Source organism: Pantoea sp. ABR1s, assembly GCF_057812235.1.
This window is the reverse complement of the sequence record NZ_CM173823.1, coordinates 3,253,245-3,483,930: the sequence shown is the minus strand read 5'-3', so window position 1 is coordinate 3,483,930 and position 230,686 is coordinate 3,253,245. Positions and strand designations below refer to the sequence as shown.

The 230,686-nt window shown below is 56.1% G+C and carries 193 protein-coding genes, 2 tRNA genes, 3 rRNA genes, 1 pseudogene, 1 riboswitch and 1 other annotated feature (1 of these 201 running past the window's edge); of the genes and pseudogenes, 116 read left to right on the top strand and 83 right to left on the bottom strand.

Translation table 11 applies throughout. The features are described from left to right. Positions 1-184: 184 nt before the first annotated feature. Complete coding sequence (gene deoR / locus ACXKZD_RS16440) at positions 185-949, bottom strand: DNA-binding transcriptional repressor DeoR (RefSeq protein ID WP_010253621.1); 765 nt, start codon at positions 947-949, stop codon at positions 185-187. 392 nt (positions 950-1,341) lie between these two features. On the opposite strand from deoR, the gene rbsK reads away from it, so the two are divergent. The 3 genes from rbsK to ACXKZD_RS16425 are packed head-to-tail and all read left to right on the top strand — an operon-like array spanning position 1,342 to position 4,604. Continuing rightward, positions 1,342-2,259, top strand: a complete 918-nt coding sequence (gene rbsK / locus ACXKZD_RS16435) for a ribokinase (RefSeq protein ID WP_033787409.1) — start codon at positions 1,342-1,344, stop codon at positions 2,257-2,259. Between the two features lie 9 nt (positions 2,260-2,268). Continuing rightward, entirely contained in the window at positions 2,269-3,585 is a 1,317-nt protein-coding gene (gene fucP, locus ACXKZD_RS16430; protein ID WP_488981738.1) for an L-fucose:H+ symporter permease, read from the top strand. A 5-nt stretch (positions 3,586-3,590) separates the two neighbouring features. Beyond that, positions 3,591-4,604: an aldose 1-epimerase family protein gene (locus ACXKZD_RS16425; protein ID WP_488981737.1), complete on the top strand. Its 1,014-nt coding sequence runs from the start codon at positions 3,591-3,593 to the stop codon at positions 4,602-4,604. 7 nt (positions 4,605-4,611) lie between these two features. On the opposite strand, the gene urtE is transcribed toward ACXKZD_RS16425, so the two are convergent. The 8 genes from urtE to atzF form a co-directional block, all read right to left on the bottom strand. After that, positions 4,612-5,310, bottom strand: coding sequence for an urea ABC transporter ATP-binding subunit UrtE (urtE, locus tag ACXKZD_RS16420; protein WP_061703615.1), 699 nt, complete (start codon positions 5,308-5,310; stop codon positions 4,612-4,614). Position 5,311: 1 nt separating this feature from the next. Further along, positions 5,312-6,103: an urea ABC transporter ATP-binding protein UrtD gene (gene urtD / locus ACXKZD_RS16415; protein WP_010671705.1), complete on the bottom strand. Its 792-nt coding sequence runs from the start codon at positions 6,101-6,103 to the stop codon at positions 5,312-5,314. Further along, positions 6,100-7,173 carry an urea ABC transporter permease subunit UrtC gene (gene urtC, locus ACXKZD_RS16410; RefSeq protein WP_033769609.1) on the bottom strand — a complete coding sequence of 358 codons (1,074 nt, stop codon included), beginning with the start codon at positions 7,171-7,173 and terminating at the stop codon, positions 6,100-6,102. The genes urtD and urtC overlap by 4 nt, the downstream gene beginning before the upstream one ends. After that, positions 7,173-8,738 (bottom strand): urea ABC transporter permease subunit UrtB, encoded by a 1,566-nt coding sequence (gene urtB, locus ACXKZD_RS16405; protein WP_342606124.1) that lies wholly within the window; start codon positions 8,736-8,738, stop codon positions 7,173-7,175. Before urtB ends, urtC begins: the two co-directional genes overlap by 1 nt. A 92-nt stretch (positions 8,739-8,830) precedes the next feature. Then, positions 8,831-10,099, bottom strand: coding sequence for an urea ABC transporter substrate-binding protein (gene urtA, locus ACXKZD_RS16400; protein WP_031292851.1), 1,269 nt, complete (start codon positions 10,097-10,099; stop codon positions 8,831-8,833). A gap of 28 nt (positions 10,100-10,127) precedes the next feature. Further along, the gene (locus ACXKZD_RS16395) at positions 10,128-10,829 is read right to left on the bottom strand and encodes a GntR family transcriptional regulator (protein ID WP_122889260.1); all 702 of its coding nucleotides are present in this window, start codon (positions 10,827-10,829) and stop codon (positions 10,128-10,130) included. A gap of 9 nt (positions 10,830-10,838) precedes the next feature. Continuing rightward, positions 10,839-14,456 (bottom strand): urea carboxylase, encoded by a 3,618-nt coding sequence (uca, locus tag ACXKZD_RS16390; RefSeq protein WP_488981736.1) that lies wholly within the window; start codon positions 14,454-14,456, stop codon positions 10,839-10,841. Between the two features lie 2 nt (positions 14,457-14,458). Then, positions 14,459-16,255: an allophanate hydrolase gene (atzF, locus tag ACXKZD_RS16385; protein WP_488981735.1), complete on the bottom strand. Its 1,797-nt coding sequence runs from the start codon at positions 16,253-16,255 to the stop codon at positions 14,459-14,461. 269 nt (positions 16,256-16,524) lie between these two features. Here atzF and sltY point away from each other — a divergent pair, with 269 nt between their 5' ends. Both sltY and trpR read left to right on the top strand, forming a co-directional pair. Continuing rightward, positions 16,525-18,444, top strand: coding sequence for a murein transglycosylase (sltY, locus tag ACXKZD_RS16380; RefSeq protein WP_033756501.1), 1,920 nt, complete (start codon positions 16,525-16,527; stop codon positions 18,442-18,444). 45 nt (positions 18,445-18,489) lie between these two features. Beyond that, positions 18,490-18,807 (top strand): trp operon repressor, encoded by a 318-nt coding sequence (trpR, locus tag ACXKZD_RS16375; RefSeq protein WP_010253656.1) that lies wholly within the window; start codon positions 18,490-18,492, stop codon positions 18,805-18,807. Here trpR and yjjX read toward each other — a convergent pair whose 3' ends face one another. After that, a complete protein-coding gene (gene yjjX, locus ACXKZD_RS16370) occupies positions 18,808-19,326 on the bottom strand; it encodes an inosine/xanthosine triphosphatase (protein ID WP_010253660.1) in 519 nt (172 codons plus the stop codon). 206 nt (positions 19,327-19,532) lie between these two features. Here yjjX and gpmB point away from each other — a divergent pair, with 206 nt between their 5' ends. Then, positions 19,533-20,180 (top strand): 2,3-diphosphoglycerate-dependent phosphoglycerate mutase GpmB, encoded by a 648-nt coding sequence (gene gpmB, locus ACXKZD_RS16365; RefSeq protein ID WP_010253664.1) that lies wholly within the window; start codon positions 19,533-19,535, stop codon positions 20,178-20,180. 40 nt (positions 20,181-20,220) lie between these two features. On the opposite strand, the gene robA is transcribed toward gpmB, so the two are convergent. Beyond that, complete coding sequence (gene robA, locus ACXKZD_RS16360) at positions 20,221-21,102, bottom strand: MDR efflux pump AcrAB transcriptional activator RobA (RefSeq protein WP_033756504.1); 882 nt, start codon at positions 21,100-21,102, stop codon at positions 20,221-20,223. A gap of 194 nt (positions 21,103-21,296) precedes the next feature. Here robA and creA point away from each other — a divergent pair, with 194 nt between their 5' ends. After that, the gene (gene creA, locus ACXKZD_RS16355; RefSeq protein WP_010253671.1) at positions 21,297-21,770 is read left to right on the top strand and encodes a protein CreA; all 474 of its coding nucleotides are present in this window, start codon (positions 21,297-21,299) and stop codon (positions 21,768-21,770) included. 71 nt (positions 21,771-21,841) lie between these two features. On the opposite strand, the gene arcA is transcribed toward creA, so the two are convergent. Continuing rightward, positions 21,842-22,558, bottom strand: coding sequence for a two-component system response regulator ArcA (arcA, locus tag ACXKZD_RS16350; RefSeq protein ID WP_010253677.1), 717 nt, complete (start codon positions 22,556-22,558; stop codon positions 21,842-21,844). Between the two features lie 609 nt (positions 22,559-23,167). Here arcA and ACXKZD_RS16345 point away from each other — a divergent pair. The 5 genes from ACXKZD_RS16345 (at position 23,168) to thrC (ending at position 28,894) form a co-directional block, all read left to right on the top strand. Beyond that, entirely contained in the window at positions 23,168-23,872 is a 705-nt protein-coding gene (locus ACXKZD_RS16345; RefSeq protein WP_010253680.1) for a tRNA/rRNA methyltransferase, read from the top strand. A 188-nt stretch (positions 23,873-24,060) separates the two neighbouring features. Next, positions 24,061-24,129: a thr operon leader peptide gene (gene thrL / locus ACXKZD_RS16340; RefSeq protein WP_071591720.1), complete on the top strand. Its 69-nt coding sequence runs from the start codon at positions 24,061-24,063 to the stop codon at positions 24,127-24,129. Further along, positions 24,068-24,186: a sequence feature (Thr leader region), on the top strand. It overlaps the preceding gene by 62 nt. A 26-nt stretch (positions 24,187-24,212) precedes the next feature. Further along, positions 24,213-26,675 carry a bifunctional aspartate kinase/homoserine dehydrogenase I gene (gene thrA, locus ACXKZD_RS16335; RefSeq protein WP_010671695.1) on the top strand — a complete coding sequence of 821 codons (2,463 nt, stop codon included), beginning with the start codon at positions 24,213-24,215 and terminating at the stop codon, positions 26,673-26,675. A gap of 2 nt (positions 26,676-26,677) precedes the next feature. Then, positions 26,678-27,607: a homoserine kinase gene (gene thrB / locus ACXKZD_RS16330; RefSeq protein WP_010671694.1), complete on the top strand. Its 930-nt coding sequence runs from the start codon at positions 26,678-26,680 to the stop codon at positions 27,605-27,607. A 3-nt stretch (positions 27,608-27,610) separates the two neighbouring features. Beyond that, positions 27,611-28,894 (top strand): threonine synthase, encoded by a 1,284-nt coding sequence (thrC, locus tag ACXKZD_RS16325; RefSeq protein WP_033756508.1) that lies wholly within the window; start codon positions 27,611-27,613, stop codon positions 28,892-28,894. A 61-nt stretch (positions 28,895-28,955) separates the two neighbouring features. Here thrC and yaaA read toward each other — a convergent pair whose 3' ends face one another. Further along, on the bottom strand, positions 28,956-29,729 hold the full coding sequence (yaaA, locus tag ACXKZD_RS16320; protein WP_192034196.1) for a peroxide stress protein YaaA: 774 nt from the start codon (positions 29,727-29,729) through the stop codon (positions 28,956-28,958). Positions 29,730-29,938: 209 nt separating this feature from the next. Here yaaA and tal point away from each other — a divergent pair, with 209 nt between their 5' ends. The 3 genes from tal (at position 29,939) to ACXKZD_RS16305 (ending at position 33,020) form a co-directional block, all read left to right on the top strand. Beyond that, complete coding sequence (gene tal / locus ACXKZD_RS16315; RefSeq protein WP_010253690.1) at positions 29,939-30,892, top strand: transaldolase; 954 nt, start codon at positions 29,939-29,941, stop codon at positions 30,890-30,892. Between the two features lie 126 nt (positions 30,893-31,018). After that, positions 31,019-31,606 (top strand): molybdopterin adenylyltransferase, encoded by a 588-nt coding sequence (gene mog / locus ACXKZD_RS16310; protein WP_010253692.1) that lies wholly within the window; start codon positions 31,019-31,021, stop codon positions 31,604-31,606. 106 nt (positions 31,607-31,712) lie between these two features. Beyond that, the gene (locus ACXKZD_RS16305) at positions 31,713-33,020 is read left to right on the top strand and encodes an MFS transporter (RefSeq protein ID WP_340279153.1); all 1,308 of its coding nucleotides are present in this window, start codon (positions 31,713-31,715) and stop codon (positions 33,018-33,020) included. A gap of 51 nt (positions 33,021-33,071) precedes the next feature. Here the strand turns inward: ACXKZD_RS16305 and satP are convergent, their stop codons facing one another. Further along, on the bottom strand, positions 33,072-33,641 hold the full coding sequence (gene satP, locus ACXKZD_RS16300) for an acetate uptake transporter (protein WP_010253696.1): 570 nt from the start codon (positions 33,639-33,641) through the stop codon (positions 33,072-33,074). Between the two features lie 302 nt (positions 33,642-33,943). Between satP and dnaK the strand changes: the two genes are divergently transcribed. From dnaK to nhaR, 4 genes are all read left to right on the top strand, one after another. After that, positions 33,944-35,854 carry a molecular chaperone DnaK gene (dnaK, locus tag ACXKZD_RS16295; protein WP_488981734.1) on the top strand — a complete coding sequence of 637 codons (1,911 nt, stop codon included), beginning with the start codon at positions 33,944-33,946 and terminating at the stop codon, positions 35,852-35,854. Positions 35,855-35,958: 104 nt separating this feature from the next. Next, positions 35,959-37,104 carry a molecular chaperone DnaJ gene (dnaJ, locus tag ACXKZD_RS16290; RefSeq protein WP_010253699.1) on the top strand — a complete coding sequence of 382 codons (1,146 nt, stop codon included), beginning with the start codon at positions 35,959-35,961 and terminating at the stop codon, positions 37,102-37,104. 805 nt (positions 37,105-37,909) lie between these two features. Beyond that, on the top strand, positions 37,910-39,088 hold the full coding sequence (gene nhaA, locus ACXKZD_RS16285; RefSeq protein WP_010671807.1) for a Na+/H+ antiporter NhaA: 1,179 nt from the start codon (positions 37,910-37,912) through the stop codon (positions 39,086-39,088). A gap of 30 nt (positions 39,089-39,118) precedes the next feature. After that, the gene (gene nhaR, locus ACXKZD_RS16280; RefSeq protein WP_033756520.1) at positions 39,119-40,027 is read left to right on the top strand and encodes a transcriptional activator NhaR; all 909 of its coding nucleotides are present in this window, start codon (positions 39,119-39,121) and stop codon (positions 40,025-40,027) included. 38 nt (positions 40,028-40,065) lie between these two features. On the opposite strand, the gene rpsT is transcribed toward nhaR, so the two are convergent. Continuing rightward, positions 40,066-40,329 (bottom strand): 30S ribosomal protein S20, encoded by a 264-nt coding sequence (gene rpsT, locus ACXKZD_RS16275; RefSeq protein ID WP_008925553.1) that lies wholly within the window; start codon positions 40,327-40,329, stop codon positions 40,066-40,068. Positions 40,330-40,635: 306 nt separating this feature from the next. On the opposite strand from rpsT, the gene ribF reads away from it, so the two are divergent. The 11 genes from ribF (at position 40,636) to ACXKZD_RS16220 (ending at position 56,308) form a co-directional block, all read left to right on the top strand. After that, the gene (ribF, locus tag ACXKZD_RS16270; protein WP_010253714.1) at positions 40,636-41,565 is read left to right on the top strand and encodes a bifunctional riboflavin kinase/FAD synthetase; all 930 of its coding nucleotides are present in this window, start codon (positions 40,636-40,638) and stop codon (positions 41,563-41,565) included. 29 nt (positions 41,566-41,594) lie between these two features. Continuing rightward, on the top strand, positions 41,595-44,411 hold the full coding sequence (ileS, locus tag ACXKZD_RS16265) for an isoleucine--tRNA ligase (RefSeq protein ID WP_033770948.1): 2,817 nt from the start codon (positions 41,595-41,597) through the stop codon (positions 44,409-44,411). Continuing rightward, positions 44,411-44,917 (top strand): signal peptidase II, encoded by a 507-nt coding sequence (gene lspA / locus ACXKZD_RS16260; RefSeq protein ID WP_010253719.1) that lies wholly within the window; start codon positions 44,411-44,413, stop codon positions 44,915-44,917. Before ileS ends, lspA begins: the two co-directional genes overlap by 1 nt. 3 nt (positions 44,918-44,920) lie before the next feature. Then, positions 44,921-45,391: an FKBP-type peptidyl-prolyl cis-trans isomerase gene (gene fkpB, locus ACXKZD_RS16255; RefSeq protein ID WP_010253720.1), complete on the top strand. Its 471-nt coding sequence runs from the start codon at positions 44,921-44,923 to the stop codon at positions 45,389-45,391. Then, positions 45,372-46,325, top strand: a complete 954-nt coding sequence (gene ispH, locus ACXKZD_RS16250; RefSeq protein ID WP_010253724.1) for a 4-hydroxy-3-methylbut-2-enyl diphosphate reductase — start codon at positions 45,372-45,374, stop codon at positions 46,323-46,325. Before fkpB ends, ispH begins: the two co-directional genes overlap by 20 nt. Before the next feature lie 223 nt (positions 46,326-46,548). Beyond that, positions 46,549-47,364 carry a 4-hydroxy-tetrahydrodipicolinate reductase gene (gene dapB / locus ACXKZD_RS16245; protein ID WP_010253726.1) on the top strand — a complete coding sequence of 272 codons (816 nt, stop codon included), beginning with the start codon at positions 46,549-46,551 and terminating at the stop codon, positions 47,362-47,364. A 469-nt stretch (positions 47,365-47,833) separates the two neighbouring features. Then, positions 47,834-48,982 carry a glutamine-hydrolyzing carbamoyl-phosphate synthase small subunit gene (gene carA / locus ACXKZD_RS16240; RefSeq protein ID WP_033756525.1) on the top strand — a complete coding sequence of 383 codons (1,149 nt, stop codon included), beginning with the start codon at positions 47,834-47,836 and terminating at the stop codon, positions 48,980-48,982. Positions 48,983-48,996: 14 nt separating this feature from the next. Further along, complete coding sequence (carB, locus tag ACXKZD_RS16235) at positions 48,997-52,224, top strand: carbamoyl-phosphate synthase large subunit (protein ID WP_010253739.1); 3,228 nt, start codon at positions 48,997-48,999, stop codon at positions 52,222-52,224. Between the two features lie 253 nt (positions 52,225-52,477). Beyond that, on the top strand, positions 52,478-53,617 hold the full coding sequence (locus ACXKZD_RS16230) for a porin (protein ID WP_488981733.1): 1,140 nt from the start codon (positions 52,478-52,480) through the stop codon (positions 53,615-53,617). A 234-nt stretch (positions 53,618-53,851) separates the two neighbouring features. After that, a complete protein-coding gene (folA, locus tag ACXKZD_RS16225) occupies positions 53,852-54,334 on the top strand; it encodes a type 3 dihydrofolate reductase (RefSeq protein WP_010253752.1) in 483 nt (160 codons plus the stop codon). Between the two features lie 90 nt (positions 54,335-54,424). Continuing rightward, the gene (locus ACXKZD_RS16220; protein WP_033756530.1) at positions 54,425-56,308 is read left to right on the top strand and encodes a PhoX family protein; all 1,884 of its coding nucleotides are present in this window, start codon (positions 54,425-54,427) and stop codon (positions 56,306-56,308) included. A 33-nt stretch (positions 56,309-56,341) separates the two neighbouring features. On the opposite strand, the gene apaH is transcribed toward ACXKZD_RS16220, so the two are convergent. From apaH to lptD, 6 genes are read right to left on the bottom strand one after another with little or no spacing between them, the layout of a single operon-like run. Then, entirely contained in the window at positions 56,342-57,199 is an 858-nt protein-coding gene (gene apaH / locus ACXKZD_RS16215; RefSeq protein WP_010253765.1) for a bis(5'-nucleosyl)-tetraphosphatase (symmetrical) ApaH, read from the bottom strand. Between the two features lie 53 nt (positions 57,200-57,252). After that, a complete protein-coding gene (gene apaG / locus ACXKZD_RS16210; protein ID WP_003854807.1) occupies positions 57,253-57,630 on the bottom strand; it encodes a Co2+/Mg2+ efflux protein ApaG in 378 nt (125 codons plus the stop codon). 3 nt (positions 57,631-57,633) lie between these two features. Beyond that, complete coding sequence (rsmA, locus tag ACXKZD_RS16205; RefSeq protein ID WP_064690523.1) at positions 57,634-58,455, bottom strand: 16S rRNA (adenine(1518)-N(6)/adenine(1519)-N(6))-dimethyltransferase RsmA; 822 nt, start codon at positions 58,453-58,455, stop codon at positions 57,634-57,636. Continuing rightward, positions 58,448-59,440 carry a 4-hydroxythreonine-4-phosphate dehydrogenase PdxA gene (pdxA, locus tag ACXKZD_RS16200; protein WP_033780624.1) on the bottom strand — a complete coding sequence of 331 codons (993 nt, stop codon included), beginning with the start codon at positions 59,438-59,440 and terminating at the stop codon, positions 58,448-58,450. Before pdxA ends, rsmA begins: the two co-directional genes overlap by 8 nt. Beyond that, positions 59,430-60,725 carry a peptidylprolyl isomerase SurA gene (gene surA / locus ACXKZD_RS16195; protein ID WP_010253800.1) on the bottom strand — a complete coding sequence of 432 codons (1,296 nt, stop codon included), beginning with the start codon at positions 60,723-60,725 and terminating at the stop codon, positions 59,430-59,432. The genes pdxA and surA overlap by 11 nt, the downstream gene beginning before the upstream one ends. A 54-nt stretch (positions 60,726-60,779) precedes the next feature. After that, entirely contained in the window at positions 60,780-63,155 is a 2,376-nt protein-coding gene (gene lptD, locus ACXKZD_RS16190; RefSeq protein WP_010671814.1) for an LPS assembly protein LptD, read from the bottom strand. Positions 63,156-63,337: 182 nt separating this feature from the next. On the opposite strand from lptD, the gene djlA reads away from it, so the two are divergent. Next, positions 63,338-64,147 carry a co-chaperone DjlA gene (gene djlA, locus ACXKZD_RS16185; protein ID WP_010253811.1) on the top strand — a complete coding sequence of 270 codons (810 nt, stop codon included), beginning with the start codon at positions 63,338-63,340 and terminating at the stop codon, positions 64,145-64,147. 63 nt (positions 64,148-64,210) lie between these two features. Here the strand turns inward: djlA and rluA are convergent, their stop codons facing one another. The 3 genes from rluA to polB all read right to left on the bottom strand — a co-directional run bounded on the left by rluA (position 64,211) and on the right by polB (position 70,597). Then, positions 64,211-64,864: a bifunctional tRNA pseudouridine(32) synthase/23S rRNA pseudouridine(746) synthase RluA gene (gene rluA / locus ACXKZD_RS16180; RefSeq protein WP_010253813.1), complete on the bottom strand. Its 654-nt coding sequence runs from the start codon at positions 64,862-64,864 to the stop codon at positions 64,211-64,213. 313 nt (positions 64,865-65,177) lie between these two features. Further along, a complete protein-coding gene (gene rapA, locus ACXKZD_RS16175; RefSeq protein WP_010253817.1) occupies positions 65,178-68,084 on the bottom strand; it encodes an RNA polymerase-associated protein RapA in 2,907 nt (968 codons plus the stop codon). A gap of 152 nt (positions 68,085-68,236) precedes the next feature. Then, positions 68,237-70,597 carry a DNA polymerase II gene (polB, locus tag ACXKZD_RS16170; RefSeq protein WP_488982090.1) on the bottom strand — a complete coding sequence of 787 codons (2,361 nt, stop codon included), beginning with the start codon at positions 70,595-70,597 and terminating at the stop codon, positions 68,237-68,239. Between the two features lie 168 nt (positions 70,598-70,765). Between polB and ACXKZD_RS16165 the strand changes: the two genes are divergently transcribed. After that, positions 70,766-71,530 carry a DedA family protein gene (locus ACXKZD_RS16165; RefSeq protein WP_010253821.1) on the top strand — a complete coding sequence of 255 codons (765 nt, stop codon included), beginning with the start codon at positions 70,766-70,768 and terminating at the stop codon, positions 71,528-71,530. 5 nt (positions 71,531-71,535) lie between these two features. Here ACXKZD_RS16165 and thiQ read toward each other — a convergent pair whose 3' ends face one another. The 4 genes from thiQ to sgrR form a co-directional block, all read right to left on the bottom strand. After that, positions 71,536-72,237 (bottom strand): thiamine ABC transporter ATP-binding protein ThiQ, encoded by a 702-nt coding sequence (thiQ, locus tag ACXKZD_RS16160; protein ID WP_022625397.1) that lies wholly within the window; start codon positions 72,235-72,237, stop codon positions 71,536-71,538. Further along, the gene (thiP, locus tag ACXKZD_RS16155; RefSeq protein WP_033787387.1) at positions 72,221-73,831 is read right to left on the bottom strand and encodes a thiamine/thiamine pyrophosphate ABC transporter permease ThiP; all 1,611 of its coding nucleotides are present in this window, start codon (positions 73,829-73,831) and stop codon (positions 72,221-72,223) included. The genes thiQ and thiP overlap by 17 nt, the downstream gene beginning before the upstream one ends. Beyond that, positions 73,807-74,793, bottom strand: coding sequence for a thiamine ABC transporter substrate binding subunit (gene thiB / locus ACXKZD_RS16150; protein WP_488981732.1), 987 nt, complete (start codon positions 74,791-74,793; stop codon positions 73,807-73,809). Before thiB ends, thiP begins: the two co-directional genes overlap by 25 nt. 46 nt (positions 74,794-74,839) lie before the next feature. Next, positions 74,840-74,942, bottom strand: a riboswitch (TPP riboswitch). Positions 74,943-74,977: 35 nt separating this feature from the next. Then, positions 74,978-76,639 carry an HTH-type transcriptional regulator SgrR gene (gene sgrR / locus ACXKZD_RS16145; protein WP_167430702.1) on the bottom strand — a complete coding sequence of 554 codons (1,662 nt, stop codon included), beginning with the start codon at positions 76,637-76,639 and terminating at the stop codon, positions 74,978-74,980. Positions 76,640-76,893: 254 nt separating this feature from the next. Here sgrR and ACXKZD_RS16140 point away from each other — a divergent pair, with 254 nt between their 5' ends. After that, complete coding sequence (locus ACXKZD_RS16140) at positions 76,894-78,072, top strand: MFS transporter (protein ID WP_022625401.1); 1,179 nt, start codon at positions 76,894-76,896, stop codon at positions 78,070-78,072. A gap of 617 nt (positions 78,073-78,689) precedes the next feature. Here the strand turns inward: ACXKZD_RS16140 and leuD are convergent. The 5 genes from leuD to leuL form a co-directional block, all read right to left on the bottom strand. Further along, positions 78,690-79,295 carry a 3-isopropylmalate dehydratase small subunit gene (gene leuD / locus ACXKZD_RS16135; protein WP_010253835.1) on the bottom strand — a complete coding sequence of 202 codons (606 nt, stop codon included), beginning with the start codon at positions 79,293-79,295 and terminating at the stop codon, positions 78,690-78,692. A gap of 3 nt (positions 79,296-79,298) precedes the next feature. Then, on the bottom strand, positions 79,299-80,705 hold the full coding sequence (gene leuC, locus ACXKZD_RS16130; RefSeq protein ID WP_010671818.1) for a 3-isopropylmalate dehydratase large subunit: 1,407 nt from the start codon (positions 80,703-80,705) through the stop codon (positions 79,299-79,301). Between the two features lie 4 nt (positions 80,706-80,709). Continuing rightward, positions 80,710-81,801: a 3-isopropylmalate dehydrogenase gene (gene leuB, locus ACXKZD_RS16125; RefSeq protein WP_022625403.1), complete on the bottom strand. Its 1,092-nt coding sequence runs from the start codon at positions 81,799-81,801 to the stop codon at positions 80,710-80,712. A gap of 2 nt (positions 81,802-81,803) precedes the next feature. After that, positions 81,804-83,366: a 2-isopropylmalate synthase gene (gene leuA / locus ACXKZD_RS16120; RefSeq protein ID WP_010253843.1), complete on the bottom strand. Its 1,563-nt coding sequence runs from the start codon at positions 83,364-83,366 to the stop codon at positions 81,804-81,806. Between the two features lie 89 nt (positions 83,367-83,455). Further along, the gene (gene leuL, locus ACXKZD_RS16115; protein ID WP_099257765.1) at positions 83,456-83,539 is read right to left on the bottom strand and encodes a leu operon leader peptide; all 84 of its coding nucleotides are present in this window, start codon (positions 83,537-83,539) and stop codon (positions 83,456-83,458) included. 731 nt (positions 83,540-84,270) lie between these two features. On the opposite strand from leuL, the gene ilvI reads away from it, so the two are divergent. The 22 genes from ilvI to mutT all read left to right on the top strand — a co-directional run bounded on the left by ilvI (position 84,271) and on the right by mutT (position 110,121). Further along, on the top strand, positions 84,271-85,992 hold the full coding sequence (ilvI, locus tag ACXKZD_RS16110) for an acetolactate synthase 3 large subunit (protein ID WP_010671820.1): 1,722 nt from the start codon (positions 84,271-84,273) through the stop codon (positions 85,990-85,992). A gap of 2 nt (positions 85,993-85,994) precedes the next feature. Further along, entirely contained in the window at positions 85,995-86,486 is a 492-nt protein-coding gene (gene ilvN, locus ACXKZD_RS16105; protein ID WP_003854770.1) for an acetolactate synthase small subunit, read from the top strand. 196 nt (positions 86,487-86,682) lie between these two features. Beyond that, entirely contained in the window at positions 86,683-87,693 is a 1,011-nt protein-coding gene (gene cra / locus ACXKZD_RS16100) for a catabolite repressor/activator (RefSeq protein WP_010253851.1), read from the top strand. A 494-nt stretch (positions 87,694-88,187) separates the two neighbouring features. After that, positions 88,188-88,646, top strand: coding sequence for a division/cell wall cluster transcriptional repressor MraZ (gene mraZ / locus ACXKZD_RS16095; protein ID WP_009092149.1), 459 nt, complete (start codon positions 88,188-88,190; stop codon positions 88,644-88,646). A 2-nt stretch (positions 88,647-88,648) separates the two neighbouring features. Next, positions 88,649-89,590: a 16S rRNA (cytosine(1402)-N(4))-methyltransferase RsmH gene (gene rsmH / locus ACXKZD_RS16090; RefSeq protein WP_010253859.1), complete on the top strand. Its 942-nt coding sequence runs from the start codon at positions 88,649-88,651 to the stop codon at positions 89,588-89,590. Further along, entirely contained in the window at positions 89,587-89,907 is a 321-nt protein-coding gene (gene ftsL, locus ACXKZD_RS16085) for a cell division protein FtsL (protein WP_003854764.1), read from the top strand. The genes rsmH and ftsL overlap by 4 nt, the downstream gene beginning before the upstream one ends. Before the next feature lie 16 nt (positions 89,908-89,923). After that, the gene (locus ACXKZD_RS16080; protein WP_010671821.1) at positions 89,924-91,690 is read left to right on the top strand and encodes a peptidoglycan glycosyltransferase FtsI; all 1,767 of its coding nucleotides are present in this window, start codon (positions 89,924-89,926) and stop codon (positions 91,688-91,690) included. Next, positions 91,677-93,164, top strand: coding sequence for a UDP-N-acetylmuramoyl-L-alanyl-D-glutamate--2,6-diaminopimelate ligase (gene murE / locus ACXKZD_RS16075; RefSeq protein WP_010671822.1), 1,488 nt, complete (start codon positions 91,677-91,679; stop codon positions 93,162-93,164). The genes ACXKZD_RS16080 and murE overlap by 14 nt, the downstream gene beginning before the upstream one ends. Further along, the gene (gene murF, locus ACXKZD_RS16070) at positions 93,161-94,519 is read left to right on the top strand and encodes a UDP-N-acetylmuramoyl-tripeptide--D-alanyl-D-alanine ligase (RefSeq protein ID WP_488981731.1); all 1,359 of its coding nucleotides are present in this window, start codon (positions 93,161-93,163) and stop codon (positions 94,517-94,519) included. The genes murE and murF overlap by 4 nt, the downstream gene beginning before the upstream one ends. Then, on the top strand, positions 94,513-95,595 hold the full coding sequence (gene mraY, locus ACXKZD_RS16065; protein WP_003854755.1) for a phospho-N-acetylmuramoyl-pentapeptide-transferase: 1,083 nt from the start codon (positions 94,513-94,515) through the stop codon (positions 95,593-95,595). The genes murF and mraY overlap by 7 nt, the downstream gene beginning before the upstream one ends. Positions 95,596-95,597: 2 nt before the next feature. Continuing rightward, entirely contained in the window at positions 95,598-96,914 is a 1,317-nt protein-coding gene (murD, locus tag ACXKZD_RS16060; protein WP_010253876.1) for a UDP-N-acetylmuramoyl-L-alanine--D-glutamate ligase, read from the top strand. After that, complete coding sequence (gene ftsW, locus ACXKZD_RS16055) at positions 96,914-98,128, top strand: cell division protein FtsW (RefSeq protein ID WP_010253879.1); 1,215 nt, start codon at positions 96,914-96,916, stop codon at positions 98,126-98,128. The genes murD and ftsW overlap by 1 nt, the downstream gene beginning before the upstream one ends. Next, entirely contained in the window at positions 98,125-99,183 is a 1,059-nt protein-coding gene (murG, locus tag ACXKZD_RS16050) for an undecaprenyldiphospho-muramoylpentapeptide beta-N-acetylglucosaminyltransferase (protein ID WP_488981730.1), read from the top strand. The genes ftsW and murG overlap by 4 nt, the downstream gene beginning before the upstream one ends. Positions 99,184-99,253: 70 nt before the next feature. Beyond that, complete coding sequence (gene murC / locus ACXKZD_RS16045; RefSeq protein WP_010253883.1) at positions 99,254-100,732, top strand: UDP-N-acetylmuramate--L-alanine ligase; 1,479 nt, start codon at positions 99,254-99,256, stop codon at positions 100,730-100,732. Further along, positions 100,722-101,642, top strand: a complete 921-nt coding sequence (locus tag ACXKZD_RS16040) for a D-alanine--D-alanine ligase (protein ID WP_010671826.1) — start codon at positions 100,722-100,724, stop codon at positions 101,640-101,642. Before murC ends, ACXKZD_RS16040 begins: the two co-directional genes overlap by 11 nt. A gap of 1 nt (position 101,643) precedes the next feature. Next, positions 101,644-102,483, top strand: coding sequence for a cell division protein FtsQ (ftsQ, locus tag ACXKZD_RS16035; RefSeq protein ID WP_010253887.1), 840 nt, complete (start codon positions 101,644-101,646; stop codon positions 102,481-102,483). Beyond that, a complete protein-coding gene (gene ftsA / locus ACXKZD_RS16030) occupies positions 102,480-103,736 on the top strand; it encodes a cell division protein FtsA (protein ID WP_010253890.1) in 1,257 nt (418 codons plus the stop codon). The genes ftsQ and ftsA overlap by 4 nt, the downstream gene beginning before the upstream one ends. A 71-nt stretch (positions 103,737-103,807) precedes the next feature. Continuing rightward, positions 103,808-104,962, top strand: a complete 1,155-nt coding sequence (gene ftsZ / locus ACXKZD_RS16025; RefSeq protein WP_010253892.1) for a cell division protein FtsZ — start codon at positions 103,808-103,810, stop codon at positions 104,960-104,962. A gap of 101 nt (positions 104,963-105,063) precedes the next feature. Next, positions 105,064-105,981 (top strand): UDP-3-O-acyl-N-acetylglucosamine deacetylase, encoded by a 918-nt coding sequence (gene lpxC, locus ACXKZD_RS16020; RefSeq protein ID WP_010253894.1) that lies wholly within the window; start codon positions 105,064-105,066, stop codon positions 105,979-105,981. A gap of 300 nt (positions 105,982-106,281) precedes the next feature. Beyond that, positions 106,282-106,788, top strand: a complete 507-nt coding sequence (secM, locus tag ACXKZD_RS16015) for a secA translation cis-regulator SecM (protein ID WP_323054595.1) — start codon at positions 106,282-106,284, stop codon at positions 106,786-106,788. Between the two features lie 74 nt (positions 106,789-106,862). Continuing rightward, positions 106,863-109,571 (top strand): preprotein translocase subunit SecA, encoded by a 2,709-nt coding sequence (gene secA / locus ACXKZD_RS16010; protein WP_010671827.1) that lies wholly within the window; start codon positions 106,863-106,865, stop codon positions 109,569-109,571. A 154-nt stretch (positions 109,572-109,725) separates the two neighbouring features. Then, a complete protein-coding gene (gene mutT, locus ACXKZD_RS16005) occupies positions 109,726-110,121 on the top strand; it encodes an 8-oxo-dGTP diphosphatase MutT (protein WP_010671828.1) in 396 nt (131 codons plus the stop codon). Positions 110,122-110,156: 35 nt separating this feature from the next. Here mutT and yacG read toward each other — a convergent pair whose 3' ends face one another. From yacG to coaE, 3 genes are read right to left on the bottom strand one after another with little or no spacing between them, the layout of a single operon-like run. After that, the gene (gene yacG, locus ACXKZD_RS16000) at positions 110,157-110,354 is read right to left on the bottom strand and encodes a DNA gyrase inhibitor YacG (protein ID WP_010253903.1); all 198 of its coding nucleotides are present in this window, start codon (positions 110,352-110,354) and stop codon (positions 110,157-110,159) included. Positions 110,355-110,362: 8 nt separating this feature from the next. After that, on the bottom strand, positions 110,363-111,106 hold the full coding sequence (gene zapD / locus ACXKZD_RS15995) for a cell division protein ZapD (protein ID WP_033756556.1): 744 nt from the start codon (positions 111,104-111,106) through the stop codon (positions 110,363-110,365). Positions 111,107-111,110: 4 nt separating this feature from the next. Further along, positions 111,111-111,719: a dephospho-CoA kinase gene (gene coaE, locus ACXKZD_RS15990; RefSeq protein ID WP_172608967.1), complete on the bottom strand. Its 609-nt coding sequence runs from the start codon at positions 111,717-111,719 to the stop codon at positions 111,111-111,113. A gap of 234 nt (positions 111,720-111,953) precedes the next feature. Between coaE and ACXKZD_RS15985 the strand changes: the two genes are divergently transcribed. Further along, positions 111,954-112,994, top strand: coding sequence for a GMP reductase (locus ACXKZD_RS15985; protein ID WP_010671832.1), 1,041 nt, complete (start codon positions 111,954-111,956; stop codon positions 112,992-112,994). 25 nt (positions 112,995-113,019) lie between these two features. On the opposite strand, the gene hofC is transcribed toward ACXKZD_RS15985, so the two are convergent. The 4 genes from hofC to nadC all read right to left on the bottom strand — a co-directional run bounded on the left by hofC (position 113,020) and on the right by nadC (position 117,110). Next, complete coding sequence (hofC, locus tag ACXKZD_RS15980) at positions 113,020-114,219, bottom strand: protein transport protein HofC (protein WP_033756558.1); 1,200 nt, start codon at positions 114,217-114,219, stop codon at positions 113,020-113,022. Further along, positions 114,212-115,597: a type II secretion system protein GspE gene (gene gspE, locus ACXKZD_RS15975; protein ID WP_488981729.1), complete on the bottom strand. Its 1,386-nt coding sequence runs from the start codon at positions 115,595-115,597 to the stop codon at positions 114,212-114,214. Before gspE ends, hofC begins: the two co-directional genes overlap by 8 nt. After that, positions 115,584-116,039 carry a prepilin peptidase-dependent pilin gene (ppdD, locus tag ACXKZD_RS15970; protein WP_033767922.1) on the bottom strand — a complete coding sequence of 152 codons (456 nt, stop codon included), beginning with the start codon at positions 116,037-116,039 and terminating at the stop codon, positions 115,584-115,586. The genes gspE and ppdD overlap by 14 nt, the downstream gene beginning before the upstream one ends. A gap of 174 nt (positions 116,040-116,213) precedes the next feature. Next, on the bottom strand, positions 116,214-117,110 hold the full coding sequence (gene nadC / locus ACXKZD_RS15965) for a carboxylating nicotinate-nucleotide diphosphorylase (RefSeq protein ID WP_187484338.1): 897 nt from the start codon (positions 117,108-117,110) through the stop codon (positions 116,214-116,216). Positions 117,111-117,306: 196 nt separating this feature from the next. On the opposite strand from nadC, the gene ampD reads away from it, so the two are divergent. Then, complete coding sequence (gene ampD / locus ACXKZD_RS15960) at positions 117,307-117,858, top strand: 1,6-anhydro-N-acetylmuramyl-L-alanine amidase AmpD (RefSeq protein ID WP_010671836.1); 552 nt, start codon at positions 117,307-117,309, stop codon at positions 117,856-117,858. A gap of 16 nt (positions 117,859-117,874) precedes the next feature. After that, complete coding sequence (gene ampE / locus ACXKZD_RS15955) at positions 117,875-118,729, top strand: beta-lactamase regulator AmpE (RefSeq protein WP_488981728.1); 855 nt, start codon at positions 117,875-117,877, stop codon at positions 118,727-118,729. Here ampE and ACXKZD_RS15950 read toward each other — a convergent pair. The 3 genes from ACXKZD_RS15950 to aroP all read right to left on the bottom strand — a co-directional run bounded on the left by ACXKZD_RS15950 (position 118,711) and on the right by aroP (position 122,633). After that, a complete protein-coding gene (locus ACXKZD_RS15950; protein ID WP_488981727.1) occupies positions 118,711-119,670 on the bottom strand; it encodes a glycoside hydrolase family 43 protein in 960 nt (319 codons plus the stop codon). The two genes, ampE and ACXKZD_RS15950, sit on opposite strands and share 19 nt — an antisense overlap. Beyond that, positions 119,667-121,079 (bottom strand): glycoside-pentoside-hexuronide (GPH):cation symporter, encoded by a 1,413-nt coding sequence (locus tag ACXKZD_RS15945; protein ID WP_033767926.1) that lies wholly within the window; start codon positions 121,077-121,079, stop codon positions 119,667-119,669. Before ACXKZD_RS15945 ends, ACXKZD_RS15950 begins: the two co-directional genes overlap by 4 nt. Positions 121,080-121,277: 198 nt before the next feature. Further along, positions 121,278-122,633 carry an aromatic amino acid transporter AroP gene (gene aroP, locus ACXKZD_RS15940; protein WP_033756570.1) on the bottom strand — a complete coding sequence of 452 codons (1,356 nt, stop codon included), beginning with the start codon at positions 122,631-122,633 and terminating at the stop codon, positions 121,278-121,280. Between the two features lie 515 nt (positions 122,634-123,148). Between aroP and pdhR the strand changes: the two genes are divergently transcribed. The 8 genes and pseudogenes from pdhR to ACXKZD_RS15900 all read left to right on the top strand — a co-directional run bounded on the left by pdhR (position 123,149) and on the right by ACXKZD_RS15900 (position 132,333). Continuing rightward, positions 123,149-123,913: a pyruvate dehydrogenase complex transcriptional repressor PdhR gene (gene pdhR / locus ACXKZD_RS15935; RefSeq protein WP_010253942.1), complete on the top strand. Its 765-nt coding sequence runs from the start codon at positions 123,149-123,151 to the stop codon at positions 123,911-123,913. Between the two features lie 101 nt (positions 123,914-124,014). After that, positions 124,015-126,681, top strand: a complete 2,667-nt coding sequence (gene aceE / locus ACXKZD_RS15930) for a pyruvate dehydrogenase (acetyl-transferring), homodimeric type (RefSeq protein ID WP_010253944.1) — start codon at positions 124,015-124,017, stop codon at positions 126,679-126,681. Positions 126,682-126,695: 14 nt separating this feature from the next. After that, a complete protein-coding gene (aceF, locus tag ACXKZD_RS15925; protein ID WP_337037686.1) occupies positions 126,696-128,597 on the top strand; it encodes a pyruvate dehydrogenase complex dihydrolipoyllysine-residue acetyltransferase in 1,902 nt (633 codons plus the stop codon). A 160-nt stretch (positions 128,598-128,757) separates the two neighbouring features. Further along, on the top strand, positions 128,758-130,182 hold the full coding sequence (gene lpdA / locus ACXKZD_RS15920; RefSeq protein WP_010253950.1) for a dihydrolipoyl dehydrogenase: 1,425 nt from the start codon (positions 128,758-128,760) through the stop codon (positions 130,180-130,182). A gap of 182 nt (positions 130,183-130,364) precedes the next feature. Further along, positions 130,365-130,544, top strand: coding sequence for a type II toxin-antitoxin system HicA family toxin (locus ACXKZD_RS15915; protein WP_010253953.1), 180 nt, complete (start codon positions 130,365-130,367; stop codon positions 130,542-130,544). A gap of 26 nt (positions 130,545-130,570) precedes the next feature. Further along, complete coding sequence (locus tag ACXKZD_RS15910; protein ID WP_033756573.1) at positions 130,571-130,996, top strand: type II toxin-antitoxin system HicB family antitoxin; 426 nt, start codon at positions 130,571-130,573, stop codon at positions 130,994-130,996. 81 nt (positions 130,997-131,077) lie between these two features. Next, positions 131,078-131,167 (top strand): annotated as a pseudogene (locus tag ACXKZD_RS15905) (CRISPR-associated protein Cas1); the annotation flags it as partial. A gap of 236 nt (positions 131,168-131,403) precedes the next feature. Beyond that, the gene (locus ACXKZD_RS15900; protein ID WP_033770970.1) at positions 131,404-132,333 is read left to right on the top strand and encodes an Rpn family recombination-promoting nuclease/putative transposase; all 930 of its coding nucleotides are present in this window, start codon (positions 131,404-131,406) and stop codon (positions 132,331-132,333) included. A 444-nt stretch (positions 132,334-132,777) separates the two neighbouring features. Here ACXKZD_RS15900 and ACXKZD_RS15895 read toward each other — a convergent pair whose 3' ends face one another. After that, entirely contained in the window at positions 132,778-133,677 is a 900-nt protein-coding gene (locus ACXKZD_RS15895; protein WP_425034258.1) for a LysR family transcriptional regulator, read from the bottom strand. 105 nt (positions 133,678-133,782) lie between these two features. Between ACXKZD_RS15895 and ACXKZD_RS15890 the strand changes: the two genes are divergently transcribed. From ACXKZD_RS15890 to yacL, 3 genes are all read left to right on the top strand, one after another. Then, entirely contained in the window at positions 133,783-134,292 is a 510-nt protein-coding gene (locus ACXKZD_RS15890) for a phenolic acid decarboxylase (protein WP_010253965.1), read from the top strand. A gap of 599 nt (positions 134,293-134,891) precedes the next feature. Then, positions 134,892-137,489 carry a bifunctional aconitate hydratase 2/2-methylisocitrate dehydratase gene (gene acnB, locus ACXKZD_RS15885; protein ID WP_115064838.1) on the top strand — a complete coding sequence of 866 codons (2,598 nt, stop codon included), beginning with the start codon at positions 134,892-134,894 and terminating at the stop codon, positions 137,487-137,489. A 190-nt stretch (positions 137,490-137,679) separates the two neighbouring features. Then, complete coding sequence (yacL, locus tag ACXKZD_RS15880; protein ID WP_010253973.1) at positions 137,680-138,057, top strand: protein YacL; 378 nt, start codon at positions 137,680-137,682, stop codon at positions 138,055-138,057. Positions 138,058-138,118: 61 nt separating this feature from the next. On the opposite strand, the gene ACXKZD_RS15875 is transcribed toward yacL, so the two are convergent. The 5 genes from ACXKZD_RS15875 to ACXKZD_RS15855 all read right to left on the bottom strand — a co-directional run bounded on the left by ACXKZD_RS15875 (position 138,119) and on the right by ACXKZD_RS15855 (position 143,536). Next, positions 138,119-138,790: an SDR family NAD(P)-dependent oxidoreductase gene (locus ACXKZD_RS15875; RefSeq protein WP_154209932.1), complete on the bottom strand. Its 672-nt coding sequence runs from the start codon at positions 138,788-138,790 to the stop codon at positions 138,119-138,121. 8 nt (positions 138,791-138,798) lie between these two features. Further along, positions 138,799-139,995 carry a sialidase family protein gene (locus tag ACXKZD_RS15870; RefSeq protein WP_022625428.1) on the bottom strand — a complete coding sequence of 399 codons (1,197 nt, stop codon included), beginning with the start codon at positions 139,993-139,995 and terminating at the stop codon, positions 138,799-138,801. A 1-nt stretch (position 139,996) separates the two neighbouring features. After that, positions 139,997-141,412, bottom strand: a complete 1,416-nt coding sequence (locus tag ACXKZD_RS15865; protein ID WP_031292876.1) for a sodium:solute symporter family protein — start codon at positions 141,410-141,412, stop codon at positions 139,997-139,999. Positions 141,413-141,491: 79 nt separating this feature from the next. Beyond that, on the bottom strand, positions 141,492-142,376 hold the full coding sequence (locus ACXKZD_RS15860; protein WP_488981726.1) for a dihydrodipicolinate synthase family protein: 885 nt from the start codon (positions 142,374-142,376) through the stop codon (positions 141,492-141,494). Between the two features lie 11 nt (positions 142,377-142,387). Next, positions 142,388-143,536 (bottom strand): iron-containing alcohol dehydrogenase, encoded by a 1,149-nt coding sequence (locus ACXKZD_RS15855; protein ID WP_488981725.1) that lies wholly within the window; start codon positions 143,534-143,536, stop codon positions 142,388-142,390. 187 nt (positions 143,537-143,723) lie between these two features. Here ACXKZD_RS15855 and dtnK point away from each other — a divergent pair, with 187 nt between their 5' ends. From dtnK to ACXKZD_RS15840, 3 genes are read left to right on the top strand one after another with little or no spacing between them, the layout of a single operon-like run. Beyond that, positions 143,724-144,983 (top strand): D-threonate kinase, encoded by a 1,260-nt coding sequence (gene dtnK, locus ACXKZD_RS15850; protein ID WP_187484335.1) that lies wholly within the window; start codon positions 143,724-143,726, stop codon positions 144,981-144,983. Beyond that, positions 144,976-145,956, top strand: coding sequence for a D-threonate 4-phosphate dehydrogenase (locus ACXKZD_RS15845; protein WP_033780597.1), 981 nt, complete (start codon positions 144,976-144,978; stop codon positions 145,954-145,956). The genes dtnK and ACXKZD_RS15845 overlap by 8 nt, the downstream gene beginning before the upstream one ends. A 6-nt stretch (positions 145,957-145,962) precedes the next feature. Continuing rightward, a complete protein-coding gene (locus tag ACXKZD_RS15840) occupies positions 145,963-146,727 on the top strand; it encodes a DeoR/GlpR family DNA-binding transcription regulator (protein WP_307618534.1) in 765 nt (254 codons plus the stop codon). A gap of 248 nt (positions 146,728-146,975) precedes the next feature. Here the strand turns inward: ACXKZD_RS15840 and speD are convergent, their stop codons facing one another. The 3 genes from speD to ACXKZD_RS15825 form a co-directional block, all read right to left on the bottom strand. Continuing rightward, a complete protein-coding gene (gene speD, locus ACXKZD_RS15835) occupies positions 146,976-147,785 on the bottom strand; it encodes an adenosylmethionine decarboxylase (protein ID WP_010253978.1) in 810 nt (269 codons plus the stop codon). Between the two features lie 28 nt (positions 147,786-147,813). Next, positions 147,814-148,677 carry a polyamine aminopropyltransferase gene (speE, locus tag ACXKZD_RS15830; RefSeq protein WP_163639931.1) on the bottom strand — a complete coding sequence of 288 codons (864 nt, stop codon included), beginning with the start codon at positions 148,675-148,677 and terminating at the stop codon, positions 147,814-147,816. Between the two features lie 102 nt (positions 148,678-148,779). After that, positions 148,780-149,127: a YacC family pilotin-like protein gene (locus ACXKZD_RS15825; RefSeq protein WP_003854673.1), complete on the bottom strand. Its 348-nt coding sequence runs from the start codon at positions 149,125-149,127 to the stop codon at positions 148,780-148,782. A gap of 182 nt (positions 149,128-149,309) precedes the next feature. Between ACXKZD_RS15825 and cueO the strand changes: the two genes are divergently transcribed. Beyond that, a complete protein-coding gene (gene cueO / locus ACXKZD_RS15820) occupies positions 149,310-150,905 on the top strand; it encodes a multicopper oxidase CueO (protein ID WP_488981724.1) in 1,596 nt (531 codons plus the stop codon). Here the strand turns inward: cueO and ACXKZD_RS15815 are convergent, their stop codons facing one another. Beyond that, entirely contained in the window at positions 150,906-152,189 is a 1,284-nt protein-coding gene (locus tag ACXKZD_RS15815; RefSeq protein ID WP_022625436.1) for a cystathionine gamma-synthase family protein, read from the bottom strand. A gap of 235 nt (positions 152,190-152,424) precedes the next feature. Here ACXKZD_RS15815 and hpt point away from each other — a divergent pair, with 235 nt between their 5' ends. Beyond that, positions 152,425-152,961, top strand: a complete 537-nt coding sequence (hpt, locus tag ACXKZD_RS15810; RefSeq protein WP_010254010.1) for a hypoxanthine phosphoribosyltransferase — start codon at positions 152,425-152,427, stop codon at positions 152,959-152,961. A gap of 80 nt (positions 152,962-153,041) precedes the next feature. Here the strand turns inward: hpt and can are convergent, their stop codons facing one another. Continuing rightward, the gene (can, locus tag ACXKZD_RS15805; RefSeq protein ID WP_029519477.1) at positions 153,042-153,698 is read right to left on the bottom strand and encodes a carbonate dehydratase; all 657 of its coding nucleotides are present in this window, start codon (positions 153,696-153,698) and stop codon (positions 153,042-153,044) included. Positions 153,699-153,806: 108 nt separating this feature from the next. Here can and ACXKZD_RS15800 point away from each other — a divergent pair, with 108 nt between their 5' ends. The 3 genes from ACXKZD_RS15800 (at position 153,807) to ACXKZD_RS15790 (ending at position 156,941) form a co-directional block, all read left to right on the top strand. Further along, complete coding sequence (locus ACXKZD_RS15800) at positions 153,807-154,736, top strand: ABC transporter ATP-binding protein (RefSeq protein ID WP_010254017.1); 930 nt, start codon at positions 153,807-153,809, stop codon at positions 154,734-154,736. Further along, entirely contained in the window at positions 154,733-155,503 is a 771-nt protein-coding gene (locus ACXKZD_RS15795) for an ABC transporter permease (protein ID WP_010254018.1), read from the top strand. The genes ACXKZD_RS15800 and ACXKZD_RS15795 overlap by 4 nt, the downstream gene beginning before the upstream one ends. Before the next feature lie 424 nt (positions 155,504-155,927). After that, positions 155,928-156,941, top strand: coding sequence for an acyltransferase family protein (locus ACXKZD_RS15790; RefSeq protein WP_010671846.1), 1,014 nt, complete (start codon positions 155,928-155,930; stop codon positions 156,939-156,941). Positions 156,942-157,006: 65 nt separating this feature from the next. Here ACXKZD_RS15790 and panD read toward each other — a convergent pair whose 3' ends face one another. The 9 genes from panD to thpR all read right to left on the bottom strand — a co-directional run bounded on the left by panD (position 157,007) and on the right by thpR (position 164,064). Continuing rightward, positions 157,007-157,387, bottom strand: a complete 381-nt coding sequence (panD, locus tag ACXKZD_RS15785) for an aspartate 1-decarboxylase (protein WP_010254022.1) — start codon at positions 157,385-157,387, stop codon at positions 157,007-157,009. A 47-nt stretch (positions 157,388-157,434) separates the two neighbouring features. Continuing rightward, positions 157,435-158,289 carry a pantoate--beta-alanine ligase gene (gene panC, locus ACXKZD_RS15780; protein WP_033787357.1) on the bottom strand — a complete coding sequence of 285 codons (855 nt, stop codon included), beginning with the start codon at positions 158,287-158,289 and terminating at the stop codon, positions 157,435-157,437. Between the two features lie 15 nt (positions 158,290-158,304). Then, the gene (gene panB / locus ACXKZD_RS15775; protein WP_010254026.1) at positions 158,305-159,099 is read right to left on the bottom strand and encodes a 3-methyl-2-oxobutanoate hydroxymethyltransferase; all 795 of its coding nucleotides are present in this window, start codon (positions 159,097-159,099) and stop codon (positions 158,305-158,307) included. An 83-nt stretch (positions 159,100-159,182) separates the two neighbouring features. Next, positions 159,183-159,668, bottom strand: coding sequence for a 2-amino-4-hydroxy-6-hydroxymethyldihydropteridine diphosphokinase (folK, locus tag ACXKZD_RS15770; protein WP_488981723.1), 486 nt, complete (start codon positions 159,666-159,668; stop codon positions 159,183-159,185). Next, the gene (pcnB, locus tag ACXKZD_RS15765; protein ID WP_203583884.1) at positions 159,665-161,083 is read right to left on the bottom strand and encodes a polynucleotide adenylyltransferase PcnB; all 1,419 of its coding nucleotides are present in this window, start codon (positions 161,081-161,083) and stop codon (positions 159,665-159,667) included. Before pcnB ends, folK begins: the two co-directional genes overlap by 4 nt. Before the next feature lie 86 nt (positions 161,084-161,169). Next, the gene (gene gluQRS / locus ACXKZD_RS15760; protein WP_488981722.1) at positions 161,170-162,048 is read right to left on the bottom strand and encodes a tRNA glutamyl-Q(34) synthetase GluQRS; all 879 of its coding nucleotides are present in this window, start codon (positions 162,046-162,048) and stop codon (positions 161,170-161,172) included. A gap of 73 nt (positions 162,049-162,121) precedes the next feature. Continuing rightward, positions 162,122-162,577 carry an RNA polymerase-binding protein DksA gene (gene dksA / locus ACXKZD_RS15755; RefSeq protein ID WP_010254035.1) on the bottom strand — a complete coding sequence of 152 codons (456 nt, stop codon included), beginning with the start codon at positions 162,575-162,577 and terminating at the stop codon, positions 162,122-162,124. Between the two features lie 247 nt (positions 162,578-162,824). Next, positions 162,825-163,529, bottom strand: a complete 705-nt coding sequence (sfsA, locus tag ACXKZD_RS15750) for a DNA/RNA nuclease SfsA (protein ID WP_033756614.1) — start codon at positions 163,527-163,529, stop codon at positions 162,825-162,827. Continuing rightward, entirely contained in the window at positions 163,507-164,064 is a 558-nt protein-coding gene (gene thpR / locus ACXKZD_RS15745; RefSeq protein ID WP_488981721.1) for an RNA 2',3'-cyclic phosphodiesterase, read from the bottom strand. Before thpR ends, sfsA begins: the two co-directional genes overlap by 23 nt. Before the next feature lie 36 nt (positions 164,065-164,100). Between thpR and hrpB the strand changes: the two genes are divergently transcribed. The 6 genes from hrpB to fhuB all read left to right on the top strand — a co-directional run bounded on the left by hrpB (position 164,101) and on the right by fhuB (position 175,326). Continuing rightward, a complete protein-coding gene (hrpB, locus tag ACXKZD_RS15740; protein WP_033756617.1) occupies positions 164,101-166,584 on the top strand; it encodes an ATP-dependent helicase HrpB in 2,484 nt (827 codons plus the stop codon). Positions 166,585-166,682: 98 nt separating this feature from the next. Beyond that, entirely contained in the window at positions 166,683-169,223 is a 2,541-nt protein-coding gene (gene mrcB, locus ACXKZD_RS15735) for a bifunctional glycosyl transferase/transpeptidase (RefSeq protein WP_010254047.1), read from the top strand. A gap of 199 nt (positions 169,224-169,422) precedes the next feature. Continuing rightward, positions 169,423-171,624, top strand: coding sequence for a ferrichrome porin FhuA (gene fhuA / locus ACXKZD_RS15730; RefSeq protein ID WP_488981720.1), 2,202 nt, complete (start codon positions 169,423-169,425; stop codon positions 171,622-171,624). A gap of 39 nt (positions 171,625-171,663) precedes the next feature. Then, positions 171,664-172,458, top strand: coding sequence for a Fe3+-hydroxamate ABC transporter ATP-binding protein FhuC (fhuC, locus tag ACXKZD_RS15725; protein WP_488981719.1), 795 nt, complete (start codon positions 171,664-171,666; stop codon positions 172,456-172,458). Positions 172,459-172,468: 10 nt separating this feature from the next. Then, positions 172,469-173,347, top strand: a complete 879-nt coding sequence (gene fhuD, locus ACXKZD_RS15720; protein WP_346542346.1) for a Fe(3+)-hydroxamate ABC transporter substrate-binding protein FhuD — start codon at positions 172,469-172,471, stop codon at positions 173,345-173,347. Beyond that, a complete protein-coding gene (fhuB, locus tag ACXKZD_RS15715; protein WP_488981718.1) occupies positions 173,347-175,326 on the top strand; it encodes a Fe(3+)-hydroxamate ABC transporter permease FhuB in 1,980 nt (659 codons plus the stop codon). The genes fhuD and fhuB overlap by 1 nt, the downstream gene beginning before the upstream one ends. A gap of 277 nt (positions 175,327-175,603) precedes the next feature. On the opposite strand, the gene hemL is transcribed toward fhuB, so the two are convergent. Then, positions 175,604-176,884, bottom strand: a complete 1,281-nt coding sequence (gene hemL, locus ACXKZD_RS15710; protein WP_033756925.1) for a glutamate-1-semialdehyde 2,1-aminomutase — start codon at positions 176,882-176,884, stop codon at positions 175,604-175,606. Between the two features lie 203 nt (positions 176,885-177,087). Between hemL and erpA the strand changes: the two genes are divergently transcribed. After that, entirely contained in the window at positions 177,088-177,435 is a 348-nt protein-coding gene (gene erpA, locus ACXKZD_RS15705; RefSeq protein WP_010254064.1) for an iron-sulfur cluster insertion protein ErpA, read from the top strand. Between the two features lie 30 nt (positions 177,436-177,465). On the opposite strand, the gene ACXKZD_RS15700 is transcribed toward erpA, so the two are convergent. From ACXKZD_RS15700 to mtnN, 3 genes are all read right to left on the bottom strand, one after another. Beyond that, on the bottom strand, positions 177,466-177,717 hold the full coding sequence (locus ACXKZD_RS15700; protein ID WP_010254068.1) for a hypothetical protein: 252 nt from the start codon (positions 177,715-177,717) through the stop codon (positions 177,466-177,468). A 123-nt stretch (positions 177,718-177,840) separates the two neighbouring features. Continuing rightward, positions 177,841-178,635 carry a vitamin B12 ABC transporter substrate-binding protein BtuF gene (gene btuF, locus ACXKZD_RS15695; protein WP_010671857.1) on the bottom strand — a complete coding sequence of 265 codons (795 nt, stop codon included), beginning with the start codon at positions 178,633-178,635 and terminating at the stop codon, positions 177,841-177,843. Beyond that, the gene (gene mtnN / locus ACXKZD_RS15690) at positions 178,628-179,326 is read right to left on the bottom strand and encodes a 5'-methylthioadenosine/S-adenosylhomocysteine nucleosidase (protein ID WP_033756625.1); all 699 of its coding nucleotides are present in this window, start codon (positions 179,324-179,326) and stop codon (positions 178,628-178,630) included. Before mtnN ends, btuF begins: the two co-directional genes overlap by 8 nt. 92 nt (positions 179,327-179,418) lie before the next feature. Between mtnN and dgt the strand changes: the two genes are divergently transcribed. The 3 genes from dgt (at position 179,419) to ACXKZD_RS15675 (ending at position 183,831) form a co-directional block, all read left to right on the top strand. After that, positions 179,419-180,909 carry a dGTPase gene (gene dgt / locus ACXKZD_RS15685; RefSeq protein WP_010254077.1) on the top strand — a complete coding sequence of 497 codons (1,491 nt, stop codon included), beginning with the start codon at positions 179,419-179,421 and terminating at the stop codon, positions 180,907-180,909. Positions 180,910-181,043: 134 nt separating this feature from the next. Next, positions 181,044-182,489, top strand: coding sequence for a serine endoprotease DegP (gene degP, locus ACXKZD_RS15680; protein ID WP_033756626.1), 1,446 nt, complete (start codon positions 181,044-181,046; stop codon positions 182,487-182,489). A 184-nt stretch (positions 182,490-182,673) separates the two neighbouring features. Further along, complete coding sequence (locus ACXKZD_RS15675; protein WP_010254083.1) at positions 182,674-183,831, top strand: CdaR family transcriptional regulator; 1,158 nt, start codon at positions 182,674-182,676, stop codon at positions 183,829-183,831. 60 nt (positions 183,832-183,891) lie between these two features. Here ACXKZD_RS15675 and ACXKZD_RS15670 read toward each other — a convergent pair whose 3' ends face one another. From ACXKZD_RS15670 to map, 4 genes are all read right to left on the bottom strand, one after another. Next, complete coding sequence (locus ACXKZD_RS15670) at positions 183,892-184,284, bottom strand: DUF3461 family protein (RefSeq protein WP_010254085.1); 393 nt, start codon at positions 184,282-184,284, stop codon at positions 183,892-183,894. 224 nt (positions 184,285-184,508) lie between these two features. Further along, positions 184,509-185,333: a 2,3,4,5-tetrahydropyridine-2,6-dicarboxylate N-succinyltransferase gene (dapD, locus tag ACXKZD_RS15665; protein ID WP_010671859.1), complete on the bottom strand. Its 825-nt coding sequence runs from the start codon at positions 185,331-185,333 to the stop codon at positions 184,509-184,511. A gap of 83 nt (positions 185,334-185,416) precedes the next feature. Continuing rightward, a complete protein-coding gene (gene glnD, locus ACXKZD_RS15660) occupies positions 185,417-188,071 on the bottom strand; it encodes a bifunctional uridylyltransferase/uridylyl-removing protein GlnD (protein WP_488981717.1) in 2,655 nt (884 codons plus the stop codon). Between the two features lie 66 nt (positions 188,072-188,137). Further along, entirely contained in the window at positions 188,138-188,932 is a 795-nt protein-coding gene (map, locus tag ACXKZD_RS15655) for a type I methionyl aminopeptidase (RefSeq protein WP_010254092.1), read from the bottom strand. 318 nt (positions 188,933-189,250) lie between these two features. On the opposite strand from map, the gene rpsB reads away from it, so the two are divergent. From rpsB to ACXKZD_RS15550, 21 genes are all read left to right on the top strand, one after another. After that, a complete protein-coding gene (gene rpsB, locus ACXKZD_RS15650; protein WP_008925636.1) occupies positions 189,251-189,976 on the top strand; it encodes a 30S ribosomal protein S2 in 726 nt (241 codons plus the stop codon). A gap of 181 nt (positions 189,977-190,157) precedes the next feature. Further along, positions 190,158-191,009: a translation elongation factor Ts gene (gene tsf / locus ACXKZD_RS15645; protein WP_010254097.1), complete on the top strand. Its 852-nt coding sequence runs from the start codon at positions 190,158-190,160 to the stop codon at positions 191,007-191,009. A 157-nt stretch (positions 191,010-191,166) separates the two neighbouring features. Further along, on the top strand, positions 191,167-191,892 hold the full coding sequence (pyrH, locus tag ACXKZD_RS15640) for a UMP kinase (protein ID WP_010254099.1): 726 nt from the start codon (positions 191,167-191,169) through the stop codon (positions 191,890-191,892). Between the two features lie 143 nt (positions 191,893-192,035). Beyond that, entirely contained in the window at positions 192,036-192,593 is a 558-nt protein-coding gene (gene frr / locus ACXKZD_RS15635; RefSeq protein ID WP_010254103.1) for a ribosome recycling factor, read from the top strand. Between the two features lie 111 nt (positions 192,594-192,704). Further along, a complete protein-coding gene (ispC, locus tag ACXKZD_RS15630; protein ID WP_022625453.1) occupies positions 192,705-193,901 on the top strand; it encodes a 1-deoxy-D-xylulose-5-phosphate reductoisomerase in 1,197 nt (398 codons plus the stop codon). A 181-nt stretch (positions 193,902-194,082) separates the two neighbouring features. Continuing rightward, complete coding sequence (gene ispU, locus ACXKZD_RS15625; RefSeq protein ID WP_010254107.1) at positions 194,083-194,835, top strand: (2E,6E)-farnesyl-diphosphate-specific ditrans,polycis-undecaprenyl-diphosphate synthase; 753 nt, start codon at positions 194,083-194,085, stop codon at positions 194,833-194,835. A gap of 18 nt (positions 194,836-194,853) precedes the next feature. After that, positions 194,854-195,711 carry a phosphatidate cytidylyltransferase gene (gene cdsA, locus ACXKZD_RS15620; protein ID WP_010254111.1) on the top strand — a complete coding sequence of 286 codons (858 nt, stop codon included), beginning with the start codon at positions 194,854-194,856 and terminating at the stop codon, positions 195,709-195,711. 12 nt (positions 195,712-195,723) lie between these two features. Continuing rightward, the gene (rseP, locus tag ACXKZD_RS15615) at positions 195,724-197,070 is read left to right on the top strand and encodes a sigma E protease regulator RseP (protein ID WP_010671861.1); all 1,347 of its coding nucleotides are present in this window, start codon (positions 195,724-195,726) and stop codon (positions 197,068-197,070) included. Positions 197,071-197,121: 51 nt separating this feature from the next. After that, positions 197,122-199,533, top strand: a complete 2,412-nt coding sequence (bamA, locus tag ACXKZD_RS15610; RefSeq protein WP_010254119.1) for an outer membrane protein assembly factor BamA — start codon at positions 197,122-197,124, stop codon at positions 199,531-199,533. A 110-nt stretch (positions 199,534-199,643) separates the two neighbouring features. Beyond that, positions 199,644-200,141, top strand: coding sequence for a molecular chaperone Skp (gene skp / locus ACXKZD_RS15605; RefSeq protein ID WP_010254125.1), 498 nt, complete (start codon positions 199,644-199,646; stop codon positions 200,139-200,141). A 3-nt stretch (positions 200,142-200,144) separates the two neighbouring features. After that, positions 200,145-201,170, top strand: coding sequence for a UDP-3-O-(3-hydroxymyristoyl)glucosamine N-acyltransferase (gene lpxD, locus ACXKZD_RS15600; protein WP_033756634.1), 1,026 nt, complete (start codon positions 200,145-200,147; stop codon positions 201,168-201,170). A 152-nt stretch (positions 201,171-201,322) separates the two neighbouring features. Then, positions 201,323-201,778 carry a 3-hydroxyacyl-ACP dehydratase FabZ gene (gene fabZ / locus ACXKZD_RS15595; RefSeq protein WP_003852639.1) on the top strand — a complete coding sequence of 152 codons (456 nt, stop codon included), beginning with the start codon at positions 201,323-201,325 and terminating at the stop codon, positions 201,776-201,778. A gap of 3 nt (positions 201,779-201,781) precedes the next feature. Further along, a complete protein-coding gene (lpxA, locus tag ACXKZD_RS15590; protein ID WP_010254134.1) occupies positions 201,782-202,570 on the top strand; it encodes an acyl-ACP--UDP-N-acetylglucosamine O-acyltransferase in 789 nt (262 codons plus the stop codon). A gap of 3 nt (positions 202,571-202,573) precedes the next feature. After that, a complete protein-coding gene (gene lpxB, locus ACXKZD_RS15585; protein ID WP_488981716.1) occupies positions 202,574-203,722 on the top strand; it encodes a lipid-A-disaccharide synthase in 1,149 nt (382 codons plus the stop codon). Next, complete coding sequence (rnhB, locus tag ACXKZD_RS15580) at positions 203,715-204,341, top strand: ribonuclease HII (protein ID WP_022625455.1); 627 nt, start codon at positions 203,715-203,717, stop codon at positions 204,339-204,341. The genes lpxB and rnhB overlap by 8 nt, the downstream gene beginning before the upstream one ends. Before the next feature lie 31 nt (positions 204,342-204,372). Beyond that, positions 204,373-207,855 (top strand): DNA polymerase III subunit alpha, encoded by a 3,483-nt coding sequence (gene dnaE / locus ACXKZD_RS15575; protein WP_010671865.1) that lies wholly within the window; start codon positions 204,373-204,375, stop codon positions 207,853-207,855. A gap of 12 nt (positions 207,856-207,867) precedes the next feature. Next, positions 207,868-208,824, top strand: coding sequence for an acetyl-CoA carboxylase carboxyl transferase subunit alpha (accA, locus tag ACXKZD_RS15570; RefSeq protein ID WP_010254150.1), 957 nt, complete (start codon positions 207,868-207,870; stop codon positions 208,822-208,824). 169 nt (positions 208,825-208,993) lie between these two features. Beyond that, positions 208,994-211,144 carry a lysine decarboxylase LdcC gene (locus tag ACXKZD_RS15565; protein WP_337037667.1) on the top strand — a complete coding sequence of 717 codons (2,151 nt, stop codon included), beginning with the start codon at positions 208,994-208,996 and terminating at the stop codon, positions 211,142-211,144. Between the two features lie 64 nt (positions 211,145-211,208). Continuing rightward, a complete protein-coding gene (locus ACXKZD_RS15560; RefSeq protein ID WP_033771008.1) occupies positions 211,209-211,598 on the top strand; it encodes a VOC family protein in 390 nt (129 codons plus the stop codon). Between the two features lie 52 nt (positions 211,599-211,650). After that, positions 211,651-212,970 (top strand): tRNA lysidine(34) synthetase TilS, encoded by a 1,320-nt coding sequence (gene tilS / locus ACXKZD_RS15555; RefSeq protein ID WP_337037665.1) that lies wholly within the window; start codon positions 211,651-211,653, stop codon positions 212,968-212,970. Beyond that, positions 212,970-213,278: a c-type cytochrome gene (locus ACXKZD_RS15550; protein WP_010254164.1), complete on the top strand. Its 309-nt coding sequence runs from the start codon at positions 212,970-212,972 to the stop codon at positions 213,276-213,278. The genes tilS and ACXKZD_RS15550 overlap by 1 nt, the downstream gene beginning before the upstream one ends. Before the next feature lie 40 nt (positions 213,279-213,318). On the opposite strand, the gene rof is transcribed toward ACXKZD_RS15550, so the two are convergent. Then, complete coding sequence (gene rof, locus ACXKZD_RS15545) at positions 213,319-213,579, bottom strand: Rho-binding antiterminator (RefSeq protein WP_010254167.1); 261 nt, start codon at positions 213,577-213,579, stop codon at positions 213,319-213,321. Next, positions 213,566-213,766 (bottom strand): YaeP family protein, encoded by a 201-nt coding sequence (locus ACXKZD_RS15540; protein ID WP_010254172.1) that lies wholly within the window; start codon positions 213,764-213,766, stop codon positions 213,566-213,568. Before ACXKZD_RS15540 ends, rof begins: the two co-directional genes overlap by 14 nt. A 217-nt stretch (positions 213,767-213,983) precedes the next feature. Here ACXKZD_RS15540 and arfB point away from each other — a divergent pair, with 217 nt between their 5' ends. Continuing rightward, a complete protein-coding gene (gene arfB, locus ACXKZD_RS15535; RefSeq protein ID WP_010254175.1) occupies positions 213,984-214,394 on the top strand; it encodes an alternative ribosome rescue aminoacyl-tRNA hydrolase ArfB in 411 nt (136 codons plus the stop codon). 232 nt (positions 214,395-214,626) lie between these two features. On the opposite strand, the gene proS is transcribed toward arfB, so the two are convergent. From proS to metN, 6 genes are all read right to left on the bottom strand, one after another. Further along, the gene (gene proS / locus ACXKZD_RS15530; RefSeq protein WP_010671869.1) at positions 214,627-216,345 is read right to left on the bottom strand and encodes a proline--tRNA ligase; all 1,719 of its coding nucleotides are present in this window, start codon (positions 216,343-216,345) and stop codon (positions 214,627-214,629) included. 89 nt (positions 216,346-216,434) lie between these two features. Beyond that, positions 216,435-217,139: a tRNA (N6-threonylcarbamoyladenosine(37)-N6)-methyltransferase TrmO gene (tsaA, locus tag ACXKZD_RS15525; protein ID WP_434747086.1), complete on the bottom strand. Its 705-nt coding sequence runs from the start codon at positions 217,137-217,139 to the stop codon at positions 216,435-216,437. Then, positions 217,136-217,534 (bottom strand): Rcs stress response system protein RcsF, encoded by a 399-nt coding sequence (gene rcsF, locus ACXKZD_RS15520; protein WP_010254182.1) that lies wholly within the window; start codon positions 217,532-217,534, stop codon positions 217,136-217,138. The genes tsaA and rcsF overlap by 4 nt, the downstream gene beginning before the upstream one ends. 128 nt (positions 217,535-217,662) lie before the next feature. Next, complete coding sequence (locus ACXKZD_RS15515) at positions 217,663-218,478, bottom strand: MetQ/NlpA family lipoprotein (RefSeq protein WP_010254184.1); 816 nt, start codon at positions 218,476-218,478, stop codon at positions 217,663-217,665. A gap of 34 nt (positions 218,479-218,512) precedes the next feature. Then, positions 218,513-219,166 carry a methionine ABC transporter permease MetI gene (locus tag ACXKZD_RS15510; protein ID WP_003852613.1) on the bottom strand — a complete coding sequence of 218 codons (654 nt, stop codon included), beginning with the start codon at positions 219,164-219,166 and terminating at the stop codon, positions 218,513-218,515. Beyond that, positions 219,159-220,190, bottom strand: coding sequence for a methionine ABC transporter ATP-binding protein MetN (gene metN / locus ACXKZD_RS15505; protein ID WP_010254188.1), 1,032 nt, complete (start codon positions 220,188-220,190; stop codon positions 219,159-219,161). The genes ACXKZD_RS15510 and metN overlap by 8 nt, the downstream gene beginning before the upstream one ends. A 189-nt stretch (positions 220,191-220,379) precedes the next feature. Here metN and gmhB point away from each other — a divergent pair, with 189 nt between their 5' ends. From gmhB to ACXKZD_RS15475, 6 genes are all read left to right on the top strand, one after another. After that, entirely contained in the window at positions 220,380-220,940 is a 561-nt protein-coding gene (gene gmhB, locus ACXKZD_RS15500; RefSeq protein ID WP_010671870.1) for a D-glycero-beta-D-manno-heptose 1,7-bisphosphate 7-phosphatase, read from the top strand. Between the two features lie 405 nt (positions 220,941-221,345). Beyond that, positions 221,346-222,885: ribosomal RNA gene (locus ACXKZD_RS15495) — 16S ribosomal RNA — on the top strand. 88 nt (positions 222,886-222,973) lie between these two features. After that, positions 222,974-223,048 (top strand) — tRNA-Glu (locus ACXKZD_RS15490). 230 nt (positions 223,049-223,278) lie between these two features. Further along, positions 223,279-226,186: ribosomal RNA gene (locus tag ACXKZD_RS15485) — 23S ribosomal RNA — on the top strand. 211 nt (positions 226,187-226,397) lie between these two features. Continuing rightward, positions 226,398-226,513: ribosomal RNA gene (gene rrf / locus ACXKZD_RS15480) — 5S ribosomal RNA — on the top strand. The 16S, 23S and 5S rRNA genes sit together here with 2 tRNA genes alongside, the layout of an rRNA operon. Before the next feature lie 87 nt (positions 226,514-226,600). Then, positions 226,601-226,677, top strand: a tRNA-Asp gene (locus ACXKZD_RS15475). Between the two features lies 1 nt (position 226,678). On the opposite strand, the gene ACXKZD_RS15470 is transcribed toward ACXKZD_RS15475, so the two are convergent. Both ACXKZD_RS15470 and yafC read right to left on the bottom strand, forming a co-directional pair. After that, positions 226,679-226,900 (bottom strand): hypothetical protein, encoded by a 222-nt coding sequence (locus ACXKZD_RS15470; RefSeq protein ID WP_132500273.1) that lies wholly within the window; start codon positions 226,898-226,900, stop codon positions 226,679-226,681. After that, a complete protein-coding gene (gene yafC, locus ACXKZD_RS15465) occupies positions 226,888-227,790 on the bottom strand; it encodes a DNA-binding transcriptional regulator YafC (protein ID WP_033756659.1) in 903 nt (300 codons plus the stop codon). Before yafC ends, ACXKZD_RS15470 begins: the two co-directional genes overlap by 13 nt. Before the next feature lie 262 nt (positions 227,791-228,052). On the opposite strand from yafC, the gene ACXKZD_RS15460 reads away from it, so the two are divergent. Beyond that, positions 228,053-228,844, top strand: a complete 792-nt coding sequence (locus ACXKZD_RS15460) for an endonuclease/exonuclease/phosphatase family protein (RefSeq protein WP_010255114.1) — start codon at positions 228,053-228,055, stop codon at positions 228,842-228,844. Between the two features lie 110 nt (positions 228,845-228,954). Here the strand turns inward: ACXKZD_RS15460 and mltD are convergent, their stop codons facing one another. Continuing rightward, on the bottom strand, positions 228,955-230,331 hold the full coding sequence (mltD, locus tag ACXKZD_RS15455; RefSeq protein ID WP_022625195.1) for a murein transglycosylase D: 1,377 nt from the start codon (positions 230,329-230,331) through the stop codon (positions 228,955-228,957). A 71-nt stretch (positions 230,332-230,402) separates the two neighbouring features. Then, positions 230,403-230,686, bottom strand: partial view of a hydroxyacylglutathione hydrolase gene (gene gloB / locus ACXKZD_RS15450; RefSeq protein WP_052272058.1) — the final stretch only. The gene runs 472 nt beyond the window's last position; the window shows 284 of its 756 coding nt (coding positions 473-756); the start codon falls outside the window, past its right edge; it ends in the stop codon at positions 230,403-230,405.

Sequence of the window (230,686 nt, the reverse complement as noted above, 5' to 3'; positions counted from 1 at the left end):
TGAGCCTCTGGGTCTGTTGGTCGTTTGAATGATGTCGAAGTTTAGCCTTTTTCACCGTTTAATCCCAGCCGGGGGGCGGCGAATATTAGCGTGGCGGAGCCGATGCCAGGCGATGCCAGGCATAACTGACTGATTTCCACGCTCAATCGCTGACAGGGTCAGGAGAGGATGTCAGAAAGAGGCGTCAGGGCAGGCGCAGCGGGATCGCCTGCTGGGCCAGCCAGTTTTGCAACGCCTGATCGGGCGCGCTGTCACTCACCAGCAGATCAAAGCGCTGCAGCTCGGCGATGCGGGCAGGCAGCACCTTGCCATATTTACTGCTGTCAGCCACCAGCACCGACTTTCGGGCGCGCAGCATGGCGTGATGTTTCATCATCAGCTCATTGGTGTTGTAGCAGGTTGCGCCCTGATCTTTATCGATGCCCGCCGCAGAGATAAAGGCCAGCGTCGGGCAGAGATCGTCAAGGATGGTATGCACGCCAATCGGCGTAAACAGCGCGTTGTCGGCATGAAATTCACCGCCGCTGAGAATCACGTTACAGGCCGGTTTCTCTTTCAGGGTCAGAAAGGTATTCATGGCGCAGCAGATGGCGGTAAACGACAGGGTGTCGGGAATCGCATCTACGATGTAGGGCAGGGTAGTGCCGCAGTCAAAAAAGACCGTGTCGTTCTCATTGATCAGGCTGGCGGCCGCCTGTGCCAGTCGCTGCTTTCTGGCGGCATTCTGGCCATGCTGATCGCTGACAAAATAGTGGCTGGCATGACTTTTCGGATCGCTGACGATATAGCCGCCCAGCAGGACCACGCTGGAGCCCGGCTCGGTTAAATCGCGGCGAACCGTCATCTCTGAGACGCCAAGCAGCTGGGCCGCATCTTTCAGATGCAGTTTGTCGGTGCGTTTCAGCGCCTGCGTCAGCTTGTGAATGCGTTCGTCGCGCCGGGTTTCCATGGTCATCTCTCTGTTCCCTATCCTGCAGTGCGGAAGAAAGACGCCGGGATCGACGTCAATACGCTACAAACCTCACAGATTTGAATGAGTTGCGTCTCATCCGCCAGGCTGGCAGTCAATCTTACCCGCATTCCGTGAGGGCCGCAAACCTCCGCCGTGCTGTCAGCGCGTGGTGATATCGGCACGTCACCACAGGCGGTTGTGGCTTTCATACAGCGCGTTCAGTGATGTTAGCTTGTTATAATAATAACACTGAAAATCCCATTTTATGGCGTAATTTGCCTATTCTCACCGCCTCAGGATGTGGTTTTTGTCACATATTTAACCTTTAAGAATTGTTATTGTTACTTTAATAACATTTTAAGTTTAAAAAACATCCGGGAGAAAAGGTCATGACAATTGCGGTCATCGGCTCAAACATGGTCGATCTGATTACCTATACCAACAGCCTGCCGAAAGCGGGCGAAACCCTTGAAGCGCCCGACTTTGCCATTGGCTGCGGCGGTAAAGGGGCCAACCAGGCGGTCGCGGCGGCAAAAATGGGCGGCAACGTGATGATGGTCAGCAAGGTCGGTGACGATCTCTTTGCTCCGAACACCGTTGCAAATCTTCAGCAGCAGGGCGTGGACACGCGCTTCGTCACCACCGCACCGGGCACCTCCAGCGGCGTGGCACCGATTTTTGTCGATGACCAGTCGCAGAACCGCATTCTGATTATCAAAGGTGCTAACCAGCAGCTGAAACCGGCCGATATCGACGACGCGGCAGAGGCGCTGAAAGCCTGCCAGCTGATCATCCTGCAGCTGGAGATCCCACTGGAGACGGTCTATTACGCCATCGATTTTGCCCGCCAGCATCAGATCACAGTGATCCTTAATCCGGCTCCGGCCGTCGCCACGCTTGATATTGATTACGCCTGCAAATGCGACTTCTTTATGCCCAATGAAACCGAGCTGGAGATCCTCACCGGTCTGCCGGTCAGCAGCGATGAAGAGGTGATCCTCGCCGGACAGTCGCTGCTGAAGCGCGGCCTTAAAAATCTGATCATCACCCTGGGCAGCCGGGGATCGGTCTGGATGAGCGGCGACGAGATCCATCGCGTGGATGCCACACCGGTTCAGGCGGTTGACACCAGCGGCGCGGGCGATGCCTTTATCGGCTGCTTTGCGTATCTGCTGGTGGAAACCGGCGATGTGGCCGCCGCCATGACCCAGGCGTCTGCCTATGCCGCCTGCAGCGTCACCGGGCGCGGCACCCAGCGCGCCTATCCCGACGCAGAGAGTTTCCAGCGCTTTCTCAACCGTAACTGAGGGTCTGCCATGCAACAGAAAATTGTTCAGCAATCTGATGGCTATCTGAATAAAACGCCGCTGTTCCAGTTCATTCTGCTGTCGTGCCTCTTTCCGCTCTGGGGCTGTGCGGCGAGTCTTAACGATATCCTGATCACTCAGTTTAAAAGCGTATTTGCCCTGAGCGACTTTGCCAGTGCGCTGGTGCAGAGTGCCTTTTATGGCGGCTATTTTCTGATTGCGATCCCCGCGTCGCTGGTGATCCGCAAGACCAGTTACAAGATGGCGATCATGATCGGCCTGGCGCTCTACATTGCCGGCTGTATCGCCTTCTATCCCGCCTCGCACATGGCGACCTACACCATGTTCCTGGCGGCGATATTTGCCATCGCCATCGGCCTGAGTTTCCTGGAAACCGCTGCCAACACCTACAGCTCGATGATTGGCCATCGTGATCACGCCACGCTCCGGCTCAACGTCAGCCAGACCTTCTATCCGATCGGTGCACTGATGGGGATCGTGCTGGGTAAATATCTGGTGTTCCAGGACGGCGACAGCCTGGAGAGTCAGATGGCGACCATGACGGCAGAGCAGGCACATGCGTTCCGCCTGACGATGCTGGAACACACGCTGGAGCCCTACAAATATCTGGTGATGGTGCTGGTGGTGGTGATGCTGCTGTTTATGTTCACCCGCTATCCGCGCTGTAAACCCGAAAGCAGCGAGAGGTCGCGCCCCTCGCTGGGCGAGACCTTCCGCTATCTGGCTGGCAACCGACACTTTAAACGCGGAATTGTGACTCAGTTCCTCTATGTCGGCATGCAGGTGGCCGTCTGGTCGTTTACCATTCGTCTGGCGCTGACGCTGGGGGCGACTAATGAACGTCACGCCTCGAACTTTATGATCTACAGCTTCATCTGCTTCTTTATCGGCAAGTTCGTGGCGAACTTCCTGATGACCCGTTTCCGCGCCGAGAAGGTGCTGATTGCCTATTCGGTGCTGGGCGTGCTGACGCTGGCTTATGTGATGCTGGTGCCGAACTTTACCGCCGTCTACGCCGCCGTTTTTGTCAGCGTGCTGTTTGGTCCCTGCTGGGCAACGATCTACGCGGGAACGCTGGCGACGGTCGATAACAAATACACCGAAGTCGCGGGCGCGTTTATCGTGATGGCGATTGTCGGTGCGGCCTTTGTCCCGGCGCTGCAGGGCCTGGTTTCGGACTCACTGGGTTCAATGCAGCTGGCATTTGGCGTCTCGCTGCTCTGTTTCGCCTGGGTCGGATTCTACTTCTATGGCGAACTGCGCCATAAAAAACAGCCGGTTGCGACCGGTCGTCTGGCGGAGTAGTTACCATGAAAACCCGTTTACCCTTAGCGCGTGAACAGTTTCACACCACACCCTGGGTGCTGCTGGAGAGCGATGATTTCCGGGTTGAGCTGTTTCGTTATCCGGCGGGCATTGAGGCGGTGCGCATTCATAACCGGCGTGGCAGCGTGACCGTGCTGCCGTTTCTCGGGCAGATGATCTGGGACGCAGAGTTCGACAATCATAACCTGACCATGGGCCATAGTTTTAAGCAGCCGCTGCCCGCAAATTCGATCATCGACACCTATGGCTGTTTTGCGTTTCATTCGGGACTGCTGGCCAACGGCTGTCCCGCACCAGAGGACGATCATCCGCTGCACGGTGAGATGGCCTGCGCCCGTATGGACAGCGCCTGGCTGGTGCTGGAGGATCAGACGCTGTCGCTGGAAGGGGAGTGTGAATATGTCAAAGGCTTCGGCCATCACTACCTGGCCGCACCCGCCGTCCGCATTCCGGCCAGCCAGCCCCGGCTGACGATTGAGATGACAGTCACTAATCTGGCTGGCGCGCCGATGCCGCTGCAGTATATGTGTCACCTCAACAGCGCGTGGATCGATCAGGGCCGCTTCCGGCAGTCGATCCCCGAACAGGCATTCCAGCTGCGTCGCTCGATCCCGGCGCATCTGCGACCGACGCCCGCCTGGCGGGATTACACCGATCGGCTGGCGCGCGATCCGCAGGCGTTACAGCAGCTCGATCAGCCGCAGCTCTGCGATCCGGAGATCGTCTTCTTCGCGGACGATCTGCCTCAGTATGGCGATGAGGTGCAGTTTGAGCTGCATGCGCCGCAGGGCTATGCGTTGATGACGCGCTTCTCTACCGCACAGTTCCCGCACGCCACTCGCTGGCTGCTGCACAACCACGATCAGCAGGTGGCGGCCTATATTCTGCCCGCCACCTGCCGGCCAGAGGGCTTTCTTGCCGCGCAGCAGGCTGGCACGCTGATCACCCTGGCGCACGGTGAACAGCGCCACTTTTCTGTCGAGACCGGCTTACTCTGAGCCGGGTTTAAATTGCCACCAGGCCGCGCACACCCTCTGCTTCCATGGTGTCGCCGCGGCCACGCTGCACAATTTCTCCGCGCGACATCACCAGATAGCTGTCCGCCAGCTCCGCCGCGAAGTCATAAAACTGCTCCACCAGCAGGATCGCCATATCTCCCCGTTGCGCCAGCTGGCGGATCACCGCGCCGATCTCTTTGATCACCGAAGGCTGGATCCCTTCGGTCGGCTCATCAAGGATCAACAGCTGGGGCCGACAGGCCAGCGCCCGGCCAATCGCCAGCTGCTGCTGCTGACCGCCAGAGAGGTCGCCGCCCCGGCGTGACTTCATCGCCAGCAGCACCGGAAAGAGCTGGTAGATCTCCTCCGGCACTTCACGCGCCTGCGCAGCCGGAAAGCGTGACAGCCCCATCAGCAGATTCTCTTCCACCGTCAGACGCGGAAAGATTTCCCGCCCCTGGGGCACATAGCCGATGCCAGCCTGCACCCGCTGGTGCGGCTTGCGGCCATTCATGCGCTGCTGCTGCCAGTGAATCTCGCCCGACTTCGCCGGGATCAGCCCCATCAGGCATTTCAGCAGCGTGGTCTTCCCAACGCCATTGCGCCCCAGCAGACAGGTGATTTCGCCAATCTTTACCTCAAACGACAGGCCGCGCAGAATATGACTGCCGCCATAATATTGATTCAGTTCAGTAACCTGTAACATTTCAGCGCCCCAGATAAACGTCGATAACCTGCTCGTTGGCCTGCACGTCGCGCAGCGAACCCTCGGCCAGCACCTGACCCTGATGCAGCACCGTCACGTGGTCGGCAATGGTTTCGACAAAGCCCATGTCATGCTCCACCACCATCAGCGAATGCTTGCCCGCCAGGCTGCGGAACAGCTCGGCGGTGTAGTCCGTTTCGGCATCGGTCATGCCCGCGGCCGGTTCATCCAGCAGCAGCAGATGCGGCTCCTGCACCAGCAGCATGCCGATCTCCAGAAACTGCTTCTGGCCATGCGACAGCAGGCCCGCGCGACGCTGGCGTTCGCCGCCCAGCCGCAGCAGTTTCAGCACCTCATCAATGCGGTCACGCTGTTCGCCGCTGAGGCGGGCGCGCAGGCTGGCCCAGACCGATTTATCGGCTTTAAGCGCGATCTCCAGATTTTCGAACACGGTTAACGCCTCAAACACCGTGGGCTTCTGGAACTTGCGGCCGATCCCGGCGCGGGCGATCTCAACCGGTGAGAGACGGGTCAGATCGCTGTCCTGGTCGTAGATCACCCGGCCGGCGTCGGGCCGGGTTTTGCCGGTGATCACATCCATCAGCGTGGTTTTGCCCGCACCGTTGGGGCCGATCACGCAGCGCAGTTCCCCGACGCCGATCTGCAGCGAAAGATCGGTCAGCGCCCGGAAGCCTTCAAACGACACGCTGATCTTCTCCAGTTGCAGCACCGGATCGCGCTGCACCCGATGGCGATCCGCCAGTTGAGTTTGGGTAAACAGGGCATCACTCATTTTTTCCTCCGGCGCAGCAGGCCAATCACGCCGTGCGGCAGAAACAGCGTGACCAGGATAAACATCAGCCCCAGGAAAAAGAGCCAGTATTCGGGGAAGGCGACGGTGAAGAAGCTGCGTGCGCCGTTAACAATCGCGGCACCCAGCAGCGGGCCTATCAGCGTGCCGCGTCCGCCCAGCGCCACCCAGATCGCCGCTTCAATCGAATTGGCCGGTGACATCTCACCCGGATTGATAATGCCGACCTGCGGCACATAGAGCGCCCCGGCCAGGCCGCACAGCACGGCGGAGAGCGTCCAGACAAAAAGCTTGAAACCGCGCGGGTCGTAACCACAGAACATCAGACGGTTCTCCGCATCCCGCACCGCAGTCAGCACCCGGCCAAATTTGCTGCGCGCCAGGGCGAAGCCGATCGCCAGGCTCAGCAGCAGCAGCAGCACCGTGGCGATAAACAGCCCGATACGGGTGGGGGTTGCCGTTACCGAAAAGCCGAGCAGGGTGGTAAAGCCGGTAAAGCCATTGTTGCCGCCAAAACCGGTTTCGTTGCGGAAGAACAGCAGCATCCCGGCGTAGGTCAGCGCCTGGGTCATGATGGAGAAGTAGACGCCTTTAATCTTCGAGCGAAAGGCGAAGAAGCCAAAAATCAGCGCCAGCAGGCCCGGCACCAGCATGCTCAGGCAGAGCGCCCAGACGAAATAGTCGGTGCCGGTCCAGAACCAGGGTAGTTCCCGCCAGGAGAGAAAGGACATAAAGGCGGGTAAACCCTCGCCTGCGGCCTGGCGCATCAGGTACATGCCCATGGCATATCCACCCAGGGCGAAAAAGAGGCCGTGGCCCAGCGACAGCAGTCCGGCGTAGCCCCACACCAGATCCAGCGCCACCGCGACCACCGCGTAGCAGAGGATTTTGCCGACCAGCGTCAGGGTATAGGTGGAGATCGCCAGCGGATGCGTGGCGGGCAGCAGCGCCAGAAACGGCATCACCAGGAGCGCTACGGTAATCGCCAGGCCAATGCTGATGGTCAGGCGCGGCGCGGTGCGCGCCACGCGAAGCGTGATGGGTTGCGTCATCAGTCAGTCACCCTTCCTTTTACCGCAAACAGCCCCTGCGGACGTTTCTGAATAAACAGCACGATAATCACCAGAATCAGGATCTTGCCCAGCACGGCGCCAATCTGCGGCTCCAGCACTTTGTTGAGAATGCCCAGGCTGAACGCGGCAACCACGGTGCCCGCCAGCTGACCGACGCCACCCAGCACCACCACCAGGAACGAGTCGATAATGTAGCCCTGGCCCAGCTCCGGTCCGACGTTACCGAGCTGCGACAGCGCCACGCCACCCAGCCCGGCAATGCCCGAGCCGAGTCCAAACGCCAGCATATCGACGCGACCGGTCGGCACGCCGCAGCAATCCGCCATGGCGCGGTTCTGGGTCACGGCGCGCACGTTCATGCCAAGGCGGGTCCGGTTCAGCAGCAGCCAGGTGAGCGCCAGCACAAACACCACAAACAGGATCACCGCGATGCGGTTCCACGGCAGCACCAGATTGGGCAGCAGCTGTAAGCCGCCGGAGAGCCACGCCGGATTCGCCACCTCCAGGTTTTGCGCCCCGAACAGCACCCGCACCAGCTGGATCAGCATCAGGCTGATCCCCCAGGTGGCGAGCAGCGTCTCCAGCGGACGGCCATAGAGATGGCGGATCACCGTGCGTTCCAGCGCCATGCCGATGGCGGCGGTGACCAGAAAGGCGACCGGCAGCGCCAGCAGCGGATACCAGGCTAAATAGTGCGGCGCAAACTGCTGAAACAGGCTCTGTACCCACCAGGTGGCGTAAGCACCGAGCATCAGCATTTCACCGTGCGCCATGTTGATCACCCCGAGCAGGCCATAGGTGATCGCCAGACCCAGCGCGGCCAGCAGCAGGATGGAACCCAGCGACAGGCCGCTGAAGGCCTGCCCCAGCAGATCGCCCCACATCAGCCGTTTCTGAATCTGTTGCAGACTTTCCGCCGCGGCGGCCCGTACCGTGGCGTCCGGCTCATTCGCGGGCTGGGTCAGGCGTTGCAGGCTGGCTTGCGTATTGGGATCGCTGGACTCACCCAGCAGTTTCACCGCCCGCAGGCGCACCATCGGCTCGCCATCCGCCAGTTGCAGATTCGCCAGCGCCAGTGCCAGTGCGGCATGAACCCGGCTGTCCTGCTCGGCGGCAAAACGCTGCTCCAGCAGCGGCAGCTGGTCGGCAACGCCCTCACTTTGCAGCTGCTGCGCTGCACGCAGACGCAGGGCCGTATCAGTGCTGACAAGCTGGTGGGCGGCCAGCGCGTTGTTAACCAGCACGCGCAGGCGATTGTTCATAAACAGCTTTTTCAGGTTTCCCGTGGGATGCGCCACCGCATCCAGCGGCTGCAGCGTGGCTCCCTGCTGGCTGAACGGCTGTTTATTCTGGTCGATGACCACCGTTTCGGCATGCAGCGCTTCCAGCAGCGGCAGGCGATGGCTGTCCGGTGCGGCGGCCCACTGTTGCAGCAGCGTGGCCTGCTGACTGCGGCTGGCGGCGGCAAAGTCAGCCGCCGGTCCGGCACTGGCCAACAGCGGCATCAGCAGCAGCAGGCTGAAAAAGCAGCGACATAGATTCATAAAAGGAGCCTCGTCAGGGGAGGGCAGCACGGCGGGGTGCCGTGCTGCCGCTTCACAGCGGGTGACGCTGCGTATCTATCAGCAACCCGCGATTACTGCGCGGTCTTCACCGGGTGATCGGGTTTTTTGTCGTTACCGGCAATGTACGGGCTCCACGGCTGCGCGCGTACCGGCTGATCGGTCTGCCACACCACGCTGAACTGGCCGTTCTCTTCCACTTCGCCAATCATGACCGGCTTATGCAGATGATGGTTGGTCTGATCCATGGTCAGGGTAAAGCCATCCGGCGCTTTAAAGGTCTGACCGGCCATCGCCGCCCGCACTTTGTCCACATCCGTGGTGCCTGCTTTTTCCACCGCCTGCGCCCACATATGAATGCCAACATAGGTCGCTTCCATCGGGTCGTTGGTGACGACGGTGGCGGCGTTCGGCAGGTTATGTGCTTTGGCATATGCGCGGTAGTCGGCGACAAACTTCGCGTTGGTCGGATTATCGATAGACTCGAAATAGTTCCAGGCGGCTAACTGACCCACCAGCGGTTTGGTGTCGATGCCGCGCAGCTCCTCTTCGCCCACCGAGAAGGCGACCACCGGTATGTCAGTGGCTTTAATCCCCTGGTTCGCCAGCTCTTTGTAGAACGGCACGTTGGAGTCGCCGTTGATGGTCGACACCACCGCCGTTTTGCCGCCAGCCGCAAACTTTTTGATGTTGGAGACAATGGTCTGGTAGTCGCTGTAACCAAACGGCGTGTAGACCTCTTCGATATCTTTATCCGCCACGCCTTTGCTGTGCAGGAAGGCGCGCAGGATCTTGTTGGTAGTACGCGGATAGACATAGTCGGTACCAAGCAGGAAGAAGCGTTTCGCGCTGCCGCCATCTTCGCTCATCAGGTATTCCACCGCCGGAATCGCCTGCTGGTTAGGCGCAGCGCCGGTGTAGAAGACGTTGGGTGACATCTCTTCCCCTTCATACTGCACCGGATAGAACAGCAGGCCGTTCAGCTCTTCAAACACCGGCAGCACCGATTTGCGCGACACCGAGGTCCAGCAGCCAAACACCACCGCCGCCTTATCCTGAGTCAGCAGCTGCCGCGCCTTCTCGGCAAACAGCGGCCAGTTAGAGGCGGGATCGACTACCACCGGCTCCAGCTTTTTCCCCAGCACGCCTCCTTTGGCGTTGATCTCATCAATGGTCATCAGCGCCACATCTTTCAGCGGCGTTTCCGAAATCGCCATGGTGCCGGAGAGCGAATGCATGATCCCCACTTTGATGGTGTCAGCCGCCTGCGCACTCCAGGCGAACCCCATGCTGACAACGGTGGCGGAGAGGGCGAAAGCCTTGATCAACGAACGTCTTTTCATCATCTGAAACCCCTGAGTAGTTGTTGTGTTATTCGGTGAGCTGGAGCCGGGCCTGCTGAAGGCGGTGCAGCGTGATCTTTCTGACCTCCGCCTTACTCACGGCGATGTGATCGGTCAGGATGCGTTGCGCCCCGGCGGTCTGCTGCTGAAAAATCGCCTGTAAAATCTGTGCATGTTCCTGATAAGTGGCACAGATGCGATCGTCACGAGTGAAGTCGAGCCGGCGGATAATGCGGATCTTCTCGGTGAGTTCGGCGTGAATGCGTGCCATCTCCGGGTTACCCGCTGCCGCCACCAGCGTCATGTGAAACGCTTCGTCATGCTGCGACACCACCAGGCCCTCTGTAAGCGCCTCCGCCTCGCACCAGAACTGGTTCAGTTCGTTTAACAGCGCGGCACACTGCGGCGCGGGCAGGGCGCAGAGGCGTTTGACCGCCTCGCACTCCAGCACGGTGCGCAGGTCATACAGCGATTCGAACCAGGCGAAATCGAAGTTCTTAATCTGCCAGCCGCTGCGAAACCAGACGTCGACAAAGCCTTCGCGTTCCAGCCGGAACAGCGCCTGACGGACCGGGGTGCGGCTGACCGCCATCCGTCCGGCGATTTCGCTTTCGCTGAAGCGATCGCCGGGCATCAGGCGAAAGGCGAAGATATCGGCCTTCAGCGCCTGATAAACCCGTTCCGCCAGCGCTTCCGGGCGGGCTTTAGGGGAGTGGGGTTGCGTTGTCATTACCGCTCCTTATTCCAGCCACAGCAGGTTATCGCCAGGACTGACCGGACGGCCCGCCTGGCAGGCAATCCGCGTCACACGACCGGCCTGCGGGGCGATAATCGCCAGCTCCATCTTCATCGCCTCCACGATAATCAGCGTCTGCCCGGCGCTGACCTCGTCGCCCGGCTGCACCAGCACTTTCCAGATGTTGCCATTGAGATCCGCCTGCACCGGTAGCCCGTTCTCCTCCTCTTCGCTGACGCTGGCGCGCGTTTCATCCTCCGGCGGCGCGTTCTGCTCCTCCTGCGCCCATAGCTGCACTTCCTGTTCAAAGGCGGCGGCCTGGCGCTGGCGGAACGCTGCAATTTCAGCGGCGTGGTCGGCGAGGAACTGCTGGTGGGCGGCAAAATCAAACTGCGTCTCTTCAATACGCAGGCTGGCGCGGCCTTCGCGGAAATCTTCGCGCAGCTGGGTCAGTTCGGTTTCACTCACCGGATAGAAGCGCACCTGATCGAAGAAGCGCAGCAGCCACGGCGCATCGGTAGCGAACTGCGGATTTTTCAGGAAGGTGTTCCAGATGGGCAGCGTGCGGCCCACCAGCTGATAGCCACCGGGCGAATCCATGCCGTAGATGCACATGTACATGCCGCCGATCCCTACGGTACCTTCGGCGGTGAAGGTGCGCGCCGGACTGTATTTGGAACTCAGCAGGCGATGGCGTGGATCGATCGGAACGGCACAGGGCGCGCCAAGGTAGACGTCGCCCAGCCCCAGCACCAGATAGCTGGCGTTGAACAGGGTATCGCGCACCTCATCGCGGCTGCTTAAGCCATTAATCCGCTGGATAAAGTCCACGTTGTTGGGCAGCCAGGGGGCGCTGGCGCGCACCGTCTCCTGATAGCGGCTGACGGCGCCCAGCGTGGCGCTGTCTTCAAATGCCATCGGCATCCACACCACGCGGGAGGGCACTTTCAGCGTGCTGACGTCGCCCAGCGTCGCTTCCAGCGCCAGCAGCAGCGACATCAGCCCGGACTGGTGAATGATGCGGCTGTCGTAGCGCACCTGCAGCGAACGCACGCCAGGCGACAGCTCCTCTACGCCAGGCTCCGCCTGCGCCGTCAGCGCATTCATCAGCAGATGGACACGCAGACGCAGCGCCAGATCCAGTACATTGTCGCCATACTCAATCAGCACATATTTGTCGCCCGCCTGGCGATAGACCACTTTCGGCGTGCTGGTCGTGGCCTCCAGAGCGGCCAGAATCGTGGCGGAACCGTGGGCGGTTTCGGCCAGTGACGGCACGGCAAATGTGGGCGGATGCTCAGGCCGCAATGTCTCAATCAGATGCATCTGCGCTTTTTCCCGCGCCAGCGCATCGTCTGCGGTGATGGGGTGGAAGCGGATGGTGTCGCCAGGTTTAACCTGGCCCACTTTCCACAGCTCGGCTTTGGCGATAGTCACCGGACAGACAAAGCCGCCGAGGCTCGGGCCGTCGTGCGTCAGGATCACCGGGAAGTCGCCGGTAAAATTGACCGCGCCAATGGCATATTCACAGTCGTGAACGTTGGAGGGATGCAGGCCCGCTTCGCCGCCGTTGGCGCGGGTCCAGGTCGGTTTCGGGCCGACCAGCCGCACGCCGAGGCGGTTGGAGTTGTAGTGCACCTGCCAGTCACTGGCAAAGAACGCATCGATGGCGGCCTGGGTGAAGAAATCCGGTGCGCCGTGCGGGCCGTAGAGCACGCCGATGCGCCACTCGCTGCCGTAGTGCGGAATCAGCGCCGCATCGAGCGGCTGCGGATCGCTGACCGGGGCAGGCGTGGTGCAGGCTGCCCGCTCAGGCTGGGAGATCGCCAGCATATCGGCAACCCGCAGGGTGCGTCCGGCGTGACCGCCAAACTGGCCCAGCGAAAAGGTGCTGCGGCTGCCCAGATACTCCGGCACGTCGAAGCCGTTACGCACGGCCAGATAGCTGCGGCAGCCCGTCCGGGCGCGTCCCAGCGCCAGAGTCTCTCCCGCTTTCACCGCCAGCGGCTGCCAGGTGCTGACCGGTTCGCCCTCCAGCGTGGCGTCGCAGTCAGCACCGGTCAGCGCCACGATGGCATCACAGTGGAAACGCAGCGTCGGCCCCTGCAGGGTAAATTCCAGCCCCGCCGCCGCGTCATGATTACCGACGATGCGGTTAGCCAGCCGGAAAGCGAAGTCATCCATCGGGCCGGAAGGCGGCACGCCGATATCCCAGTAGCCGAGGCGGCCTGGATAGTCCTGAACCGAACTGAAGGTGCCGGGTTGCAGCACTTCCACCACGGAGGAGGCAGGCACCACGCTGTCGAGGTAGCGCGTCCAGACGTTGCCGCTGCGAAACGCGTCGCTGGCGGTAATCTGGCGCAGATAGTCGAGGTTGGTGGCGATGCCGTGCAGCTGAGTGGCATCCAGCGCATGGCGAAGTTTTTTCAGCGCCGCATCGCGGGTGTCGGCATGCACGATCAGTTTGGCGATCATCGGATCGTAGAAGCTGGAGACCTCGCTGCCGGTTTCGATGCCGCTGTCGACCCGCACGCCGTCAGGGAAAGTTACGCCGGTTAGCAGGCCGGGGCTGGGCTGAAAGTTCTTGAGTGGATCTTCCGCATAGAGCCGCACTTCAATGGCGGCGCCCTGCGGCGCCTGCTGCAGACGTGACCAGTCAACCGCATCGCCCGCCGCCACCTGCAACATGCACTCCACCAGATCGAGTCCGGTGACGCACTCAGTGACCGGATGCTCCACCTGCAGGCGGGTGTTCACTTCCAGAAAGTAAAAGGCCTGCTGGTCGACGTCGTAGATATACTCCACGGTGCCTGCGCTGCGGTAGTTAACCCGCTCGCCGAGCCGCACCGCCGAGGCGAGCAGGGCGTCACGCGTCGCCGGAGACAGGCCGGGCGCGGGCGTCTCTTCCACCACCTTTTGATTGCGGCGCTGCAGTGAGCAGTCGCGTTCACCCAGCGCGACCACAGTGCCGTTACCGTCACCAAAAATCTGCACTTCTACGTGGCGGGCGCGATCGATGCAGCGCTCCAGAAACACGCCCGCATCACTGAAGAACTGCTCGCCAAGACGGCGTACGCTCTCCCAGGCGCTGGCGAGCGCTCCGGCGTCGGCGCAGCGCGTAAGGCCAATGCCGCCGCCGCCCGCCGTGCTTTTCAGCATCACCGGATAGCCGATCTTATCGGCCGCCTGTATCGCCTCCTCCAGCGACGCAAGCAGCGGTGTGCCGGGCGTCATTGGTACACCCGCACTGACTGCCAGCTCTCGGGCACGGTGCTTAAGGCCGAACTCACCAATCTGCTGCGCGGTGGGGCCAACAAAGGCGATCCCTGCCGCTTCACAGGCTTCGGCAAACGGCTGGCTTTCTGAAAGAAAACCGTAGCCCGGCCAGATAGCCTGGGCGCCGCTCTGCTGAGCCGCCGCCAGAATTTTGTCGATGCGCAGATAGCTGTCGCTGGCTTTATCGCCGCCCAGCGCGATAGCGATATCCGCCTGCTTAACGTGCTGCGCGTTGCGGTCAGTATCTGAATAGACCGCGACACTTTTGACGCCAAGGCGCTTCAGCGTCCGAATGGCGCGGCAGGCGATTTCGCCGCGATTGGCAATCAGTACGGTGGTGAACATGATCAGTGACTCCCCTGTGATGCCAGCCAGCCGCGCCAGCCGCCCGTCTCAGTAATCTCCAGCGCGTTGTTCAGCGCCGCACCTTCGCAGATAAAGCCTTTCACCACCCGGCCATCCGCCAGCGTCAGACTGCCGATGCCCAGCGGTGCGGGAATCTCCGCCACAAACTCACCAAAGCGCGCCAGCGGGATATCCCACAGCTCCACGGTGATAGCGGCGCCCTGTTCGTCACGCATCAGGCCGGGTTTTTTGATCGCGCCCTCCAGCAGGGCAAACAGGCGATAGTGTGGCGCGGTCTTCGTCTCTTCCACCCAGACGGCATGGCGATCGGTGAGCTGGAAATTAAGCGGCATTCCGGTGAGATGCGCGCCCACTACCGCCAGCCGGACATGGTCGGCGGAGGCGGGCAGGCTGGTGCGCCAGGCAGGGCAGGGCTGGCCGGTCGCGCCCAGCGGCAGAGCAAGCTGCTGCTGCCAGCGAATGCCAAACTCAGCCAGCGCCCGATCGTGCCAGGCGGGCGCAATCAGCGTGATGCCTGCCGGGAGATCGTCATTGCGGAACGGTGCGGGCAGCGCCAGCGCGGCGAGGTCGGCAAGGTTGGTAAAGTTGGTATAGGTGCCAAACTGCGAGTTGTAGTGAATCGGCTCCTGCTTCATCTCCTCCAGGGTATGAATCGTGGGCGAGGTCGGCACCACCAGCGCGTCAAACTGTGCCAGCGTCTGCTGAATCTGACGCGTCAGTTCGGCCCGCAGATACTCCGCCTTATAGGCATCGACTGCGCTGTATTTCAGGCCACTGGCGATAATCTCGTGTACCACCGGGTCCATCTCCGCCGGGCGATCGAGCATCCCGCCCACCGCCGCCGTGCGTTCAGCGACCCAGGCACCGTAGTAGAGCTGTTCAGCCAGCTTCCGGAACGGGGTGAAGTCGATAGGGTGTAGCGTCACGCCACCCGCCTGCAACGCCTCCAGCGCCTGGTCCCAGGCGGCTTCGGCGGCGGCATCATCAAAAAACTCCGGGTTCAAAGGTACCGCAAAATGGGGATGGACGGGCAGGCTGGCCGGGGCGGTGCGCGGATTAATGCGCGAATAGGCGTCACCGGCATCATAGCCACCCATGACGCTGGCGACGCTAAAGGCATCTTCTGCCGTCAACGCAAACACTGAAATCGTGTCGTTGAGGCGGCAGGCGGGCACCACGCCGCGTGCAGAGAACCAGCCCTTGGTCGGCTTCAGTCCGACAATATTGTTAAAGCCCGCCGGAACGCGGCCCGATCCCGCAGTATCGGTGCCCAGTGAAAATGCGACCAGCCCGCGCGCCAGCACCGACGCGGAGCCGGAGCTGGAGCCGCCACTGACGTAATCGGCATCAAAGGTGTTACTGACCGCGCCAAACGGGGAGCGGGTGCCCACCAGGCCGGTAGCGAACTGATCGAGGTTGGTTTTGCCGATGACTATCGCGCCGGCGGCTTTCAGCCGGGCGACCGCTACCGCGTCTTCGCTGGCGGTATAGGTAAAGGCGGGGCAGGCGGCGCTGGTCGGCCAGCCCGCCACATCAATGTTGTCTTTGACGGCGAAGGGAACACCAAACAGCGGCAGCGATCCGGGATCGCGCTGATAGTGCGCCAGCAGTGGCTCAATCTGAGCCGCTAACTGCTCCGGTGTCGCCAGATAGATCCAGGCATTATCGTGCGTGTCGAGAGCCGCCAGGTGTGCGCTCAGCAGCGAAGTAATCTGTTGCGGCGCCTGCTGATAGCGCTGCTGCCAGGCGTGAAGCGTCAGGCCAAAGGTTGAAGTCATACGAAGAATTCCAGCTGGTATACAAGATGGAATTCAACAGAGCAAAGGCTGTGCCACTTTTTTAACGCAATGATTCAACAGTTTAATGCGTGCAGTGATAAGATTTTCTGATGATAATTTGCACAATTACGGCGCGCACGCTGAGCGATGACGGTGCGTTTACCTTTCGTGTGCGTAAATTTTGTGAAGAACATGGCAAGAGTCCGGTGGCCTGGTTAGCATGAAGACTGTCTGGCAACTCGCCGGCCCCAGCAACAGAGGAGATTTACGTGGTGAAGTGGCGTAACTGGATAATAGGGATCTGCATGGCCGGCACGGCCAGCAGCGCATGGGCCGATTCGCTTGATCAACAACGGCAACGTTATCAACAAATTAAACAGGCCTGGGACAGCAATCAGATGGCCACCGTGGATCAGCTGTTGCCCACGCTACAGGATTATCCGCTCTATCCTTATCTGCAATATCGCCTGCTGGCACAGGATCTCGATCAGGAGACCACCCTGGCGGTACAGAACTTTATTCGCCAGTATCCAACGTTGCCACCCGCGCGTTCGCTCAGCACCCGCTTTATTAATGTGCTGGCTTACCGACAGGACTGGCAGGGGGTGCTGAACTTCAGTCCGACTGAACCTAAGCCGGTGCAGGCACGCTGTAACTGGTATTACGCCAAATGGGCCACCGGTCAGCAGCAGGCCGCGTTTGACGGCGCGAAGCAGATCTGGCTGCGTGGCACGGCGCTGCCCGCGGACTGCGATAAGCTCTTCTCGGTCTGGCAGGCGTCCGGTCAGATTTCGCCAATTACGATCCTGGAGCGTATCCGGCTGGCGATGAAAGCAGGCAACGACAGCCTGGTGAGCTATCTGGCGAAAACGTTGCCAACTGACTATCAGACCATGTCTGACGCGATACAGGCCCTGCAGCAGGACCCGTTAACGGTCAGTACCTTCGCCAGCGCCGTCGGGCCAACCGACTTTACCCGCCAGGCGACGATTTACGCCTTTACGCGTGTGGCGCGGCAGGACATGGAAAATGCCCGCAGCCTGATTCCGATCCTGGTCCGGGCGCAGAAGATGGGGCCGGAGGATGAGCAGGCGCTGAAGGAGATTGTGGTCTGGCGCATGATGGGCAGCGATCTCACCTCTGAGCAGGCACGCTGGCGCGATGCGGTGGTGATGAACAGCGAGTCTACCGCGCTGGTAGAACGCCGGGTACGACTGGCACTCTCTCAGCATGACCGACGCGGCCTTAACACCTGGATCGCCCGTCTGCCGCTGGAAGCCAAAGAGAAAGATGAGTGGCAGTACTGGCAAGCCGATCTGCTGTTTGAGAAAGATCGCAAAGAGGAAGCGGAAGAGATCCTGCGCAAACTGATGCAGGCGCGTGGCTTCTATCCAATGGTGGCCGCGCAGCGGCTGGGCGTTGACTACCCGTTGCAGGTGGATGAAGCGCCGAAGCCTGACAGTGCCACGGTGCAGGGACCGGAGCTGGCCCGCGTTCGCGAGCTGATGTACTGGGGACTGGATAACCTGGCGCGCAGCGAGTGGAGCAATCTGATCGGCAGCCGTACGCACACGCAGCAGCAGATGCTGGCGCGCTACGCCAATGAGCAGGACTGGTGGGATCTCAGCGTGCAGGCGACCATCACTGCCAAAATGTGGGACAGCCTGAAAGAGCGTTTCCCGCTGGCGTGGCAGAGCGTCTATGAGCGCAATACCGCGGTGAAGCAGATCCCGCCGAGCTATGCGATGGCGATTTCGCGTCAGGAGAGCGCCTGGAATCCGAAAGCGCGTTCACCGGTCGGCGCCAGCGGTCTGATGCAGATTATGCCTGCCACGGCGGCGCATACCGTGAAGATGTATAACATCCCTGGCTACAGCAACACCAGCCAGCTGCTCGATCCGGAAACCAATATTCAGATCGGCACCCAGTATCTGGAATATGTCTATCAGCAGTTCAATCAGAACCGGATTTTCGCCTCGGCGGCCTACAATGCCGGGCCGGGCCGGGTGCGAAGCTGGCAGAAAACCAGTGCGGGCAATCTTGATGCCGTCGCGTTTATCGAGACCATCCCGTTCTCTGAAACGCGCGGCTATGTGAAGAATGTGCTGGCGTACGACGCCTACTATCGTCACTTCATGGGCAAGCCTGACAAGATCCTGTCAGATGCTGAGTGGAATCGCCGTTACTAGCTGTGCTAAGCTTCCGTACTCTTTAGCGAGTACGGAAGCCTCTTCATGACCCATTCTGATTCCCCCACCGATGCGCATCCGGCAGAAGATAGCTGGCAACGCTTTGTCGTGCTGATGCAGCAGGCCTTTGCTGATGGTCATGCGCTGCCACTGATGCAACTGATGATGACGCCCGACGAGCGGGAAGCGTTCGGCACCCGCCTGCGGATTATCGAAGAGTTAATGAACGGCGAGATGAGCCAGCGTGAACTGAAAAATGAGCTTGGCGTTGGCATTGCGACCATTACACGTGGCTCGAACAGCCTGAAAGAGGCGCCGCCGGAGCTGAAACGCTGGCTGGAGGCGCGTCTGGGACGCGCCTGATCACTGCTGGTAAAGCGGATGGATGAACGGGCAGAGCGCCAGAATCAGTGCCTGATGATAGACACTGGAGCGGCTGAGCAGGCCGTTTGTGAACGCCCCGATAGCGCCACCCTGGTGTTTAATATTTTCGATGCCGGTTAACCGCGCCATCTCTTCGCCCAGCTCCCGCCCTTCACGCAGACCCGCCAGCACCACCGGCGGCAGGGTGAAACTGGCCGAGCGCGATTCGCCGCGCTGCTTCTGATTTTCTACCACCATCCAGGCAAACGCGCTGTCATCTTCAATGCCCGCCTCAATCGCTACCCAGAACGCCGCTTCTGGCCGGACCTGCCGGGCATTCATCACGCGCTGACGTGCGCCAGTTCGCGTTTCGAGATGGGTTAACGGTTGTGCTGCTACGCCGCTATCGACCTCGACCCCTTCAATATGGCAGGATCCCTCGCCGAAAACGTCGTTGAATGCCTGAGCAATCGCATGAATTTTCGCTGGATTGGTGGTGGCTGCGACAACATGGTACATAATTGGTTGAACCCTCAGGTGATTAAGCGCCTGGCCTATCGGGCTGTTTGATTTGTCATTCTGAACCCGGGCAGTGCTCACAATCCTCACGTACTTTCCGTACGCGCCGGTTGTTTCGCGCTCTCCGTGTGCAGACTGACTGCAACAATGACGCCTGATGGGGTAAGCTCTAAAGCGATTTTTGTCGCAGTATAACGGAAACTAACATGCTACAGGTCTATCTTGTTCGTCACGGTGAAACGGTATGGAATGCGGAGCGTCGCATTCAGGGTCAGTCCGACAGTCCGCTGACGGAAAAAGGTGAGCAGCAAGCCTGGCAGGTGGGTGAGCGCGTGAAACATCTGGGCATTACGCACATTATTGCCAGCGATCTGGGGCGAACGCGCCGCACCGCGGAGATTATTGCGGATGCCTGCGGTTGCTCAGTCACGCTTGATCCGCGGTTGCGTGAGCTGAATATGGGGGTGCTGGAGAAGCGTCCGCTGGATGGCTTAACCGCGGAAGAAGAGCAGTGGCGCGCCACGCTGGTCAACGGCACCGAAGGGGGCCGTATTCCTGAAGGGGAGTCGATGACTGAGATGGCGACGCGCATGCACGCCGCGCTGAATGCCTGTCTTGATCTTCCTGCCGGAAGCCGTCCACTGCTCGTCAGTCACGGTATGGCGCTGGGGGCGCTGGTCAGCACGATCCTCGGTCTGCCCGCCTATGCGGAACGTCGTCTGCGTCTGCGTAACTGCTCACTCTCACGTGTTGATTATCAGCAGAGCGCCTGGCTGGCAGAAGGCTGGATTGTCGAGACGGCGGGGGATATTTCCCATCTGGATGCGCCTGCACTCGACGAGCTTCAACGCTGATTTACTTAAGGCTGCCGTCGCGATGACGGCAGCCTTAACGTCAGCTGGCTACGGTCTGGCGGCGAATGGGAATCAGATATTCGCAACGGATCTCGGTCGGTGGCTCAGCGCGTTTTTTACCGCCATCGGTGTAAAAGCGTTCGATGTCCTGTCCCTGACGGCGGGTCAGCCCCAGCGTCGGCATGCAGGTGCCATAGAGCAGCAGAATAAACTCCTGCAGATTGACGCGCGGGCCGGTATAGGTGAACTGCACGTAGTCGCCCGCTTCCAGAATCACGTTCTGCCCGGAGTGCAGGTTGACCGCGCTGTCAGCAGGCACCGCCGTGGTGTAGAGAATCTCCTGCTCATCATCTTTGTCCTGGCTGGCGCGCACCTGATGCAGGCCATACAGTACCGGCGGCACCGTGTCGGTTTCCAGCAGGAACTGCTTCCAGAAATGAATACGCATTTCGTCGCGGTAGCTGGAAATCTGCTCCAGAATACAGGTGTAGTTCTGGGTTTGTCCTACCAGCACCGTCTCCGGTAAGGTGACGAAAGCCGGTTCCGGCTGCGTCTCATCATCCAGGCGAATAGGGGGACGAATACCGAATGAGTTCCAGTCTGAAGAGCGGCGATACCACGCCGGTGTCTGAGCAAACTGCTTCTTGAATGCGCGAGTAAAAGTCTGTTGTGAATCAAAACGATACTGCAGTGCGATGTCCAGAATCGGGCGGCTGGTCAGGCGCAGCGCCACGGCGGCTTTAGACAGACGACGCGCACGAATATAGGCACCTATTGCGTGTCCGGTTACGTCTTTAAACATCCTCTGTAAATGCCATTTAGAGTAACCGGCTTTCTGGGCAACATTGTCCAGTGAAAGGGGTTGATCCAGATGGCTCTCCAGCCAGACAAGCAAATCGCGAATGATACCGGCTTGGTCCATAAAACATCCTCATACTCTGGTGGTGCAGCTAAAAGCATTCGAAGAATATTAGCACTCATTGCTCAAAAGACGTGGGCCGTTTTCCGGGGAAGGTTGTGCTAAATCAGTACGGGCTTCAACCCGTTTTGGTTTGGTCATTAACTCGATTAACAGTACATTACATTCTCATCTATTCCATTTGCAATGGTAACTCCATGACAATATTCCGACTTATGATCGCTGCGCTGACCACGCTGACCTTTTCCAGCCCGCTGTTTGCCGAACAGATTGGCTCTGTTGATACGGTATTCAAGATATTCGGGCCTGACCACAAGATTGTCGTTGAGGCTTTCGATGATCCGGACGTTAAAAATGTAACCTGTTATATCAGCCGGGCGAAAACCGGGGGTATTAAAGGCGGACTGGGTCTGGCAGAAGATACCTCTGATGCCGCGATTTCCTGTCAGCAGGTGGGTCCGGTCGAACTGAGTGATAAAATCGCGCAGGGCAAAGCAGAGGGTGAAGTGGTATTCCGCCAGCGCACCTCATTGATCTTCAAGAAGCTGCAGGTTGTACGCTTCTTCGACAAAAAGCGCAACGCCCTGGTCTATCTGACCTATTCCGATAAAGTGGTTGATGGCTCACCGAAAAATGCGATTAGCGCCGTGCCAATTATGCCGTGGCACTGATTATGCCGTCACACTAAGGACAAAAAAAACGCCCGCAGGGGCGTTTTTTATTTGCCGCGTCTGACAGGGGTTTAATCCTGCAGGTCACCGCAGAAGCGATAACCTTCACCATGAATGGTGGCGATGATCTCTGGCGTGTCCGGCGTTGATTCGAAATGCTTACGAATACGACGAATGGTGACATCAACGGTGCGATCATGTGGCTTGAGGTCGCGGCCGGTCATTTTTTTCAGCAGATCGGCACGGGTCTGAATTTTACCCGGGTTTTCGCAGAAGTGCAGCATGGCGCGGAACTCACTGCGTGGCAGTTTGTAGTGCTCGCCGTTCGGGTTGATCAGTGAGCGGCTGTTGATATCCAGCTCCCAACCGTTGAACTTGTAGCTCTCTACCTGACGACGCTCTTCGCCTGGCATGGCCAGATTCATGGTGCGCGACAGCAGGTTGCGGGCACGAATAGTCAGCTCACGCGGATTAAACGGTTTGGTGATGTAGTCGTCAGCGCCAATTTCCAGACCAAGAATTTTATCGACTTCGTTGTCACGGCCGGTCAGGAACATCAGGGCGACATTGGCCTGCTCACGCAGTTCACGGGCCAGCAACAGGCCGTTTTTACCGGGCAGGTTGATGTCCATGATGACCAGGTTAACGTCATTGTCGGTCAGCACCTGATGCATTTCAGCACCATCAGTCGCCTCATACACCACATAACCTTCCGCCTCAAAAATACTCTTGAGGGTATTACGCGTGACCAGTTCGTCTTCAACGATAAGAATGTGCGGGGTCTGCATGTTTAGCTACCTAAAATTTGCCAACAAATTGAAAACAGGGCGTACAGCGGTATGGCGTTCTCCATCATCGAGAGCGGCGGGCCGCGCTGAACCGTTGTACGAAATCATATTTTGATAAGCCATCTATCAACGTCAACAACAGTATTAGCTCAGCCAGTCAGGATGAAAATTGCATGCCCCGGGCGTTAATGATAATGGCGCATATCCTAACTGTATTAACAGCAACCTAACAGCACCAACTACAACCGATAAGCATAAAAACAACGCTTCGTTGACTTATATCAAATGCAATTGTAGCACGTTAACACTTTTGTGAAAAACTTCTCGCAGATTGCCTGTTTAGCTCACAAAAAGCATCATTTTCGTTACATTTTTTACGCAGTCGGGCCAAAATAAAACCCGCCGGAAATCACATTCTATCTCGTTGAAGTTAAATGGTTTAATAATGATTTCTTTAATAAAGCTCGTTTCAGGGATAAAAAGATTCAGGCCATCACTTTTAACCAGTTTTAACATGGTTAACACACGATTTTCTTATTACCTTCTGGCGACTGAATCATTAACAGCCATGTTAATATGGCGTTATGTTAATGGACCAATGGAATAAATATGCTTTTTCCCCTGATTCTCGTCTCGCCCGCGCGGCCAGAAAATATCGGCGCTGCGGCGCGTGCCATGAAAACCATGGGATTCAGCCAGCTGCGCATCGTTGCCAGTGACGCCTGGCAGGATCCCGCAGCGCGCCGGGTGGCACATGGTGCCGGCGAAATTCTCGACAACGTTCAGACCTTTGCAACCCTGGCCGACGCGTTAGCGGACATCGATTTTTCGGTCGCGACCACCGCGCGCAGCCGGGCAAAGTTTCGTTATTACGCCACACCGGAGCAGGTTGAAACGCAACTGCTGGAGAAACGCCAGTGGGTAAACAGTATGGCGCTGGTGTTTGGCCGCGAAGATAGCGGGCTGACCAACGAGGAGCTGGAGCTTGTAGACCTGCTGACCGGCATCCCGATGGCGAATGACTATCCTTCACTCAATCTCGGACAGGCGGTGATGGTCTACTGCTATCAGCTGTCGAAGCTGAATCAGGTTGAGGCATCAAAAGCCTCTGCGGCGGATGGGCAGCAGTTGCAGGCGCTGCGTCAGCGTTTCCATCAGCTGCTGGCGCAACTGGAGGTCAGTGATGATGAGAAGCTGTCAGACTGGATTGATCAGCGGGTGGGGCTGCTGGAACAGCGCGACAGTGCGATGCTGCATCGTCTGCTGCACGATATTGAAAAAAAACTCACAGATAAATCCTCGGCAAAAAGCTGATTTTACAGCAACAGATCGCAGGGAATTTCTGCATAGCAACCGATCGAACAGCGTTTTACGCTTTCACCGGTGGCTGTGCGCAGTGGTGGAAATCTGTCCGCCGGACAAATCGGGTTGACTTAATGTGCGCTTTGCTTTACTTCTGGAAGCAAGACGGACAGACAAAAACAGACAGAAAATAAATCTAAATGCGTAAAATCAGCCTGAACACCACAATTATTACCACCACCATTACCACAGGTAACGGTGCGGGCTGACGCATACAGGAAAAACAGAAAATAAGCCCGCACCTAAACAGTGCGGGCTTTTTTTTCGGCTTAAATTCAGGAGAGTTTATATTATGCGAGTGCTGAAATTCGGCGGGACCTCGGTAGCGAATGCGGAGCGGTTTCTTCGCGTCGCTGACATTCTGGAAAGTAATGCGCAACAAGGACAGGTTGCAACCGTGCTCTCTGCGCCAGCAAAGATCACTAACCATCTGGTGGCGATGATTGAAAAAACCATCAGTGGTCAGGATGCTTTGCCGAATATCAGCGACGCCGAACGCATCTTCAGCGAGCTGTTGCAGGGACTGGCTGACGCGCAGCCGGGCTTTGAGTACGATCGACTGAAAACCCGCGTTGACCTGGAGTTTGCGCAGCTGAAGCAGGTTCTGCACGGTATCAGCCTGCTGGGACAGTGCCCGGACAGCGTCAACGCGGCGATTATCTGCCGCGGTGAAAAACTCTCGATTGCGATCATGGAAGCGCTGCTGCAGGCGCGTGGCCATGAGGTCAGCGTGATCGATCCGGTGGAGAAATTGCTGGCGGTCGGCCACTACCTTGAATCCACTGTCGATATCGCCGAATCAACCCGTCGCATTGAAGCGAGTCAGATTCCGCCGCAGAACATGATCCTGATGGCAGGCTTCACGGCTGGTAACGAGCGAGGCGAGCTGGTCGTACTGGGCCGTAACGGTTCTGACTATTCAGCCGCTGTGCTGGCCGCCTGTCTGCGCGCCGACTGCTGTGAAATCTGGACCGATGTGGATGGCGTCTATACCTGCGATCCGCGCCAGGTGCCGGATGCGCGCCTGCTGAAGTCGATGTCCTATCAGGAGGCGATGGAGCTCTCCTATTTCGGCGCCAAAGTACTGCATCCCCGCACCATCGCGCCCATTGCCCAGTTTCAGATCCCCTGCCTGATCAAAAACACGGCCAATCCGCAGGCACCCGGCACCCTGATTGGAGCAGAAGGCGAACAGGATGAGAACCCGGTAAAAGGCATCACCAACCTGAATAATATGGCGATGGTCAACGTCTCCGGTCCTGGCATGAAAGGGATGGTCGGGATGGCGGCCAGAGTCTTTGCGGCGATGTCGCGCACCGGCATCTCGGTGGTGTTGATCACCCAATCCTCTTCCGAATACAGCATCAGTTTCTGCGTGCCGCAGAGCGAGCTGGCGCGGGCGCGTCAGGTGCTGGAGGAGGAGTTCTACCTGGAGCTGAAAGATGGCCTGCTGGATCCGCTGGATATCATTGAAAACCTGGCGGTGATTTCAGTGGTGGGCGATGGCATGCGCACGCTGCGCGGCATTTCAGCCAAATTCTTCTCGGCGCTGGCGCGCGCTAATATCAATATCGTGGCGATTGCTCAGGGCTCCTCCGAGCGTTCAATCTCGGTGGTGGTGAACAATGATGAAGTGATCACCGGGGTTCGCGTGGTGCATCAGATGCTGTTCGCCACCGATCAGGTGATCGAAGTGTTTGTGGTTGGCGTCGGCGGCGTCGGCGGCGCGCTGCTGGATCAGTTACATCGCCAGCAGGCGTGGCTGAAGAAAAAGCATATCGACCTGCGCGTCTGCGGCATCGCTAACTCCCGTGCGCTGTTAACCCACGTCCACGGCATCGATTTAAGCAACTGGCAGGCGGCATTAGGCGAAGCGAAAGAGCCGTTCAATCTCGGTCGTCTGACCCGTCTGGTGAAAGAGTATCATCTGCTCAATCCGGTGATTGTGGACTGTACCTCCAGCCAGGCGGTCGCCGATCAGTATGCTGATTTTCTCAGCGAAGGTTTCCATGTGGTGACGCCAAACAAAAAGGCCAACACCTCATCCTGGAATTACTATCAGCAGATGCGCGCCGCCGCTGCCAAATCGCGGCGTAAATTCCTCTATGATACCAACGTCGGCGCCGGACTGCCGGTGATCGAAAACCTGCAGAACCTGATGAACGCCGGTGATGAGCTGCTGCGCTTCTCCGGTATCCTCTCTGGCTCGCTGTCCTACATTTTCGGCCAGCTGGATGACGGAATGTCACTGTCGCAGGCGACAACGATGGCGCGTGAGATGGGCTTTACCGAGCCCGATCCGCGTGACGACCTCTCCGGCACCGATGTGGCGCGTAAGCTGCTGATCCTGGCCCGTGAAGCGGGTCATCAGCTGGAGCTGAGCGACATTGAGATTGAGCCGCTGCTGCCCGCCAGCCTGACCGAAATCCAGGACATTGAGCAGTTTATGCAGCGTCTGCCTGAGCTGGATAACGCTTTTGCCGCCCGGGTTGCGCAGGCGCAGGATGAAGGCAAAGTATTGCGCTATGTTGGCGTGATTGAAGAGGGCGGCATCTGCAAAGTGAAGATCGACGCCGTTGACGGCAACGATCCACTCTATAAGGTGAAAAACGGCGAGAATGCGCTGGCGTTTTACAGCCGCTACTATCAACCGATTCCGCTGGTGCTGCGCGGATACGGTGCAGGAAATGATGTCACAGCGGCTGGTGTCTTTGCCGACCTGCTGCGGACGCTGTCATGGAAGTTGGGAGTTTAATCATGGTAAAAATTTACGCACCGGCCTCGATTGGTAACGTCAGTGTCGGCTTCGATGTGCTGGGCGCGGCGGTTTCGCCGGTAGATGGCTCCCTGCTGGGTGACTGCGTCTCCGTGGAAGCGGCAGAGCAGTTTTCACTGACCAACGCCGGACGTTTTGTCAGTAAGCTGCCCGCCGATCCGAAAGAGAATATTGTTTACCAGTGCTGGCAGCGTTTCTGCCAGGAAATCGGCAAAGCGATCCCGGTGGCGATGACGCTGGAGAAGAACATGCCCATCGGCTCCGGGCTGGGTTCCAGCGCCTGCTCGGTGGTGGCCGGTTTAATGGCGATGAACGAGTTTTGCGGCAAGCCTCTCAGCGACAGCACGTTACTGACCCTGATGGGTGAGCTGGAAGGGCGAATCTCCGGCAGCGTGCACTATGATAATGTCGCCCCTTGCTTCCTCGGCGGCATTCAGCTGATGCTGCAGGAGAATGACATTATCAGCCAGGCGGTGCCGGGCTTTGATGACTGGCTGTGGGTGATGGCCTATCCGGGCATTAAAGTCTCAACCGCAGAAGCGCGCGCCATTTTACCGGCGCAGTACCGCAAAGAGGACTGCATCAGGCATGGCCGCTTGCTGGCTGGCTTCATTCACGCCTGCCATACGCGTCAGCCGCAGCTGGCAGCTAAACTTATGCAGGATGTGATTGCCGAACCTTACCGGACCCGGCTGCTGCCAGGCTTCACCGAGGCGCGGCAGGCCGCGAAAGATATTGGCGCACTGGCGTGCGGTATCTCAGGCTCTGGTCCGACACTTTTCGCCGTTTGCAATCAGATGGAAACGGCACAGCGGATGGCTGACTGGCTGAGCCAGCACTATCTGCAGAATGATGAAGGCTTCGTCCATATCTGCCGTCTCGACACGGCTGGCGCACGACAATTGGGATAACGCATGAAACTCTACAATCTTAAGGATCACAACGAGCAGGTCAGCTTCGCCCAGGCGGTGAAACAGGGTCTGGGTTCGCAGCAGGGTCTGTTCTTTCCGCTGGAACTGCCGGAGTTTGAACTGACCGACATCGACGCGATGCTGGAGATGGATTTTGTCAGCCGCAGCAGCAAAATTCTCTCGGCTTTCATTGGTGACGAGATTCCGGCCCAGCAGCTGCATGAGCGTGTTAAAGCCGCTTTTGCTTTTCCGGCCCCGGTGAAAGCCGTCAGCGAAGATATCGCCTGTCTGGAGCTGTTCCACGGCCCGACGCTGGCGTTTAAAGATTTCGGCGGCCGTTTTATGGCGCAGATGCTGTCGTATTTTTCAGGCTCAGATGAGCAGATCACCATTCTCACCGCCACCTCCGGTGATACCGGCGCGGCCGTGGCGCACGCCTTTTACGGCATGAAGAACGTGCGCGTGGTGATCCTCTATCCGCAGGGCAAAATCAGTCCGCTGCAGGAGAAACTCTTCTGTACTCTGGGCGGCAACATCGAAACCATTTCTATCGACGGCGATTTTGATGCCTGCCAGTCGCTGGTGAAACAGGCGTTTGATGACGAAGAGCTGAAGCGCGCGATTGGCCTGAACTCGGCTAACTCCATCAACATCAGCCGCCTGCTGGCGCAGATCTGCTACTACTTTGAAGCGGTCGCACAGCTGCCACAGGAAAAACGTAATCAGCTGGTGGTATCAGTGCCGAGCGGCAACTTTGGTGATTTGACCGCCGGTCTGCTGGCGAAATCGCTGGGCCTGCCGATCAAACGCTTTATCGCCGCCACCAACGCCAACGACACGGTGCCGCGCTTCCTGGGCAACGGCGAGTGGCAGCCAAACCAGACGGTCTCTACGCTGTCGAATGCCATGGATGTCAGCCAGCCTAATAACTGGCCGCGTGTGGAAGAGCTGTTCCGCCGTAAAACCTGGCGCTTAACCGATCTGGCCTGTGGTGCGGTCTCGGATGAGACCACGCGCGCCGCCATGCGTGAACTGGCTGAGATGGGCTACATTTCCGAGCCGCATGCCGCCATTGCCTGGCGTCTGTTGCGCGATCAGCTGCAGGAAGGGGAGTATGGTGTGTTCCTGGGAACCGCGCATCCGGCGAAATTCCGCGAAAGTGTGGAAGCGATCCTTGAACAGACCCTGACGCTGCCGCCGGAGTTAGCGGAGCGCGCCGACCTGCCGCTGCTGTCGCATCAGATGAAGGGTGATTTCGCCTCGCTGCGGGCGTTTCTGCTGAAGTAAACCTGTGAAAGGCTTCCCGGTTGCGGGAAGCCTGTTTGTGGAAAGCAGAGGGCGCGGGGTGTTACTGCTCTGCGCGCTTAAAGACCAGCTCGCTCTCGCTGCTGCTGGCTGCATCAAAACGATAGCCATCCAGATCAAACGCCTTTAGCTGTTCCGGCTTCGTCAGGCGCTGCTGAATCACATAGCGACTCATTAATCCACGCGCCTTTTTGGCATAGAAGCTAATCACTTTGTAACTGCCATTCTTTTCGTCGAGGAACACCGGCTTAATCATCTGTGCCCGCAGCGTCTTCGGCTTAACCGCCCGGAAATATTCGTCCGAGGCGAGGTTGATCAGCACCTCATCGCCCTGTTCCGCCAGTGCGGCATTCAGCGTTTCAGTGATGAGATCGCCCCAGAAGGTGTAGAGATCTTTGCCCGCCGGATTCGCCAGGCGAATGCCCATCTCCAGACGGTAAGGCTGCATTAAATCGAGTGGACGCAGTACGCCATACAGGCCTGACAACATACGCAGGTGCTGCTGAGCAAAATCGAAATCCTTATCGCTGAAGGTCTCTGCCTGTAAACCGGTGTAGACATCACCTTTGAACGCCAGAATTGCCTGACGGGCATTCTGAGGGGAAAAATCGGGCTGCCAGCTGTTAAAGCGCTCGGCATTCAGGTGCGCCAGTTTGTCGCTGATGCCCATTAACGAGGCGATGCTGGCGGGTGACAGCTCGCGCGCAATTTCAATCAGCTGTTGTGACTTTTCTAACAGCGCAGGCTGGGTGAAACGCGTTGTCGCCAGCGGGCTTTCATAATCCAGCGTCTTGGCGGGAGAGATCACCATCAACATAGTTGCTTCCTCGGTTAATGCCTGGTTTAACAGGGCATTGGCTGCTTATCAGGCTTCGCAGTGTACCAAAAAAGCCGCAAAGAATGACGAATCACACCTATTTGTTCGCGCTATCGTAAACGGCATTCCCTGACCTTGCGCCACCGTTGCCGCGTGATATTATCGCAACAGCCTTTTTTCACACTGACAGTTAACTAAGAGAAAAGAACATGACGGACAAACTTACCTCCCTGCGTCAGCTCACCACCGTCGTCGCCGACACCGGTGATATTGCAGCCATGAAGCTGTATCAGCCACAAGACGCCACCACCAACCCTTCTCTGATTCTCAACGCCGCGCAAATTCCTGAATACCGTAAACTGATCGATGAAGCGATCGGCTGGGCGCGTGATCAGAGCAGCAACAAAGAAGAGCAGCTGCAGCTGGTTTCTGACAAGCTGGCCGTGAACATTGGTCTGGAAATCCTCAAACTGATCCCAGGCCGCATCTCGACGGAAGTGGATGCGCGTCTCTCTTACGACACTGAAGGCAGCATCGCCAAAGCCCGCAGCCTGATCAAACTCTACAATGATGCCGGTATCAGCAACGACCGCATCCTGATCAAACTGGCCTCTACCTGGCAGGGCATCCGTGCTGCAGAGCAGCTGGAAAAAGAGGGTATCAACTGTAACCTGACGCTGCTGTTCTCCTTTGCTCAGGCGCGTGCCTGTGCTGAAGCGGGCGTGTTCCTGATCTCTCCGTTTGTTGGCCGTATCCTCGACTGGTACAAAGCCAATACTGACAAGAAAGAGTATGCCGCGCACGAAGATCCAGGCGTGGTTTCAGTTTCTGAAATCTACAACTACTACAAGCAGCACGGCTATGAAACCGTGGTGATGGGCGCCAGCTTCCGTAACGTCGGCGAAATTATCGAGCTGGCTGGCTGTGACCGTCTGACCATTTCTCCTGCGCTACTGAAAGAGCTGGCGGAGAGCGAAGGCACCCTGGAGCGTAAACTGAGCTACAGCGGCGAAGTGAAAGCGCGTCCGGCGCGCATGACCGAGTCTGAGTTCCTGTGGCAGCACAACCAGGATCCTATGGCGGTTGCGAAGCTGGCAGAAGGTATCCGCAATTTTGCCGTTGATCAGGGCAAACTTGAGAAGATGCTGGCAGAACTGCTGTAATCTGTTGACCGTGGCGGCGCAGGCTGCCACGGTTTTCCCTTTTCCGACCCTTTCACTTTATATTATCCTCTCGGCTATTCCCCTTTTACTCCAACCGCACCGCGGTAAATCACAGCGAAGCTAATCATGAATACATTACGCATTGGCCTGATCTCGGTCTCCGATCGCGCCGCGAACGGCATTTATCAGGATCAGGGTATTCCCGCGCTGGAGAGCTGGCTCGGCAGCGCAATCAGCAGCCCGTTTGAGATTGAGTCCCGACTGGTGCCCGACGAGCAGCCGATGATTGAGCAGGCGATTTGCGAACTGGTCGATGAACGTTTTTGCCATCTGGTGTTAACCACCGGCGGCACCGGTCCGGCCCGACGGGATGTCACGCCCGATGCCACCTTAGCCGTTGCCGATCGTGAAATGCCTGGTTTTGGTGAGCAGATGCGCCAGATCAGCCTGCAGTTCGTACCGACCGCGATTCTGTCGCGTCAGGTCGGGGTGATCCGCAAGCAGTCGCTGATCCTCAATCTGCCTGGTCAGCCGAAGTCGATCAAAGAGACGCTGGAAGGGCTGAAGGATGAGCAGGGCAACGTAAAAGTTCACGGCATCTTTGCATCTGTACCTTATTGTTTACAGTTGCTGGAAGGGCCTTACGTCGAAACGCATTCCAGCGTAGTAGCAGCATTTCGGCCTAAAAGCGCTATACGTGAGATAAATAACTAAATATTCCCCATTTCAGGCATAAGCTATAGCCTTGCTGGTGTGGCAAAAGATTGACGGTATAGTAATAAGATCTTTACAACTTTATCTCTTTTGCCTCTGGAATATTATGAATCCGACTCACACTCAGCGTCTGACCGGTAAGGATTACAAGACCCTGGCGCTGGCCGCGCTGGGCGGCGCGCTGGAATTCTACGACTTCATCATCTTCGTTTTCTTCGCCACCGTGATTGGCGAACTCTTTTTCCCTTCAGATATCCCGGAATGGCTGCGTCAGTTGCAGACGTTTGCCATTTTTGCCGCAGGCTATCTGGCTCGTCCGCTGGGCGGCATCGTGATGGCGCATTTTGGCGATAAGCTCGGGCGCAAAAAGATGTTCAGCCTGAGCATTCTGCTGATGGCGCTGCCGACCCTGATGATGGGCGCTTTACCCACCTGGCAGACGATTGGCATTGCTGCGCCACTGCTGATGCTGCTGATGCGGATGTTACAGGGCGCGGCGATTGGCGGTGAAGTGCCGGGCGCCTGGGTGTTTGTCGCGGAACACGTGCCCTATAAACGTATCGGCATCGCCTGCGGCACGCTGACGGCCGGGCTGACTATCGGCATTTTACTGGGGTCGCTGGTAGCCACGCTGATCAATACCTCAATGTCGCAGCAGGCGATCCATGATGGCGGCTGGCGCATCCCTTTCTTCCTCGGCGGCGTGTTCGGGCTGGTCGCGATGTACCTGCGTCGCTGGCTGCATGAGACGCCGGTGTTTATTGAGATGCAGCAGCGTAAAGCGCTGGCGGAAACCCTGCCGCTGAAGACCGTGCTGGCAGAGCATAAAAAGTCGATTGTCATCTCTATGCTGCTGACCTGGCTGCTTTCCGCCTGCATCGTGGTGGTGATCCTGATGTCGCCGGTCTGGCTGCAAAAACAGCAGGGCATCGCGCCTGCGCTGACCCTGCAGGCCAACAGCATCGCCACCGTGATGCTCTGCATTGGCTGCATTATTGCCGGACTCGCGGCCGATCGCTTTGGTGCCAGTCGTACGCTGTGTGTCGGCAGCCTGCTGCTGGCGATCTGTAGCTGGCAGTTTTATCACCTGACTGCCCTCTATCCACAGCAGCTCTTCCTGCTTTATGGCATGGCGGGTTTCAGCGTCGGTATCGTCGGCGTGGTGCCCTTTGTGATGGTGCGCGCCTTTCCGGCAGAAGTGCGTTTTACCGGACTCTCATTTTCCTACAACCTCTCCTATGCGATCTTTGGCGGGCTGACACCGATCTTTGTGTCGCTGCTGATGAAAGTCTCAGAGATGGCACCCTGCTGGTATGTGATGGCGCTGGCGCTGGTAGGATTGCTGACGGGGATCTGGCTGCGGCGTGATGTCAGCCACGAGCCTGGCCTGCAGCAGGGGATTAACTCTTTGTAATGCGGGGACGCGGAGCCAGGCTCCGCGTCTTTTTTATGCGTAAAGGCAGGCTTAGAGTGATTTCGCGCCAATCGGCAGAATGGTGCGGCCAAAGGTTTCGTTCAGCACTTCACCCATCGCCAGATAGCAGGCGCTGGCTCCACAGAGTATCCCGACCCAGCCCGCGGAGACCACCAGCGCCGGCAGGTGCATAAGATGAGCCACGGCCAGCAGCAGAAACAGCAGCGTGAGCGAGCCGAAAACAAACTGCAGCATCCGCGCACCTTTCAGCGTACCGACGAACATAAACAGCGTGAAAATGCCCCACAGTGCCAGCCAGGCCCCCAGGAAACGTTCGTCAGGCGCTTTTGCCAGACCCATTTCAGGTAACAGCAGAATCGCCACAAAGCTTAACCAGAACATGCCGTAAGAGGTAAAGGCGGTCAGCCCGAAAGTGTTGTTCTTTTTAAACTCCAGCAGACCGGCCAGCACCTGCGCAATTCCGCCATAAAAAATGCCCATGGCTAAAATCGCCACGTCCATGGCAAACAGACCCGTGTTGTGCAGGTTCAGCAAAATGGTCGTCATGCCAAATCCCATTAATCCCAGCGGGGCAGGGTTAGCCAGCGTTGAATTTGCCATAGTTCCTCGGCAGTAAAATGATCGTTGATGTAATAAACGGATTTCGTCCTGCTCCCTGAGGGGAGCAAGGCGACGCATCATATTCAGCGTTGTGGCAGCGTTCTTTGATCCCGACAGGGCCAAAGGTAAAAATTTTTTTTTGGTTTAGCCCTTGATGCGCATCGAAGCGGCCCCATTTACTTGTCATCGAGCGTTGTGAACGTTGGAAAAAAAGCATGTGCTGGCAGTTGAATGCAAACAACCCGCCCACATAAAAGGTTCACAACCCAAATTGGCAACGAATTTAAGTGGGAGATGTTTAGATGGGTAAGATTATTGGTATTGACCTGGGTACAACCAACTCTTGTGTTGCGATCATGGATGGCACTAAAGCACGCGTGCTGGAAAATGCCGAGGGCGATCGCACCACGCCTTCAATTATTGCGTATACACAGGATGGCGAAATTCTGGTCGGTCAACCGGCTAAACGTCAGGCAGTGACCAACCCGCAGAATACCCTGTTCGCAATTAAGCGTCTGATCGGTCGTCGCTTCCAGGACGAAGAAGTACAGCGTGATATTAAAATCATGCCGTACAAAATTACCGGCGCTGACAACGGCGACGCATGGCTGGAAGTGAAAGGTCAGAGAATGGCACCGCCGCAGATCTCTGCTGAAGTGCTGAAGAAAATGAAAAAGACCGCCGAAGATTACCTCGGTGAGCCAGTGACTGAAGCGGTTATTACCGTACCGGCTTACTTCAACGATGCGCAGCGTCAGGCAACCAAAGACGCCGGCCGTATCGCAGGTCTGGAAGTCAAACGTATCATTAACGAACCGACCGCTGCTGCACTGGCATACGGTCTGGATAAAGGCCAGGGTAACCGCACCATCGCGGTTTATGACCTGGGTGGCGGTACCTTCGATATCTCAATCATTGAGATCGACGAAGTTGACGGCGAAAAAACCTTTGAAGTTCTGGCGACCAACGGTGATACCCACCTGGGTGGTGAAGACTTCGATAGCCGCCTGATTAACTATCTGGTTGCTGAATTCAAGAAAGACCAGGGTATCGATCTGCACAACGATCCACTGGCGATGCAGCGTCTGAAAGAAGCGGCAGAGAAAGCGAAAATCGAACTTTCTTCTGCACAGCAGACCGACGTTAACCTGCCATACATCACGGCAGATGCGACCGGTCCTAAGCACCTGAACATCAAAGTGACCCGCTCTAAACTGGAGTCACTGGTTGAAGATCTGGTTGCTCGCTCAATCGCGCCACTGAAAGTTGCGCTGCAGGATGCCGGTCTGTCTGTTTCAGACATCAACGACGTCATCCTGGTGGGTGGTCAGACTCGTATGCCACTGGTTCAGGCCAAAGTGACTGAGTTCTTCGGTAAAGAGCCACGTAAAGACGTGAACCCGGACGAAGCGGTCGCGGTCGGTGCTGCAGTTCAGGGGGGTGTACTGGGTGGCGACGTGAAAGACGTGCTGCTGCTGGACGTTACCCCGCTGTCACTGGGTATCGAAACCATGGGTGGTGTGATGACTTCGCTGATTAGCAAGAACACCACCATCCCAACCAAGCACAGCCAGGTCTTCTCGACTGCTGAAGATAACCAGTCAGCCGTGACCATTCACGTGCTGCAGGGTGAGCGTAAGCGCGCCAATGACAACAAGTCACTGGGCCAGTTCAACCTCGACGGTATCCAGAACGCGCCACGCGGTCTGCCGCAGATCGAAGTGACCTTCGACATCGATGCGGATGGTATCCTGCACGTGTCGGCGAAAGATAAGAACAGCGGTAAAGAGCAGAAAATCACCATCAAAGCCTCTTCAGGTCTGAGCGATGAAGAGATCCAGAAAATGGTGAGTGATGCGGAAGCGAACGCTGAATCTGACCGCAAGTTCGAAGAGCTGGTACAGACGCGTAACCAGGGCGATCAGATTGCCCACAGCACGCGTAAGCAGCTGGAAGAAGCGGGCGACAAACTGTCAGCTGATGACAAAGCGCCAATCGAAGCCGCTCTGGCCGAGCTGGAAACTGCGCTGAGAGGCGAAGACAAAGCGGAAATCGACGCCAAAATGCAGGCGCTGATGGAAGTGTCCGGCAAACTGATGGAAGCAGCACAGCAGTCTCAGGCGGGTGCAGCGGATGCCGGTGACGCGTCAGCGAAGAAAGATGACGACGTTGTCGATGCTGAATTCGAAGAAGTGAAAGACAACAAGAAATAATTGCCCCTGACCGGGCGCGACGGTTGGCCTGACAGCCGTTGAAACCAGCACGGGCGTAGGAGATCTCTCCACGCCCGTGCGATCATGTTAAGGGCTAAATAAACATGGCGAAGAGTGATTACTACGAGATTTTAGGCGTCGCCAAATCCGCGGACGAGCGTGAAATCAAAAAGGCTTACAAACGCCTGGCAATGAAATTTCACCCGGACCGTAATCCCGGTGACAAAGAAGCCGAAGCCAAATTCAAAGAGGTCAAGGAAGCGTACGAAATCCTGACCGATGCGCAGAAGCGTGCGGCCTACGATCAATATGGTCATGCAGCCTTTGAACAGGGCGGTATGGGTGGCGGTGGATACGGCGGCGGCGGCTTTGGTGGCGGCGGCGCAGACTTCAGCGATATCTTTGGCGACGTGTTCGGTGACATCTTTGGTGGTGGACGCCGTCAGCGCGCATCCCGTGGCGCCGATTTACGCTACAACATGGAGCTGTCGCTGGAAGAAGCGGTACGCGGCGTGACCAAAGAGATCCGCATTCCAACGCTGGAAGAGTGTGACGTCTGCCACGGCAGCGGCGCGAAAGCGGGAACGCAGCCACAAACCTGTTCAACCTGTCACGGTGCAGGCCAGGTGCAGATGCGCCAGGGCTTCTTCACCGTTCAGCAGGCCTGTCCGACCTGTCATGGTCGCGGCTCGGTGATTAAAGATCCGTGCAACGCCTGTCATGGTCATGGCCGCGTTGAGAAGTCGAAAACGCTGTCAGTGAAAATCCCGGCAGGGGTCGACACCGGCGATCGCATTCGTCTGAGCGGCGAAGGCGAAGCGGGCGAGCAGGGCGCACCAGCAGGCGATCTCTACGTTCAGGTCTCGGTGAAGAAACACCCGATCTTCGAGCGTGAAGAGAACAATCTCTACTGTGAAGTGCCGATCAACTTTGCGATGGCAGCGCTGGGCGGTGAGATTGAAGTACCGACCCTGGATGGTCGCGTGAAGCTGAAAGTGCCGTCAGAAACTCAGACCGGCAAGCTGTTCCGCATGCGCGGACGTGGCGTGAAATCTGTGCGTGGCGGCGCGGTCGGCGATCTGCTGTGTCGTGTCGTGGTGGAAACACCGGTCAGCCTGAATGAGAAACAGAAAGCGCTGTTGCGTGAACTGGAAGAGAGTTTTGGCGGCCCGAGCGGCGAGCATAACAGCCCACGCTCCAAGAGCTTTTTCGACGGCGTGAAAAAATTCTTTGATGATCTGACTCGTTAAGTCTGCCTGATAAAAAGCGGAGCCCCGGCTCTGATGCCAGTCAGTTAAGCGACAGGTGATAACGCAGTCTGGTGCCGCGCAGGGGCTGGCGGTCCTCGCGCCGCTGCGCGGTTCCTTCACTTCATTCCTCTGCCTGACGGACCGGCGGGGATGGCACATCCTGTGCCGCCCCGCCTTTCGCCCGCGTCCTGCGGGCTCTCCTGGCAGACTCATTCTGTTCAGCGCTGCGGATTACCTGCCCCTGCCCGACCCCAGCCTGCTCTGAAACTTCAGTGTGTAGTGTTAAAAAGGGCACGAGAGTGGAGGCCTGAGCGCCTCTGCTGCTGAAAGGGCTATCCGCAGCGCTGAGGCGTGACGGTGGGCCAGAAGTCCACGCCGGGAAGCGTGGACAGTTCGGGGCCGGCCAGGGAGGGCCGATCCCCGAACGGTTCGTCGGCACGCCGTCAAAGCCGAAGGTACCGCGTGAGCGGCGCGAGGACGGCCCGGCAGCAGCAGAGGTGCTCAGGCCCGCACTGCGGCTCGCTCGCCCGGAAAAAAAGCTGCCACGTTTGACCGTGACAGCCTTTACAAATCTAATCTTAACTGACCAGCATTGGAGCCCCGGCTCCGCTTTTTTTTACTTTAAATCCCCTGCCTGTGATGGCTGCATTATCTCTCCCTCACCGCAGCACTCATAAAAATGTCGACGTTTACTGCTATTACTGCTCGGCGAAACCGAGCATATAGCGCGGTATAAGCTGCTTTTAACGAACTATATGAATCGTTACACTGTTTAACATTCTGTCTCTGCTCAGGAAGATGAACGTTGAACAAGCCGCGCAAATTAAAAAATCTGCTAAAAAGTTTTATTGAAAGTGATGCCAGCAATGGCGTGATGTTGATCGTGGCGGCGGTCGCGGCGATGATCCTCGCCAATACGGCCGCTACCGCCCAGGGTTACCAGGCGTTGCTGAATGAACCGGTGCAAATCCGCTTCGGAGCGCTGGATATCAGCAAAAACTTGCTGTTGTGGATCAACGATGCGCTGATGGCGCTTTTCTTTCTGGTTATTGGCCTGGAAGTAAAGCGTGAGTTGATGGTCGGCGAACTTGCCAGCCGTGACAAGGCGATCTTCCCGGTCATCGCGGCAATAGGCGGCATGGCGTTACCCGCCCTGATCTTCCTGCTTTTCAACCATGGTGATGAGATTGCACGTAACGGCTGGGCCATTCCCACCGCAACCGATATCGCTTTTGCGCTGGGTGTGCTGGCCCTTCTGGGCAGCCGTGTTCCCGTTGCGCTGAAAGTCTTTTTGATGGCACTGGCGATTATTGATGACCTGGGTGCCATTGTGATTATCGCTCTGTTCTATACCAGTGATCTCTCAGTACTCTCCCTGTGCGTGGCTGCTGGCGCAATTGTCGTGCTGGCACTCCTGAACCGCTTTAACGTCCGTAGAATCTCAGTCTACATACTGGTGGGTATCATACTCTGGACCGCCGTGCTGAAGTCGGGCGTCCACGCAACCCTGGCTGGCGTCATTGTGGGCTTCTTCGTGCCTCTGGAGAAGAAAGAGGGGCACTCTCCAGCGGAACATCTGGCTCATGGTCTGATGCCGTGGGTGAACTGGATGATTCTGCCGCTGTTTGCCTTTGCTAATGCCGGTATCTCACTTGCTGGCATTACGCTGAGTGATGTCCTCTCGCCTGAACCGTCAGGCATCATCTTCGGCCTGTTAATCGGTAAGCCATTAGGCATTACGCTCTTCTGCTGGCTGGCGGTAAAACTGCGGCTGGCAGTATTACCCAACGGCACAACCATACGCGATATTATGGCGATTGGTGTGCTGTGCGGAATTGGCTTCACTATGTCAATTTTTATCAGTTCGCTGGCCTTTGATGCCGCGCATGAACAGCTGGTGACCTTTTCTAAACTGGGCATTCTGACCGGCTCTCTGCTTTCAGCCGTCATCGGCTATACGCTGCTGCGAATTAAACTGCGCTAATGGAGAGGAGGCGTAAGCCTCCTTTTTTCTATGAATCAGCTCAATTTCAATCATCTCTACTACTTCTGGCACGCCTGCCGTGCGGGATCAATTACGGCAGCAGCAGAGGCACTCTCCCTGACGCCACAGACCATTACCGGGCAGATTAAGGCACTGGAGGAGCGCCTGCAGGGCAAGCTGTTCCGGCGTCAGGGACGGGGCCTGGTACCGACGGAGCTGGGGCAGCTGGTTTTTCGCTATGCTGACCGCATGTTTATGCTGAGTCAGGAGATGCTGGATATTGTGAATTACCGCAAAGAGTCCCATCTGCTGCTGGATGTTGGCGTGGCAGATGCGCTCTCAAAGCAGCTGGTCAGCAAGGTGCTGGAGACGGCAGTGGTCGCAGAGGAGAAAATTCATCTGCGCTGTTTTGAATCGACCCACGAAATGCTGCTGGAGCAGCTCAGTCAGCATAAGCTGGATATGATTATCTCTGACTGCTCCATCGACCCCACCCAACAGGAAGGGCTGTTTTCGGTGAAGCTGGGGGAATGTGCGATCAGTTTCTGGTCAACCCAGCCGCTCAGCGATCTCTCTTTTCCGGCCTGCCTGGAGACGCGTCCCCTGCTGATTCCGGGGCGCCGCTCCATGCTGGGGCGCAAAATCCTCAACTGGATCAGCACCCAGGGGCTGCAGGTGGAGATTCTGGGTGAGTTTGATGATGCGGCATTGATGACGGCGTTTGGTGCGCGACAGAATGCGATTTTTGTCGCGCCTTTGCTGGAGATGGGTCAACGTGAGGGGATATATGAAGTCGGGCGGCTCGACGCGGTATCAGAGGAGTATCACATACTCTTCGCGGAGCGGATGATTCAGCATCCGGCGGTGCAGCGACTCTGTCACGCAGACTTCAGCGAACTCTTTCCCCGCCAGGGTACAGACGAAAAAAAACCGGCGTAAGCGCCGGCTTTTTTAACAAAGCGATTAACAACAGGCTATTAAGCCAGTTTGTTGATCTGTGCAGTCAGGTTAGACTTATAACGTGCAGCTTTGTTCTTGTGGATCAGACCTTTAGCAGCCTGACGGTCCACGAGTGGTTGCATTTCATTGAATGCGTTCTGCGCAGCAGCTTTGTCGCCTGAAGCGATCGCCGCGTATACTTTCTTAACGAAGGTACGCATCATAGAGCGGCGGCTAGCGTTATGCTTACGGCGTTTCTCAGATGTTACGGCGCGTTTCTTAGCTGATTTGATATTAGCCAAGGTACAACTCCCAAATGTGTTCTATAGAGACAAATCAAAGGCCGAGGACTATGCCCTTCTAACCTGATTTTGTCAATGGATTTGTGCAAATAAGCGTCGCCCTGAGAGCGGCACTCGGTTACGTATTTGATGGCGCAGGATTCTACCAGCTTCCCCTCGCTGAATACAGTATTTCGCGACAAAATTCTTAACATGCGCTTCTGCAACAGGAAATGCAGCGCCGAAAGCATGAAAGGCGTGCTGACGGGTTAACCTGAGTCGCTTTCAAGGGTATAATCCGCCGATTTCCACCGGTTTGGGCCAGCCATGAAGTTTATCCGCGGTATTCATAATCTTAACGAGCAGCATCGCGGCTGCGTTCTGACCATTGGCAATTTCGATGGCGTGCACCGTGGGCATCAGGCGCTGATGTCGCGGCTGTGTGAAGAGGGACGTAAGCGCAATCTGCCGGTGGTGGTCATGGTTTTTGAGCCACAGCCGCTGGAGCTGTTTGCCGGTGACAAAGCGCCGGCTCGTCTGACGCGTCTGCGTGAAAAACTGCGATACATGGCGGAAGCCGGCGTCGATAAAGTGTTGTGCGTGCGGTTCGACCGTCGCTTTGCGGCCTTGTCCGCCCAGCGTTTTATCAGTGACCTGTTAGTCGAAAAGCTGGACGTAAAGTACCTTGCGGTAGGCGATGATTTCCGCTTCGGCGCTGGTCGCCAGGGTGATTTCCTGTTATTACAGAAAGCCGGTGCGGAGTACGGCTTTGAGGTCGTCAGCACCGAAACCTTCTGTGATGGCGGTAAGCGAATCAGCAGTACTGCCGTGCGTCAGGCACTGGCCGTGGATGATTTAGCGCTGGCGCAGTCGCTGCTTGGTCACCCTTTCACTATTTCCGGCCGCGTTGTGCACGGTGATGCACTGGGACGCACGCTGGGTTTCCCCACGGCGAACCTCCCTTTACGCCGCAGCGTCTCGCCGGTGAAAGGGGTTTATGCGGTAGAGGTACGGGGTCTGACGCCCGAGCCACTGCCAGGTGTCGCCAATATCGGCACCCGTCCGACCGTAAAAGGTTTACGCCAGCAGCTTGAAGTTCACCTGCTCGACATCAATATGGATCTCTATGGTCGTCACATTGATGTGGTGCTGAAACAGAAAATACGAAACGAGCAGCGCTTTGCCTCACTGGAGGCGTTGAAAGAACAAATTGCGAACGATGTGGTAACGGCCCGGCAGTTCTTTGGGCTGCTTTAACCTGAGCGAAAAACGGAATCGAGAATCTGATGAGTGACTATAAATCTACCCTGAATTTGCCGGAAACGGGATTCCCGATGCGTGGCGATCTGGCCAAACGCGAACCGGGAATGTTGCAACGCTGGTATGCCGACAATCTGTACGGCATCATCCGCGAAGCCAAAAAAGGGAAAAAAACCTTTATCCTGCATGATGGCCCTCCGTATGCGAACGGCAGCATTCATATTGGTCACTCCGTTAACAAGATTCTGAAAGACATTATCGTTAAGTCGAAAGGCATGGCGGGTTATGACTCGCCGTATGTGCCGGGCTGGGACTGTCACGGTCTGCCAATCGAACACAAAGTTGAGCAGATGATCGGCAAGCCAGGCGAGAAAGTCACCGCTGCTGAATTCCGCGAAGCGTGCCGCAAATACGCCGCAGAACAGGTTGAAGGCCAGAAGGCGGACTTTATCCGTCTGGGCGTGCTGGGCGACTGGGATCGTCCTTACCTGACCATGGATTTCGGTACCGAAGCCAACATCATTCGTGCGCTGAGTAAAATCATCGGCAACGGCCACCTGCACAAAGGCGCTAAGCCCGTGCACTGGTGCCTGGATTGCCGTTCTGCCTTAGCAGAAGCGGAAGTGGAGTATTACGACAAAACGTCACCGTCGATTGATGTGATGTTCAACGCCATTGATGCCGACGCGGTGCGTCAGGCGTTTGGTGTGGCACAGGTTAATGGTCCGATTTCACTGGTGATCTGGACGACGACACCGTGGACGCTGCCAGCTAACCGCGCCATCTCGTTAAACGCGGAATTTGAGTATCAGCTGCTGCAGATCGACGGTCGCGCGCTGATCCTGGCAAAAGATCTGGTCGAGAGCGTGATGAAGCGCGCGGGCGTCAGCGAATGGCAGGTACTGGGCGAATGCAAAGGCGCGGCGCTGGAGCTACAGAAATTCCAGCATCCGTTCCTGGCGCTTGAGTCGCTGGTGGTGCTGGGCGATCACGTCACCCTGGAAGCGGGTACCGGTGCAGTCCACACGGCACCTGGCCACGGCCCGGATGACTATGTTATCGGTCAGAAATATGGCATCGAAACCGCCAATCCGGTCGGACCGGATGGCCGCTATCTGCCAGGCACCTATCCGACGCTGGATGGGGTCAACGTCTTTAAAGCCAACGACATGATCGTTGAGCTGCTGAAAGAGAAGGGCGCGCTGCTGCACGTTGAGAAACTGCTGCACAGCTACCCGCACTGCTGGCGCCATAAAACGCCGATCATCTTCCGCGCCACACCGCAATGGTTCATCAGCATGGATCAGAAAGGATTGCGTGCGCAGTCGCTGAAGGAGATCAAAGGCGTGCAGTGGATCCCGGACTGGGGCCAGGCGCGTATCGAATCGATGGTGGCGAACCGTCCTGACTGGTGTATCTCTCGTCAGCGTACCTGGGGCGTACCGATGGCGCTGTTCGTTCATAAAGAGAGCGAAGAGCTGCACCCGGACACGCTGGCGCTGATGGAAAAAGTGGCGCAGCGCGTTGAGCAGGAGGGGATTCAGGCCTGGTGGGATCTCGATCCGCGCGAGCTGATGGGCGACGATGCCGATCATTACGTAAAAGTGCCGGATACGCTGGATGTCTGGTTTGACTCCGGTTCAACCAGCTATTCCGTGGTTGATGCGCGTCCGGAATTTGACGGACATGCGCCTGACCTCTATCTGGAAGGGTCCGATCAGCATCGCGGCTGGTTTATGTCCTCGCTGATGATCTCCACGGCGATGAAGGGCAAAGCGCCTTATCGTCAGGTACTGACACACGGTTTCACCGTGGATGGTCAGGGCCGCAAGATGTCGAAATCGATCGGTAACACGGTTGCGCCGCAGGATGTGATGAACAAACTGGGCGCCGATATTCTGCGCCTGTGGGTGGCATCAACCGACTACTCGGGCGAAATGGCGGTCTCCGATGAGATCCTTAAACGTTCTGCCGATGCCTATCGCCGCATCCGTAACACCGCGCGTTTCCTGCTGGCTAACCTCAGCGGCTTTAACCCGGCGACCGATCTGGTGAAACCGGAAGAGATGGTGGTGGTGGATCGCTGGGCCGTCGGTCGCGCTCAGGCGGCACAGGCCGATATCGTTGCCTCTTACGAGAACTACGATTTCCACGAAGTGATCCAGCGACTGATGCAGTTCTGCTCAATTGAGATGGGCAGCTTCTATCTCGACATCATCAAGGATCGTCAGTACACCGCGAAAGGCGATGGCCTGGCGCGTCGCAGCTGCCAGACCGCGCTGTGGCATATCGTCGAAGCGCTGGTGCGCTGGATGGCACCGATCATGTCCTTTACGGCGGATGAGATCTGGGGCTACCTGCCAGGCGAACGTGCGCAGTATGTCTTTACCGAAGAGTGGTATCAGGGGCTGTTTGGCCTGGCTGAAGATGAAGCGCTGAATGACGCCTACTGGGCTGAGCTGCTGAAAGTGCGTGGCGAAGTGAACAAGGTGATCGAGCAGGCGCGTGCGGATAAACGTATCGGTGGCGCACTGGAAGCAACGGTCACGCTCTATGCCGATCCGGAGCTGGCGGCTAAACTGCAGGCGCTGGGTAATGAGCTGCGCTTTGTGCTGCTGACCTCTGGCGCACAGGTGGCTGATTACGCCCTGGCGAACGACGAAGCGCAGCAGAGTGAGCTGCTGAAAGGTCTGAAAATCGCGCTGCACAAGGCGGAAGGCGAGAAATGTCAGCGCTGCTGGCATTACACTACCGACGTCGGACAGAATCCTGAGCATGCTGAGGTCTGTGGTCGTTGTTACACTAACGTAGCCGGTGACGGCGAACAGCGTGAATTTGCCTGATGCGTAAACCTATTTTATCAACCGGATTGCGCTGGCTGTGGCTGGTGCTGGTGGTGATTGTTGTCGACTTCGCCAGCAAGCAGTGGGTGATGAACAACATGATGCTGCATGAAACCCAGCCACTGATGCCCTACCTGAACCTGTTCTACGCGCACAACTACGGCGCGGCGTTCAGTTTCCTGGCGGACAAAGGCGGCTGGCAGCGCTGGTTCTTTGCCGGTATTGCGCTGGCTATCGTGATCTCACTGGTCGTGATGATGTATCGTAATCATGCCAGTCAGAAGATCGCTAACATCGCGTATGCCCTGATCATCGGCGGCGCGATAGGCAATCTGTTTGATCGCTCATACCATGGCTTTGTGGTCGATTTTATCGATTTCTATGTCGGTAACTGGCACTTCGCTACATTTAATATCGCTGACTGCGGCATCTGTATCGGTGCTGCATTGGTGGTGCTGGAGGGCTTTTTCAGCCCGAACGGCAAACAGGCTAAACAGAAAGGGTAAGTGATGACTGAGTCCGTACAGCGCGAAAGCGCGGTGTTGGTGCATTTTACGCTGAAGCTGGAAGATGGCTCGACGGCGGAATCGACCCGTGCAAACGGCAAGCCCGCGCTGTTCCGTCTCGGTGATGGCAGCCTCTCTGCGGCACTTGAGCAGGCACTGCTGGGGCTGAAAGCGGGTGAAACTAAACAGTTTACCCTGGAACCGGACGACGCCTTTGGCGGCGTCAGCCCTGACCTGATCCAGTATTTCTCGCGTCGGGACTTTATCGATGCGGGTGAGCCGGAAGTGGGAGCCATCATGCTGTTCAGCGGCATGGGCGGCAGTGAAATGCCTGGCGTGATCCGTGAAATCTCCGGTGACTCTATCACTGTGGATTTCAACCATCCGCTGGCAGGTCGTCGTATTCAGTTTGATGTAGAGGTGCTGGAAATCGATCCCGCACTGGAGGCCAACGATGCAAATCCTGTTAGCTAATCCGCGCGGCTTCTGCGCTGGCGTTGATCGTGCCATCAGTATTGTTGAGCGCGCGCTGGAGATGTATGGCGCGCCAATCTATGTCCGTCACGAAGTGGTGCATAACCGTTACGTGGTAAACAGCCTGCGTGAGCGCGGTGCCATCTTCATTGAAGAGATCAGTGAAGTGCCGGATAACGCGATTCTGATCTTCTCCGCGCACGGTGTTTCTCAGGCAGTGCGTGCCGAAGCCAAAGCGCGCAATCTGACTATGCTGTTTGACGCTACCTGTCCGCTGGTGACCAAGGTGCATATGGAAGTGGCACGCGCCAGCCGTAAAGGCGTTGAGGCAATACTGATTGGTCATGCGGGTCATCCGGAAGTTGAAGGCACCATGGGGCAGTACAATAACCCTAATGGCGGCATGTATCTGGTGGAGTCACCGGAAGATGTCTTCAGACTGACAGTGAAAGACGAAAACAATCTGAGCTTCATGACGCAGACCACGCTCTCTGTGGATGACACCTCTGACATCATTGATGCTCTGCGTCAGCGCTTCCCGGCGATTATCGGGCCGCGTAAAGATGATATCTGCTACGCCACCACCAACCGTCAGGAAGCGGTTCGTACTCTGGCTAAAGATGCGGAAGTGGTGCTGGTGGTGGGGTCGAAGAACTCTTCTAACTCTAACCGTCTGGCTGAGCTGGCTCAGCGTGCCGGTAAGCTGGCGAAGCTGATCGACTCTGCGGATGATATTCAGGAAGAGTGGGTAAAAGGCGTGGCCTGCATCGGCGTCACCGCAGGCGCGTCAGCGCCCGATATTCTGGTGCAGCAGGTGATCCAGCGGCTGCGTGAACTGGGCGGCGAAGCGGCAATTGAGCTGATTGGCCGTGAAGAGAATATTGTCTTCGAAGTGCCCAAAGAGCTGCGTGTCGAAGTGCGTAACGTGCAGTAACTCTGCGATATTACTGATAAAAAGGCCGACTCTGTTCGGCCTTTTTTGTTTTTTGAATCTGACAAAAAAAGTCGTTATTTGCTGCGGTGATTGCTTTTACTGATAATCACGGGCGGCTGGCATAAAATTCTTATTATCACGGATTAATAGTGGCGTGACTGTTAACTCATCGTTAACCTGATGACGCTTTGGATGCATAGTTTTGTTTTAGGAATGAATAAATATGAACACAATCCGCATTGCTATTGTGGGCGCGCCGGGCCGTATGGGCCGTAATCTGATTCAGGCGACGCAGCAGGCAGAAGGCGCAGAACTGGGTGCGGCACTGGCTCGCCCAGGCTCATCGCTGACCGGCAGCGACGCTGGTGAATTAGCGGGCATCGGAAAAAATGGCATCATCATCGCTGACGATTTACGCGCGGTGATTAACGATTTTGATGTGCTGGTCGACTTCACCCGCCCGGAAGGCACGCTGGAGTATATGGCGATCTGCCGTGAGCAGGGCAAAGCGATGGTGATCGGCACCACCGGTTTTGATGAAGCAGGCAAAGCGGCCATTCGGGCCGCTGCGGAAGATATCCCTATTGTGTTCGCCGCTAACTTCAGCGTGGGGGTTAACCTGGTGCTGAAGCTGCTGGAGAAGGCTGCCAAAGTGATGGGGGAGTACGCAGATATTGAGATCGTTGAAGCGCACCACCGCCATAAAGTGGATGCGCCCTCCGGAACCGCGCTGGCGATGGGTGAGGCGATTGCCGATGCGATGCAGTGGAAACTGGATGAGCATGCGGTCTATACGCGTGAGGGCCACACCGGCGAACGCCAGCCGCAGAGCATCGGTTTTGCGACAGTACGCGCGGGTGACATCGTCGGTGAGCATACTGCGATGTTTGCAGATATCGGCGAGCGCGTAGAGATAACCCACAAGGCTTCAAGCCGTATGACCTTTGCAAATGGCGCGGTTAAGTCCGCTTTATGGTTGAAAGATAAGAAATCTGGCCTGTTTGATATGCGGGATGTGCTGGATTTGTCGATGTTGTAAGTGTTGTGAACCATCGTGATGTGGTTGTTTCAATCGATAATCGCTTGATTGAAAAGGGGCAATGTTTTCATTGCCCTTAATTTTACCTTAAATTTGCCTTCCCGATATAAAAGTTAGCTCTGACTCCTGTTTTTGCCGGTTTTCTTCATTTATTTGCTCTGCCGGATGCTATTTTTGACCATTTGGTCAAAAATAAAGGCCGCGCTGCTTCTGTTTTGCTTTTACGCTGCCTGGCAAACGATTATTCCGCCGAGTTTTCCTCTCTTTTTGCTGCTTATGCCCGTTATTTTCCTCAGAAGGCAGATAAGGGTGAAAAAATCCCGCCGCAGGGTAGACAATGGCCAGGGCGATCATTAGAATGCGCGCAATTTGCCAAAAATCGACAATTCAGGCGGTTTTTGCATTGATTCAGGCGGCTATTTTGAATTAATATGCAGATATTGTGACTGTTTATTCCCTGGAGGATGTTTTGATTAAGTCAGCGCTCTTGGTTCTGGAAGACGGAACCCAATTCCACGGTCGGGCCATCGGGGCAACAGGGTCGGCAGTGGGAGAAGTCGTTTTCAATACCTCAATGACCGGTTATCAAGAAATCCTCACTGATCCTTCCTATTCCCGCCAAATCGTTACTCTCACTTATCCCCATATCGGTAATGTCGGAACCAATACCGCCGACGAAGAATCCAGCCAGATTCATGCGCAGGGCCTGGTTATCCGTGACCTGCCGCTGATTGCCAGCAACTTCCGTAGTGAAGAGGGCTTATCCGCCTACCTGCAGCGCAACAACATCGTGGCGATTGCCGATATCGATACCCGCAAGCTGACGCGCTTGCTGCGTGAGAAAGGTGCACAAAACGGCTGCATCATTGCGGGCGATAATCCGGATGCCGCGCTGGCGCTGCAAAAAGCTCAGGCGTTCCCGGGACTGAAAGGGATGGATTTGGCGAAAGAGGTCTGCACCACTGAGACCTACAGCTGGCAGCAGGGCAGCTGGACGCTGGAGGGAGGGCTGCCAGAGCAGGCCGACGCTGAATCACTGCCTTACCATGTGGTGGCTTACGATTACGGTGCCAAGCGCAACATTCTGCGGATGCTGGTCGATCGCGGCTGTCGTCTGACCGTCGTTCCGGCACAGACGCCTGCGGAAGAAGTACTTAAGCTTAATCCGGATGGCATCTTCCTCTCTAACGGTCCTGGCGACCCGGAGCCGTGCGACTACGCCATCAGCGCGATTCAGGCCTTCCTGAAAACAGAGATCCCGGTGTTCGGGATCTGTCTGGGTCATCAGCTGCTGGCGCTGGCCAGCGGGGCTAAGACCGTGAAGATGAAGCTGGGCCACCACGGCGGCAACCATCCGGTGAAAGATCTCGATAACAATCGCGTGATGATCACCGCGCAGAACCACGGTTTTGCGGTCGATGAGAACAATCTTCCCGCTAACCTGCGTGTAACTCACATTTCGTTGTTCGATAAAACCGTGCAGGGCATTCACCGCACTGACAAGCCCGCATTCAGCTTCCAGGGACACCCGGAAGCGAGCCCGGGCCCAGGCGATGCTGCGCCGCTGTTTGACCACTTTATTGAATTGATTGACGCATTCCGTCTGCAAGCGAAGTAATCAGGAGCTAATTCATGCCAAAACGTACAGACCTAAAATCCATCCTGATTCTTGGTGCCGGTCCGATTGTGATCGGCCAGGCCTGCGAATTTGACTATTCCGGTGCGCAGGCGTGTAAAGCGCTGCGTGAAGAGGGTTACCGCGTCATTCTGGTGAACTCCAACCCGGCGACGATCATGACCGACCCGGAAATGGCTGATGCGACTTACATTGAGCCGATTCACTGGGAAGTGGTGCGCAAAATCATCGAAAAAGAGCGCCCGGACGCGGTACTGCCGACCATGGGCGGTCAGACAGCGCTGAACTGTGCGCTGGAGCTGGAACGTCATGGCGTGCTGGAAGAGTTTGGCGTCACCATGATCGGCGCAACGGCTGATGCGATCGACAAAGCAGAAGATCGTCGTCGTTTCGACGTGGCGATGAAAAGCATCGGTCTGGATACCGCGCGCTCCGGCATTGCGCACACCATGGAAGAAGCGCTGGCCGTGGCTGAAGATGTCGGTTTCCCCTGCATTATCCGTCCCTCATTTACTATGGGCGGAACCGGTGGCGGCATCGCCTACAACCGCGAAGAGTTTGAAGAGATTTGCGAACGCGGTCTGGACCTTTCACCGACGAATGAGCTGCTGATTGATGAGTCGCTGATTGGCTGGAAAGAGTATGAGATGGAAGTGGTGCGCGATAAAAACGACAACTGCATCATCGTCTGCTCAATTGAAAACTTCGATGCGATGGGGATCCACACCGGTGACTCCATCACGGTGGCACCTGCCCAGACGCTGACCGACAAAGAGTATCAGATCATGCGTAACGCCTCGCTGGCGGTACTGCGTGAGATCGGTGTGGAAACCGGTGGCTCCAACGTGCAGTTCTCGGTTAATCCGAAAGATGGCCGCCTGATTGTCATTGAGATGAACCCGCGCGTGTCACGCTCCTCGGCGCTGGCCTCCAAAGCGACCGGTTTCCCGATTGCTAAAGTGGCGGCCAAACTGGCGGTCGGCTATACCCTCGACGAGCTGATGAATGATATCACCGGCGGTTTAACGCCTGCCTCGTTCGAGCCTTCCATCGACTACGTTGTCACCAAGATCCCGCGTTTCAACTTCGAAAAATTTGCCGGTGCCAACGATCGCCTGACCACGCAGATGAAGTCGGTCGGGGAAGTGATGGCAATTGGTCGTACTTTCCAGGAATCCATGCAGAAAGCGCTGCGCGGCCTGGAAGTAGGCGCTAATGGCTTCGACCCGAAAGTCCACCTCGACGACCCGGAAGCATTAACCCGCATCCGCCGTGAGCTGAAAGATGCCGGTTCAGACCGCATCTGGTACATCGCAGACGCTTTCCGTGCCGGCATGTCAGTGGATGGCGTGTTTAACCTGACCAATATTGACCGCTGGTTCCTGGTGCAGATCGAAGAACTGGTGCGGCTGGAAGAGCAGGTTGCCCGTGAAGGGGTTAATAGCCTGGATGAGACGTTCCTGCGCGCCCTGAAGCGTAAAGGCTTTGCTGATGCACGGCTGGCAACACTGGCGGGCGTGGCAGAGAGCGAAATCCGCAAGCTGCGTCAGCAGTTTAACCTGCACCCGGTTTACAAGCGCGTGGATACCTGCGCCGCAGAGTTCGCGACAGACACCGCCTACATGTACTCCACCTATGAGGAGGAGTGCGAAGCCAATCCAAGTCCGGATCGCGAAAAAATCATGATTCTGGGCGGTGGGCCAAACCGTATCGGTCAGGGTATCGAATTCGACTATTGCTGCGTTCACGCCGCCCTCGCGCTGCGTGAAGATGGTTATCAGACCATTATGGTCAACTGTAACCCGGAAACAGTCTCGACCGATTACGACACCTCTGATCGCCTCTACTTCGAGCCGGTCACGCTGGAAGATGTGCTGGAGATTGTGCGCATTGAGCAGCCAAAAGGTGTGATTGTGCAGTATGGCGGTCAGACTCCGCTGAAACTGGCGCGTGCCCTGGAAGCCGCAGGCGTACCGGTTATCGGCACCAGCCCGGATTCCATCGACCGTGCTGAAGACCGTGAACGTTTCCAGCAGGCGGTTGATCGACTGAACCTGAAGCAACCCGCCAACGCCACGGTGGCCACACTGGAGCAGGCGGTTGAGAAAGCCGCGGGCCTGGGTTATCCGCTGGTGGTGCGTCCTTCTTATGTGCTGGGTGGCCGTGCCATGGAGATCGTCTACGACGAGATCGACCTCAAGCGCTACTTCCAGACGGCGGTCTCGGTTTCCAACGATGCACCGGTGCTGCTGGATCGCTTCCTGGATGATGCGGTCGAAGTGGATGTTGATGCGATTTGCGACGGTGAGCGGGTGTTGATTGGCGGCATCATGGAACACATCGAGCAGGCTGGCGTTCACTCCGGTGACTCCGCCTGTTCACTGCCGGCCTACACCCTGAGTCAGGAGATTCAGAATGTGATGCGCCAGCAGGTTGAGAAGCTGGCGTTTGAGCTGAACGTTCGTGGCCTGATGAACGTCCAGTTCGCGGTGAAAGACAACGAAGTCTACCTGATCGAAGTTAACCCTCGCGCGGCGCGTACCGTGCCGTTCGTCTCTAAAGCGACCGGTGTCCCGCTGGCGAAAGTTGCCGCGCGCGTGATGGCAGGCAAAACGCTGGCAGAGCAGGGCGTCACTGAAGAGGTGATTCCGCCTTACTACTCTGTCAAAGAAGTGGTGCTGCCGTTTAACAAGTTCCAGGGCGTTGACCCGATTCTGGGGCCAGAAATGCGCTCTACCGGTGAAGTCATGGGCGTGGGCCGCACCTTCGCTGAGGCGTTTTCTAAAGCGATGCTGGGCGCACAGAGCAACATGAAGAAGTCGGGCCGTGCGCTGCTGTCGGTGCGTGAAGGCGACAAGAAACGTATTGTCGACCTGGCCGCTAAGCTGCAGAAGTTTGGTTTCGAACTGGATGCGACTCACGGCACGGCGGTTGTGCTGGGCGAAGCGGGCATCAATCCGCGCCTGGTGAACAAGGTGCACGAAGGGCGTCCGCACATTCAGGACCGTCTGAAGAACGGCGAGTATAGCTACATCGTTAATACCACGGCGGGTCGTCAGGCGATTGAAGATTCGAAACTGATTCGCCGCAGTGCTCTGCAGTATAAAGTGCACTACGACACCACGCTGAACGGCGGCTTCGCCACCGCGATGGCGCTGAATGCTGACCCGACGGAACAGGTTATCTCCGTTCAGGAGATGCATGCCCAGATCAAGGCGATGTAAGGCGATGTAATGTGAAAAACGGCTCCTGCGGGAGCCGTTTTTTTTGACCATCTTATTGGCGATAATCCGAAAACAGGGTTCAGGGAAAGCAAAGAGTTTGCGTTAAAGTCACTGATTTGGCTTATTTTTTTAGCTATAGGTGCGAATAAGACCGGTTCGCACAAATTTATAATATAAACACTTCCTGTGCGGATTTTTCGTCAGTACTATGCCTGCCGCTCATCACTGGAGCGTATCAGGACATAAATAAAAAATGAAAATGCGTACTTTTTCTCTGAGTGCAGTGGCTGCACTGATGGCAATTCTTCCTTTCGCCAGCCAGGCGGAAATTACCCTGTTAAAACAGGATCCGCAGGCCGGCGATCCGCTTAGCCGTCTTAACTTTACTTTTGGCGGCAGCATTCGTGCTCAGTTCAATCATCAGACCGGCGTGGATGACAAATCCTACAAGCGCGACGGTTTTGATGGCGGCACCCGTTTCCGTTTCGGCGCTGACTACTACCTGTTTGATGACGTCAGCTGGATCAGCTACTACGAGCTGGGCGTTAACGTCCCGGCGGTCTTCAGCTGGGATCGTCACTATGCGGACGGTGCCAATAACACCACGCGTCGTCAGCTCTACACCGGTCTGAAAAGCAAAACCTGGGGCCAGCTTACCTTTGGTCAGCAGAACAGTGTCTATTACGATACCGTGGGCGCCAAGACCGATATCTGGGATTACGACATGGTCGGCCAGGCTCCGGGTAACGGGATCAACGGCGACTACGACGGATCTTACCGCTCACGCAAACAGCTGAAGTATAAAAACAGCTTCGGCGATGCGGATCTTTACGCCTCTTATATGTTCGAAGATAACGAGTATCTGCCAGGCAACGGCCTGCGCTATAAGCGCAAAGGCGGCGGCTCGCTGGGTGTGGACTACCACATCACGGACGATCTGAGCTGGGGCACGGCGTGGAACTACACCCGCGCGGCGATGCGTAACCCGAACAACGGCGACAGCCGCGATTACGATCAGAACATTTACGGCACCGCGCTGAGCTGGACTCCAGGCAACTGGACGTTGTCAGCCGGCGGTGGCTGGTATGAGAACTTCATGACCACCAAACGCAAAGATGTGCATGACTACTTTGCCGGCGACGCGTGGGGCATTGAATATTTCGCCGGTTACAAGATTCCGGTGGGGCAGTATGGTCTGAAAGCGGTACAGCCATATGTCATGGGCGATCGCATTGAGTATGCGACAGGCCGTGATTATCAGCGCATCGACAACGGTCTGGGTGTGGTGCTGTTCCTCGACTACGGTTTCCGTGTCGATTACGAACATGTGTTTACCTCCAGCACCGATAACCTGGGTGATATGAATCTGGTGCGTCTGCGCTACGACTTCTGATAACCCTGACGGCTCCTCCGGGAGCCGTTTTCTTTTGCGCACGACTTTTGTACCAGCATAAGGCCGATCGCTGGCGAGCTGCGGCAAACTGACGCGATTAGGCGGTGAAAAACGCTGCACAGGCCTTGAAAAACGACGTCATGAAAAGCTTTACGCAATTAGACCTTTCCCCCTATCGACGAAAGTTTCACCTTTACGTATCATGGCGCCAATTTTTTTCAGTGAGTGGTTAACATGATTAGTCTTATCGCGGCATTAGCAGCAGATCGCATTATTGGAATGGAGAACGCCATGCCGTGGGACCTGCCTGCAGATCTGGCGTGGTTCAAGCGCCATACGCTGAAGAAACCGGTGATTATGGGCCGACTGACCTTTGAATCTATTGGCCGTCCGTTACCTGGCCGACTGAATATCGTGGTCAGCAGCCAGCCGGGCACCACCGAAGGCGTTACCTGGGTCACTTCGCTGGATGAGGCGTTACAGGCAGCCGGTGACGCTGAAGAGATCATGGTGATTGGCGGTGGCCGCGTCTATGAGCAGATGCTGAAGCGTGCCGATCGTCTCTATCTGACGCACATTGATGCGGAAGTCGAAGGTGATACGCAGTTCCCGGATTACGAGCCGGATGAGTGGCAGTCAACGTTCAGCGAATTCCACGACGCTGACGAGCAAAATTCCCACAGCTACTGCTTTGAGATCCTTGACCGTCGTCGCTAATCCCACCCCTGCCGGGCTGTAACCTGGCTGTCATCTTTATTCATTAGCATTGCTTCTTTTCTGGGATCGACACAAAGGAAGCAATCACTAATGAAAATCGAACTCTCCGCATTAAGCACTGACCGCCTGCCTGATCCACTGCGTCGTAAATTCCTTGCCGGTTCCGGTGCTATCGGCCTGACCGGCTTTCTCAGCGGCGGCCTGACGCTCTCGGGCAGTGCACTGGCGCAGGAGAAGCCTGCGGGCAGTCCACTGCTGGGCTTTCAGGCGATTGCCGCGTCCACGGCCGATGAGATTGTGGTGGCCCCTGGCTATCGCGCCGACGTGTTGATCTCCTGGGGTGATCCGCTGGTGAATGGCGCAGCCGCGTTTGATCCGCAGGGCAACAACAGCGCCGAAGATCAGGAAAAGCAGTTCGGTGACAACAACGACGGTATGAGCTTCTTCGCGATTAATGACCAACGCGGCGTGATGGCGATTAACAATGAATATGTGAATGAGCCGACGCTGTTCGCCCACGGCGGCAGTAAAGCGACCAGCCTGGAAGATGTCAAAAAGTCGCAGGCGGCGCACGGTATCTCCATCGTTGAAGTCAAACGGGGTGAGGACAATCGCTGGCAGGTGGTACGTCCTTCTGACTATAACCGCCGCATTACCGCCAATACCCCGATGCGCTTCTCCGGTCCGGCTGCGGGGGATAAAGCGCTGCAGACTGCCGCCGATCCGCAGGGAATGAATGTCCTGGGCACCTTTGGTAACTGCGCCAACGGCAAAACGCCGTGGGGCACCTATCTCACCTGTGAAGAGAACTACGACACCTACTTTGGCACCCATCAGGCGGACTTTACGCCGACCCCACAGCAGAAGCGCTATACCCTGAATGCCGCTGAGCCGGAGCGCAACTGGGCCGATTTTGATCCCCGCTTCGATATCGCTAAGAATCCCAACGAATTCAACCGTCACGGCTGGATTGTCGAAATCGATCCTTTCGATCCTCACTCCGTGCCGGTAAAGCGGACCGCACTGGGCCGCTTCAAGCACGAGAATGCCGCCGTGACGGTCGCGAAAACCGGCCAGCTGGTGGTTTATATGGGCGACGACGAGCGCGGCGAGTATATCTATAAATTTGTCTCAGATGACAAGGTCACTCCGGATGATGCTAAAGCCAATCACGGACTGCTTGATAAGGGCACGCTCTATGTGGCGCAGTTCAACGGCGATGCGCAGGGCACACCGCTTAAAGGCACCGGGCGCTGGCTGGCGCTGAAGTGGGGCGAAAATGGACTCACCGCTGAAAAGGGATTCAATAGCCAGGCAGATGTTTTGATCAATGCGCGTGCCGCAGCAGATGTGGTCAACGCAACGCGAATGGACCGGCCGGAGTGGATTGCGGTTAACCCGCATGACGGCCGTGCCTACTGCACTCTGACCAACAACAACAAGCGCGGAAATGAAGGCATGCCGGTCAATGCAGCGAATCCGCGGCCAAAAAATATCTACGGTCAGATTATTCGCTGGGATGAGAAAGGCGATGCTACCGCGCAGACGTTTGAGTGGGATATCTATGCGCTGTGTGGCAACCCGATAGCGCATCCTGAGGGGATCTATCGTGGCACACCGAACATCACCGCGGAGAATACCTTTAACAGTCCGGATGGGCTGGGGTTTGATGCGCAGGGGCGGTTATGGATCCTGACCGACGGCAAATACAGCAACAAAGAGGATTATCAGGGGCAGGGGAATAATCAGATGCTGGTGGGTGATCCTGATAGTGGCGAGATCCGCCGGTTTATGGTCGGTCCAAAATCGTGCGAGCTGACCGGTATTACCTTCACGCCCGATTACAAAACGCTGTTCGTGAATGTGCAGCATCCCGGCGAAGAGGGTGACTCGCATTTCCCAGACAACAGTCCGCGTCCGCGGTCGTCGGTGATTATGATCACCCGTGAAGATGGCGGCATTATCGGCGCATAAAACAGGATGCTGGCCTGATGGCCAGCATCGCCGTTATAGCGTGGGCGGTGCCAGACTGTCGCTGGAGGCCAGGGCTTTTTCGCGATTAGAGGGCTGCACCACATAGCGCTGCGTCTCCCAGTGCAACAGGGTCAGCGTTCCGCCCCAGCAGCAGCCGGTATCCAGCCCGATAATGCCCTCTGGCGTGCCTTTGCCTTCCAGCGAGGCCCAGTGACCAAAGACGATGGTGTAGTCACGTGCGACCGGCCCCTCAATGTTAAACCAGGGTTTCAGCGGCGGAAGCGCCGATTCCGGGGCATCTTTGCAGATCATGTCCAGCTGGCCGTTGGGGAAGCAGTAGCGCATGCGGGTGAGGGCGTTGGTGCTGAAGCGCAGACGCGCCAGGCCGGTCAGATCCTCACTCCAGTTGTTCGGCATGTCGCCATACATGGCATCCAGGAACAGCGGATAACTGTCGCTGGCGAGAACCGCTTCGACTTCACGCGCGCACTTTTTCGCGGTCTCAATATCCCATTGCGGCGTGATACCGGCGTGTCCCATCACCAGCTTTTTCTCTTCATCAACCTGTAACAGCGGCTGACGACGCAGCCAGTTGATCAGCTCATCCGCATCATCCGCTTCCAGCAACGGGGTCAGGCGATCTTTAGGCTTGTTACGGCTGATGCCGGCGTAGACCGCCAGCAGATGCAAGTCGTGATTGCCCAGCACCAGACGCACCGCGTCGCCCAGCGATTTTACGTAGCGTAAGACTTCCAGTGAGCCAGGACCGCGCGCCACTAAGTCGCCGGTCAGCCACAGGGTATCCTGCTCAGGATTGAAGTCGACCTGTTGCAGCAATGCACGTAATTCATCGTAGCAACCGTGAACGTCGCCAATCAGGTATGTGCTCATAACGTTTTATCCATCAGGAAGGTGCCCGACTTAACGGGCAAAAAGCGTGTGAATCAATGAATGTGGGTCTGAATGGCGAGGCGGAACACCGGGATCTCTACGTGAAAAGTGTCGCCCTGTTCGTCGACCATCACATAGTGCCCCTGCATGGTGCCCATCGGTGTTTCAATCACGGCACCGCTGGTGTACTGAAATTCATTGCCTGGCGCGATAAGCGGCTGTTCACCGACCACGCCTTCACCCTGAACTTCCGTTTCGCGGCCGTTACCGTTGGTAATCAACCAGTAGCGTCCCAGCAGTTGCACTGAGGAACGGCCCAGATTGCGTATCGTAATGGTATAGGCGAAGACGTAGCGATCATCATCCGGTGAGGATTGTGAGGCGACGTACTGGCTTTGCACATGGACGGAGACGCGGGCCGTTTCACTCATGACTTACTCCTGCGATTTTCCCTGATGATTCGCCAGCCAGTTCGCCAGCTGACAATATTGCGCCACCGAGACGTTCTCGGCACGCAGGGTTGGATCTATGGATAACTCTTCCAGCGCACCGGCGGCCACCATGTGGCTCAGGCTGTTGCGCAGCGTTTTACGACGCTGGCCGAACGCTTCAGTGGTAATACGGCTCAGGATACGCACATCGCTGACCGGATACAGCGGCTCGGCATACGGCACCAGACGCACCACGGCAGAGTCCACTTTCGGTGGTGGCGTGAAAGAGTGCGGAGGCACTTCCAGCACCGGAATGATCTGGCAGTAGTACTGTGCCATCACCGTCAGGCGACCGTAGGTCTTGTTACCCGGACCGGCAACCAGACGATTAACCACCTCTTTCTGCAGCATGAAGTGCATATCTTTGATCGAACCAGTATAGCTGAAAAGGTGGAACATCAGCGGGGTCGAAATATTGTACGGCAGGTTACCAAATACCCGCAGCGGCTGGCCTCTCTCCTGCGCCAGCGCGGCGAAGTCGAAGGTCATGGCATCCTGCTGGAAGATAGTCAGTTTCGGGCCAAGGAACGGATGCGTTTCCAGACGCGCAGCGAGATCGCGGTCCAGCTCTATCACCGTTAATTTATCGAGGCGTTCGCCTACCGGCTCGGTTAAGGCACCCAGTCCTGGGCCGATCTCCACCAGCGCTTCGTCGCGCTGAGGATGGATGGCGGAGACAATGCTGTCGATAATGTACTGATCGTTCAGGAAGTTCTGCCCGAAACGTTTACGGGCGTAGTGCCCCTGATGGACGCGATTATTCATTACTGCTCTTGATCATAGTGATGGCGAGGTTAAGCGCCGTGATGAAGCTGCCCGGTTCAGCCTGACCCAGGCCAGCGAGTTCAAGCGCGGTGCCGTGGTCAACTGAAGTCCGGATAAAGGGCAGGCCCAGGGTGATATTTACCGCCCGGCCAAACCCCTGAAATTTGAGTACCGGCAGGCCCTGGTCGTGATACATCGCCAGCACCGCATCGGCGTATTGCAGATATTTGGGCTGGAAAAGGGTATCCGCAGGCAGCGGGCCGGTCAGATTAATGCCCTGCTGACGCAGTTCATTGAGTGCCGGCGTGATGGTCTCGATCTCTTCCCGACCCATGTGACCGCTTTCGCCGGCATGAGGGTTAAGACCACAGACGTAAATATGCGGCTCGGCAATCGCAAACTTCTGCTGCAGATCACGATGCAGAATCGTAATCACTTCATGCAGACATTCACGGGTTACCGCAGCGGGCACATCTTTCAGCGGCAGATGGGTGGTGGCCAGTGCGACTCGTAGCTCTTCTGTCGCCAGCATCATGACCACCCGATGGCCGCCTGCGCGATCGGCGAAGAATTCGGTATGGCCGGTAAAGGCGATGCCGGCATCGTTAATCACGCCTTTATGCACCGGGCCGGTAATCAGGGCAGCGAATTCACCGTCGAGACAACCGTCGCAGGCGCGCGTCAGCGTGGCCAGCACATAGTCGCTGTTGGCGACGCAAAGCTCGCCGGGTGTGACCGGCGCTGCCGTTTCAATTGGCAGGATAGTCAGTGTACCCGCCTGCTGTGGCTCGGCTGCCACACCAGGCTGGTAGGGCAGCAGCGTCAGCGGCAGACCGAGTTGCGCCGCACGCTGCTGCAACAGGGCAGGCGAGGCGCAGACCACCAGTTCAACCGGCCACGACTGCTGGGCCAGCTGAACGGTAAGATCGGGACCAATCCCGGCAGGTTCGCCGGGCGTGATCACCACACGGGCATTACTGCGCATTGCCATCCAGAATCTTCACGTAGGCACTGGCACGTTGTTCCTGCATCCAGGTCTGTGCTTCTTCCGCGAACTTACGGTTAAACAGCATACGGTAAGCACGCTCTTTCTGGGCCGCATCGGTTTTATCCACCTGACGGGTATCCAGCAACTGAATCAGATGCCAGCCGAAAGAGGAGTGAACCGGCTGGCTGGTCTGGCCTTTCTGCAGGCGCAGCAGCGCGTCACGGAACGCCGGATCAAAGACTTCCGGAGAGGTCCAGCCGAGGTCGCCGCCCTGGTTCGCCGAACCCGGATCGTCAGAGTACTGTTTAGCCGCCGCCGCAAAGGTGGTTTTGCCACTGCGGATATCGTTAGCAATCTGCTCCAGCTGCGCGCGTGCCTGATCGTCTGTCAGGATCGGCGATGGCTTCAGCAGAATGTGACGCGAATGGACTTCGGTGACCGAGACATTTTTGCTCTCGCCACGCAGGTCGTTCACTTTCAGGATGTGGAAGCCCACACCAGAGCGCACCGGCCCGACGATATCGCCTTTTTTGGCGCTTGAGAGTGCCTGAGCAAACAGGGTCGGTAACTCTTCGATTTTACCCCAGCCCATGTTGCCGCCTTTCAGCGCCTGGGAGTCGGCAGAGTAGGTCACGGCCATCTTGCCAAAGTCAGCGCCATTTTTCAGTTCGCCAACCAGCTGTTTCGCCAGCGTTTCCTGCTCATCAACCTGCTGTTGCGTCGGGTTTTCCGGCAGCGGCAGCAGAATATGACTGACGTTCAGTTCAGTACCCTGGCTGTTCTGAGAGCCGATCTGGGTAGCAAGCGTATCCACTTCCTGCGGCAGAATCGTGACACGACGACGCACTTCGTTGTTGCGCACTTCGGCGATAGTCATCTCTTTGCGGATCTGAGAACGATACACGCTGTAGTTCATGCCGTCATAAGCCAGACGGCTACGCAGCTGATCAAGGCTCATCTTGTTCTGCGCAGCGATGTTCTGAATAGCCTGGTCCAGCTGCTCGTCGCTGATCTGAATTCCCGCTTTATCACCCATCTGCAGGATGATGTTGTCCATGATCTGACGTTCCAGAATCTGATGGCGCAACGTTTTATCATCCGGCAACTGCTGACCAGCCTGCTGGGCCTGAGATTTAACGGTGCTCATCATGCCATCCACGTCACTCTCAAGAACCACGCCGTTATTGACCACGGCTGCAACTTTATCAACGACTTGTGGTGCTGCGAACGCGGTGTTGGCACTGATTGCCACACCAAGAATCAGCATTCTCCAGTTCTTCATACTTTATCCATTGTTGGTTCCGCACTGCGGGATTGCCTGTCAAACATCACAACATCAGAAAGCAGGCTGGTAAGGGATAATGCCCTGACGCAGCATATCGTTGGTGCCTAAGCCATAGTTCGGACTCAGACCACGCAGCTCAATGTTGAATGAGATTTGGTTGTCGTACTTACTGTCGTTGTTTTCCCAACCGTTAATTTTGCGTTCGTAACCGACCCGGATAGCGTAACAGCATGAGCTGTATTGCAGGCCAACCAGTTGTGAAGCCGGACGCGTGTTGCGGGTATCGTAGTAGTAAGCGCCTACCACAGACCATGCGTCGGCAATCGGCCAGCTGGCCGTGGTACCTACCTGTGAAATCCCATTTTTGTAGATAGGATTCGTGACCAGGCTGCTATCGTTCAGCGCGGTCGCAACATACTCCGGGCTGCTGTAACGGTAGCTCAGCTGCACCATGCGGTCGGCATCACGACGGTATTCCAGTACGGTATTGCCCTGGGAGACGTTGTCGAGTTTGGTGTCATATTGCAGCCCACCACGGACGCCCCAGCGATCGCTGATTTTCCAGTATGTATCGCCAGCCCAGATCAGGCTGCCGGTATCATCTTCTTTACTGGTTTGATTCACACCAGTACGAGAAGGGGTAAACGAGTAGATTTGACCTACAGAAACGTTAAAACGTTCAACCAGATCGTTATCATAAATACGCGAGGTGACGCCGGTAGCCACTTCATTGGCGGAAGCGATGCGATCCAGGCCGCTATAAGTACGATCGCGGAACAGACCGGTGTAGTCGGTTTGCAGCAGCGTTGAGTCGTACGGATAGATATTGCTCTGATTACGATACGGGATATAAAGGTACTGCACGCGCGGTTCCAGCGTCTGGGTATAACCCACCGCCGAGTTCATATCGCGGTCAAACACCAGACGACCATCAACTTTAAATTGCGGCAGGGTGCGGTTGACTGACTCATCCAGTTCGCCGCTCTTATCACCCCTGAGACCATTGGCAGCGTTGTTATAGAAATCAACGTCAGTCTGCTGATAGTGGGTCGCCAGGAACTTCGCTTCGGTATCCAGGCTGGCCCAGCCGTTTGACAGCGGCAGGTTCAGCGTTGGCTCAACATGTAAACGGGTCGCTTCGGGATAGCGGCTGCTGACGTTGGTGAACTTCACCGCCTGGGCATAAACCCGGCCATCAAACGGGCCGATATCGTTCTGATAGAGATTGACGTCCAGCTGCGGCATGGCGCGGTAGACGTTATTGCTGGTGGTATCGCCGAACACCTGGAAATCTTTGGTGGAGAGCGTGGCATCCCAGTTGGTGTCCGCATAGCCGATGCTGAATTTCTGCGTGGCGTAGTTGTCTGTCGAGCTGTAGTACTTCGAGTCGAGATCGTTGAAGTAGTACTTATCGCTGACCTTGGTGTAGTCCGCGTTGAAACGCCAGTTCTGGTCATAGACACCGGCATGACGCCAGTAGAACAGCCAGCGATCGGAGCTGTCATTTTCGGCGATGCCACGCACCGCTTTGTCGTTATCGTACTGTTTGTCCGAGCCGAGGTAGTCGAATTCAACCAGACCCGCACCCAGCGTGGTCAGATAACGAAATTCGTTTTCAAACTGCATGCCGCGCTTACTCATGTAGTGCGGCGTGATGGTCGCATCGGCCTGCGGCGCGATGTTCCAGTAATAGGGCAGCGTGAACTCAAAGCCATTGTTGCTGCCATATTTTGCATTCGGGATCAGGAAACCGGAGCGGCGACGATCGCCAATCGGTAACTGCAGATAGGGGCTGTAGAACACCGGAACGGATCCGATCTTAAAGCGGGCGTTCCAGATCTCCGCCACTTCCTCTTCGCGATCCTGGATGACCTCTGAACCCACCACGCTCCAGCTGTTGGAGCCGGGCAGACAGGAGGTAAAGGTACCGTTTTCCAGAATGGTGTAGCGGTTATCGCCGCGCAGCTTCATCTGATCTGCGACGCCGCGTCCCTGACGATCTACCATCTGGTACTGACCATTCCAGACGTTGGTATCTTTGCTGTTGAGGTTTGACCAGGCTTTCGGACCTTTCAGGATGACCTGATTGTCATCGTAGTGCACATTACCCAGCGCATCGACGGTACGTACGGGCGCGGTCTGGCCTTCCTGCTGACGCTGATGAAGCTGGACTTCATCCGCCTGCATACGGCTGTTGCCCTGCTCAATATTCACATTACCGGTGAATACCGCATCGTTGGGATAGTTCCCTTTGGCGGCGTCGGAGTGAATGGTGACGGGCATCTGATTCGTATCGCCATTCACCAGCGGGCGGTTATAACTCGGCACGCCTAACATACACTGCGACATCAAATCGTCGGCAAAGGCTTGCTGGCTAATGGCTGCGCCGATCAGTGTGGCCAGCAGGGTAGGTATATGTTTTTTCATACGCGGTATCGAGAATTCCATGAAAACTGGCATCATGCCGACAATCGGGTCAGAGACTAACTTACTGCCCGGCGTTGCGCCAGTGTTAATCCTGGTCAGTCAGCGTTGCCGTTAGGCGCTGAGATAAATGACAGGTATGATAATGCAATTTTCAGCCGCAAGCATGGCGAATTGAGGAGTTTATGCGCTACTGGGGAAAAGTTGTGGGTCTGGCGGTGGGATTACTTTCCGGCGCAGGCTTTTGGGGTATTGTGATCGGTTTGATCATTGGCCATATGATTGACAAAGTACGCGGCGCGCAAGGCAAGGCTTACTTCTCAAATAATCAGACCCGACAGACGCTGTTTTTCAGCACCACCTTTCAGGTGATGGGCCATCTGACCAAGTCAAAAGGGCGCGTCACGGAAGCGGATATTCAGATTGCTTCGCTGTTAATGGAGCGGATGCAGCTGCACGGTGACTCTCGCACGGCTGCCCAGCGCGCGTTCCGCGAAGGCAAGCAGGCGGATTACCCGTTACGCAGCAAACTGCGTGAACTGCGCAGCGCCTGTTTTGGCCGGTTTGATCTGATTCGGATGTTCCTGGAGATCCAGATTCAGGCCGCCTTTGCCGACGGTTCACTGCATCCTAATGAGCGACAGGTGCTCTATGTGATTGCCGAAGAGCTGGGCATTTCACGCGGTCAGTTCGATCAGTTCCTGCGCATGATGGAAGGTGGCCAGCAGTTTGGCGGTGGTCAGCGCAGTTCAGGCGGTTTTCAGCAGGCGCAACGCGGGCCAACGCTGGAAGATGCCTGTAGCGTGCTGGGTGTGAAGAGTAGCGATGACGCCACCACCATCAAACGCGCCTACCGCAAACTCATGAGCGAACATCATCCTGACAAGCTGGTAGCGAAAGGGTTACCGCCAGAGATGATGGAGATGGCGAAGCAGAAAGCGCAGGAAATTCAGGCGGCGTACGATCTGATTCGCAAAGAGAAAGGCTTTAAGTAAACACCATGTTCCGTGGCCGCTTCTGCAACAGAGGAGGCCACGGTGACAGGCGAGCAGTAAACCTTAAAAATCGGCGGGCTGACGAAACGTCATGGCGTTACCAAATGCCGGATGGGTAATGGTCAGTGACTCCGCATGCAGCAGTAAACGGGGCGCCATCGCTTTGGCCTCCGGATGCGCATAGAAGTTATCCCCCAGAATCGGATGGCCCAGCGCCAGCATATGCACCCGCAGCTGGTGTGAGCGGCCGGTAATCGGTTTCAGCGAAACACGCGCACTGTTATCCGCACGATATTCCAGCACCTGATATTCCGTCTGCGCGGCTTTGCCGGTCTCGAAGCAGACCATCTGCTTCGGACGATTTGGCCAGTCGCAAATCAGCGGCAGGTCAACCAATCCCTCTTCCTTCGCCGGATGACCCCAGATGCAGGCCACGTAAGTCTTGGAAGGCTCCCGCTCACGGAACTGTCGTTTCAGCTCGCGCTCAGCAGCCTTAGTCAGCGCCACGACCATTACGCCGCTGGTCGCCATATCCAGTCGGTGGACAGATTCAGCCTGCGGGAAATCACGCTGAACCCGCGTCATCACGCTATCTTTATGTTCGTCCAGCCGACCGGGTACCGAGAGCAGACCGCTGGGTTTGTTCACCACCATGATGTGCGCATCCTGATAAAGGATGTGCAGCCAGGGTTCACGCGGTGGATTGTAAGGTTCCATGGGGCTTTCCAAAAATAAGGGGCCATGCGGCTGAGATTGTAGACAAAGTCTGGCCCGCTTAGCTGTGATTGCGTGCCAGCGCAGGAAACACGGTCAGATCGGAAAGACGCAAAAGCTGTCATCCCTGACAAGCTCGGCCCGCGCGATTACGCACCTCATCCCTGAGGTGCGCCCGTTGCCGGGCCAACGCGTTGCGTTGTTCAAAAACGCTCCTGGCGTTTTTGTCCATGGCGCGGGACGCTTTCCTCCTCTGCCCCTGTTCCCTGCGTGTTGAGTTTCTCAGTTGCGGCCAGATTCATCCAGGCCCCTGAGCTTACTGGTGTGTCACCACAATCAGGCGCAGTGCGTCGAGACGCCAGTTGGCCTGATCGAGACTTTCCAGCACCTGTTCACGGTTGCTTTCCAGCGCCTCGACTTCATCGTCACGGATGTTCGGATTCACCGCTTTCAGCGCGTTGAGACGGGAGAGTTCTGCGCCCAGCTTCTCGTTCGCTTCGGCACGCGCTGCATCAATCACCGCACGCGCTTCGCTGACCACACTCTCTTCGCCCTGGGTCAGAATCGCATGCACATCCTGCTGCACCGCATTCACCAGTTTACTGGCGGTATGACGGTTAACCGCATTCAGCTGACGGTTAAAGCTTTCGAACTCCACTTTGTCCGCCAGGTTAGTGCCTTTAGTATCCATCAGCAGACGGATTGGCGTTGGCGGCAGGAAGCGGGTCAGTTGCAGATGCTTCGGTGCCTGTGCTTCAACCACATAGATCAGCTCGACCAGCAGCGTCCCCACCGGCAGCGCCTTGTTCTTCAGCAGTGACAGTGCGCTGCTGCCGGTATCGCCCGACAGAATCAGATCCAGACCGTTGCGGATCAGCGGATGTTCCCAGGTAATGAACTGGGTATCTTCGCGCGACAGCGCCTGATCGCGGTTGAAGGTGATGGTGCAGCCATCTTCCGGCAGGCCAGGGAAATCGGGCACCAGCATGTGGTCGGAAGGGGTCAGCACAATCAGGTTATCGCTGCGATCTTCCTGATTGATACCAACGATATCAAACAGGTTAAGCGCGAAGTTCACCAGACCGGTGTCGTTATCCTGCTCGCTGATGGCATTGGCCAGTAGCTGAGCCGATTCGCCGCCGTTGGAGTTCAGCTCCAGCAGGCGATCGCGACCCTGTTCCAGCTGCAGTTTCAGCGCGTCATGCTGTTTACGGCAGTCGGTGATAAACGCATCAAAACCTTCGCTGTTTTCCGGCGCGGCCAGATAGCCGATCAGTTGCGAATGGACGCTGTCATAAATTGTCCGGCCGGTCGGGCAGGTGTGTTCAAACGCGTCCAGTCCTTCGTGATACCAGCGCAGCAGAACCGCCTGTGCGGTCTGCTCCAGCCACGGCACCAGAATCTGAATGTCGTGCGCCTGACCGATACGATCCAGACGACCGATACGCTGCTCCAGCAGGTCCGGGTTAAACGGCAGGTCGAACATCACCAGACGGCTGGCAAACTGGAAGTTACGGCCTTCAGAACCGATCTCGGAGCACAACAGCACCTGCGCGCCATTCTCTTCTGAGGCGAACCAGGCGGCAGCACGGTCACGTTCAATGATCGACAGACCTTCGTGGAACACCGCTGCGCGGATACCTTCGCGCTCGCGCAGTACCTGCTCCAGCTGCAGCGCGGTGGCCGCTTTGGCGCAGATCACCAGCACTTTCTCTTTGCGGTTGGTGGTGAGATAGCCCATCAGCCATTCCACGCGCGGATCGAAGTTCCACCAGGTGCCGCTGTCGCCTTCAAATTCCTGATAAATCTGTTCCGGATAGAGCAGGTCACGCGCCCGCTCTTCTGCACTTTTTCGCGCGCCCATAATGCCGGAGACTTTAATCGCCGTCTGATACTGCGCAGGCAGCGGCAGGCGGATCTGGTGCAGTTCGCGTTTCGGGAAGCCTTTAACCCCGTTACGGGTGTTACGGAACAGCACGCGGCTGGTGCCGTGGCGGTCCATCAGCATGGAGATCAGCTCCTGACGCGCCTCCAGCTTGCCGTCACGGTCGCTGTTGGCGACCTGCAGCAGTGGCTCAATATCCTGCTCGCCGACCAGATCGTTGATCCGGTTCATCTCCTCCTGGGAGATCGCTTTATCGGCCAGCAGCGCGGTGACGGCATCGGCAATCGGACGGAAATGCTGCTGCTCTTCAACAAAGGCGGCAAAGTCATGGAAACGATTAGGGTCGAGCAGACGCAGACGGGCGAAGTGACTCTCCATGCCCAACTGCTCCGGCGTTGCGGTCAGCAGCAGAACCCCGGCGGTTTTCTCAGCCAGCTGTTCGATAACCTGATATTCACGGCTGGGCTCGCCTTCTGACCAGGCCAGATGGTGCGCTTCATCGACCACCAGCAGATCCCATTCGGCATCGGCCAGCATCTCAAGACGCTGCTTGTTACGGCGCACGAAGTCCAGTGAGCAGATAATCAGCTGCTCCGTCTCAAATGGGTTATCGCTGTCGTGCTGCGCTTCGGTATAACGGTCATCGTCAAACAGCGCAAAGCGCAGGTTGAAGCGACGCAGCATCTCGACCAGCCACTGATGCTGTAAAGTTTCAGGTACCACGATCAGGACGCGATCGGCGCGGCCAGCCAGCAGCTGCTGCTGGATGATCATCCCGGCTTCAATAGTTTTACCCAGGCCAACTTCATCGGCCAGCAGGACGCGCGGCGCATGGCGGCGGCCGACATCGTGGGCGATATGCAGCTGGTGAGGGATCAGATTGGTGCGCATGCCGCGTAATCCGCTGATTGGCAGGCGATATTGCTCACTCTGGTATTTACGGGCGCGGAAGCGCAGGGCAAAACGATCCATCCGGTCGAGCTGGCCGGCAAACAGGCGATCCTGCGGCTTACTGAACACCAGCTTGCTGTCGAGCATGACTTCGCGCAGCATCACTTCGCTCTCTTCGGTATCCAGACGGGTACCGATATAGGTCATCAGGTCATTTTCGTTGCGTACTTCATCGACGCGCATCTGCCAGCCTTCGTGGCTGGTGATGGTATCACCCGGATTAAAGATGACGCGGGTAACTGGCGAATCGTTGCGGGCGTAGAGGCGGTTTTCCCCCGTGGCCGGAAACAGCAGGGTGATCATGCGGGTATCGATCGCCACCACGGTGCCCAGTCCCAGTTCACTTTCCGTATCACTAATCCAGCGCTGACCTAATGTAAAAACCATATATTTTTTGCTCGAATTTTAACGTTTTTAGAGGTGTTCCCAAAGCTCAGGCAATAGCGTTACCGCCAGACAACAAGGCCTGGAGCGTACTTAAGAGCGGTGAGTTTCAGGAAGGGCGCTATGGTACTGGATGGCAGGACGTTCGTCACCTGTCAAAAAAGCCCCAGCTGTCCGGTAATAAGTGTAGCAAAGTCCCCTTCGACAAAAGGCAGAATCCCCTCTGCGACCGGCTGAAGTTGCCTCGTCACGTAGTGGTCATAGTCCAGCGGCGTGCTGCGCGCCTCCAGTGGCTCGGGGCCTGCGGTGGCGATGACATAACGGATCCGGCCACCATTCTGGTACTGCAAGGGCCGGTTTAATTTACGATTGTGCTCATCGGCCAGCCTGGCGGCGCGCACGTGCGGGGGCACGTTTCGTTCATATTCTTTCAGCGGACGCCGCAGCCGCTTTTTGTAGATCAGCTGATCGTCGAGTTCACCCGCCAGCAACTGCGCCACGGTTGTACGGATATAATCCTGCCACGGCTGACGGTGGAAGATACGGTGGTAGAGCTGCTGCTGGAATGCTTTTGCCAGCGGCGTCCAGTCTGTTCGCACCGACTCCAGCCCCTTAAAGACCATGCGCTCACCGGCGGCGTCACGAATCAGTCCGGCGTAGCGTTTCTTGCTGCCCTGTTCCGCGCCGCGAATGGTGGGCATCAGAAAACGGCAGAAGTGGTTTTCATACTCCAGTTCCAGTGTGCTGGTCAGACCCTGCGTCTGCTGCAGATGGTCGCGCCACCAGTCGTTCACTTTCTGCACCAGCTGCTGACCAATCGCGGCGGCATCTTCTTCACTGTGCGCCGACTTCAGCCAGACAAAGGTGGAGTCGGTGTCGCCATAGATGACGTCGTAGCCTTCCGCCTCAATCAGCGTTCGGGTCTGCTGCATGATGGCGTGACCGCGCAGCGTAATAGAGGAGGCGAGCCGCGGATCAAAGAAGCGGCAGGCGCTGGTGCCCAGCACGCCGTAAAAGGCGTTCATGATGATTTTCAGCGCCTGGGACAGCGGCTGATTATTCTGCTTTTTCGCCGCTTCGCGACCCAGCCAGATCTGTTCAACTATCGCAGGCAGGCAGTGGGTATGCCGCGAAAAACGCGCTTCACGGAAACCTTCAATCGAATCGGCATCATCAGGATGGGCCAGCCCTTCCACCAGACCCACCGGGTCAATCAGGAAGGTGCGGATAATCGACGGGTAGAGGCTTTTGTAATCCAGCACCAGCACTGAGTCATACAGGCCGGGGCGCGAATCCATCACATAACCGCCAGGACTGGCTTCCGGGGCCACATCACCCATGTTCGGGGCGACAAACCCGGCGCGATGCATCCGCGGAATATAGAGATGACCAAAGGCCGCTACCGAACCGCCGTGGCGATCCACCGCCAGTCCATTGACCGCCGCGCGTTCCAGCAGAAACGGCATAATCGCCGTTTTGTGAAAAATGCGCGTCACCAGCTCGCAGTCTTTCAGGTTGTAGCGCGCCAGCGCCGGTTTATCGTTGGCAAAGCGCCAGTTGATCTCCTCCATACGCTGCCAGGGATTATCAATCGCTTTTCCTTCTCCCAGCAGTTGCTGCGACACGGACTCGAGGCTGAATGAGGGAAAATCCCAGAACGCCGATTTCAGCGCGTCAATACCATCAATAATCAACCGGCCACTGGCCTGAGCGAAAAATACGCCGGGTTTGAAGCCATGTTCACGCCACTCCAGCGCGGCATGCTGGCGTCCCAGGCGCAGCGGAATGCCGTAACGATCGGCATGCTTTTGCAGCACCCGCAGGTCAAACTGCACGACGTTCCAGCCAATTAAGACATCCGGATCATGCTCTGCAAACCACTGGTTCAGCGCTTCAAGTAACTGCGGCCGGCTGTCGAGATAGATCAGCTCGAAATCCAGCGTGCTGGCATCACCGTTGGCCGGGCCGAGCATAAAGACCTGGCGCTGACCGCATCCCTCCAGCCCAATGCAGTAAAGCTCGCCATGCTGTGTGGTTTCAATGTCCAGCGAGACCCATTTCAGCGGCGGGCGATAGTCGGGATGGGGTTTGAGCCGTGCATTGACCACGCTGTCACCGCGCTGCTCGCCGTCAAACCAGACCGGCGCGGTAATAAAACGCTCCATCAGGTAGCGCTCCGGCGGACGGATATCGGCTTCATAGACCGGAATACCCTCTTCGCGCAGCCGTTTTTCAATGCGCTGTAGCTGGCGGTTCTGCTGGCAGTAGAGGCCGAAAACCGGGCGACGCCGAAAATCTTTCAGCGCCAGCGACTGAATCCGAAACTGACGTTCATCTTTCAGTAATTCGCTGACCTGCGCCTGAAATTCCTCAGGAATAAACGCGACGGACTCCTGCACCGGCAGCACCACGCGCTGCGCGCCCGCATCGGTCGCGAGCCAGAGGATAATTTCGGTGCCATGCGGGCTGTCGCGCCAGTGGCGGGTGAGCAGAAAACCTGCGCGGGGCATATTCAGATGTTCTCCGGACTCAGCATTTCAGGATGAGAAAACCGCTTCAGTATAACATGGATATTTATACAGTTCCCGCCACCCGCTTTTGTCAACATTGTCCTACAATTCTTGCCTTGACGCTGTGTGGCTGGCTCAGGACAATCCAGCCTTCTGCTTTTACTTAGGATGATTATGGAAGCCTGGATTCAACAACTGATTACGCAGTCCCTGGAGTGGGCGCTGTTTGCCGTTGCGCTGGTGACGTTTCTGGAGTCGCTGGCGCTGGTCGGGCTGTTGCTGCCAGGTACGGTGATGATGGCCAGTCTGGGCGCGCTGGTCGGCAGTGGCGAACTTGGCCTTTATCCGGCCTGGGCGGCGGGCTTTGCGGGCTGCCTGATTGGTGACTGGGTTTCCTACGGCATCGGCTGGAAATTTCAGGGGCCGCTGCATCGCTGGAAGTATCTGCAAAAGTATAAAGGCCTGCTGGATAAAACTGAGCACGCCCTGCATCAGCACAGCATGTTTACGATTCTGGTCGGACGCTTTGTTGGCCCCACGCGTCCGCTGATCCCGCTGGCGGCCGGTATGCTGGAGCTGCCGGTGCGTAAATTCCTGCCGCCGAACATTATCGGCTGCATTCTCTGGCCGCCGCTCTATCTGCTGCCCGGTATTCTGGCGGGTGTGGCGATCGATGTGCCCAAAGCCGCGCAGGGCGGCAGCTTTAAATGGCTGTTACTCGGCGCAGCACTGCTGATCTGGCTGGGTGTCTGGTTATGCTGGCGCTGGTGGCGCAGCGGCAAGAGTCGCGACTGGGCATCGGCCTGGCTGCCGCCTGAGCGCCTGCGCTGGGCAGGGCCGCTGGGGCTGGTGATTGCCGTCGCGGCTTTCGTCGGCATTCAGTTCCATCCGATGATGCCCATTTTCCGTCATCTGCTGTGGCAGGTTTTCTTCGCCTGAATCGCTTAACGACGCGGGATGCCGAGCACTTCGGCCTCCCGCGTGTCGCCCGACAGTAACTGTCGGGTCTCGCCATCCCAGTAAACCCGGCCATCCACAATCACCACGCTGCGCGGCGCAATCTGCTGGGCATCTTCCAGACTGTGCGACACCATCAGCAGCGTGATGCTGCGCGCTTCACACACTGAACGCACCAGTTGCAGCATCTCTCCACGCAGCGCGGGATCCAGCGCAGAAAAAGGCTCATCCAGCAGCAGCACCGGACGGTCACGCAGCAGACAGCGTGCCAGTGCCACGCGCTGTCGCTGTCCGCCTGACAGCTCGCCCGGCAGCCGCGTCAGCAGATCGCCTAATCCCACCTGATCGGCCAGCGCTGCAAGCTGCTGGCGCTGCCCGGCGCTCAGCTTCAGTCCGGGGTGCAATCCCAGCGCCATGTTCTGCTGCACGCTGAGGTGCGGAAACAGGTTGTTCTCCTGAAACAGCATCGAAACCGGCCGTCTGGCCGGCACGCTGTGGGTGTGCTCCTGGCCGTCAATCATCAGGGTGCCCTGTTTCACCGGCAGGAAACCGGCAATCAGGCTCAGCAGGGTGCTTTTACCGGCCCCGCTGGGGCCGAGGATCGCGATGCGCTCGCCGCGGGTGGCGTTGAGACTAAAGCGCATCGGCAGATGCTGATAAAGGTACGTGAGGTTATTCAGTGTCAGCATGGCGGCCTGGTAATTTTTCCATCAGGGTGAACAGCAACAAACAGAGCAGCAGCAGCAGCAGCGCGGTCACTGCACCGTCAGCACCGCGATAGGCACCGATCTGTTGATAAAGGTAGAACGGCAGGGTGCGGAAATCGGCAGTACCAAATAGCGCCACCACGCCAAAATCACCGATCGACAGCACGCAGGCAAAGGCCAGCGCCTGGGCCAGCGGACGTTTCAGCGCCCGCAGTTCAATCAGCCGCAGCCGGTTCCAGCCGTGGATATCCAGCGAATCACAGAGTCTGCCGTAACGCTCCGCGACGTCACGCATCGGGTTCTCCAGCACTTTCAGCGCATAGGGAATGGCGATCAGCGCATTGGTGAAGATCACCAGCCCGTCCGCCGACGCCGGCAGACCAATGGTGGCGTTAAACAGCAGGAAAAAGCCGGTGGCGAGCACGATGCCTGGCATCGCCAGAATCAGCATGCCGCTGGTGTCGATAAGGGTTGCCGCCGCCGGGCGCTGACGCAGGCGCAGCTCGCGGCTGCTCCACAGCAGCATCATGGTCAGCACCACACAGAGCAGACCGGCGCCGGTGGCGATGCGCAGTGAGGTAAACGTCGCCTGCCAGAGTGCAGGCTGCGCCAGCGCGCCGCGCAGTCCGCCGTGCAGACCATCGATGATAACCGCCGCCAGCGGGGGCAGCAGCAGGATCAGCGCCAGCAGGATCAGCAGCGCATCAACCAGCTGCGCCCCGCGCGAATCCTGCGGATCGCGCCAGCCGTTCAGCTGGCTGGTTCCGGCGGGAATGGCCTTGCTGAAGCGCTGACTGAGCAGCACCAGCGTCACGCAGCAGCCAAGCTGGATCAGCGCCAGCAGTGCTGCGCGCCCCGGATCGTAGTCATAACTCAGCGCCTGGAAAATCGCCAGCTCGATGGTCGTCGCCTGCGGGCCGCCGCCCAGTGAGAGCACGGTAGCAAAGCTGGCGAAACAGAGCATGAAGATCAGCGCGCCGGTCGGCAGCAGCTGACGCCGCAGCCATGGCCACTCCAGCAGACGAAAATGGTGCCAGCCGCGCAGGTCGAGCTGTGCCGCCAGCTGACGCTGTTCCGCCGGAATGCTCTCCAGCGCCTGCAGCATCAGGCGGGTCGCCAGCGGCAGGTTAAAGAAGACGTGCGCCAGCAAAATGCCCGACAGACCGTAGGGAGAGAAGTGGTAATCAATCCCTGCCAGCTGGCACAGCTGCGCCAGCCAGCCGACACGACCATAGACGGTGAGCAGACCAAATACCGCCACCAGCACCGGCAGCACCAGGGTCATGGCGCACAGACGCAGCAGCAGCTGACGGCCAGGGAAACGGCGTCGATAGAGCGCGCGCGCCAGCGGCACCGCTGGCAGCAGCGACAACAGCGCGGAGAGCAGCGCCTGACCAAAAGAGAAGGCGATAACGTGATGCAGGTAATCATCCTGCAGCACGCTGCGCCAGTCATTCTCTGGCGCGGCGCTCCAGAGTGCACCGAAGGCCAGCAGCGCCACGCTGATTAACAGCAGCGTGGCGAGCGAACCGGGGATAAGCCAGCGCGGCATCAGCGGCTGACGGCGCGTTGCCACTGGCTGATCCAGCCTGAACGCTGGCTGGCAACCTCTTCCGGCGAGAACTGCAGAGCGGTGGCGGGCACAGTGAGTGCGCTAAAACCGGCAGGCAGTGGCGTGTCGATTACCGGGTACATCCAGTTACCGGTGGGAATCGTGCGCTGGAAGTCGGGTGACACCATAAACTTCATAAACTGCTGTGCCAGCGCCGGCTGCTTGCTGCTGGCTAACTGCGCGGCAACTTCAACCTGCAGATAGTGGCCCTCTGCAAACGGCGCGGCGGCATAGTTCTCTTTTTTCTCTTCGATGATGTGGTAAGCCGGTGAGGTGGTGTAGCTTAGCACCAGATCGCCTTCGCCCTTGAGGAACAGGCCATAGGCTTCACTCCAGCCTTTGGTCACCGTCACGGTTTTCTGCGCCAGCTTCTGCCACGCCTGCGGTGCCTGATCGCCATAGACTTTCTGCATCCACAACAGCAGGCCTAAGCCGGGGGTGCTGGTACGGGGATCTTCGTAGATCACCCGCCACTTCTCCGGGCTGTCGACCAGCTCTTTCAGGCTTTTTGGCGGATTCTTCAGCCGGGTTTTGTCATAGACAAACGCGAAGTAGCCATAATCAAACGGCACGAAGGTGGTGTTGTGCCAGCCGCCGGGCAGTTTTAATGTCGAGGTATCGACCTGACTTTCGGCAAACAGACCGGTTTTCTGCGCCGCCTGTACCAGATTGTTATCCAGCCCCAGTACCAGATCGGCTTTGCTGCTTTTTCCTTCCATGCGCACGCGGTTCAGCAGCGACACGCCATCTTCCAGCGTGACGAATTTCAGCTCGCAGTTGCACTGCGCCTCGAAGGCTTTTTTAACCGCCGGGCCAGGGCCCCAGTCAGCGGAGAAGGAGTCGTAGGTGTAGACCGTGAGAACCGGCTTAGCCGCCAGAACGGGGGCGGAGAGTAACAGCAGCACCGGCAGAACTTTGTTTAACACTTTGCGCTCCTTCAGGAGAATAGGGGATGAGTCGCAAAGGATCTGAGCACAGAGGCCTCCCAAATCCCTACGTCGGTATTAACCGAATCAGGTTCGACGGGTATCTCTCAGCTGCTTGCTGGTGGCAGGCGGCACCCCGTTGAGAACGTCACATTCTAGTCATTTCAGCGCCGGGGCGAAAGCCTCACAGCGCGGGTGGCGCGAACCAGGCGGATTTAAAATCAAACCAGCCCAGCGTATTCATCCGAACGCCGCGCATGCTGCGCTGACCTTCAAGCAGCAGCCAGTGGTGAAACAGCGGATGCAGACCCGCTTCTTCGACTAACTGTTTACTCCATTCGGCCAGCGGCAGCGTTTTCTCGCGCCAGCGGGCCGCATCGCTGTGCCAGTCGATCGGCAGACAGTGATGCAGCAACGGGATCTCATAAAGCTGCGCAAACAGAGAGTAAGTCAGCGGCAGGGTAAAGTTCACGCTGCCAAGCCAGATATCACTTTCCGCTTCGCCCTGATACCAGCTTTCGTAGCTGATCTCGCGGGTCTCCAGCGTGACGCCATGCTCTGCCAATAGCGGACGCAGCGCGTTAGCGATGCCTTCATGCTCCACGTGCTGGCTGTACCAGGTCAGCGTCAGGTGGGTTAAGCCAGGCGGTTTTTCCACTGGCGTCAGGTCGCGCCGATGATGCCAGCGTGGCAGCAGGCCATACGCCGGAAACCAGTAGCGCTGGTAGCCGACACCGGCGTGATTGAGCAGGGCGATAGGATTAAACAGGTAGCTGACCCAGCGCCGGACCGCCTCGTTGCGTCCCTGTTCTGAACGCTGGTCGAACAGCAGATAGTAGCAGCCCTCTTCAAGGCGGCTCTCCTCCTGAATCTCATCGGCTCCGTCGCCCTGCAGACGGACACCGGCATAGACCAGCTCATCGCTGATGTCGGGCAGTACCCAGATAGAGACATCATCAATCAGCGCGCGAAAACCAAAATAGTCATCAAACGCTTCGATCTTCAGCTGACTCTCCTGATTGCGGATCACCCGGTAAGGACCGGTGCCAACGGGCTGGCGGGCAAAATCGTGCAGCGTCGGCCATTCGCGCGGCAGGATCATCGCACTGACGCTGCCCAGCAGCCAGGGTAATCCCTCGTCGGGCTGGCTTAAGCGGATATCCAGCGTCCAGGGCGCGGGCGAGTCGATCTGCTCAATATGGGAAAAGAGCGGATGGGGGCGCTGACGCTCCAGCGTGGCCAGCACATCCTCCATCTCCAGTTCTCTGCCGTGATGAAAGCGAATCGCCGGACGCAGAAAAAAGCGCCAGTGAAGCGGGGAAGTCTGCTGCCAGTGGTGCGCAATATCGGGCTCGATTTCCCCATTTTCCTCATTTATCCGCGTCAGGCCGTTGAAAATCTGTCGCGCAATATGGGTTTCGGAGCGCCGCAGCGGCGAACCGGGCAGCAGATTGAGCAGCGGACGATAGTAGAGCACCCGCAGGATATGCTTGCCCTGACGGAAACTGCGCCCCAGATGCGCGGCGATCATCTGCCGTACCTGATTTTTATCGCCCACCAGCTGGACCAGCTGATCGATGCGATCCTGCTCCAGCAAATCCTCGGCACGTTGCTGCTGCAGGGCCAGTCCGGTATAGCAGAAGGTAAGCTGTGAACGCTTGCCGCGTCCGGCTTCCGCCTGCCAGATTAGCCAGCCCGCGGCCTGCATCCGGTTGAGCAGATTGCGCATATGGCGGCGCGAGCAGTGCAGCAGGTCAGCCAGTTCGCTAAGGGTAATCTCCTGCGTTTGCCCCTGACAGCTCTGCCACAGGCGAATGAACTGCTGCTTCAGACGTGATGAGGACATAAAAGAGGAACTCCCGATGAAAAGCGCTCTGTTTTTCTTGCCCTATTTTAAGAGCAAACTTTGCGTTATGGGAAGAGCGGGAGGCATTCAGTTCTGAATGGCGTTCGACCCTGACTTCGCTGTTCAGCGGAGTGCTTTTCTGAGTAGGGTGCATTTACACCGCCAGCAGATGATCTCTGCTGGCTTTTTTCATGTTGCGCGGTATCGTCTACCCTTCTTTTTTCCCCTCTGTTTGTTCTGTAAGGGATTTCGGTATGAAATCGCTGTTAACGCGGCAGCGCCGCATCAATCCGGTTTACCTCGCTTTTATGGTCGCCTCGTTCATGCTGGGCATCGCGGGCGCACTGCAGGCGCCGACGCTCAGCCTGTTTCTGACGCGCGAGGTGCAGGCGCGGCCCTTTTGGGTCGGACTGTTTTTCACCATCAATGCGGTGGCCGGTATCGTGGTGAGCATGCTGGTGGCAAAGCGCTCTGACAGCGTCGGCGATCGTCGTCATATCATTCTCTTCTGCTGCCTGATGGCGCTGGTCAATGCGCTACTGTTTGCCTTTACCCGCCACTATCTGACCTTACTGACGCTGGGCGTGCTGCTGTCAGCGCTGGCCAGCGTCTCAATGCCTCAGCTGTTTGCGCTGGCGCGGGAATATGCCGATCAGTCGGCGCGTGAAGCGGTGATGTTCAGTTCGGTGATGCGTGCGCAGCTGTCGCTGGCGTGGGTGATTGGGCCGCCGCTCTCCTTCGCGCTGGCGCTGAACTACGGCTTTGTGACGCTATTTATGGTGGCCGCCGCGCTGTTTCTGATCTGTATCCTGCTGATCTGGTTCACCGTGCCGTCGGTGCCACGTTCGCAGCCCCTGATGCAAAGCGGCGGGCTGCCGCTAAGTGGCTGGCGCGATCGGGATGTGCGTTTACTGTTCCTGGCCTCAGTCGCGATGTGGACCTGCAACACTATGTATATCATCGATATGCCGCTCTATATCAGCACCACGCTGGGGCTGCCTGAGAAGCTGGCCGGTCTGCTGATGGGAACGGCTGCGGGGCTGGAGATCCCGGTGATGCTGCTGGCCGGACATTACGCACGGCGTATCGGCAAGCGCCGGTTAATGCTGATCGCGGTGGCGGCTGGCGTACTGTTTTATCTGGGGCTGGTGCTGTTCAATTCCCGCACGTCGCTGATGGTGTTGCAGCTGTTTAACGCGGTGTTTGTCGGGATTATTGCTGGCATAGGGATGCTGTGGTTTCAGGATCTGATGCCAGGACGGCCTGGTGCAGCGACCACCATGTTCACCAACTCGATCTCGACCGGCATGATTCTGGCTGGTGTTATTCAGGGCACGCTCAGTGAGCGACTGGGACATGAGGCGGTTTACTGGCTGGCATTCGGGCTGGCTATAGTGGCGCTGGTGATGTCGGCGCGGGTGCGCGACGTATAAAGAAGAAGGGCGACCCGATGTCGTAATGCCAGTCAGTTAAGCGACAGGTGATAACGCAGTCTGGTGCCGCTCAGGGGCTGGCGGTCCTCGCGCCGCTGCGCGGTTCCTTCACTTCATTCGCCTGCCTGACGGACCGTCGGGGATGGCACATCCTGTGCCGCCCCGCCTTTCGCCCGCGTCCTGCGGGCTCTCCTGGCAGACTCATTCTGTTCAGCGCTGCGGATTGCCTGCTCCTGATCGCCACCAGTCTGCTCTTAAGCTTCTGGTGCGTGCTGTTAAAAAGGGCACGAGAGTGGAGGCCAGCGCGCCTCTGCTGCTGAAAGGGCTATCCGCAGCGCTGAGGCGTGACGGTGGGCCAGAAGTCCACGCCGGGAAGCGTGGACAGGTCGGGGCCGGCCAGGGAGGGCCGATCCCCGAACGGTTCGTCGGCACGACGTCAAAGCCGAAGGTACCGCGTGAGCGGCGCGAGGACGGCCCGGCAGCAGCAGAGGTGCGCTGGCCCGCACTGCGGCTTGCTCGGCCAGAAAAAAGGCTGCCACGTTTGACCGTGACAGCCTTTACAAATCTAATCTTAACTGATCAGCATTACGACCCGATGTCGCCCTGATTTTACTCAATTAGCGCAGGAAGGCGGGCTGATTCTGCTCATACTGCGAAATGGAGGCTTCGTGCTGCAGCGTCAGGCCGATGCTGTCCAGGCCGTTAATCATGCAGTGGCGGCGGAAGCTGTCGAGCTCGAACGAATAGACTTTATCGCCAGCGGTGACCGTCTGCGCTTCCAGGTCTACCGTAAAGCTGATGCCGGGCTGGTCCGCAACCAGTCTGAACAGCTCATCCACTTCCTCTTCGCTTAACTTCACCGGCAGCAGCTGGTTGTTGAAGCTGTTGCCATAAAAGATATCCGCGAAGCTCGGCGCAATCACCACGTGAAAACCAAAATCGGTCAGTGCCCAGGGCGCATGCTCACGTGAAGAGCCGCAGCCAAAGTTTTCACGCGCCAGCAAGATGCTGGTGCCTTTGAACTCAGGCTTGTTCAGCACAAAGCCGGGCGTTGGCACGGTGCCCGCGTCATCTTCAAAGCGCCAGTCGTGGAACAGATGCTGTCCAAAACCGGTGCGGGTGACCTTCTGCAAAAACTGCTTAGGAATGATCGCGTCGGTATCGACGTTCGCGGCATCCAGCGGCGCAACAATGCCGGTGTGCTGAGTAAATTTATTCGCCATGACTTAAGCTCCTGTCGTCAGTTCACGGATGTCGGCAAAGTGGCCGGTTACGGCAGCCGCCGCGGCCATCGCCGGGCTGACCAGATGAGTACGTCCACCACGGCCCTGACGGCCTTCAAAGTTACGGTTGCTGGTTGACGCGCAACGCTCGCCCGGATTCAGGCGGTCATTGTTCATCGCCAGACACATTGAGCAGCCTGGCAGACGCCATTCAAAGCCCGCTTCCAGGAAGATTTTGTCCAGACCTTCCGCTTCGGCCTGCGCTTTCACCGGGCCGGAACCCGGCACCACCATGGCGACCACGCCAGGCGCCACTTTACGGCCTTTGGCGATGGCGGCGGCGGCACGCAGATCTTCGATGCGTGAGTTGGTGCAGGAGCCGATAAATACTTTATCAATCGCCACATCGGTCAGTTTGATGCCTGGCTGCAGGTTCATGTAGGCCAGGGCTTTTTCGGCTGAGGCGCGCTCAACCGGATCGGCGAACGAGGCCGGATTTGGGATCACCTGATCAACGGCAATGACCTGACCCGGATTGGTGCCCCAGGTGACCTGCGGTGCAATCTCTTCAGCATGCAGCGTTACCACCGCATCATATTTCGCGCCTTCGTCAGACTTCAGGGTGCGCCAGTAATCAACGGCCTGCTCCCATTTCTCACCCTGCGGCGAGAACTGACGACCTTTCAGATAGTTGAAGGTGGTCTCATCCGGTGCCACCAGGCCCGCTTTCGCACCCATCTCAATCGCCATGTTGCACAGGGTCATACGACCTTCCATGCTCAGCGCCTGAATCGCCGGACCGCAGAATTCGACCACATAGCCGGTTCCGCCTGCGCTGCCGGTTTTGCCGATGATCGCCAGCACGATATCTTTAGCCGTAATGCCGGTTGACGCCTGGCCCAGCACTTCAATCTTCATGGTTTTTGCCCGACCCTGTTTCAGGGTCTGGGTAGCAAACACATGTTCAACTTCAGAGGTGCCGATACCAAAGGCCAGCGAGCCAAACGCACCGTGAGTCGCGGTGTGCGAGTCACCGCACACAATCGTCATGCCCGGCAGCGTCATGCCCTGCTCAGGACCGATAACGTGGACGATGCCCTGGAACGGATGATTCAGGTCATACAGCTGTACGCCAAACTCAGCGCAGTTCTTCATCAGCTCCTGCATCTGAATACGCGCCATCTCTCCCGACGCATTGATATCTTTGGTCTGCGTAGAAACGTTGTGATCCATGGTGGCAAAGGTTTTGCCCGGCTGACGGACTTTACGTCCGTGCGCGCGCAGACCATCAAAGGCCTGGGGCGAGGTCACCTCATGGATCAGATGGCGATCAATGTAGAGTAACGGCGTTTCTTCTGGCGTTTCGTGGACGACATGTGCATCAAATAACTTCTGGTATAAGGTTTTCATTTTTTTATTTTTCCTCGGCGATAAAGCGGGCAATGATGCTGCCCATCTCATCTGTGCTGACCGCTGGGCCATCACCGGCTAAATCTTTGGTGCGGTAGCCCTGTTCCAGCGCACGGCTGATGGCGCGTTCGATACTGTCGGCAGCCTCATCGGCATTCAGGCTGTAACGCAGCAGCAGCGACAGCGACAGGATCTGGGCGACCGGGTTGGCAATATTCTGACCGGCGATATCCGGCGCCGAGCCACCCGCGGGTTCGAACAGGCCAAAGCCCGCTTCATTCAGGCTGGCGGAAGGCAGCATCCCCATCGAGCCGGTGATCATGGCGCACTCATCAGAGAGAATATCGCCGAACAGGTTGGAGCAGAGCAGCACGTCAAACTGCGACGGGTCTTTGATCAACTGCATAGTGGCGTTGTCGATATAGATGTGGCTCAGCTGCACGTCCGGGTACTCTTTGGCCACTTCGTTGACGATTTCACGCCACATCACCGAGGTCTGCAGCACGTTGGCTTTATCAACCGAGGTGACTTTGTTACGGCGTTTGCGCGCCGATTCAAACGCGATGCGGGCGATGCGCTCAATTTCGAAACGGTGATAAACCTCGGTATCAAATGCACGCTCTTCCGGGCCGCTGCCTTCACGTCCTTTCGGCTGACCAAAGTAGATGCCGCCGGTCAGTTCACGCACGCACAGAATGTCGAAGCCTTTGGCAGCAATGTCGGCGCGCAGCGGGCAAAACGCCTCCAGTCCGCTGTAGAGTGCAGCCGGACGCAGGTTACTGAACAGCTTAAAATGTTTGCGCAGCGGCAGCAGCGCACCGCGCTCCGGCTGCGATGCCGGCGGTAAGTGCTCCCACTTCGGGCCGCCAACGGAACCAAACAGGATCGCGTCGGCCTGCTCGCAGCCTGCAACCGTTGCGGGTGGCAGGGGTTCGCCATGCTGATCGATAGCAATGCCGCCGACCGCATACTCCTGGGTGGTGATCTGCATATCAAAGCGCTGACGAATGGCATCCAGCACTTTCATAGCCTGCGCCATCACTTCCGGGCCGATACCATCACCGGGTAAAACTGCGATATGAGATGAGCTGGACATGGTTATACGGTTTCCTTCTGATCTTTAAATTTGCGCTGCAATTCTTGTTCAACCTGACGGGCACGCCAGATATTGTTCAGAGCGTTGACCATCGCTTTGGCGGAGGACTCCACAATATCGGTCGCCAGACCAATGCCGTGGAACTTGCGGCCGTTGTAGCTCACGACGATATCGACCTGACCCAGCGCATTCTCGCCGTGGCCTTTCGCGGTCAGCTTGTAGTTAACCAGCTCAGCGTCGAACTGGGTGATACGGTTAATCGCCTGGTAGACCGCGTCAACCGGGCCATTACCGGTGGCTGCATCCGATTTAGCGACATCGCCGCAGCCCAGATTGACAGAGGCGGTGGCGGTGATGCTGGAACCGGTCTGGACGTTAAATTCGTGCAGCTGGAAATGTTCCGGCTCTTCATTCTGCTTGTTGATGAAGGCCAGCGCTTCCAGGTCGTAATCGAAAACCTGCCCTTTTTTATCGGCCAGTTTCAGGAAGGCGTCATACAGCGTATCCAGATTGTAATCCTGCTCGGCATAGCCCATCTCTTCCATACGATGTTTTACCGCCGCGCGGCCAGAACGTGAGGTCAGGTTCAGCTGGATTTTGTGTAAGCCGATCGATTCCGGCGTCAGGATTTCATAGTTCTCGCGGTTCTTCAGCACGCCATCCTGATGGATACCCGAGGAGTGAGCGAAGGCGTTAGAGCCGACCACTGCCTTGTTCGCCGGGATCGGCATGTTGCAGATCTGGCTGACCATCTGGCTGGTACGGTAGATTTCCTGATGATTGATATTGGTATGCACGTTCATGATCTGCTGGCGGGTTTTAATCGCCATGATCACCTCTTCCAGCGCACAGTTACCGGCACGTTCACCCAGGCCATTCATCGTTCCTTCCACCTGACGCGCGCCCGCCTGTACGGCAGCCAGGGCGTTGCCGGTTGCCATACCCAGGTCATCGTGAGTGTGAACAGAGATAATCGCTTTATCGATGTTAGGAACGCGATTCATCAGCTCGCCGATGATGTGGGCATACTCACCTGGCAGGGTGTAGCCAACGGTATCCGGGATGTTGATGGTGGTGGCACCGGCGTTAATCGTGGCTTCTACCATCCGGCACAGGTCATCAATCGGGGTACGGCCGCCATCTTCGCAGGAGAACTCAACGTCGCTGGTATAATTACGCGCACGTTTCACCATATGCACCGCACGCTCAATCACTTCTGGCAGCGTGCTGCGCAGTTTGGTGGCGATGTGCATCGGTGAGGTAGCGATAAAGGTATGAATACGGAAGGCTTCGGCAACGCGCAGTGATTCGTACGCCGCATCAATATCTTTTTCCACACAGCGTGCCAGACCGCAAACCCGACTGTTTTTAATGGTGCGCGCAATGGTCTGCACAGACTCAAAGTCGCCCGGTGAGGAGACCGGGAAACCGACTTCCATCACATCCACGCCCATGCGCTCCAGCGCTAAAGCAATCTGCAATTTTTCTTTCACACTCAGGCTGGCCTGTAATGCCTGCTCACCGTCGCGCAGAGTGGTATCGAAAATAATGACTTGCTGGCTCATCGTAATCATCCTTATGCTTTTTCTGGCCTGGCAACGAGCATAAAAAAACCCGCGACAGGCGCGGGTTTTTAACTTTCAGCAGGTTTGAATCAGTGTTTGATTCCGCCCACAAGTCTACCGCGCAAGCTGAGTGCGTTTAGTAGTAGACCGAGAAGGCGAACAGAACGAAACATGGATTCAAACCTTATAAAATGTTGTGCTGTACATATTGGTACTGGAATCACTCAGGGATGTCAACCTTCAATGCAGGGGTATTCTTAGTGGTGCCAGAGGAAGATATTCTGTTATTTAACGGTCAGGCAGCGTAATGAACAGCGCCGTAGTGACTGCGGAGGCAATCGACCCGGGAATGAGCACTGATTCTGCGGGTCTTTGATTTTATTGTATTGAAAATTAAAGACTTTATCGGAAGGGTGCCTCACGAGGATACAGGATATATCACCTGCTCTTTAGCATAATCGAATGCGCTTCAACGATTTAATGGTTAATTACGCCAGAAAAGAAAAGTGTCAGGCGATTGTGGGCCAGGGCAGCCGGGTAATAAGTTTTCGTTATTTCTTAGATCACGCTGAAAATAATTTCTTAATCAGCATTTTCCTCTGCGGTTCTGCCGCGTAATTAGTTTAATCCGCGCAGCCAATTCTTATCGGGCAGAGCCTTTACGCCCCTGCCTTTTAATTTACGTGGGTTTGCGGTTTGCCTGCCCGGTTAACTGCGGTTATGGTAATCGACCTACTCTCAGAAAAATAAACTCAACAGATTTCTCTGTAACCGGACAGCGGCAGTTGTTTCCGCTGTCATGCATAAACATAAGATTTTGATTGGCAAAGCAGGCACCGGGGCTATGTGGTACGCGCTAACGGGCGTATTAACAGAGCCGGGTCCGCAAGCCTGGAGGCAGAAGATGGAGATGTTGTCAGGAGCCGAAATGGTCGTCCGTTCGTTAATCGATCAGGGCGTTAAGCAGGTATTCGGTTATCCGGGTGGCGCAGTGTTGGATATCTATGATGCGCTGCAAACCGTCGGGGGTATCGATCACATTCTGGTGCGTCATGAGCAGGGTGCGGTGCACATGGCTGACGGCCTGGCGCGCGCCACCGGTGAAGTCGGCGTGGTGCTCGTCACCTCCGGACCCGGCGCAACCAATGCGATTACCGGTATCGCCACCGCCTATATGGACTCGATTCCGCTGGTGATCCTCTCGGGTCAGGTTCCCTCGTCGCTGATTGGCTATGACGCCTTTCAGGAGTGCGACATGGTCGGCATCTCTCGTCCGGTAGTGAAGCACAGCTTCCTGGTGAAAAGTACCGAAGAGATCCCAACCGTGTTGAAAAAGGCGTTCTGGCTGGCTTCCACCGGACGTCCGGGGCCGGTGGTGATCGATCTGCCGAAAGATATTCTGAATCCGGCCAACAAGTTGCCTTATCACTGGCCGGATACGGTGAGCATGCGCTCCTACAATCCGACTATTCAGGGCCATAAAGGTCAGATTAAGCGTGCGCTGACCACGTTGCTGGCCGCGAAGAAGCCGGTGATCTACGCCGGTGGTGGTGCCATTACCGCAGGCTGCGAAGCGGAACTGTTAAAGCTGGCCGAAAGCCTGAATATTCCGGTGACGACCTCGCTGATGGGCCTGGGCGCGTTCCCTGGCACTCATCGTCAGTGCGTTGGCATGCTCGGTATGCACGGCACGTACGAAGCCAACATGACGATGCACAACACCGACCTGATTTTTGGTATTGGTGTGCGCTTCGATGACCGCACCACCAACAACCTGGCGAAGTATTGTCCCAACGCCACGGTGATGCATATCGATATCGACCCGACCTCTATCTCTAAGACGGTGGCGGCGGATATCCCGATTGTCGGTGATGCGAAGCAGGTGCTGCAGCAGATGCTGGAGTTACTGGCGCAAAGCGAAAGCCAGCGCGCTGAGAGCCTGCACGACTGGTGGCAGGAGATTGAGGGCTGGCGCAGTCGTCACTGCCTGGAATTTGATCGCACCAGCGACAAAATCAAGCCGCAGGCGGTGATTGAAACTATCAGCCGTCTGACCAAAGGCGATGCGTATGTGACCTCGGATGTGGGCCAGCATCAGATGTTTGCTGCGCTCTATTATCCTTTCGACAAACCGCGTCGCTGGATCAACTCCGGCGGTCTGGGCACCATGGGCTTTGGCCTGCCCGCTGCGCTGGGTGTGAAGATGGCGCTGCCGGACGAAACAGTCATCTGCGTAACGGGCGATGGCAGTATCCAGATGAACATTCAGGAGCTTTCCACCGCGCTGCAGTACGATCTGCCGGTGCTGGTGCTGAACCTGAACAACCGGGTGCTGGGCATGGTGAAGCAGTGGCAGGATATGATCTACTCCGGTCGTCACTCCCAGTCTTATATGGAGTCACTGCCTGACTTCGTGCGTCTGGCGGAAGCCTACGGCCACGTCGGGATCGCGATTGAGCACCCGGCTGAGCTGGAAGAGAAGCTGGCGCTGGCGCTGGAAACCCTGGCGAAGGGACGTCTGGTATTCGTGGATGTCACCGTTGACGGTAGCGAGCATGTTTACCCGATGCAGATTCGCGGTGGCAGCATGGATGAGATGTGGTTGAGCAAAACGGAGAGGACATAATTATGCGTCGTATTTTATCAGTTCTGCTGGAGAACGAATCCGGCGCATTATCCCGTGTCGTCGGCCTGTTCTCGCAGCGCGGCTATAACATTGAGAGCCTGACCGTGGCACCAACGGATGATCCTACGCTGTCGCGGATGACCATTCAGACGGTGGGCGATCAGAAGGTGCTGGAGCAGATTGAAAAGCAGCTGCACAAGCTGGTAGATGTGCTGCGCGTTACCGAGCTGGGGCAGGGCGCCTATGTTGAGCGCGAAATCATGCTGGTGAAGATTCAGGCGAGCGGTTATGGCCGCGAAGAGGTGAAGCGTAACGCCGAGATCTTCCGCGGTCAGATCATCGACGTGACGCCGACGCTGTACACGGTTCAGCTGGCAGGCACCAGTGACAAACTGGACGCCTTCCTGAGTACCGTCCGCGACGTTGCCGAAATTGTTGAAGTGGCACGCTCCGGTATCGTCGGCGTTTCACGCGGCGATCGTATCATGCGTTAATCACGCAGCGTCATCATCAATCCTCACCTAACCCGGCGAAATGCCGGGTTTTTTTATTTTTTATGCGCCAGGCGAGTTACATTCAGAAAAGCGGTTGCTCCGCGCACTTTTCTGCTGTTAGATGATAGCCATGAGTTATCCATAGCTTAACTGCGGCTATTTCTGCCGTAAAAGCGGATTTGATGGTGGGGTTATCGTGAAACTGGATGAAATTGCGCGTTTGGCAGGCGTGTCGCGCACCACGGCCAGTTATGTGATCAATGGCAAAGCGCGGCAGTATCGTGTCAGCGACAAAACCGTTGAGAAAGTCATGGCGGTGGTACGTGAGCATAATTATCACCCTAATGCGGTGGCTGCCGGGCTGCGCGCCGGGCGTACGCGCTCTATTGGGTTAGTGATCCCCGATCTGGAAAATACCAGTTATACCCGTATTGCGAACTATCTTGAGCGGCAGGCCCGTCAGCGCGGCTATCAGCTGCTGATCGCCTGTTCTGAAGATCAGCCCGATAACGAGATGCGCTGCATTGAGCATCTGTTACAGCGGCAGGTCGATGCGATCATCGTCTCTACTTCGTTACCGCCAGAGCATCCCTTTTATCAGCGCTGGATCAACGATCCCCTGCCGATTATTGCGTTAGATCGCGCGCTGGATCGTGAACATTTCACCAGCGTAGTGGGTGCCGATCAGGACGATGCTCATATGCTGGCGGCTGAACTGCGTCAGCTTGAGGTCAAAAATGTGCTGTTCCTCGGTGCGTTACCCGAGCTGTCGGTAAGTTTCCTGCGCGAGCTGGGTTTCCGCGATGCATGGAAAGACGATCCCCGGCCGATTGACTACATCTACTGCAATAGCTTCGAACGCACAGCCGCCGCGGCACTGTTTGAACAATACCTTGAAGATCACCCGATGCCGGAGGCGCTTTTTACCACCTCATTTGGTCTGCTGCAGGGTGTGATGGATGTGACGCTGAAACGAGACGGACGGCTTCCGACCGAGCTGGCCATCGCCACCTTTGGCGACCACGAATTACTGGACTTTCTTGAGTGTCCGGTGCTGGCGGTGGGTCAGCGTCATCGCGACGTGGCAGAGCGCGTGCTGGAATTAGTTTTAGCCTCGCTGGATGAACCCAGAAAACCAAAACCCGGGTTAACCCGCATTCGCCGTAATTTATACCGTCGCGGACAATTAAGCCGAAAAGTTAAATGAGTCACGGGCAGTATTACGCTGCCCGCCTCTTTTATTTAACGATTTAACTGATTAAATAAACAGGTCGACGTAAAAAAGCGTAAATTCTGCTCATCAAATCTAACAAAGCAGAAAGGGTTATTTTTATTATCTGCTTACAACTTCAACAAACTTACTTTCCCGTCTGGCCTGAAGCCGCTGGGCTTCCTTTCGGAAATCCCCTAAAATGCCGCCGCTGTCTCAGAAACCACGATTAATATTTAGCCCTTTACATTGTTTCATTTTTAGTCGTTTTTTCCCGGGTCGTTTTTTTTATTCAGGTATTCATCGGCTTAATTTTTACTTTCCCCTTTTATTCGTTTATATCGTCGCCAGAGATTAATTCTTCACTCTGTAAATAGTGATATTCACCTGCCGCTCCGGCTTGACAAGGATTTCATGGGATCCTTAAACTCGTTTCGTGGTAAAAAGTGGGATAAAGTGGCGTAAATGGGTGATGAGGAGAAGAGACTGGCATGTTCCGCGGAGCAACGTTAGTCAATCTCGACAGCAAAGGGCGGCTCGCCGTACCCACGCGATATCGCGATTTGCTGATTGGGGAGTCTCAGGGGCAGATGGTCTGTACCATCGACCTCCACCAGCCATGCCTGTTGCTTTATACCCTGCCCGAATGGGAAATCATTGAAAAAAAGCTGGCACGCCTTTCCAGTATGAATCCACTTGAGCGCCGCGTGCAGCGTTTGCTGCTGGGGCATGCCAGTGAATGTCAGATGGATAATGCAGGCCGCCTGCTGCTGGCGAATACGCTTCGGCAGCACGCAAAATTAACCAAAGAAGTGATGCTGGTTGGACAGTTCAATAAGTTTGAGCTGTGGGATGAACAGACCTGGTATCAACAAGTCAGGGACGATATTGACGCAGAACAGTCGGCTCAGGAGCCTTTATCTGAGCGGTTGCAGGACTTGTCGCTATAGCTATGCAGGAAAATTTCAAACATACCACCGTGCTGTTGGATGAGGCGGTTAACGGCCTCAATATCAGGGAAGACGGTATTTACATCGACGGCACTTTTGGTCGTGGTGGCCATTCACGCCTGATTCTTTCGCAGCTGGGAGAGAAGGGAAAGCTGATCGCCATCGATCGTGATCCGCAAGCTATCGCCGCTGCCGCAGAGATCACCGACCCGCGTTTTTCAATTATTCATGGCCCTTTTTCCGCGCTGGCAGAGTATGTCTCTGAACGGGATCTGGTCGGAAAGATTGATGGCATTTTGCTGGACCTGGGGGTTTCATCACCGCAGCTGGATGACGCCGAACGTGGCTTCTCCTTTATGCGTGACGGACCGCTGGATATGCGAATGGACCCGTCGCGCGGGCACTCCGCCGCAGAATGGTTGCTGCACGCAGAAGAGGCGGATATCGCGTTTGTCCTGAAGACCTACGGTGAAGAGCGATTCGCCAAACGCATCGCCCGGGCCATTGTCGAGCGTAATCGCGAACAGCCGATGACCCGGACCCGTGAACTGGCTGAGGTGATCTCAATTGCCATGCCGGTAAAAGATAAGTTTAAGCATCCGGCCACGCGCAGCTTCCAGGCGATTCGTATCTGGATTAACAGCGAACTGGAAGAGATCGATATTGCCCTGAAAGGCGCTGTTGAAGTGCTGGCTCCGCAGGGTCGTCTCTCTGTTATCAGCTTCCATTCACTGGAAGATCGGCTGGTGAAGCGCTTTATGCGCGATCAGAGTCGCGGACCGCAGGTGCCGCCTGGGATTCCCATGACTGAACATCAGCTGCGTGCCCTGGGTGGGCGTGAACTGAAGTTGCTCGGCAAAATGTCGCCGGGTGACGCTGAAGTCTCTGAAAACCCACGCGCGCGCAGCTCGGTATTACGTATCGCGGAGAAAACCGACGCATGATCGGTAATGAGCGTCACAGTCTGCCTGCCGTTATCGGCGGGGATCTGCTGCGAAAAGGCAAGATTCCGGTGCTGTTGCTGATCGCTGTGGTGGTTTCTGCCGTGCTGGTGGTGACTACCACCCATAAAACACGACTGTTAACCGCGCAGCGCGAACAGCTGGTGCTGGAGCGTGACGCACTCGATATCGAGTGGCGCAACCTGATCCTGGAAGAGAATGCGCTAGGCGATCACAGCCGCGTTGAACGCATCGCCACCGAGAAGCTGCAACTGCAGCACGTTGATCCTTCACAAGAAAATATCGTGGTGCAGAAATAAGGACCTCAGATAGCGAATGAGCGGCACAGGCAGAACGCTGAAATTGAAGAAACCGGAAGATAAAGCCAGCTTTGTAAGCTGGCGTTTTGCGTTGCTGTGCGGCTGTATTTTACTGGCGCTGGGTGGATTGCTGTCACGTGTGGCCTGGCTGCAGGTGATTAATCCTGGCAAGCTGGTAAAAGAGGGCGATCTGCGCTCGCTGCGTGTTCAGGCGGTGCCCACCTCACGCGGCATGATCAGCGATCGCGCCGGACGCCCGCTGGCAGTCAGTGTGCCGGTCAACGCTATCTGGGCCGATCCCAAAGAGCTGCACGCCGGTGGCGGCGTGACGCTGGACAGCCGCTGGAAGGCGCTTTCCGATGCGCTCTCTATTCCCCTTGATCAGCTGGCCGCCCGCGTGAATGCCAATCCCAAAGGCCGCTTTGTCTATCTGGCGCGCCAGGTCAATCCGGCTATCGGCGACTACGTTAAAAAACTCAAACTTCCCGGTATTCATCTGCGCGAAGAGTCGCGCCGTTACTATCCTGCCGGACAGGTCACCTCCCATCTCATTGGCTTTACCAACATCGACGGGCAGGGCATTGAAGGCATCGAGAAGAGCTTTGATAAGTGGCTGACCGGTGCACCCGGCGAGCGGACGGTGCGCAAAGATCGGTACGGTCGGGTCATCGAGGATATCTCTTCGGTGGACAGCCGGGCCGCTCATAACCTGACGCTGAGCATTGATGAGCGGTTACAGGCGCTGGTTTACCGTGAACTGAATAACGCCGTTGCCTTTAACAAAGCGGAATCGGGTACGGCGGTGCTGGTGGATGTCAATACCGGTGAAGTGCTGGCGATGGCCAACAGCCCGGCTTACAACCCGAACAATCTCGGCAACACGCCAAAAGATCTGATGCGTAACCGCGCCATCACCGACATTTTCGAACCTGGCTCTACCGTGAAGCCGATGGTGGTGATGACGGCGTTGCAGCGTGGTGTGGTGAGAGAGAACAGCGTCCTGAATACCGTGCCGTACCGCGTCAATGGTCATGAGATCAAAGATGTGGCGCGCTACAACGAATTGACCCTGACAGGGGTTTTACAGAAGTCGAGTAACGTCGGTGTTTCACGTCTGGCGTTAGCGATGCCTTCCTCAGCGCTGGTAGAAACTTACGCGCGCTTTGGACTGGGCAAACCGACCAATTTGGGGCTGGTCGGGGAAAGCAGTGGCTTATACCCTAAAAAACAACGGTGGTCTGACATAGAGAGGGCCACCTTCTCTTTCGGCTACGGGCTAATGGTAACGCCGTTACAGTTAGCGCGAGTCTACGCAACGATTGGCAGCTATGGCATTAATCGCCCGCTGTCGATCACCAAAGTGGATCCGCCCGTCGCGGGACAACGCGTTTTCGATGAGTCACTGGTGAAAACCGTGATGCACATGATGGAAAGCGTGGCGCTGCCCGGTGGTGGTGGCGTCAAAGCGGCAATCAAGGGTTATCGCATTGCGATAAAAACCGGTACGGCGAAAAAGGTCGGGCCGGACGGACGCTACGTCAATAAATACATTGCCTACACCGCAGGCGTCGCGCCTGCCAGTCATCCCCGATTCGCGCTGGTGGTGGTGATCAACGATCCCCAGGCCGGCAAGTATTACGGCGGTGCGGTCTCTGCACCGGTATTTGGAGCCATCATGGGTGGCGTACTGCGTACCATGAACATCGAGCCGGACGCGTTACCGACCAATGACAAGAATGAGCTGGTGACTAACAGAAGTGAGGAATCAAGTGACAGATCGTAACCTGCGCGATTTACTCGGCCCCTGGGTGCCAGGCGCGCCGGCGCGCCCACTGCGTGACATGACCCTGGATAGCCGCATTGCGGCTTCTGGCGATCTGTTTGTCGCTGTTGCAGGCCATCAGGTTGATGGACGCCGTTTCATTCCGCAGGCAATTGCGCAGGGCGTTGCCGCTGTGGTGGCGGAAGCTGAGGGTGAAGCGGTCGACGGCGAAATCCGTGAAATGCACGGCGTACCGGTTATCTATCTGGCGCAGCTGCATCAGCGCCTTTCGGCCCTGGCAGGCCGTTTTTATCAGCAGCCGGGCGAAAAACAGAAGCTGATTGGCGTCACCGGCACCAACGGTAAAACCACCACCACCCAGTTGCTGGCGCAGTGGGCGACGCTACTGGGTGAGACCAGCGCGGTGATGGGCACCGTCGGAAATGGGCTGGTAGGTCACTTAGCGGCGGCAGAAAATACCACGGGTTCAGCGGTTGATGTTCAGCATCTGCTGCACGATCTGGCTGAAAAAGGGGCGACCCTGACCGCAATGGAAGTCTCGTCACACGGACTGGTTCAGCATCGCGTCGCTGCGCTGCCGTTTGCCGCAGCGGTCTTCACCAATCTCAGCCGCGATCACCTCGATTACCACGGTGATATGCAGAGCTATGAGTCAGCTAAATGGCTGCTCTTTTCTGAGCATCAGGTCGGGCAGGCGATTCTTAACGCGGATGACGAAGTCGGTCGTCGCTGGCTGGCGCGCTTACCTGATGCCGTTGCGGTCACCATGGAGGATAACCTCCAGCCGGGCTGCCACGGGCGCTGGCTTAAAGCCGATGCGGTGGATTACCACGATAACGGCGCACATATTCGTTTCAGCTCCAGCTGGGGCAACGGCGAAATCGACAGTCCGCTGATGGGTGCCTTCAACGTCAGCAATCTGATGCTGGCGCTGGCGACGCTGCTGTCACTGGATTATCCGCTGGCGACGCTAATCAGCGTTGCACCGCAGTTGCAGCCGGTCAACGGGCGTATGGAAGTGTTCAGCGCCGCAGGAAAACCGACGGTTGTCGTGGATTATGCCCACACCCCGGATGCGCTGGAAAAAGCGCTGGAAGCGGCACGTCTGCACTGCAAAGGAAAACTCTGGTGCCTGTTTGGCTGCGGCGGTGACCGTGACAAAGGCAAACGCCCGTTAATGGGCGCGATTGCTGAGCAATATGCGGATGTGGTGGTGATTACGGATGACAATCCGCGCAGCGAAGATCCGCAGGCGATTGTAAAAGATATTCTGACCGGTTTGCTGGACCCAGGCCGCGCCCGCGTGGTCTCTGGTCGTGCGCAGGCGGTCACTAACACTATTATGCAGGCGCAGCCCGACGATATCGTGCTGGTGGCTGGCAAAGGCCATGAAGATTATCAGATCATCGGCAATCGCCGTCTCGACTACTCCGATCGTGCCACCGTTGCGGCACTGCTGGGAGGCGTTGCATGATTCCGGTTTCATTAAAAACCCTGGCGGAGATCACCGGCGGCACGCTGCATGGCAGCGATTTAACGCTGAGTGACGTGACCACCGATACCCGCAAAGTCACGGCGGGCAGCCTGTTTGTTGCGCTGGTGGGCGAACGCTTTGATGCGCACGACTTCGCCGGCGATGCCATTGCGAATGGCGCACAGGCGCTGCTGGTAAGTAAGCATTTACCTGTCGCTGTGCCACAGGTGGTGGTTGAAGATACCCGTCTCGCCTTTGGCAGGCTGGGCGCATGGGTTCGTCAGCAGTCGAACGCCCGTGTAGTGGCGCTGACCGGCTCCTCCGGCAAAACCTCGGTTAAAGAGATGACGGCGGCGATTCTGCGTGAGTGTGGCGAAACGCTCTACACCGCAGGCAATCTTAACAACGATTATGGCGTACCGATGACGCTGCTGCGGCTGACCGCAGAACATCAGTATGCGGTCATCGAACTCGGTGCGAATCATCAGGGCGAAATCGCCTACACCACCGGACTGGTTCAACCGGAAAGCGCGCTGGTGAATAACCTGGCCGCGGCGCATCTGGAAGGTTTTGGTTCGCTGGCCGGTGTCGCTAAAGCCAAGGGCGAGATCTTCCAGGGCTTACCGGCTCAAGGCATTGCGATTCTGAACGCAGAGAGCAATGACTGGCCCAACTGGCAGCGCACGCTGCAGGATAAAACCGTGTGGCGTTTCTCACCGCAGGCGGCAGAGTGTGAATTCTCCGCCCGTGATATCCGCATTGCTCAGGATGGTACTCATTTTGTGATGATAACGCCGCGTGGCGAAGCTGAGATCGTGCTGCCATTGCCGGGTCGGCATAACATCGCCAACGCCCTGGCGGCGGCGGCACTGGCTCTGTCAGTGGATGCACCGCTTAGCGCCGTTCAGCAGGGGCTGAAAAACCTGCAGTCGGTGCCAGGTCGTTTGTTCCCGGTTCGCCTCTCTGCGCATCAGCTGCTGCTGGATGACAGCTACAACGCTAACGTCGGTTCGATGACAGCAGCTGTTCAGGTCCTGTCAGAGATGCCGGGTTACCGGGTGCTGGTCACGGGTGATATGGCGGAACTGGGTGAAGAGACCGAAAGTTGTCACCGCGAAGTGGGGCAAGCGGCACGTGACGCAGGCATTGATCGCGTGCTGAGCACCGGAAAATTCAGCCATTTCATCAGTGAAAGCAGTGAAGTTGGCGAACATTTCAGCGATAAGACTGCGCTGACTGAACGTTTGCGTCAATTGTTGTCCGAACACTCAGAAATTACCGTCCTGATAAAAGGTTCACGTAGTGCCGCCATGGAGCAGGTAGTACAGAGCTTAAAGGAGAAAGGAACATGTTAGTTTGGCTGGCCGAGCATCTGGTCGCTTTTTATTCGGGATTTAACGTCTTTTCCTATCTGACGTTTCGCGCCATTGTCAGCCTGCTGACCGCGTTATTCATCTCTCTCTGGATGGGGCCGCGCCTGATCGCGTGGCTCCAGAAATTACAGATTGGCCAGGTCGTCCGTAACGATGGCCCGGAATCGCATTTCAGTAAGCGCGGCACGCCGACCATGGGCGGCATCATGATTCTGACCTCCATCACCATTTCGGTGCTGATGTGGGCATATCCGTCGAATCCCTATGTCTGGTGCGTGCTGTTCGTGTTAATCGGCTTTGGCATCATCGGTTTTGTCGATGACTACCGCAAAGTGGTACGCAAAGACACCAAAGGCCTGATCGCCCGCTGGAAATATTTCTGGATGTCGGTGATTTCGCTGGGCGTCGCGTTCGGGCTCTATGCGGCAGGTAAAGATACCCCCGCGACCCAACTGGTCGTGCCCTTTTTCAAAGACATCATGCCGCAGCTAGGTCTGTTTTATGTGCTGCTGGCTTACTTTGTGATTGTCGGAACGGGTAATGCGGTCAATCTGACCGATGGCCTGGATGGGCTGGCGATTATGCCAACCGTCTTTGTCGCCGCGGGCTTTGCGCTGGTTGCCTGGGCCACCGGTAACGTGAAGTTTGCTGAATATCTGCATATTCCCTATCTGCGTCACGCCGGTGAGCTGGTGATTGTCTGTACCGCCATTGTCGGGGCAGGGCTGGGCTTCCTGTGGTTCAACACCTATCCGGCTCAGGTCTTTATGGGCGACGTGGGTTCGCTGGCGCTGGGCGGCGCGCTGGGCACCATTGCGGTGTTGCTGCGTCAGGAATTTTTACTGGTGATCATGGGCGGCGTATTTGTGGTTGAAACGCTGTCGGTGATCCTGCAGGTGGGATCGTTTAAGTTGCGCGGCCAGCGTATTTTCCGCATGGCGCCGATCCATCACCACTATGAACTTAAGGGCTGGCCGGAACCGCGCGTCATTGTGCGCTTCTGGATTATTTCGCTAATGCTGGTGCTGATTGGCCTGGCCACGCTGAAGGTGCGTTAATCATGGCTGACTATCGGGGTAGAAAAGTCGTCATCATCGGGCTGGGCCTCACCGGGCTCTCCTGTGTTGATTTCTTTTTAGCGCAGGGCGTAACGCCTCGCGTGATGGACACCCGTGTCTCGCCGCCGGGGCTGGATAAATTGCCCGGGCAGGTTGAACGCCATCTGGGCGGCATCAACGGCGACTGGCTGCTGGCGGCCGATCTGATTGTTGCCAGCCCTGGCGTCGCGCTGGCGCATCCGATTCTCAGCGAAGCCGTCGAAGCCGGCATTGAAATTGTCGGCGACATTGAGCTCTTTTGCCGCGAGGCGCAGGCGCCGATCGTGGCGATCACCGGCTCCAACGGTAAAAGCACGGTGACTACGCTGGTGGGTGAAATGGCGAAAGCCGCAGGCTGGCAGGTGGGCGTCGGCGGCAATATTGGTCTGCCCGCGCTGAGTCTGCTGCAGTCACCGGCGCAACTCTATGTACTGGAACTCTCCAGTTTCCAGCTGGAGACCACGCACAGTCTGAAAGCTGCGGCGGCAACCATACTTAACGTCAGCGAAGATCATATGGATCGCTATCCGCTGGGTATGCAGCAGTATCGCGCCGCTAAGCTGCGGGTTTATGAGAATGCACAGGTCTGCATCGTTAACGCCGATGATGCGCTGACGATGCCGGTACGCGGCGCGGACACCCGCTGCGTCAGCTTTGGTGTCGATTTCGGGGACTACCACCTTAACAAGCAGCAGGGCAGTATCTGGCTGCGGGTGAAAGGCGAGAAGGTCCTGAACACGGCCGAAATGAAGATGGTGGGACAGCACAACTACACCAATGCGCTGGCTGCGCTGGCGCTGGCCGATGCGGTGGGACTGCCACGCGCTTCCAGCCTGGCTGCCTTAACGCACTTTAACGGTCTGGCGCATCGCTTCCAGCTGGTTCATGAGCATCAGGGCGTGCGCTGGATCAATGACTCCAAAGCCACCAACGTCGGCAGCACCGAAGCAGCGCTGAATGGCCTGCAGGTGAAGGGAACGCTGTGGCTGCTGATGGGCGGTGATGGCAAGTCGGCCGATTTTACGCCGCTGATCCCCTGGCTGCAGGGCGACAATGTGCGCCTTTACTGCTTTGGTCGCGATGGCGATGCGCTGGCGGCGCTGCGTCCGGAGATCGCCGTGCGCACTGAGACCATGCGCCAGGCGATGGAGCAGATTGCGCCGCAGGTTAAAGCAGGCGATATGGTTCTGCTGTCGCCAGCCTGTGCCAGCCTTGACCAGTTCCGTAACTTTGAGCAGCGCGGTGAGCAGTTCGCGCAACTGGCGAAGGAGCTGAGCTGATGCGTATTCCTGGCGCCGGACTGGCGGGATATTTCTCAGGACGCCTGAAAGACTGGGTCATGGGCGCACGCGAAAGTGATGACTCTTCGCTGGTGCTCTATGACCGCACACTGCTATGGCTGACGCTGGGCCTGGCGGTGATTGGTTTCGTGATGGTGACGTCGGCTTCAATGCCGGTGGGTCAGCGTCTGAATGACGATCTCTTTTATTTTGCCAAGCGCGATGCCTTCTACATCGTGCTGGCTGTATGTATGGCGCTGGTCACGCTGCGGGTGCCGATGGATTTCTGGCAGCGCTACAGCAACGTGATGCTGATGGTCACGGTCGCGATGCTGCTGATTGTTCTGGTAGTCGGTAGCTCGGTTAACGGTGCATCGCGCTGGATCGCGCTGGGTCCGCTGCGTATTCAGCCTGCAGAGCTGTCGAAGCTCTCTCTGTTCTGCTATCTCGCCAGTTATCTGGTGCGCAAAGTGGAAGAGGTGCGTAACAACTTCTGGGGCTTCTGTAAGCCGATGGGCGTGATGGTGGTGCTGGCCGTATTACTGCTGGCGCAGCCGGATCTCGGTACGGTGGTTGTGCTGTTTGTGACGACCCTGGCGATGCTGTTCCTGGCGGGCGCCAAACTGTGGCAGTTCCTGGCAATCATCGGTTCCGGCATCTTTGCGGTGATCCTGCTGATCATTGCAGAACCCTACCGTATGCGCCGTGTGACCTCGTTCTGGAACCCGTGGGAAGATCCCTTTGGTAGTGGCTACCAGCTGACCCAGTCACTGATGGCATTTGGTCGCGGGGAATTCTGGGGCCAGGGGCTCGGTAACTCCGTGCAAAAGCTGGAATATCTGCCCGAAGCGCATACCGACTTTATTTTCGCCATCATCGGGGAAGAACTCGGCTACGTCGGTGTGGTAATGGCACTTTTAATGGTATTCTTCGTCGCTTTTCGTGCGATGTCGATTGGCCGTCGTGCTCTGGAACTGGATCAGCGTTTTTCCGGCTTTTTAGCCTGTTCAATCGGAGTCTGGTTCAGCTTCCAGGCGCTGGTTAACGTCGGTGCGGCAGCCGGTATGTTACCGACCAAAGGTCTGACCTTACCGCTGATCAGTTACGGTGGGTCAAGTCTGATCATTATGTCGACTGCCATCGTCTTTTTATTACGCATAGATTATGAAACGCGCCTGGCGAAAGCGCAGGCGTTTACCCGAGGTGGTCGATGAGCGGTAAGCGATTGATGGTGATGGCAGGCGGAACCGGCGGACATGTCTTTCCCGGTCTGGCTGTCGCCCATCATCTGATGGAACAGGGCTGGCAGGTCCGCTGGTTAGGCACTGCCGACCGTATGGAAGCCGATCTGGTGCCAAAGCACGGCATCGACATCGACTTCATCCGCATCAGCGGATTACGTGGTAAAGGCATGAAGGCGTTGCTGCTGGCACCGCTGCGCATCTTTAATGCATGGCGTCAGGCCCGTCGCATCATGAAAGCCTGGCAGCCGGATGTGGTGCTGGGCATGGGTGGCTACGTTTCCGGTCCTGGCGGCTTAGCGGCCTGGAGTTGCGGTATTCCGGTGGTGCTGCATGAGCAGAACGGTATTGCCGGGCTGACCAACAAATGGCTGGCGAAAATCGCTACGAAAGTATTGCAGGCGTTCCCGGGCGCGTTTCCCGCCGCCGATGTGGTGGGAAATCCGGTTCGCACTGGTGTACTGGCACTGCCTTTACCCGCGCAACGTCTCGCGAATCGTCATGGCCCGATACGGGTGCTGGTGATCGGTGGCAGTCAGGGTGCGCGGATACTGAACCAGACGCTGCCGCAGGTTGCCGCGCTGGTGGGTGATGAGATCACCCTGTGGCATCAGACCGGTAAAGGGTCGTTGCCCGAAACAGAGAAAGCTTATCAGCAGGTCGGGCAGACGCAGCACAAGGTGAGCGAGTTTATTGATGACATGGCTGCCGCCTACGCCTGGGCTGATGTGGTGGTGTGCCGCTCCGGCGCGTTAACCGTGAGCGAAGTCGCTGCCGCTGGCTTACCGGCGATTTTCGTGCCATTTCAGCACAAAGATCGCCAGCAGTACTGGAACGCGCTGCCGCTGGAGAAAGCGGGCGCCGCCAGAATTTTTGAGCAGCCGCAATTTACTGCGGAGGCTGTAGCGGATCAGCTACGCCACTGGGATCGCGCAACACTGCTGACGATGGCTGAGCAGGCCCGTCAGGTGGCGATCCCCGATGCGACTGAACGGGTCGCTCAGGAAGTGGCTCGCGCCGCAAAGTAATCATTCCGGTCAGCGCGTCTGACCTGTACCCGGACTGGGTACAAACTGAAATAGCAGGTAACTGAGAGCGATGAATACACAACAATTGGCAAAACTGCGTTCTATCGTGCCCGAGATGCGTCGCGTCCGGCACATCCACTTTGTCGGCATCGGCGGTGCTGGCATGGGCGGTATTGCCGAAGTGTTAGCAAATGAAGGCTACCATATCAGCGGTTCAGATCTGGCCCCTAACCCGGTGACGCAGAACCTGATTGCGCTGGGTGCCACCATTTATTTTAACCATCGCCCCGAAAACGTGACCGATGCCAGCGTCGTGGTGGTTTCCAGCGCCGTTTCGCAGGATAACCCCGAACTGGTGGCGGCACGTGAACAGCGTATCCCGGTGATCCGTCGCGCGGAGATGCTGGCTGAGCTGATGCGTTTTCGTCACGGCATCGCCGTTGCGGGTACCCATGGCAAAACGACCACCACGGCGATGGTGTCGAGTATTTATGCGGAAGCGGGTCTCGATCCGACTTTTGTTAACGGCGGACTGGTCAAAGCAGCAGGCACCCATGCCCGTCTGGGTCACAGCCGGTATCTGATTGCTGAAGCGGATGAGAGTGATGCGTCGTTCCTGCATCTGCAACCGATGGTGGCGATTGTGACCAACATCGAAGCTGACCATATGGACACTTATCAGGGCGATTTTGAGAACCTGAAGCAGACGTTTATTAACTTCCTGCACAACCTGCCGTTTTACGGTCGTGCGGTGATGTGTGTGGATGATGCGGTTATTCGTGATCTGATCCCACGCGTGGGACGCCATATCACCACGTACGGTTTCAGTGATGATGCTGACCTGCGCATTGAAAATTATGAACAGAGTGGCGCGCAGGGGCATTTCACCTTGATCCGTCAGGATAAAGCACCGCTGCAGATTACGCTGAACGCGCCGGGACGCCACAACGCCCTGAATGCGGCAGCCGCCGTCGCCGTCGCCAGTGAAGAAGGCATTGAAGACAATGCTATCCTGGCTGCGCTGGAGAGTTTCCAGGGCACGGGCCGTCGCTTTGATCTGCTGGGTGAATTCCCGACAGAGCCGGTCAACGGACAGCCGGGCACCGCGATGCTGGTTGATGATTACGGTCATCATCCCACCGAAGTGGACGCGACAATTAAAGCCGCGCGCGCAGGCTGGCCGGATAAAAAACTGGTGATGGTGTTTCAGCCGCACCGTTACAGCCGTACCCGCGATCTGTTTGATGATTTCGCCAACGTACTGTCGCATGTGGATGTGTTGCTGATGCTGGATGTTTACTCTGCCGGTGAAACCGCCATTCCGGGTGCTGACAGCCGGTCGCTGTGCCGTGCGATTCGTAATCGCGGCAAGGTGGATCCGATTCTGGTGCCGGAACATGACGCGCTGCCAGAGATGCTGGCACCGCTGCTGTCAGGCAATGACCTGATTCTGGTGCAGGGAGCCGGTAACGTCGGCAAGGTTGCCCGCAAGCTGGCTGACACTAAGCTCCAGCCGGAACGCAAAGCGGAGGATCGTCATGGCGGATAAAGTTGCAGTATTAATGGGTGGCACCTCGGCAGAGCGTGAGGTTTCGCTGAACTCAGGTCAGGCCGTCCTCGCCGGATTACGGGAAATGGGCATTGATGCGCATGGCATCGATACCCGTGATGTCTCTGTGCTGACGCTGAAAGAGCAGGGCTTTACCAAAGCCTTTATCGCGCTGCATGGCCGGGGCGGAGAAGATGGCACGCTGCAGGCGGTGCTGGAGTTCCTGCAACTGCCGTACACCGGCAGCGGCGTGATGGCATCGGCCGTGACCATGGATAAGCTGCGCACCAAGCTGCTGTGGCAGGGACGTGGTTTACCGTCAGGAAAGTTTGTCTGGCTGACGCGTCAGCAGTTTGATGCCGGTCTGGACGCAGAAAACAACGCGGCAATTGCGGCGCTTGGCCTGCCACTATTTGTGAAGCCAGCCTGTGAAGGCTCCAGCGTAGGCATCAGTCGGGTTAACGATCTGAGCGCGCTGCCGGCGGCACTGGACATGGCGTTTAAGCACGACAATGACGTGCTGGTCGAAGCGTTTCTCAGCGGCGCGGAGTACACCGTCGCGATTGTGGGCGATCGTATTCTGCCCTCGATTGAAATAAAGAGCGCCAGCGAGTTCTATGACTATGAAGCTAAATACATTTCTGACGATACTCAGTACGTCTGTCCGGCCGATATAAGCGCTGAACGTGAAGCGGAATTACAGCAGCTGGTACTGGCGGCCTGGCGTGCGCTGGGATGTCGCGGCTGGGGACGGGTTGATGTGATGACCGACGGGGAAGGGCGCTTTCAGTTACTGGAAGCCAATACCTCACCGGGCATGACCAGCCACAGTCTGGTACCAATGGCAGCGAAACAGGCGGGCATGAGCTTCCCGCAGCTGGTTGCCCATATTCTGGAGCTGGCCGACTGATATGTCACAGGCGGCGATGAGAGTTCGAAACCGTGAACCGCAGGAGCGTATTCGCACCGGGCGCAGTAACGGTGCCCGACTGTTCGGCATTATTTTTCTGCTGATCGTCATCGGGATTATGGTTGCTGGCGGGCTGGTGGTACTGAAGTGGATGAACGATGCGTCCCGGCTGCCATTGTCAAAACTGGTGGTGACAGGACAGACGCACTACACCACACACGATGATATTCGTCAGGCGATTTTGTCGCTGGGTCCGCCTGGTACGTTTATGTCTCAGGACGTGGACATCCTGCAGCAGCAGATTGAGCGGCTGCCCTGGATTAAGCAGGTCAGCGTACGTAAGCAGTGGCCGGACGAACTGAAGATCCACCTTGTGGAGTACACACCGGTGGCGCGCTGGAACGATTTGCACATGGTGGATGCTGAGGGTGTCTCCTTCAGCGTACCCGCCAGTCATGTCGGCAAAGAGACAATGCCGATGTTGTACGGGCCGGAAGGGAGTGAGAAAGAGGTCCTGGCGGGCTATCACAGCATGGATGATGTGCTGAAAGCCCGGAAGTTTACTCTGAAGGTGGCGTCGATGACGGCGCGGCGTTCATGGCAGCTGGTCACCAGCGACGATGTTCGTATCGAACTGGGCCGCAGCGACACCATGAAACGACTGAATCGCTTTATTGAGCTCTACCCGGTGCTGCAACAGCAAGGTCAGAACGAGAGCAAACGTATCAGCTACGTGGATTTACGATACGACTCTGGCGCTTCTGTTGGCTGGACACCGATCGTGATGGAGCCACAGGACAGTAATCAGCAACAGAACCAGGCACAGGCTAAACAACAATGATCAAGGCAACGGACAGAAAACTGGTAGTTGGACTCGAAATCGGCACTGCGAAGGTTGCCGCCCTGGTTGGGGAAGTTCTGCCCGATGGTATGGTCAACATTATTGGGGTGGGCAGCTGCCCTTCCCGCGGTATGGATAAAGGTGGCGTAAACGACCTTGAGTCGGTGGTGAAATGCGTTCAGCGCGCCATCGATCAGGCTGAGCTGATGGCAGATTGCCAGATCTCCTCCGTCTACCTTGCTTTATCGGGCAAACATATTAGTTGTCAGAACGAAATCGGGATGGTTCCGATTTCCGAAGAGGAAGTGACTCAGGATGATGTAGAGAACGTCGTACATACCGCCAAATCGGTGAGAGTACGTGACGAGCATCGCATCCTGCACGTCATTCCTCAGGAGTACGCCATCGACTATCAGGAAGGGATTAAAAATCCGGTCGGGCTTTCCGGCGTGCGTATGCAGGCGAAAGTGCATCTGATCACCTGCCACAACGATATGGCGAAGAACATCGTTAAAGCCGTTGAGCGTTGCGGGCTGAAAGTGGATCAGCTGATTTTTGCCGGTCTCGCCTCCAGTTTTGCCGTTCTGACTGAAGACGAACGTGAGCTGGGCGTGTGTGTTGTCGATATTGGTGGCGGTACAATGGACATAGCCGTATATACCGGCGGCGCTTTACGGCACACTAAGGTTATTCCGTATGCAGGCAACGTCGTTACCAGCGACATCGCCTATGCGTTTGGCACACCACCAACGGATGCTGAGGCGATTAAAGTGCGCCATGGTTGCGCGCTGGGCTCGATTGTCGGCAAAGATGAGAACGTTGAGGTGCCGAGTGTGGGCGGACGTCCACCACGTAGCCTGCAACGTCAGACGCTGGCTGAAGTGATTGAGCCGCGTTACACCGAACTTTTGAATCTGGTCAATGACGAGATTCTGCAGTTACAGGAACAACTGCGTCAGCAGGGCGTGAAGCATCACTTAGCCGCAGGCATTGTCCTGACCGGTGGTGCAGCGCAAATCGAAGGACTGGCGGCCTGTGCGCAACGCGTATTCCATACGCAGGTGCGTATCGGACAGCCGCTGAATATTACCGGCCTGACTGACTATGCGCAGGAATCGTACTACTCCACTGCCGTGGGACTGTTGCATTACGGCAAAGAGTCGCACATGAACGGTGATGCAGAGACCGAAAAACGGGTCTCAGTAGGTAACTGGTTCAAGCGTATTAACAGTTGGTTAAAAAAAGAGTTTTAATTTTTGTGAAAGGGGATCATGCTGTTTTCTTTAGTGATCTCCAGGCGACAGGCACATAACGGAGAGAAATCATGTTTGAACCTATGGAATTAACCAACGACGCGGTGATTAAAGTCATCGGCGTCGGTGGCGGCGGCGGTAACGCCGTAGAGCACATGGTACGCGAGCGTATCGAAGGTGTGGAATTCTTTGCTGTGAATACCGACGCGCAAGCGCTGCGTAAAACAGCTGTCGGCCAGACCATTCAGATCGGTAATAACATTACCAAAGGTCTGGGTGCGGGTGCGAACCCGGAAGTGGGCCGTAACTCTGCAGAAGAAGATCGCGAAGCACTGCGTTCTGCGCTGGAAGGGGCAGACATGGTCTTCATCGCAGCAGGTATGGGCGGCGGTACTGGTACCGGTGCAGCGCCTGTCGTGGCTGAAGTGGCTAAGGAGCTGGGTATCCTGACGGTGGCGGTTGTCACCAAGCCGTTCAACTTCGAAGGCAAAAAGCGCATGGCGTTTGCCGAGCAGGGGATCGCCGAACTCTCTAAGCATGTCGATTCACTGATCACCATTCCAAACGACAAGCTGCTGAAAGTGCTGGGCCGTGGTATCTCTCTGCTGGATGCGTTTGGTGCAGCTAATGACGTGCTGAAAGGCGCCGTTCAGGGTATCGCTGAGCTGATTACCCGTCCTGGCCTGATGAACGTCGACTTTGCTGACGTGCGTACCGTCATGTCCGAAATGGGCTATGCGATGATGGGTTCAGGCGTCGCGTGCGGTGAAGATCGTGCGGAAGAAGCGGCTGAAATGGCGATCTCCAGCCCACTGCTGGAAGATATCGACCTTTCTGGTGCGCGTGGCGTGCTGGTCAACATTACGGCGGGCTTCGACCTGCGTCTGGATGAGTTCGAGACCGTGGGTAACACTATCCGCGCCTTCGCCTCTGACAACGCGACCGTCGTGATCGGTACTTCACTGGATCCGGAAATGAATGACGAACTGCGCGTCACCGTGGTGGCAACCGGTATCGGCATGGACAAGCGTCCTGAAATCACCCTGGTAACCAACAAGCCAGCCAGTCAGCCAGTGATGGATCATCGCTATCAGCAGCACGGTATGTCACCGCTGCCGCAGGAGCAGAAACCTGCTGCCAAAGTCGTTAACGACCAGGCTGCGCAGTCGAACAAAGAGCCCGATTATCTTGATATTCCGGCCTTTTTACGTAAGCAGGCCGATTAGGATTAACCCTATAATTGGGATTCTCCGCTCTTTGTGCTAAAGTCTCTGTCCGCTGGTAAAGTATACTGGCGGTCGGACAGGTGATATTGCGAGATAATACGATGATCAAACAAAGGACATTAAAACGTATTGTTCAGGCGACTGGTGTCGGTTTACATACCGGCAAAAAAGTCACCCTGACATTACGCCCTGCGTCGGCTAATACCGGGGTCATCTATCGTCGCACCGACTTGAATCCACCGGTAGATTTTCCGGCTGATGCAAAATACGTGCGCGACACCATGCTGAGTACCTGCCTGGTGAATGATGAAGGCGTGCGTATTTCAACGGTTGAACACCTCAATGCCGCCCTGGCGGGTCTGGGTATCGACAACATTATTGTTGAAGTCGATGCGCCAGAAATCCCGATCATGGATGGCAGCGCAGCACCGTTTATCTATCTGCTGATGGATGCGGGCATCGAGCAGCTCAACAGCGCGAAGAAATTTGTGCGTGTTAAGCAGACCGTGCGTGTGGAAGAGGGTGACAAATGGGCCGAGATCAAACCGTTTAACGGCTTCTCGCTTGATTTCACCATCGACTTCAAACACCCGGCTATCGATTCCAGCTCACAGCGTTATGCGATGAACTTCTCTGCTGACGCCTTTGTTCGTCAAATCAGCCGGGCGCGTACATTTGGCTTTATGCGTGAAATCGAATATCTGCAGTCTAAAGGCCTGTGCCTGGGCGGTAGCTTAGATTGTGCGATAGGTCTGGATGATTTCCGCGTACTGAATGAAGAAGGCCTGCGTTTTGAGGACGAGTTTGTCCGTCACAAAATGCTGGACGCGATTGGCGACTTGTTTATGTGTGGTCATAACATCATTGGCGCATTCACTGCGTTCAAATCGGGCCACGCGCTGAACAACAAACTGCTGCAAGCGGTTCTGGCTAAGCAGGAAGCCTGGGAATGGGCAACCTTCGAAGACGAAGCTGAACTGCCGCTGGCATTCAAAGCACCGAATCTGGTTCTGGCTTAATTACCCCGGAACGTGAAACGGCTGGTTATGCTGACACCCTCTCCGGTCAGCGGCGCCAGCCGTTTTTTATTGCCTCTTATCACACGCCTGATGACTGCGACCTCGCTCGCAAAGCGTTGTCTGTTCTGCTGATTTGCTGAACAATCACACGCGTTTTCTCTCGCCATCACTTTAATCCCAGGTGTGGATGCCCCACATTAATGATACTATCTGTGGCGCTTTTACAGGCCGAAATCCGTTGCGGCTCGCGGCGGGTACCAGAAAACAAGAGCGCAACAGAGCATGCGCGATGGAAAGGTTGTGATCGGGATTCTTCTGCGCTGGCGACAATTAGGTAGACGCTACTTCTGGCCTCATCTCCTGTTAGGGATGGTAGCGGCCAGCTTTGGCCTGCCAGCCTGTGCGCAAAGCTCCGAACTCAACGCATCCTCTGAATCTCCGGCCAGCAGTCTCTTTCTTGGCAATGCCACACGCTTTGATCACCTGATCCGGCTGCAGGAAGCATCCCGACGCCCGAGCTTCAGCGTGGATTACTGGCATCAGCACGCCATCCGTACCGTTATTCGTCATCTCTCTTTCACGCTGGCGCCCCAGGCGCAGGCGGAGCAACAGACATTACCGCTGGCGGCACAAAAGCTGGCGCTGATCGACTCACTGCATAGTTTACTGACATCACATTCTGCGCTGCACACTGCACCGCAGCAGATCTCTACGCCGCCTCTTTTCACGGCCGTTACCCGTTCATGGGTAGAGTGGCATGCCAGCGTGCATGGCATTCGCGCCGGACCTGCCCGATTGTTCTGCTAATATTTTTGGTTTTATTCACTCTGTTAAGATTTCGCAGTCCGGAATGCTCCGGCTGAATTGAGAATATATTTACTATGTTAAGCAAAATTTTAACCAAGGTTTTTGGTAGCAGTAACGATCGTACCCTGCGTCGTATGCGTAAAGTGGTGGACGTCATCAATAAGATGGAGCCCGATTTTGAGAAGCTCTCTGATGATGAACTGAAAGCGAAAACTGACCTGTTCCGCGAACGCCTGAAAAAAGGTGAATCGCTGGAAAGCCTGATCCCGGAAGCGTTCGCAACCGTGCGTGAAGCGAGTAAACGCGTGTTCGGGATGCGTCACTTCGACGTGCAGCTGATCGGCGGTATGGTGCTGAACGATCGCTGCATTGCTGAGATGCGAACCGGTGAAGGTAAAACGCTGACCGCAACGCTGCCAGCCTACCTGAACGCGCTGTCCGGCAAAGGCGTTCACGTGGTTACCGTCAACGACTATCTGGCACAGCGTGATGCGGAAAACAACCGTCCGCTGTTTGAGTTCCTGGGTTTAACCATTGGTATCAACATGTCGGGCCTGCCGGCGGTGGCAAAGCGTGAAGCTTACGCAGCAGACATCACCTACGGCACCAACAACGAATATGGCTTCGACTACCTGCGCGACAACATGGCTTTCAGCCCGGAAGAGCGTGTACAGCGTAAACTGCACTATGCGCTGGTGGATGAGGTCGACTCCATCCTGATCGATGAAGCGCGTACGCCGCTGATCATCTCTGGTCCGGCGGAAGACAGTTCTGAGCTTTACACCAAAGTGAACAAGATCATCCCTCATCTGGTGCGCCAGGATAAAGAAGATACCGAAACCCATCAGGGTGAAGGCGACTTCTGGGTCGATGAAAAAGCGCGTCAGGCTCACATGTCTGAGCGCGGTCTGGTCAAAGTGGAAGAGCTGCTGGTCAGCGAGGGCATCATGGAAGCGGGCGAGTCACTCTACTCTCCGACCAACATCATGCTGATGCACCACGTCACTGCGGCGCTGCGTGCGCACGCACTCTTTACCCGCGATGTGGATTACATCGTGAAAGATGGTGAAGTGGTGATTGTTGATGAACACACCGGCCGTACCATGCAGGGTCGTCGCTGGTCTGATGGTCTGCATCAGGCGATTGAAGCGAAAGAAGGCGTTGAGATTCAGAACGAGAACCAGACGCTGGCCTCTATCACCTTCCAGAACTACTTCCGTATTTACGAGAAGCTGGCCGGTATGACCGGTACCGCTGATACCGAAGCATTTGAATTCAGCTCCATTTATAAGCTCGACACCATTGTCGTGCCGACTAACCGTCCGATGGTGCGTAAAGATCTGGCTGACCTGGTCTACATGACCGAGAAAGAGAAGATCGATGCCATTATCGAAGATATCCGTGAGCGTACTGCAAATGGTCAGCCGGTGCTGGTGGGAACCATCTCGATTGAGAAATCAGAAGTGGTCTCTAACGAACTGACCCGTGCCGGTATCAAACATAACGTTCTGAACGCCAAATTCCACGCCCGCGAAGCGGATATCGTGGCGCAGGCTGGTCAGCCGGGTGCGGTCACTATCGCCACCAACATGGCCGGACGTGGTACAGATATTATGCTGGGCGGCAGCTGGCACGCTGAAGTGGCCGAACTGGAAGAGCCAACTGAAGCGCAAATCGAAGAAATTAAAGCGGCATGGCAGATTCGTCATGATGCGGTTCTGGCGTCAGGTGGTTTACACATCGTTGGTACTGAGCGTCACGAATCGCGTCGTATCGACAACCAGCTGCGTGGTCGTGCAGGTCGTCAGGGTGACGCCGGTTCTTCTCGCTTCTACCTGTCGATGGAAGATGCGCTGATGCGTATTTTTGCCTCAGACCGCGTCTCGAATATGATGCGTAAACTGGGCATGAAGCCAGGCGAAGCGATTGAGCATCCGTGGGTCACCAAAGCGATTGCCAATGCCCAGCGCAAAGTTGAAAGCCGTAACTTCGATATTCGTAAGCAGCTGCTGGAATATGATGATGTGGCTAATGACCAGCGTCGCGCGATCTACAGTCAGCGTAATGAGCTGCTGGATGTGTCTGACGTTAGCGAAACCATCAACAGCATTCGCCACGACGTCTACAAAGTCACCATCGATACTTACATTCCGCCGCAGTCGCTGGAGGAGATGTGGGATGTGCCAGGCCTGGAAGAGCGTCTGCGCACTGACTTCGATCTGAACCTGCCGATTGCAGAGTGGCTGGATAAAGAGCCCGATCTGCATGAAGAAGTGCTGCGTGAGCGCATCATGACCCATGCTATGGAAAGCTACGCTGAGAAAGAAGAGATCGTTGGCGCAGAGATGATGCGCAACTTCGAAAAAGGCGTGATGCTTCAGACGCTGGATTCGCTGTGGAAAGAGCATCTGGCCGCGATGGACTATCTGCGTCAGGGCATCCATCTGCGCGGCTATGCGCAGAAAGATCCGAAGCAGGAGTACAAGCGTGAATCCTTCGCCATGTTTGCCGCGATGCTTGAATCACTGAAATATGAAGTGATCAGTACGCTGAGCAAAGTCCAGGTGCGCATGCCAGAAGAAGTTGAAGCGATGGAGCAACAACGTCGCGAAGAAGCTGAACGTCTGGCACAGCAACAGCAGCTGAGCCATGTTGAAGAGGATCTGCTGGCAGCCGCAGAGCCTGTGGCGGAGCAGAGTGGTGAACGCAAAGTCGGCCGCAACGATCCCTGCCCATGTGGTTCCGGTAAAAAGTACAAGCAGTGTCATGGCCGTATCGCCTGAGACTGAATGCTAATAAAAAAGGAGCCGCTGGCTCCTTTTTTTATGTTCTCTGCCACCCAGGCAACAGCGACTCCGCTGAGCTAAAGCGGTTAACATCCGCTACGGCATGCTCTAAAATCAGGCTTCATTCACCCATTACTACCGGATAGTCTCCATGAAGCACCTGCAGGTTGCAGTTGGCATCATTCGCAATGCCAGTAAACAAATTTTCCTTGCCCAGCGCGCGGCGACCTCTTACATGGCGAACAAGTGGGAGTTTCCTGGCGGTAAGATTGAAGCGGGCGAAAGCGCCGAACAGGGATTGATAAGGGAACTTCATGAAGAGACCGGGATTGAGGTCACCGAGGCACGCCCGATTGGTCATGCAGACCACAGCTATGACGATCTGCGGGTGACGCTGCATTTCTTTCTGGTTGAAGGGTGGAAAGGAGAGCCGTGGGGCAAAGAGGGTCAGCCGCAGCGTTGGGTTGATCAGCATGCGTTGGTCGCGGAGGAGTTTCCGCCCGCGAATCATCAGCTGATTGCGCGTCTGATCGCCGGCGAACTCTGAGCGGATGGGGCAGCGCGCCCCATCCGGTTCGGCTGTCAGCGATCTTCTTCACTCCAGTTGTCACTGTCGTTCATATCGTCGCGGCTGGGAATGCGTTTCTCTTCTGCGGCCCACTCACCTAAATCAATGAGCTGGCAGCGCTTACTGCAAAAGGGGCGCCACGGGCTGAGTTCATCCCAGATCACATCTTTGCCGCACTGCGGACAGGCAACGGTCATCACTTCTTGCTGCATTTTTACCTCTAACAACAGGCCAGTTGAAAATTAAGGCGGGCCGGAACTTCACCACGCTCACTATCAAGCGGCATAAAACGAATGGCGTAGCGGCTTTTATGTCCGGACACCTGTGGATAGAGCGCATCCTCCAGCGACAACTGCAGTCGCAGCAGATCGGCGCCTTCGGCATTATCCTGATAAAAACCATTAAGGCTGGTCTGCACATGAAACGCGCCGGACTGGCGGATCAGATCCAGTATCATCGCCAGCGCATGATGCAGTGGCTCCAGCGTCAGCATCCAGGCTTCGACCTGCGCATCGCGTGCTTCCTGCGGCAGATGGAGCCAGATGTGCAGGCCTGGCAAATCAAAGCTGCAGCATCCTCCAGGGATGCTCAGACGCTGCCGCACCAGGGCAATCAGACGGTCCTCGCGGAGTTGCTGGCCCATACGTGGGGCATTCATCAACTGCGTTGACTGAATTTTGAGTTTATCGCGCAGGGCATTAACCAGCGTCATATCAACACCTGGCACATCAGCCCATGCACGTAACTTTTGCTGCTGACGCTCCAGCTCTTTTAACAATTCAGTACGCATATCGCCACGCTCAAAAATGTCGAGCAGCTCGCTAATCAGGCGAAAAAAGGTCAGCGCATTAACGGTTTTATCCAGTGGGACAATTTCATCTAACTGATTGATCAAAAACTCAACCCGTAACCAGGTTCGCATTTTTTCATTCAGTGGGTGTTCAAACAGAACGGGTGTGCTCATGGTATTAATCCTGTTTCGTTGCCGCTAGCCTGAGATAGCGCTGATGGAGTTCGGCAACCTGCGGCAAGGCGTCGTCGGGCTCGCCACTGTTATCAATAATGTCATCGGCACAGGCGAGGCGCTGCTGGCGCGTCGCCTGTGCGGCAAGAATGCGTTTCGCCTGCGCGACGGAAAGATGATCACGCTGCCGGGTGCGCGCTAACTGCGTTGCCTCATCAACATCCACCACCAGTACCCGATCAGCCTGGTGCTGTAACTGATTTTCCACCAGTAGCGGCACCACCCAGAGCACATAAGGTGTGGTGGCTTCGGCGATCAATTGACGCGTCCGGGCATTAATCAGTGGATGCAGCAGCGCGTTTAACCAGCTTTTCTCTTCCGGCTGCTGAAAAATAATGTCGCGAAGCCGGCTACGATCAAGCTTCCCCTCATCAGTCACTATCGACGAGCCATAGCGCGCCTGAATGGCCTGCAAAGCGGGTGTGCCGGGTTCGACAACTTCACGTGCTATCAGGTCAGCATCAATAATTTCCACGCCAGACGCTGCGAATGCCTGGGCAATCGTACTTTTACCACTGCCGATCCCCCCTGTAAGCGCGACGATATAGGGCATGTTTCTCACCTGACTTCTCTTTTCGACAGGGCTTCAGGGTAATGATCTGTATAAAAAACGCAAAAATGCGCGTCAGATCACACCGATAAACCACAATTAAATTTAACGGATTGTAGCGTAAATAAAGTGAAATTCGCAGTCTTGTCGCGCAGCGAGAGGCGCGTATCATAACGTCACTGGAGCTGTGCTTACTTCGTGAACGACGATTCATTGCCACTTACCAGGACACTGTTTATGCGTATTGAAGAAGATTTAAAACTGGGCTTTAAAGATGTCTTAATCCGCCCCAAACGCTCCACGCTGCAAAGTCGCTCACAGGTTGAGCTGGAACGCAGCTTTACCTTCAGACATTCGGGCCTGAGCTGGAGCGGCGTACCGATTATCGCCGCCAACATGGATACCGTCGGCACATTTTCAATGGCTGAGGCGCTGGCCAGCTTCAATATCCTTACAGCAGTCCATAAGCATTACAGCGTAGATGAGTGGCGCGCGTTTATTCAGCGCGTCCCCGCGACGGTATTGAAACATGTGATGGTTTCAACCGGCACCTCGGAGGCCGATCTCAATAAACTGGTCGCGATTATGGCGCTGTCAGACGATCTGCAGTTTATCTGCATCGACGTGGCCAACGGTTACTCTCAGCATTTTGTTGATTTTCTGCAGCGCGCCCGTGAAACCTTCCCGGCTAAAACCATCTGTGCCGGTAACGTGGTAACGGGCGAAATGGTGGAAGAGCTGATTCTCTCTGGCGCGGATATAGTTAAAGTCGGCATTGGCCCGGGTTCGGTCTGTACAACCCGGGTGAAAACCGGCGTGGGCTATCCGCAGCTTTCCGCTGTCATTGAATGTGCCGATGCGGCGCATGGCTTAAGCGGACAGATTGTCAGTGATGGCGGCTGTTCAGTGCCTGGCGATATTGCGAAAGCGTTTGGCGGCGGTGCCGACTTCGTGATGCTGGGTGGTATGCTGGCGGCACATGATGAGTGTGAAGGGCAGGTGGTCGAAGAGAATGGCGAAAGCTTTATGCTGTTTTACGGCATGAGTTCCGAATCGGCGATGAAGCGTCACGTTGGCGGTGTGGCGCAATATCGCGCAGCAGAAGGTAAAACGGTGAAGCTGCCATTGCGTGGCCCGGTTGCTGACACCGCGCGCGATATTCTGGGTGGACTGCGTTCCGCCTGCACCTACGTGGGCGCGGAGCGGCTGAAAGAGCTGACCAAGCGCACCACCTTTATCCGGGTTAATGAGCAGGAAAACCGCGTTTTCAACCGATAGTCATCCGGGGCGCAGCCTGCGCCCCTTAATGCATCGCATCACCCAGCCCGAACACCGGCAGATACATCGCAATCACCAGCGTGCCGACAATGCCGCCGATCACCACCATCATCATCGGTTCCAGCGAAGCAGCCAGTGTGTCAGCGCGCTTTCGGGTTTCTGCCTCATGCCATTCCGCCAGACGAGCCAGCATTAAATCCAGCGCACCCGCCTCTTCGCCGACGCGAACCAGCTGACCGCATAATGGTGTGAACAGCGGATGATGCATCAGCGCCTGATGCAGAGGATTCCCCTGAGCAATGTGCTGCTGCAGTCCGGCCATTGCTTCCCGCCATAGCAATGATGAGAGCGTCACTTCAACGGCAGCCAGTCCCTGTAGCAAAGTTAACCCGGCGCGCTGTGTCAGATTCAGAATGGTGTAGATCTGCGTCAGCTGCGTGCCACGCCATAACCCGGAAAGCAGCGGGATGCGCAGGAAAATCGCCTGCTCACGGCGCTGCCAGCCCGCAGAGCGTCGTCGTAACTGATGCCAGGCTGCCAGCATCAGCGATACGCTGATGGCTAACACCGCTCCCCACTCCTGAAGCGCGGCAGATAACTGCATTACCGCTGCCGTAAAGGCGGGCAGAGGGGCATCAAAGGAGTCATAGACGGCAACGAACTCTGGCAGAACGAACAGCAGCATGCCGCAGGTGACCGCAATCGCCACCAGCAGAATGAACAGAGGATAACGCAGCGCCTTCGCCACCTGATGCCATAACTGCTGTTGCCGGATCTGCTGCCGGGCCAGCTCACTGCAACAGGTATCCAACTGACCGGTCAGTTCGCCCACCTCCATCAGGGCCGGATAGAGTGCCGGAAAAATCTGCGGCCATTCACGTAAAGCCTGCGAAAAAGGGGCACCGCTGAGTACCCGATGATGCAGGACAAGCATCAGAGCACGCCAGCCTGCATGCGGATGGCCCTCAGCCAGCAAAGCCAGACTCTCTGCCAGCGGCAGTCCCGCTTTGAGCAGGGTTGCCAGCTGACGAATCAGATCGGTTTTGTGCTGCCACTTCCACTCCCTCTGACGCCACACTTTTTCTCGCTTCCAGCTCACCGGCAGAAGATCGCGCTGCGCCAGCATCAGCAGCAGGTTATCACTGTCGATAGCCAGTAGCTGGCCACTGACTAACTGGCCCTGGCTATCGACCGCCTGCCAGCGAAATAAAGACGCATCAGCCATCGTCCAGCCCAATCACCCGTTGCATCTCTTCCAGCGAGGTATCACCCCGGCTTACCGCTTCCAGGCCAGACACCAGCAGGGTGCGTAATCCCTGCTGTTTCGCCAGGCTGAGCAGATTCTCCAGCGGCATTTCGGCGGCGATCGCATTTTGCAGCCTGGCATTGATCGGCAGCAGTTCAAACAGCGCCAGCCGGCCAAAATAGCCGGAAAAACAGTGGTCGCAGCCGGGTGCCCGCCAGGTTTGCAAGGTACCGGGCCAGAGTTCCGCAGGATAGTGCGCCACCGCCTGAGCGGGCTGACGGCAGTGGGGACAGAGGCGTCGAACCAGGCGCTGAGCAACAATCAGTTTCAGCGCCGACCCCAGAAGATAACCGGGAATACCCATCTGTCGCAGCCGGGTCAGGGTCTCGGCGGTGGAGTTGGTGTGCAGCGTCGACAGCACCAGATGCCCGGTCTGTGCCGCTTTAACCGCAATCTCCGCCGTTTCAGCATCGCGGATCTCCCCGACCATGATTACATCCGGATCCTGTCTCAGCAGCGCCCGCAGCACGCGGTTAAAATCGAGGCCGTTTTTAGCATGGATCTGCGTCTGGTTAATGCCGGGCAGGGGGATCTCAATCGGATCTTCAACGCTGCACAGATTTTTTTCCGGCGTATTCAGGGCACTGAGTCCGCTATAGAGCGTAAACGTCTTGCCGCTGCCGGTAGGTCCGGTGACCAGAATCAGCCCCTGCGGCTGCGCCAGCGCGGCGCAGAACAGGCGCAACTGCGCGACGGGCAAGCCGAGCTTATCCAGCGACAGCGCCGCGCTTTCACTCTGCAACAGCCGGACCACCGCTTTCTCACCACCGTAGATGGGTAAGGTCGCCAGGCGAAAAGAGGCGGGTTTACCGGCGATCTCCAGACTGAACTGACCATCCTGCGGTAACCGGCGTTCGGCGATATCCAGTCCGCCGAGGATCTTCAGTCGCGCCAGCAGCGCAGCAGGCTGGGTGGCGGGCAGGGAAGATAGAGGGTGCAATACGCCATCGATACGCAAACGCACCCGCAGGCCATCACGGCCGGGTTCGATATGGACATCAGAGGCGCGACGCTCCAGCGCCTGACGCAGGATCAGCTGTGTCGCTTCGATCGCTGATTCTGTGGGCGCCTCTTCGCGCGCCACCAGCGGTGTGTCAGCGTGCTGAAGCTGGTCGAGCCGGGCCTGCGGCCAGCATTCAATTTCAATCTGACACTGGCTGGCAAAATGGAGGGCTTCAGCCAGCCCTGGCGGCACGCTCTCCGCAACGGCAACACGCAGCTGGCTGGCATCATGGTGCAAAACCAGGGCGCGATAGCGCTGACATAATGCCGCGATCGCCTCATCAGGCTTGCTCATCGCTGGCTCCTTTATCCGCAAAGCGGAACTGCTGCAGGCAATTGTCACGCAGACTATTGTTGCTGCTGGTGCAGCTGCGTTGCCAGCTGATGCCGCCCTCGGTGCTGTCCCAGAGCGGCAGCATTTCAACGCTCAGCCCATTCAGGCTCTCCTGGCCGGTCAGCGTAATGACCCCGTTGGTCACGCTCAGTGCCGAGACATAGCGCGATCCCCTGGCAGCAGGAATACCCGCTTCTCCGGCCTGGCACTGCATCGGGCCGCCGCGCTCCATGGCGCAAAGCTCAACAGCGGTTTTATAGGGCACCATGGTTTGCAGCATGTCAGTAAGGGCAGCACGCTGCAGATAATTTTGATAAGCGGGCAGGCCGATGGCACTTAAGATTGCCACAATACCTACCACAATCATCAGTTCAACCAGCGTAAATCCACGTTGATAATTCATCACATCGTCTCCGTATTAAGAAGGCGACAGGTTAAAAATCGGGGGCAGTAAAAGACAGGCAGAGATGGGCAAACTGGAAAGCGTGATGTGAACAGATTTCAGACTTACAGCGCAGTCGAAACTGCGCCGGAAGCAGGGTCGCAAAATCGCCGTGTTGAGTGACGGCGAGGCAGGCTATTTTTGTTTAAAGCGCATCGAGAGATCCAGCGCCCGCAAATGTTTGGTCAGCGCGCCAACCGAAACATAGTCCACGCCGGTCAGGGCGATCTGTGGCAGGGTGGTTTCGGTGACGTTACCGGAGACCTCCAGCAACGCCCGACCCTGATTAAGTTCGACGGCGGCACGCATCGCTTCCAGGCTAAAGTTATCCAGCATCACGATATCGGCTTCCGCTTCCAGCGCCTGACGTAACTCCTCCAGCGATTCCACCTCAACTTCAACCGGCACATCGGGCTGCAGCCATTGCGCTCTTTCCACTGCCTGCCGAATCGAGCCGCTGGCAATAATATGGTTCTCTTTGATGAGATAAGCGTCAGAGAGGCCCAGCCGATGATTACTGCCACCGCCGCACAACACGGCATATTTCAGCGCAGTCCGCAGTCCGGGCAGGGTTTTACGCGTGTCCAGCAGTTGCGTCTGGCTTCCCGCCAGCAGCGCGACATAGCGGCTGACTTCGGTAGCAATGCCTGAGAGCGTCTGCACAAAATTAAGCGCCGTTCGCTCGGCGGTCAGCAGCAGCCGGGCAGGCCCCTCGATTTCAAACAGCAGCTGGTCAGCCTCGATCTGATCACCATCTTCGACATGCCAGATCAGGGTCGCGTGTGAGCCGAGCTGAATGAACACCTCTTCAACCCAGCGTTTACCACAGAAAACACCGGCTTCGCGGGTGATGACCTGCGCATCGGCCTGGGTATCGGCGGGTAACAGCTGCGCGGTGATATCGCGGTCAGCGTCGATCTCGCCCCCGAGATCCTCTTTTAACGCCAGCGCAACGCTATCCGGAATGTCACTTTCAATGCGTTTAATCAGCGCCTGACGACGGCTGTCGGGATCATAACCACGGGATGACATAGGCGTTTTACTCCTGAAAGGGGAATGACAGAGGCGGTCACAATAGCCTGAACCGCCATTCGGTTCCAGCAACAGATAGCATTTTGTTTAGTATCCTTAACACGAAGTGCGTGAATGTCATCAGACCGGCACACTAAGAAGCAAGAATCCTTTATTATTCATGCTATTCTCAGCCAGTGAAATAAGGAAAACCGCTATGAAAATCAAACAGGGCTGGCTGACCCGCGTGCGTCATGTGCCGTCGCCGCATTGCAACGAACGCCCTGATAATGAGGCACCTTCACTGCTGGTGATCCACAATATCAGCCTGCCACCCGGTGAATTTGGCGGGCCATGGATCGATAAACTGTTCACCGGCACCTTACCGCCCGATGCCCATCCCTATTTTGCGGATATCGCCGCGCTGAAAGTGGCGGCACACTGCCTGATTCGCCGTGACGGGGAGATCGTGCAGTATGTCCCCTTTGATAAACGCGCCTGGCATGCAGGCATTTCGCAGTTCGAAGGACGTGAGAACTGCAACGACTTCTCCATAGGCATCGAACTGGAAGGAACAGACAGTGAGCCTTATAGCGAGGCGCAATATCGGGCCTTGCAGCAGGTGACGCAATTACTGCTGCAACACTATCCGTTAACGCCTGCACGTATCACGGGGCACAGTGACATCGCACCGGTACGCAAAACCGATCCCGGACCTGCTTTTGACTGGGACTACTACAAACAGCTGTTAACGCAGCAAAAATCCTGATTTTTGCGGAGTCAGTATGACGTTGTTTACCTTGTTGTTGGTTTTAGGCTGGGAGCGCCTGTTTAAACTGGGCGAGCACTGGCAGCTCGAACACCGGCTGGAGCCGATCTTTCGCCAGCGCCACCATTTCTCAATGATGTGCACCCTGCTGATGACCGTGCTGGCGATGGCGCTGACCGCGCTGGTGATCTGGAGTCTGAAAGGGCTGCTGTTTGGCGTGCTGCAGCTGCTCTTCTGGATTGTTGCCGGACTGCTCTGTATCGGTGCCGGTTCTGTGCGGCAGCACTACCACAGCTACCTGAAAGCGGCCAGTCATGACGACGACGCTGCGCATCAGGCGATGGCGGCTGAACTGACGCTGATCCATGGCGTGCCGGTGGAATGCAGCGAGCGCGAGTTCCTGCGTGAGCTGCAGAATGCCCTGATCTGGATAAACTTCCGTTTCTACCTTGCGCCAATGTTCTGGCTGGTGGTAGGCGGTCCGTGGGGGCCAGTGCTGCTGGTGGGTTACGCTTTTCTGCGGGCCTGGCAAGGCTGGCTGGCAAAGCATGGAACACCGATGGCGCGTTCACAATCTGGCGTGGATGCCATTCTGCATCTTCTCGACTGGATCCCGGCGCGGCTGGCGGGTGTGGCTTACGCCCTGCTGGGTCATGGCGAGAAAGCGCTGCCTGCCTGGTTTGCTTCGCTGACCGATCGGCATCGTTCTCAGTATCAGGTGCTGACGACTCTGGCGCAGTTCTCACTGTCACGCGATCCGCACACCGATAAAGTCGAAACGCCACGGGTTGCCGTGGCGTTAGCGAAACGTACCTCACTGGTACTGGTGGTCGCTGTCGCGTTGCTGACGATTTACGGCACGCTGGTGTAATCGGCAGGCGGCACGCCGAAATCAGGCGTGCCATCTTCCCGCCAGCTGAAATATTTCAGTCGGGTATGGCGGTTCGGATCCCATAACGGATCGCCTTCAATTTCAGTGTAGTTACGCGCGTGGTATACCAGCACGTCGCGTCCCGCCTCATCCTGGGTAAAACTGTTGTGACCCGGCCCATACTGATGGTTGTCCCAGCTGGAGACAAATACCGGACGTGCAGACTTTTGCCATGCGGCGACATCAAGCGGATCGGCATCAGCAGCAATCGACAGTATTCCCAGACAGTAATTCTCATCGGTGGCGCTGGCAGAGTAGGTCACAAACAGCCGATCCGCGTGACGAATAACCGCCGGTCCTTCATTAACGCTAAAGCCTGCGCACTCCCACTCATATTCTGGCCGGCTCAGCATCACCGGCGTGCCTTTCAGCGTCCAGGGATTAAGCAGCTCAGCCAGATAGAGGTTAGAGTTGCCGGGAATCAATGGATCTTTCTGCGCCCAGAGATACCAGTTTTTACCCTGATGCACGAAGTGGGTGGCATCCAGTGAGAAGCTGTCAAACTGGCTGAACACCCGGCGGCAGGGCTGCCATTCCCCCTGCAGCGGATCTTCCGCCTCACACACCAGCGCATACATCCGGTGCTGAAACAGTCCCTCTTTGATTTCACGCGTCGGTGCTGCCGCGAAATAGATGACCCACTGTCCGTCAATGTAGTGCAGCTCAGGTGCCCAGATTAACTCGCTAAAGGGGCCGCTCTCGGGCTTGCGCCAGACGACCACCGGCTCGGCGCTGCGCAGGCCAGCCAGCGTCGTGGCGCGACGGATCTCCAGCCGGTCATACTCCGGCACCGATGCCACAAAGTAATAGTACTGTTCATGACGCAGGATAAAGGGGTCGGCGCGCTGCTCGATAAAAGGATTCGGCCAGTCTGGGGTCATTTTACATCTCCTGTTTGCGGGGCAGCACCGTCGCGCAGGCGGACAGTGTGTAAATCATGGAAGTTTTCGCGGCGCAGCGCGAGATCCTGCTGGATGGTAATCATCATTTTGCGGTCGACCTTCATCAGTCGTACCACACCTGCGGTAATCAGATAGCCGACGCCAGGAATAATGGTGAACAGCAGCATGATGCCGTTAATCGCCTCAGGTGACTGCTGCTTAGCACCTGCATTGTAGCCATAGATCGACAGCAGAAAGCCGACCATCGCACCGGCAACCGCCAGTCCCACCTTGAGGAAGAACAGGTTGCCGGAGAAGCTGATGCCGGTGATGCGTTTGCCGGTTTTCCATTCGCCGTAGTCATCCACATCGGCCATCAGTGACCAGTGCAGTGGAGAGGGGATCTGATGCAGGATATTCAGCACAAAGTAGGCGATCACGACCATCACGGTGGCGTGGGGATCGATCCAGTAGAAACCGCTGGAGAAGAGTGCCAGCGCGATATTGGTCCAGAAGAAGACTTTGAGTTTGCACCAGCGATCGGTGAGCAGTTTCGCCAGCGTGCTGCCGACCATCATGCCAATCACACCCAGGCTGATAAACAGCGTGGCGAAGTGCGTCGACTGGCCCATGACCCAGGTCACGTAATACATGGTGGCCGCCATACGGATGAAGCCGGGACAGACGTTACAGAAGGTCAGCAGCAGAATGCGTACCCACTGGTCATTCTTCCAGACGTCACGCAGATCTTTTTTCAGGTCATCATTGCTCGGCACGGCAGGGCGGATACGTTCACGTACCGTGGCAAAGCAGAACAGAAACATCGCCAGGCCAATGGTTGCCAGTACCGCCATCGCCATCTGATAGCCGCGCGCTTTGTCTTCGCCACCGAACCACTCTGCCATCGGCAGCAGGGACAGGGAGAGTATCAGCGTAGCGATGCCGACCATGACAAAGCGATAAGACTGGCAGGAGACGCGCTCACCGGGATCGTTGGTAATCACGCCGCCCAGAGAGCAGTAAGGAATGTTAATCGCCGTGTAGGTCAGCGACATCAGGAAGTAGGTGACGAAGGCCCAGATCACCTTGTTGTGATAGGTCCAGTCTGGCGTGGTGAACATCAAAACGCTGAACACCACATAAGGTACGGAAACCCACAGCAGCCAGGGACGAAAACGTCCCCAGCGACTCTGGGTGCGATCGGCGATCGCGCCCATAATCGGATCGGTTACCGCATCGAGCACTCTGACCGAGAGCAGCAGGGTCCCCACCAGCGCCGGGGCCAGGCCGAAAACGTCGGTATAGAAGTAGTTCAGGAACAGCATGATGGCACCGCCAATCATGTTGCATCCGGCATCGCCCATGCCATATCCCAGTTTTTCCCGAAACGGGAGGGCTGTACCTTTCATGGTTTTCTCCTGCGCATCCAGTGTGAACAGGAATTATTGGCAGGAAATCAGCGAGATGAACGGGAGTAATTCGTTATGAAGATGGACAAAACAGTTGCGGGGAGAGAAGTGTGAACTGGATCGGGACAGTTGAGACGGTCAGAGAGGCGCGGGTGACGTGCTGCAACCCCGCAGGAGGTCGCAGCACGTGGTAAAGCATCAGGCTTTCTGTGTCTGGTTCTTGATAAAGTAACCCACGCCCAGAATCACCAGCCAGACCGGAATCAGCCAGACAGAGATCGCCATGCCCGGCGTGGTCGCCATCAGTACCAGAATCGCCGCCAGGAAAATCAGGCAAATCCAGTTACCGGCCGGATAGAGCAGCGCTTTAAAGCGCGTGGTTACGCCCTGCTTATCTTTCTTACGACGGAACTTAAGGTGCGCCAGGCTGATCATCGCCCAGTTGATCACCAGCGCAGAGACGACCAGCGACATCAGCAGACCAAACGCTTCACCCGGCATCAGATAGTTGATCAGCACACACAGCGCAGTGGCGACAGCAGAGACCAGAATCGTTAACACCGGCACACCGCGACGATCGACTTTCAGCAGCGCTTTTGGCGCATTACCCTGCTGTGCCAGACCAAACAGCATACGGCTGTTACAGTAAACGCAGCTGTTATAGACCGACAGCGCCGCTGTCAGGATGACCACGTTGAGCGCATTCGCCACCATGGCATCGCCCAGTTCGTGGAAGATAAAGACAAACGGGCTGACTTCTGACGTGACACGCGTCCACGGCATCAGTGACAGCAGCACCGCCAGCGAACCAATGTAGAAAATCAGAATACGCCACAGCACCTGGTTGGTCGCTTTTGGAATGCTCACTTCCGGGTTATCCGCTTCAGCGGCGGTGATACCTACCAGCTCCAGACCACCAAACGAGAACATGATAATCGCCATGACCATCACCAGACCGCCGATGCCATGCGGGAAAAATCCGCCCTGTTCCCACAGGTTGCGCACGGTAGCCTGCGGACCCGCGTGACCGCTGAACAGCAACCAGCCTCCGAACAGGATCATGCCAATCACCGCAACCACTTTAACGATGGCGAACCAGAACTCCATCTCACCAAACACTTTCACGTTGGTCAGGTTGATAGCGTTAATCATCACGAAGAAGATGGCAGCCGAAGCCCAGGTCGGAAAGTCTGGCCACCAGAACTGGACATATTTGCCAACGGCGGTGAGTTCCGCCATGGCGACCAGCACATAGAGCACCCAGTAGTTCCAGCCCGAGGCGAAGCCTGCAAAGTTGCCCCAGTATTTATACGCGAAGTGGCTGAAGCTGCCGGCGACCGGCTCTTCCACGACCATTTCGCCTAACTGACGCATGATTAAAAAGGCAATAAAACCGGCAATCGCATAGCCCAGAATTACGGCCGGTCCGGCGGATTCAATGACCGATGCACTGCCCAGAAACAGGCCGGTTCCCACTGCACCACCCAGCGCGATGAGCTGAATATGGCGGTTCTTGAGACCACGTTTCAGCGCTTCGCCTTGCTGTTGTTCCATACAAACCTCGTGATGTTTTTATTCTTCGTTCGCAGCGCAGGACGCTGTAATGAAGTAGTTACAATAACGTATTGATTATTTTACGGTATCTGGCGTGCTGAATAGTGCCATCTGCTACCCTGGCGACAAGAATAGTGATAAGCGAATCGCTTTGCACCTGCTTTCGCCTTTCGTGCTGAGAGTTGACTGAAAAAACGCCGTCCTGGTCACGTCTGCCCACAACAACTTCTGCCATGAAATTCCGTTAATGACGAATAGCTTTCACTTATGTCTGCCGCTGCGCTAACGCGCTAAGCGGGTGTAAGGTTTGGTAAAAGTGAAATTATTTAACATTTGCGGTAACGCGAATTTTTCATTTTTTTAACCGCAAGTTAGCGCCAGCACAGGCTTTGGGGGCAGGTGAATGTCGCAGACACCATATAGACACAAGGTGAATACTTTGTTACTTTACCGGCACCTCTTTTCAATTGGTATTACCAATTTACTCCGGACGATTGGCTTAATAAGAAGGGATGATGGCTTACAGTAAGATTCGCCAACCTAAGCTCTCCGACGCTATCGAGCAACAGCTCGAATCGCTGATTATGGAAGGGACCCTGCGTCCGGGAGAGAAGCTGCTGCCTGAGCGCGAACTCGCCAAACAATTCGATGTCTCACGTCCGTCTCTCCGCGAAGCGATCCAGCGCTTAGAAGCCAAAGGATTATTGCTGCGCCGACAGGGTGGCGGAACGTTCGTGCAGGAGAATCTCTGGCAAAGCTTAAGCGATCCACTCGTTGAGCTTCTCGCCGACCATCCGGAATCACAGTTTGATCTGCTGGAAACGCGCCATGCCTTAGAAGGCATCGCCGCCTATTACGCGGCGCTGCGCGGCACAGAGGAAGACCTGCTGCGCATTCGCGACTGCCATGTGAATATCCAGCAGGCGCAGGACAGCGGCGATTTAGACGCCGAAGCGGACGCAGTGATGCAGTATCAGATCGCTGTCACAGAAGCGGCCCATAATGTTGTGCTTTTACATTTGCTACGCTCAATGGGCCCTATGCTGGAACAAAACGTTCGCCAGAATTTCGAATTGCTCTACTCGCGCCGGGAAATGCTGGCAAAAGTGAGCGGTCACCGCGCCAGAATCTTTGAGGCGATTGTGGCTCGTGAGCCAGAAAAAGCGCGCGAGGCTTCACACCGTCACCTGGCGTTCATAGAGGAAATCTTGCTGGACAGAAGTCGGGAGCAGAGCCGTCGAGAACGCTCCCTGCGTCGTTTACAGCAACGTAAGGAATAACGTGCGACAAAGATCGTACTGACATCAGACGAGCCTGCCTGCATCTGCTTTAACAGGCTCCCGATTATTCAACGTATTAGACACAGATAAGGAACACACCCATGTCAGAACGTTTACACAATGACGTGGATCCGATTGAAACTCGTGACTGGCTACAGGCGATCGAATCGGTCATCCGTGAAGAAGGTGTTGAACGTGCACAGTATCTGATTGATCAGGTACTGGGTGCAGCCCGCAAAGGCGGCGTAAACGTGGCTGCAGGATCTTCTGCAATCAGCAACTACATCAACTCTATTGCCGTTGAAGATGAACCCGATTATCCGGGCAATACCTCTCTTGAACGTCGTATCCGTTCCGCAATTCGCTGGAACGCCATCATGTCGGTGCTGCGCGCATCGAAGAAAGATCTGGAACTCGGCGGCCACATGTCCTCCTTCCAGTCTTCTGCGACGATTTATGAAGTGTGCTTCAACCACTTCTTCCGCGCGCGCAGTGAGAAGGATGGCGGCGATCTGGTCTATTTCCAGGGCCACATCTCTCCCGGCATCTATGCCCGTGCGTTCCTTGAAGGTCGTCTGACCGAAGACCAGATGAATAACTTCCGTCAGGAAGTTGACGGTAAAGGCCTCTCTTCTTATCCGCACCCGAAATTAATGCCGGAATTCTGGCAGTTCCCGACCGTATCAATGGGTCTGGGTCCGCTGTCGGCTATCTACCAGGCGAAGTTCCTGAAGTATCTGGAACACCGTGGACTGAAAGATACTTCTGCTCAGACCGTTTACGCCTTCCTGGGTGACGGTGAGATGGATGAGCCAGAATCCAAAGGCGCGATCACCATCGCGACCCGTGAAAAACTGGATAACCTGGTCTTCATCATCAACTGCAACCTGCAGCGTCTGGATGGCCCGGTGACCGGTAATGGCAAGATCATCAACGAGCTGGAAGGCATCTTTGCCGGCGCTGGCTGGGAAGTGATCAAGGTCATCTGGGGCGGTCGCTGGGATGAGCTGCTGCGCAAAGATACCAGCGGCAAGCTGATTCAGCTGATGAACGAAACCGTCGACGGCGATTACCAGACCTTCAAATCCCGTGATGGTGCCTATGTGCGTGAGCACTTCTTTGGTAAATATCCGGAAACCGCCGCGCTGGTTAAAGATCTGTCCGATGATGAAATCTGGGCATTGAACCGTGGCGGCCACGATCCGAAGAAAATCTACGCGGCACTGAAAAAAGCGCAGGACACCAAAGGCAAGCCAGTACTGATCCTGGCGCATACCATCAAAGGTTATGGTATGGGCGACACCGCGGAAGGCAAAAACATTGCCCACCAGGTGAAGAAGATGAACATGGATGGCGTGCGCTATATCCGCGATCGCTTCAACGTGCCAGTTGCAGATGACAAAATTGAATCCCTGCCGTACGTGACCTTTGAAAAGGGCTCTGAAGAGCACACGTATCTGCACGGTCAGCGTGAGAAGTTAGGCGGCTACCTGCCAACGCGTCAGCCGAAGTTTACTGAAAAGCTGGAAATGCCAGCACTCGAAGAGTTCAGTGCGCTGCTGGATGAGCAGAACAAAGAGATCTCAACCACCATCGCCTTTGTGCGTGCCCTGAACGTGATGCTGAAGAACAAGTCGATCAAAGATCGCCTGGTTCCGATCCTCGCTGATGAAGCGCGTACCTTTGGTATGGAAGGTCTGTTCCGTCAGATTGGTATCTACAGCCCGAACGGTCAGCAGTACACCCCGCAGGACCGCGAGCAGGTTGCTTACTACAAAGAAGATGAGAAAGGCCAGATTCTGCAGGAAGGGATCAACGAGCTGGGCGCAGGTTCATCCTGGCTGGCTGCGGCGACCTCTTACAGCACCAACAACCTGCCGATGATCCCGTTCTACATCTATTACTCGATGTTCGGCTTCCAGCGTATCGGCGATCTGATGTGGCTGGCGGGCGACCAACAGGCGCGCGGCTTCCTGGTCGGCGGCACCTCAGGTCGTACTACCCTGAACGGCGAAGGTTTGCAGCATGAAGATGGTCACAGCCACATTCAGTCGCTGACTATCCCGAACTGTATCTCCTACGATCCTTCTTACGCCTATGAAGTGGCTGTCATCATGCATGACGGTCTGGTGCGTATGTATGGCGAAGCGCAGGAGAACGTTTACTACTACATCACCACGCTGAACGAAAACTACCATATGCCAGCAATGCCCGCTGGTGCAGAAGAGGGTATCCGTAAGGGTATCTACAAACTGGAAACGGTAGACGGCAGCAAAGGCAAAGTGCAGCTGCTGGGCTCAGGTTCTATCCTGCGTCATGTGCGTGAAGCTGCGCAGATCCTGGCGAAAGATTACGGTATCGGCTCTGATGTCTACAGCGTCACCTCGTTCACTGAACTGGCACGTGATGGCCAGGATTGTGAGCGCTGGAACATGCTGCATCCGACAGAAGAAGCGCGCGTACCTTACATCGCTCAGGTGATGAACGACGCACCTGCTGTCGCCTCAACCGACTACATGAAACTGTTCGCTGAGCAGGTTCGTAGCTATGTCCCGGCCAGCGATTATCGCGTACTGGGTACCGATGGCTTTGGTCGCTCTGACAGCCGTGAGAACCTGCGTCATCACTTTGAAGTTGATGCATCTTATGTGGTGGTTGCCGCGCTGGGTGAGCTGGCTAAACGCGGCGAGATCGAGAAGAAAGTGGTGGCCGATGCGATCACCCGATTCAATATCGATGCCGATAAAGTTAACCCGCGTCTGGCTTAAGAGGTAATAGAGTAATGGCTATCGAAATTAAGGTACCGGATATCGGGTCTGACGAAGTTGAAGTCACCGAGATTCTGGTGAAAGTTGGCGACAAGGTGGAAGCCGAGCAGTCGCTGATCACCGTGGAAGGCGACAAAGCCTCAATGGAAGTGCCGTCGCCGCAGGCTGGCGTAGTGAAAGAGATCAAAATCTCTACCGGTGACAAAGTTGAGACCGGCTCACTGATCATGGTGTTTGATGCTGAAGGCGCTGCGGAAGCAGCACCTGCCGCCGCCGAAGAGAAAAAAGCGGACGCGGCGCCAGCGCCAGCCGCTGCTGCGGCCACTGCCAGCAAAGAAGTGGCTGTGCCGGATATCGGCGGTGACGAAGTTGAAGTCACTGAGATTCTGGTTAAGGTTGGCGACAAAGTCGAAGCCGAGCAGTCACTGATTGTGGTGGAAGGCGATAAAGCGTCGATGGAAGTCCCGGCTCCGTTCGCGGGTGTGGTCAAAGAGATCACTATTTCCACCGGCGACAAGGTCAGCACCGGTTCAGCCATCATGGTCTTTGAAGCAGAAGGCGCAGCACCGGCCTCTGACGCGAAGCCAGAAGTGAAAGAAGAAGCGGCATCGGCACCTGCCGCGGCTGCAGGCGCAAAAGACGTTAACGTCCCGGATATCGGCGGTGATGAAGTTGAAGTTACCGAGATCCTGGTCAAAGTCGGCGACAAAGTTGAAGCTGAGCAGTCACTGATTGTGGTTGAAGGCGACAAAGCCTCTATGGAAGTGCCTGCGCCGTTTGCAGGAACCGTCAAAGAGCTGAAAGTGGCGACCGGCGATAAAGTCAGCACCGGCTCACTGATCATGGTGTTCGAAGTCGAAGGTGCTGCTCCGGCTGCCCCTGCGGCCGCGAAACAGGAAGCCGCACCGGCCCCTGCTGCCAAATCTGAAGCTAAAGCCGCGGCACCCGCTCCAGCTAAAGCGGAAAGCAAAGGTGAGTTCGCAGAGAACGACGCTTACGTTCACGCTACCCCGGTGATCCGTCGCCTGGCGCGCGAGTTCGGTGTTAACCTGGCGAAAGTCAAAGGCACCGGCCGTAAAGGTCGCATTCTGAAAGAAGACGTGCAGACTTACGTGAAAGAGGCCGTGAAACGCGCTGAAGCGGCACCAGCTGCAGCCAGCGGCGGCGGTCTGCCAGGCATGCTGCCATGGCCGAAAGTTGATTTCAGTAAATTTGGCGAAATCGAAGAAGTCGAACTGGGTCGTATCCAGAAAATTTCTGGCGCGAACCTGAGCCGTAACTGGGTAATGATCCCGCACGTTACGCATTTCGACAAAACCGATATCACCGATCTGGAAGCCTTCCGTAAGCAGCAGAATACTGAAGCAGAGAAGCGTAAGCTGGATGTGAAGTACACCCCGGTGGTGTTCATCATGAAAGCGGTCGCGGCGGCGCTTGAGCAGATGCCACGCTTCAACAGCTCGCTGTCTGAAGATGCGCAGAAACTGACGCTGAAAAAATATATCAACATCGGTGTGGCGGTTGATACGCCAAATGGCCTGGTGGTTCCGGTCTTCAAAGACGTGAACAAGAAAGGCATCACCGAGCTGTCGCGTGAACTGATGGCGATTTCGAAGAAAGCGCGTGACGGTAAGCTGACAGCGGGCGACATGCAGGGCGGATGTTTCACCATCTCCAGCCTGGGCGGCCTGGGCACCACGCACTTCGCGCCGATCGTGAACGCGCCGGAAGTGGCTATCCTGGGTGTCTCTAAATCGGCGATGGAGCCGGTGTGGAACGGTAAAGAGTTTACTCCGCGTCTGATGATGCCGATTTCTCTCTCCTTCGACCACCGCGTAATCGACGGTGCTGATGGTGCACGATTCATCACCATCATCGGCAATATGTTGTCTGACATTCGTCGTTTAGTTATGTAAATGTAAAGAAGGCCGGCGGAAGCCGGCCTTCCTGTAACGATTCGTCGCGCCGCGGTTGGCAGTTTGTTAACAATTCTGTAAACTCTTGCGGTGAAAGTCCCGGTGGAACAAGGGCATTATAAGAAAGTCTGACCCGCCGGATATCAATTAAGAGGTCATGATGAGTACAGAGATTAAAACCCAGGTCGTAGTACTTGGGGCAGGTCCTGCAGGTTACTCTGCAGCCTTCCGTTGTGCGGATTTAGGTCTGGAAACCGTACTGGTAGAGCGTTACAGCACCCTGGGTGGTGTTTGTCTGAACGTCGGTTGTATCCCATCTAAAGCGCTGCTGCACGTTGCTAAAGTGATTGAAGAGGCGAAAGCCCTTGAAGAGCACGGCATTGTGTTTGGTCAGCCATCTACTGATATCAACAAGATTCGCAGCTGGAAAGAGAAGGTTATCAACCAGTTGACTGGCGGCCTGTCAGGAATGGCAAAAGGTCGTAAAGTCACCGTGGTTAACGGCCTTGGCAAATTCACCGGTGCTAACACCCTGGTGGTTGAAGGAGAAGGCGGCGCGACCACCATCAACTTCGATAATGCCATTATCGCTGCGGGTTCACGTCCAATCGAACTGCCATTCATTCCACATGAAGATCCACGTGTCTGGGACTCTACCGATGCGCTGGAACTGAAAGAAGTGCCGAAGCGCTTGCTGGTCATGGGCGGCGGCATCATCGGTCTGGAAATGGCGACGGTTTATCATGCGCTGGGTTCAGAGATTGATGTGGTTGAGATGTTCGACCAGGTTATCCCGGCTGCGGATAAAGACGTGGTGAAAGTCTTTACCAAGAAAATCAGCAAGAAATTTAACCTGATGCTGGAAACCAAAGTGACCGCCGTTGAAGCAAAAGACGATGGCATTTACGTTTCAATGGAAGGTAAAAAAGCACCAGGCGAAGCGCAGCGTTATGACGCGGTGCTGGTGGCGATCGGTCGTGTGCCGAACGGTAAAGGTCTGGATGCCGGTAAAGCGGGCGTGGAAGTGGACGATCGCGGCTTCATTCGCGTCGACAAGCAGATGCGCACCAACGTGCCACACATCTATGCTATCGGCGACATTGTCGGTCAGCCAATGCTGGCGCACAAAGGCGTGCACGAAGGCCACGTGGCGGCAGAAGTGATCTCCGGTCTGAAGCACTACTTCGATCCGAAAGTGATCCCTTCAATTGCCTATACTGAGCCAGAAGTTGCCTGGGTCGGTCTGACCGAGAAAGAAGCGAAAGAGAAGGGCATCAGCTACGAGACCTCCACCTTCCCGTGGGCAGCCTCAGGCCGTGCTATCGCTTCTGATTGTGCAGACGGTATGACCAAACTGATTTTCGACAAAGAGACGCACCGGATTATTGGTGGCGCGATTGTCGGTACTAACGGCGGCGAGCTGTTAGGCGAAATCGGTCTGGCGATTGAGATGGGTTGTGATGCTGAAGATATTGCGCTGACCATCCACGCTCACCCGACCCTGCATGAGTCAGTCGGTCTGGCGGCAGAAATCTTCGAAGGCAGCATCACCGATCTGCCTAACGCGAAAGCGAAGAAGAAATAACTTTCTGCTACTAAAGAAGAAAGCTCCCGTTATGGGGGCTTTTTTTTCGCCTGGATTCTGGTGCTGTATGGCAAGAATCGATTTGGGTTAAGACTAAAGGTAACCCCAATAACCCTGAAAACGTTGCCTATGAGAGTTATTAGAGTTATCGTGCTTTCATCGGGACGCGACAGAACACAGGGATGGATAGCAGCACGTTAATTTCCGAAATGAAGGCTGATGGCTGGGTTCTGACAGGGATAAACGGTAGCCATCACCATTTCACACATCCGACAAAACCGGGGCTGGTTACAGTACCCCATCCTAAAAAAGACTTACCGATCGGTACGGTAAAGAGCATCAGGAAACAAGCGAGAATTTAATCCCGCTTGCCCGTAGAGGTATGAATATGTTTTATCCAATCGCGATTGAAGCGGGTGATCACGAACACGCATACGGCGTAATCGTTCCCGATTTACCAGGGTGTTTCTCTGCCGGGGATACTCTTGATGAAGCCATTAAAAACGCCAAAGAGGCTATCACAGGGCATATCGAATTATGTGTAGAACTCGGTCATGAGATCCCTGCCGTGTCCACCATTGAGACTCTGGCCACGAATCCTGAATATCAGGGTTATATCTGGGCATTGGTTGATGTAGATGTCATTCGCTTGCTGGGCGGCTCTGAAAAAATCAATGTCACTTTACCTAGGTCGTTAATTGATCGGATTGATCGTTGTGTGGCTTCACACCCCGAATACAAAAGTCGCTCGGGCTTTCTGGCTCAGGTAGCGCTTGAGCGTATTACTGCTCCGATTAACAGGCCTCAAAAGTAAGTCCGCGTGATAGCTAAATTTATTGGTGGCAGAGGAATCAAAAGGCACCGTTTATGAGTTTTTACCCCTAAAGCCGTTGCCATGATCTTTCTCACGTATGGTCAGGTTGATGTCTTTGATGATGCTTTTATCCAGATTGATAAAACCGGCGTAAGAATGCATATTCCGGTGAATCTGGATGGACTGCAGCTGATTCTCTTCCTGACTCTTACAAATCAGTGAGTTACTGATCTTTAAATACGTGAATTTAGTGGTGATTTTTTTATGAGGGTAAAATCATCATATTTTACAGCCACATACATTAAGAGTGTTCCCCGCGCTAGCGGGGATAAACCGCATTGATGATGGAGGTGGCCAGACATCTGGCCTGTAATCCCCTACGAATGTGAATATCAGAGTCAGGCCCGATGAAAAAAAAGAACAGCACTCCCACACCTCACGATGCCACTTTCCGGCAGTTTCTCTCACAGCCGGACATTGCCCGCGACTTCATGGAACTGCATCTGCCCGCCGAACTGCGCGCTATATGCGACCTCAGCACCCTGAAACTTGAATCCGGTTCGTTCGTTGAAGACGATCTTCGCCAGTATTTCAGCGATATCCTCTACAGCCTGAAGACCAGTAACGGGGATGGGTACATACACGTCCTGGTTGAGCATCAGTCTACGCCGGACAGGCATATGGCATTCAGGCTGATGCGATACGCCGTGGCGGCTATGCACCGCCACCTTGAAGCGGGCCATAAGCAGCTGCCGCTGGTTATACCGGTACTGTTCTATACCGGCAAACGCAGCCCTTATCCGTATTCAACACGCTGGCTCGACGAATTTGAAGACCCTTCGCTGGCGGAAAACCTCTATGGCAGCGCCTTTCCACTGGTGGATGTCACGGTGATCCCGGATGAGGAAATCATGGGGCACCGCAGCATGGCGGCGCTGACGCTGTTACAGAAGCACATACATCAGCGTGACATCGCGACTCTCACCGATCGGCTGGCCACGTTACTGATGGCCGATTATCTTTCTTCACCCCAGGTAACAGCGCTGATACACTATTTACTGCAGGCAGGCGAGTCGGCTGACTCCGAAGCCTTCGTGCGCGAACTGGCACAGCGAGTGCCGCAACACGGAGACGCACTCATGACAATCGCACAGCAGTTAGAGCAGAAGGGCATTGAGAAGGGAATTCAGCTTGGTGAACAGCGTGGAATCGAGAAAGGCCGAAATGAAGGCAAACTTGAAGTTGCCCGTACCATGCTGCAGAACGGCATTGACCGTAACACCGTCATGAAAATGACTGGACTCTCAGAAGATGAACTTTCACAGATCCGTCACTGATTTTGATGTCAGAAAACGGCTCGGCAACGTAAAGCCCTGCACTACAGGGCTTAACAAATTTAATGAAACGCAGGCGCTGCTCATCAGTCAGTGCGCTGACACAGTCTCCCGGGTTAACTGACTATAATTACGAGCGTGCTTTTCTGCCATCCCCGAAACTCATCACAAAGCAATTCGACTGTTATGACAAAATTACCGGGGCTCCTGGCTTAAACATCAGGATAGGTGACGTTCCTGGGAGGAAGCGAAGAGGGCTGCAGATCAGCAGGGCATAACCTTCCTGGATGCTAAAATTCAGGGGCCGGCTAAGGTCTGGCTTATCCCTTTCACTGTTTCCAGTAAACCCGGTCAAACAGAATATGGGATGCTGGACTGTGGCACTGTGGCACTGTGGCACAGGGGCAGTCGAATTCTCAGAAGATTAGGCAGCAAGCTAACCTTCATCTAACCACGCATCTCCCATGCAGCCACTCGTTCAATAAACATCTGCGCCAGGGCAGTAATGGCGCTGTTGCCGGGTAGTCTTTCTTCATTGATATACATCACCAGCGAACTACTGCGTCGGCGGCCCTGTAACAGCGGCAGGGGACGGAGCTCACCGCTCTCTAACAGCGCTGCGATATTCTGTTCCGGCAGCCAGCCATAACCTAACTGATGCTGGACCGCTTCAATGGCTGCCGACAGCGTCGTGAATGACCAGTTCTCCGCCTGATCGCCATTGACCTCCGACTGCTGCTGTTGCTGACGATCCAGAATGGTAATGCAGGGCCAGCGTGCCAGCGTAGCAGCATTAAGCGGGGCGGATTCGCGGTGCAGCGGGTGGTCGCGATGGGCGACGGCGACGAAATCGACACTCATCAGGCTTTCGCCTGCTAACGGCGTGTCACCATATTGCGCTACCAGCCAGAGATCAGCCTGATGCTCCGCCAGTCTGTCAGGCGTTTCGCTTCGGACGATTTCGCTAAACCAGATGCGGACATGCGGATAGCGTTGCTGAAAGGTCTGGAGCACATCGAACAACAAGGGTTTGGGCAGTGTCGCATCGACCATCAGATCGATGCGCGAACGCTCGCCGCGTTGCAGTGCACTGGCCTGCGCCTCAAGCGCGCCGAATCCCTCCAGCAGCGGACGCACCTGTGCCAGCAACTGATGTCCCTCTGCACTCAGGACAGCGCGGCGGCCCTCCTGCTGTAATAGGATCAAACCCAGCCGCTGCTGTAACAGGCTCAGCTGATAACTCAGTGAGGACTGGCTGCGATTGTTCTTCTCCGCTGCCTGCGCAAAACTCCCCTCATTCACTACTGCGTCAAGCAGATACCACTGTTCGAGTGTTGTCTTGTACATGATAACTCATCTAAAAATTAAATGATTTAGTGCTAAAAATAGCGTTATTCATCGGTTTTGTAACGCGCAATAATCTCCTCAAGGAAAACAAATGAGGAATTAACCATGAGCACTTTCGATAAACATGACCTGTCTGGCATCGTCGGCAAACATCTGGTTTACACCTATGACAACGGCTGGAATTACGAGCTCTACATTAAAAATGCCAGCACCATCGACTATCGCATTCACAGCGGTATGGTCGGTAATCGCTGGGTTAAAAATCAGCATGTCTATGTCGTCCGTCTGGCGCAGGATGTCTATAAAGTTTCCTGGACTGAACCAACCGGTACCGATGTCAGCCTGGCCGTTAATCTGGCTGATAAAATTTTCCACGGCACCATCTTCTTCCCGCGCTGGGTAATGAATAATCCGGAGAAAACCGTCTGCTTCCAGAATGATCATCTGGAAGAGATGGCAAAATTCCGCGAAGCGGGTCCGGCTTATCCAACCGAAGTGATTGATGAGTTCGCGACGCTGACCGTAATCCGTGATGTGGGCGAAAATAACGAAAGCGTGATCGACTGTCCGCCTGACCAGTTGCCCGCCAATTTTCCAGAAAATCTGAAAAATTAAGCATGCACAGAAGAGGTCATAACGACCTCTTCTGAATAACAGCTTATGTTTTGTAGCTTCTGACGTGTAACTTGCGAGGATGAAAAAGAGATTTACCGACCAGGGTTTTATCAGTAGTAATCAGCAGGCCGTATTCGGTGTAAGTTCCATCATCATGGGCGAGAGGCGCTGTAATCCTCTTAAGCGCAAAATACATCAGGCTGATTTTCGGCCTGGTGTTGTTATCCTTCTGAGTTCACCTCCGCTGTACCCCATAAACACGCCGGCTTCTATTCCTGCCAGTTATCTATTTCCCTGAATCACTTCGCTAAAGCCACGGCAAAACTGACATAAACCTGCAGCCATTTGTGTGGAATGCGGTACGCTGCAGAGAGACCCATTCAGCCGACTCAGCTGGCTGATGCAGGGAGTTGAGCGGGCAGAATGGCCGTAGTGGATTATGTTGTATTTTTGTAAACAGATTAACAAACAGACGAAATACTGCTATTCTGCCCTCCGCGAAACCGGGCACCTCAACCTGGACGAGAAAGGGAAGATTGTTCTCCATAAGTGAGCAAGGTGGTCGGAAAGCCCTACATAATGAGAGCGAGGATAACGTCGTGCTAGAAGAATACCGTAAGCACGTTGCCGAGCGTGCTGCCCAGGGAATTGTACCTAAGCCTTTAGAGGCTTCCCAAATGGCCGCGCTGGTTGAACTGCTAAAAAATCCACCTGCGGGTGAAGAAGAATTTTTGATCGATTTATTGGTCAACCGCGTCCCACCTGGCGTCGATGAAGCGGCGTATGTCAAAGCCGGTTTCCTGGCGGCTGTTGCCAAAGGCGAAGCAACCTCTCCTCTGATATCTTCTGAAAAAGCGGTTGAACTGCTTGGCACCATGCAGGGCGGTTACAATATTCATCCGCTGATTGAGGCGCTGGACGATAGCAAACTGGCTCCGATTGCCGCGAAAGCCCTTTCACACACGCTGCTGATGTTCGACAACTTCTATGATGTCGAAGAGAAAGCGAAAGCGGGTAATGAATACGCGAAGCAGGTGATGCAATCCTGGGCAGATGCGGAATGGTATCTGTCACGGCCTGAACTGGCAGAGAAGATCACGGTTACAGTGTTTAAAGTCACTGGCGAAACCAACACCGACGATCTCTCTCCGGCCCAGGATGCCTGGTCACGTCCAGACATTCCTCTGCACGCCCTGGCGATGCTGAAAAATGCCCGTGAAGGCATTGAGCCTGATGAAGCGGGCAATATCGGCCCGATCAAACAGATCGAAGCTCTGAAGACCAAAGGTTTCCCGCTGGCGTATGTCGGTGATGTTGTCGGAACCGGTTCTTCACGTAAATCCGCCACCAACTCGGTGCTGTGGTTTATGGGCGACGACATCCCGAACGTGCCAAATAAAAAAGGCGGCGGCGTGGTGCTGGGCAGCAAAATTGCACCCATCTTCTTCAACACCATGGAAGATGCGGGCGCACTGCCCATTGAAGTGGACGTAAACAACCTGAACATGGGCGATGTGATCGACATCTATCCATTCAAAGGCGAAGTCCGCAACCACGAAACCAATGAGCTGCTGGCCAGCTTCGAGCTCAAAACCGAAGTAGTGATTGACGAAGTGCGCGCCGGTGGCCGTATTCCGCTGATCATCGGTCGCGGTCTGACCACCAAAGCGCGCGAGTCGCTGGGTCTGCCGCACAGCACCGTATTCCGTCAGGCGAAAGATGTCGCGGAGAGCACCCGTGGTTTCTCGCTGGCGCAGAAAATGGTTGGCCGCGCCTGTGGCGTAACCGGTGTTCGTCCGGGTGCCTATTGCGAACCTAAGATGACCTCGGTTGGCTCGCAGGATACCACCGGCCCGATGACCCGTGACGAGCTGAAAGATCTGGCTTGCCTGGGCTTCTCGACCGATCTGGTGATGCAGTCGTTCTGTCACACCGCCGCGTATCCTAAGCCGGTGGATGTGAGCACGCACCATACGCTGCCAGACTTCATCATGAACCGCGGTGGTGTGTCACTGCGTCCGGGTGACGGCATTATCCACAGCTGGCTGAACCGTATGCTACTGCCGGATACCGTTGGTACCGGTGGTGACTCGCACACCCGTTTCCCTATCGGCATCTCTTTCCCGGCGGGTTCAGGCCTGGTGGCGTTTGCCGCCGCGACTGGCGTAATGCCGCTCGACATGCCGGAATCGGTTCTGGTGCGCTTCAAAGGTAAGATGGAGCCAGGCATTACCCTGCGCGATCTGGTTCACGCCATTCCGCTGTATGCCATCAAACAGGGTCTGCTGACCGTTGAGAAGAAAGGTAAGAAAAACATCTTCTCTGGTCGCATCCTGGAGATTGAAGGTCTGCCGGATCTGAAAGTCGAGCAGGCGTTTGAGCTGTCCGATGCGTCAGCAGAACGTTCCGCTGCGGGCTGTACCATCAAGCTGGATAAAGCGCCGATTATCGAATACCTCAGCTCTAACATCGTGCTGCTGAAGTGGATGATCGCAGAAGGCTACGGCGATCGTCGTACGCTGGAGCGTCGCATTGAAGGTATGGAGAAATGGCTGGCCGATCCTCAGTTGCTTGAGCCGGATGCCGATGCTGAATATGCCGCCGTGATCGAAATCGATCTGGCTGAAATCAAAGAGCCAATCCTCTGTGCGCCAAACGATCCGGACGATGCACGTCTGCTCTCTGACGTTCAGGGTGAGAAGATCGACGAAGTGTTTATCGGCTCATGCATGACCAACATTGGTCACTTCCGTGCTGCGGGTAAACTGCTGGATAGCCACAAAGGCCAGCTGCCAACCCGTCTGTGGGTGGCACCGCCAACCAAGATGGATGCGGCACAGCTGACCGAAGAGGGCTACTACAGCGTATTCGGCAAAAGCGGTGCGCGTATCGAGATCCCGGGCTGTTCACTCTGCATGGGTAACCAGGCACGTGTTGCAGATGGTTCGACGGTGGTCTCTACCTCGACCCGTAACTTCCCGAACCGTCTGGGTAACGGCGCTAACGTCTACCTGGCGTCAGCGGAGCTGGCTGCGGTCGCGTCTCTGCTTGGCAAACTGCCAACGCCGGATGAGTATCAGCAATTCATGGCGCAGGTCGATAAAACGGCCAGCGACACGTATCGCTATCTCAACTTCGACCAGCTGACGCAGTACACCGACAAAGCTGATGGTGTGATTTTCCAGACCGCGGTCTGATTCTTCACCTTGCAGGCATGAATAAGGGGCGATGATTCGCCCCTTTTTTTCGTCTCAGCATGGGGTAGAGAGACAATCAAAAGCTGGCTTTCGGCAGACAGCCTGTAATAATGCGCGACGTGTCACACTTTGCCGCGAGAGCAGCACGGACACTTACCAGGTGAGACGACGACGTTGAGAGGAACGGGCGATGGAATATGAATTTTTACGCGATGTGACCGGACAGATTAAGGTTCGCATGTCGATGGATCATGAAGCGGTCGGCCACTGGTTCAACGAAGAGGTCAAAAACGATCCGGGATTGCTGGATGAAGTTGAAGCCGCCATTGAAGATGTCAAAGGCAGCGTACGTCAGTGGCAGCGGATCGGCAGCGAGTACACCATTCTGCTGGATGAAGAGGAGGTGATGATCCGCGCCAACCTGCTGGCTCTGGAAGATGACGGTATGGAAGAGGGGATGAACTACTACGACGAAGAGAGCCTCTCATTCTGCGGCATTGAAGATTTTCAGCTGGTGATCGCTGCTTATCGCCAGTTTATGAACCAGTACGGCAAACCCGTACGGTAAGACAGTAAGGCAATCCTTTACGGTTATAAGGCCGGGCGAACTCAGCAGCCCGGCCTGTTAACTAACTCAGCGATGCACCGCCACACATTACCAGCTGCTGGCCGGTGATCGCCGCCGCCGCAGGGGAGAGCAGGAAATCGACCAGCCCGGCCACTTCCTGCGGCTGAATATAGCGGCCAATGGGAGGCAGACGGGGCGGTGAACTGGCACGGCCCGGCTGTTGCAGCATCGGCGTTTCGGTGGCGCCTGGCGCCACAATATTGGCGGTAATGCCGCGCGGAGCGAGTTCCGCCGCCCAGCTGCGCACCATACCGATCATCGCCGATTTGGTGGCGACATACTGACTGCGGCCCGCCGCACCGCCTGATGTCCGGCTGCCCAGCAGCACAATTCTGCCGCCCACACGCATCCGCGGTGCAAAATGATTCGCCAGCTGCTCAGCAGCGGCAACGTGCAGTTGCCATAAGCGTGCGCTGGCGTTCAGATCCAGCTCCCCAAGCGGCGCGGCCTGCATCATACCGGCTGCATGGATCACCGCCTGCGGTACCGGTAGCGCGTCCAGTAAAGCCTGCAATGCCGCGCTGTCGCTGATATCGATCTGATGACTCTGCCAGCCCGCTTCTGCCCGGCTTATCGCCGAGCGGCTCAGGCCGATAACCTGCCAGCCCTCATCGAGTAAACGGTCAGCAATCGCCTGACCGATGCCGGAGCTGGCCCCGGTCACCAGCGCCATCCGTTCAATCACGCATCACCTCCCTTCACCCATGACTCCGCGACCCGCACATACTTAATCGCCTGACGATACCAGGTGTAGGCGATATGCAGTTCGCCATCCAGGCCTTGTTTAATGCTGGGATAAGAGAACTCACGGTTTAATTTCTGCTGGGAGTTATTGGTCATGCAGTAGCCATCGCCCTCGTCCAGATTGCGCTGCAGCGGCCAGCTTTTACCGCCATCCGTTGAGATAGCCAGCGTCATCGGCGCACGAGGCGCACCCCAGAAAGCGGTGCGACCACTGTGCATCACCGGCTCAGCGGCGACGGCAACATCACTTTCCTCTTCATCATCTTCAATTTCGTCATACAGCGACAACCGGCGTTCGCTGGCACCTTCGGCGCTCATGGCATTGAACACCAGCGCCAGATGACCATTGCGCAGCGTCGTGACCTGAATTGAGGAGTTATTGTTGGGCAGCGACAACGGCTGTGGCGCGCTCCAGCTTTCACCCTGATCAAGTGAGCGGCTCTGATAGATGTGGTCGGCCCAGCGGCTGCGGTAGAGCGCCAGCAGCGAGCCATCATCCAGCAGGGTTACGTTCATATGGACGCAGCCGGTGCTGTCAGGCACGCTGACGTCGCGCCAGCTCTGGCCTTTATCTTCTGAGATTTTTACCGCGCTCACGTCATAGCTGCCGACCCACTTTTCGCCAGGCTGCGTCAGGCAGTAAAACACCGGCAGCAACCAGTTACCGTTGGGCAGCACCACAATCGGCTGGCGAATAAAGGTGCCAGGCTTATCCAGCAGCGTTTTGATCTCCCCCCAGCTCTGGCCCAAATCGTGAGACTGGCGATAGCGAACAATCGCGGTGTCCTGATTGCCCGATTTCTGCGCCGTCCACAGCAGCCACAGTACCTGGTCGGGATCGAGAAACAGCACCGGATTCTGTTCTGAACGGCCCGGATCGTCAGAGAGTTTTTGTGCTTCACTCCAGCGATCGCTGCCTTTTCGCAGCCGTGAACACCAGACAGAGATATCGGCAATCCCTTCCTGCGTGCCGCCAAACCAGACGCAAAGCAGATCGCCATCGGGCAGCGGCAGCAGGTTAGCCGCGTGGTTTTGCGGGCAGGAGGAGGGCAGCATCGCAACCTGCTGCGCGCTATCCTGCGGGTGAGGCGCAAGCAGGCCGGTGCGTTCTGCGGTGACGGTTTCCTGAGTCATTTTAGGCTCCACTGTTTTGTGCATTGTGTTGCGATTGAGGCTGAGACTGGCGTGACGGGATACAGCGGTCAATCACCATAATAATTGCCGGGGTGATCAGCGCCACGTACATATTGTCGATACCAAACGGGTTACCCATCAGGAACCAGACGGAAGTGACAACGCAGGCGCCAATCAGACCGGCATTGGCGCCGCGTGTGCTCTTAAACCACGGCAGGTAGAACGCCATGATCGCCACAACGGTAATCGACAGACGAATCGCACGGGTAAAGAACGAGAGCTTCAGCACTTCCGGGAAGAACAGAACAAACAGCAGCGGGAAGAAGCCGATGCCAATCGAGATCCAGCGTGTCATTTTAAATTCGCGCTCTGGCGTAGGATTACGATAAGGCACGTAAAAGTCTTTCACCACCAGCGAGGCGATGGCCAGCGCCACGGTACCGACGCTGACGAAAATCGAGGCCACCAGCGAGGTGGTGACAATGCCCGCCAGCCACGGTGACATATCCTGCAGAAACACCGGCAGCGCATAGAGGCTCTTGATATCCGGGTGAGCAAACTTCGCTGCCACGCCAATCAGCGCCATCGCCAGACCAATCGGCAGGCAGAAGAAGAAGGCGACCCAGGTGGCGCGCTTCGCTGACTTCACATCTTTGGTGGAGGAGATCGCCTGAATCACAAACTGGGTACAGAAGATCGAACCTACGGTCCCGATCAGCCAGGCCACAATGGTACTGGCACCGACGTGACCATCCCATGTCCAGTAGAACGCCGGCATTTTTTCCATCATCGGGGCGACGCCGCCGGTCATCTTCAGCGCCACATAGAGGATAATCAGGATCCCCATATACTTGATGGCGCTGTGCAGCAGCGTGACCCAGGCCACGCCTTTCATGCCGCCAAATGCAAAGTAGAAGGTGCTGACCACCGCAGTGATAAAAGCCGCCTGGGTCAGGTCGATCTTGAGTACGGTGGAGATCGCCGCCGCGCCGCTGATGTAGTTACCGACGTTCACCAGCAACAGCGCATAGATCATGATCAGCGAAATAATATTTTTGGTCGAACTGCCATATTTCTCGGCGATAGCACCGGAAATAGTGATCTTTCCGGTGTTGTAGATGCGTTTGACCAGTATCAGGCCAAACAGCGGGAAGCCAATTGCCGCGCCAATCACCGACCATGAGGCGGCGAAGCCATCTTCAAAGGCCGCCTGCGCGGTGCCGATGGTGGATTTTGCCCCGATATATTCAGACATCAGCATAATGCCGACGATAAAAGCAGGCATGGCGCGCGAGCCTTCCATAAAGTCGCCGCTGGTTTTACTGCGCAGCCGCCAGGTGAGCCAGGTGGTGAACAGGATATAGGCGACCACCATGCCGACGATCAGTAAGGTGCTCTCAGTTGAAAATGCTTTCATCATGACCTCGATTGTTCTGGCAGATGGCGACCATCAGGTTCGTTCTCATCTGACCGGTAGGGTGCAAAGGTGATGGACGTTATTGCAGGTAGTGGTTCACGATTTGGCGGATCTGCTGCTGCTCTTCGGCGCTGAACTGCACCGCATAACGGCTTTCACCCACCTCAAAGCCTTGCAGGCTGACCGCTTTTTTCACGGCGGCCGGTGAGAAACCGATGCTGTAAAGCGCGGTGCGCAGGCCGGTGACGTTCTCCTGTGCCTGATGCGAACCGGCAATATCGCCCGCATGGAAGCGCGCCCAGATGGCGTTAATCGCCTCCGGTGCCACGTTTGCCAGCCCGGAAATTGAGGCGGAGCAGCCATCCACAAAACCCTGGTGGATCAGCGAATCCGGGCCGTTCAGCACAGCAAAGTCCTGACAGTCGGCGGTAGCCTGCAGAAAGCCGCTCAGACTTTCATAGCTGCCTGCTGAATCTTTAATGCCGATGATGTTCGGATGCGCGGCCAGCGTACGAACGGTCTCTGGCTGCAAGGTATTGCCGGTACGCGCCGGGATGTTGTAGAGGAACAGCGGTACCGTAAGCGCGTCAGCCACGCGCTGATAGTGGTCGATCAGCTCCTGCTGGTTAAGCGGAACAAACCACGGGGTGATCGCGGAAACAGCATCTACGCCAAGGCGGGCAATCTGTTTGCCGAGCCGGATAGTTTCACGGGTCGAAATCTCCCCGATATGCGCCACCACCGATGCCCGGCCGTTAACTTCATCGACGCAGGTGGTGGTAACCGCGATCTTCTCCTGCTCGTTCAGCACAAAGAATTCGCCGTTGGTTCCGCCACAGAAGATGCCGTTACCAGCGTTGATCTGGCGTCTGACCTGTTCGCGCTGCCTCTCCGGATCAAAGGCACCTTCCCGGTCAAAAGTGGTGACGATGGCGGTCAGTACGCCATTTATTTTCTTATTCATGACAATCCTCATTACGCCTGGCAGGAAGGGAAAAGCGTCAGGTAGACGGCGCGCACATCGTCGGCGGTGACCGCCATCGGCACGTTGTTCATCAGACGCTGGACGTTGAGCGCGGCTTCCACTAACCAGGGCAGTTGATCCGGGCTGATGCCCAGGGCTTCCAGGCTGGCAGGCAGCTGCAGCCGCGCTACCAGCGCGGTGAAGTAGTCGACCAGCGCGTGTGATTTCTCTTCATCGCTTAAACGGACGTCGGCGTCGGGCAGCAGATCATAGACCTGAGCGAATTTGCTCACCGCCGCCGGACGGACAAAGCGCATGCAGGGAGCCAGCAGGATGGCGTTGGCGACGCCGTGTGGCAGATGATATCTGCCGCCGAGCGGGTAAGAGAGGGCATGCACCAGATGTGTCCCGGCATGGGCAATCGATGCACCGCCATAATAAGAAGCCCAGAGCATCTCCAGGCGTGCCTGCAAATTTTCTGGCTCGCGCAGGGTGGTTTCGAGATTAGCGAACAGTTTCTTCATCCCAGTCAGCGCATAGTTGTCGCTGACCGGGTTGGCGACATTGGCGGTAAAGCACTCAATCAGATGGCAGAGGGCGTCAATACCGGTTGAAGAGGCGATGTGGGCCGGCATGCTGGTGGTCAGTTCCGGCACCAGGGCCACCACATCGGGTAGCATCACCGGTGAAATAATGCCGACTTTGGTCTCTTTCTCCGGGATCGCCAGGATCGCATTGGGCGTCGCTTCAGAACCCGTGCCTGCGGTGGTAGGGATCAGTATTGAACGGGTACGGCGCTGCGGTTTTTCGCCTGCCAGCAGGGCGTCCAGCGAAGGCGCGGCGTCGATGCACAGCACTGAGAGTAGCTTCGCCACATCCAGCACGCTGCCGCCGCCGATGCCAATCACCATATCGACATGGGGCCGGGAGAGCGTCGCGATAATCGCTGCCACATCATGCTGGCTTGGTTCAGGCGGGACGCTGTTGACCACGCTGATACCCGGAATCTGATCCCGAAGTTGACCCATCAGCGCCTGCACTGCCGGAATCGCCTCAATGTTCCGGTCAGTGACCACGACTGCTGTCGATATTCCCTTCAGCAGATAGCGCATGTCGTTTAACGCCTGATAACCGCTAATCACCGTGCTGTTAATGTTCATTTCATACCCTTATTTCTGTCCTGTCTGAGCGGATGATTAATCTTGCTCAGCGCAATGCGAAGTCAGTCACTCTCTGTGGCTAATTTTATAAGGCATATCGATTTCGATTAATTTGAACTTGCTCACATATAATCAATCATGATTGAATATAATCAAATGCAGCGGCAATCGCCTGACAGGAGTGAGGATGGGCTCATCATTATGGAAAACCCCGGTGCTGGTCATCGCCGATGACTTTACCGGTGCCAACGATGCGGGTAGCGGACTGGCACAGGCTGGCGCCCGCGTACATGTGCTGTTTGGCACGGAGGCGCCGTTGCCAGAGGACGCTGCGGATGTGCTGGTTATCAGCACCGACAGCCGGGCAGTCAGCGCCAGCCAGGCCGCAGAGCGCGTCGCTCAGGTGGTGCAGCACTTCGCCGCACAGCTTCAGCAGGGCTGGCTGTTTAAAAAGATCGACTCCACGCTGCGCGGCAACGTCGGTGCTGAAACCGCGGCTGCGCTGCGGGCCAGCGGCAAAAGGCTGGCGCTGGTTGCGCCGGCTGTGCCACGACTGGGCCGCACCACACGCGAAGGTAAAGTGTGGGTCAATCAGCGGTTACTGACAGACACCGAATTTGCCAGCGATCCTAAAACCCCGATCCTCAGCGCCCGCGTAGTCGATCAGATGCAGATCGACGGCACGGAGATCGATCTCCCGACGCTGCGCAGCGATCGGCTTGATGCGGTGTTAGCGGCGGTGCACGGCGTCGTGGTGGTGGATGCCGAAAATGAAGCCGATCTGGCGCGACTGATAATCGCTGCGGCGCGGCTGACAGAGAAGCCGCTGCTGGTGGGAGCAGCCGGGTTAAGCGATGCGCTGGGCGCAGCGCTCTCTGTTCGCCCGTCGCGGCCCGTGCTGGCGGTAGTGGGATCGATGAGCAGCAGCGCGCAGCAGCAGATCGCCACGCTGCTTAAACAGCGGGCAGTTGAGATCGTGGATGTCGATATCCGTCAGCTGTTTCAGCAGCCCGCCTGGCCCGACCGGGATCGCTGGATCCAACAGGCTGAAACCGCACTGCGTGCCGGTCGCCATACGGTGATCCGCACCTGCCAGCATGAATCCCAGCGTCACGACATCGGGCATCTCAGCCAGCAGCACAGCGTGACCCGCCAGCAGCTGGGCGAGGGGATCAGTCAGTTGCTGGGCGAAATAACCCACAGCCTGTGCCGGACACAGCTGCCGCATGCGCTCTATCTATCGGGAGGCGACGTGGCGATTGCCGTTGCCCAGGCACTGGGGGCCAGCGGCTTTAAAATTCAGGGTCTGGTGGCGGGCTGTGTGCCGCACGGGGTTCTGCTTAACAGTGAATTTACTCTGCCGGTGATGACCAAAGCGGGTGGCTTTGGTGATGAAAATACCCTGGTAGCAGCCATTGGTTTTATTGAGGAGAAGTCGAGTGAGTAAAATTATTGCGATCACCATGGGCGATCCAGCGGGCATCAGCCCGGAAATCATCATTAAGTCACTCTCTGAAGGTGAGCTGAATGGCATCCCTGCGGTGGTGATTGGCTGTGCCAGTACGCTGCGCCGCATTATGGCAATGAACATTACGCCACAGGCCGAGCTGCGGGTGCTGGACCGGGTGCAGGATGCGCGATATGCGCCCGGCATCATCAACGTCATCGATGAGCCCCTGGCCGATCCTGACGTGCTCAAACCTGGCGTGGTGCAGAAAGAGGCGGGAGATCTGGCGTGGCGTTGCGTGAAGCGTGCTACAGAGCTGGCACTGGCGGGCGACGTGCATGCCATTGCCACCGCGCCGCTGAACAAAGAGGCGCTGCATGCGGCAGGCCATCTCTATCCTGGTCACACTGAACTGCTGGCGCATCTTACCGGGACCAAAGATTACGCCATGGTCCTCTACACCGATAAGCTGAAAGTGATTCATGTCACGACCCACATTGCGCTGCGTAAGTTCCTGGACACGCTGAACCAGACGCGCATCAAAACCGTGATTGGTATGGCGGACACTTTCCTGCGTCGTGTCGGTTACAGCGCCCCGCGTATCGCCGTAGCGGGCGTTAATCCGCACGCCGGAGAGAACGGCCTGTTTGGCGATGAGGAGATCACCACCGTGGCACCCGCTATTGAGGCGATGAAAGCGCAGGGGATTGATGTCTACGGGCCTTGTCCGCCGGACACGGTGTTCCTGCAGTGCCAGGATGGACGGTATGACATGGTGGTGGCGATGTACCACGATCAGGGGCATATTCCGCTTAAACTGCTGGGCTTTTATGATGGCGTCAACATCACCGCAGGCCTGCCGTTTATCCGTACCTCTGCTGACCATGGCACCGCATTTGATATCGCCTGGACAGGTAAAGCGAAGTCTGACAGCATGGCGATCTCTATTAAACTCGCGATGCAGCTCGCATAGGGATATATGAAGGGACAGAGCCGTCTTGACCAGATTATGGATTACCTGAAAAGCCATAATCTGGTGACTGTTGAGCAACTGGTCAGTGCGATTTCCGCCTCACCCGCTACGATTCGCCGTGATTTGATTAAGCTGGATAAAGAGGGCGTGATCAGCCGCAGTCATGGCGGCGTTACCCTGAATCGTTTTATTCCTGCCCAGCCGACCACGCTGGAGAAGATGCAGCGTAACCTGGCCGAGAAGCAGGCGATTGCAGAATGTGCCGCCAGCTTTGTCCGGGCGGGCGATGCGGTCGTGCTGGATGCGGGCACCACTATGCTGGAGCTGGCGCGGCAGCTCACGCATCTGCCGCTGCGGGTGATCACTGCCGATCTGCACATTGCACTGTTTTTGTCTGAGTTTAAGCAGATCGAAGTGACGATTATCGGCGGACGTATCGACGACTCCAGTCAGTCCTGTGTAGGCGAACATGGACGGCGGTTGCTGCGCAGCATCAATCCTGATATCGCCTTTGTCAGCTGTAACTCCTGGAGCCTTGAGCGCGGCATTACCACGCCGACTGAGGAGAAAGCGGGGCTGAAACACGATCTTCTGGCCAATGCGGCTCGCCGGGTCTTGCTGGCGGACAGCAGTAAATATGGCTCCTGGTCGCTATTCTGCGCTTCTGCGGTGGATGACCTGACGGATGTGGTGACCGATAGCCGGTTAGAGGAGGCTGTCTGCCGCACGCTGCGCGAGCGCGGGATTTCGCTGGCGCTGACCTCCGTCTGAACAGAACGCGCCGTGTTGCTCTGACCTGATCAGCAGGACGAGAGCAGCACCGCGCGTTTATCTTTATCTCTCGCCGTTAAAACGCGCCGTTAACGCGCGTACGCATCATTCTCTTCGCGCGTAATCGCGGGTGCGTCCACCGAAACCCGTTCAAACCTCAGTCCGGCGGTTGCCGTGATGAAAAAGCAGAAGTAACAAGAGGGAAGGAGACGCGCAGGTTATGATCTATAACGCTGCGCGCCTGATAATCAGAGGGTCTTCAGGCCCACTGAGGGGATATTTCTGCCGTAGTAGATCTCGCGCATCTCTTTCCAGAGCAGATCGGTAATGCGCTTGTGCTCCTGCGGAGTGAGATCTTCCGGGCGGGTGTTAAACAGGTAGTGTTTAAGGTCGAACTCTTTCAGCAACATCTTGGTATGGAAGATGTTTTCCTGATAGACATTCACATCCACCATGTCATACATCGCTTTCATATCTTCAGACATGAAGTTCTGAATCGAATTGATCTCGTGATCGATGAAGTGCTTCATCCCTTTCACGTCACGGGTAAAACCGCGCACCCGGTAATCGACGGTGACAATATCTGACTCCAGCTGGTGGATCAGATAGTTCAGCGCTTTCAGTGGCGAAATGACGCCACAGGTTGAGACTTCAATGTCCGCACGGAAGGTGCACAGGCCGCCTGCCGGATGGCTCTCCGGATAGGTGTGCACGCAGATATGACTTTTATCGAGATGAGCCACCACCGAGTTGGGCAGCGGACCGGGGTGCTCTGAGTTATCGATATCTTTCGGATCGATCGGCTCTTCGCTGACCAGAATCGTGACGCTGGCCCCCTGCGGTTCATAATCCTGGCGCGCAATGTTGAGCACGTTAGCCCCGATAATGGAGCAGGTCTCAGTCAGGATTTCCGTCAGACGGTTAGCGTTATATTGTTCGTCAATGTAGGCGATGTAACCATCGCGTTCAGCTTCAGTATTCGCATAGCAAATATCGTAAATACAAAAACTCAGGCTTTTCGTCAGGTTGTTGAAGCCATGTAGTTTTAGCTTTTGCAATTTCGTTCACCCCCTTAGAAATGCACTATCAGCACGCGGCAGATAACGCATTTAACAGATATTGCGGCAGGGCAAAGCTGCCGGTATGGATTGCTGGCGTGTAATAACGGCAGGTCAGGCCAGCGGCATCGAAACGCGCCTTTAAGGTCGCGGTGTCGAGCTGGCGCAGCGCCGGATTATCACTCGCCCAGGCAAAGGTCATAATGCCGCCGTAGTAGGTCGGAATCGCCGCCTGATAGAAACTGACGTCCGCAAAGTAATGTCCCAGCTTGCGATGGCTGTTAACGGCCTCATCCTGCTGCAGGAAGCAGACGCCATTCTGCGCCACAAAGATGCCATTTTCATTAAGGGCCGCTTTGCACCCGGCATAAAATTCCGAGGTAAACAGACTCTCGCCCGGACCAATCGGATCGGTGCAGTCGGAGATAATGACATCAAACTTTTCCTGCGTCTGATTAACGAAGTTCACCCCGTCATCAATCACCAGCGTAAAGCGCGGATCGTCATAGGCACCCGCGCTGTGGTTCGGCAGATACTGGCGGCAAAAGGTCACCACGCCCGCATCGATCTCCACCATGGTAATCTTTTCGATCCCGGGATGACGTGACACTTCACGCAGCATTGCGCCGTCACCGCCGCCGATAATCAGAACGCTCTTCGCCGCGCCGTGCGCCAGCAGCGGAACGTGGGTCATCATTTCATGGTAGATAAATTCGTCGCGTTCGGTGGTCTGAACGACGCCGTCCAGCGCCATTACGCGGCCCATCGCGGCATTTTCGAAAATGATTAAATCCTGATGCGCAGTCTTCTCACGGTACAGCTCTTTATCGACCGTGAAATACTGGCCAAAACCGGCATGAAGGGTTTCATACCACGTTTCATTGTGGGCCATGGTGCTCTCCTCTGATGACATCGCCATGAAGATGGGCGGCATATGATAGCTAACACTGACCGTGGTTGCACGGTCAATGTCCGGCTGCAGAGGGAAGAATCGTTACCTGACGTAGGCCAGCAGGCTCAGCGAATCGCGGGCCAGTGACTTGCACTTTTTGTCGTTGGTGATGGCGATGCCGCTGAGATCGCGATAGCTATCTTCACCCAGCGCTTTCATGTTGTAGTTGCTGTAGTTGCTTAAATCCCAGCGGTTCTGCTGAGCAAAAAAGACCAGCGCTTTGCGAATCTGCGCGTCCGGTAAATCCTGATAGCCACAATCATTTTTCAGATAGACGAAAACCGCCGTGAGATCGGCCAGATCTTCCGCTTCGGATTCGCTCAGGGCAAAACTGGTGGAGGAGAAGCCAAGGAGTCCCGTCAGCAGCAGGATCCTGATACTTTGCTTCATAGTCGTTCTCTTCAATGGATATTGCTAATGACGTTAGCACAGTTGCTCTCAGGTTTTCGATTAATTTGCCGCTGTGGGCCGCTGCACCGCCTTTTTTTCGTCAGATTCGCACGGTCAGGACTTGACCTTCCCATAAGGTCAGGGTTTAGGCTGTGCGCTCTGATGCCACAAGGATGATCACCATGCAACGTCGCCATTTCCTGAAACTCACTGCCGCACTGAGTGCAGCCGGAGCATTACCGCTCTGGAGCCGTTCGCTGATGGCAGACACCCGTCCGCTGCTGCCGATTCCGTCTCTGCTGGAACCCGATGCCAGGGGCAGCTACAGCCTCACCGCGATGCAGGGTACCACCCAGTGGAACGGCAAAGCGGTGCCGACCTGGGGCTATAACGGCAGCCTGCTGGGGCCGGTGCTGAAGATGCAGAGTGGTAAACCGGTGACGGTGAACATCCATAACCGGCTCAGCGAAGCGACCACACTGCACTGGCACGGGCTGGAAATCCCCGGCGCAGTGGATGGCGGCCCGCAGGCAGTGATTGCGCCTGGCGGCTCGCGTCAGGTCTCTTTTACGCCCGATCAGCCCGCTGCAACCTGCTGGTATCACCCGCATCTGCATGGCAAGACCGGGCATCAGGTGGCTCAGGGGCTTGCGGGACTGATCCTGCTGGAAGATAAAGAGAGCGGAACGCTGCGTTTGCCCTCGCAGTGGGGTGTGGATGATGTGCCGCTGATTTTTCAGGATAAGCAGCTGACCAAAGATGGCAGCCGCATTGATTATCAGCTCGACGTGATGCGCGCCGCGGTGGGCTGGTTTGGCAACATGATGCTGACCAACGGCGTGCACTATCCGCAGCATGCGGTGCCGCGTGGCTGGCTGCGTCTGCGCCTGCTCAACGGCTGCAATGCCCGTTCGCTGCATGTTGCCGCCAGCGATCGCCGACCGCTCTATGTGATCGCCAGCGATGGTGGCCTGCTGGCTGAGCCGGTAAAGCTCGACTCGCTGCCGATCCTGCCGGGCGAGCGTTTCGAGGTGATGATCGATACTTCTGACGGTAAGAGCTTCGATCTGGTGACGCTGCCGACAGAGCAGATGGGCATGACGCTGCCGCCGTTTGACCAGCCGCTGCCGCTGGTGCAGATCCTGCCGCTGCGGGTGATGGCCAGCGCCACGCTGCCGGATCAGCTGGCGACGCTGCCAGCGCTACCCTCAACAGACGGCCTGACGACACGCTGGCTGCAGCTGATGATGGACCCGCAGCTGGACCAGCAGGGCATGCAGGCGCTGATGCAGCGCTACGGCGAGAAAGCGATGGGCAAGGGCGGTCATCACACGATGCCGGAAAAAACGGCTGCCGAGCCGATGCCACCAATGGAAAATATGGCAAGCATGGATCACAGCATGCACGGCAATACGCCGCCCGCCGGTTACGATTTCCGCAACGGCAATAAGATTAATGGCCAGGCCTTTGATATGACGAAGCCGTCGTTTGCGGTGAAGCTGGGTGATTACGAGAAGTGGACGATTTCAGGTGAAGGCGATGCGATGCTGCACCCGTTCCACATTCACGGCACCCAGTTCCGTATTCTTTCAGAAAACGGCAAACCGCCAGCCCCGCACCGGCAGGGCTGGAAAGATATGGTGAATGTCGACGGCTGGCGCAGTGAAGTGCTGGTACGCTTCAACTATGTCGCCGCCGCAGAACACGCTTACATGGCCCACTGCCATCTGCTGGAGCATGAAGACACCGGCATGATGCTGGGCTTTACCGTCAGTTGATTACGCCTGATCCAGCGCCAGCTTCACATCTTCAATCAGGTCGCCGGCGTTTTCGATGCCAATCGACAGCCGCACCGTGGCGTCAGTGATCCCAATACGCTGACGCACCGCCTGCGGCACGCCGGAGTGGGTGGTGCTGCCAGGATGGCTGGCCAGCGACTCGGTCCCGCCCAGGCTTACCGCCTGCTTAAACAGCGACAGCGCATTAAGAAAACGGAACGCAGCGGGCTGATCGCCGACGATATCAAATGAGAAGGTTGAACCGGCACCGCTGCACTGCTCGCGATAAGTTTTCCCTTCGGCGCTCTCCGCATCCAGATAGGGCAGCCAGTGCAGCTTCGCCACTTTCGGGTGATCGCGCAGAAACGCCGCGACCGCTTCCGCATTCTGCCAGGCTTTCTCCATGCGTAGCGACAGCGTTTCCAGCGAGCGGCTGAGCATCCAGCTGGAGTGTGGATCCAGCTGCGTGCCGATTGCGCTGCGCAGGGCGCGCACTTTCGCCATCAGTGCTTTACTGCCCATCGCCGCGCCTGCAATCAGGTCAGAGTGACCGCCAACATACTTGGTCAGCGAGTAGAGTGACAGGTCAGCGCCCAGCGTTAGCGGCTGCTGGAACAGCGGGCCGAGCAGCGTGTTGTCACAGGCGATAATCGGTCGTGAACCCTGCTGCTGATCAATCTCATCAGCGATACGCGCCATCAGACGGATATTGACCAGGCTGTTGGTGGGATTCGCTGGCGTTTCAATCAGGATCACCGCTACCCGGCCCTGGGCCATCGCCTGCTGAGCGGCTTCACGCACTTTGACTTCATCATTGCCGTCGCTGAAACCCACCGCTTTGATGTCCAGATTGTGCAGCGTCTTGCTAAGCAGGGTTTCGGTGCCGCCATACAGCGGCTGGGAATGCAGGATCACCTCGCCCGGACGGGCAAACGTCAGCAGGGCAGTGGAGATGGCGGCCATACCGGAAGAGAAGAGCGAACAGCTCTCCGCCTGCTCATAGACCGCCAGCCGATCTTCTACAATTTCGCTGTTAGGGTGGTTAAAGCGGGAATAGACCAGCCCACCCGATTTGCCTTCCGGCGGCTCACGTCGGCCAGAGACGTAATCAAAGAAATCCCGTCCCTCTTCGGCGCTGTCAAAGACAAAGGTTGATGTCAGAAACACCGGCGGCTTCACCGCACCCTCAGAGAGGCGGGGATCATAGCCATAGTTCAGCATCTGGGTTTCAGGGTGCAGCGGCCTGTCGCCGATATGCGTTTTTTTGCTTGAAGATGAAGTCATTGTGATCTCCGGCCAGCGGCGCGAGTAGGGTAACGATCTGTTGGATAAAGGCTACCATGCAGCGAATCATGCTGGTAAATGCCAGAATGTTCTAAGGTAATGCGCATTTCAGCGAGCCGCAGGCGGCGGGTAATAATTTTCGCGACGTAATCGTTTGCTTATGGGGCCGCGCAGCCGTCGCTGCTGCGTCTGTGATAGACTCCGGGGCTTTTCTGACGTAACCGGGCTGAACGCAATGAAACACACTGTTGAAGTGATGATCCCTGAACAGGCAATCGCCACGCGCATCGCTGAACTGGGCAAAGAGATTAACGACCACTACCGCGACAGCGGCAGCGATATGGTGCTGGTGGGGCTGCTGCGCGGCTCCTTTATGTTCATGGCTGATCTCTGTCGCGCCATCGATGTGCCGCATGAAGTCGACTTTATGACGGCTTCCAGTTACGGCAGCGGGATGTCCAGCACGCGTGATGTGAAAATCCTGAAAGATCTGGATGAAGACATTCGTGGCAAGGATGTGCTAATCGTCGAAGATATCATCGACTCCGGCAACACCCTGAGCAAAGTGCGTGAGATTCTGCAGCTGCGTCAGCCAAAATCTCTGGCGATCTGTACCCTGCTGGATAAGCCAGAGCGCCGTGAAGTTGAAGTGAACGTCGAATATGTCGGCTTTGCGATTCCGGATGAGTTCGTGGTGGGCTTTGGTATCGACTATGCTCAGCACTATCGCCATCTGCCTTATATTGGCAAAGTGGTGCCGCTGGAATCCTGATACCGCTCTACCGCACATTCTTCCAAGGCCTGCACCGGTTGCCTGGTGTAGGCTATGCCGCGCTTTACGCTGCGATCGGCTCAGGCCTCGCCGTTCTTCCGCAGATTAGCAATGCCGTGGCGGTAGCGCTGTTCGAGGATCTCCCGGCTGTTTGCCGTCACATCAAGGTTACGCAGACAGCCGTCCTGAATGCCGTATACCCAGCCGTGCAGGGAGACATCCTTTCCGCGTTTCCAGGCAGATTGCAGTACGGTGGAGTGCCCCAGGTTATAGACTTGTTCAATAACGTTGATTTCGCACAGTTTGTCCAGGCGCTTATCCGGCGGGAGTTCCCCCAGCAACACGCTATGCTTGTACCAGAGGTCGCGGATGTGCAGCAGCCAGTTGTCGATTAATCCCAGTTCCGGGTTATCCATCGCCGCCTGCACGCCGCCGCAGCCGTAATGGCCGCAGACGATAACGTGTTCCACTTCCAGCACTTCGATAGCGTACTGCACCACGGACAGACAGTTCAGGTCGGTGTGGATTACCAGATTGGCCACGTTGCGGTGAACGAAGAGTTCGCCGGGTTCGAGCCCGGTCAGACGTTCGGCAGGAACCCGGCTGTCAGAACAGCCAATCCACAGGAAGCGCGGTTTTTGTGCCTGGGCGAGCCGCTCAAAAAAGCTGGGATCTTCTTCAACCAGTAATTTTGACCATTCGCGGTTGTTTCTGATCAGGGTGTTGATGTCTGTCATGGTGTTGAGCGACCGGTTACTGCGCAGAGTGCGCGCGCGTACTATATGACAGGGCCTGATAAATTTAAACGGCATTGCAATGCCATCAAAACAGGGTATGGATGCAGAATGACTTATGCACTGGAACTTTCCCGGCTGACCAAGACCTATCCCGGCGGCGTGCAGGCGCTGAAGGGCATCGATCTTAACGTTGAAGCGGGTGACTTTTATGCGCTGCTGGGGCCAAACGGTGCCGGTAAATCGACCACCATCGGAATTATCAGTTCGCTGGTTAACAAATCCGAGGGCAGCGTGCGGGTGTTTGGCTACGATCTCGAAAAAGATGTGGTGAATGCCAAGCGCCAGCTCGGCCTGGTGCCGCAGGAGTTTAACTTCAACCCGTTTGAGACGGTGATGCAAATCGTCGTTAATCAGGCGGGTTACTATGGCGTTGAGCGTCGTGAAGCCAATGAGCGGGCAGAAAAGTATCTGAAGCAGCTCGATCTGTGGGGAAAACGCGCTGAACGTGCACGCATGCTTTCCGGCGGAATGAAGCGTCGCCTGATGATCGCCCGTGCGCTGATGCATGAGCCTAAGCTGCTGATTCTGGATGAACCGACAGCCGGGGTCGATATCGAACTGCGACGCTCGATGTGGGTATTCCTGAAAGATCTCAATGCCAAAGGCACGACCATTATTCTCACTACCCACTATCTGGAAGAGGCGGAGATGCTGTGCCGCAACATCGGCATCATCCAGAGCGGTGAGCTGGTGGAGAACACCTCAATGAAAGGGCTGCTCTCCAAGCTCAAATCAGAAACCTTTATCCTGGATCTGGCACCCCGCAGTCCGCTGCCCACGCTGGAAGGGTTCCAGTACCGGCTGACCGATACCTCAACGCTCGAAGTGGAAGTGCTGCGTGAGCAGGGGCTCAACAGCGTCTTCAGCCAGCTTAGCGCGCAGGGTGTGCAGGTGCTGAGTATGCGCAATAAAGCCAACCGTCTTGAAGAGCTGTTTGTGGGTCTGACGACGCAGGGAAAAACAGGAGCAAAAGCATGACACATCTCTACTGGGTGGCGCTGAAGAGCATCTGGGCCAAAGAGGTTAACCGTTTCGCCCGCATCTGGATCCAGACGCTGGTACCGCCGGTCATCACCATGACGCTCTATTTCATCATTTTTGGCAACCTGATCGGGTCGCGCATCGGTGAAATGCACGGCTTCAGCTATATGCAGTTCATCGTGCCGGGATTGATCATGATGGCGGTCATCACTAACGCCTATGCCAACGTGGCGTCGTCGTTCTTCAGCGCCAAGTTCCAGCGCAATATTGAAGAGCTGCTGGTCGCGCCGGTGCCGACCCACATCATCATTGCCGGCTATGTTGGCGGCGGCGTGGCGCGTGGTGTCTGCGTGGGTATTCTGGTGACGGCCATCTCGCTGTTCTTTGTGCCGTTCCACGTGCATTCCTGGACGATGGTGGCGGTCACGCTGCTGCTGACCGCGATTCTGTTTTCACTGGCAGGTCTGCTGAACGCTGTCTTTGCGCGCACGTTTGACGATATCAGCCTGATCCCGACCTTTGTGCTGACGCCACTGACTTATCTGGGCGGCGTATTCTATTCACTGAGTTTGCTGCCGCCGATCTGGCAGGCTGTCTCTAAACTCAATCCAATCGTTTATATGATTAGCGGATTCCGTTATGGCTTCCTCGGCATTAATGATGTGCCGCTGGTGTTTACCCTCTCGGTGCTGGTGGCCTTTATTCTGGTGTTCTACTGGCTGGTCTATGCGCTGATACAGCGCGGACGCGGATTACGCACCTGACGTTAAGCTGAATGGTAAGGGCCACGCTGCGATAAGGGCGTGGCTTTTTTTTGGGTGGAGAGCAAATTACGCTGACTACGGTTCTGCCTGGCCTTAAAAATCACCTTAAAACCCGCCTCATTCGTTATATTTTGTCTCTGAAGCCGCCCGACGCCTCGCTTACACCCTTGCTCACAAAAAATAACCCTAAGTATTATCTGATAATACTCTGACATCTTTCGCTATCTGAATGATTCTTAACTATTAAATATTTTTTAAGAATAGCCTTAAAGTCTGGCTGTTGTTTATTTGATTATGAATTATCAGAATAGCGCCGGAATAAGGTTATTCCTCTGCTCAGGGACGAATGAGTAGGCTAAGAGTCTTCTTAATAAGAAAAATGGCAACCGAATCAGGGCCAGTTTTTAATCAAAGGCAGGAAAAGATGAATCGTATAACGTGGATCGATAATCTGCGGGGATTGAGTATTCTCGCAATCATTTTTTTGCACAGCACTATTGCCGTACATAATAACGCCGGACACTTTACCGCCTTCAGCGGCCTGTTAAATGAGATGCTGGCACCGGTAAGGCTGGGGCTGATGTTCTTTGTTTCGGGTTTATTTGTCGATGCCGGGTTAAGAAAAGGCCTGGGTCCTTTTTTTAATAACAAGGTGCGCAGTATTCTCTATCCATTTGTGGTCTGGGTTGCCGTCTACGGCGGGTTGAAAATCCTGTTCAGCTCAATGGCTAATACGCCGCAATCACCGATGAATATTATTCTCTCCCACCTGACCGGTGGCGGTGATATGACCTGGTTCCTGCATTCGCTGTTTATCTTCTTTATTGTGATTATCTTTGCCCGTCACTTGCCGTTCCTGCTGGTGTTTGCCATCTGTATGACGCTGAGCTGGGCGCTGCCAGCGATTGAGGCGGATGGCGTGTTTGCCAGCTTCGACAATACCCACATCAATAAATCGCTTTATCTGTTTGTATTCTTCTATCTCGGCGATTACGTCGTGAGGAAGCAGGTGGATATCGCAGAGAAAGTGCAGCATGGCCCGACGCTGTTTATCTCGGTAATTAGTTTTGTGCTGCTCTCCTGCCTGAATATCTTTGTACTGGAACGTCATTCCCAGGCGTTATTGTCACCGCTGGCACTATTATCGGTTCCGTTCTTTGTCTGGATTGCGCTGAAACTGAAGTCTGAACTGGTCTACTACATAGGCGTCAATTCTATCGTCTTCTACCTGTCGCATTATCTGGCGATTCAGTTCTTCAGTAAGATTGTGAAGTTTGAAAGCCCGTCTGCCTGGGTAAATGACCTGAAGTTTATTTCGGCATTCCTGGTGGCGCTGGCGTTACCGTGGACATTATGTCTGATGAGAAAACGCGGCTGGTTTAATTTCCTCTTTACGATGAAAAAGTCATCGAAGCCGATGACAACCAAACCGGTTTAATTACTGCAGCAGAAATAAAAAGGGCCGCCCGTTTTACCGGCGGCCCTTTTTTAATCAGGTTGTAATCAGGCAATCTGCACCGGCAGCGCTTTCGCCAGACGCTTCATCTGGTTGTCACCTTCGAAATAGGCGACCTTAGGCTGCCACTGACGCGCTTCGGCATCGTCTACCTGCACATAGGAGCAGATAATTAAAATATCGCCTTCGCAGGCGCAGCGGGCGGCCGCACCATTGACCGAGATGATTTTCGAGCCACGCTCAGCCGCGATAGCGTAGGTGGAAAAGCGCTGACCGTTGGTGACGTTATAAATATCGATCGCTTCATATTGCAGAATGCCGGAAGCATCCAGGAAATCCTGATCGATAGCGCAGGAACCTTCATAATTGAGGTCCGCCTGCGTCACCTTCACGCGGTGCAATTTGCCTTGCAGAACTGTGCGAATCATAGCCAGAAACCTTGTCAGAGAAATAAAATAACCTGCAGCGGGATGAATTACTGCGTCAGGTCAACGGTTTGATTATCAATCAGGCGGGCCTTGCCCAGCCAGGCGGCCATCAGCACCACCGCGCGCTGGCTGTCCACCGTCAGCGGTTGCAGCGTTTCCGCATCACAGATCGCCAGGCCATCAGGACGCAATCCCTGCGCCAGCAGTGCCTCACTGGCTACCTCAATGATCTCGTCAATATGACGCTCGCCATTCTCCAGCCGCGTCGCCATCTCATGCATCACCTGGCTCAGGACCGGTGCCAGCTTACGCTCATCTGCCGTCAGGTAGCCGTTGCGCGAACTCAGCGCCAGGCCATCTTTAGCGCGCACCGTAGGCACACCAACAATCTCAATGTCGAAGCCCATATCGGCCACCATCTTACGAATGATAGCCAGCTGCTGAAAATCCTTTTCACCGAAACAGGCAATATCGGGCTGTACCAGATTAAACAGTTTGCTGACGATAGTGGCCACACCGCGAAAATGACCTGGACGTGTGGCCCCTTCCAGCAGGGAAGAGAGCACCGGCACCTCAACAAAGGTCTGATTCTGCGCGCCCTGCGGATAGACTTCAGCAGGTGAGGGGGCGAAGACCACGTCAACCTGGTGGCGATTCAGCTTTTCACAATCTTCCTGCAGCGTGCGCGGGTAGCGCGCTAAATCATCGGCGCGATCGAACTGCATCGGATTGACAAAGATCGAGACAATCACGATGTCGCCGCGCGCCCGTGCTTCATCCACCAGCGTCAGATGACCTTCATGCAGGTTGCCCATGGTCGGCACCAGCGCAATGCGTTTACCCTGCTGGCGCCAGCGACGGACTTCCTGGCGCAGCATCAGCAGCGTTTCAATGATCAACACGGTGACTCTCCTGGATTACTGGAAACTGTGCTCTGCCGCCGGATAGGTTCCGGCCTCGACTTCGGCGATATAGTGGCGAATCGCCGCGCGAACATCGCCGGTCTCCGCCAGGAAATTTTTGGCAAACTTGGGAATGTGGCCGCCGGTTACGCCCAGCGCGTCATGCATCACCAGAATCTGACCATCGGTGACATTGCCGGCACCGATACCGATCACCGGGATGGTGAGCGCGTCGGTAATCCGCTGCGCTACCGATACCGGCACACACTCCAGCACCATCAGCTGTGCACCTGCGGCTTCCAGCGCCAGCGCATCGGCCAGCAACTGCTCTGCACCGGCTTCATCCCGGCCCTGTACTTTATAGCCGCCAAAGATATTGACCGACTGCGGTGTCAGGCCCAGATGACCACACACCGGAACGGCCCGCTCGGTCAGCATCTGCACGGTCTCAGCCAGCCAGCTGCCGCCTTCCAGCTTCACCATGTTAGCACCGGCACGCATCAGCTGCGCGGCGTTGTCAAAGGTCTGCTGTGGCGTGGCATAACTCATAAACGGCAGGTCGGCGAGCAGCAGTGCCTGTGGTGCGCCACGGCGCACGGCGGCGGTGTGATAGGCGATGTCGCTGACCGTGACCGGCAGGGTGGAATCATGCCCCTGCACCGTCATCCCTAAAGAATCACCAACCAGCAGCACCTGAATACCTTCATCGGCAAACAAGCGGGCAAAACTGAAATCGTAGGCGGTCAGGGTCGCGAATTTTTTACCGCTGGCTTTCGCCTGACGCAGATGTGAAATCGTGGTGGGTTTCATGGCGCTCTCAACTCAGGAATTCTGATGGGCGCAGTTTACTGGATAGCGTGAAAGAGCGGAATCAGAGATGTGCGTTTGTCTGCTCAGCCGTGCCACAGCACGATGCTGCTACTGTCGAGGTTAGCCAGGATTGTGCTGAGTGCGCGACCGTCGGGCAGGCGGGCGTCTGGCGCAATCGCCAGCAGGGGCACCAGCATAAACGCACGATTCAGCAGATCATAGTGCGGCACAATCAGCCGCTCCGTGTTGATTTGCATCTCGCCAAACAGCATCAGATCGATATCCAGCGTGCGCGGACCCCAGCGTTCTGACTTGCGCACCCGGCCATGCTCCCGCTCGATCCGCTGGGTATGGTCAAGCAACGCTTCTGCACTGAGATCGGTCTCCAGCGCCACGGCGGCATTGAGAAAATCGGGCTGATCGGGCGGGCCATATGGCGGCGTGCGGTAGAACGGCGAGGTAGCGATGCGTTGCGTCTGCGGCAACGCATCCAGTGCGGTCAGCGCTGCATCAACCTGATGCAGCGGATCGGCCAGATTACTGCCTAACGCGAGGTAAACCCGTGTCATGAGACGTTCTGGTTGTCACGACGCGGTGCGGAAGGACGGCGGCGCGGACGACGCGATTTATTACGCGGCACCGGATCGTCACCCAGGTTATTGAGCATGTTTTTCTGATGCGGCGGCGCAGCCACCTGGAATTCACCCCACCACTGGCTCAGGCGCAGCAGTTCCGGGTTATTTTCCACTTCCGCCCGCAGCGCCAGCAGATCGTAAGCGGCGCGGAATTTCGGATGCTCCATCAGTTTCCAGGCGCGTTTACCGTGACGGCGGGACATGCGTAACTGCAGCAGCCAGATATCGCGGATTAGCGACGTAATACGTTTCGGAATCGCCAGCGCACGGCAGGCTTCGTCCAGCGTATCGTTCATCGCCATCGCAAAAGCTTCGAAGTAGGTCAGGCCACTCTCCTGCGCAATGCGTTCTGCCGTTTCAAGCTGCGGATACCAGAACATCGCGGCAAACAGGAACGCCGGATTAACGCGCATGTCGTTGTGAATGCGGTTATCGGTGTTTTTCAGCACCTGCGCCAGCATCCGCTCCATGTGGCTGTCGCTGTTTTCGGTGAAGTTGCGCGCCAGCGTCGGGAACAGTGGCTGGAACAGCTGATATTCACACAGCTTGAGATATGTGCTGTAGCCGTAGCCAGCCTGCAACATCTTCAGCGACTCTTCAAACAGGCGAGCAGGCGGAATATCACGCAACAGCGAGGCCAGACGTGGAATCGGCTCGGCGGTTTCCGGCGCAATGCTCATATTGAGTTTGGCAGCAAAGCGTGCGACGCGCAGCATGCGGACCGGATCTTCGCGGTAGCGGGTTTCCGGATCGCCAATCAGGCGAATGATGCCCTGTTCGAGATCGCTGATGCCGCCGACATAGTCACGCACGCTGAAATCAGCCACGCTGTAGTAGAGGCTGTTGATGGTGAGATCGCGTCGCTGGGCATCATCTTCGATTGAGCCGAAGATGTTGTCGCGCAGCAGCATACCGCTCTGGGCACGCTGCGAGCTGTTGCGATCCTCTTCCGGCTCTTCCGCCTGATGATGTCCACGGAAGGTGGCGACTTCGATCACTTCCGGGCCAAACATCACGTGCGCCAGACGGAAACGACGGCCAACCAGGCGACAGTTGCGGAACAACTTACGCATTTGCTCAGGCGTGGCATTGGTGGTCACGTCGAAATCTTTGGGTTTTTGCCCCAGTAGCAAATCGCGCACGCCACCGCCTACCAGATAGGCTTCATAACCGGCTTTGTTCAGGCGATAGAGCACTTTGAGGGCATTTTCGCTGATGTCTTTACGTGAGATGGTATGGCTTTCACGAGGAATGATGGTCATCAGACGCTCTGGTTCAACCTCTGCTGGGGCTTCCTCTTCATCACGCTTCAGGACTTTCCGGCAAAAATTAGCTACTCGGGTAAAAATGGGACACCTCGACAGTGGCAATTAGGGTGTAGGTAAAATCAGCGGCTAATCATAGCCTGTTGAGAACCGTTTGAGAATGCTGTTGTCTATGCATCCGGTTTCAGGGCGTTCTCTTGCGGCATCAAAGCGATATTCCACTGCGCCACCGCATCAGACAGCAGTTTGTCCTGCGTTAAGTCCTGCCAGCCGCCTGAAACCGGCTGTCCGAGGAAGCGTAACGCCGCCACCAACAGGGGTCTGGCATCGCCATCCGGCAGCGGAGGTGCATGATTCTGCTTCGACAACTTATGGCCATCGTGGTTAAGCGCCAGCGGCAGATGCAGCCAGTCAGGCACCGGCCAGCCAAATTGCTGGCAGAGCGCAATCTGTCGCACCGTCGGCTCAATCAAATCTGCGCCGCGAACCACTTCGGTAATGCCCTGAAAATAATCATCGACAACGACCGCCAGGTTATAGGCAAACAGGCCATCACGGCGGTGAATAATAAAATCTTCCTGTGCCAGACGCCTGTCCGCCTCCACACGGCCACGCAGACGATCGTCAAACGCAAAGACCGGCGCATGCTGGCGTAAACGCAGCGCGGCATTCTCCGGTCCGCGTTGCCGTTCACGGCAGTAACCATCATAGAAACCGCCAATCTGCTGAATGCGACGCCGGGGGCAGGTGCAGTAATAGCTTTGACGATGCTGCTGCAGCCAGGCCAGCGCGTCACGGTAGGCCTCATGACGTTGTGACTGCCACAGAACCTCGCCATCCCACTCTAAACCGTAGTGCTCCAGCTGATGCAGGATACGGCTGGCGGCACCCGGTACTTCCCGTGGCGGATCGATATCTTCAATTCTCACCCGCCAGACGCCGTTTTGCGCACGCGCGCTCAGGTAACTGCCCAGGGCAGCAATCAGCGATCCGAAGTGGAGTTCACCAGAGGGAGAAGGGGCGAAGCGACCGATACAGGAGGATGACATAGGTTTCAGAAGTGACCACGCAGCGGACAAAACAGCAGTTGTTCCACTGCGTGGTAACAGGCTGGACGCGGCATCAGCCGGCCATTTGTTTCTCACGAATTTCTGCTAACGTCTTACAGTCGATGCAGAGATCGGCAGTAGGACGGGCTTCGAGACGGCGGATACCAATCTCAACGCCACAGGAATCGCAATAGCCGAAGTCGTCATCTTCAACTTTCTTCAGCGTCTTCTCGATCTTTTTGATCAGTTTACGTTCGCGATCGCGGTTACGCAGCTCCAGGCTGAACTCCTCTTCCTGCGCGGCACGGTCAACCGGGTCCGGGAAGTTAGCGGCTTCATCCTGCATATGAGAAACGGTACGATCGACTTCGTCCCGTAATTGATTACGCCAGGCTTCCAGAATCTTGCGAAAATGGGTCAGCTGCGCATCATTCATATACTCTTCGCCAGGCTTCACCTGATAAGGTTCGACGCCAGCAATAGAGAGAATACTCAGGGACGATGTTTTACGGTTTTGACCTTCTTGCATGTTGCTTCTCCTGGATAACACGCACTATACCCTTCGAATTTCGTCTCGCAGGGGCCTTGCTGCCAGCCTGCATTTGACGTCTGCGGGGTACATCGATCCCCCATTGGGGAAAAAAACAGGCCGCTATAAATAACAGAAGCAGTCAGGGTTGGCAATTCTTCATGAACACACCTTGACAAGCCTGTGAGGAACAGCGTAATTGGCCCTTAGCTCAGAACATTCTTAACACATAAAATTGCAAAAGATATTACAAGGTTACGTTGATCGGCGATTTAAGAAACATTCCCTCCGCCGATAAGTCTGCCTGGTACGCTAAAACCTCTACGCCCTCCTGCTGCGCCTGAGCCAGTTGTTCTGCATACGCCACATCAATGTGACGTGCCGGAGAAACGTCCTCAATCCCCGAGTGCAAAACGGCAAACAACAAAACGGCCCGATGACCCTCTGCCGCAACTGTCGCCAGTTCACGCAGGTGTTTCTGTCCTCGAATCGTCACCGCATCCGGAAAATACCCTTTTCCTTCATGTAGAAGGGTTACGGATTTCACCTCAATATAGCAGTTGCGCCGGGCCTCTGCTTTGAGCAGGAAATCAATTCTGCTTTTTTCAGTGCCATATCTCACTTCCGCCTGACGATGCGTATAACCGGCCAGCGCCGGCAGCCGTTCCTGCTCCAGGGCCTCAGCCACCAGTTGGTTGGCGCGCAGCGTATTCACGCAGATCCAGTGGCCCTGTTGCGTTTCGGTCAGCTCCCAGCTGTGGGGGTATTTGCGCGTCAGGCTATCGGACGTCGAATACCAGACCCGATCGCCCGGCGTGGCGCAGCCGGTCATGGCGCCGGTATTGGCGCAGTGAATCGTCAGAACGTCGCCCTCTGGCGTCACCACATCGGCCAAAAAACGTTTGTAACGGGCAATCAGACGGGCGGGTTTAAGGGGCGGAGAGAAGTGCATGTGGATCCTGAGAATGTAATGGCCAGCTAGCCAGGGCGCGATAGCGGGTGCGGCCCCGGGCATATTCAGAGGCGAACAGAGAAAAGGTAGAGACGCGAAAACGCCAGTGAAAGCCGCGCGGCGGTAACGTCACCGGCTGCGTGGCGTGGCTTAACAGCGTAATGTGCGGATGAAACGGCTGGGGACTCTGGTAACAGCCATGCCGGGCGGCCTGCGCCCGCAGCAGGCTGGCGAGCTGCAACAGACCGCGTGGCGCACGCTGGCAGCCGAGCCAGACCACGCCGGGGCGCGGCCAGTGTCCGGCATCATCCAGGTCGAGATCAAAACCGGGCTGCACAATACGGGAGGCCAGCGTCTGCAGGCGCTGTGAGGTTTCCGGCGCAACTTCACCCAGAAACGCCAGCGTCAGGTGCAGATTCGCCGCGACCACCGGCTGGCCCGCCTCCGCAGGAAAGGTATCGGCCCGCCAGCGCACCAGCTCTTGCTGCATCTCGTCAGGCAGGCTGATGGCAAAAAATAAGCGTTGTGTCGCCATGGCGCTCTCCGGCAAATATCACGGATGGATGCTACAATGCGCGCCATCTTAGCACAGGCAGAAGCGGAGTTTGCTGTGAGCGATTTACCGGTCAGCGCGGTGCTGCCTGACATCCTGGCGGCGCTGAGTGACGCCCCACAAATCCTGCTGGCCGCACCAACCGGCGCGGGCAAATCGACCTGGCTGCCGCTGCAGTTGTTACAGCAGGCGGCGCTGCCAGGACGGATCATCATGCTGGAGCCACGTCGGCTGGCGGCGCGTAATGTGGCGCAGCGGCTGGCGGAGCAACTCGGCGAGCAGCCGGGTGGCACGGTGGGATTCCGGATGCGTGGCGAAAGCTGCGTCGGGCCACAGACCCGGCTGGAAGTGGTGACCGAAGGCATGCTCACGCGCATGCTTCAGCACGACCCGATGCTGGAAGGCGTGTCGCTGGTGATCCTCGATGAATTTCACGAGCGCAGCCTGCAGGCCGATCTGGCGCTGGCGCTGCTGCTTGATGTACAGCAGGGGCTGCGCGACGATCTTAAAATCATGCTGATGTCCGCCACGCTGGACAATGCCCGGCTGGCGGCGCTGCTGCCGGATGCGCCACTGATCGTCTCAGAAGGGCGCAGCTATCCGGTTGAGCGACGTTACGCGTCACTGAATCAGAATGTGCGTTTTGAAGAGGCGGTCGCGCGTGAAGTCGCCCAGCTGCTGCGGGATGAGAGCGGTTCGCTGCTGCTGTTTCTGCCGGGTGTGGCGGAGATCGAACGGGTGAAGCGCGAGCTGGAATCACGCATCAGTGACGACGTTGATCTGACGCCGCTCTATGGCGCACTGCCGCTGGCGGCGCAGCGCCGGGCAATTCTGCCTGCCGCCGACGGCCGCCGCAAAGTGGTGCTTGCCACCAATATCGCCGAAACCAGCCTGACCATTGAGGGGATTCGACTGGTGGTCGACAGTGCGCTGGAACGCAGCGCTCTGTTTGATGCCCGCAGCGGCGTTACGCGTCTGCAGACCCAGCGAATCAGCCAGGCATCGATGATCCAGCGAGCGGGTCGCGCCGGGCGACTGATGCCGGGACTCTGCCTGCATCTGGTGCCGCAGGAGCAGGCATCACGAGCGGCGGCGCAGAGTGAACCGGAAATCGTTAACAGCGATCTCTCGTCGCTGTGGCTGGATCTGCTGCAGTGGGGCTGTACCCAGCCGCAACAGCTGCAGTGGCTGGACCAGCCGCCCGCCAGAAATCTGGATGCGGCGCAGCAGCAGCTGACCCGACTGGGAGCACTGGACAACAACGGCCTGCTCAACACGCTGGGACGGCGCATGGCGCAACTGGGATGCGATCCCCGACTCGCCGCCATACTGTGTGCCGCAGGCGATGAGCCGGATGCGGTCGCCAGCGCCGCGCTGCTGGTGGCGATTCTGGAAGATCCTCCCCGCAGCGGCAGCGCCGACCTGCGTGATGCGCTGCATCGGCCGCAGGCGCAATGGCAGCGGCGGGCGCAGCAGTGGCAGCAGCGGCTTAAAATCCGTGGCGGGCGCATCGATGAAGATCGTTTCGCCGGATTGCTGGCGGTGGGCTTTGGCGATCGGCTGGCGCGGCGACGCGATCAGAGCGGTCGCTATCAGCTGGCCAACGGGCTGGGCGCCAGACTCGATGAGCAGGATGGCCTGACGCGTAATGAGTGGCTGATTGCGCCTGCTCTGTTGCAGGGCAGTGCCACACCGGATGCCCGGATGTTGCTGGCACTGCCGGTCGATATTGAAACGCTATGCCAGCAGCAGCCCGCCCTGATTGAGCGCCGGACCGAAGTAGAGTGGGATGAAGAGAAAGGCACGCTGCGTGCTTTCAGACGTGAGCAGATTGGCGCGCTGATACTGAAAACCCAGCCGATGGCGCGCCCGGAACCGGAGGTGCTGCACGCGGCCATGCTGCGCTGGATCGCCGAAAAAGGTCTGTCGATACTGGGCTGGACGCCGGAGGCCGAACAGCTGCGCCTGCGCATCCAGTGTGCGGCCCGGTGGCTGCCGGAAGAGAGCTGGCCCGCGACTGACGATGAAACGCTGCTTGAGAGCCTGTCGCAGTGGCTGTTGCCGCAGATGTCAGCGGTACGCGATCTCCGCAGCCTGCAGGCGGTGAACCTGACCACGGCACTCTTACATTTACTCACATGGTCACAGCGTCAGCGGCTGGATACTGTGCTGCCAACTCATTACACTGTGCCCACCGGAAGCCGGCTGCCAATCCGCTACGATGCGGAGAAGCCGCCCGCGCTGGCGGTAAGGATTCAGGAGATGTTTGGCGAAGCGCAGAATCCCACCGTGGCGGAAGGACGTATTCCGCTGGTGCTGGAGCTGTTATCGCCCGCCCAGCGCCCGTTGCAGATCACCCGCGATCTGGCGGCGTTCTGGCGCGGTGCCTGGCCGGAGGTCAGGAAAGAGATGAAGGGACGTTATCCTAAACATCCCTGGCCCGAGGATCCGGCCACCGCCTTGCCAACAAGGCGAACCAAAAAAATGTCCCCGCAGGGTTGAGTCCACTGGATCGAATTCAGAGGGTTCTGCCATGCGGCACGCGAGAAAGCAGTTAGAGTAGCGGCGCTGCCGTAAGCACTGCCTGGAGAAGAAAAGTAATGTCTGGGAACGATCGCGAACCAATAGGGCGCAAAGGTAAACCGTTGCCGCCGCGCAGCAGTGCGGGCCGGGGACGACGCAGGGATATCGAACAGGATATCGATCAGGACGATTTTAATGATGACGAGGAGGAAGCGCCGGTGCCACGTAAAGGTAAAGGTGGAAAACCGCCGCGCGGCAAACGCCGTTGGCTGGGATGGGTAATCAAACTGTTCCTGGTGTTTGTGGTGGTCATGGCCGCGTGGGGCATCTACCTCGACTCGGAAATTCGCAGCCGGATTGACGGTAAAGTGTGGCAACTGCCCGCCACCGTCTATGGCCGCATGGTCAGCCTGGAACCCGGCATGGCCTACAACAAAAGTGAAATGGTGGCGCTGCTGGAAGGTACTCAGTATCGCGAAGTCTCCCGTATTACCCGCCCTGGCGAGTTTTCGGTGAAGGGCAACACCATCGATCTGCTGCGTCGCCCGTTTGATTTCCCCGACAGTAAAGAGGGGCAGATCCACGCGCGCATGAGCTTCAGTAAAGATGAGCTGAGCGAGATTAAAAACCTCGAAACCGGTCGTGATTTTGGCTTTTTCCGCCTCGATCCGCGCCTGATCACCATGCTGCAGTCGCCGAACGGTGAACAGCGACTCTTCGTACCGCGCGCCGGTTTCCCGGATCTGCTGGTCGATACGCTGATCGCCACCGAAGATCGCCATTTCTATGAGCATGATGGCATCAGCCCTTACTCCATCGGCCGCGCCTTCCTGGCGAACATCACGGCCGGGAAAGCGGTGCAGGGCGGCAGTACGCTGACGCAGCAGCTGGTGAAGAACCTGTTCCTCACCAACGAGCGTTCGCTGTGGCGTAAAGCGCGTGAAGCCTACATGGCGGTGATCATGGATGCGCGCTACAGCAAAGATCGCATCCTGGAGCTCTACCTGAACGAGGTCTATCTCGGTCAGGCTGGCAGCGATCAGATCCGCGGTTTCCCGCTGGCCAGCCTCTACTACTTTGGCCGTCCGGTTGATGAGCTGAGTCTGGATCAGCAGGCGATGCTGGTCGGCATGGTGAAAGGCGCGTCGCTCTATAATCCGTGGCGTAACCCGAAACTGGCGCTGGAACGACGCAACCTCGTGCTGCGCCTGTTGCAGCAGCAGAAAGTGATCGACCAGGAGCTGTATGACATGCTGTCGGCCCGTCCGCTGGGCGTGCAGCCGAAAGGCGGCGTGATTACGCCGCAGCCGGCCTTTATGCAGATGGTGCGTAACGAGCTTCAGGCAAAACTGGGCGACAAGGTGAAAGATCTCTCCGGGGTGAAAATCTTCACCACGCTGGATCCGGTGTCGCAGGATGCGGCCGAAAAAGCGGTGATCGATGGCATTCCGACGCTGAAAAAACAGCGTGGTCTGAAAGATCTGGAAACCGCGATGGTGGTGGTTGACCGTTTCAGCGGCGAAGTCCGCGCTATGGTCGGCGGTGCCGATCCACAGTATGCCGGTTACAACCGCGCGCTGCAGGCACGTCGCTCTATCGGCTCACTGGCGAAACCGGCGACTTACCTGACCGCGCTGAGTCAGCCAAACAGCTACCGGCTGAACAGCTGGATCGCCGATGAACCGATTGCGCTGAAACAGCCAAACGGCAGCATCTGGAAACCGATGAACGACGATCGTCGCTTCAGCGGCAAAGTGATGCTGGTAGATGCGCTGACCAACTCAATGAACGTGCCGACCGTAAACCTCGGCATGACGCTGGGGCTGGATGCGGTGGTGGATACCTGGAACAAGCTGGGCGTGCCGAAAGAGCAGCTGCATCCGGTGCCATCGATGCTGCTGGGTGCCTTAAACCTGACGCCGGTTGAAGTGGCTCAGGCGTTCCAGTCGATTGCCAGCGGCGGCAACCGCGCGTCGCTGTCAGCGGTGCGTTCGGTGATTGCGGAAGATGGCAGCGTGCTCTATCAGAGCTATCCGCAGGCGCAGCGTGTTGAGCCGGCGCAGGCCGCTTATCTGACGCTCTACACCATGCAACAGGTAGCTGACCACGGTACCGCCCGTGCGCTGGGCGCGCGTTTCCCGAATGCGCATCTGGCGGGCAAAACCGGTACTACCAACGATCTGGTGGACAGCTGGTTTGCCGGTATTGATGGCAAAGAAGTGGCGATCACCTGGGTGGGACGCGATAACAACCAGCCGACCAAACTCTATGGTGCCAGCGGCGCGATGCAGCTCTACCGTCGCTACCTGGACATTCAGGCCCCGATGCCGTTACAGCTGACGCCGCCGGAAGATGTGTCGCTGATGAATGTGGATTCTGCCGGTAACTTTGTCTGCGGCACAGGCAGCAGCACCTGGCGTTCTCTGCCAGTGTGGGCGCTGGATCCGAATGCCCTGTGTCAGCAACAGCAGCAGCAGGTTCAGCAGCAACAACAGCTCTTCGATCAGCAGCAGCAACAACAGCAGCAGCCGCAACAACCGGCCCAGCAACAGCAACAGCAGGAGCAGAAAGATAGCGACGGCGTAGCAGGGTGGATAAAAGATATGTTTGGCAAATAAATCAGTCAGACAGGTTAAAAAGGGCGCTTCGGCGCCCTTTTTTTGTTCCTGATCAATACGCGTCAATCGGCCTGCAAACGGCGTCACTACTGGGATTTCTTCTTGCAGTACCTGCTGAATTTCGCATATTATCTAAGCGTTATAATAATCATTATCGTTTCGATTCGCCTGCCTGAGCCTATTGTTAAGAGACACTTTTATGAATGCGCGAACGACTTTTTCTGACAACACCAAAAAAACATTTTCCCGACCGCTTCTGGGCATCATGATCTCACTGAGCCTGAGCTCCTCTCTTTACGCCGCGCAGACGGAGACGATGGTCGTCTCGGCTGATGGCGGCAGCGGCGTCGAGGCGGAAAGCGCCTGGGGACCAGCACCCACCGTGGCAGCGAAACGCAGCGCCACCGGGACCAAAACTGATACCCCCATTGAAAAAAATCCGCAGTCCATCTCCGTGGTCACCCGTGAAGAGATGGAGATGCGTAACGTAACCAGCGTGAAAGGGGCGTTTAACTACACGCCTGGCGTGCTGACCGGTAACCGGGGCAGCTCAGACGTGATTGATGCGTTGTCGATTCGCGGTTTCAGCGAAACCAACACCAATCAGTATCTGGATGGTCTGAAACTGCAGGGTGACAACTACTCTGAGTTTGCCATCGATCCTTACTTCCTGGAACGTGCTGAACTGCTGCGCGGCCCGGTTTCGGTGCTCTACGGTAAGAGCAATCCCGGCGGCGTGGTCTCGCTGGTGAGTAAGCGTCCGACCCAGGAAACCCTGCGCGAAGTGCAGTTCCAGATGGGTAACGACAACCTCTTCTCGACCGGCTTTGACTTTGGCGGCGCGCTGGACGACGACGGCGTCTACAGCTATCGCCTGACCGGCCAGGCGCGCAGTCAGGATGCGCAGCAGGCGATGAACAAAGAGAAGCGCTATACCATCGCACCGGCTTTCAGCTGGCGTCCCGACGATCGCACCCGCATTGACCTGCTCACCTATTTCCAGAACGAGCCAGAAACCGGTTATTACGGCTGGCTGCCGCGTCAGGGCATGGTGGTACCGATCACCCGCGCCGATGGCAGCCAGTACAAACTGCCAACCAACTTTGATGAAGGCGAGCAGAGCAACAAGATTTCACGCAACACCAAAATGGTCGGTTATAACGCCGAGCACAGCTTTAACGACACCTGGACGCTGCGCCAGAACCTGCGTTATGCCGACCTGCGCACCGATTACCGCAGCATTTATGGCAATGGTTTCCTGCCGGCGACTCAGGAAATCACGCGCGGTTCGGCGGTTTCAGAAGAGAAACTCAACCAACTGGCGGTCGATACCCAGGCGCAGGCGAAATTCGCCACCGGCCAGGTTGATCATACGCTGCTGCTGGGCGTGGACTTCCAGCGTACCCGCAATGATATCGATGCACAATTTGGCACTGCCTCCAGCCTGAATGCGGTTAATCCGCAATATGGTGATAACAGCGTAACGCCATTTGGTCCTTATCAGCATCTCAACAAGCAGCGTCAGACCGGCCTCTATGCTCAGGATCAGATGGAGTGGAACCGCTGGGTGCTGACGCTGGGTGGCCGCTACGACTATGCCATGAACTCGGTTTACGATCGGGTAGCGGATAGCGTTGATCGCCAGAACGATCAGGCCTTTACCTGGCGCGGCGGCCTGAACTATGTGTTTGATAATGGCATCGCGCCTTACTTCAGCTACAGCGAAGCCTTTATTCCGAATGCAGGTTCGACCTATGAGGGTCAGGCATTTGATCCGTCACGTGCTAAGCAGTATGAAGCGGGCGTGAAGTATGTGCCGAAAGATCGTCCGGTGGTGCTCACCGCCGCGCTTTATCAGCTGACCAAAACCAAGAACCTGACTGCCGATCCCGATCCAAACAGAGCTTTTTTCAGCGTTCAGAGCGGTGAAATCCGGTCACGGGGCGTAGAGCTGGAAGCTAAAGCGGCGCTGAATGCCAACGTTAACCTGACGGCGTCCTACACCTACACCGATGTGGAATATACCGAAGACACCCAGCTCAAAGGCAAAACGCCGGTACAGGTGCCGAAACATATGGCCTCACTGTGGAGCGACTACACCTTCCACGAGACAGCCCTTTCAGGCGTAACGCTTGGCGCGGGTGTGCGTTATGTCGGTGAGAGTCAGGGCCTTTACAGCACTGGCACTGAGCAGAACCAGAACTTTAAAGTTGCCGGTTACACCACGGTGGATGCGGCGCTGAAATATGATCTGGGTCGTTTCGGTTTGCCGGGTTCGACTGTGGGCGTCAACGTCAACAATCTGTTTGACCGCGACTACGTCGCCAGCTGCTATCGTGAATACGCCTGCTACTGGGGTGCGGAGCGCCAGATTGTCGGCACCGCGACCTTCAGATTCTGATTTAACCGGGCGCTTCGGCGCCCGTTCACAGGGATAACCATGCCGCATCCGCACGCAGAAGAGGCGACCTTTACGCTGAAAAACGCCAGTTTTGAAGTGCCGGGCCGGACTCTCCTTCAGCCACTGTCGCTGACCTTTCCGCCGGGAAAAGTGACCGGGCTGATCGGTCACAACGGCTCGGGCAAATCAACACTGTTAAAAATGCTGGGTCGTCACCACGCGGCCAGCAGCGGAGAGGTGCTGTTGAATCAGCAGCCCGTCGGACGCTGGAACAGCAAAGCCTTTGCCCGTCAGGTGGCCTATCTGCCGCAGCAGTTACCGGCAGCCGAAGGGATGACGGTGCGTGAACTGGTGGCGATTGGCCGCTATCCCTGGCACGGCGCGCTGGGGCGCTTTGGTCAGGAAGATCGCGACCGGGTAGAGGATGCGATTGCCCAGGTCGGACTTAACGCCTTTGCCGGACGGCTGGTAGATAGCCTGTCGGGCGGCGAGCGTCAGCGCGCCTGGCTGGCGATGATGGTGGCGCAGAACAGCCGTTGTCTGCTGCTGGATGAACCGACGTCGGCGCTGGATATTGCCCATCAGGTTGAGGTGCTGGCGCTGATAAAAGCGCTGAGCCAGCAGCGCGGCTTAACCGTGATTGCGGTGCTGCACGATATCAATATGGCAGCACGCTACTGCGATCATCTGGTGGCGCTGCGTCAGGGCGCGATGATTGCCGAAGGAGACGCAGAGGCGATTATGCAGGCTGAGGTGCTCGGTGCGATTTATGGCATTCCGATGGGCATTTTACCGCACCCGCAGGGCGGCACGCCGGTCAGTTTTGTCTGTTAAGGAGAGGATGATGCCCGATCTTAATCGCCGCCGACTGATGCTGGCGCTGGCAGTCTCTCCGCTGTTTTGTGCGCTTCCCCTGCGTGCCGCCACGCCAAATTCGGGTCGGATTATTGCACTGGAGTGGTTACCCACCGAACTGCTGATAGCACTAGGCGTCACGCCCTGGGGCGTGGCCGATCTGCACAACTACAACATCTGGGTAGGGGAGCCGCCGCTGCCTGAAGGCGTGATCGATGTAGGTCTGCGCACTGAACCCAATCTTGAGCTGATGGCGCAAATGCAGCCGTCGCTGATCCTCTGCTCCAACGGCTACGGCCCGCCTAAAGAGAAACTGACGCGCATCGCGCCCATTATGGGCTTCGACCTCCACAGCGGCGACGGGAAACCTCTCACTGCCGCGCGCGCATCGCTGCGTCAGCTGGCGGCGCGCCTTGGATTAAGCGCGCGAGCAGAACAGCATCTGCGCGAGGTCGATGATCAGCTGGCGGCGGCGCGCCAGCGGCTGGCGCCCTATGCCGGACGCACTATCCTGCTGATGTCGCTGCTCGACAGTCGTCACGCCATTACCTTCGGCAAAAACAGTCTGTTTCTGGAAGTGATGACTCTGCTGGGCCTGAAAAATGGCTGGCAGGGCGAAACAAATTTCTGGGGCAGCGCGGTGATCGGCATTGAAAAGCTGGCGCAGGTCGGGGATGTGGATGTCATCTGCTTTGATCATGATAACGATGCGGAGATGCAGCAACTGATGCGCAGCCCGCTGTGGCAGTCGCTGCCGTTTGTACGCACCGGACGCTTTCAGCGCGTCCCGGCCGTCTGGTATTACGGTGCGACGCTCTCGGCGCTGCACTTTGTTCGCGTGCTGGAACGCGCGCTGGAGACGCACTGATGCGCCATGCTCTGTTTCCCGCAGGCCTCCTCAGCCTGCTGTTTCTGCTGGCGCTCAGCCTGACGCTGGTCAATCTGCATCAGGCGTTGCCACAGGCTGAATGGTGGCAGGCACTCTGGTCACCGGTGGTCGATAGCCTGCCGCAGATGGTGTTTCACTACAGCCTGCTGCCGCGCACGGTACTGGCGCTGCTGGTGGGTGCCGGGCTGGGCTTAGCCGGTCTGCTGTTTCAGCAGATATTGCGTAATCCGCTGGCGGAGCCAACCACGCTGGGCGTCTCTTCAGGTGCACAGGTGGGCATTACCGTGGCGACGCTGTGGCATCTGCCGGGCGGGGCGCTGACACAGCAGTTTGCCGCGCTCAGTGGCGCGCTGCTGGTGGGCGCGCTGGTGTTTGGTGTGGCCTGGGGCAAACGTCTGTCGCCGGTAACGCTGATTCTGGCCGGGCTGGTGCTGAGCCTCTACAGCGGCGCGGTGAATCAAATCTTCGCTATCTTCAATCACGATCAGCTGCAGAACATGTTTCTGTGGAGCACTGGCGCGCTGAATCAGATGAGCTGGGAAAATGTGCAGCAACTCTGGCCGCGCCTGCTGCTGGCGTTTGTGCTGGCGCTGGCGCTGCTGCGTCCGCTGACGCTGATGGGGCTGGATGATGGCGTAGCGAAAAACCTTGGCCTTGCGCTCTCCGTGGCGCGTGTCGGTGGCCTCGGGCTGGCGATCCTGCTCAGCGCACAGCTGGTCAACGTCGCCGGTATCATCGGCTTTATCGGGCTGTTTGCGCCGCTGCTGGCGAAGATGCTGGGTGGACGACGGCTCATCACCCGGATGCTGCTGGCTCCGCTGACTGGCGCGCTGCTGCTGTGGCTGGCGGACAGTTGCGTGTTGTGGCTCAGCACCCACTGGCGCGATATCCCGACCGGCACCGCCACGGCGCTGCTCGGCGTACCGATTCTGCTGTGGCTGCTGCCGCGACTGCGCACCGGTTCGGTGCCGCCCGCGCTGAATCAGGGTGATAAGGTGCCCGTCGAGCGACAGAACCTGCTGCGCTGGGCGCTGACGGGACTTGCCATCCTGGCACTGCTGGGGTGGGGCGGTCTGGCGTTTGGGCGAGATGCGCAGGGCTGGGTCTGGTCAGCGGGTGAGATGCTGCAATCGCTGCTGCCGTGGCGCGCACCGCGCGTGCTGGCCGCGCTGGTGACCGGCCTGATGCTGGGCGTGGCGGGGAGTCTGATTCAGCGGCTGACCGGCAATCCCATGGCCAGTCCGGAAGTGCTGGGCATCAGTTCGGGTGCCGCTTTTGGCGTGGTGATGATGATGTTCTTTGTGCCGGGCGATGCGCTGGCCTGGCTGCTGCCCGCCGGTGCGCTGGGCGCGGCGCTGACGCTGCTGGTGATCATGGCGGTAGCCAGTCGGGGCGGCTTTTCGCCGGAACGAATGCTGCTGGCGGGCATGGCGCTTAACAGCGCCTTTGTCACCCTGCTGATGCTACTGCTGGCGAGTGGCGATCCGCGTATGGGCGGGCTGCTGAGCTGGATCTCCGGCTCGACCTATAACATCAGCGGCACTCAGGCGATTCAGAGCGCAGTCTGCGCGCTGGTGCTGGTGTCGCTGGCACCGCTGGCCAGTCGCTGGCTGACGTTGCTGCCGCTGGGAAGCGCTACCGCACGCTCGGCCGGTATGGCGTTGACGCCTGCGCGGCTGAGTCTGCTGCTGCTGGCGGCCGCGCTGACCGCCAGCGCGACACTGACTATCGGCCCGCTGAGTTTTGTCGGACTAATGGCGCCCCATATGGCACGCATGCTGGGATTCCGGCGGGCGTTGCCGCAACTGCTGCTGTCAGGATTACTGGGGGCGGGATTGATGGTGCTGGCTGACTGGTGCGGACGAATGCTGGCATTCCCGGATCAGATCCCAGCCGGGCTGATGGCGACCTTTTTAGGCGCGCCTTACTTTATCTGGCTGCTGCGGCGTTCAGGTTAAGAGGAAAAAGCAGGCTGGTTTCAGACGCCGGCCAGATCCAAAGTAGGGTGAATCTGACAACAACGAAGAAGCTCAATGCGCAGGAAATTGGGTCAGAGGAGGAAAGCGTCCCGCGCCAGGGACGGCGCGGGCCGAGCGAGTCAAGGATGACGGCTTTCGCGCCTTTCCGATCTGACCCTGTTTCCTGTGCGTGCACCCTCTCACAACAGAGCGGGGCAAGCCTCATCAATAACAAAAGACCAACTGCTGCCGGTCTTCATCTTTAACGCTGCCGAAATTACAGCTTCGCGAAACAACGACGCGCGGCGTCGACAGTGCGCTGAATATCCTCTTCGCTGTGCGCCAGCGACATAAAGCCCGCTTCATAGGCTGAAGGCGCAAAGTAAACGCCCTCCTCAAGCATCAGGTGGAAGAAGGTTTTAAAGCGCTCCACATCGCAGCGGGTTACATCGGCGTAACAGGTCACACTGTCAGCATCGGTGAAGAACAGGCCGAACATCCCGCCAACATGGTTAATCACCAGCGGGATATTTTGCTGTTGTGCTGCTTCGCGCAGACCCTCTGCCAGCTTGCGGGTCAGGGCATCCAGCTTCTCATGGGTGCCCGGCTGCGCGATCTGCGTCAGGCAGGCGAAACCCGCCGCCATGGCGATCGGGTTACCAGAGAGCGTTCCCGCCTGATAAACCGGACCGGTCGGGGCCAGCGCTGCCATCACTTCGCGACGGCCACCGAACGCACCGACGGGCATTCCGCCACCAATGATTTTCCCAAGGCAGGTCAAATCAGGGCGCACATTGTAATGAGCCTGCGCGCCACCCAGCGCGACACGGAAACCGGTCATCACTTCATCAATAATCAGCAGTGCGCCGAACTCATCACACAGGGAACGCAGACCCGGCAGGAACTCCGGCTGCGGTGGGATGCAGTTCATGTTGCCAGCCACCGGCTCAACGATGATGGCCGCAATCGACTCGGGATATTGCTCAAAAGCGCTGCGCACTGAGTCGAGATCGTTAAAGGTGCAGGTCAGGGTATGTTTAGCGAAATCGGCCGGTACGCCCGGCGAGTTCGGCTGACCCAGTGTTAACGCACCGGAGCCGGCTTTCACCAGCAGATGATCGGCGTGGCCGTGGTAGCAGCCTTCAAACTTGATGATTTTATCGTGGCCGGTAAAGCCACGCGCCAGACGGATAGCGCTCATAGTCGCTTCGGTGCCGGAGTTGACCATCCGCACCATCTCCATGCTCGGCACCAGCTCACACACCAGCTGTGCCATGGTCACTTCCATTTCGGTCGGTGCGCCAAAACTTAAGCCGCGCTGTGCCGCTTCAATCACGGCGTTACGGATCGCCGCGTTGTTATGACCCAGCACCATCGGACCCCATGAGCCGACATAGTCGATATAGGCTTTGCCGTCAGCGTCATAGAGATAGGCGCCATCAGCGTGTTCAATAAACAGCGGAACGCCGCCCACACCGGTAAATGCGCGTACTGGCGAGTTTACGCCACCCGGGATCAGGCGTTGTGCCTCGGCAAACAGTTGTTCGGACTTACTCATTTTCGGCTCCAGCGGTTCATAAAAATATTGCGCCATTCTACGGAAGAGGGGCAGCAGACGAAAGGTGGATTCACCCCCTGTGCCCTTAACAGGAGTGAAAGCGGCACAGAGTGCGAAGGGCAGAGCTTGATTGCGCTGAGGTGCTGGCTGATAATAGCGTAATTAAGGTCGTTTTCTGACCTGGGCGTTTACCGGAGTAAAACATGAGTGATGAAGTAGTAGCACTGCCGTTGCAGTTTACCGACGCCGCAGCCACCAAGGTGAAGAACCTGATTGCCGACGAAGAGAACCCGGCGCTGAAACTTCGCGTCTATATCACCGGTGGCGGTTGCAGTGGTTTCCAGTACGGCTTCACCTTTGATGACCAGATGAATGATGGCGACATGACGATTGAAAAGCAGGGCGTCTCACTGGTGGTTGATCCGATGAGCCTGCAATATCTGGTGGGCGGTTCAGTGGATTACACGGAAGGTCTGGAAGGCTCACGCTTTATCGTGACCAACCCGAATGCCAAAACCACCTGTGGCTGTGGCTCTTCCTTCAGTATCTGATAATGCAGGCCGTCATACAGACGGCCTCGTTTACCATTCTATTGTGACCAGCCGGTTACTTTGCTTCACACTTCCCTGCGATTGAATCTGGCCGTTTGTTACGCGCGGCTGCGCGCTTGCCTGTCTGCCGCAGTTGATCTGCGGTGCGGGCTGGCCGTTAGCCGTGTTGATTTCACAGCGTGAATAGATGACAAGTCTGGCGCCAATAGAGCCATTTATCGATCCTGCAAAGGCAGAACCGGCGATCGACAGCCCTATGGCCAGCAGCAGTGCTCTGGTCATATAAGGTTCCTGGTGTTTTAAAAAAGCGCCGGAGCGCTAAAAGGACGGCGAGCATACGTGGCGCGTTCGTCTCTGGTATTGATCAACGGCAAAAATCGCAGTGACTTTAATCAATTCGCCGATTTATTCATCGGGATGCAGGGCCGCACAGAGTTGCTGCGCGGCCAGCAGCAGTCGCGGGCCTGGCCGGCTAAGCCAGTCCTCGTTGATGGCAATCACCGGTACATCCAGCTGCGGTCGCCAGAACACACGGATGTTTTCCGCCTGCTGCGCACTGCCACCCGTCACAACGGCCTGAGGATGGCGCATCAGCACCTGCTCACGGCTGACCTGCGGCCAGCTGACGCGGCTGTCAGCAAAGATGTTCCTGCCACCACATAACGTAATAATTTCATTCTGCAGCGTGGCTCTGGCGGCGGTAAACAGGGGCTGCTGACCAAATTGCAAAAAAAGCGGAACCGCAGTCAGATGAGCATAGCGCTGACGCAGCGCGGCTTCCTGCTGACGTAACTGGCGGGCAGCGCGAGTTGCCTGCTCCGGTCTGGGACTCCAGTGGCCCAGATCGGCCAGCGCCGTGAACATCTCATCCAGCGTCAGCGGATCTATCCATTTAACCGGCACGCCGAGCTGCTGTAACTGGTCAATCTGCCGCTGCGGATTACCGCCTCGCCAGGCTAACACCAGATCCGGCTTAAGCTGCAGAATACGTTCAGCCTTGATGCCCTGCCAGTTTGCGACCTGCTCAATCTGTTTCGCCTGCGGCGGATAGTCGGACCAGGCGCTGACCGCAATCGGGGTAATCCCGGCAGCAAAGGCGAGTTCGGTAAGGTGAGGGGAGAGGGTAATCACGCGTGGCGGGGAAGCCAGCAGGCTGCCGCTTAACAGCAGCAGCCAGCAGAGGAGTAGCGTTTTAGCCACGCGCCAGATGCGCCAGCAGGTTCTCCACCATCAGCGAAGATTGCTTCGCCGCAACGCTTAAGAACTCATCAAAGCTGAGGTGAGATTGCTTATCGGCCACGTCGGAAATGGCGCGGACTACTACAAAAGGCACCTGGAACTGATGACAGACATGGCCGATAGCGGTGGCTTCCATCTCAACGGCAATCGCCTGCGGGAACAGATTACGAATGCGCGCCAGCGGTTCGGCACCATTGATAAAGGCATCACCGCTGACCACCAGACCGCGTACGGCTTTCAGATCCAGCTGCTGAATACAGGCTTCTGCAGCGGCGATAAGCTTGCTGTCTGCCACAAACGCGGCCGGACAACCTGCCATCTGACCCGGCTCATAACCAAAAGCGGTGACGTCAGCATCGTGATAACGCACTTCTTCTGACACCACGATATCGCCGACGCTGAGCGACGGCGCTAAACCGCCAGCCGAACCGGTGTTGATCACCACATCCGGCTTGCAGAGCTGCAGCAGCAGCGTGGTACCCAGCGCGGCAGAGGTTTTACCAATGCCCGATTTCAGCAGAGCCACCTCAACGCCCTGCAGGGTGCCGGTATAAATTTCACAACCCGCCAGCGACAGCGTTTGACGGTTTTCAATTTTGTCGCGCAGCAGTGTGACTTCCTGCTCCATCGCGCCAATAATGCCTGCTTTCATAGTGAGTTCCGCTAATGTAAAGAATCAAAATTTAGGGCATAGTCTACCATGGCATTCAGGGGATTAATTCACGAAAAAATAAGGGGTAATCCATGTCAGCGATCAATTTCAGGAAGAAGATCAGCTTCTCGCGCCCTTATAACAGCCGCAAGGAACCGGAAGGCGAATATTACATTACGCGCCATTTTGAGAGCGATCGCGGACGGATTATAAACTCCGCCGCAATCCGGCGTTTGCAGCAAAAAACGCAGGTGTTTCCGCTGGAGCGTAACGCTGCCGTTCGTTCCCGCCTGACGCATTCGCTGGAGGTGCAGCAGACCGGGCGTTACATCACCAAAGAGATCCTGCAAACCCTGAAGATGCAGGGCGGGCTGGCGCAGTATGGTCTTGATGAGCTGGAAGGCGCGTTTGAAAGTCTGATTGAGATGGCCTGTCTGATGCATGATGTCGGTAATCCACCTTTTGGCCATTTTGGCGAGGCGGCGATTAACGACTGGTTTGAAGAGAACCTCTCAGCCGAGCTGGTGGATCCGCTGGTGGCCGGCGTGGAAGGAGAAGCACAGCGTAAAGCCTTTGATCAACTCAACGCCATGATCCGCCAGGATCTCTGTCACTTTGAAGGCAATGCGCAGGCGATCCGGATGGTGCATACGCTGCTGCAACTGAATCTCAGTTATTCTCAGGTCGCCTGCATCCTGAAATATACCGCGCCTGCCTGGTGGCAGGGGGAAAAGCCCGCCGAATTTAGCGTACTCATGAAGAAGCCTGGGTTTTATCTCTCTGAGCAGGATTATATTGCCGACCTGCGTGCTGCCACCAATATGGAAGAACACCACCGTTTTCCGCTGACTTATATAATGGAAGCTGCGGATGATATCTCCTATTGTATTGCCGATTTGGACGACGCTGTAGAAAAAGATATCTTTAATGTTGAAAGTTTGTATGAGTTTCTCAATAAAGCCTGGGGGCCGGTTAAAAATAATGACGCTTTCAGCCGGACTATTGGCGAAGCCTGGCGTGAAGCCTGCAGTAAAAAACGCCGAAGCCGCAGCGATCAATTTTTTATGTCACTCCGCGTAAATGTTCAGAGCGTGCTGGTAAGCTATGCGGTGAAACGTTTTGTTGATAATCTTCCTGCTATATTCGATGGAAGTTTTAACCATGCGCTACTGGAAGATGAGGGTGAAGAGGGCCGCTTACTGCAATTGTTTAAAACCGTTGCGCGCCAGCAGGTCTTTAATCATTCTGAAGTAGAGCAGCTGGAGTTGCAGGGTTACCGGGTGATTAAAGGGCTGCTGGAGATCTATCAGCCGCTGATGCGCCTTAATTACGAAGCCTTTACCACGCTGATAAATGAAGATTTCCTGCGTCAGCATCCGATCGAAACCCGGCTTTTTCATAAGCTCTCGGGTAAACACCGTAAAGCCTATTTGCATAAGATGCGTAATCTGGTTGTAGAACATAAATATCAGCGTCTGTTGTGGGAACGTTATTATCGCTTCCGGCTCATTCAGGATTATATCAGTGGTATGACCGATCTCTATGCCTGGGATGAGTACCGACGACTGATGGCGGTAGAATAAGCCGCCAATTGTAAAGAGCGCGAATAAATTTTTACTTTTGCCTTAAACTTTTAAAGGAACTTCGCGCTAAAACATTTATCTCACCTTTCGACCACAGCAATGGTCTGAACAGTAATCTTATTGAGAAACGAAAAATGAAAAAAAAGACCTTAATGTTAAGTGCGCTGGCGTTGAGCCTGAGCATGGCGCTCGCCCCTGTTACTGTTTCTGCTGCGCAAACGGCCTCTTCCGATAGCCTGCAACAGCCAAGTCTGGCACCGATGCTGGAGAAGGTGATGCCGTCTGTGGTCAGTATCAGCGTCGAGGGGACCACCACGGTGAAAACCCCGCGTATGCCGCAGCAATTTCAGCAATTCTTTGGCGACAATTCGCCATTCTGCCAGGATGGTTCCCCGTTCCAGGGCTCACCGATGTGCCAGAACGGCGACGGTGCAGGCGGTAACGGCGGCGCGCCAGTGCCTGATACCCAGCAGGAAAAATTCCGTGCTCTGGGATCGGGCGTCATCATTAACGCTGAAAAAGGCTATGTGGTAACTAATAACCACGTCGTGAATAATGCCACCAAAATTCAGGTACAGCTCAGCGACGGTCGTCGCTATGACGCCAAAGTCATCGGTAAAGATCCCAGCTCTGACATTGCCCTGATTCAGCTGCAGGAAGCCAAAAATCTTACCGCAGTCAAAATCGCTGACTCTGACAACCTGCGCGTCGGCGATTATACCGTGGCGATCGGCAACCCTTATGGTCTGGGTGAAACGGTCACCTCAGGTATCGTCTCCGCGCTGGGACGCAGTGGCCTGAACGTGGAAAACTACGAAAACTTTATCCAGACAGATGCGGCCATTAACCGGGGCAACTCCGGTGGTGCGCTGGTTAACCTCAACGGTGAACTGATCGGGATTAACACCGCCATTCTGGCGCCCGATGGCGGCAACATCGGTATCGGCTTTGCTATCCCCAGCAACATGGTGAAAAACCTGACGGCACAGATGGTCGAGTTTGGTCAGGTGAAACGCGGCGAGCTGGGCGTGCAGGGGACTGAGCTGAACTCTGAGCTGGCAAAAGCGATGAAGGTCGACGCACAACGTGGTGCCTTTGTCAGCCAGGTGCTGCCAGACTCGGCTGCCGCCAAAGCCGGTATTAAGGCGGGCGACGTCATTGTGTCGATGAACGGTAAACCGCTGAGCAGCTTTGCTTCGCTGCGTGCGGAAGTGGGCTCACTGCCGGTTGGCACCACCCTGAAACTGGGGCTGCTGCGTGACGGCAAACCGGTCGATGTCTCTGTTAAGTTGCAGCAGAGCAGCCAGTCAAAAGTGCAGTCCGCGACCATCTACACTGGCATTGAAGGCGCCGATCTCAGCAATATCGAAGCGGGTACCAAAGGTGTCCGGGTTGATAACGTGAAACCGGGCAGTGCTGCGGCGCGTATCGGCCTGAAAAAGGGCGATGTGATCCAGGGTGTTAACCAGCAGGTAGTGACCAACCTGGGTGAGCTGCGCAAAGTTCTCGACAGCAAGCCGTCCGTTCTGGCGCTGAATGTAAAACGCGGCGACAGCAGTATCTATCTGCTGATGCAGTAAGCGAACAGCAACGGATGAAGAGGCGGACTGCGGTCCGCCTTTTTTATGTCCACTTTCTGCCTCGTCAGAGTGTGATGCTCACCGCAAATTCGGCAAATGACGGCCTGGCTCTGTGCAATTGCACAATGTTCTGCGTGCTGTGCATGCGTATTCTGTTTCTCCCCCTCTTTTTCAGGAGTAATGGATGGCTACCTATCACCTTGATGCCCGGCTGGCACAGGATATCGTGGCGCGCACCATGAAAATTATTGACAGCAATGTCAACGTGATGGATGCGCGGGGCCGGATTATCGGCAGCGGTGACCGGGAACGTATTGGGGAGTTGCACGAAGGTGCATTGCTGGTGCTCTCTCAGGGGCGCGTTGTCGACATCGATGAGGCCGTGGCTAAACATCTCCATGGCGTGCGGCCTGGCATTAACCTGCCGCTGCGCATTGATGGTGACATCGTCGGGGTGATCGGCCTGACCGGTGAGCCGCTGGCGCTGCGGCATTATGGCGAGCTGGTCTGCATGACCGCAGAGATGATGCTGGAGCAGGCCCGGCTGCTGCATATGCTGGCGCAGGACAGCCGTCTGCGTGAAGAGCTGGTGCTGAACCTGATCCGCAGCGATACCCTGTCGCCACAGCTGACCGAATGGGCGCAGCGGCTCGGTATCGATCTCAATCAGCCGCGTGTGGTCGCCGTAGTGGAAGTGGATAGTGGTCAGCTCGGCGTCGACAGCGCGATGTCAGAGCTACAGCAGTTGCAAACGCTGCTGACCACGCCGGAGCGGGACAATCTGATCGCGATTGTATCACTGACCGAAATGGTGGTGCTGAAACCGGCCCTTAATGGGCATGGGCGTCACGATCAGGAAGATCATCGCCGCCGCGTAGAGCAGCTACTACAGCGGATGAAAGAGAGCGGTCATCTTCGGATGCGTATCGCGCTGGGCAACTTCTTTACCGGACCCGGCAGCATCGCACGCTCTTACCGGACGGCGCGCACCACGATGATGGTGGGCAAGCAACGTATGCCCGAGGTGCGCAGCTATTTTTATCAGGATCTGGTGCTGCCCGTGCTGCTCGACAGCCTGCGGGGTGGCTGGCAGGCCAATGAGCTCGCCCGGCCACTGGCGAAGCTCAAGAGCATGGATAACAACGGCTTGCTGCGCCGCACGCTGATCGCCTGGTTCACCCATAACGTCCAGCCGAGCGCCACCGCGCGTGCGCTGTTCATTCATCGTAATACGCTGGAATACCGGCTGAACCGGATTTCTGAACTGACCGGACTGAATCTTGGCCATTTTGATGACAGGCTGTTGCTCTATGTCGCTTTGCAACTGGATGAGCAGGGCTGAAGTGAAGATTTGCGGCATAAAAAAGGCCAGCAATGCTGGCCTCTCTGGTCGGGCAGGAAATTAACGACCGTTACGGGTTAATTTTTCCAGATCCGATTCAATTTCAGTGATCTTGTGAGAAACCACGCTTTCCAGGTGACGCAGGTCATCCAGAATTTTGCGTTTCAGATCCACTTCAACCTGATCGCGCTGGCAAATCTGGTCCAGTTCATCGATGACATAACGCAGATTCGGGCTGATTTCCTGAACTTCTTTGTAGCCCTGGGTCGCGTGATCGGCAACAACCGTTTTGCGCTGGCGCGGATATTTGAATTTGACGCTCTTCGCGAAAAACTCACCTTTATCTTTGCGGAAGTAGATTTTCAGAATGTCGTTATTGGCTTCCTGACGCAGGCTGTAGCGGTCAATGTCGTCCGGGTTACTGATACCTAAGCTTTTCAGATTGTCATACATAGCGTTGTTTCCATCAAAAGTGAGAAGCGCGCAGACTTGTTCATGACGTCCGTCAACTGTAGACATAAATAAGCGGGATGAACATTGCGCGACAGGATTTAACTGGCGCGGATTATGACCTGGATAAAAACTAAACGCACCAGTTAATTCGCGACGCGAAGCATGTTATTTGGGAATCACTGTAAAGAAAAGATGACGGGCTGGAAACCAGCCCGTCACTTAAATCAGTCGATGGTGCGCAGCAGTTCGTTGATGCCTGTTTTGCCCAGCGTTTTCGCATCCACTTTCTTCACGATTACGGCACAGTAGAGGCTGTAGCTGCCATCTTTAGAGGGCAGGTTACCTGAGACCACCACGGAACCCGCAGGAACACGGCCGTAATGCACTTCACCGGTCTCGCGGTCATAGATTTTGGTGCTCTGACCGATGTAAACGCCCATTGAGATCACGGAACCTTCTTCAACAATCACGCCTTCAACGATTTCAGAGCGCGCGCCAATGAAGCAGTTATCTTCGATGATGGTCGGGTTCGCCTGCAGCGGCTCCAGCACGCCACCGATACCCACGCCGCCAGAAAGGTGAACGTTTTTACCAATCTGCGCACAGGAGCCAACGGTCGCCCAGGTGTCCACCATGGTGCCTTCATCCACAAAGGCGCCAATGTTGACGTAAGAAGGCATCAGCACCGTGTTGCGGGCGATATAGGCACCCTGACGCACAGCCGCAGGCGGCACGACGCGGAAACCGGCTTCTTTGAAACGTGCTTCATCCCAGCCAGCAAACTTCATCGGCACTTTGTCGTAAAAGCGGGTTTCTGCACCTTCCATCACCTGATTGTCATTGATGCGGAAAGAGAGCAGTACGGCTTTCTTCAGCCACTGATGCGTTACCCACTCGCCGTCGATCTTCTCAGAAACGCGCAGTGCACCGCTGTCCAGCAGGGCGATCACCTGGTTGATGGCATCACGGGTTTCGCTGTCGACGCTGGCGGGTGTGATGTCAGCGCGACGTTCGAAGGCGGATTCAATAACGCTCTGTAACTGTTGCATATTTTTTTCCTGATCTGTCATGTGCGATGCCGGGCAATACCCCGACACAAGTAAAGAGATTAATGTTTACAAATCGAGTCTGGTCACACTTTATCGTTTGGATTAAGGGCCTCTGTCAACCGTTGTCGCAACGCTTTTCGCATTTCTTCGTCCAGTGCCTGACGTTCACTGTTGGCCAGAATAAACAAATCTTCGACCCGCTCGCCGATGGTGCTGATGCGTGCGCCATGCAGTGAGACTCCGAGATCGGCAAAGACTTCACCGACCCGCGCCAGCAGGCCTGGCTGATCCAGCGCCACCAGTTCCAGATAGCTGCGACGATCGGTATGCGTCGGCAGGAAATTGACCTCGGTATCGACGCTGAAATGCCTGAGTTTGGCCGACGGACGGCGGGTACGCGGCGGCACCCACTCTGACTGGGTTATCGCCTGCTCCAGCGCCTGAATGATCATCGGATGGCGATCCGGAGAGAGCGGGCTGCCATCCGGCTCCAGCACAATAAAGGTATCCATCGCCATGCCGTCGCGGCTGGTAAAGATTTGCGCATCGTGCACGCTGAGATTACGGCGATCGAGTTCACCCGCAACGGCGGCAAACAGGTGCGGGCGATCGGGACTCCAGATAAAGATTTCGGTCCCGCCGCGCGTGGCCTGCGGACTGACCAGCACCAGCGGTTTTTTCAGATCGTGAACCAGTAAGTGGCGGGCATGCCAGGCGATCTGATTCGGCGTATGGCGCAGGAAGTAGTCAGCGCGGCAGCGATTCCAGATCTGGTGCAGACGCTCTTCATCAATGTTGTCCATCCGCAGCAGCGCCAGCGCCTGCAGGCGATGATGACGCACCCGCTCACGCAGATCCGGACTGTTTTCCATGCCGCGTCGCAACTGCTTCTCGGTGGCGAAAAAGAGCTCGCGTAACAGGCTCTGCTTCCAGCTGTTCCACAGACTTTCATTGGTGGCGCAGATATCGGCTACGGTCAGGCAAACCAGATAGCGCAGCCGGTTCTCATTCTGCATCACCTCGGCGAACTGCTGTATCACCGTCGGGTCCTGAATATCGCGCCGCTGTGCTGTCACCGACATCAGCAGATGATGACGCACCAGCCAGGCCACCAGCTGGGTTTCACGTGAGTTGAGGCCGTGCATTTCAGCAAAGTCGAGCGCATCCTGCGCGCCGAGAATAGAGTGATCGCCGCCGCGCCCTTTGGCGATGTCATGCAGCAGCGCGGCCATCAGCAACAGCTCCTGCTGCGGCAGGCGCGGCCATAACTCGACGCACAGTGGATGCTGCGGACGAGTGCTTTCATTGGCAAAACTTTCCAGCTTCTGCAACACCCGAATGGTGTGCTCATCCACGGTGTAGGCGTGAAACAGATCGAACTGCATCTGTCCGACGATATGGCCCCACAGCGGCGTATAAGCCCACAACACGCTGTAGCGATGCATCGGTACCAGCGCCCGGCTGACCGCGCCGGGATGGCGCAGAATCGACATAAAGGTGCGGCGCGCTTCCGGGATCTGACACAGCGGCTGTTTAAGATGACGACGCGCATGGCGCAGGTGACGCAGAGTGGTGGAGTAGATCCCTTTGATGCTGTCGTTACGCACCATGACGTAGAACATGCGCAGAATCGCCTGCGGCTCTCGCCGGAACAGCGTTTCGTCGCGCAGGTCGATCAAATCGCCACGCAGCTGGAAATCGTCATCAATAGGCCTGGGCTTTTCGCTGGTGGAGAGCGCCAGAATCGCCTCATCAAACAGCTGCAGCAGCATCTGATTCAGTTCGCCGATACGCCGCGTGACCCGATAGAAATCTTTCATCATCCGCTCGACCGGCTCATTGCCCTCGCCCTGATAATTCAGGCGTTGTGCCACGCTGAGCTGGCGATCAAACAGCAGGCGATTATCGTAGCGGGGCAGGGAGAGGTGCAGGGCAAAGCGGATGCGCCAGAGAAATGCCTGACATTCGTTGAGTTCGCTGCGCTCCGCGTCGGTGAGGAAACCAAAGCCGACCATCTCATCCAGCGTGGTGGCGCCAAAATGGCGTCGGGCGACCCACTGCAGCGTATGAATGTCCCGCAGGCCACCGGGGCTGCTTTTAATGTCCGGTTCGAGGTTATAGCTGGTGCCGTGATAACGCTTGTGGCGCTCCTGCTGCTCTTCAATTTTGGCGGCGAAAAAGCAGGATGAGGGCCAGAAACCATCGCTGAAGATGTTTTTCTGTAATTCCAGAAACAGCGCCACATCGCCGGTCAGCATGCGTGACTCAATCAGATTGGTGGCAACGGTCAGGTCAGATAACCCCTCCAGCAGGCACTCTTCCAGCGTGCGGACGCTGTGACCCACTTCCAGCTTAAGGTCCCACATCAGCGTTAACAGATCGCTGGTGCGCTGCGCAGCCTGTTCATTCAGCGGCTGGCGGCTCAGGATCAGGACGTCAATATCAGAGAGTGGATGCAGCTCGGCACGGCCATAGCCGCCAACGGCGACCAGCGCGATAGCCGGCATCTCATCAAAGCCAAAAAAGCGCCACAGGCGACGCAGCAGCCGATCGATAAACAGCGTGCGGGCATCAATCAGCGGCTCAACGGGTTCACCGGCATCAAAAGCGGCGGCCAGATGTTGCTGAAACTGCTCCAGCCGCGGCTTCAGAATGTCACGTGTCAGCTGGTCGTCACTCCATTCGGCTGGCGAATCGACCAGACCGTTTTTCACATCTTCTGACAGACTCACGCTCATGCAGCTCTTCTCTTTTTTAGCCAAAAAAAAGCCGGCTCAGCGCCGGCTTGATCTGTAATGGGGGAATTACCCTTCGGCGACAAGCACAGCGGGCAGCGTGTCGTCTTTGCGCAGGGTTAAAATCTCACAGCCGTTCTCCGTCACCACAATAGTATGCTCATACTGCGCGGACAAGCTGCGATCTTTGGTTTTTACCGTCCAGCCATCTTTCATGGTGCGGATGCGGTAATCCCCGGCATTGACCATCGGTTCTACCGTAAAGGTCATGCCCGCCTGGAGTACCACGCCGCCATCATCGGCATCGTAATGCAGCACCTGAGGCTCTTCATGGAAACCCTTGCCGATACCGTGACCGCAATATTCGCGCACCACAGAGAAGTCGTTGGCTTCGACATATTTCTGGATGGCGCGACCCAGTTCGCGCAGGCGGATGCCGGGCTTGATCAGACGCAGTGAGAGATAGAGGCTCTCCTGCGTGACACGGCACAGGCGTTCACCCTGAATGGTCGGCTTACCGACGATAAACATCTTTGAGGTATCGCCGTGGTATTCATCTTTAATTACGGTGACATCGATATTCACTACATCACCATCTTTTAACGGACGATCATCGCTGGGGATCCCGTGGCACACCACTTCATTCACCGAGATGCAGACCGACTTCGGAAAGCCGTGATAGCCGAGGCAGGCGGAGACAGCCTGCTGCTTTTGAGTAATGTGATCGTGGCAGATACGGTCCAGTTCACCGGTGGTCACACCCGGTTTTACGTAAGGCTCGATCATCTCCAGCACTTCGGCGGCCAGTCGGCCGGCGACGCGCATTTTTTCGATTTCTTCAGGGGTTTTAATTGAAATTGCCATTAAATTAATCCGCAGCTGTCGAAATTTTCGACAATAATAAGTTCTGTGCTGTCATGTTAGCAGCCAGCAAATGGGCTGCCAAATAGAGAACGCGCTGACCTCCGTCAGCGATCATTTATTGGCGTCCCTGGGCTGGTTGTGGTATAAAGCGCGCCGACGATTCTCTGTATGGCCGTTTCGGTCAGCAGGAAACGCATAACTCTCATTATGTGTAATAAAACACACATGTATCGACACATACGCCGGGGTGCCTTGAAAGAGGTCGGTCGTATGGGATACATGGAGGCCCAACCCCAATCAAACTTTAGAGGTTTTATCATGGCAACTGTTTCCATGCGCGACATGCTCCAGGCTGGTGTTCACTTCGGTCACCAGACCCGTTACTGGAACCCAAAAATGAAGCCATTCATCTTTGGTGCTCGTAACAAGGTTCACATCATCAACCTGGAAAAAACTGTACCTATGTTCAACGAAGCTCTGGCTGAACTGAACAAGATCTCTTCCCGTAAAGGTAAGATCCTGATCGTAGGTACTAAGCGTGCTGCTGCTCAGGCGGTAAAAGAGTCTGCACTGAGCTGCGACCAGTTCTTCGTAAACCACCGCTGGTTGGGTGGCATGCTGACTAACTGGAAAACCGTGCGTCAGTCAATCAAGCGTCTGAAAGATCTGGAGATTCAGTCTCAGGATGGTACTTTCGACAAACTGACCAAAAAAGAAGCGCTGATGCGTGCGCGTGAGCTGGCCAAGCTGGAAAACAGCCTGGGCGGTATCAAAGATATGGGCGGTCTGCCAGACGCGCTGTTTGTTGTCGATGCTGACCACGAACACATCGCAATCAAAGAAGCAAACAACCTGGGTATCCCGGTATTTGCTATCGTTGATACCAACTCAGATCCAGATGGCGTTGATTTCGTTATCCCAGGTAACGACGATGCGATCCGTGCTGTAAACCTGTACCTGACTGCCGTTGCGACCACCGTTCGCGAAGGCCGCTCTCAGGACCTGGCTGAGCAAGCTGAAGAAGCGTCTTTAGAAAACGCTTAATAAGGTTTGCTCTGCATAAGAGCCCTTAGCATTCAGATGTGATCTGTAAGGGGCCTATACTGGCCCCTTTATTTTATCTAAGTCTGTCACGCCCCCAACCGGACGGCGGGACAGAGTAAATTTTCCGCAAATAAGTGTCTGCTGGTGCAAACGTACACAGGCACGAACCGAGGATTCTGGAATGGCTGACATTACCGCTGCATTGGTAAAAGAACTGCGTGAGCGTACTGGCGCTGGCATGATGGATTGCAAAAAAGCGCTGACTGAAGCGAACGGCGACATTGAGCTGGCGATTGAGAACATGCGTAAGTCTGGCGCAATCAAAGCAGCGAAAAAAGCAGGCAACGTTGCTGCTGATGGCGTAATCAAAACCAAGATCGTTGGCGACTACGGCGTGATTCTGGAAGTAAACTGCCAGACTGACTTCGTTGCAAAAGATGGCGGTTTCCAGGCGTTCGCAGACAAAGTTCTGGATGTGGCTGCAGCTGATCGCGTTACCGACGTTGAAGTTCTGAAAGCGCAGTTCGAAGAAGAGCGCGTTGCACTGGTTGCTAAAATCGGTGAGAACATCAACATCCGTCGCGTTGCTATCCTGGAAGGCGCAGAGCTGGGCAGCTACCTGCACGGCGCACGTATCGGCGTTCTGGTTTCAACCAAAGGCGCTAACGAAGATCTGATCAAACAGATCGCGATGCACGTTGCGGCAAGCAAGCCTGAATTCGTTAAGCCAGAAGACGTTTCTGCTGACGTGGTTGATAAAGAGTACCAGGTTCAGCTGGACATCGCGATGCAGTCTGGCAAGCCAAAAGAGATCGCAGAGAAGATGGTTGAAGGCCGTATGAAGAAATTCACCGGCGAAGTCTCTCTGACTGGTCAGGCTTTCGTTATCGACCCAAGCAAAACCGTTGGCCAGGCTCTGAAAGAGCAGGGCGCTGACGTTATCAACTTCATCCGCTTCGAAGTTGGTGAAGGCATCGAGAAAGTTGAGTCTGACTTCGCTGCAGAAGTTGCAGCAATGTCCAAACAGTCTTAATGCTTTGAAAGAACCGCCAGATGGCGGTTCTTTTTTGTCTGTGAATCGCAACAGATACGTTTTCAGTTTCATCCCAATAGCAATTTCATTGCGGTAAGCGGATGATCGATCAGAATTTACTTCTCCTTTACACCCAATCTTCCAGGAAGAACTGACCATGGCGACCAACGCAAAACCTGTTTATCAACGTATCCTGCTTAAACTCAGCGGCGAAGCCCTGCAAGGCGCTGAAGGTTTTGGTATCGACGCGAGTGTGCTTGACCGCATGGCACAAGAGGTAAAAGAGCTGGTTGAACTGGGCATCCAGGTTGGCGTGGTGATTGGCGGAGGGAACCTGTTCCGTGGAGCGAGCCTGCAGCAGGCCGGCATGAACCGCGTTGTGGGTGACCACATGGGTATGCTGGCAACCGTGATGAACGGCCTGGCGATGCGTGATGCACTGCACCGCGCCTATGTGAATGCACGCCTGATGTCAGCGATTCCACTGAATGGCGTCTGTGACAACTACAGCTGGGCAGAAGCAATCAGCCTGCTGCGTAACAACCGCGTGGTGATCTTCTCCGCCGGTACCGGTAACCCGTTCTTCACCACTGACTCTGCAGCGTGTCTGCGCGGCATTGAGATTGAAGCGGACGTCGTGCTGAAAGCGACCAAAGTGGACGGCGTCTACTCTGCGGATCCGGTGAAAAGCCCGGACGCAACGCTGTATGAGCAACTGACCTATGCTGAAGTGCTGGATCAGGAGCTGAAAGTGATGGATCTTGCGGCCTTTACCCTGGCGCGTGACCACAAATTACCTATCCGTGTTTTCAACATGAATAAGCCTGGCGCACTGCGTCGCGTAGTGATGGGTGAAAAAGAAGGCACCCTGATTACGCATTAATACCCGAGGCGAGATAAAATAAGGTATATTCTGTCAGCGCGATGATAATGCATCGCGCACCAGTCAGGATTATCGATGATTATCGATCCCGCTTCCGGTTACGCCGGAACTGGCCAGGTCAAACCGAATCCAAGGGTTTCAACGTGATTAACGACATCAAAAAAGATGCTGACACGCGCATGGAAAAATGCGTTGAAGCATTCAAAACCACCATCAGCAAAGTGCGCACCGGTCGTGCTTCACCTTCGCTGCTCGACGGCATCGTCGTCGAATATTACGGCACGCCGACGCCACTGCGTCAGCTGGCTTCTGTCACTGTGGAAGATTCACGCACGCTGAAAATCAACGTGTTTGATCGTTCACTGAGTCCGGCAGTCGAAAAAGCGATCATGAAGTCCGATCTCGGTCTGAACCCAAGTTCAGCCGGTACCGACATCCGTGTTCCGCTGCCTGCGCTGACAGAAGAGCGTCGTAAAGATCTGATTAAAATCGTGCGCGGCGAAGCCGAGCAGGGCCGTGTGTCGGTACGTAACGTCCGTCGCGATGCCAACGATAAAATCAAAGCGCTGCTGAAAGATAAAGAGATCAGCGAAGACGACGAACGTCGTGCGCAGGATGAAGTGCAAAAAATGACCGATGCGTACATCAAGAAAGTTGATGCTGCACTGTCAGAAAAAGAGACGGAGCTGATGGATTTCTAATCCCATCACTGCCGGACAAAACGCCGTACAGAGAGGTATTCGTATGAATGCGACATCTGGCGGCGTTTTACATTGTGCCTGTGGGCACGCTGACTTCACACGGATAGCTTCATGAAGCGATTAACTCTGCTGGGATCCACCGGCTCTATCGGCACCAGTACGCTGGCGGTGGTGCGCGCCAACCCGGCGCTTTATCAGATTACGGCGCTGGTTGCCGGCCATAACGTGGCGCTGATGGCCGAGCAGTGTGCGGCCTTTACACCGCGCTACGCCTGCATGGCAGACGAGGCATCCGCCGCTGCGTTGCGTGAGCGACTGAGAGCAATCAGGGTCAATACTGAAGTGCTCTCCGGCGTTCAGGCAGCCTGTGAGCTGGCCGCGCTGGATGAGGTGGATCAGGTGATGGCGGCGATCGTTGGCGCATCGGGTTTGCTGCCGACGCTGGCGGCCATTCGCGCCGGAAAAACGGTGCTGCTGGCCAACAAAGAATCGCTTGTCACCTGCGGCCGTTTGTTTATGGAGGCCGTGCGTCATCATAACGCACAGTTACTACCGGTCGACAGCGAGCATAACGCCATTTTTCAGAGTTTACCGGCTACCATCCAGCATCAGTTAGGTTACGCTGACCTGCGGGATAATGGCATTGAGTCGATTATCCTTACGGGATCGGGTGGTCCTTTTCGTGACACAGATTTAGCGGATCTCAGCGCCATGTCGCCAGATCAGGCCTGTGCACATCCGAACTGGTCGATGGGGAGAAAAATCTCTGTCGATTCGGCCACCATGATGAATAAAGGTCTTGAGTACATTGAAGCCCGTTGGTTGTTTAATGCCAGCGCAGCGCAGATGGAAGTGATACTCCACCCACAGTCGGTGATTCACTCCATGGTGCGATACTGCGATGGCAGCGTGCTGGCTCAATTAGGTTCTCCTGATATGCGTACGCCGATTGCCCACAGCATGGCCTGGCCTTCGCGCATCAATGCAGGCGTGACGCCGCTGGATTTTACCCGCATGTCGGCGCTCTCCTTTGCAGAACCTGATTTTAGTCGCTACCCCTGTCTGAAACTGGCCATTGATGCCTGTGATGCAGGGCAGGCGGCGACCACCACGCTGAATGCAGCCAACGAGGTTGCCGTCGCGGCTTTCCTGAATCACCAGATCCGCTTCACCGACATTGCCGCGCTTAATAGTGAGGTGATGGCGGCACAAGTGTGTCCGGAGCCGGATTCGGTGGACGCTGTCCTTGAAATCGATCGCACTGCGCGCGCGCTGGCGACAGAAATGTTGCCGCGTTTCACGTCGTGATGCCGATCGTAATGAGGCCATTTGTTCGCTTCAGGTGAAAATGATATAGTCGCTGGCTCGCGTTTCACGGTCTGTCACCGAATTCGGTGTGGCCCGGCACTGAGAGTGTGTCGGGATTTGAATCGGGCGCAATGTATTCAGAAACCACAGCATTTCTGATGAAAGGAATTGGTTAAGCGTTATGTCGTCTAACAATCACAACAACACTGATGACCAGCAGGGAAACGGTCCGCGCCACGTCGCTATCATCATGGATGGCAATGGCCGCTGGGCCAAAAATCAGGGGAAATTGCGTATTTCAGGCCATAAAGCTGGCGTTAAATCGGTACGCCGTGCCGTCAGCTTTGCGGTCAGTAACAATCTTGAAGCCCTGACGCTTTACGCCTTCAGCAGTGAAAACTGGAGTCGTCCGCCGCAGGAAGTCACCGCGTTAATGGAACTCTTTGTCTGGGCGCTTGATAGTGAAGTGAAGAGCCTGCACAAACACAATGTTCGCTTACGCGTCATTGGCGATACCAGCCGTTTCAGCCCGCGTATTCAGGAACGTATTCGCCGTTCTGAGACGCTGACCGCAAATAATAGTGGCCTGACGCTCAACATTGCTGCCAACTATGGCGGCCGTTGGGATATTATCGAAGGCGTGAAAAAACTGGCTGAACAGGTTCAGGAAGGATTACTGCGACCTGACCAGATTACCGAAGAGAGCCTGACGTCGCAGCTCTGTATGCAGGAGCTGGCGCCAGTGGATTTAGTGATAAGGACCGGGGGAGAGCATCGGATTAGCAACTTCCTGCTGTGGCAGATTGCCTATGCTGAATTCTATTTTACCGATGTGCTCTGGCCGGATTTCGATGAACACGTTTTTGAAGGTGCACTGAATGCATTCTCTCTGCGGGAGCGTCGTTTTGGCGGCGCTGCACCAGGCGGCGCCTGAGCAATCTGGGGGTAACCTTTGCTGAAGTCTCGTCTGATTACCGCGTTGATATTAATTCCGCTGGTAATAGCTGCACTGTTCTGGTTACCGCCTGTTGGCTTCGCCCTGACAACCATCGTTATCTGCATGCTGGCAGCCTGGGAATGGGGTCAGTTTGCAGGGATGGCATCACGGCAACAGCGCGTCTGGCTGGCTGTACTTTGTGGTCTGCTGCTGGCGCTGATGCAGTTTACGCTGCCACCTTATCAACACACGGTGCATCTGCCACAGATCGCGACATCGCTTTGGGCGTCGCTGGTGTGGTGGGTCGTTGCACTGCTGCTGGTGCTCTCCTATCCCGCTTCTGCGGCCTTCTGGCGCCATTCGCGTCCCCTTCGCTTACTGTTTGGCGTGTTAACGCTGGTCCCTTTTTTCTGGGGCATGGTGGCGCTGCGCCAGTATCACTATGACACCGACCACTTCGCCGGTGCCTGGTGGTTGCTGTTTGTGTTGCTGCTGGTATGGGGAGCGGATTCAGGTGCTTATATGTTTGGCAAGATGTTCGGCAAGCACAAGCTGGCGCCAAAGGTCTCACCAGGCAAAACCTGGGAAGGCTTCCTGGGCGGTCTGGTCACCTCGGCGCTGATTGCAGTGCTGTTTGCGACGCTGGCGCCACTGACGGTTTCCACCGGTACGCTGGTGATTTGCGCGATTATCGCGACGCTGGCCTCTGTGCTGGGCGACCTCACTGAGAGCATGTTTAAACGTGAAGCGGGCATCAAAGACAGTGGTAATCTGATTCCTGGTCACGGCGGCATTCTTGATCGTATTGATAGTCTGACTGCGGCGGTGCCGGTGTTTGCCTGTTTATTGCTGCTGGTGTTTCGCACCCTTTAAGGACAGGCAAAGATGTTGAGCATACTCTGGAGTTTCGTCGCCTTTATCGTTGCGCTGGGCGTATTAATTACCGTTCATGAGTTTGGCCATTTCTGGGTCGCTCGTCGCTGTGGCGTCAAAGTTGAGCGCTTTTCCATTGGTTTTGGTAAGTCGCTCTGGCAGCGCCGTGACCGCCACGGCACCGAATTTGTCATCGCGCTGATTCCCCTCGGCGGCTACGTTAAAATGCTCGACGAGCGCGTTGAAAGCGTGCCAGCCGAATTTCGTCATCAGGCTTTTAACAACAAAGCCGTCTGGCAACGCGCCTCCATCATTGCGGCAGGTCCTGTCGCTAATTTCATCTTTGCCATCTTTGCCTACTGGGTTGTGTTTATTCACGGCGTGCCCGGCGTGCGCCCGGTAATCGGTGAAATTTTAAACGGTTCGGTGGCTGCGGAAGCTCAAATTACGCCCGGCATGGAACTTAAGGCTGTTGACGGTATCGAAACGCCTGACTGGGATGCTGTGCGTATGGCGCTGGTGGGTAAAATCGGCGACAGCAGCACCACCTTAACAGTGGCTCGATTTGGCGAGGACGCAACCCAGCAGAAACAGCTGGATTTGCGTAACTGGCAGTTTGAGCCTGATAAGCAGGATCCGGTCGTCGCGTTAGGGATTCAGCCACGCGGTCCGCAGATTGAGACCACGCTGGCAGAAGTGCAGGCGAACTCGCCAGCCAGTGAAGCCGGTTTGCAAGCAGGCGACAGGATCGTTAAAGTCGATGGTCAGCCATTATCGCAGTGGCAGACTTTTGTCACGCAGGTCCGGGATAACCCCGGCAAAAGCATGGCGCTTGAGGTGGATCGCGGCGGTGAGTCTATTGCGCTGACGATGACGCCAGAAGCGAAATCTGGCAGTAAAGCGGGATTTGCGGGTGTCATTCCGCGCATTGTTCCTCTGCCAGAAGAGTACAAGACGGTAAGACAGTATGGCGCGTTTGCGGCTATCGGTGAGGCTAGTGTAAAAACCTGGCAACTGATGAAGCTCACCGTCTCCATGCTGGGCAAGTTAATAACCGGTGATGTGAAGCTGAACAACCTGAGCGGGCCAATTTCGATTGCGCAGGGTGCAGGGTTGTCAGCAGAGTATGGGTTGATTTACTACCTGATGTTCCTGGCGTTGATTAGCGTCAACCTGGGCATCATCAACCTGTTCCCTCTGCCGGTTTTAGATGGTGGGCACTTGCTCTTCCTGGCGATCGAAAAGATCAAGGGTGGACCGGTGTCCGAGCGAGTTCAGGACTTTAGTTATCGCATCGGTTCAATTTTACTGGTGCTGTTAATGGGGCTTGCACTTTTCAATGATTTCTCACGTTTGTAACCGCTGGAACGCGAACATTCGAGGGATGTGTTAGGAAAACGCATAACAACGATGGCGATGAAAAAGTTGCTCATAGCGTCGCTGCTGTTTAGCAGCGCCACCGTTTACGGTGCAGACGATTTCGTAGTGAAGGATATTCATTTCGAAGGGCTGCAGCGAGTCGCCGTCGGCGCGGCTCTGCTGAGCATGCCAGTACGGGTTGGCGATACGGTGAATGACGATGATGTCAGAAATACCATTCGCTCGCTGTTCGCTACTGGCAACTTTGAGGATGTTCAGGTCCTGCGAGACGGTACAACGCTGATTGTCCAGGTCAAAGAACGTCCTACCATTGCCAGCATTACCTTCACCGGTAACAAAGCGGTGAAAGAGGATCAGCTCAAACAAAATCTGGAAGCCTCAGGTGTCCGTGTCGGCGAAGCGCTGGACCGTACCACCATCTCCTCTATCGAGAAGGGACTTGAGGATTTCTACTACAGCGTAGGTAAATATACCGCCAACGTGAAAGCCGTGGTCACGCCACTGCCGCGTAATCGTGTGGATCTGAAGCTGGTCTTTACTGAAGGTGTCTCTGCAAAAATTCAGCAGATCAACATCGTCGGTAATAAAGCCTTTAGCTCCGATGAGCTGATTTCCCGCTTCCAGCTGCGCGATGAAGTGCCATGGTGGAACGTGGTCGGCGATCGTAAATATCAGAAGCAGAAACTGGCGGGTGACCTCGAGACCCTGCGCAGCTTCTATCTGGATCGTGGCTATGCACGCTTTAACATCGATTCGACGCAGGTCAGCCTGACGCCTGATAAAAAAGGCATCTACATCACGGTGAACATCACCGAAGGTGACCAGTACAAAATCGCTGGCGTGATCGTCAATGGCAGCATGGCGGGCCATTCAGCAGAAATTGAACATCTGACCAAGATTCCGGCAGGCGAGCTTTATAACGGCGCCAAAGTCACGAAAATGGAAGATGACATCAAGAAACTGCTGGGCCGCTACGGCTATGCCTATCCGCGCGTGGCAACACAGCCAGAAATCAACGACGCCGACAAAACCGTAAAACTGCATATTAATGTGGATGCGGGTAACCGTTATTATGTCCGTAACGTCCGTTTCGAAGGCAATGACACGTCGAAAGACTCCGTGTTACGTCGCGAAATGCGTCAGATGGAAGGCGCGTGGCTGGGCAGCGATCTGGTTGAACAGGGTAAAGAGCGTCTGAACCGTACCGGTTACTTTGAAACCGTTGATGTGGATACTCAGCGTGTGCCAGGTTCGCCGGACCAGGTTGACGTGGTCTACAAGGTTAAAGAGCGTAACACCGGTACCTTTAACTTCGGCGTCGGCTACGGCACCGAAAGTGGTGTGAGCTTCCAGGTCGGTGTCACGCAGGATAACTGGCTGGGCACCGGTAATACCGTGGGCATCAGCGGGACCAAGAACGATTACCAGACCTATGCTGAATTCTCGCTGACTGACCCTTACTTCACCGTTGATGGTGTCAGTCTGGGTGGTCGTCTGTTCTACAACGACTTTAAAGCAGATAACGCGGACCTTTCTGACTATACCAACAAAAGTTATGGTCTGGATGGCACGCTTGGCTTCCCGGTTAACGAAAACAACACCCTTCGTGTCGGTCTGGGCTATGTCCACAATGACCTGTCAAACATGCAGCCTCAGGTGGCGATGTGGCGTTATCTTGACTCGGTCGGCAAGCCGCAGCAGCTCAATGATGAAGGTGATTTCTCAGCAGATGACTTCACCTTTAACTACGGCTGGACTTATAACACCCTGGACCGCGGCTTCTTCCCGACGTCCGGTAACCGTACCAACCTGAACGGTAAGGTGACGATTCCGGGCTCGGATAACAGCTTCTATAAGGCCACGCTGGATACTCAGCAGTATGTGCCGATTAACCAGGATCGTACCTGGGTGCTGTTAGGCCGTGGTCGCGTAGGTTATGGCGATGGTCTCGACGGCAAAGAGATGCCGTTCTACGAGAACTTCTACGCCGGTGGTTCAAGCACCGTGCGCGGCTTCCAGTCCAACACCATTGGACCGAAAGCAGCCTACTTAAATAACAACTCGTCGAACTGCCGAATCGCCGATCCAAATGGCGTCTGTAAGTCTGACGATGCGGTGGGCGGTAACGCCATGGCGATTGCCAGCCTTGAGCTGATTACGCCAACGCCGTTCCTGAGCGAGAAGTATGCTAACTCGGTTCGTACCTCGGTGTTTGTCGATGCCGGTACAGCGTGGGATACCCATTGGGAAAATACCGCGGAAACGCGTGCGGCGGGCATTCCTGACTACAGCGATCCAAACAATATCCGTGTATCCAGCGGTGTTGCGCTACAGTGGATGTCACCGCTCGGCCCGCTGGTGTTCTCTTACGCCCAGCCGATGAAGAAAGTCGATGGAGACAAGTCAGAGCAGTTCCAGTTTAACATTGGTAAAACCTGGTAATGTTCTGAGCATGGATGCATAGCTGAAGTATTGCTGCCGGACAGCACCTGTTGCTGTTCCGGGGCAAACACTGTGTCGCTGACACAAACGTTGATGGTAAGGAGTTTATAGTGAAAAAGTTGTTGTGTGCCGCAGGTCTGGGTCTTGCTTTAGCGGTTTCCGCTGGTGTTCAGGCTGCCGACAAAATTGCAGTGGTAAACGTGTCCAGCATTTTCCAACAGTTACCGCAACGTGCGACTGTTGCTAAACAGCTGGAAAACGAGTTCAAAGGCCGTGCAACTGAGTTGCAGAGCCAGGAGCGCGATCTGCAAACCAAAATGCAGCGTCTGCAGCGTGACGGTTCTACCATGAAGGCGAGCGAACGCAGCCGTATGGAAAAAGATGTCATGTCTCAGCGTGAAGCTTTCTCTACAAAAGCCCAGTCTTTTGAGCAGGATAATCGCCGTCGTCAGATGGAAGAGCGTAACAAGCTGCTGAGCCGTATTCAGGATGCCGTGAAGAAAGTCGCTGACAGCGATGGTTACGACGTCGTGATCGACGCTAACGCGGTGGCTTATGCGTCAAACGCAAAAGACATCACTGCTGACGTGCTGAAACAGGTTAAATAATTCATGTCATCTATTCGACTGGCTGATTTAGCCCAGCAGTTGGATGCAGAATTGCACGGAGATGGCGATATCGTCATCTCCGGCATTGCTTCTATGCAATCCGCCACAACTGGCCAAATCACTTTTCTTGCAAACAGCCGTTACCGCGAGCAACTCGCCCTGATTAAGGCCTCAGCCGTGGTGCTGACGGAAGCGGATCTGGAGTGGTGCAATACCGCAGCGCTGGTGGTGAAAGATCCCTACCTGACCTATGCGCGTATGGCACAAATACTCGATACCACGCCACAGCCAGCGCAAAATATTGCCCCCAGTGCAGTGGTCAATCCCTCAGCCCGACTCGGCAGCAACGTCGCCATTGGCGCCAATGCGGTGATCGAAGCGGATGTTGAGCTGGGCGATAACGTGGTCATTGGTGCAGGATGTTTTGTTGGCAAAAAAACCCGTATCGGCAGCGGTACCCGTCTCTGGGCCAACGTCTCTGTTTATCACGAAATTGAAATCGGTCAGGATTGCCTGATTCAGTCAGGTACCGTCATCGGTTCTGATGGTTTCGGCTATGCCAACGATCGTGGTAACTGGGTGAAAATCCCGCAGTTAGGCGCGGTGATAATCGGCGATCGCGTAGAAATAGGTGCCTGCACCACTATCGATCGCGGTGCGCTGGATAACACTCTGATCGGCAATGGTGTTATCATAGACAACCAGTGCCAGATCGCTCACAACGTAGTTATTGGCGACAATACTGCGGTTGCAGGCGGTGTGATCATGGCGGGTAGTTTGAAAATTGGGCGTTACTGTATGATTGGCGGTGCCAGCGTCATTAACGGCCATATGGAAATCTGTGACAAAGTAACGGTGACCGGTATGGGTATGGTCATGCGTCCTATCACAGAGCCTGGTGTCTATTCATCAGGCATTCCGCTGCAACCCAACAAAACCTGGCGCAAAACTGCAGCGCTGGTGATGAACATCGATGACATGAGCAAACGCTTAAAAGCCATCGAGCGCAAGGTCGGCAAAGACGACTAACCGCCATCCCAAAACTGACCGGCTTTCATAATAAAAATGTTAAGCAGGGAAGCCCGGCGCCACAGAACCTATTTGCGGCCTGCGGAAGATCATTTTGATCTGTGCAGGCCGTGTTATTGATGTCATCAGATTTTTAGGACAGGAAGAGTATTTTGACTACTGAAACTCATACTCTGAAAATTGAAGAGATTTTAGAGCTGCTGCCGCACCGCTATCCGTTTCTGCTGGTAGACCGCGTGCTGGAATTTGAAGAGCACAAATACCTGCGTGCAGTGAAGAACGTTTCTGTTAATGAACCGTTTTTCCAGGGGCACTTCCCTGGTAAACCGATTTTTCCTGGCGTTCTGATCCTGGAAGCGATGGCGCAGGCTACCGGTATTCTGGCGTTTAAAAGCGTAGGTAAACTGGAGCCAGGCGAACTCTACTACTTTGCCGGTATCGACAGTGCCCGTTTCAAGCGCCCTGTGGTACCAGGCGACCAAATGATCATGGAAGTTACTTTCGAGAAAACCCGCCGTGGTCTGACCCGCTTTAAAGGCGTGGCGACTGTCGACGGTAAAATCGTTTGTGAAGCGACCATGATGTGTGCCCGCAGCCGGGAGGCATAATTCGTGATTGATCCAACAGCCACTATCCATCCCAGTTCTGTCATCGAAGAGGGCGCTATTATTGGCGCCCGCGTGCACATTGGCCCGTTTTGCTTTATTGGTGCGAATGTTGAGATCGGTGAAGGAACGGTACTGAAGTCACATGTTGTGGTGAACGGCCACACGCGCATCGGTAAAGATAATCAGATTTATCAGTTCGCCTCAATTGGCGAAGTGAATCAGGATCTGAAATATGCCGGTGAGCCAACACGGGTTGAGATCGGTGATCGTAACCGCATCCGTGAAAGCGTGACGATTCATCGCGGCACCACGCAGGGTGGCCAGGTCACCACAGTGGGCAGCGATAATCTGCTGATGGTTAATGCTCACATCGCGCATGACTGCGTGATTGGCAACCGCTGTATCTTCGCCAACAACGCCACCCTGGGTGGTCACGTGACGGTCGATGATTTCGCCATTATTGGCGGCATGACAGCGGTACATCAGTGGTGCATCATCGGTGCTCACGTGATGGTTGGCGGCTGTTCGGGCGTGGCGCAGGATGTGCCGCCTTATGTTATTGCGCAGGGCAACCACGCTACGCCGTTCGGGATCAATATCGAAGGCCTCAAGCGTCGTGGCTTCAGCAAAGAGTCGTTGCACGCTATCCGCAACGCCTACAAGTTGCTCTATCGCAGCGGCAGAACGCTGGAGGAAGTGAAACCGGAGATCGAAGCCATCGCACAGCAGCACAGCGAAGTGCAACCTTTCTACGATTTCTTCACCCGTTCAACCCGTGGATTAATTCGTTAATCCATGTCAGCGCGTCCCTTAACGATTGCCCTGGTCGCCGGAGAAACCTCCGGCGATATTCTTGGTGCAGGTCTGATCCGTGTCCTGAAAGCCCGTCATCCGGATGCACGCTTTGTCGGCGTAGCGGGTCCCCTGATGCAGGCTGAAGGGTGTGAAGCCTGGTATGAGATGGAAGAGCTGGCGGTGATGGGCATTGTCGAGGTGCTCGGTCGCCTGCGACGCCTGCTGACAATTCGTCGCGATCTCACCCGTCGTTTTACCGAACTCCGACCCGATGTCTTTGTCGGGATTGATGCGCCCGATTTCAATATCACGCTGGAAGGCAATCTTAAACGCACTGGCATTCGCACTATCCACTATGTCAGCCCCTCGGTGTGGGCATGGCGGCAAAAGCGTGTCTTTAAGATTGGTCGTAACACCGACCTGGTGCTGGCATTCCTGCCATTTGAAAAAGCTTTTTACGATCGCTATAACGTTCCCTGTCGTTTTATCGGTCACACCATGGCGGATGCCATGCCGCTGCAACCCGATAAGCTGGCTGCACGCCATCATCTGGGCATTGCCGATGATGCGCTCTGCCTGGCCTTGCTGCCCGGCAGCCGGGGTGCGGAAGTGGAAATGCTCAGCGCCGATTTTCTGAAAACCGCTCAGTTGCTGCGTCGTCACTATCCGGCACTGGAAATCGTGGTGCCGCTGGTCAACGCCCGTCGCCGCGAACAGTTTGAGAAGATTAAAGCCGAAACCGCCCCCGAACTGCCGATGCATCTGCTTGATGGTCAGGGACGTGAGGCGATGATTGCGAGCGATGCCGCACTCCTGGCGTCAGGCACTGCCGCACTGGAGTGCATGCTGGCAAAATGCCCAATGGTCGTCGGTTATCGCATGAAGCCGGCCACCTTCTGGCTGGCGAAACGGCTGGTCAAAACCCCTTACGTCTCGCTGCCAAACCTGCTGGCAGGGCGTGAGCTGGTCAAAGAGTTACTGCAGGATGAGTGTCAGCCTGAAGCCCTGGCCGCAGCGTTAGATCCGCTGCTGCATGCCGGGCCTGAGCGAGAAACACTCCTGCAGACGTTTCATGAATTACATCAACAGATCCGCTGGAACGCCGATGAGCAGGCAGCGGATGCGGTACTGGAGCTGGTGAATGCCTGATTTTATCTATCCTGTCGCCAGACTGATTGCCGGTGTGGACGAAGTGGGGCGCGGTCCGCTGGTTGGCGCGGTCGTTACTGCCGCGGTGATCCTCGATCCGGCAAACCCGATTACCGGCCTGGCCGACTCGAAGAAACTGTCTGAGAAGCGCCGCCTGGCGTTGTATGACGAAATTAAAGAGAAGGCGCTGGCATGGAGCCTGGGACGCGCAGAGCCTGAAGAGATCGATCAGCTCAACATTCTGCATGCCACTATGCTGGCGATGCAGCGCGCCGTTGCTGGCCTTGGCATTCAGCCCGATTATGTGCTGATTGATGGTAATCGTTGCCCGGCACTGCCAATGCCTTCACAGGCGGTAGTTAAAGGGGATAGTCTGGTTGCCGAAATCAGTGCAGCATCGATCATCGCCAAAGTGTCGCGTGACCAGGAGATGACCGAACTCGATCTGCTGTTCCCGCAGTATGGTTTTGCGCAGCACAAAGGTTATCCGACGGCGCTGCATATGGAAAAACTGACGCAGTATGGCGTCACGCCGCACCACCGTCGCAGTTTTGCGCCCGTACGCAATGCGCTGCTCGATGCTGAAGTACTGGCTGCACGCCAGACCCTTACGCTTTAATAGCCTGACGCTGTTTTAACCGGAAACTGATATGGCTGAACCCCGTTTTATACATCTGCGTGTCCACAGTGACTATTCGATGGTTGATGGCCTGGCGAAAACCGGGCCGTTAATCAAGAAGGCGGCTGCCCTTGGCATGCCGGCTATCGCGATTACCGACTTCACTAACCTCTGTGGCCTGGTGAAATTCTACGGTGGCGCGCACAGCGCAGGGATAAAGCCGGTCATTGGTGCCGATTTCAACGTTGCCAGTGAGCTGATGGGGGATGAACTGACACAGCTTACCGTGCTGGCGTCCAGTAATACCGGATACCAGAACCTGACGCTGCTGATCTCCCGTGCCTATCAGCGTGGGTATGGCGTGGACGGACCGATCATCGACCGCGACTGGCTGATTGAATTGCAGGAAGGATTAATCCTGCTGTCGGGCGGACGGCGCGGCGATGTGGGTCGCAGCCTGCTGCGCGGCAACAATGCCCTGGTTTCGCAATGCCTGTCGTTTTACCAGCAACATTTCCCCGATCGCTACTACCTGGAGCTGATTCGTACCGGCCGTCAGGACGAAGAGAGCTATCTGCATGCGGCAGTTGAACTGGCGATTGCAGAGGGAATACCGGTCGTTGCCACCAATGAAGTCTGCTTTATCAATGCAGAAGATTTCGATGCGCACGAAATTCGCGTCGCCATTCATGACGGCTATACGCTGGATGATCCCAAGCGTCCGCGTAACTACAGTCCTCAGCAATATATGCGCAGCGAAGAGGAGATGTGCGAGCTCTTCTCGGACATCCCGGAAGCGCTGGAAAACAGCGTAGAGATTGCTAAGCGTTGTAACGTCACGGTCCGGCTGGGCGAATACTTCCTGCCGCAGTTCCCGACCGGTGATATGACCACCGAAGATTATCTGGTGGTGAAATCCCGTGAGGGTCTGGAAGAGCGTCTCGAGTTCCTGTTCCCGGACGAAGCCGAACGCCTTGAGAAACGCCCGGAATATGATGAACGTCTGGAGATTGAACTCAACGTTATTAACCAGATGGGTTTCCCCGGCTACTTCCTGATCGTAATGGAGTTCATCCAGTGGTCCAAGGACAACGGCGTGCCGGTCGGGCCGGGGCGTGGTTCCGGTGCCGGTTCGCTGGTGGCCTATGCGCTGAAAATCACCGATATCGATCCGCTGGAATTTGACCTGCTGTTCGAACGCTTCCTGAACCCGGAACGCGTCTCGATGCCCGATTTCGACGTCGACTTCTGCATGGAGAAGCGCGATCAGGTGATCGAACACGTTGCAGATATGTACGGACGTGAAGCGGTTTCCCAGATTATTACCTTCGGCACCATGGCGGCGAAAGCGGTCATTCGCGATGTGGGCCGCGTGCTGGGACATCCTTACGGCTTCGTTGACCGCATTTCAAAACTGATCCCGCCCGATCCCGGCATGACGCTGGAAAAAGCCTTTATTGCTGAACCGCAGCTTCCCGCCATGTATGACGCGGACGAAGAGGTTAAAGCGCTGATCGACATGGCGCGCAAGCTGGAAGGGGTCACGCGTAACGCCGGTAAACATGCGGGCGGCGTGGTCATTGCGCCAACGAAGATCACCGATTTTGCGCCGCTCTATTGCGATGAGCATGGGCAGTTCCCGGTGACCCAGTTCGATAAAAATGATGTGGAATATGCCGGCCTGGTGAAGTTCGACTTCCTGGGTCTGCGTACGCTGACCATCATCGACTGGGCGCTGAAGATGATCAACCCGCGCCGGGAAAAGCAGGGACTGGAGCCGATCGATATCGCCTCTATCCCGCTGGATGATAAGAAAAGCTTCGATATGCTGCAGCGCTCGGAAACCACCGCGGTGTTCCAGCTTGAATCGCGCGGCATGAAAGATCTGATTAAGCGTCTGAAGCCCGACTGCTTCGAAGATATGATCGCACTGGTGGCGCTGTTCCGTCCTGGCCCACTGCAGTCCGGCATGGTGGATAACTTCATTGACCGTAAGCATGGCCGTGAAGCGATCTCCTATCCCGACATTCAGTGGCAGCATGAAAGCCTGAAACCGGTGCTGGAACCGACCTACGGCATCATCCTCTATCAGGAACAGGTGATGCAGATCGCCCAGGTTCTCTCCGGTTATACGCTGGGCGGTGCGGATATGCTGCGTCGCGCCATGGGTAAAAAGAAACCCGAGGAGATGGCCAAACAGCGTTCTGTATTCCGCGACGGTGCCGAAAGTATGGGCATCGACGGGGAACTGTCGATGAAGATCTTCGATCTGGTAGAAAAATTTGCAGGTTATGGCTTTAACAAGTCACACTCTGCGGCCTACGCACTCGTCTCCTACCAGACGCTGTGGCTGAAGGCGCACTATCCGGCTGAGTTTATGGCTGCGGTCATGACCGCCGATATGGATAACACCGAGAAAGTGGTTGGCCTGGTCGATGAGTGCTGGCGGATGGGACTGAAAGTCCTGCCGCCTGATATCAACTCCGGTCTCTATCAGTTCCATGTTAATGACGCGGGCGAGATCGTTTACGGCATTGGCGCGATCAAAGGCGTCGGTGAAGGTCCGATCGAAGCGATCATCGACGCCCGTAACGAAGGCGGTTATTTCCGCGAGTTGTTTGATCTCTGCGCCCGTACCGACACCAAAAAGATCAACCGTCGGGTAATGGAAAAATTGATCATGTCCGGGGCCTTTGATCGCCTTGGACCGCATCGTGCTGCGCTGATGAGTTCACTCAGTGACGCGTTAAAAGCGGCCGATCAGCACGCGAAAGCGGAAGCGATTGGCCAGGCTGATATGTTTGGCGTACTGGCGGAAGAGCCGGAACAGGTTGAGAAATCGTACGCCAGCGTCACGCCGTGGCCTGAGCAGGTGCAGCTGGATGGCGAACGGGAAACGCTGGGTCTTTACCTTACCGGCCACCCGATTAATCAGTACCTGAAAGAAATTGAGCGTTACGTTGGCGGGGTGCGGCTGAAAGATATGCATCCTACCGATCGGGGTAAAATTACCGTGGCGGCCGGTCTGGTGATCGCGGCACGGGTAATGGTCACCAAACGCGGCAACCGAATTGGTATCTGTACTCTGGACGATCGCTCCGGTCGTCTTGAGGTGATGTTATTTACCGATGCGTTAGATAAATACCAGCAGTTGCTGGAGAAAGACCGAATTCTGATCGTCAGCGGACAGGTCAGCTTTGATGACTTCAGTGGTGGCCTTAAAATGACCGCTCGTGAAGTCATGGACATCGACGAAGCTCGCGAAAAATACGCGCGCGGACTTGCTATCTCGCTGACGGACAGGCAAATTGATGACCAGCTATTAAACCGACTCCGTCAGTCTCTGGAACCTCATCGATCAGGGACTATTCCGGTGCATCTCTACTATCAGAGAGCCGACGCGCGAGCGAAGCTGCGCTTTGGTGCAGCGTGGCGAATTTCGCCCAGCGATCGTTTACTTAACGATCTGCGCTCGTTGATTGGATCGGAGCAGGTGGAACTGGAGTTTGACTAGAACAGGAACATTATGAGTCTTAATTACCTGGATTTTGAACAGCCAATTGCAGAACTGGAAGCGAAGATCGATTCGCTGACCTCAATTGGTCGTCAGGATGATAAACACGTTAATCTGGATGAAGAAGTTCAGCGTCTGCGTGAGAAAAGCGTTGAGCTGACCCGTAAGATCTTCGCCGATTTGGGCGCATGGCAAATCGCTCAGCTGGCGCGTCATCCTTTGCGTCCTTACACCTTTGATTACGTGCGCAACGCCTTCGACGATTTCGATGAGCTGGCGGGCGACCGTGCTTATGCCGATGACAAAGCGATTGTGGGCGGGATTGCACGTCTTGATGGACGTCCGGTGATGATCATCGGGCACCAGAAAGGCCGTGAAACCAAAGAGAAAATTCGCCGTAACTTCGGCATGCCAGCACCGGAAGGCTATCGCAAAGCGCTGCGCCTGATGGAGATGGCTGAGCGTTTCAAAATGCCAATCATCACCTTCATCGACACACCGGGTGCCTATCCGGGTGTGGGCGCGGAAGAGCGTGGGCAGTCTGAAGCGATTGCCCGCAACCTGCGTGAAATGTCTGGCCTGAAAGTGCCGGTGATCTGTACGGTCATCGGTGAGGGCGGTTCAGGTGGTGCGCTGGCGATTGGCGTGGGCGATAAAGTGAATATGCTGCAGTACAGCACCTATTCAGTGATCTCGCCGGAAGGCTGTGCATCCATTCTGTGGAAAAGCGCTGACAAAGCGCCGCTGGCCGCTGAAGCGATGGGCATTACCGCTCACCGTCTGAAAGAGCTGAAGCTGATTGACTCCGTGATCCCTGAGCCACTGGGTGGCGCGCATCGCCGTCCGGTTGATATGGCGCAGTCACTGAAGCAGCAGCTGCTGGCCGATCTGGCCGATCTCGATGGATTTAGCACTGAAGAGCTGCTGGATCGTCGTTATCAGCGCCTGATGAGCTACGGCTACGCCTGATTTAGCCCCATCAATAAAAGCGGACTCCGGTCCGCTTTTTTTATGTCGCCGGTTTATCTCCGCACGCTATTCCCCTCTCTTTCAGCGCCATCCGATAGCCGCCTCGCTACACCTTCCGCGGGTTAGCGGTTATGCTTGTCCGGTTCCACAATAATCAGGGAGATGGGCATTGAATATTCTGGCGATCATGGGCGCGCACGGCGTGTTTTATAAAGATGAACCGTTACGCGAACTCGACGCGGCGTTAAATCTGCAAGGCTTCAGGCTGCTGTACCCGAAAAACAGTGAAGATCTGCTGAAACTGATCGAGCACAATCCGCGTATCAGCGGCGTCATCTTCGACTGGGACGCGCACAACAGTCCGGAACTCTGCGGTGAGATTAATCAGCTCAACGAATACCTGCCGCTGTACGCCTTTATCAACACCCACTCGCAGATGGACATCAGCGTCAATGAGATGCGCATGCCGCTGCACTTTTTTGAGTACGCGCTGAATGCCGCCGACGATATCGCGCTGCATATCCGGCAATATACCGATGACTATCTCGACCACATTACGCCGCCGCTGACTAAAGCGCTGTTCACCTATGTGAAAGAGGGCAAGTACACCTTCTGCACGCCGGGCCATATGGCGGGTACCGCGTTTCAGAAGAGCCCGGTGGGCTGCCTGTTCTACGATTTCTTCGGGGCCAATACCCTGAAATCGGACATCTCAATTTCCGTTACCGAACTGGGTTCGCTGCTTGATCACACCGGTCCGCACCTTGAAGCGGAGGAGTACATTGCACGCACTTTTGGCGCCGAGCAGAGTTACATGGTGACCAACGGTACCTCAACGTCGAACAAAATTGTCGGCATGTATGCCGCACCGGCGGGCAGCACCGTGCTGATCGATCGCAACTGCCACAAGTCACTGACCCATCTGCTGATGATGAGCGATCTTATCCCCATCTGGCTGAAGCCGACCCGCAATGCGTTGGGTATTCTCGGCGGTATCCCGAAGCAGGAGTTCACCCGCGAGAGCATTTCGTGCAAGGTGGCTGCCACCGACCGTGCCACCTGGCCGGTTCATGCGGTGATCACCAACTCCACCTATGATGGGCTGCTCTACAACACCCAGTACATCAAAGAGACACTGGATGTACCGTCGATTCATTTCGATTCAGCCTGGGTGCCTTACACTAATTTCCATCCGATCTACGCCGGTAAAAGTGGCATGAGTGGCGACCGCATCCCGGGAAAAGTGGTGTATGAGACGCAATCGACCCACAAACTGCTGGCGGCGTTTTCGCAGGCATCAATGATTCACATTAAGGGCGACTACGACGAACAGACGTTTAACGAAGCCTACATGATGCACACCACCACCTCGCCCAATTACGCCATCGTCTCCTCTATTGAAACTGCTGCTGCCATGCTGCGTGGCAATCCCGGTAAACGACTGATCAATCGCTCGGTGGAGCGCGCGCTGCACTTCCGTCGGGAGATCCAGCGCCTGCGCGAAGAGTCCGACAGCTGGTTCTTTGATATCTGGCAACCGGAAGAGGTTGACGAAGCGCAATGCTGGCCGATCCAGCCCGGCGACGAAGAGTGGCACGGATTTACTCAGGCCGATCGCGATCACATGTACCTGGATCCGATCAAAGTCACCATTCTGACGCCGGGCATGAGCGAACTGGGGAAGATGGCGGAAGAGGGGATCCCGGCGGCGCTGGTGGCGAAGTTTCTGGATGAGCGCGGCATCGTGGTGGAGAAAACCGGTCCCTATAACCTGCTGTTCCTGTTCAGCATCGGCATCGACAAAACCAAAGCAATGAGCGTGCTGCGCGGACTGACCGAGTTCAAACGCGCCTACGATCTTAATCTGCGGGTGAAAAACATGCTGCCGGATCTCTATGCCGAAGATCCTGACTTCTATCGCAATATGCGCATTCAGACACTGGCGCAGGGGATCCATCAGCTGATCCGCCATCACGATCTGCCGCGTCTGATGCTGCAGGCATTTGATGTCCTGCCCGAAATGAAGATGACGCCGCATCAGGCATTTCAGCAGCAGGTGAAGGGCAATATCGAAACGGTGGAACTCAGCGAGCTGGTCGGGCGGGTGTCAGCCAATATGATTCTGCCTTATCCGCCAGGCGTTCCACTGGTGATGCCAGGCGAGATGATTACTGAGAAGAGCCGCGCGGTGCTCGATTTTCTGCTGATGCTGTGCAGCATTGGACGGCATTATCCGGGCTTCGAAACGGATATTCACGGTGCCAGCCTGACCGAAGAGGGCGAGTATCGCGTCCGCGTGCTGAAAAACGACCTCGCATAAACCTTTAAACGACTATCAGCGGCAGGGTGTCTGCGGACAGCCTGCCCGAATCAGGGAATTGAACATGTTGCAGTTAACCGCTATTCACCACATCGCCATCATCGCCTCTGACTATCAGCGCAGCAAAGCATTCTATTGTGACGTACTGGGTTTCCGTCTGATGGGCGAATATTACCGCGAAGCGCGGGACTCCTGGAAAGGCGACCTTGCCCTACAGGATCGCTATACCATTGAGCTGTTCTCTTTTCCTGAGCCGCCGGCGCGAGTCAGCCATCCCGAGGCGTGTGGCCTGCGTCATCTGGCCTTTACCGTGCCGGATATTGCCGCTGCCGTCGCGACGCTGGCCGATAAAGGCGTTATCTGCGAGCCGATTCGCATTGATGACCTGACCGGTAAACAATGCACTTTCTTTGCCGATCCGGATGGTTTGCCGCTGGAGCTTTATCAGGCGTAAAATAGCGCGCTCAGCGGGCGACATTCAGTGGCCCGATTTTCTGGATTCTGCCATGTCTTTGCCCGCTTTTGACACTCTGTTGCAACCTGATGCCGCCCTGGTGGTCGCATTCAGCGGTGGACTGGATTCAACCGTGCTGCTGCATCAGCTTCGCGGCTGGCAGCAGCAGCATCCTCAGTTGCGCCTGCGGGCGCTGCATGTTCACCATGGGCTTAGCCCGAATGCCGATCGCTGGGCAACCCATTGCCAGACGATTTGCGCGCAGTGGCAGCTGCCCTGTGAAGTGCTCCGCGTTAACGTTGATGGCAGGGAAAACGGCATTGAAGCAGCCGCCCGCACTGCCCGTTATCAGGCGCTGAGTGCGGCACTGCAGCCGGGCGAAGTGTTACTCACAGCGCAGCACCTCGACGATCAGTGCGAAACATTCCTGCTGGCGCTGAAGCGCGGCAGTGGCCCCGCCGGGCTGGCAGCGATGCCCGCGACACGCACGCTGGGTTCACATCAGCTGGTGCGTCCGCTGCTGAATCAGACGCGACAGTCGCTTGAAGCCTATGCCGACGCGCATCAGCTGGTTTGGATTGAAGATGAGAGCAATCAGGATCTTCGCTACGACCGCAACTTTCTGCGTCAGCGGCTGCTGCCTGAGCTTTACCAGCGCTGGCCCCATTTTGCCGGGGCAACGGCCCGCAGTGCGGCGTTATGCAGTGAGCAGGAGCAGTTGCTGGATGAACTGCTCGTCGGGCAACTGGCAGAGCTGATCCAGCCTGATGGCAGCCTGCACTTTCCACCCTTAATGGCCATGAGTGAGCTGCGTGCTAATGCCTTATTGCGGCGCTGGATCGCCGGACAGGGTGGGACGATGCCGTCCCGTGAAGCGCTGAAACGCATCCACGACGAAGTGATGGCGAGCCGGGAGGATGCGCAGCCCCGGCTGCGATTCGGTCAGGCTGAACTCCGTCGTTACCGTCAGCAGCTCTACTGGCTGCCGTTGTTCAGTTCACTGCGCGACACCGCGCTGGCATGGCCCGATCTCTGCCAGCCGCTGGCGTTACCGCAGAACCTTGGCACGCTGCGTGCCAGCCAGTCGCAGAGCCTGTTGCGCTATCCTGAGCCGGATGAGCAGGTCAGCGTGCGGTTTCACGCACAGGGTCATGTCCATCTGGTGGGCCGTCGTGGCGGAAGGGAAATGAAAAAACTGTGGCAGGAGTTACAGATACCACCGTGGCAGCGTGAACGGCTGCCGTTAATTTTTTATAACCAGACGCTGGTCTGCGTTCCGACTCTCTTTGTCACCCGTGATGGCGCGGCCCCTGATCAGCAGGGCTGGCAGATAGTCTGGGACGGGGCATCCGGCGCAGGAGAACAACAATAATGAAACAGTGGCTTATCGCCTGTTTAGCGGTCACCGTGTTACCGGCATGGGCAGCGGGTGATGCGCAGCGCGGCGCACAGAAAGCGGGCAGTTGCATGGCCTGTCATGGCGCAGCGGGAAAAGCGGCGGTGCCGCTCTATCCTGACCTGGCCGGGCAGCACGCACCTTATCTGGAACATGCGCTGCAGGCCTATAAAAAGGGCGAACGCAGTGGCGGTCAGGCTGAAGTCATGAAGGCGTTTGTGGCGGGATTGAGTGACAGCGATATGGCGGATTTAGCGGCGTACTACAGTTCGTTGCAGCCCTGAAGTTTAACAGGGCGGAAAGGTCCCGCCCTGAATGCGTAGGTTACTCTGCGCTGACAACCACCGTACCCAACTCGGGATGGGTGAAGCTGGCGATATGGTCGAGACGTAATTCGCGATGTTCACCGGAAAGATCGATAGCCAGATATTCAACGTTCTTACGTGAAAAGATCTCTTTGGCTTTTGCCTTAAGCTGCTCGCCATCTTTCATTTCCAGCGACAGCATCCAGTTGTTCTGGCAGGCGAGTTCCAGATTATCGTAATCATCGCAATTGATAGGTTGGTACGCTTCATTTATCAACATAGTCGCTCACCAATAAGTTAGCAGCGGCGTAGGCCGCCTGTTCCCTGACAGAAGAGTTTAGCTCAGTATTTGCGGCAACATCATTAAGTGCCTTCAATGCGCAGCCAATCGCATCCGGTATGTAACCTAAATCCCCGCTGCCGATTTCGGCATACTTCCGGCGAACTAACTCACAATAATTTTGCACGTGGCCCTCCTCGGCAGAGCGTAAATACTCTGGTTAACTGGCGACTATATCATAGCCATTTAGAGGAAATCAGCCTGCGTAAAGCAGGAACAGTGCGCGAATCACTGCTAAAGTGACAGATTCCGCTGTCTGAGGCGGAATAAATCAGAGCACAAAAGGTTAATTTGATGAACAGGTTATCGGAGGTCAACGTGGTTAAGGTGTGGGGAGCGAGCTTATGATTATGCTATCCCGTTCGGTTGAGATTCCGGAGAGTGAGATCGAGCTGACGGCGATTCGTGCTCAGGGCGCAGGCGGACAACATGTCAATAAAGCCAGCACCGCCATTCATCTGCGTTTCGATATTGCTGCCTCTTCACTGCCCGCGTTTTATAAAGAGCGGCTGCTCACCGCCACTCATCATTTGATTACCGGTGATGGCGTTGTGGTGATCAAGGCGCAGGAGTATCGCAGTCAGGAGATGAATCGTGAAGCGGCGCTGCAACGTCTGGTTAATCTGATCCAGGAGCTGAGTACCGTGGAAAAAGCCCGGCGCGCCACGCGGCCGACCCGCGCCTCAAAAGAGCGCCGTCTGGAAGGAAAAGCCCGCCGCAGTTCAACTAAATCGATGCGCGGCAAGGTGCAATAAAAAACGCCCCGCAGGCGGGGCGTTTGAGTACTTACAACGTCAGGGGCGAGCGGCGAAGAGATCGAGCCTGCTCAGGGAACGGGGTCAGATCGGAAAGTCGCTAAAGCCATCCATGGCCGCTCGGCCCGCATCGTCCCTGGCGCGGGACGCTTTCCTCTCCTGACCCGGTTCCCTTCGCGTTGAGCTCATCTGTTGCGGCCAGATTCAGCCCGCTTTGATTAACGCTAAGAACTTACTTATTCAGAGCCTTCAGCAGGAATTCAACAATTTCATCCTGCTTAATCATCTGCTTCTCACCGGCACGACGTGATTTGTACTCAATCTCCTGATTATCGAGATTGCGGTCACCAATGACGATGGTGTGTGGCACACCGATCAGTTCCATATCAGCGAACATCACGCCCGGACGCTCTTTACGGTCATCCAGAATAACCTCAACGCCTTTAGCACGCAGGGTGGCATACAGCTCTTCCGCCAGCTCTTTAACCCGGAACGATTTCTGCATATTCATTGGCAGAATCGCAACCTCGAAAGGTGCCAGTGCGGCTGGCCAGATAATGCCGCGGTCGTCATGGTTCTGCTCAATGGCTGCCGCAACAACGCGGGTGATGCCGATGCCGTAGCAGCCCATGCTCATCACCTGATTGCGGCCATCTTCGCCCTGAACAGACGCTTTCAGCGCGTCAGAATACTTGGTGCCGAGCTGGAAAATATGACCGACTTCGATGCCGCGCTTAATCTGCAGCGTGCCTTTACCATCCGGGCTTAAATCGCCTTCGACCACGTTACGAATATCCGCAACGCTGGCCAGCGGCAGATCGCGCTCCCAGTTAATGCCGAAGTAGTGCTTACCATCGACGTTGGCACCGGCGCTGAAGTCGCTCATCTTCGCCACGGTACGGTCAGCAATAACAGGCATCTGCAGACCAACCGGGCCGATTGAACCCGGTCCGGCACCCACTGCAGCGCGAATCTCTTCTTCGGTCGCGAACACCAGCGGTGACGCAACGATCTCTGACTTCTCCGCTTTGATCTCATTAAGCTGATGATCGCCGCGTACCAGCAGGGCAACCAGCGCGTGGCCGCTCTCTTCAGCACCTTTAACAATCAGCGTTTTCACTGTTTTTTCAACAGGCACACTGAATTGCTCAACCAGCTCCGCGATGGTTTTTGCGTCTGGCGTCTCGACCAGTTGCATCTCCTGCGACGGCGCTGCGCGCTCACCGGCGGGTGCGACGGCTTCGGCCAGCTCAATATTGGCCGCGTAATCAGAATCGGTAGAGAAGATCACATCATCTTCACCGCTCTGCGCCAGAACCTGGAACTCATGGGAGGCGCTGCCGCCAATCGAGCCGGTGTCGGCCTGCACGGCGCGGAAATCCAGACCCATACGGCTGAAGATCTGGCTATAGGCGCGGTACATCGCGTCATACGTTTCCTGCAGCGACTCCTGCGAAACGTGGAACGAGTAAGCATCTTTCATGATGAATTCACGTGAACGCATCACGCCAAAGCGCGGACGGACTTCATCACGGAATTTGGTCTGGATCTGATAGAGGTTGAGCGGCAGTTGCTTATAAGAGCTCAGCTCATTGCGGATCAGGTCAGTGACCACCTCTTCATGCGTTGGACCCAGCACGAACGGACGCTCGTGGCGATCTGCAATACGTAACAGTTCCGGGCCATACTCCTCCCAGCGACCGCTCTCCTGCCACAGGTCGGCGGGCTGCACAACCGGCATTAAAATCTCAACCGCGCCCGCGTTGTTCATCTCTTCGCGCACGATGTTTTCGACTTTTTTCAGCACGCGAACCCCGGTCGGTAACCAGGTGTACAAGCCAGAAGCCAGTTTGCGGATCATACCGGCGCGCAGCATCAGCTGGTGGCTGATCACTTCAGCGTCGGAAGGCGTCTCTTTCTGAGTAGAGAGCAGATATTGAGTAGTACGCATTGATTACGGTTCCAGTTGATCGGAAAGTCACAGACAGAATTTTGCTGGCGGCTAGTGTACCAGTGAGATCACCGGCTCAAAAGCGGGTTTTAACGCGGGTCGATAGCGATCACTTCAGTACCGGCATCGTCAATGCGCCAGCGTACATTAAAATCCATCAGCCAGGCCGCATATTCCCGCGCCTGCGTTTCGCCCTGACGGTAAGCGGGACGGGGATCCTGTGCCAGCACTTCACTGATAAAGCGAGCCAGATTGGGGTAGCGCGACTGCTGGTGAAGCTGCTGTTGTGCCAGCGCGGAGAAGCGAACCGGCATATCAGCCGCAGGTGCCGCCTGAGCAAAACCCGCCTGGGCATGGGGCAATGCTTCGGCAAAAGGCAGATAAGGTTTGATATCCACCACCGGGGTGCCATCGACCAAATCCAGACTGCCAAGCTGCAGGATCACCTGCTGTTTTTCAATCCTGATACCCCTTAGCTCAACCAGCGACATGCCAATGGGATTGGGACGGAACGTTGAACGTGTCGCAAATACACCCATGCGCGCATTGCCGCCCAACCGGGGAGGGCGAACCGTGGGACGCCAGCCGCCCTCCATCGTCTGATGGAAGACAAACAGCAGCCAGAGGTGGCTGAACGCTTCCAGTCCACGCACCGCTTCCGGCTGATTGTAAGGTGGCTGCAGGTGCAGTTCGCCGCCGCCATCCTGCACCAGCCCTGGCTGGCGCGGCACGGCAAACTTCTCCTTCCACGGTGAGCGGATTACCCCAATTTGCGCAAAGGCGAATTCACTCATTGATTGCTGACTTTCAGTGCCGAACCCTGACACACCGCCTGACGATAGCAGCCTGGCGTGCCGGTGACGATTTCACACTGATGCAGCAGCACCGCATTGGCTTTCATCTGTGACGCTTTGATCTGCAGGCGTTTACGTGCAGTAGCGATGTTGGCTGGGGAGTTCTGATTACTCATCTGGCAATCTTCAGCGGAGACTTCACCCAGATCGCGGAACGGCTTGCTGACCAGATCGGCGGCATCGGTATAGAGCTTAACCGGTGCCGGTCGTGACACAGGCTTGCGGGTGGGTTCACTGGATTGCTGCGGCCGGGACGGTGCGCTGCTTATCGGGTGATACTCATGAACACACCCTGTCAGCATCAATGCTAACAAGCAGAGCGGTAAAAAACGCATGGCAACATCCTCAGGTTTCAAAAAGTGGCGTTATTGAAACAAGGACAAGAATAAATAACAAGTCGGGCAGGGCACCCAATAACAGAAAGGGCGGCATAGCGCCGCCCTTAAGGAGATGAACAGCTGAATTACCAGCCTTTAACCGCGCCGCCGTTAAAGACTTTGTTAGCGGCATCGTAGACTTCGTCAGACTGGTAAGCCTTGACGAATTTCTTCACGTTTTCCGCATCTTTATTATCTTCGCGCGCCACAATCAGGTTCACGTACGGTGAATCTTTATCTTCGACGAAAATACCATCTTTGGCTGGTGTCAGGCCAATCTGGCTGGCGTAGGTGGTGTTGATAACCGCCAGCGCGATCTGCTGATCGTCCAGTGAGCGTGGCAGCTGCGGCGCTTCCAGCTCAACAATTTTCAGATGCTTAGGGTTTTCAGTGATATCCAGTGAGGTTGGCAGCAGGCCCACGCCATCTTTCAGCTTGATCAGACCCACTTTCTGCAGCAGCAGCAGCGTACGGCCCAGGTTGGTCGGGTCGTTTGGAATGGCAACCTGAGCGCCATCCTGCAGCTCATCCAGTGACTTAATCTTTTTCGAATAGCCCGCGATCGGGTAGACGAAGGAGTTACCCACTGAAACCAGCTTGTAGCCACGATCTTTGATCTGCTGATCCAGATACGGTTTGTGCTGGAAGGCGTTGACGTCGATATCGCCTTTGCTCAGCGCTTCATTCGGCAGTACGTAATCGTTGAAGGTGACCAGCTCAACGTCCAGACCATATTTCTCTTTGGCAACTTTCTGCGCTGCTTCAGCAACCTGCTGCTCAGCACCGACAATCACACCCACTTTGATGTGGTTAGGGTCTTTCTCTTTTTGATCGCATCCTGCCAGCGCAATCGCGCCAATCAGTGCACCCACAGCGGCAATTTTCTTGAATCTGAAAGACATATCCTTTCCTTCTTAATAATGTGATATTGCTGGCTTATTTATGGGACACCGCATGCACGATGCGGTCGCCACAGAATTGAATGAGATACACCAAAACCACTAACAACACCAATACCGTATTCATCACAGTGGCGTTATATCCGATATAACCATACTGATAACCGATCTGGCCCAGACCACCGGCACCCACCGCGCCACCCATGGCGGAGTAACCAACCAGGGTAATCAGGGTGATGGTCGCAGCATTCACCAGGCCAGGCATCGCTTCCGGCAGCAGAACCTTACGGATGATCTGCATTGGCGTGGCGCCCATAGCTCTTGACGCTTCAATCAGTCCGGTTGGCAGTTCCAGCAAGGCATTTTCAACCATACGTGCGATAAACGGCGCCGCGCCAACGGTCAACGGAACGATGGCCGCCTGCAGTCCGATTGAGGTGCCGACGATTACGCGAGTAAAAGGAATCATCCAGACCAGTAAGATAATGAAAGGAATGGAGCGGAAGATATTCACCAGCGCGGAGAGCACGCGATAAAGTCCCTGATTCTGCAGAATCTGGCCCGGACGGGTGACATAGAGTAAAACGCCGACCGGCAGACCCAGCACAAAACCGAAAAAGCCCGAGACGAAGGTCATCATAAGCGTTTCCCACACGCCCCGTCCCAGCAACCACATCATCGCTTCAGACATAACCTAACACCTCTACTTTCACATGATTCTCCTTCAGCCAGGCTATCGCCTCGCGGGTATCGCTTTCTGTGCCGTGCATTTCGGCCAGCATGATGCCGAACTTCACGCCACCGGCGTAATCCATCTGGGCACTGATAATGTTGTTATTCACGTTGTAACGGCGGGCAGCTTCAGACAGCAGCGGCGCATCAACCGATTTACCGGTGAATTCCAGCCGCAGCAGAGGCACGGTGCCTTCAGCGGCGGTGGCAGAAAGACGCTGCTGGTAATCATCCGGAATATCCAGATGCAGCGTAGACTGAATAAACTGCTGCGCCAGCGGTGTCTTAGGATGAGAGAAGACCTCACTGACGCTATCTTTCTCAATCAGCTCACCGTGACTGATGACCGCAACCTGATCGCAGATGCGTTTCACTACATCCATTTCATGGGTGATCAGCAGAATCGTCAGCCCAAGCCGGCGGTTAATGTCTTTAAGCAATTCCAGAATAGAGCGGGTCGTCGCGGGATCCAGTGCGCTGGTGGCTTCATCACACAGCAGAACCTTGGGATTGCTGGCCAGGGCGCGGGCAATCGCGACACGCTGCTTCTGTCCGCCCGACAGATTGGCGGGCCAGGCATCATGCTTGTCTGATAATCCCACCAGTTCCAGCAGCTCAGTTACGCGAGCCGTGATCTGAGCGCGGGAGAGATTACCGAGTTCCAGTGGAAGAGAAACGTTGCCCGCGACGGTACGGGAGTTCATCAGATTAAAGTGCTGGAAGATCATGCCGATCTGGCGGCGCGCCTGAGTTAACTGACGTTCGTTGAGTGCGGTTAAATCAGCACCGTCTACCAGTACGCGGCCCGAAGTAGGGCGCTCCAGCAGGTTAACGCAACGAATCAACGTACTTTTACCGGCACCGGAAGCACCGATAACGCCATAAATCTGTCCGGCAGGCACGTGCAGGCTGACATCCGTTAACGCCGGAACAGACCGCGTGCCTTGCTGAAACACCTTGGTGATATTTTCTAGTTTAATCATTATGTTATTTATTATCGTGTTGCGTTGTCCGTGGTGTGGGAAGCCTCGTCGCTTTTATTCGGTATAAAAGCTGGATGGATGTTAAGGCATCCAGACGTCTAAATCAATGGAAGTGATTCAATCTGACATTCTCCCTTTTATAGCAATCATGCGATACTGATCGGCAATTTTTACAGCAGGAGTTTCTACGTGGCGAATAAAGTCCCCGCTATTTTTCTTGATCGTGATGGCACCCTTAATGTCGACAATGGCTATGTCCATGAGATCGATGACTTCCAGTTTATTGACGGCACGATTGAAGCGCTGCAACAACTTAAGACAATGGGTTTTGCGCTGGTGGTCGTGACCAATCAGTCTGGCATCGCGCGCGGTATGTTTACTGAAGATACCTTTATGCGGCTTACAGAATGGATGGACTGGTCGCTGGCCGATCGCGATGTTGATCTTGATGGCATCTATTTCTGTCCTCACCATCCTGAAGCAACAGTAGCAGAGTTCCGTCAGGCCTGTGACTGCCGCAAGCCTCAGCCGGGTATGCTGCTGACGGCGCAGGAAGAACTGAATATTGATATGGCCGCTTCTTATATGGTGGGTGACAAGCTGGAAGACATGCTGGCAGGGCAGGCTGCCGGTGTCGGCAAGAAAGTACTGGTGCGCAGCGGCAAACCGGTCACTGCTGAAGGTGAAGCAGCAGCAGATTGGGTGATTAATAGCCTGGCAGAGCTTCCGGCGCGCATTAAAAAGGGGTAAAACGGCGCTTTTGTGCAAATTTCAGACGAACAGAAAAAAAGTCTCAATTTGCACTTGCGCTATCTGAGCCGTTCCCTATAATGCGCCTCCACTGACACGGCAAACCGGAAACGGAAAACGGGTCAGGAGGCACAGGAGACTGCGCCGCCGGAGAAAAACTTCTGAGAAAGAGGTTGACTCTGCAGGAGGAAAGCGTAATATACGCCACCTCGCGACAGGACGCTAACGCACTGTTCGCACTGCTCTTTAACAATTTATCAGACAATCTGTGTGGGCACTCGCAGGATTGATATCAGCGTCTCCGGACGTAAAAAAATATCAAGCCTCACGAGTGAACACATAATGAAATTCATTATGACGTTTTACAGATGAGCACCGCTTAACTTGTTTAAGCAAATCAAACTTAAATTGAAGAGTTTGATCATGGCTCAGATTGAACGCTGGCGGCAGGCCTAACACATGCAAGTCGGACGGTAGCACAGAGAGCTTGCTCTTGGGTGACGAGTGGCGGACGGGTGAGTAATGTCTGGGGATCTGCCCGATAGAGGGGGATAACCACTGGAAACGGTGGCTAATACCGCATAACGTCGCAAGACCAAAGAGGGGGACCTTCGGGCCTCTCACTATCGGATGAACCCAGATGGGATTAGCTAGTAGGCGGGGTAATGGCCCACCTAGGCGACGATCCCTAGCTGGTCTGAGAGGATGACCAGCCACACTGGAACTGAGACACGGTCCAGACTCCTACGGGAGGCAGCAGTGGGGAATATTGCACAATGGGCGCAAGCCTGATGCAGCCATGCCGCGTGTATGAAGAAGGCCTTCGGGTTGTAAAGTACTTTCAGCGGGGAGGAAGGCGACAGGGTTAATAACCCTGTCGATTGACGTTACCCGCAGAAGAAGCACCGGCTAACTCCGTGCCAGCAGCCGCGGTAATACGGAGGGTGCAAGCGTTAATCGGAATTACTGGGCGTAAAGCGCACGCAGGCGGTCTGTTAAGTCAGATGTGAAATCCCCGGGCTTAACCTGGGAACTGCATTTGAAACTGGCAGGCTTGAGTCTTGTAGAGGGGGGTAGAATTCCAGGTGTAGCGGTGAAATGCGTAGAGATCTGGAGGAATACCGGTGGCGAAGGCGGCCCCCTGGACAAAGACTGACGCTCAGGTGCGAAAGCGTGGGGAGCAAACAGGATTAGATACCCTGGTAGTCCACGCCGTAAACGATGTCGACTTGGAGGTTGTTCCCTTGAGGAGTGGCTTCCGGAGCTAACGCGTTAAGTCGACCGCCTGGGGAGTACGGCCGCAAGGTTAAAACTCAAATGAATTGACGGGGGCCCGCACAAGCGGTGGAGCATGTGGTTTAATTCGATGCAACGCGAAGAACCTTACCTACTCTTGACATCCAGCGAACTTAGCAGAGATGCTTTGGTGCCTTCGGGAACGCTGAGACAGGTGCTGCATGGCTGTCGTCAGCTCGTGTTGTGAAATGTTGGGTTAAGTCCCGCAACGAGCGCAACCCTTATCCTTTGTTGCCAGCGATTCGGTCGGGAACTCAAAGGAGACTGCCGGTGATAAACCGGAGGAAGGTGGGGATGACGTCAAGTCATCATGGCCCTTACGAGTAGGGCTACACACGTGCTACAATGGCGCATACAAAGAGAAGCGACCTCGCGAGAGCAAGCGGACCTCACAAAGTGCGTCGTAGTCCGGATCGGAGTCTGCAACTCGACTCCGTGAAGTCGGAATCGCTAGTAATCGTGGATCAGAATGCCACGGTGAATACGTTCCCGGGCCTTGTACACACCGCCCGTCACACCATGGGAGTGGGTTGCAAAAGAAGTAGGTAGCTTAACCTTCGGGAGGGCGCTTACCACTTTGTGATTCATGACTGGGGTGAAGTCGTAACAAGGTAACCGTAGGGGAACCTGCGGTTGGATCACCTCCTTACCTGAAGATACCTTCCCGCGCAGTGTCCACACAGATTGTCTGATAAAAAGTAATGAGCAGGACGGCTGCGAAGTCGTGACACTTTTGTGTCCCCTTCGTCTAGCGGTTAGGACTCCGCCCTTTCACGGCGGCAACAGGGGTTCGAATCCCCTAGGGGACGCCACCTGCTTGGTGACAGGTGAAAGGTGTCTCCATACAGTATCTCAAAACCGATTTGGTTGCGTAAGCAGCCGGGCCGCGTTTGAGATATTTGCTCTTTAACAATCCGGAACAAGCTGAAAATTGAAACGACGCAGCGCGTCATTCCTCCGTAATAGGGAATGACAAAGCGATGCGTTCGAGTCTCTCAAATGCTTGCAATTCGCAGCGTTGTAAAACGCCTGTGGGTTGTGAGGTTAAGCGACTAAGCGTACACGGTGGATGCCCAGGCAGTCAGAGGCGATGAAGGACGTGCTAATCTGCGTAAAGCGACGGTAAGGTGATATGAACCGCTACAGCCGTCGATGTCCGAATGGGGAAACCCGGTGCACTCTGTGCATCATTGCAGCATGAATACATAGTGCTGCAAGGCGAACCGGGGGAACTGAAACATCTAAGTACCCCGAGGAAAAGAAATCAACCGAGATTCCCCCAGTAGCGGCGAGCGAACGGGGAGCAGCCCAGAGCCTGAATCAGCTTGTGTGTTAGTGGAAGCGTCTGGAAAGTCGCAGGGTACAGGGTGATACTCCCGTACACAAAAACACACATGCTGTGAGCTCGATGAGTAAGGCGGGACACGTGGTATCCTGTCTGAATATGGGGGGACCATCCTCCAAGGCTAAATACTCCTGACTGACCGATAGTGAACCAGTACCGTGAGGGAAAGGCGAAAAGAACCCCGGCGAGGGGAGTGAAACAGAACCTGAAACCGTGTACGTACAAGCAGTGGGAGCCTTCTTTATGGGGGTGACTGCGTACCTTTTGTATAATGGGTCAGCGACTTATATTCTGTAGCAAGGTTAACCGTATAGGGGAGCCGCAGGGAAACCGAGTCTTAACTGGGCGTTAAGTTGCAGGGTATAGACCCGAAACCCGGTGATCTAGCCATGGGCAGGTTGAAGGTTGGGTAACACTAACTGGAGGACCGAACCGACTAATGTTGAAAAATTAGCGGATGACCTGTGGCTGGGGGTGAAAGGCCAATCAAACCGGGAGATAGCTGGTTCTCCCCGAAAGCTATTTAGGTAGCGCCTCGTGAACTCATCTTCGGGGGTAGAGCACTGTTTCGGCTAGGGGGCCATCCCGGCTTACCAACCCGATGCAAACTGCGAATACCGAAGAATGTTATCACGGGAGACACACGGCGGGTGCTAACGTCCGTCGTGAAGAGGGAAACAACCCAGACCGCCAGCTAAGGTCCCAAAGTCATGGTTAAGTGGGAAACGATGTGGGAAGGCACAGACAGCCAGGATGTTGGCTTAGAAGCAGCCATCATTTAAAGAAAGCGTAATAGCTCACTGGTCGAGTCGGCCTGCGCGGAAGATGTAACGGGGCTAAACCATGCACCGAAGCTGCGGCAGCGACACTATGTGTTGTTGGGTAGGGGAGCGTTCTGTAAGCCGTCGAAGGTGTGCTGTGAGGCATGCTGGAGGTATCAGAAGTGCGAATGCTGACATAAGTAACGATAAAGCGGGTGAAAAGCCCGCTCGCCGGAAGACCAAGGGTTCCTGTTCAACGTTAATCGGAGCAGGGTGAGTCGACCCCTAAGGCGAGGCCGAAAGGCGTAGTCGATGGGAAACAGGTTAATATTCCTGTACTCGGTGTTACTGCGAAGGGGGGACGGAGAAGGCTATATCGGCCGGGCGACGGTTGTCCCGGTTTAAGCGTGTAGGCGGAGGGTCCAGGTAAATCCGGTCCCTTATTAACGCTGAGGCGTGACGACGAGGCACTACGGTGCTGAAGTGATAAATGCCCAGCTTCCAGGAAAAGCCTCTAAGCATCAGGTAACACAGAATCGTACCCCAAACCGACACAGGTGGTCAGGTAGAGAATACCAAGGCGCTTGAGAGAACTCGGGTGAAGGAACTAGGCAAAATGGTGCCGTAACTTCGGGAGAAGGCACGCTGGCGCGTAGGTGGAGGGACTTGCTCCCCGAGCCGAAGCCAGTCGAAGATACCAGCTGGCTGCAACTGTTTATTAAAAACACAGCACTGTGCAAACACGAAAGTGGACGTATACGGTGTGACGCCTGCCCGGTGCCGGAAGGTTAATTGATGGGGTTATCCGCAAGGAGAAGCTCTTGATCGAAGCCCCGGTAAACGGCGGCCGTAACTATAACGGTCCTAAGGTAGCGAAATTCCTTGTCGGGTAAGTTCCGACCTGCACGAATGGCGTAATGATGGCCAGGCTGTCTCCACCCGAGACTCAGTGAAATTGAACTCGCTGTGAAGATGCAGTGTACCCGCGGCAAGACGGAAAGACCCCGTGAACCTTTACTACAGCTTGACACTGAACATTGAGCCTTGATGTGTAGGATAGGTGGGAGGCTTTGAAGCGCGGACGCCAGTCTGCGTGGAGCCAACCTTGAAATACCACCCTTTAATGTTTGATGTTCTAACGTAGGCCCGTAATCCGGGCTGCGGACAGTGTCTGGTGGGTAGTTTGACTGGGGCGGTCTCCTCCTAAAGAGTAACGGAGGAGCACGAAGGTCAGCTAATCACGGTCGGACATCGTGAGGTTAGTGCAATGGCATAAGCTGGCTTGACTGCGAGAGTGACGGCTCGAGCAGGTGCGAAAGCAGGTCATAGTGATCCGGTGGTTCTGAATGGAAGGGCCATCGCTCAACGGATAAAAGGTACTCCGGGGATAACAGGCTGATACCGCCCAAGAGTTCATATCGACGGCGGTGTTTGGCACCTCGATGTCGGCTCATCACATCCTGGGGCTGAAGTAGGTCCCAAGGGTACGGCTGTTCGCCGTTTAAAGTGGTACGCGAGCTGGGTTTAGAACGTCGTGAGACAGTTCGGTCCCTATCTGCCGTGGGCGCTGGAGAATTGAGGGGGGTTGCTCCTAGTACGAGAGGACCGGAGTGAACGCACCACTGGTGTTCGGGTTGTCATGCCAATGGCATTGCCCGGTAGCTAAGTGCGGAAAAGATAAGTGCTGAAAGCATCTAAGCACGAAACTTGCCCCGAGATGAGTTCTCCCTGACTCCTTGAGAGTCCTGAAGGGACGTTGAAGACTACGACGTTGATAGGCCGGGTGTGTAAGCGCAGCGATGCGTTGAGCTAACCGGTACTAATGACCCGTGAGGCTTAACCTTACAACGCCAGAGGCGTTTTTGAGAGACAGATTTTCAGCTTGTTAACCGGATACAGTTGTGTCCTGCGGACTGAAGTCCGAAGGATTTTGCGCTGAGGCAAGGCGGCAACCGACCGATACGAAGGAGCATACTGAAGTATGTGACGGAGTAGCGCGAGGGCGGCCAACGCAGCATCAGCACAAAAAACACAGGACAGAGCACAAAGAATTTGCCTGGCGGCTTTAGCGCGGTGGTCCCACCTGACCCCATGCCGAACTCAGAAGTGAAACGCCGTAGCGCCGATGGTAGTGTGGGGTCTCCCCATGCGAGAGTAGGGAACTGCCAGGCATCAAATTCGTTCCTTTTCCCCTGACAAGGAAAATAACAGGAACAGACGGCCATCAGCCCGTTGCTGACAGCTGTGAAAGAATCGGTGGAGCGGTAGTTCAGTTGGTTAGAATACCTGCCTGTCACGCAGGGGGTCGCGGGTTCGAGCCCCGTCCGTTCCGCCACTTAATTGGAAAGCCCTGACTTAACGGTCAGGGCTTTTTCCATTGCAGCAAATTCAACACGGAAAAATACACCGCGCTGATTCTCTTCGATCTCCCGGATCATTTTAACGATCGCTAATTCTTTGAATCTGAAGCGATAATCGCGCAATCGATCCCACCCCTTCCAAATTGTGTGCGGGCAGACCCCGATCAGGCCTGCCCCTGTAGACTTCAGGTACGCCACGGCTGGTCAGCTGTCCACTCACTCAGAAAATCGATAAAAGCGCGCACACGCTGGCTTACGCCAATATCACTGTAGTAAACAGCATGGAAGGGCATCTCGACCGGCAGACGCTGATCGGCCAACACTTCCACCAGTTTTCCCTCAGCAACTTCACGATCGATCATATAGTCCGACAGGCAGGCAATACCATTACCGGTAAGACAGAGCTGCTTGATCGTCTCTCCACTGTTAGAGGAGATAGCCCAGCTAATATCATAGAGTTCGCCGCTTTCACGGGAGATGGGCCAGCGATTGAGTCGTGGGGAATCATCAAAGCCGAGACAGTGGTGGTTATCCAGCTCAGCCACCGTTTGCGGTGTCCCATGCTCACGGAGATAGGCGGGTGAAGCAACCATCTTGCGAAAGCTCCTGAACAGCAGCCGGGCGCGCAGCGTTGAGTCGGTGAGATTGCCGGCGCGAATGGCGATATCCACTTTCCGCTCAATCAGATTGATAAAACTCTCTGAGGAGATCAAAGAAAGAGTCACGTCAGGATAGCGCAGACGAAAGGGTTTAATCATCGGCATCAGCAAATGCAGAATGACCGGCGTCGCGGCATCAACGCGCAGTAGTCCTTTAGGCGCCTGTAAACTCTCGATCAAATCGCTTTCTGCCGTGGTCATCTCCTGCAAAAAACGTTGAACATGGCGAAAATAGCGTTCGCCCTCCTGAGTAAGCGCCAGCTGCCGTGTTGTGCGAGTCAGCAGGGCAATACCCAGCTTGCTCTCCAGCTTTTTAACTGTCCTGCTGACGGCAGAGTTAGCCATTTTCAGCTGTTCAGCAGCGCGACTGAAACTTCCACTTTCTACAACGCTGACAAACACTTTTAGTTCATCAGAAGATGCCTTCATTCTTCCTCCCTGCAGTCACATGGCCATTAAGCCAGTTTATGACTGATAATGCTGTTATAACCAGTACAGGAGCCGTTAACGATGACATCGGGGATGTCACCGCCTGATCTGCCTCGTTTTGCTTAGCGAACTTAAAAGGGCTGCTTTATTCTGGAAAAGGGGATGAATTCTGACATTCACCTGCATCCATTGAAACCCCGGTCTAAAATCCCTATAACAGACAGGTGTTAACTGTATTTTGAATCATCAGCCAGGCGGGAAAGTGCGCAAAAAAACTTATGCAATGCGATATGTAGCAGGACAACCAGTGGAACAGATCTTTCCACCTGGCGCGATGCTCCATCTCGGTCAGGCACTGCCACCCGGCGCCCCCTTGCCCGCGCACCCAAACCTCAAAGTTCTGGTGTGGAACATCTTTAAGCAGCAACGCGCAGACTGGATGTCGGTACTGGAAGGATTTGGTAAAGATGCGCACCTGGTATTACTGCAGGAAGCGCAGACCACACCAGAACTGGTGGAGTTTGCCACCAGTAATTATCTTGCTGCCGATCAGGTACCTGCCTTTGTGCTGCCTCAGCATCCCTCTGGGGTGATGACGCTCGCCTCTGCGCACCCGGTCTATTGCTGCCCGTTGCGTGAGCGTGAGCCTCTGCTGAGGCTGTCAAAATCGGCACTGGTCACGGCGTATCCGCTGCCCACGGGGGAAATGCTGATGGTCGTGAACATCCATGCGGTAAATTTCAGCCTGGGCGTCGACGTCTACAGTAAACAGCTGGGGCCAATCGGGGAGCAGATCATGCATCACCAGGGGCCGGTGATTATGGCCGGGGATTTCAATGCCTGGAGCCGTCAGCGTATCAATGCACTCTACCGTTTTGCACAGCGAATGAAGCTGGAAGAGGTAATGTTTACTGCCGATCACCGCCGTAAAGCCTTTGGTCGCCCGCTGGATTTCGTCTTCTATCGCGATCTCAGGGTGAGTGAGGCATCCGTACTGGTGACGCGCGCGTCCGACCATAACCCCTTACTGGTGGAGTTCAGTTCAGGAAGCTAGTCCGGTGCATTAAGCGAGCCTGTAGAAGGAGGAGGGAAGTCCGGCAGATGAGTAAACGGTGGCGGATGAATAAAAGAAAAAGGCTGACAAATGTCAGCCTTTTCAACGTATCAGGTATCAGGTGTTGCGTTATTATTCACAAACAGCGTTAAGTTATCGCCGGGTTGAATATCTTTCGCACTGTCCAGCACACTGTTCCAGCGCATCACGTCTTTGATGTTAACGCCGTGATGACGGGCAATACTGTCAAGAGAATCACCCTTACGAACACGATAGGTGATGCTGTTGCCGTTATCAGCCAGTCGGGTGCCATTCGAACCAATGGTCAGAGTCTGACCCGGTCGGATATCAGCACCGCGCAGGTTGTTATCCTGCTTCAGTGTCGAGACGCTAACGCCAAGTTTTGAGGCGATACCAGAGAGCGTATCACCCCGTCGCACTTTGTACCCGCCACTCGCACTGGCTTTCGCAAGCTGAGTAGGCTGTACCGCTGCGATGTCACCGGAAGCCAGTGAGTTACGCAGTTTCGCGACGTTCGACTTCGGCACCATAATATAGTGTGGGCCGTTTGGCGCTGTTGCACCGCCTTTATAACCGGTATTGAAGCTCTTCAGTTTCGTGAGCGACATACCCGCCATTTCGGCAGCCTGCGTCAGCTGTATCTGCTGACCCACTTCCACTCGCGCCAGAGCACGACTTTCATTAGGTGTCGGCAGTTTGATACCGTAACGCTTGTTATTTTTGAGCAGTTCACTCAGAGCTAACATTTTAGGCACATACACGGTCGTTTCGCGTGGCAGCGATAAATGCCAGAAGTCAGTCGGCTTACCGCGCGCCTTGTTCTGCTTTATCGCTTTGAGTACACGTCCTTCACCACTGTTGTACGCTGCGATGGTTAATAACCAGTCGCCGTCAAACATGGTGTTAAGACGCTGCATCATATCCAGCGCAACTTTCGTGGATGCGACCACATCGCGTCGCCCATCGTAATACTGGTTCTGTTTCAAACCATAGTTTCGACCTGTTGCAGCAACAATCTGCCAGATACCAGCGGCATTGGCGGATGAAGTTGCCCGGGGGTCAAAAGCGCTCTCCACTATGGGTAGCAGTACCAGTTCCATCGGCATTTTACGTTTCTGTATCTGCTCGACTATCCAGTACATGTACGGCTCTGCCCGTAATGTTACATCGTGGAGATAGCTCTTATTTTTTAAAAATTTACTTTTTTGTTCGCGGATTGCCGGGTTTTCCGGAATCCCCATCTTCAACTCGTCACTAATGAAACTCCAGAGATCTGCGTCTGCTGCGAGGCCAGTTCCATCTTCCTGCCATCGCGGCGACAAAAACTCGTCTCCGTACTTTCCATTTTCACCTTGACCAGCTGAAGACAGACTCTGTGCATGCTGTACCGGGATATTGGCATCGTTCCTGGACGCCTGACATCCTACCAGCAAGACTGAGGCGAGTAAGATCGCTTTAGCCTTCATGTGTGTGTCAATAGTTCGCTTAAAAGACGAGCAACTATACGTGACGACTTTTCACAACACAACCCGAAAAATCAAAAAGCGTCTTTCTTCTCGCGTAGAACGGCAAATGAACGCCATACGGGTTCATCAGTAACGTTAACGTTTAATGCCCTTTGTAAATCAACGTCTTGCGTGCGAAGAAATAAATTTATTGTCCGTTCGTGCGCCAGTTTTGTGGGCAAACTAATGCCATTTTCAGCGCGTAAGTCCTTAATTTTCTGATATTCGGCCGTTATTTGTGGGTCATGGGGCAGAATAGCCGCAGCAAACTTCAGATTGGATAAAGTATATTCATGTGCGCAGCAGACTAATGTTT

Excerpts from the sequence above, each read along its gene's own strand:
- ACXKZD_RS15515 (WP_010254184.1), bottom strand. The coding sequence starts at position 218,478 with ATGTCTTTCAGATTCAAGAAAATTGCCGCTGTGGGTGCACTGATTGGC.
- ACXKZD_RS15510 (WP_003852613.1), bottom strand. The coding sequence starts at position 219,166 with ATGTCTGAAGCGATGATGTGGTTGCTGGGACGGGGCGTGTGGGAAACG.
- sgrR (WP_167430702.1), bottom strand. The coding sequence starts at position 76,639 with ATGTCCTCATCACGTCTGAAGCAGCAGTTCATTCGCCTGTGGCAGAGC.
- ACXKZD_RS16230 (WP_488981733.1), top strand. The coding sequence starts at position 52,478 with ATGAAAATGCGTACTTTTTCTCTGAGTGCAGTGGCTGCACTGATGGCA.
- urtA (WP_031292851.1), bottom strand. The coding sequence starts at position 10,099 with ATGAAAAGACGTTCGTTGATCAAGGCTTTCGCCCTCTCCGCCACCGTT.
- rsmH (WP_010253859.1), top strand. The coding sequence starts at position 88,649 with ATGCAGGAAAATTTCAAACATACCACCGTGCTGTTGGATGAGGCGGTT.
- ispU (WP_010254107.1), top strand. The coding sequence starts at position 194,083 with ATGTCGTCTAACAATCACAACAACACTGATGACCAGCAGGGAAACGGT.
- rseP (WP_010671861.1), top strand. The coding sequence starts at position 195,724 with ATGTTGAGCATACTCTGGAGTTTCGTCGCCTTTATCGTTGCGCTGGGC.
- lspA (WP_010253719.1), top strand. The coding sequence starts at position 44,411 with ATGCGTAAACCTATTTTATCAACCGGATTGCGCTGGCTGTGGCTGGTG.
- secA (WP_010671827.1), top strand. The coding sequence starts at position 106,863 with ATGTTAAGCAAAATTTTAACCAAGGTTTTTGGTAGCAGTAACGATCGT.
- ilvI (WP_010671820.1), top strand. The coding sequence starts at position 84,271 with ATGGAGATGTTGTCAGGAGCCGAAATGGTCGTCCGTTCGTTAATCGAT.
- ACXKZD_RS15985 (WP_010671832.1), top strand. The coding sequence starts at position 111,954 with ATGCGTATTGAAGAAGATTTAAAACTGGGCTTTAAAGATGTCTTAATC.
- ACXKZD_RS15790 (WP_010671846.1), top strand. The coding sequence starts at position 155,928 with ATGAATCGTATAACGTGGATCGATAATCTGCGGGGATTGAGTATTCTC.
- ACXKZD_RS16425 (WP_488981737.1), top strand. The coding sequence starts at position 3,591 with ATGAAAACCCGTTTACCCTTAGCGCGTGAACAGTTTCACACCACACCC.
- ampD (WP_010671836.1), top strand. The coding sequence starts at position 117,307 with ATGAAAATCAAACAGGGCTGGCTGACCCGCGTGCGTCATGTGCCGTCG.
- leuC (WP_010671818.1), bottom strand. The coding sequence starts at position 80,705 with ATGAAAACCTTATACCAGAAGTTATTTGATGCACATGTCGTCCACGAA.
- aceF (WP_337037686.1), top strand. The coding sequence starts at position 126,696 with ATGGCTATCGAAATTAAGGTACCGGATATCGGGTCTGACGAAGTTGAA.
- rsmA (WP_064690523.1), bottom strand. The coding sequence starts at position 58,455 with ATGAATAATCGCGTCCATCAGGGGCACTACGCCCGTAAACGTTTCGGG.
- apaG (WP_003854807.1), bottom strand. The coding sequence starts at position 57,630 with ATGAGTGAAACGGCCCGCGTCTCCGTCCATGTGCAAAGCCAGTACGTC.
- tsf (WP_010254097.1), top strand. The coding sequence starts at position 190,158 with ATGGCTGACATTACCGCTGCATTGGTAAAAGAACTGCGTGAGCGTACT.
- ACXKZD_RS15840 (WP_307618534.1), top strand. The coding sequence starts at position 145,963 with ATGAAGGGACAGAGCCGTCTTGACCAGATTATGGATTACCTGAAAAGC.
- ACXKZD_RS15895 (WP_425034258.1), bottom strand. The coding sequence starts at position 133,677 with ATGTACAAGACAACACTCGAACAGTGGTATCTGCTTGACGCAGTAGTG.
- mltD (WP_022625195.1), bottom strand. The coding sequence starts at position 230,331 with ATGAAGGCTAAAGCGATCTTACTCGCCTCAGTCTTGCTGGTAGGATGT.
- ileS (WP_033770948.1), top strand. The coding sequence starts at position 41,595 with ATGAGTGACTATAAATCTACCCTGAATTTGCCGGAAACGGGATTCCCG.
- dnaE (WP_010671865.1), top strand. The coding sequence starts at position 204,373 with ATGGCTGAACCCCGTTTTATACATCTGCGTGTCCACAGTGACTATTCG.
- metN (WP_010254188.1), bottom strand. The coding sequence starts at position 220,190 with ATGATTAAACTAGAAAATATCACCAAGGTGTTTCAGCAAGGCACGCGG.
- ACXKZD_RS16345 (WP_010253680.1), top strand. The coding sequence starts at position 23,168 with ATGCTTTTTCCCCTGATTCTCGTCTCGCCCGCGCGGCCAGAAAATATC.
- mutT (WP_010671828.1), top strand. The coding sequence starts at position 109,726 with ATGAAGCACCTGCAGGTTGCAGTTGGCATCATTCGCAATGCCAGTAAA.
- fhuA (WP_488981720.1), top strand. The coding sequence starts at position 169,423 with ATGAATGCGCGAACGACTTTTTCTGACAACACCAAAAAAACATTTTCC.
- carB (WP_010253739.1), top strand. The coding sequence starts at position 48,997 with ATGCCAAAACGTACAGACCTAAAATCCATCCTGATTCTTGGTGCCGGT.
- murD (WP_010253876.1), top strand. The coding sequence starts at position 95,598 with ATGGCTGACTATCGGGGTAGAAAAGTCGTCATCATCGGGCTGGGCCTC.
- ACXKZD_RS15870 (WP_022625428.1), bottom strand. The coding sequence starts at position 139,995 with ATGACTCAGGAAACCGTCACCGCAGAACGCACCGGCCTGCTTGCGCCT.
- panD (WP_010254022.1), bottom strand. The coding sequence starts at position 157,387 with ATGATTCGCACAGTTCTGCAAGGCAAATTGCACCGCGTGAAGGTGACG.
- ACXKZD_RS15560 (WP_033771008.1), top strand. The coding sequence starts at position 211,209 with ATGTTGCAGTTAACCGCTATTCACCACATCGCCATCATCGCCTCTGAC.
- coaE (WP_172608967.1), bottom strand. The coding sequence starts at position 111,719 with ATGCCCTATATCGTCGCGCTTACAGGGGGGATCGGCAGTGGTAAAAGT.
- fhuC (WP_488981719.1), top strand. The coding sequence starts at position 171,664 with ATGCCGCATCCGCACGCAGAAGAGGCGACCTTTACGCTGAAAAACGCC.
- ACXKZD_RS15950 (WP_488981727.1), bottom strand. The coding sequence starts at position 119,670 with ATGACCCCAGACTGGCCGAATCCTTTTATCGAGCAGCGCGCCGACCCC.
- deoR (WP_010253621.1), bottom strand. The coding sequence starts at position 949 with ATGGAAACCCGGCGCGACGAACGCATTCACAAGCTGACGCAGGCGCTG.
- ftsW (WP_010253879.1), top strand. The coding sequence starts at position 96,914 with ATGCGTATTCCTGGCGCCGGACTGGCGGGATATTTCTCAGGACGCCTG.
- mraZ (WP_009092149.1), top strand. The coding sequence starts at position 88,188 with ATGTTCCGCGGAGCAACGTTAGTCAATCTCGACAGCAAAGGGCGGCTC.
- hpt (WP_010254010.1), top strand. The coding sequence starts at position 152,425 with ATGAAACACACTGTTGAAGTGATGATCCCTGAACAGGCAATCGCCACG.
- dnaJ (WP_010253699.1), top strand. The coding sequence starts at position 35,959 with ATGGCGAAGAGTGATTACTACGAGATTTTAGGCGTCGCCAAATCCGCG.
- can (WP_029519477.1), bottom strand. The coding sequence starts at position 153,698 with ATGACAGACATCAACACCCTGATCAGAAACAACCGCGAATGGTCAAAA.
- rapA (WP_010253817.1), bottom strand. The coding sequence starts at position 68,084 with ATGGTTTTTACATTAGGTCAGCGCTGGATTAGTGATACGGAAAGTGAA.
- hrpB (WP_033756617.1), top strand. The coding sequence starts at position 164,101 with ATGCGCGCCATCTTAGCACAGGCAGAAGCGGAGTTTGCTGTGAGCGAT.
- ACXKZD_RS15945 (WP_033767926.1), bottom strand. The coding sequence starts at position 121,079 with ATGAAAGGTACAGCCCTCCCGTTTCGGGAAAAACTGGGATATGGCATG.
- mtnN (WP_033756625.1), bottom strand. The coding sequence starts at position 179,326 with ATGAAAGCAGGCATTATTGGCGCGATGGAGCAGGAAGTCACACTGCTG.
- glnD (WP_488981717.1), bottom strand. The coding sequence starts at position 188,071 with ATGAGCGTGAGTCTGTCAGAAGATGTGAAAAACGGTCTGGTCGATTCG.
- ftsZ (WP_010253892.1), top strand. The coding sequence starts at position 103,808 with ATGTTTGAACCTATGGAATTAACCAACGACGCGGTGATTAAAGTCATC.
- zapD (WP_033756556.1), bottom strand. The coding sequence starts at position 111,106 with ATGAGCACACCCGTTCTGTTTGAACACCCACTGAATGAAAAAATGCGA.
- ACXKZD_RS16220 (WP_033756530.1), top strand. The coding sequence starts at position 54,425 with ATGAAAATCGAACTCTCCGCATTAAGCACTGACCGCCTGCCTGATCCA.
- ACXKZD_RS16305 (WP_340279153.1), top strand. The coding sequence starts at position 31,713 with ATGAATCCGACTCACACTCAGCGTCTGACCGGTAAGGATTACAAGACC.
- murC (WP_010253883.1), top strand. The coding sequence starts at position 99,254 with ATGAATACACAACAATTGGCAAAACTGCGTTCTATCGTGCCCGAGATG.
- leuB (WP_022625403.1), bottom strand. The coding sequence starts at position 81,801 with ATGTCCAGCTCATCTCATATCGCAGTTTTACCCGGTGATGGTATCGGC.
- sfsA (WP_033756614.1), bottom strand. The coding sequence starts at position 163,529 with ATGCACTTCTCTCCGCCCCTTAAACCCGCCCGTCTGATTGCCCGTTAC.
- ribF (WP_010253714.1), top strand. The coding sequence starts at position 40,636 with ATGAAGTTTATCCGCGGTATTCATAATCTTAACGAGCAGCATCGCGGC.
- dnaK (WP_488981734.1), top strand. The coding sequence starts at position 33,944 with ATGGGTAAGATTATTGGTATTGACCTGGGTACAACCAACTCTTGTGTT.
- surA (WP_010253800.1), bottom strand. The coding sequence starts at position 60,725 with ATGAAGAACTGGAGAATGCTGATTCTTGGTGTGGCAATCAGTGCCAAC.
- fucP (WP_488981738.1), top strand. The coding sequence starts at position 2,269 with ATGCAACAGAAAATTGTTCAGCAATCTGATGGCTATCTGAATAAAACG.
- lpxC (WP_010253894.1), top strand. The coding sequence starts at position 105,064 with ATGATCAAACAAAGGACATTAAAACGTATTGTTCAGGCGACTGGTGTC.
- proS (WP_010671869.1), bottom strand. The coding sequence starts at position 216,345 with ATGCGTACTACTCAATATCTGCTCTCTACTCAGAAAGAGACGCCTTCC.
- ACXKZD_RS15825 (WP_003854673.1), bottom strand. The coding sequence starts at position 149,127 with ATGAAGCAAAGTATCAGGATCCTGCTGCTGACGGGACTCCTTGGCTTC.
- rluA (WP_010253813.1), bottom strand. The coding sequence starts at position 64,864 with ATGGAACCTTACAATCCACCGCGTGAACCCTGGCTGCACATCCTTTAT.
- dgt (WP_010254077.1), top strand. The coding sequence starts at position 179,419 with ATGTCAGCGATCAATTTCAGGAAGAAGATCAGCTTCTCGCGCCCTTAT.
- lpdA (WP_010253950.1), top strand. The coding sequence starts at position 128,758 with ATGAGTACAGAGATTAAAACCCAGGTCGTAGTACTTGGGGCAGGTCCT.
- leuD (WP_010253835.1), bottom strand. The coding sequence starts at position 79,295 with ATGGCGAATAAATTTACTCAGCACACCGGCATTGTTGCGCCGCTGGAT.
- erpA (WP_010254064.1), top strand. The coding sequence starts at position 177,088 with ATGAGTGATGAAGTAGTAGCACTGCCGTTGCAGTTTACCGACGCCGCA.
- dtnK (WP_187484335.1), top strand. The coding sequence starts at position 143,724 with ATGGGCTCATCATTATGGAAAACCCCGGTGCTGGTCATCGCCGATGAC.
- ftsA (WP_010253890.1), top strand. The coding sequence starts at position 102,480 with ATGATCAAGGCAACGGACAGAAAACTGGTAGTTGGACTCGAAATCGGC.
- ppdD (WP_033767922.1), bottom strand. The coding sequence starts at position 116,039 with ATGAATTATCAACGTGGATTTACGCTGGTTGAACTGATGATTGTGGTA.
- pdxA (WP_033780624.1), bottom strand. The coding sequence starts at position 59,440 with ATGCGCAGTAATGCCCGTGTGGTGATCACGCCCGGCGAACCTGCCGGG.
- urtE (WP_061703615.1), bottom strand. The coding sequence starts at position 5,310 with ATGTTACAGGTTACTGAACTGAATCAATATTATGGCGGCAGTCATATT.
- leuA (WP_010253843.1), bottom strand. The coding sequence starts at position 83,366 with ATGAGCCAGCAAGTCATTATTTTCGATACCACTCTGCGCGACGGTGAG.
- fhuB (WP_488981718.1), top strand. The coding sequence starts at position 173,347 with ATGCGCCATGCTCTGTTTCCCGCAGGCCTCCTCAGCCTGCTGTTTCTG.
- mog (WP_010253692.1), top strand. The coding sequence starts at position 31,019 with ATGAATACATTACGCATTGGCCTGATCTCGGTCTCCGATCGCGCCGCG.
- gpmB (WP_010253664.1), top strand. The coding sequence starts at position 19,533 with ATGCTACAGGTCTATCTTGTTCGTCACGGTGAAACGGTATGGAATGCG.
- murG (WP_488981730.1), top strand. The coding sequence starts at position 98,125 with ATGAGCGGTAAGCGATTGATGGTGATGGCAGGCGGAACCGGCGGACAT.
- accA (WP_010254150.1), top strand. The coding sequence starts at position 207,868 with ATGAGTCTTAATTACCTGGATTTTGAACAGCCAATTGCAGAACTGGAA.
- arfB (WP_010254175.1), top strand. The coding sequence starts at position 213,984 with ATGATTATGCTATCCCGTTCGGTTGAGATTCCGGAGAGTGAGATCGAG.
- murF (WP_488981731.1), top strand. The coding sequence starts at position 93,161 with ATGATTCCGGTTTCATTAAAAACCCTGGCGGAGATCACCGGCGGCACG.
- ispH (WP_010253724.1), top strand. The coding sequence starts at position 45,372 with ATGCAAATCCTGTTAGCTAATCCGCGCGGCTTCTGCGCTGGCGTTGAT.
- dksA (WP_010254035.1), bottom strand. The coding sequence starts at position 162,577 with ATGCAAGAAGGTCAAAACCGTAAAACATCGTCCCTGAGTATTCTCTCT.
- yaaA (WP_192034196.1), bottom strand. The coding sequence starts at position 29,729 with ATGTTGATGGTGATCTCTCCCGCCAAGACGCTGGATTATGAAAGCCCG.
- djlA (WP_010253811.1), top strand. The coding sequence starts at position 63,338 with ATGCGCTACTGGGGAAAAGTTGTGGGTCTGGCGGTGGGATTACTTTCC.
- gluQRS (WP_488981722.1), bottom strand. The coding sequence starts at position 162,048 with ATGTCATCCTCCTGTATCGGTCGCTTCGCCCCTTCTCCCTCTGGTGAA.
- folK (WP_488981723.1), bottom strand. The coding sequence starts at position 159,668 with ATGACACGGGTTTACCTCGCGTTAGGCAGTAATCTGGCCGATCCGCTG.
- speE (WP_163639931.1), bottom strand. The coding sequence starts at position 148,677 with ATGGCCCACAATGAAACGTGGTATGAAACCCTTCATGCCGGTTTTGGC.
- ACXKZD_RS15815 (WP_022625436.1), bottom strand. The coding sequence starts at position 152,189 with ATGACTTCATCTTCAAGCAAAAAAACGCATATCGGCGACAGGCCGCTG.
- ACXKZD_RS15795 (WP_010254018.1), top strand. The coding sequence starts at position 154,733 with ATGACACATCTCTACTGGGTGGCGCTGAAGAGCATCTGGGCCAAAGAG.
- dapB (WP_010253726.1), top strand. The coding sequence starts at position 46,549 with ATGAACACAATCCGCATTGCTATTGTGGGCGCGCCGGGCCGTATGGGC.
- creA (WP_010253671.1), top strand. The coding sequence starts at position 21,297 with ATGACAATATTCCGACTTATGATCGCTGCGCTGACCACGCTGACCTTT.
- aroP (WP_033756570.1), bottom strand. The coding sequence starts at position 122,633 with ATGGAACAACAGCAAGGCGAAGCGCTGAAACGTGGTCTCAAGAACCGC.
- rof (WP_010254167.1), bottom strand. The coding sequence starts at position 213,579 with ATGTTGATAAATGAAGCGTACCAACCTATCAATTGCGATGATTACGAT.
- robA (WP_033756504.1), bottom strand. The coding sequence starts at position 21,102 with ATGGACCAAGCCGGTATCATTCGCGATTTGCTTGTCTGGCTGGAGAGC.
- nhaR (WP_033756520.1), top strand. The coding sequence starts at position 39,119 with ATGAATCAGCTCAATTTCAATCATCTCTACTACTTCTGGCACGCCTGC.
- arcA (WP_010253677.1), bottom strand. The coding sequence starts at position 22,558 with ATGCAGACCCCGCACATTCTTATCGTTGAAGACGAACTGGTCACGCGT.
- gspE (WP_488981729.1), bottom strand. The coding sequence starts at position 115,597 with ATGAGCAAGCCTGATGAGGCGATCGCGGCATTATGTCAGCGCTATCGC.
- ACXKZD_RS15670 (WP_010254085.1), bottom strand. The coding sequence starts at position 184,284 with ATGTATGACAATCTGAAAAGCTTAGGTATCAGTAACCCGGACGACATT.
- ACXKZD_RS15890 (WP_010253965.1), top strand. The coding sequence starts at position 133,783 with ATGAGCACTTTCGATAAACATGACCTGTCTGGCATCGTCGGCAAACAT.
- tilS (WP_337037665.1), top strand. The coding sequence starts at position 211,651 with ATGTCTTTGCCCGCTTTTGACACTCTGTTGCAACCTGATGCCGCCCTG.
- fkpB (WP_010253720.1), top strand. The coding sequence starts at position 44,921 with ATGACTGAGTCCGTACAGCGCGAAAGCGCGGTGTTGGTGCATTTTACG.
- folA (WP_010253752.1), top strand. The coding sequence starts at position 53,852 with ATGATTAGTCTTATCGCGGCATTAGCAGCAGATCGCATTATTGGAATG.
- rcsF (WP_010254182.1), bottom strand. The coding sequence starts at position 217,534 with ATGCGTTTTTTACCGCTCTGCTTGTTAGCATTGATGCTGACAGGGTGT.
- tal (WP_010253690.1), top strand. The coding sequence starts at position 29,939 with ATGACGGACAAACTTACCTCCCTGCGTCAGCTCACCACCGTCGTCGCC.
- ftsQ (WP_010253887.1), top strand. The coding sequence starts at position 101,644 with ATGTCACAGGCGGCGATGAGAGTTCGAAACCGTGAACCGCAGGAGCGT.
- ACXKZD_RS15910 (WP_033756573.1), top strand. The coding sequence starts at position 130,571 with ATGTTTTATCCAATCGCGATTGAAGCGGGTGATCACGAACACGCATAC.
- lpxD (WP_033756634.1), top strand. The coding sequence starts at position 200,145 with ATGTCATCTATTCGACTGGCTGATTTAGCCCAGCAGTTGGATGCAGAA.
- ACXKZD_RS16165 (WP_010253821.1), top strand. The coding sequence starts at position 70,766 with ATGGAAGCCTGGATTCAACAACTGATTACGCAGTCCCTGGAGTGGGCG.
- hemL (WP_033756925.1), bottom strand. The coding sequence starts at position 176,884 with ATGAGTAAGTCCGAACAACTGTTTGCCGAGGCACAACGCCTGATCCCG.
- thrA (WP_010671695.1), top strand. The coding sequence starts at position 24,213 with ATGCGAGTGCTGAAATTCGGCGGGACCTCGGTAGCGAATGCGGAGCGG.
- ACXKZD_RS16080 (WP_010671821.1), top strand. The coding sequence starts at position 89,924 with ATGAGCGGCACAGGCAGAACGCTGAAATTGAAGAAACCGGAAGATAAA.
- thpR (WP_488981721.1), bottom strand. The coding sequence starts at position 164,064 with ATGGCGACACAACGCTTATTTTTTGCCATCAGCCTGCCTGACGAGATG.
- lptD (WP_010671814.1), bottom strand. The coding sequence starts at position 63,155 with ATGAAAAAACATATACCTACCCTGCTGGCCACACTGATCGGCGCAGCC.
- mraY (WP_003854755.1), top strand. The coding sequence starts at position 94,513 with ATGTTAGTTTGGCTGGCCGAGCATCTGGTCGCTTTTTATTCGGGATTT.
- urtC (WP_033769609.1), bottom strand. The coding sequence starts at position 7,173 with ATGACGCAACCCATCACGCTTCGCGTGGCGCGCACCGCGCCGCGCCTG.
- ACXKZD_RS15875 (WP_154209932.1), bottom strand. The coding sequence starts at position 138,790 with ATGGCGCTGGTGACCGGGGCCAGCTCCGGCATCGGTCAGGCGATTGCT.
- uca (WP_488981736.1), bottom strand. The coding sequence starts at position 14,456 with ATGTTCACCACCGTACTGATTGCCAATCGCGGCGAAATCGCCTGCCGC.
- ispC (WP_022625453.1), top strand. The coding sequence starts at position 192,705 with ATGAAGCGATTAACTCTGCTGGGATCCACCGGCTCTATCGGCACCAGT.
- ACXKZD_RS15855 (WP_488981725.1), bottom strand. The coding sequence starts at position 143,536 with ATGAACATTAACAGCACGGTGATTAGCGGTTATCAGGCGTTAAACGAC.
- atzF (WP_488981735.1), bottom strand. The coding sequence starts at position 16,255 with ATGACTTCAACCTTTGGCCTGACGCTTCACGCCTGGCAGCAGCGCTAT.
- ACXKZD_RS16395 (WP_122889260.1), bottom strand. The coding sequence starts at position 10,829 with ATGACAACGCAACCCCACTCCCCTAAAGCCCGCCCGGAAGCGCTGGCG.
- degP (WP_033756626.1), top strand. The coding sequence starts at position 181,044 with ATGAAAAAAAAGACCTTAATGTTAAGTGCGCTGGCGTTGAGCCTGAGC.
- thrB (WP_010671694.1), top strand. The coding sequence starts at position 26,678 with ATGGTAAAAATTTACGCACCGGCCTCGATTGGTAACGTCAGTGTCGGC.
- dapD (WP_010671859.1), bottom strand. The coding sequence starts at position 185,333 with ATGCAACAGTTACAGAGCGTTATTGAATCCGCCTTCGAACGTCGCGCT.
- ACXKZD_RS15900 (WP_033770970.1), top strand. The coding sequence starts at position 131,404 with ATGAAAAAAAAGAACAGCACTCCCACACCTCACGATGCCACTTTCCGG.
- ACXKZD_RS16140 (WP_022625401.1), top strand. The coding sequence starts at position 76,894 with ATGAAATCGCTGTTAACGCGGCAGCGCCGCATCAATCCGGTTTACCTC.
- panB (WP_010254026.1), bottom strand. The coding sequence starts at position 159,099 with ATGAAACCCACCACGATTTCACATCTGCGTCAGGCGAAAGCCAGCGGT.
- yacG (WP_010253903.1), bottom strand. The coding sequence starts at position 110,354 with ATGCAGCAAGAAGTGATGACCGTTGCCTGTCCGCAGTGCGGCAAAGAT.
- lpxB (WP_488981716.1), top strand. The coding sequence starts at position 202,574 with ATGTCAGCGCGTCCCTTAACGATTGCCCTGGTCGCCGGAGAAACCTCC.
- yjjX (WP_010253660.1), bottom strand. The coding sequence starts at position 19,326 with ATGTACCATGTTGTCGCAGCCACCACCAATCCAGCGAAAATTCATGCG.
- thiQ (WP_022625397.1), bottom strand. The coding sequence starts at position 72,237 with ATGCTGACACTGAATAACCTCACGTACCTTTATCAGCATCTGCCGATG.
- ACXKZD_RS15915 (WP_010253953.1), top strand. The coding sequence starts at position 130,365 with ATGGATAGCAGCACGTTAATTTCCGAAATGAAGGCTGATGGCTGGGTT.
- ACXKZD_RS15860 (WP_488981726.1), bottom strand. The coding sequence starts at position 142,376 with ATGAATAAGAAAATAAATGGCGTACTGACCGCCATCGTCACCACTTTT.
- ACXKZD_RS15700 (WP_010254068.1), bottom strand. The coding sequence starts at position 177,717 with ATGACCAGAGCACTGCTGCTGGCCATAGGGCTGTCGATCGCCGGTTCT.
- ampE (WP_488981728.1), top strand. The coding sequence starts at position 117,875 with ATGACGTTGTTTACCTTGTTGTTGGTTTTAGGCTGGGAGCGCCTGTTT.
- urtB (WP_342606124.1), bottom strand. The coding sequence starts at position 8,738 with ATGAATCTATGTCGCTGCTTTTTCAGCCTGCTGCTGCTGATGCCGCTG.
- trpR (WP_010253656.1), top strand. The coding sequence starts at position 18,490 with ATGACCCATTCTGATTCCCCCACCGATGCGCATCCGGCAGAAGATAGC.
- rbsK (WP_033787409.1), top strand. The coding sequence starts at position 1,342 with ATGACAATTGCGGTCATCGGCTCAAACATGGTCGATCTGATTACCTAT.
- ACXKZD_RS15800 (WP_010254017.1), top strand. The coding sequence starts at position 153,807 with ATGACTTATGCACTGGAACTTTCCCGGCTGACCAAGACCTATCCCGGC.
- mrcB (WP_010254047.1), top strand. The coding sequence starts at position 166,683 with ATGTCTGGGAACGATCGCGAACCAATAGGGCGCAAAGGTAAACCGTTG.
- rnhB (WP_022625455.1), top strand. The coding sequence starts at position 203,715 with ATGCCTGATTTTATCTATCCTGTCGCCAGACTGATTGCCGGTGTGGAC.
- leuL (WP_099257765.1), bottom strand. The coding sequence starts at position 83,539 with ATGTTTCGTTCTGTTCGCCTTCTCGGTCTACTACTAAACGCACTCAGC.
- urtD (WP_010671705.1), bottom strand. The coding sequence starts at position 6,103 with ATGAGTGATGCCCTGTTTACCCAAACTCAACTGGCGGATCGCCATCGG.
- ACXKZD_RS16040 (WP_010671826.1), top strand. The coding sequence starts at position 100,722 with ATGGCGGATAAAGTTGCAGTATTAATGGGTGGCACCTCGGCAGAGCGT.
- map (WP_010254092.1), bottom strand. The coding sequence starts at position 188,932 with ATGGCAATTTCAATTAAAACCCCTGAAGAAATCGAAAAAATGCGCGTC.
- ilvN (WP_003854770.1), top strand. The coding sequence starts at position 85,995 with ATGCGTCGTATTTTATCAGTTCTGCTGGAGAACGAATCCGGCGCATTA.
- ACXKZD_RS15865 (WP_031292876.1), bottom strand. The coding sequence starts at position 141,412 with ATGAAAGCATTTTCAACTGAGAGCACCTTACTGATCGTCGGCATGGTG.
- apaH (WP_010253765.1), bottom strand. The coding sequence starts at position 57,199 with ATGAGCACATACCTGATTGGCGACGTTCACGGTTGCTACGATGAATTA.
- ftsL (WP_003854764.1), top strand. The coding sequence starts at position 89,587 with ATGATCGGTAATGAGCGTCACAGTCTGCCTGCCGTTATCGGCGGGGAT.
- ACXKZD_RS15675 (WP_010254083.1), top strand. The coding sequence starts at position 182,674 with ATGGCTACCTATCACCTTGATGCCCGGCTGGCACAGGATATCGTGGCG.
- satP (WP_010253696.1), bottom strand. The coding sequence starts at position 33,641 with ATGGCAAATTCAACGCTGGCTAACCCTGCCCCGCTGGGATTAATGGGA.
- pdhR (WP_010253942.1), top strand. The coding sequence starts at position 123,149 with ATGGCTTACAGTAAGATTCGCCAACCTAAGCTCTCCGACGCTATCGAG.
- yacL (WP_010253973.1), top strand. The coding sequence starts at position 137,680 with ATGGAATATGAATTTTTACGCGATGTGACCGGACAGATTAAGGTTCGC.
- nadC (WP_187484338.1), bottom strand. The coding sequence starts at position 117,110 with ATGTCATCCCGTGGTTATGATCCCGACAGCCGTCGTCAGGCGCTGATT.
- tsaA (WP_434747086.1), bottom strand. The coding sequence starts at position 217,139 with ATGAGTGAATTCGCCTTTGCGCAAATTGGGGTAATCCGCTCACCGTGG.
- fhuD (WP_346542346.1), top strand. The coding sequence starts at position 172,469 with ATGCCCGATCTTAATCGCCGCCGACTGATGCTGGCGCTGGCAGTCTCT.
- aceE (WP_010253944.1), top strand. The coding sequence starts at position 124,015 with ATGTCAGAACGTTTACACAATGACGTGGATCCGATTGAAACTCGTGAC.
- yafC (WP_033756659.1), bottom strand. The coding sequence starts at position 227,790 with ATGAAGGCATCTTCTGATGAACTAAAAGTGTTTGTCAGCGTTGTAGAA.
- thrC (WP_033756508.1), top strand. The coding sequence starts at position 27,611 with ATGAAACTCTACAATCTTAAGGATCACAACGAGCAGGTCAGCTTCGCC.
- hofC (WP_033756558.1), bottom strand. The coding sequence starts at position 114,219 with ATGGCTGATGCGTCTTTATTTCGCTGGCAGGCGGTCGATAGCCAGGGC.
- bamA (WP_010254119.1), top strand. The coding sequence starts at position 197,122 with ATGGCGATGAAAAAGTTGCTCATAGCGTCGCTGCTGTTTAGCAGCGCC.
- ACXKZD_RS15550 (WP_010254164.1), top strand. The coding sequence starts at position 212,970 with ATGAAACAGTGGCTTATCGCCTGTTTAGCGGTCACCGTGTTACCGGCA.
- pyrH (WP_010254099.1), top strand. The coding sequence starts at position 191,167 with ATGGCGACCAACGCAAAACCTGTTTATCAACGTATCCTGCTTAAACTC.
- cueO (WP_488981724.1), top strand. The coding sequence starts at position 149,310 with ATGCAACGTCGCCATTTCCTGAAACTCACTGCCGCACTGAGTGCAGCC.
- rpsB (WP_008925636.1), top strand. The coding sequence starts at position 189,251 with ATGGCAACTGTTTCCATGCGCGACATGCTCCAGGCTGGTGTTCACTTC.